Source organism: Nocardia sp. NPDC050412, assembly GCF_044458825.1.
In the GTDB taxonomy this organism is placed as follows: domain Bacteria; phylum Actinomycetota; class Actinomycetes; order Mycobacteriales; family Mycobacteriaceae; genus Nocardia.
Window position 1 is genome coordinate 262,958 of record NZ_JBITIJ010000004.1, and the last position, 230,686, is coordinate 493,643.

198 protein-coding genes, 2 tRNA genes, 1 pseudogene and 1 riboswitch (2 of these 202 cut by a window edge) are annotated in these 230,686 nt (G+C 65.3%); of the genes and pseudogenes, 75 read left to right on the forward strand and 126 right to left on the reverse strand.

Features of this window, described 5'->3' with window-relative positions; genetic code table 11:
* A protein-coding gene (gene kdpB, locus ACIBI6_RS12710) for a potassium-transporting ATPase subunit KdpB (RefSeq protein ID WP_396956488.1) crosses the window boundary here: on the forward strand, positions 1 to 758 show its 3' portion. 1,303 nt of this gene lie to the left of the window's left edge; the window shows 758 of its 2,061 coding nt (coding positions 1,304-2,061); its start codon lies off the left edge, out of view; the stop codon is at positions 756 to 758.
* 1 nt (position 759) lies between these two features.
* Positions 760 to 1,647: a potassium-transporting ATPase subunit C gene (locus ACIBI6_RS12715; protein WP_396956165.1), complete on the forward strand. Its 888-nt coding sequence runs from the start codon at positions 760 to 762 to the stop codon at positions 1,645 to 1,647.
* A 49-nt stretch (positions 1,648 to 1,696) separates the two neighbouring features.
* On the opposite strand, the gene ACIBI6_RS12720 is transcribed toward ACIBI6_RS12715, so the two are convergent.
* From ACIBI6_RS12720 to ACIBI6_RS12730, 3 genes are all read right to left on the reverse strand, one after another.
* Complete coding sequence (locus tag ACIBI6_RS12720) at positions 1,697 to 1,882, reverse strand: hypothetical protein (protein WP_364341784.1); 186 nt, start codon at positions 1,880 to 1,882, stop codon at positions 1,697 to 1,699.
* An 81-nt stretch (positions 1,883 to 1,963) separates the two neighbouring features.
* Positions 1,964 to 4,102, reverse strand: coding sequence for a glycogen debranching N-terminal domain-containing protein (locus ACIBI6_RS12725; RefSeq protein WP_364341786.1), 2,139 nt, complete (start codon positions 4,100 to 4,102; stop codon positions 1,964 to 1,966).
* Positions 4,099 to 5,295: a glycosyltransferase family 4 protein gene (locus ACIBI6_RS12730; RefSeq protein WP_396956166.1), complete on the reverse strand. Its 1,197-nt coding sequence runs from the start codon at positions 5,293 to 5,295 to the stop codon at positions 4,099 to 4,101. The genes ACIBI6_RS12725 and ACIBI6_RS12730 overlap by 4 nt, the downstream gene beginning before the upstream one ends.
* 365 nt (positions 5,296 to 5,660) lie before the next feature.
* Between ACIBI6_RS12730 and ACIBI6_RS12735 the strand changes: the two genes are divergently transcribed.
* Positions 5,661 to 5,942, forward strand: a complete 282-nt coding sequence (locus tag ACIBI6_RS12735) for a hypothetical protein (protein WP_396956167.1) — start codon at positions 5,661 to 5,663, stop codon at positions 5,940 to 5,942.
* A gap of 1 nt (position 5,943) precedes the next feature.
* Here the strand turns inward: ACIBI6_RS12735 and ACIBI6_RS12740 are convergent, their stop codons facing one another.
* From ACIBI6_RS12740 to ACIBI6_RS12780, 9 genes are all read right to left on the reverse strand, one after another.
* Positions 5,944 to 6,393: a carboxymuconolactone decarboxylase family protein gene (locus ACIBI6_RS12740; RefSeq protein WP_396956168.1), complete on the reverse strand. Its 450-nt coding sequence runs from the start codon at positions 6,391 to 6,393 to the stop codon at positions 5,944 to 5,946.
* 65 nt (positions 6,394 to 6,458) lie between these two features.
* Positions 6,459 to 7,985, reverse strand: coding sequence for a PstS family phosphate ABC transporter substrate-binding protein (locus tag ACIBI6_RS12745; protein WP_396956169.1), 1,527 nt, complete (start codon positions 7,983 to 7,985; stop codon positions 6,459 to 6,461).
* A gap of 163 nt (positions 7,986 to 8,148) precedes the next feature.
* On the reverse strand, positions 8,149 to 9,204 hold the full coding sequence (locus ACIBI6_RS12750; RefSeq protein ID WP_364341794.1) for a PHP domain-containing protein: 1,056 nt from the start codon (positions 9,202 to 9,204) through the stop codon (positions 8,149 to 8,151).
* Between the two features lie 5 nt (positions 9,205 to 9,209).
* Positions 9,210 to 9,791, reverse strand: coding sequence for a dihydrofolate reductase family protein (locus ACIBI6_RS12755; protein WP_364341796.1), 582 nt, complete (start codon positions 9,789 to 9,791; stop codon positions 9,210 to 9,212).
* A 55-nt stretch (positions 9,792 to 9,846) separates the two neighbouring features.
* On the reverse strand, positions 9,847 to 10,707 hold the full coding sequence (gene mutM, locus ACIBI6_RS12760) for a bifunctional DNA-formamidopyrimidine glycosylase/DNA-(apurinic or apyrimidinic site) lyase (protein WP_364341798.1): 861 nt from the start codon (positions 10,705 to 10,707) through the stop codon (positions 9,847 to 9,849).
* A 159-nt stretch (positions 10,708 to 10,866) separates the two neighbouring features.
* Entirely contained in the window at positions 10,867 to 11,589 is a 723-nt protein-coding gene (gene rnc, locus ACIBI6_RS12765) for a ribonuclease III (protein WP_364341800.1), read from the reverse strand.
* A 22-nt stretch (positions 11,590 to 11,611) separates the two neighbouring features.
* Positions 11,612 to 11,794 carry a 50S ribosomal protein L32 gene (gene rpmF / locus ACIBI6_RS12770; protein ID WP_014987105.1) on the reverse strand — a complete coding sequence of 61 codons (183 nt, stop codon included), beginning with the start codon at positions 11,792 to 11,794 and terminating at the stop codon, positions 11,612 to 11,614.
* A 61-nt stretch (positions 11,795 to 11,855) separates the two neighbouring features.
* Positions 11,856 to 12,482 (reverse strand): YceD family protein, encoded by a 627-nt coding sequence (locus ACIBI6_RS12775; protein ID WP_396956171.1) that lies wholly within the window; start codon positions 12,480 to 12,482, stop codon positions 11,856 to 11,858.
* Positions 12,483 to 12,658: 176 nt separating this feature from the next.
* A complete protein-coding gene (locus tag ACIBI6_RS12780; RefSeq protein WP_364341804.1) occupies positions 12,659 to 13,405 on the reverse strand; it encodes a DivIVA domain-containing protein in 747 nt (248 codons plus the stop codon).
* A 306-nt stretch (positions 13,406 to 13,711) separates the two neighbouring features.
* Here ACIBI6_RS12780 and ACIBI6_RS12785 point away from each other — a divergent pair, with 306 nt between their 5' ends.
* Positions 13,712 to 14,227: a GtrA family protein gene (locus tag ACIBI6_RS12785; RefSeq protein WP_364341806.1), complete on the forward strand. Its 516-nt coding sequence runs from the start codon at positions 13,712 to 13,714 to the stop codon at positions 14,225 to 14,227.
* Positions 14,228 to 14,284: 57 nt separating this feature from the next.
* Here the strand turns inward: ACIBI6_RS12785 and coaD are convergent, their stop codons facing one another.
* The 3 genes from coaD to ACIBI6_RS12800 are packed head-to-tail and all read right to left on the reverse strand — an operon-like array spanning position 14,285 to position 18,786.
* Positions 14,285 to 14,770 carry a pantetheine-phosphate adenylyltransferase gene (coaD, locus tag ACIBI6_RS12790; protein WP_364341808.1) on the reverse strand — a complete coding sequence of 162 codons (486 nt, stop codon included), beginning with the start codon at positions 14,768 to 14,770 and terminating at the stop codon, positions 14,285 to 14,287.
* Between the two features lie 54 nt (positions 14,771 to 14,824).
* Complete coding sequence (gene rsmD, locus ACIBI6_RS12795; RefSeq protein ID WP_364341810.1) at positions 14,825 to 15,385, reverse strand: 16S rRNA (guanine(966)-N(2))-methyltransferase RsmD; 561 nt, start codon at positions 15,383 to 15,385, stop codon at positions 14,825 to 14,827.
* Positions 15,382 to 18,786: a pyruvate carboxylase gene (locus ACIBI6_RS12800; RefSeq protein ID WP_364341812.1), complete on the reverse strand. Its 3,405-nt coding sequence runs from the start codon at positions 18,784 to 18,786 to the stop codon at positions 15,382 to 15,384. Before ACIBI6_RS12800 ends, rsmD begins: the two co-directional genes overlap by 4 nt.
* Positions 18,787 to 19,019: 233 nt before the next feature.
* Positions 19,020 to 19,290: riboswitch (cobalamin riboswitch) on the forward strand.
* Between the two features lie 141 nt (positions 19,291 to 19,431).
* Here ACIBI6_RS12800 and metE point away from each other — a divergent pair.
* Positions 19,432 to 21,687 (forward strand): 5-methyltetrahydropteroyltriglutamate--homocysteine S-methyltransferase, encoded by a 2,256-nt coding sequence (gene metE / locus ACIBI6_RS12805; RefSeq protein WP_364341814.1) that lies wholly within the window; start codon positions 19,432 to 19,434, stop codon positions 21,685 to 21,687.
* Between the two features lie 286 nt (positions 21,688 to 21,973).
* Here the strand turns inward: metE and ACIBI6_RS12810 are convergent, their stop codons facing one another.
* Positions 21,974 to 22,360 carry a nuclear transport factor 2 family protein gene (locus ACIBI6_RS12810; RefSeq protein WP_364341816.1) on the reverse strand — a complete coding sequence of 129 codons (387 nt, stop codon included), beginning with the start codon at positions 22,358 to 22,360 and terminating at the stop codon, positions 21,974 to 21,976.
* Between the two features lie 271 nt (positions 22,361 to 22,631).
* Here ACIBI6_RS12810 and ACIBI6_RS12815 point away from each other — a divergent pair, with 271 nt between their 5' ends.
* Complete coding sequence (locus ACIBI6_RS12815; RefSeq protein WP_364341817.1) at positions 22,632 to 24,053, forward strand: short-chain fatty acyl-CoA regulator family protein; 1,422 nt, start codon at positions 22,632 to 22,634, stop codon at positions 24,051 to 24,053.
* A 72-nt stretch (positions 24,054 to 24,125) separates the two neighbouring features.
* On the opposite strand, the gene recG is transcribed toward ACIBI6_RS12815, so the two are convergent.
* Positions 24,126 to 26,399 (reverse strand): ATP-dependent DNA helicase RecG, encoded by a 2,274-nt coding sequence (gene recG, locus ACIBI6_RS12820; protein ID WP_396956174.1) that lies wholly within the window; start codon positions 26,397 to 26,399, stop codon positions 24,126 to 24,128.
* Positions 26,400 to 26,403: 4 nt separating this feature from the next.
* Entirely contained in the window at positions 26,404 to 28,947 is a 2,544-nt protein-coding gene (locus ACIBI6_RS12825) for a DAK2 domain-containing protein (RefSeq protein WP_396956175.1), read from the reverse strand.
* Between the two features lie 329 nt (positions 28,948 to 29,276).
* Between ACIBI6_RS12825 and rpmB the strand changes: the two genes are divergently transcribed.
* The 3 genes from rpmB to ACIBI6_RS12840 all read left to right on the forward strand — a co-directional run bounded on the left by rpmB (position 29,277) and on the right by ACIBI6_RS12840 (position 30,887).
* Complete coding sequence (gene rpmB, locus ACIBI6_RS12830) at positions 29,277 to 29,468, forward strand: 50S ribosomal protein L28 (RefSeq protein ID WP_011210730.1); 192 nt, start codon at positions 29,277 to 29,279, stop codon at positions 29,466 to 29,468.
* Between the two features lie 105 nt (positions 29,469 to 29,573).
* Entirely contained in the window at positions 29,574 to 30,065 is a 492-nt protein-coding gene (locus tag ACIBI6_RS12835) for a GNAT family N-acetyltransferase (RefSeq protein ID WP_396956176.1), read from the forward strand.
* Between the two features lie 39 nt (positions 30,066 to 30,104).
* Positions 30,105 to 30,887, forward strand: coding sequence for an enoyl-CoA hydratase-related protein (locus tag ACIBI6_RS12840; protein ID WP_364341823.1), 783 nt, complete (start codon positions 30,105 to 30,107; stop codon positions 30,885 to 30,887).
* On the opposite strand, the gene ACIBI6_RS12845 is transcribed toward ACIBI6_RS12840, so the two are convergent.
* Genes ACIBI6_RS12845 through thiL form a run of 4 tightly spaced genes read right to left on the reverse strand, consistent with a single transcriptional unit; the run spans position 30,888 to position 33,945 of the window.
* The gene (locus ACIBI6_RS12845) at positions 30,888 to 31,751 is read right to left on the reverse strand and encodes an alpha/beta fold hydrolase (protein WP_396956178.1); all 864 of its coding nucleotides are present in this window, start codon (positions 31,749 to 31,751) and stop codon (positions 30,888 to 30,890) included.
* A gap of 57 nt (positions 31,752 to 31,808) precedes the next feature.
* Positions 31,809 to 32,075 (reverse strand): hypothetical protein, encoded by a 267-nt coding sequence (locus ACIBI6_RS12850; protein WP_364341827.1) that lies wholly within the window; start codon positions 32,073 to 32,075, stop codon positions 31,809 to 31,811.
* Between the two features lie 44 nt (positions 32,076 to 32,119).
* Entirely contained in the window at positions 32,120 to 32,803 is a 684-nt protein-coding gene (locus tag ACIBI6_RS12855; RefSeq protein ID WP_364341828.1) for a uracil-DNA glycosylase, read from the reverse strand.
* Positions 32,804 to 32,814: 11 nt separating this feature from the next.
* Entirely contained in the window at positions 32,815 to 33,945 is a 1,131-nt protein-coding gene (thiL, locus tag ACIBI6_RS12860; protein ID WP_396956179.1) for a thiamine-phosphate kinase, read from the reverse strand.
* A 158-nt stretch (positions 33,946 to 34,103) separates the two neighbouring features.
* On the opposite strand from thiL, the gene ACIBI6_RS12865 reads away from it, so the two are divergent.
* Positions 34,104 to 34,742, forward strand: a complete 639-nt coding sequence (locus ACIBI6_RS12865) for a DUF3515 domain-containing protein (RefSeq protein ID WP_396956180.1) — start codon at positions 34,104 to 34,106, stop codon at positions 34,740 to 34,742.
* Positions 34,743 to 34,891: 149 nt separating this feature from the next.
* Here ACIBI6_RS12865 and ACIBI6_RS12870 read toward each other — a convergent pair whose 3' ends face one another.
* Positions 34,892 to 35,989: a D-alanine--D-alanine ligase family protein gene (locus ACIBI6_RS12870; protein WP_364341834.1), complete on the reverse strand. Its 1,098-nt coding sequence runs from the start codon at positions 35,987 to 35,989 to the stop codon at positions 34,892 to 34,894.
* Between the two features lie 55 nt (positions 35,990 to 36,044).
* Positions 36,045 to 37,040 carry an NAD(P)H-dependent glycerol-3-phosphate dehydrogenase gene (locus ACIBI6_RS12875; RefSeq protein ID WP_364341836.1) on the reverse strand — a complete coding sequence of 332 codons (996 nt, stop codon included), beginning with the start codon at positions 37,038 to 37,040 and terminating at the stop codon, positions 36,045 to 36,047.
* A gap of 43 nt (positions 37,041 to 37,083) precedes the next feature.
* Here ACIBI6_RS12875 and cofC point away from each other — a divergent pair, with 43 nt between their 5' ends.
* The 3 genes from cofC to ACIBI6_RS12890 all read left to right on the forward strand — a co-directional run bounded on the left by cofC (position 37,084) and on the right by ACIBI6_RS12890 (position 41,059).
* Entirely contained in the window at positions 37,084 to 37,776 is a 693-nt protein-coding gene (gene cofC, locus ACIBI6_RS12880) for a 2-phospho-L-lactate guanylyltransferase (protein ID WP_364341838.1), read from the forward strand.
* Between the two features lie 161 nt (positions 37,777 to 37,937).
* Positions 37,938 to 40,097, forward strand: coding sequence for an RNA degradosome polyphosphate kinase (locus ACIBI6_RS12885; RefSeq protein WP_364341840.1), 2,160 nt, complete (start codon positions 37,938 to 37,940; stop codon positions 40,095 to 40,097).
* 2 nt (positions 40,098 to 40,099) lie between these two features.
* Positions 40,100 to 41,059, forward strand: a complete 960-nt coding sequence (locus tag ACIBI6_RS12890) for an NUDIX domain-containing protein (RefSeq protein WP_396956181.1) — start codon at positions 40,100 to 40,102, stop codon at positions 41,057 to 41,059.
* A 170-nt stretch (positions 41,060 to 41,229) separates the two neighbouring features.
* Here the strand turns inward: ACIBI6_RS12890 and ACIBI6_RS12895 are convergent, their stop codons facing one another.
* The 3 genes from ACIBI6_RS12895 to leuC form a co-directional block, all read right to left on the reverse strand.
* Complete coding sequence (locus ACIBI6_RS12895) at positions 41,230 to 41,880, reverse strand: HU family DNA-binding protein (RefSeq protein ID WP_364341844.1); 651 nt, start codon at positions 41,878 to 41,880, stop codon at positions 41,230 to 41,232.
* Positions 41,881 to 42,036: 156 nt separating this feature from the next.
* A complete protein-coding gene (gene leuD, locus ACIBI6_RS12900; RefSeq protein WP_364341846.1) occupies positions 42,037 to 42,645 on the reverse strand; it encodes a 3-isopropylmalate dehydratase small subunit in 609 nt (202 codons plus the stop codon).
* Between the two features lie 153 nt (positions 42,646 to 42,798).
* Entirely contained in the window at positions 42,799 to 44,220 is a 1,422-nt protein-coding gene (gene leuC / locus ACIBI6_RS12905) for a 3-isopropylmalate dehydratase large subunit (RefSeq protein ID WP_364341848.1), read from the reverse strand.
* Between the two features lie 151 nt (positions 44,221 to 44,371).
* Here leuC and ACIBI6_RS12910 point away from each other — a divergent pair, with 151 nt between their 5' ends.
* The 3 genes from ACIBI6_RS12910 to ACIBI6_RS12920 all read left to right on the forward strand — a co-directional run bounded on the left by ACIBI6_RS12910 (position 44,372) and on the right by ACIBI6_RS12920 (position 45,936).
* On the forward strand, positions 44,372 to 45,073 hold the full coding sequence (locus ACIBI6_RS12910) for an IclR family transcriptional regulator (protein WP_364341850.1): 702 nt from the start codon (positions 44,372 to 44,374) through the stop codon (positions 45,071 to 45,073).
* A gap of 35 nt (positions 45,074 to 45,108) precedes the next feature.
* Positions 45,109 to 45,609 (forward strand): PPOX class F420-dependent oxidoreductase, encoded by a 501-nt coding sequence (locus tag ACIBI6_RS12915; protein WP_364341852.1) that lies wholly within the window; start codon positions 45,109 to 45,111, stop codon positions 45,607 to 45,609.
* 132 nt (positions 45,610 to 45,741) lie between these two features.
* Positions 45,742 to 45,936, forward strand: coding sequence for a DUF5302 domain-containing protein (locus ACIBI6_RS12920; RefSeq protein WP_364341854.1), 195 nt, complete (start codon positions 45,742 to 45,744; stop codon positions 45,934 to 45,936).
* 557 nt (positions 45,937 to 46,493) lie between these two features.
* Here ACIBI6_RS12920 and ACIBI6_RS12925 read toward each other — a convergent pair.
* The 4 genes from ACIBI6_RS12925 to ACIBI6_RS12940 form a co-directional block, all read right to left on the reverse strand.
* Positions 46,494 to 46,566 (reverse strand) — tRNA-Glu (locus ACIBI6_RS12925).
* 154 nt (positions 46,567 to 46,720) lie between these two features.
* Positions 46,721 to 46,792 (reverse strand) — tRNA-Gln (locus tag ACIBI6_RS12930).
* Between the two features lie 134 nt (positions 46,793 to 46,926).
* Positions 46,927 to 48,399, reverse strand: coding sequence for a glutamate--tRNA ligase (gltX, locus tag ACIBI6_RS12935; protein WP_396956182.1), 1,473 nt, complete (start codon positions 48,397 to 48,399; stop codon positions 46,927 to 46,929).
* A 13-nt stretch (positions 48,400 to 48,412) separates the two neighbouring features.
* Positions 48,413 to 49,186, reverse strand: coding sequence for a fumarylacetoacetate hydrolase family protein (locus tag ACIBI6_RS12940; protein ID WP_396956184.1), 774 nt, complete (start codon positions 49,184 to 49,186; stop codon positions 48,413 to 48,415).
* Positions 49,187 to 49,396: 210 nt separating this feature from the next.
* Here ACIBI6_RS12940 and ACIBI6_RS12945 point away from each other — a divergent pair, with 210 nt between their 5' ends.
* On the forward strand, positions 49,397 to 50,578 hold the full coding sequence (locus tag ACIBI6_RS12945; protein WP_396956185.1) for an MFS transporter: 1,182 nt from the start codon (positions 49,397 to 49,399) through the stop codon (positions 50,576 to 50,578).
* A gap of 355 nt (positions 50,579 to 50,933) precedes the next feature.
* Here ACIBI6_RS12945 and ACIBI6_RS12950 read toward each other — a convergent pair whose 3' ends face one another.
* The 5 genes from ACIBI6_RS12950 to ACIBI6_RS12970 form a co-directional block, all read right to left on the reverse strand.
* On the reverse strand, positions 50,934 to 51,515 hold the full coding sequence (locus ACIBI6_RS12950; protein ID WP_396956187.1) for a Uma2 family endonuclease: 582 nt from the start codon (positions 51,513 to 51,515) through the stop codon (positions 50,934 to 50,936).
* 78 nt (positions 51,516 to 51,593) lie between these two features.
* Positions 51,594 to 52,601: a 3-isopropylmalate dehydrogenase gene (locus tag ACIBI6_RS12955; RefSeq protein WP_364341864.1), complete on the reverse strand. Its 1,008-nt coding sequence runs from the start codon at positions 52,599 to 52,601 to the stop codon at positions 51,594 to 51,596.
* Between the two features lie 198 nt (positions 52,602 to 52,799).
* Complete coding sequence (gene serA, locus ACIBI6_RS12960) at positions 52,800 to 54,398, reverse strand: phosphoglycerate dehydrogenase (protein ID WP_396956189.1); 1,599 nt, start codon at positions 54,396 to 54,398, stop codon at positions 52,800 to 52,802.
* A 670-nt stretch (positions 54,399 to 55,068) separates the two neighbouring features.
* On the reverse strand, positions 55,069 to 55,251 hold the full coding sequence (locus ACIBI6_RS12965; RefSeq protein ID WP_396956190.1) for a hypothetical protein: 183 nt from the start codon (positions 55,249 to 55,251) through the stop codon (positions 55,069 to 55,071).
* A gap of 702 nt (positions 55,252 to 55,953) precedes the next feature.
* Positions 55,954 to 56,448, reverse strand: a complete 495-nt coding sequence (locus ACIBI6_RS12970) for a helix-turn-helix domain-containing protein (RefSeq protein ID WP_364341870.1) — start codon at positions 56,446 to 56,448, stop codon at positions 55,954 to 55,956.
* Between the two features lie 106 nt (positions 56,449 to 56,554).
* Here ACIBI6_RS12970 and ACIBI6_RS12975 point away from each other — a divergent pair, with 106 nt between their 5' ends.
* On the forward strand, positions 56,555 to 57,199 hold the full coding sequence (locus ACIBI6_RS12975; protein WP_396956192.1) for a dihydrofolate reductase family protein: 645 nt from the start codon (positions 56,555 to 56,557) through the stop codon (positions 57,197 to 57,199).
* 66 nt (positions 57,200 to 57,265) lie between these two features.
* Here the strand turns inward: ACIBI6_RS12975 and ACIBI6_RS12980 are convergent, their stop codons facing one another.
* From ACIBI6_RS12980 to ACIBI6_RS13005, 6 genes are all read right to left on the reverse strand, one after another.
* Positions 57,266 to 57,469, reverse strand: a complete 204-nt coding sequence (locus ACIBI6_RS12980; RefSeq protein WP_040693519.1) for a cold-shock protein — start codon at positions 57,467 to 57,469, stop codon at positions 57,266 to 57,268.
* Between the two features lie 437 nt (positions 57,470 to 57,906).
* Positions 57,907 to 59,763 (reverse strand): 3D-(3,5/4)-trihydroxycyclohexane-1,2-dione acylhydrolase (decyclizing), encoded by a 1,857-nt coding sequence (gene iolD / locus ACIBI6_RS12985; RefSeq protein ID WP_396956193.1) that lies wholly within the window; start codon positions 59,761 to 59,763, stop codon positions 57,907 to 57,909.
* Positions 59,760 to 60,587, reverse strand: coding sequence for an ATP-binding cassette domain-containing protein (locus ACIBI6_RS12990; RefSeq protein ID WP_396956195.1), 828 nt, complete (start codon positions 60,585 to 60,587; stop codon positions 59,760 to 59,762). Before ACIBI6_RS12990 ends, iolD begins: the two co-directional genes overlap by 4 nt.
* The gene (locus ACIBI6_RS12995) at positions 60,584 to 61,636 is read right to left on the reverse strand and encodes an ABC transporter permease (RefSeq protein ID WP_396956197.1); all 1,053 of its coding nucleotides are present in this window, start codon (positions 61,634 to 61,636) and stop codon (positions 60,584 to 60,586) included. Before ACIBI6_RS12995 ends, ACIBI6_RS12990 begins: the two co-directional genes overlap by 4 nt.
* A gap of 13 nt (positions 61,637 to 61,649) precedes the next feature.
* Positions 61,650 to 62,657, reverse strand: a complete 1,008-nt coding sequence (locus ACIBI6_RS13000) for a sugar ABC transporter substrate-binding protein (RefSeq protein WP_396956198.1) — start codon at positions 62,655 to 62,657, stop codon at positions 61,650 to 61,652.
* Positions 62,658 to 62,667: 10 nt separating this feature from the next.
* Entirely contained in the window at positions 62,668 to 63,570 is a 903-nt protein-coding gene (locus tag ACIBI6_RS13005; protein ID WP_396956199.1) for a TIM barrel protein, read from the reverse strand.
* A gap of 254 nt (positions 63,571 to 63,824) precedes the next feature.
* Between ACIBI6_RS13005 and ACIBI6_RS13010 the strand changes: the two genes are divergently transcribed.
* Together ACIBI6_RS13010 and ACIBI6_RS13015 are read left to right on the forward strand one after the other, a co-directional pair.
* The gene (locus ACIBI6_RS13010) at positions 63,825 to 64,829 is read left to right on the forward strand and encodes a LacI family DNA-binding transcriptional regulator (protein WP_396956201.1); all 1,005 of its coding nucleotides are present in this window, start codon (positions 63,825 to 63,827) and stop codon (positions 64,827 to 64,829) included.
* A gap of 49 nt (positions 64,830 to 64,878) precedes the next feature.
* Positions 64,879 to 65,898 (forward strand): Gfo/Idh/MocA family oxidoreductase, encoded by a 1,020-nt coding sequence (locus tag ACIBI6_RS13015; RefSeq protein ID WP_364341886.1) that lies wholly within the window; start codon positions 64,879 to 64,881, stop codon positions 65,896 to 65,898.
* Positions 65,899 to 65,941: 43 nt separating this feature from the next.
* On the opposite strand, the gene ACIBI6_RS13020 is transcribed toward ACIBI6_RS13015, so the two are convergent.
* Positions 65,942 to 66,343, reverse strand: a complete 402-nt coding sequence (locus tag ACIBI6_RS13020) for a hypothetical protein (protein ID WP_396956202.1) — start codon at positions 66,341 to 66,343, stop codon at positions 65,942 to 65,944.
* A 180-nt stretch (positions 66,344 to 66,523) separates the two neighbouring features.
* On the opposite strand from ACIBI6_RS13020, the gene ACIBI6_RS13025 reads away from it, so the two are divergent.
* Positions 66,524 to 66,754 (forward strand): hypothetical protein, encoded by a 231-nt coding sequence (locus ACIBI6_RS13025; protein ID WP_396956204.1) that lies wholly within the window; start codon positions 66,524 to 66,526, stop codon positions 66,752 to 66,754.
* Positions 66,755 to 66,917: 163 nt separating this feature from the next.
* Here ACIBI6_RS13025 and ACIBI6_RS13030 read toward each other — a convergent pair whose 3' ends face one another.
* Complete coding sequence (locus ACIBI6_RS13030) at positions 66,918 to 68,954, reverse strand: TerD family protein (RefSeq protein ID WP_396956206.1); 2,037 nt, start codon at positions 68,952 to 68,954, stop codon at positions 66,918 to 66,920.
* A gap of 730 nt (positions 68,955 to 69,684) precedes the next feature.
* Positions 69,685 to 71,112: a hypothetical protein gene (locus ACIBI6_RS13035; protein ID WP_396956208.1), complete on the reverse strand. Its 1,428-nt coding sequence runs from the start codon at positions 71,110 to 71,112 to the stop codon at positions 69,685 to 69,687.
* Positions 71,113 to 71,409: 297 nt separating this feature from the next.
* On the opposite strand from ACIBI6_RS13035, the gene ACIBI6_RS13040 reads away from it, so the two are divergent.
* The gene (locus ACIBI6_RS13040; protein ID WP_396956209.1) at positions 71,410 to 71,724 is read left to right on the forward strand and encodes a hypothetical protein; all 315 of its coding nucleotides are present in this window, start codon (positions 71,410 to 71,412) and stop codon (positions 71,722 to 71,724) included.
* A 5-nt stretch (positions 71,725 to 71,729) separates the two neighbouring features.
* Positions 71,730 to 71,978 (forward strand): hypothetical protein, encoded by a 249-nt coding sequence (locus ACIBI6_RS13045; protein ID WP_396956210.1) that lies wholly within the window; start codon positions 71,730 to 71,732, stop codon positions 71,976 to 71,978.
* A 107-nt stretch (positions 71,979 to 72,085) separates the two neighbouring features.
* Here ACIBI6_RS13045 and ACIBI6_RS13050 read toward each other — a convergent pair whose 3' ends face one another.
* From ACIBI6_RS13050 to ACIBI6_RS13060, 3 genes are all read right to left on the reverse strand, one after another.
* Positions 72,086 to 73,282, reverse strand: coding sequence for a restriction endonuclease (locus ACIBI6_RS13050; protein ID WP_396956211.1), 1,197 nt, complete (start codon positions 73,280 to 73,282; stop codon positions 72,086 to 72,088).
* 125 nt (positions 73,283 to 73,407) lie between these two features.
* Entirely contained in the window at positions 73,408 to 74,595 is a 1,188-nt protein-coding gene (locus tag ACIBI6_RS13055) for a DNA cytosine methyltransferase (RefSeq protein ID WP_396956213.1), read from the reverse strand.
* Positions 74,596 to 74,650: 55 nt separating this feature from the next.
* Positions 74,651 to 75,085, reverse strand: coding sequence for a very short patch repair endonuclease (locus tag ACIBI6_RS13060; protein WP_396956215.1), 435 nt, complete (start codon positions 75,083 to 75,085; stop codon positions 74,651 to 74,653).
* Positions 75,086 to 75,410: 325 nt separating this feature from the next.
* On the opposite strand from ACIBI6_RS13060, the gene ACIBI6_RS13065 reads away from it, so the two are divergent.
* The 5 genes from ACIBI6_RS13065 to drmB are packed head-to-tail and all read left to right on the forward strand — an operon-like array spanning position 75,411 to position 84,803.
* Complete coding sequence (locus ACIBI6_RS13065; protein ID WP_396956216.1) at positions 75,411 to 76,295, forward strand: hypothetical protein; 885 nt, start codon at positions 75,411 to 75,413, stop codon at positions 76,293 to 76,295.
* The gene (locus ACIBI6_RS13070) at positions 76,292 to 77,803 is read left to right on the forward strand and encodes a hypothetical protein (protein WP_396956218.1); all 1,512 of its coding nucleotides are present in this window, start codon (positions 76,292 to 76,294) and stop codon (positions 77,801 to 77,803) included. The genes ACIBI6_RS13065 and ACIBI6_RS13070 overlap by 4 nt, the downstream gene beginning before the upstream one ends.
* Positions 77,800 to 79,482 (forward strand): NERD domain-containing protein, encoded by a 1,683-nt coding sequence (locus tag ACIBI6_RS13075; protein WP_396956219.1) that lies wholly within the window; start codon positions 77,800 to 77,802, stop codon positions 79,480 to 79,482. The genes ACIBI6_RS13070 and ACIBI6_RS13075 overlap by 4 nt, the downstream gene beginning before the upstream one ends.
* Positions 79,475 to 82,942 carry a helicase-related protein gene (locus tag ACIBI6_RS13080; protein ID WP_396956221.1) on the forward strand — a complete coding sequence of 1,156 codons (3,468 nt, stop codon included), beginning with the start codon at positions 79,475 to 79,477 and terminating at the stop codon, positions 82,940 to 82,942. Before ACIBI6_RS13075 ends, ACIBI6_RS13080 begins: the two co-directional genes overlap by 8 nt.
* A 22-nt stretch (positions 82,943 to 82,964) precedes the next feature.
* Positions 82,965 to 84,803, forward strand: coding sequence for a DrmB family protein (gene drmB / locus ACIBI6_RS13085; RefSeq protein ID WP_396956489.1), 1,839 nt, complete (start codon positions 82,965 to 82,967; stop codon positions 84,801 to 84,803).
* Between the two features lie 170 nt (positions 84,804 to 84,973).
* Here drmB and ACIBI6_RS13090 read toward each other — a convergent pair whose 3' ends face one another.
* Positions 84,974 to 86,377 carry a VWA domain-containing protein gene (locus ACIBI6_RS13090; protein ID WP_396956222.1) on the reverse strand — a complete coding sequence of 468 codons (1,404 nt, stop codon included), beginning with the start codon at positions 86,375 to 86,377 and terminating at the stop codon, positions 84,974 to 84,976.
* A 364-nt stretch (positions 86,378 to 86,741) separates the two neighbouring features.
* Positions 86,742 to 87,632, reverse strand: coding sequence for an AAA family ATPase (locus tag ACIBI6_RS13095; RefSeq protein WP_396956224.1), 891 nt, complete (start codon positions 87,630 to 87,632; stop codon positions 86,742 to 86,744).
* Between the two features lie 224 nt (positions 87,633 to 87,856).
* Between ACIBI6_RS13095 and ACIBI6_RS13100 the strand changes: the two genes are divergently transcribed.
* Both ACIBI6_RS13100 and ACIBI6_RS13105 read left to right on the forward strand, forming a co-directional pair.
* Positions 87,857 to 88,156 carry a hypothetical protein gene (locus ACIBI6_RS13100; RefSeq protein ID WP_364341912.1) on the forward strand — a complete coding sequence of 100 codons (300 nt, stop codon included), beginning with the start codon at positions 87,857 to 87,859 and terminating at the stop codon, positions 88,154 to 88,156.
* Positions 88,157 to 88,352: 196 nt separating this feature from the next.
* Positions 88,353 to 88,784 carry a hypothetical protein gene (locus ACIBI6_RS13105; protein WP_364341914.1) on the forward strand — a complete coding sequence of 144 codons (432 nt, stop codon included), beginning with the start codon at positions 88,353 to 88,355 and terminating at the stop codon, positions 88,782 to 88,784.
* Between the two features lie 123 nt (positions 88,785 to 88,907).
* Here ACIBI6_RS13105 and ACIBI6_RS13110 read toward each other — a convergent pair whose 3' ends face one another.
* From ACIBI6_RS13110 to ACIBI6_RS13135, 6 genes are all read right to left on the reverse strand, one after another.
* Positions 88,908 to 89,879, reverse strand: a complete 972-nt coding sequence (locus ACIBI6_RS13110) for an acyl-CoA thioesterase (RefSeq protein ID WP_396956491.1) — start codon at positions 89,877 to 89,879, stop codon at positions 88,908 to 88,910.
* A 142-nt stretch (positions 89,880 to 90,021) separates the two neighbouring features.
* On the reverse strand, positions 90,022 to 91,227 hold the full coding sequence (locus ACIBI6_RS13115) for an alkane 1-monooxygenase (protein ID WP_364341918.1): 1,206 nt from the start codon (positions 91,225 to 91,227) through the stop codon (positions 90,022 to 90,024).
* A 267-nt stretch (positions 91,228 to 91,494) separates the two neighbouring features.
* Positions 91,495 to 92,820 (reverse strand): lipase family protein, encoded by a 1,326-nt coding sequence (locus ACIBI6_RS13120; protein ID WP_364341920.1) that lies wholly within the window; start codon positions 92,818 to 92,820, stop codon positions 91,495 to 91,497.
* 309 nt (positions 92,821 to 93,129) lie between these two features.
* Positions 93,130 to 94,131: a ketol-acid reductoisomerase gene (gene ilvC, locus ACIBI6_RS13125; RefSeq protein WP_174566238.1), complete on the reverse strand. Its 1,002-nt coding sequence runs from the start codon at positions 94,129 to 94,131 to the stop codon at positions 93,130 to 93,132.
* Positions 94,132 to 94,314: 183 nt separating this feature from the next.
* On the reverse strand, positions 94,315 to 94,818 hold the full coding sequence (gene ilvN, locus ACIBI6_RS13130) for an acetolactate synthase small subunit (RefSeq protein ID WP_062984804.1): 504 nt from the start codon (positions 94,816 to 94,818) through the stop codon (positions 94,315 to 94,317).
* Complete coding sequence (locus ACIBI6_RS13135; protein ID WP_364341923.1) at positions 94,815 to 96,743, reverse strand: acetolactate synthase large subunit; 1,929 nt, start codon at positions 96,741 to 96,743, stop codon at positions 94,815 to 94,817. The genes ilvN and ACIBI6_RS13135 overlap by 4 nt, the downstream gene beginning before the upstream one ends.
* A 331-nt stretch (positions 96,744 to 97,074) precedes the next feature.
* Between ACIBI6_RS13135 and ACIBI6_RS13140 the strand changes: the two genes are divergently transcribed.
* A complete protein-coding gene (locus ACIBI6_RS13140) occupies positions 97,075 to 97,788 on the forward strand; it encodes a PH domain-containing protein (RefSeq protein WP_396956227.1) in 714 nt (237 codons plus the stop codon).
* A gap of 334 nt (positions 97,789 to 98,122) precedes the next feature.
* Entirely contained in the window at positions 98,123 to 99,964 is a 1,842-nt protein-coding gene (gene ilvD / locus ACIBI6_RS13145; RefSeq protein WP_364341927.1) for a dihydroxy-acid dehydratase, read from the forward strand.
* A 211-nt stretch (positions 99,965 to 100,175) separates the two neighbouring features.
* On the opposite strand, the gene ACIBI6_RS13150 is transcribed toward ilvD, so the two are convergent.
* Positions 100,176 to 101,063 (reverse strand): DoxX family protein, encoded by an 888-nt coding sequence (locus ACIBI6_RS13150; RefSeq protein WP_364341929.1) that lies wholly within the window; start codon positions 101,061 to 101,063, stop codon positions 100,176 to 100,178.
* Between the two features lie 111 nt (positions 101,064 to 101,174).
* Between ACIBI6_RS13150 and ACIBI6_RS13155 the strand changes: the two genes are divergently transcribed.
* The gene (locus ACIBI6_RS13155) at positions 101,175 to 102,281 is read left to right on the forward strand and encodes a PQQ-dependent sugar dehydrogenase (RefSeq protein ID WP_396956229.1); all 1,107 of its coding nucleotides are present in this window, start codon (positions 101,175 to 101,177) and stop codon (positions 102,279 to 102,281) included.
* Positions 102,282 to 102,364: 83 nt separating this feature from the next.
* Here ACIBI6_RS13155 and gatB read toward each other — a convergent pair whose 3' ends face one another.
* From gatB to ACIBI6_RS13185, 6 genes are all read right to left on the reverse strand, one after another.
* Positions 102,365 to 103,870, reverse strand: coding sequence for an Asp-tRNA(Asn)/Glu-tRNA(Gln) amidotransferase subunit GatB (gene gatB / locus ACIBI6_RS13160; RefSeq protein WP_396956230.1), 1,506 nt, complete (start codon positions 103,868 to 103,870; stop codon positions 102,365 to 102,367).
* 183 nt (positions 103,871 to 104,053) lie between these two features.
* On the reverse strand, positions 104,054 to 105,433 hold the full coding sequence (locus ACIBI6_RS13165) for an alpha/beta hydrolase family protein (protein WP_396956231.1): 1,380 nt from the start codon (positions 105,431 to 105,433) through the stop codon (positions 104,054 to 104,056).
* A 326-nt stretch (positions 105,434 to 105,759) separates the two neighbouring features.
* Positions 105,760 to 106,203 carry a hypothetical protein gene (locus ACIBI6_RS13170; protein ID WP_364341937.1) on the reverse strand — a complete coding sequence of 148 codons (444 nt, stop codon included), beginning with the start codon at positions 106,201 to 106,203 and terminating at the stop codon, positions 105,760 to 105,762.
* Between the two features lie 64 nt (positions 106,204 to 106,267).
* Entirely contained in the window at positions 106,268 to 107,302 is a 1,035-nt protein-coding gene (locus tag ACIBI6_RS13175; protein WP_364341939.1) for an ATP-dependent 6-phosphofructokinase, read from the reverse strand.
* Between the two features lie 71 nt (positions 107,303 to 107,373).
* Positions 107,374 to 109,437 carry a protein kinase gene (locus ACIBI6_RS13180; RefSeq protein ID WP_364341940.1) on the reverse strand — a complete coding sequence of 688 codons (2,064 nt, stop codon included), beginning with the start codon at positions 109,435 to 109,437 and terminating at the stop codon, positions 107,374 to 107,376.
* A gap of 149 nt (positions 109,438 to 109,586) precedes the next feature.
* Positions 109,587 to 110,468, reverse strand: a complete 882-nt coding sequence (locus ACIBI6_RS13185) for a hypothetical protein (protein WP_364341942.1) — start codon at positions 110,466 to 110,468, stop codon at positions 109,587 to 109,589.
* A 367-nt stretch (positions 110,469 to 110,835) separates the two neighbouring features.
* Here ACIBI6_RS13185 and ACIBI6_RS13190 point away from each other — a divergent pair, with 367 nt between their 5' ends.
* Positions 110,836 to 111,318, forward strand: a complete 483-nt coding sequence (locus ACIBI6_RS13190) for an adenosine-specific kinase (RefSeq protein WP_364341944.1) — start codon at positions 110,836 to 110,838, stop codon at positions 111,316 to 111,318.
* Between the two features lie 116 nt (positions 111,319 to 111,434).
* On the opposite strand, the gene ACIBI6_RS13195 is transcribed toward ACIBI6_RS13190, so the two are convergent.
* From ACIBI6_RS13195 to hrpB, 3 genes are all read right to left on the reverse strand, one after another.
* Entirely contained in the window at positions 111,435 to 112,595 is a 1,161-nt protein-coding gene (locus ACIBI6_RS13195; RefSeq protein ID WP_364341946.1) for an NADH:flavin oxidoreductase, read from the reverse strand.
* On the reverse strand, positions 112,592 to 113,167 hold the full coding sequence (locus ACIBI6_RS13200) for a TetR family transcriptional regulator (RefSeq protein WP_396956232.1): 576 nt from the start codon (positions 113,165 to 113,167) through the stop codon (positions 112,592 to 112,594). Before ACIBI6_RS13200 ends, ACIBI6_RS13195 begins: the two co-directional genes overlap by 4 nt.
* Before the next feature lie 164 nt (positions 113,168 to 113,331).
* Positions 113,332 to 115,749, reverse strand: coding sequence for an ATP-dependent helicase HrpB (hrpB, locus tag ACIBI6_RS13205; RefSeq protein WP_396956233.1), 2,418 nt, complete (start codon positions 115,747 to 115,749; stop codon positions 113,332 to 113,334).
* A gap of 357 nt (positions 115,750 to 116,106) precedes the next feature.
* On the opposite strand from hrpB, the gene ACIBI6_RS13210 reads away from it, so the two are divergent.
* Together ACIBI6_RS13210 and ACIBI6_RS13215 are read left to right on the forward strand one after the other, a co-directional pair.
* Positions 116,107 to 117,261 carry an FIST N-terminal domain-containing protein gene (locus ACIBI6_RS13210; RefSeq protein ID WP_396956234.1) on the forward strand — a complete coding sequence of 385 codons (1,155 nt, stop codon included), beginning with the start codon at positions 116,107 to 116,109 and terminating at the stop codon, positions 117,259 to 117,261.
* A complete protein-coding gene (locus tag ACIBI6_RS13215; protein WP_396956236.1) occupies positions 117,258 to 118,004 on the forward strand; it encodes a Mut7-C RNAse domain-containing protein in 747 nt (248 codons plus the stop codon). Before ACIBI6_RS13210 ends, ACIBI6_RS13215 begins: the two co-directional genes overlap by 4 nt.
* A 237-nt stretch (positions 118,005 to 118,241) precedes the next feature.
* Here the strand turns inward: ACIBI6_RS13215 and ACIBI6_RS13220 are convergent, their stop codons facing one another.
* On the reverse strand, positions 118,242 to 119,267 hold the full coding sequence (locus tag ACIBI6_RS13220) for a MerR family transcriptional regulator (RefSeq protein ID WP_364341957.1): 1,026 nt from the start codon (positions 119,265 to 119,267) through the stop codon (positions 118,242 to 118,244).
* Positions 119,261 to 119,908, reverse strand: coding sequence for a HEAT repeat domain-containing protein (locus ACIBI6_RS13225; RefSeq protein ID WP_396956238.1), 648 nt, complete (start codon positions 119,906 to 119,908; stop codon positions 119,261 to 119,263). The genes ACIBI6_RS13220 and ACIBI6_RS13225 overlap by 7 nt, the downstream gene beginning before the upstream one ends.
* Positions 119,909 to 120,208: 300 nt before the next feature.
* Here ACIBI6_RS13225 and ACIBI6_RS13230 point away from each other — a divergent pair, with 300 nt between their 5' ends.
* On the forward strand, positions 120,209 to 120,778 hold the full coding sequence (locus ACIBI6_RS13230; RefSeq protein WP_364341961.1) for a hemerythrin domain-containing protein: 570 nt from the start codon (positions 120,209 to 120,211) through the stop codon (positions 120,776 to 120,778).
* Between the two features lie 138 nt (positions 120,779 to 120,916).
* Here ACIBI6_RS13230 and ACIBI6_RS13235 read toward each other — a convergent pair.
* Positions 120,917 to 121,255, reverse strand: a pseudogene (locus tag ACIBI6_RS13235) (transglycosylase family protein); the annotation flags it as partial.
* Between the two features lie 688 nt (positions 121,256 to 121,943).
* Here ACIBI6_RS13235 and ACIBI6_RS13240 point away from each other — a divergent pair.
* The gene (locus ACIBI6_RS13240; RefSeq protein ID WP_364341963.1) at positions 121,944 to 122,159 is read left to right on the forward strand and encodes an MFS transporter; all 216 of its coding nucleotides are present in this window, start codon (positions 121,944 to 121,946) and stop codon (positions 122,157 to 122,159) included.
* A 158-nt stretch (positions 122,160 to 122,317) separates the two neighbouring features.
* On the opposite strand, the gene sigJ is transcribed toward ACIBI6_RS13240, so the two are convergent.
* Positions 122,318 to 123,208, reverse strand: a complete 891-nt coding sequence (sigJ, locus tag ACIBI6_RS13245) for an RNA polymerase sigma factor SigJ (RefSeq protein ID WP_364341965.1) — start codon at positions 123,206 to 123,208, stop codon at positions 122,318 to 122,320.
* A 138-nt stretch (positions 123,209 to 123,346) separates the two neighbouring features.
* Between sigJ and ACIBI6_RS13250 the strand changes: the two genes are divergently transcribed.
* Positions 123,347 to 123,982 carry an NAD(P)H-dependent oxidoreductase gene (locus ACIBI6_RS13250; RefSeq protein WP_364341967.1) on the forward strand — a complete coding sequence of 212 codons (636 nt, stop codon included), beginning with the start codon at positions 123,347 to 123,349 and terminating at the stop codon, positions 123,980 to 123,982.
* On the forward strand, positions 123,948 to 124,439 hold the full coding sequence (locus tag ACIBI6_RS13255; protein ID WP_396956241.1) for a YybH family protein: 492 nt from the start codon (positions 123,948 to 123,950) through the stop codon (positions 124,437 to 124,439). Before ACIBI6_RS13250 ends, ACIBI6_RS13255 begins: the two co-directional genes overlap by 35 nt.
* Positions 124,440 to 124,569: 130 nt before the next feature.
* On the opposite strand, the gene sigI is transcribed toward ACIBI6_RS13255, so the two are convergent.
* The gene (gene sigI / locus ACIBI6_RS13260) at positions 124,570 to 125,439 is read right to left on the reverse strand and encodes an RNA polymerase sigma factor SigI (RefSeq protein WP_364341970.1); all 870 of its coding nucleotides are present in this window, start codon (positions 125,437 to 125,439) and stop codon (positions 124,570 to 124,572) included.
* Between the two features lie 147 nt (positions 125,440 to 125,586).
* Between sigI and ACIBI6_RS13265 the strand changes: the two genes are divergently transcribed.
* From ACIBI6_RS13265 to ACIBI6_RS13275, 3 genes are all read left to right on the forward strand, one after another.
* Positions 125,587 to 126,456: a hypothetical protein gene (locus tag ACIBI6_RS13265; protein ID WP_396956243.1), complete on the forward strand. Its 870-nt coding sequence runs from the start codon at positions 125,587 to 125,589 to the stop codon at positions 126,454 to 126,456.
* 177 nt (positions 126,457 to 126,633) lie between these two features.
* Positions 126,634 to 128,061: a rifampin monooxygenase gene (rox, locus tag ACIBI6_RS13270; protein ID WP_364341974.1), complete on the forward strand. Its 1,428-nt coding sequence runs from the start codon at positions 126,634 to 126,636 to the stop codon at positions 128,059 to 128,061.
* 235 nt (positions 128,062 to 128,296) lie between these two features.
* Positions 128,297 to 128,698: a PPOX class F420-dependent oxidoreductase gene (locus ACIBI6_RS13275; RefSeq protein ID WP_396956245.1), complete on the forward strand. Its 402-nt coding sequence runs from the start codon at positions 128,297 to 128,299 to the stop codon at positions 128,696 to 128,698.
* Between the two features lie 304 nt (positions 128,699 to 129,002).
* Here the strand turns inward: ACIBI6_RS13275 and ACIBI6_RS13280 are convergent, their stop codons facing one another.
* Complete coding sequence (locus ACIBI6_RS13280) at positions 129,003 to 129,659, reverse strand: hypothetical protein (RefSeq protein ID WP_396956246.1); 657 nt, start codon at positions 129,657 to 129,659, stop codon at positions 129,003 to 129,005.
* 530 nt (positions 129,660 to 130,189) lie between these two features.
* Between ACIBI6_RS13280 and ACIBI6_RS13285 the strand changes: the two genes are divergently transcribed.
* The gene (locus ACIBI6_RS13285) at positions 130,190 to 131,095 is read left to right on the forward strand and encodes an aromatic prenyltransferase (protein WP_396956247.1); all 906 of its coding nucleotides are present in this window, start codon (positions 130,190 to 130,192) and stop codon (positions 131,093 to 131,095) included.
* 69 nt (positions 131,096 to 131,164) lie between these two features.
* Here ACIBI6_RS13285 and ACIBI6_RS13290 read toward each other — a convergent pair whose 3' ends face one another.
* Complete coding sequence (locus tag ACIBI6_RS13290) at positions 131,165 to 132,109, reverse strand: aldo/keto reductase (protein ID WP_396956248.1); 945 nt, start codon at positions 132,107 to 132,109, stop codon at positions 131,165 to 131,167.
* Positions 132,110 to 132,184: 75 nt separating this feature from the next.
* Here ACIBI6_RS13290 and ACIBI6_RS13295 point away from each other — a divergent pair, with 75 nt between their 5' ends.
* Together ACIBI6_RS13295 and ACIBI6_RS13300 are read left to right on the forward strand one after the other, a co-directional pair.
* Positions 132,185 to 132,844 carry a TetR/AcrR family transcriptional regulator gene (locus tag ACIBI6_RS13295; RefSeq protein ID WP_364341984.1) on the forward strand — a complete coding sequence of 220 codons (660 nt, stop codon included), beginning with the start codon at positions 132,185 to 132,187 and terminating at the stop codon, positions 132,842 to 132,844.
* On the forward strand, positions 132,816 to 133,739 hold the full coding sequence (locus ACIBI6_RS13300; protein ID WP_396956249.1) for an NADP-dependent oxidoreductase: 924 nt from the start codon (positions 132,816 to 132,818) through the stop codon (positions 133,737 to 133,739). Before ACIBI6_RS13295 ends, ACIBI6_RS13300 begins: the two co-directional genes overlap by 29 nt.
* 172 nt (positions 133,740 to 133,911) lie before the next feature.
* Here ACIBI6_RS13300 and ACIBI6_RS13305 read toward each other — a convergent pair whose 3' ends face one another.
* The gene (locus tag ACIBI6_RS13305) at positions 133,912 to 134,397 is read right to left on the reverse strand and encodes a DUF488 domain-containing protein (RefSeq protein WP_396956250.1); all 486 of its coding nucleotides are present in this window, start codon (positions 134,395 to 134,397) and stop codon (positions 133,912 to 133,914) included.
* 130 nt (positions 134,398 to 134,527) lie between these two features.
* Entirely contained in the window at positions 134,528 to 134,881 is a 354-nt protein-coding gene (locus ACIBI6_RS13310) for a YybH family protein (RefSeq protein ID WP_396956251.1), read from the reverse strand.
* Between the two features lie 62 nt (positions 134,882 to 134,943).
* On the opposite strand from ACIBI6_RS13310, the gene ACIBI6_RS13315 reads away from it, so the two are divergent.
* From ACIBI6_RS13315 to ACIBI6_RS13325, 3 genes are all read left to right on the forward strand, one after another.
* Complete coding sequence (locus tag ACIBI6_RS13315; RefSeq protein WP_396956252.1) at positions 134,944 to 135,918, forward strand: helix-turn-helix transcriptional regulator; 975 nt, start codon at positions 134,944 to 134,946, stop codon at positions 135,916 to 135,918.
* A gap of 208 nt (positions 135,919 to 136,126) precedes the next feature.
* Complete coding sequence (locus tag ACIBI6_RS13320; RefSeq protein ID WP_396956253.1) at positions 136,127 to 136,531, forward strand: VOC family protein; 405 nt, start codon at positions 136,127 to 136,129, stop codon at positions 136,529 to 136,531.
* Positions 136,532 to 136,697: 166 nt separating this feature from the next.
* Positions 136,698 to 136,928, forward strand: coding sequence for a DUF6400 family protein (locus tag ACIBI6_RS13325; protein WP_396956254.1), 231 nt, complete (start codon positions 136,698 to 136,700; stop codon positions 136,926 to 136,928).
* 231 nt (positions 136,929 to 137,159) lie between these two features.
* Here ACIBI6_RS13325 and ACIBI6_RS13330 read toward each other — a convergent pair whose 3' ends face one another.
* Complete coding sequence (locus ACIBI6_RS13330) at positions 137,160 to 137,564, reverse strand: hypothetical protein (RefSeq protein ID WP_396956256.1); 405 nt, start codon at positions 137,562 to 137,564, stop codon at positions 137,160 to 137,162.
* Positions 137,565 to 138,140: 576 nt separating this feature from the next.
* On the opposite strand from ACIBI6_RS13330, the gene ACIBI6_RS13335 reads away from it, so the two are divergent.
* Positions 138,141 to 139,076 carry an ADP-ribosylglycohydrolase family protein gene (locus ACIBI6_RS13335; RefSeq protein ID WP_396956257.1) on the forward strand — a complete coding sequence of 312 codons (936 nt, stop codon included), beginning with the start codon at positions 138,141 to 138,143 and terminating at the stop codon, positions 139,074 to 139,076.
* 245 nt (positions 139,077 to 139,321) lie between these two features.
* Positions 139,322 to 140,827 carry an FGGY-family carbohydrate kinase gene (locus ACIBI6_RS13340; RefSeq protein WP_364357902.1) on the forward strand — a complete coding sequence of 502 codons (1,506 nt, stop codon included), beginning with the start codon at positions 139,322 to 139,324 and terminating at the stop codon, positions 140,825 to 140,827.
* An 82-nt stretch (positions 140,828 to 140,909) separates the two neighbouring features.
* Here ACIBI6_RS13340 and ACIBI6_RS13345 read toward each other — a convergent pair whose 3' ends face one another.
* The 4 genes from ACIBI6_RS13345 to ACIBI6_RS13360 all read right to left on the reverse strand — a co-directional run bounded on the left by ACIBI6_RS13345 (position 140,910) and on the right by ACIBI6_RS13360 (position 145,306).
* Positions 140,910 to 142,181 (reverse strand): sugar ABC transporter permease, encoded by a 1,272-nt coding sequence (locus tag ACIBI6_RS13345; protein WP_396956259.1) that lies wholly within the window; start codon positions 142,179 to 142,181, stop codon positions 140,910 to 140,912.
* A complete protein-coding gene (locus tag ACIBI6_RS13350; RefSeq protein ID WP_364357896.1) occupies positions 142,178 to 143,002 on the reverse strand; it encodes an ATP-binding cassette domain-containing protein in 825 nt (274 codons plus the stop codon). The genes ACIBI6_RS13345 and ACIBI6_RS13350 overlap by 4 nt, the downstream gene beginning before the upstream one ends.
* A gap of 43 nt (positions 143,003 to 143,045) precedes the next feature.
* A complete protein-coding gene (locus ACIBI6_RS13355) occupies positions 143,046 to 144,143 on the reverse strand; it encodes a substrate-binding domain-containing protein (protein ID WP_364357893.1) in 1,098 nt (365 codons plus the stop codon).
* A gap of 101 nt (positions 144,144 to 144,244) precedes the next feature.
* Positions 144,245 to 145,306 carry an alcohol dehydrogenase catalytic domain-containing protein gene (locus ACIBI6_RS13360; RefSeq protein ID WP_364357919.1) on the reverse strand — a complete coding sequence of 354 codons (1,062 nt, stop codon included), beginning with the start codon at positions 145,304 to 145,306 and terminating at the stop codon, positions 144,245 to 144,247.
* Positions 145,307 to 145,498: 192 nt separating this feature from the next.
* Here ACIBI6_RS13360 and ACIBI6_RS13365 point away from each other — a divergent pair, with 192 nt between their 5' ends.
* The gene (locus ACIBI6_RS13365) at positions 145,499 to 146,473 is read left to right on the forward strand and encodes a sugar-binding transcriptional regulator (protein ID WP_396956260.1); all 975 of its coding nucleotides are present in this window, start codon (positions 145,499 to 145,501) and stop codon (positions 146,471 to 146,473) included.
* 64 nt (positions 146,474 to 146,537) lie between these two features.
* Here ACIBI6_RS13365 and ACIBI6_RS13370 read toward each other — a convergent pair whose 3' ends face one another.
* The gene (locus ACIBI6_RS13370; RefSeq protein ID WP_396956261.1) at positions 146,538 to 146,945 is read right to left on the reverse strand and encodes a PaaI family thioesterase; all 408 of its coding nucleotides are present in this window, start codon (positions 146,943 to 146,945) and stop codon (positions 146,538 to 146,540) included.
* Positions 146,946 to 147,010: 65 nt separating this feature from the next.
* Between ACIBI6_RS13370 and ACIBI6_RS13375 the strand changes: the two genes are divergently transcribed.
* Entirely contained in the window at positions 147,011 to 147,619 is a 609-nt protein-coding gene (locus ACIBI6_RS13375) for a TetR/AcrR family transcriptional regulator (RefSeq protein WP_396956262.1), read from the forward strand.
* A gap of 84 nt (positions 147,620 to 147,703) precedes the next feature.
* Here ACIBI6_RS13375 and ACIBI6_RS13380 read toward each other — a convergent pair whose 3' ends face one another.
* On the reverse strand, positions 147,704 to 148,048 hold the full coding sequence (locus ACIBI6_RS13380) for a YrdB family protein (RefSeq protein ID WP_364357881.1): 345 nt from the start codon (positions 148,046 to 148,048) through the stop codon (positions 147,704 to 147,706).
* A gap of 870 nt (positions 148,049 to 148,918) precedes the next feature.
* Between ACIBI6_RS13380 and ACIBI6_RS13385 the strand changes: the two genes are divergently transcribed.
* Positions 148,919 to 149,533 (forward strand): class I SAM-dependent methyltransferase, encoded by a 615-nt coding sequence (locus tag ACIBI6_RS13385; protein ID WP_396956263.1) that lies wholly within the window; start codon positions 148,919 to 148,921, stop codon positions 149,531 to 149,533.
* Positions 149,534 to 149,737: 204 nt separating this feature from the next.
* On the opposite strand, the gene ACIBI6_RS13390 is transcribed toward ACIBI6_RS13385, so the two are convergent.
* Positions 149,738 to 150,199 (reverse strand): PPOX class F420-dependent oxidoreductase, encoded by a 462-nt coding sequence (locus tag ACIBI6_RS13390; protein WP_364357872.1) that lies wholly within the window; start codon positions 150,197 to 150,199, stop codon positions 149,738 to 149,740.
* A gap of 437 nt (positions 150,200 to 150,636) precedes the next feature.
* On the opposite strand from ACIBI6_RS13390, the gene ACIBI6_RS13395 reads away from it, so the two are divergent.
* Positions 150,637 to 151,368: an alpha/beta hydrolase gene (locus tag ACIBI6_RS13395; protein ID WP_396956264.1), complete on the forward strand. Its 732-nt coding sequence runs from the start codon at positions 150,637 to 150,639 to the stop codon at positions 151,366 to 151,368.
* Between the two features lie 10 nt (positions 151,369 to 151,378).
* On the opposite strand, the gene ACIBI6_RS13400 is transcribed toward ACIBI6_RS13395, so the two are convergent.
* The 6 genes from ACIBI6_RS13400 to ACIBI6_RS13425 all read right to left on the reverse strand — a co-directional run bounded on the left by ACIBI6_RS13400 (position 151,379) and on the right by ACIBI6_RS13425 (position 164,796).
* Positions 151,379 to 151,624 (reverse strand): hypothetical protein, encoded by a 246-nt coding sequence (locus ACIBI6_RS13400; RefSeq protein ID WP_396956265.1) that lies wholly within the window; start codon positions 151,622 to 151,624, stop codon positions 151,379 to 151,381.
* 75 nt (positions 151,625 to 151,699) lie between these two features.
* Positions 151,700 to 153,724 (reverse strand): protein kinase, encoded by a 2,025-nt coding sequence (locus tag ACIBI6_RS13405; RefSeq protein WP_396956267.1) that lies wholly within the window; start codon positions 153,722 to 153,724, stop codon positions 151,700 to 151,702.
* Between the two features lie 54 nt (positions 153,725 to 153,778).
* Complete coding sequence (locus ACIBI6_RS13410; protein WP_364357916.1) at positions 153,779 to 154,432, reverse strand: response regulator transcription factor; 654 nt, start codon at positions 154,430 to 154,432, stop codon at positions 153,779 to 153,781.
* 38 nt (positions 154,433 to 154,470) lie between these two features.
* A complete protein-coding gene (locus tag ACIBI6_RS13415; RefSeq protein WP_396956268.1) occupies positions 154,471 to 155,844 on the reverse strand; it encodes a sensor histidine kinase in 1,374 nt (457 codons plus the stop codon).
* 128 nt (positions 155,845 to 155,972) lie between these two features.
* Positions 155,973 to 163,142 (reverse strand): SDR family NAD(P)-dependent oxidoreductase, encoded by a 7,170-nt coding sequence (locus ACIBI6_RS13420; protein WP_396956269.1) that lies wholly within the window; start codon positions 163,140 to 163,142, stop codon positions 155,973 to 155,975.
* Between the two features lie 58 nt (positions 163,143 to 163,200).
* Positions 163,201 to 164,796: an acyl-CoA carboxylase subunit beta gene (locus ACIBI6_RS13425; protein WP_364357854.1), complete on the reverse strand. Its 1,596-nt coding sequence runs from the start codon at positions 164,794 to 164,796 to the stop codon at positions 163,201 to 163,203.
* Positions 164,797 to 165,371: 575 nt separating this feature from the next.
* Here ACIBI6_RS13425 and ACIBI6_RS13430 point away from each other — a divergent pair.
* The 3 genes from ACIBI6_RS13430 (at position 165,372) to ACIBI6_RS13440 (ending at position 169,037) form a co-directional block, all read left to right on the forward strand.
* A complete protein-coding gene (locus tag ACIBI6_RS13430; RefSeq protein WP_364357851.1) occupies positions 165,372 to 165,761 on the forward strand; it encodes a hypothetical protein in 390 nt (129 codons plus the stop codon).
* 70 nt (positions 165,762 to 165,831) lie between these two features.
* Positions 165,832 to 166,548 (forward strand): ABC transporter ATP-binding protein, encoded by a 717-nt coding sequence (locus ACIBI6_RS13435; protein ID WP_396956492.1) that lies wholly within the window; start codon positions 165,832 to 165,834, stop codon positions 166,546 to 166,548.
* On the forward strand, positions 166,545 to 169,037 hold the full coding sequence (locus ACIBI6_RS13440) for an FtsX-like permease family protein (protein WP_364357848.1): 2,493 nt from the start codon (positions 166,545 to 166,547) through the stop codon (positions 169,035 to 169,037). Before ACIBI6_RS13435 ends, ACIBI6_RS13440 begins: the two co-directional genes overlap by 4 nt.
* Before the next feature lie 189 nt (positions 169,038 to 169,226).
* Here the strand turns inward: ACIBI6_RS13440 and ACIBI6_RS13445 are convergent, their stop codons facing one another.
* The gene (locus ACIBI6_RS13445) at positions 169,227 to 171,290 is read right to left on the reverse strand and encodes a protein kinase (protein ID WP_396956271.1); all 2,064 of its coding nucleotides are present in this window, start codon (positions 171,288 to 171,290) and stop codon (positions 169,227 to 169,229) included.
* A gap of 263 nt (positions 171,291 to 171,553) precedes the next feature.
* Here ACIBI6_RS13445 and ACIBI6_RS13450 point away from each other — a divergent pair, with 263 nt between their 5' ends.
* Complete coding sequence (locus ACIBI6_RS13450; protein WP_364357842.1) at positions 171,554 to 172,441, forward strand: hypothetical protein; 888 nt, start codon at positions 171,554 to 171,556, stop codon at positions 172,439 to 172,441.
* On the opposite strand, the gene ACIBI6_RS13455 is transcribed toward ACIBI6_RS13450, so the two are convergent.
* On the reverse strand, positions 172,438 to 173,103 hold the full coding sequence (locus ACIBI6_RS13455) for a response regulator transcription factor (RefSeq protein ID WP_040693694.1): 666 nt from the start codon (positions 173,101 to 173,103) through the stop codon (positions 172,438 to 172,440). The genes ACIBI6_RS13450 and ACIBI6_RS13455 overlap by 4 nt on opposite strands.
* 189 nt (positions 173,104 to 173,292) lie before the next feature.
* Positions 173,293 to 174,525 (reverse strand): sensor histidine kinase, encoded by a 1,233-nt coding sequence (locus ACIBI6_RS13460; RefSeq protein WP_396956272.1) that lies wholly within the window; start codon positions 174,523 to 174,525, stop codon positions 173,293 to 173,295.
* Positions 174,526 to 174,693: 168 nt separating this feature from the next.
* Here ACIBI6_RS13460 and ACIBI6_RS13465 point away from each other — a divergent pair, with 168 nt between their 5' ends.
* The 4 genes from ACIBI6_RS13465 to ACIBI6_RS13480 all read left to right on the forward strand — a co-directional run bounded on the left by ACIBI6_RS13465 (position 174,694) and on the right by ACIBI6_RS13480 (position 179,251).
* Positions 174,694 to 175,434 carry a hypothetical protein gene (locus tag ACIBI6_RS13465; protein ID WP_396956274.1) on the forward strand — a complete coding sequence of 247 codons (741 nt, stop codon included), beginning with the start codon at positions 174,694 to 174,696 and terminating at the stop codon, positions 175,432 to 175,434.
* Positions 175,431 to 176,903: an alpha/beta-hydrolase family protein gene (locus ACIBI6_RS13470; RefSeq protein ID WP_396956276.1), complete on the forward strand. Its 1,473-nt coding sequence runs from the start codon at positions 175,431 to 175,433 to the stop codon at positions 176,901 to 176,903. Before ACIBI6_RS13465 ends, ACIBI6_RS13470 begins: the two co-directional genes overlap by 4 nt.
* A 60-nt stretch (positions 176,904 to 176,963) precedes the next feature.
* Complete coding sequence (locus tag ACIBI6_RS13475) at positions 176,964 to 177,410, forward strand: SRPBCC family protein (protein WP_396956277.1); 447 nt, start codon at positions 176,964 to 176,966, stop codon at positions 177,408 to 177,410.
* 599 nt (positions 177,411 to 178,009) lie between these two features.
* Positions 178,010 to 179,251, forward strand: a complete 1,242-nt coding sequence (locus tag ACIBI6_RS13480) for an SGNH/GDSL hydrolase family protein (RefSeq protein WP_364357830.1) — start codon at positions 178,010 to 178,012, stop codon at positions 179,249 to 179,251.
* Between the two features lie 67 nt (positions 179,252 to 179,318).
* Here ACIBI6_RS13480 and ACIBI6_RS13485 read toward each other — a convergent pair whose 3' ends face one another.
* Positions 179,319 to 179,906, reverse strand: coding sequence for a TetR/AcrR family transcriptional regulator (locus tag ACIBI6_RS13485; RefSeq protein ID WP_364357827.1), 588 nt, complete (start codon positions 179,904 to 179,906; stop codon positions 179,319 to 179,321).
* Between the two features lie 108 nt (positions 179,907 to 180,014).
* On the opposite strand from ACIBI6_RS13485, the gene ACIBI6_RS13490 reads away from it, so the two are divergent.
* Positions 180,015 to 180,860 (forward strand): SDR family NAD(P)-dependent oxidoreductase, encoded by an 846-nt coding sequence (locus tag ACIBI6_RS13490; protein ID WP_396956278.1) that lies wholly within the window; start codon positions 180,015 to 180,017, stop codon positions 180,858 to 180,860.
* Between the two features lie 64 nt (positions 180,861 to 180,924).
* Here ACIBI6_RS13490 and gatA read toward each other — a convergent pair whose 3' ends face one another.
* Both gatA and gatC read right to left on the reverse strand, forming a co-directional pair.
* On the reverse strand, positions 180,925 to 182,451 hold the full coding sequence (gene gatA, locus ACIBI6_RS13495) for an Asp-tRNA(Asn)/Glu-tRNA(Gln) amidotransferase subunit GatA (RefSeq protein WP_364357821.1): 1,527 nt from the start codon (positions 182,449 to 182,451) through the stop codon (positions 180,925 to 180,927).
* Positions 182,448 to 182,747: an Asp-tRNA(Asn)/Glu-tRNA(Gln) amidotransferase subunit GatC gene (gatC, locus tag ACIBI6_RS13500; RefSeq protein WP_364357818.1), complete on the reverse strand. Its 300-nt coding sequence runs from the start codon at positions 182,745 to 182,747 to the stop codon at positions 182,448 to 182,450. Before gatC ends, gatA begins: the two co-directional genes overlap by 4 nt.
* A gap of 261 nt (positions 182,748 to 183,008) precedes the next feature.
* Between gatC and ACIBI6_RS13505 the strand changes: the two genes are divergently transcribed.
* Positions 183,009 to 183,659: an amino acid-binding protein gene (locus ACIBI6_RS13505; protein WP_364357815.1), complete on the forward strand. Its 651-nt coding sequence runs from the start codon at positions 183,009 to 183,011 to the stop codon at positions 183,657 to 183,659.
* Between the two features lie 67 nt (positions 183,660 to 183,726).
* On the opposite strand, the gene ACIBI6_RS13510 is transcribed toward ACIBI6_RS13505, so the two are convergent.
* The 3 genes from ACIBI6_RS13510 to ACIBI6_RS13520 all read right to left on the reverse strand — a co-directional run bounded on the left by ACIBI6_RS13510 (position 183,727) and on the right by ACIBI6_RS13520 (position 186,284).
* Complete coding sequence (locus tag ACIBI6_RS13510) at positions 183,727 to 184,236, reverse strand: GNAT family N-acetyltransferase (protein WP_364357812.1); 510 nt, start codon at positions 184,234 to 184,236, stop codon at positions 183,727 to 183,729.
* A gap of 163 nt (positions 184,237 to 184,399) precedes the next feature.
* On the reverse strand, positions 184,400 to 184,744 hold the full coding sequence (locus ACIBI6_RS13515; protein WP_364357809.1) for a hypothetical protein: 345 nt from the start codon (positions 184,742 to 184,744) through the stop codon (positions 184,400 to 184,402).
* A gap of 295 nt (positions 184,745 to 185,039) precedes the next feature.
* Positions 185,040 to 186,284: an ATP-binding protein gene (locus tag ACIBI6_RS13520; protein ID WP_364357806.1), complete on the reverse strand. Its 1,245-nt coding sequence runs from the start codon at positions 186,282 to 186,284 to the stop codon at positions 185,040 to 185,042.
* 175 nt (positions 186,285 to 186,459) lie between these two features.
* Here ACIBI6_RS13520 and ACIBI6_RS13525 point away from each other — a divergent pair, with 175 nt between their 5' ends.
* On the forward strand, positions 186,460 to 186,825 hold the full coding sequence (locus tag ACIBI6_RS13525) for a hypothetical protein (protein WP_040693724.1): 366 nt from the start codon (positions 186,460 to 186,462) through the stop codon (positions 186,823 to 186,825).
* On the opposite strand, the gene ACIBI6_RS13530 is transcribed toward ACIBI6_RS13525, so the two are convergent.
* From ACIBI6_RS13530 to ACIBI6_RS13585, 12 genes are all read right to left on the reverse strand, one after another.
* The gene (locus tag ACIBI6_RS13530) at positions 186,812 to 187,903 is read right to left on the reverse strand and encodes an S-adenosylmethionine:tRNA ribosyltransferase-isomerase (RefSeq protein WP_396956281.1); all 1,092 of its coding nucleotides are present in this window, start codon (positions 187,901 to 187,903) and stop codon (positions 186,812 to 186,814) included. The two genes, ACIBI6_RS13525 and ACIBI6_RS13530, sit on opposite strands and share 14 nt — an antisense overlap.
* A complete protein-coding gene (locus ACIBI6_RS13535) occupies positions 187,900 to 188,598 on the reverse strand; it encodes an SDR family oxidoreductase (RefSeq protein ID WP_364357800.1) in 699 nt (232 codons plus the stop codon). The genes ACIBI6_RS13530 and ACIBI6_RS13535 overlap by 4 nt, the downstream gene beginning before the upstream one ends.
* Positions 188,599 to 188,682: 84 nt before the next feature.
* Positions 188,683 to 190,797 carry an NAD-dependent DNA ligase LigA gene (gene ligA / locus ACIBI6_RS13540; RefSeq protein WP_396956282.1) on the reverse strand — a complete coding sequence of 705 codons (2,115 nt, stop codon included), beginning with the start codon at positions 190,795 to 190,797 and terminating at the stop codon, positions 188,683 to 188,685.
* A 213-nt stretch (positions 190,798 to 191,010) separates the two neighbouring features.
* Positions 191,011 to 192,063 carry a methionine synthase gene (locus tag ACIBI6_RS13545; protein WP_396956495.1) on the reverse strand — a complete coding sequence of 351 codons (1,053 nt, stop codon included), beginning with the start codon at positions 192,061 to 192,063 and terminating at the stop codon, positions 191,011 to 191,013.
* Positions 192,064 to 192,335: 272 nt separating this feature from the next.
* Entirely contained in the window at positions 192,336 to 193,457 is a 1,122-nt protein-coding gene (gene mnmA, locus ACIBI6_RS13550) for a tRNA 2-thiouridine(34) synthase MnmA (RefSeq protein WP_396956283.1), read from the reverse strand.
* Complete coding sequence (locus ACIBI6_RS13555) at positions 193,457 to 194,683, reverse strand: cysteine desulfurase family protein (protein ID WP_396956284.1); 1,227 nt, start codon at positions 194,681 to 194,683, stop codon at positions 193,457 to 193,459. Before ACIBI6_RS13555 ends, mnmA begins: the two co-directional genes overlap by 1 nt.
* 258 nt (positions 194,684 to 194,941) lie before the next feature.
* Positions 194,942 to 195,907 carry an antibiotic biosynthesis monooxygenase gene (locus ACIBI6_RS13560; RefSeq protein WP_396956285.1) on the reverse strand — a complete coding sequence of 322 codons (966 nt, stop codon included), beginning with the start codon at positions 195,905 to 195,907 and terminating at the stop codon, positions 194,942 to 194,944.
* A 10-nt stretch (positions 195,908 to 195,917) separates the two neighbouring features.
* Positions 195,918 to 198,632 carry a molybdopterin-dependent oxidoreductase gene (locus tag ACIBI6_RS13565; protein WP_396956286.1) on the reverse strand — a complete coding sequence of 905 codons (2,715 nt, stop codon included), beginning with the start codon at positions 198,630 to 198,632 and terminating at the stop codon, positions 195,918 to 195,920.
* Positions 198,629 to 199,456, reverse strand: a complete 828-nt coding sequence (locus ACIBI6_RS13570; RefSeq protein ID WP_396956287.1) for an FAD binding domain-containing protein — start codon at positions 199,454 to 199,456, stop codon at positions 198,629 to 198,631. The genes ACIBI6_RS13565 and ACIBI6_RS13570 overlap by 4 nt, the downstream gene beginning before the upstream one ends.
* A 229-nt stretch (positions 199,457 to 199,685) precedes the next feature.
* Entirely contained in the window at positions 199,686 to 200,717 is a 1,032-nt protein-coding gene (locus tag ACIBI6_RS13575; protein WP_396956288.1) for a lysophospholipid acyltransferase family protein, read from the reverse strand.
* A 5-nt stretch (positions 200,718 to 200,722) separates the two neighbouring features.
* A complete protein-coding gene (locus ACIBI6_RS13580; RefSeq protein ID WP_364359623.1) occupies positions 200,723 to 201,550 on the reverse strand; it encodes a GNAT family N-acyltransferase in 828 nt (275 codons plus the stop codon).
* 201 nt (positions 201,551 to 201,751) lie between these two features.
* Complete coding sequence (locus tag ACIBI6_RS13585; protein ID WP_364359626.1) at positions 201,752 to 203,023, reverse strand: NAD(P)/FAD-dependent oxidoreductase; 1,272 nt, start codon at positions 203,021 to 203,023, stop codon at positions 201,752 to 201,754.
* A 110-nt stretch (positions 203,024 to 203,133) separates the two neighbouring features.
* Here ACIBI6_RS13585 and ACIBI6_RS13590 point away from each other — a divergent pair, with 110 nt between their 5' ends.
* Positions 203,134 to 203,994, forward strand: coding sequence for a LysR family transcriptional regulator (locus tag ACIBI6_RS13590; RefSeq protein ID WP_396956289.1), 861 nt, complete (start codon positions 203,134 to 203,136; stop codon positions 203,992 to 203,994).
* 53 nt (positions 203,995 to 204,047) lie between these two features.
* Here the strand turns inward: ACIBI6_RS13590 and ACIBI6_RS13595 are convergent, their stop codons facing one another.
* The 6 genes from ACIBI6_RS13595 to ACIBI6_RS13620 all read right to left on the reverse strand — a co-directional run bounded on the left by ACIBI6_RS13595 (position 204,048) and on the right by ACIBI6_RS13620 (position 209,098).
* A complete protein-coding gene (locus ACIBI6_RS13595) occupies positions 204,048 to 204,809 on the reverse strand; it encodes an ABC transporter permease (RefSeq protein ID WP_364359632.1) in 762 nt (253 codons plus the stop codon).
* Positions 204,806 to 205,828: an ATP-binding cassette domain-containing protein gene (locus ACIBI6_RS13600; RefSeq protein WP_396956290.1), complete on the reverse strand. Its 1,023-nt coding sequence runs from the start codon at positions 205,826 to 205,828 to the stop codon at positions 204,806 to 204,808. The genes ACIBI6_RS13595 and ACIBI6_RS13600 overlap by 4 nt, the downstream gene beginning before the upstream one ends.
* A 56-nt stretch (positions 205,829 to 205,884) precedes the next feature.
* Positions 205,885 to 206,505: a PadR family transcriptional regulator gene (locus tag ACIBI6_RS13605; protein ID WP_364359638.1), complete on the reverse strand. Its 621-nt coding sequence runs from the start codon at positions 206,503 to 206,505 to the stop codon at positions 205,885 to 205,887.
* A gap of 89 nt (positions 206,506 to 206,594) precedes the next feature.
* Entirely contained in the window at positions 206,595 to 207,248 is a 654-nt protein-coding gene (locus ACIBI6_RS13610; RefSeq protein WP_396956293.1) for a Uma2 family endonuclease, read from the reverse strand.
* A 75-nt stretch (positions 207,249 to 207,323) separates the two neighbouring features.
* Positions 207,324 to 208,280, reverse strand: coding sequence for an electron transfer flavoprotein subunit alpha/FixB family protein (locus tag ACIBI6_RS13615; RefSeq protein ID WP_396956295.1), 957 nt, complete (start codon positions 208,278 to 208,280; stop codon positions 207,324 to 207,326).
* 32 nt (positions 208,281 to 208,312) lie between these two features.
* A complete protein-coding gene (locus ACIBI6_RS13620) occupies positions 208,313 to 209,098 on the reverse strand; it encodes an electron transfer flavoprotein subunit beta/FixA family protein (RefSeq protein WP_364359644.1) in 786 nt (261 codons plus the stop codon).
* Positions 209,099 to 209,317: 219 nt separating this feature from the next.
* Here ACIBI6_RS13620 and ACIBI6_RS13625 point away from each other — a divergent pair, with 219 nt between their 5' ends.
* Genes ACIBI6_RS13625 through ACIBI6_RS13635 form a run of 3 tightly spaced genes read left to right on the forward strand, consistent with a single transcriptional unit; the run spans position 209,318 to position 212,915 of the window.
* Positions 209,318 to 210,121 carry a class I SAM-dependent methyltransferase gene (locus ACIBI6_RS13625; protein WP_396956297.1) on the forward strand — a complete coding sequence of 268 codons (804 nt, stop codon included), beginning with the start codon at positions 209,318 to 209,320 and terminating at the stop codon, positions 210,119 to 210,121.
* Positions 210,118 to 211,650 carry a 1,4-alpha-glucan branching protein domain-containing protein gene (locus ACIBI6_RS13630; RefSeq protein ID WP_396956299.1) on the forward strand — a complete coding sequence of 511 codons (1,533 nt, stop codon included), beginning with the start codon at positions 210,118 to 210,120 and terminating at the stop codon, positions 211,648 to 211,650. Before ACIBI6_RS13625 ends, ACIBI6_RS13630 begins: the two co-directional genes overlap by 4 nt.
* Before the next feature lie 11 nt (positions 211,651 to 211,661).
* Entirely contained in the window at positions 211,662 to 212,915 is a 1,254-nt protein-coding gene (locus ACIBI6_RS13635; protein ID WP_396956300.1) for a glycosyltransferase family 4 protein, read from the forward strand.
* Between the two features lie 3 nt (positions 212,916 to 212,918).
* Here the strand turns inward: ACIBI6_RS13635 and ACIBI6_RS13640 are convergent, their stop codons facing one another.
* Positions 212,919 to 213,464 (reverse strand): DUF1697 domain-containing protein, encoded by a 546-nt coding sequence (locus tag ACIBI6_RS13640; protein ID WP_396956301.1) that lies wholly within the window; start codon positions 213,462 to 213,464, stop codon positions 212,919 to 212,921.
* Between the two features lie 97 nt (positions 213,465 to 213,561).
* On the reverse strand, positions 213,562 to 214,311 hold the full coding sequence (locus tag ACIBI6_RS13645; RefSeq protein ID WP_364360080.1) for an acyltransferase: 750 nt from the start codon (positions 214,309 to 214,311) through the stop codon (positions 213,562 to 213,564).
* A 118-nt stretch (positions 214,312 to 214,429) separates the two neighbouring features.
* On the opposite strand from ACIBI6_RS13645, the gene ACIBI6_RS13650 reads away from it, so the two are divergent.
* Positions 214,430 to 215,881: a PQQ-binding-like beta-propeller repeat protein gene (locus tag ACIBI6_RS13650; RefSeq protein ID WP_396956302.1), complete on the forward strand. Its 1,452-nt coding sequence runs from the start codon at positions 214,430 to 214,432 to the stop codon at positions 215,879 to 215,881.
* Between the two features lie 169 nt (positions 215,882 to 216,050).
* Here the strand turns inward: ACIBI6_RS13650 and ACIBI6_RS13655 are convergent, their stop codons facing one another.
* From ACIBI6_RS13655 to ctaD, 8 genes are all read right to left on the reverse strand, one after another.
* The gene (locus ACIBI6_RS13655; RefSeq protein WP_364360074.1) at positions 216,051 to 217,211 is read right to left on the reverse strand and encodes a class I SAM-dependent methyltransferase; all 1,161 of its coding nucleotides are present in this window, start codon (positions 217,209 to 217,211) and stop codon (positions 216,051 to 216,053) included.
* Positions 217,211 to 218,188 carry a methyltransferase domain-containing protein gene (locus ACIBI6_RS13660; protein WP_364360071.1) on the reverse strand — a complete coding sequence of 326 codons (978 nt, stop codon included), beginning with the start codon at positions 218,186 to 218,188 and terminating at the stop codon, positions 217,211 to 217,213. The genes ACIBI6_RS13655 and ACIBI6_RS13660 overlap by 1 nt, the downstream gene beginning before the upstream one ends.
* Positions 218,189 to 218,924: 736 nt before the next feature.
* A complete protein-coding gene (locus tag ACIBI6_RS13665; RefSeq protein ID WP_396956304.1) occupies positions 218,925 to 219,701 on the reverse strand; it encodes an enoyl-CoA hydratase-related protein in 777 nt (258 codons plus the stop codon).
* 18 nt (positions 219,702 to 219,719) lie between these two features.
* On the reverse strand, positions 219,720 to 220,547 hold the full coding sequence (locus tag ACIBI6_RS13670; RefSeq protein WP_364360065.1) for an NUDIX hydrolase: 828 nt from the start codon (positions 220,545 to 220,547) through the stop codon (positions 219,720 to 219,722).
* A gap of 208 nt (positions 220,548 to 220,755) precedes the next feature.
* Positions 220,756 to 221,589 (reverse strand): ABC transporter ATP-binding protein, encoded by an 834-nt coding sequence (locus ACIBI6_RS13675; protein WP_364360086.1) that lies wholly within the window; start codon positions 221,587 to 221,589, stop codon positions 220,756 to 220,758.
* 173 nt (positions 221,590 to 221,762) lie between these two features.
* Positions 221,763 to 222,563 (reverse strand): peptidyl-tRNA hydrolase, encoded by an 801-nt coding sequence (locus ACIBI6_RS13680; RefSeq protein ID WP_396956305.1) that lies wholly within the window; start codon positions 222,561 to 222,563, stop codon positions 221,763 to 221,765.
* A 168-nt stretch (positions 222,564 to 222,731) separates the two neighbouring features.
* The gene (gene serB, locus ACIBI6_RS13685) at positions 222,732 to 223,955 is read right to left on the reverse strand and encodes a phosphoserine phosphatase SerB (protein WP_364360059.1); all 1,224 of its coding nucleotides are present in this window, start codon (positions 223,953 to 223,955) and stop codon (positions 222,732 to 222,734) included.
* Between the two features lie 238 nt (positions 223,956 to 224,193).
* Complete coding sequence (ctaD, locus tag ACIBI6_RS13690) at positions 224,194 to 225,936, reverse strand: cytochrome c oxidase subunit I (protein ID WP_396956307.1); 1,743 nt, start codon at positions 225,934 to 225,936, stop codon at positions 224,194 to 224,196.
* Between the two features lie 299 nt (positions 225,937 to 226,235).
* Here ctaD and ACIBI6_RS13695 point away from each other — a divergent pair, with 299 nt between their 5' ends.
* The 4 genes from ACIBI6_RS13695 to ACIBI6_RS13710 form a co-directional block, all read left to right on the forward strand.
* Positions 226,236 to 227,060 (forward strand): VOC family protein, encoded by an 825-nt coding sequence (locus tag ACIBI6_RS13695; RefSeq protein ID WP_396956497.1) that lies wholly within the window; start codon positions 226,236 to 226,238, stop codon positions 227,058 to 227,060.
* Between the two features lie 136 nt (positions 227,061 to 227,196).
* Positions 227,197 to 228,330: an ABC transporter substrate-binding protein gene (locus tag ACIBI6_RS13700; RefSeq protein WP_396956309.1), complete on the forward strand. Its 1,134-nt coding sequence runs from the start codon at positions 227,197 to 227,199 to the stop codon at positions 228,328 to 228,330.
* A gap of 462 nt (positions 228,331 to 228,792) precedes the next feature.
* Positions 228,793 to 229,251 (forward strand): hypothetical protein, encoded by a 459-nt coding sequence (locus ACIBI6_RS13705; RefSeq protein ID WP_364344657.1) that lies wholly within the window; start codon positions 228,793 to 228,795, stop codon positions 229,249 to 229,251.
* A gap of 264 nt (positions 229,252 to 229,515) precedes the next feature.
* Positions 229,516 to 230,686, forward strand: the 5' end (the start) of a protein-coding gene (locus tag ACIBI6_RS13710) for an amino acid adenylation domain-containing protein (RefSeq protein WP_396956310.1). The gene runs 12,137 nt beyond the window's last position; the window shows 1,171 of its 13,308 coding nt (coding positions 1-1,171); its start codon is at positions 229,516 to 229,518; its stop codon lies beyond the right edge, outside the window.

A 230,686-nucleotide genomic window follows, 5' to 3' on the forward strand; every position in this document is an offset into this window, starting at 1 on the left:
TCAACGATGGCACGGCCCGGCTGCTCGGTGTCATCCACCTCAAGGACGTCGTCAAGCAGGGCATGCGGGAGCGTTTCGACGAGATGCGCCGCATGGGCATCCGCACCGTCATGATCACCGGCGACAACCCGTTGACCGCCAAGGCGATCGCCGATGAGGCGGGCGTGGACGACTTCCTCGCCGAAGCCACGCCGGAAGACAAGCTGGCCCTGATCAAACAGGAGCAGGACGGCGGCAGGCTGGTCGCGATGACCGGTGACGGCACCAACGACGCTCCGGCACTGGCACAGGCCGACGTGGGCGTCGCGATGAACACCGGCACCTCCGCGGCCAAGGAAGCCGGGAACATGGTCGATCTGGATTCGGATCCGACCAAGCTCATCGAGATCGTGGAGATCGGCAAACAGCTGCTCATCACCCGTGGCGCGCTGACCACTTTTTCGATCGCCAACGACATCGCCAAGTACTTCGCGATCCTGCCCGCGCTGTTCATCGCACTGTTCCCCGGCCTCGACGCGCTCAACATCATGCGGCTGGCCAGCCCGCAGTCGGCGATCCTGTCGGCGGTCATCTTCAACGCACTCGTCATCATCGCGCTGATCCCATTGGCGCTGCGCGGGGTGAACTACACACCGACCCATGCGTCGAAACTGTTGAGCCGCAACCTGACCATCTACGGCCTCGGCGGCATCATCGCACCGTTCATCGGCATCAAACTCATCGACCTCGTTGTCCAACTCCTCCCCGGGATGTCCTGATATGCGTATGTCAACCTGGATCCGGCAGCATCTGGCCGCGTTGCGTGCGCTGCTGGTGCTCACCGCGATCACCGGAATCGTCTATCCGCTAGCGGTTTTCGCGGTCGCTCAGTTGCCCGGCCTGCACGACAAAGCCGAGGGCTCGCTGATCACCGTCGCCGGAAAGACAGTGGGCTCCAGCCTGATCGGGCAGTCCTTCACCGATAAACACGGCAATGTGCTGGCGCAGTACTTCCAAAGCCGCCCCTCCGCAGCCGGTGACGGCTACGATCCACTGTCCACCGCCGCGTCCAACCTCGGCCCGGAAAGCATCGTCGACACCCTCGACTCCGATCCGGACAAGGTGAAACTGAGCCAGCTCTCCACCGTCTGCGCGCGCAGCAAGGAGGTCGGCGACCGTGAGGCGGTCGACGGCAGCCGCCCGTTCTGCACCAAAGACGGTGTCGGCGCGGTGCTTTCAGTGATCGGTCCACGCGACACCGACGGCGAGGTCTCGCAACCAGTGCAGGTCATCAGCGTCAACGAAGCATGCCCGACGACACCATTCCTGGACACCTACAACGGTGTCGAAGTCGAGTGCGCCAAACCGGGCGAGGACTACTCGGCCGGCCGCATCGTCCCGATCTACGGCGACGCCGCAACCAACACACCAGTACCCACCGACGCGGTCACCGCCAGCGGCAGCGGTCTCGACCCGCACATCACGCCGCGGTACGCGGCCATCCAGGTCACGCGAATCGCCAAGGCCCGCAATATCTCCGAGGATCAGGTGCGCACACTCGTCGACGCGCACACCGATGGCCGGACCCTCGGCTTCCTCGGTGAACCGCGCGTCGATGTGGTCGAGCTGAACCTCGATCTCGACAAGCGATACCCGTTGCGCGGCTAACGACCCGAGCGCTCATTCCCGATGGGAATGGGCGCTCGGTCGATTCTGTTCAGTTGTCCTCGACGCAGGCGAAGCAATACGCCGATGCGGCGAGATACTGGTGGCAGTCCGGGCCATGGCCCGCATGCGTACTGCAGATGAAACGCGCCAGGTCGAGATCGAGATCCATGGGCTCGGCACTGCAATCACGGTGCTGACTGCTCCACAGATCCCGGCGATCCAGTGATGTCTGCATTGTGCACCTCCAGCCTGCTGGTATTCAGTGGAGAAGCAAACCAATGTCCTTACGGTGGTGGATTACCCGATTCGGCGCGGTTCATCGCGTGATCTGCCAATCATCGGGCAGACGCACGGTGGTGACCTGATCGCCCTCGGCCTCGAGATCCACGGTCGCCGAACCCAATCGCAGATCACTCAAAGTGACCGTGCCCCACTGCGGCGGCAGCTGCGGTCTGACAGTGAGCGTGTGCGACGGCGCGGCCGGATCCAATCCGAGGAACGAGCGCACCAGCAATAGCGGTGCCGCGCTGGCCCACGCCTGCGGTGAACAGGAAGTGGGATATGGGACCGGAGCGGCGAACTGATCGCGCGGGAATCCGCAGTACAGCTCGGGCAGCCGACCGCCGAAAGAGGCTGCCGCATCGAGTAATCCGCCCGCCAGCCGGGTGGCGAGCTCGACCGCGCCCGGCACCTGCCGGTAGCGTAGCAAGCCCGCGACGGCGATCGCGGTATCGTGCGGCCAGACCGATCCACAGTGGTAGCTCATCGGGTTGTAGGCACCCATCGACGAGGCGAGTGTGCGCAGCCCGAAGCCGGTGTCCATTTCGGGTCCGGAGAGCCGCCCGACCATTTCGGCGGCGTGCTCGTCACTGGCGATGCCGGTCCAAAGACAATGCGCCACATTGCTCGTCAGCGCGTCGACCTGCCGTTTGCCGCCGTCGAGTGCGACCGCGTACCAACCCTGTTGCGGCAACCAGAACTGTTCGGCGAATTTACCTCGCAGTTCGGCGGCCCGCTCGCGTAACCGGGTCGCGGCGCGCTGATCGTCGAATGCCTCGGCCAATTCCGCGCGGGACAGCAGTGCGGCATACGCATAGCCCTGCACTTCGCACAGCGCGATCGGCGCCTCCGCGAGGTGTCCCGCAGCATCGTTGATTCCGTCGAAACTGTCCTTCCACCCCTGATTGACCAGGCCGCGATCGGTGGCACGGCGATATTCGACGAAGCCGTCGCCGTCACGATCGCCGTAATCGGTGATCCACCGCACCGCGGCGTCGGCGGCGGGCAGCAGTTCCCTGATCACCTCCGAATCCGCGCCCCACCGATGACATTCCGCCAGCAACATGATGAAAAGCGGTGTGGCATCCGCGCTTCCGTAATAGGTACTGCCACCGAGCACATGCCCGCTGGCCGGGCCGCGGCGCATTTCGTGCATGATCCGTCCCGGCTCCTCCTCGGTGAGCGGATCGATACACTGCCCTTGCATTTCGGCCAACTGCTGCAGTGTGCCCAGCGCGAGATCCACTTCCAAAGGAAGCGCCATCCACGCTGTGAGCAAACTGTCGCGGCCGAACAGGGTCATGAACCAGGGCGCACCCGCGGCCACGAACGGACGGCCTTCGCCGGATTCGTCGTGGATCTGCAAGGCGCCCAAGTCGCTTTCCGAGCGGCGGAGTACCTGGGTGAGAACGGGATCCGCGGAAGTGATCTTCGTCGCGGTGTGTCGCCATGCCGCCATCTTGCGGCTCGGCGCGCTGAGCCCATGGTGCTCCCCCGGCGCCAATGGCGCCTGGACGCGCTGATTACCGACGGTCGGCTGGGCCACGATCTCGGTTTGCCAGCGTTCGCCGGGCAGCACGACCACCCGCCAGAGCAGGGTGCCGGGCAGAACAGCGGGCTCGACGGTCGCCGAGACCGTGAGCCCGCGCATCCGATCGGTGCGGTCGTGCAGCAGCAGTTCGCCTTCGGCCACGGCGACCTCGGCGCGGCCGTGCGCTACGCGGCCCTCCTTGACCGCGAACAGATCGACGAAATCAGCGTCGACATGCAATTCCAGGGTGACCGCGGTGGCCTCGCGGCCCATATTCTCCAGCGTCAGGATCTCGTGCATGCCGTCGGCGATGAGGCGTTCGCGCACCACGAGCAGGGTGCTATCGACCTGTCCGGCCTGCGGTGGCCGGCGCAGCACGAATCTGGCGGCGAACGCCTCTGGGCTGAGCACCGACAGTGATTCGGCAGGTTTGCCGTCCACCAGCAGTTCCCAGCGGGAGATGACGCGGGCGTCGCGAAAGAACAACCCGTGCGGGTGTCCCGGTTCGACATCACCGAGCCGATTCGATAGGCAGAAGGTTCCGCCCTCGACCAAGGTCACCGAACTTCCACAACCGCCGAGACCGGTCGGCTCACCGGAATTCAGCGGTGCGGGATTCGACGCGACGCCGGCGTCAGTGGTCATACGCGTTCGCTGGCGGGAATACGGACCGGCACCGTCTTATCGAGCAGCAGTGCCGCGCGCGCATGACGCCGCGAACGCAGGAGCTGGTGATAGACCTGCTCGTAGCCGCGCCCGAGCGTGCCAGCGCCGAAGTTCGCCTCGACGTGTGCGCGGCATGCGGCCGGATCCATCTGGCTCGCTTCGGCGATCGCCGCGGGCAGCTCGGACGGATCATCACAGATCCGGCCGGTCACACCATCGACGACGACCTCGGCAACGGCTCCGCCGCGAAGCGCGACCACCGGCGTACCGCAGACCATCGCTTCGATCATCACCATGCCGAACGGTTCCTCCCAGTCGATCGGGAACAACAGGCAACGCGCACCCGCGAGCAGTTTGCGCTTGGCCTGCGCATCCGCGAGTCCGAAAAGATGATCGCGCTCGGTGATCAGTGGGCGCACATGTTTCTCGAAATACGCCCGCTCGGGTGCCTCACTGCATTTGCCCGCGAGCACCAGAGGAATACCGGCCTCGTGCGCGGCTTGCAATGCCAGATGCGTGCCCTTGGTTGCGGTGAAGCGGCCGAGAAACAGTGCGTAGTCGCCTTTTTCGGTTTGGTACGGCCACTGGTCGACATGCAGTGCATTGTGTACGCGACCGACCCAATTCAGATCGGGCGCCAATTCGCGCTGCCGATCACTGATCGCGACCAGCGATACTTCCTGGCCCAATTCGCGATAGTAGTGGTAGCAGTCGCCCTCGTCGACCGGGCCGTGCACGGTCACCACTGTCGGCAAGCCCAGTCCCATATATGCCGGGGCATTCAGTGGTCCGGCAAAGGTGTGGTCGTGCACCAGATCCACGCCCGAGGTGGCGGCAACCTGTTCGATCGCCCTTCGCACCTTCAGAGCGTGCACGACCTCGGGAAACGGCTCGCCGAGCCGTTCGGGTAACGCGCGATCCCAAACCGGAACGAATTTCGCTGTGGTACCGGGTTCGCCGGCGCCGAACAATGTCACGTCGTGCCCGCGTGCGACCAAGGCGTCGACCAAATCGGCGACTACGGCCTCGACTCCGCCATAGGCCTTCGGCGGTACGTCGAAGTATGGCGGAACAACCATCGCAATGCGGAATCGTTCACCGACGTGATCGGTAGACAGCAAATCCGAAGCGGCAATGGGCGCCGAATTCGGCGCGATTAGACCTGCGCTCATGACCATCCTTCCAGGGACAACCTTGTGCACATCCACCCAGCACTTCGGTGCGCTGGGCGCCGAACGTGTTGGCCGCCGCGGCGGAGGTGGAGACTGAAGCCTGCACCGCCGTCCATGAAGGCTTGGTTGGCCTGGTCACGCCGGTTGGCATGAACAGGGGGGCCGCACACAGACGTACCTTATTTCTGGATGCTCAAACCACGCAGTCGGTCTGAAATCTCAGCATTTGGGATAAAATAGCCCATTATCCGACTTTGGCATCAAGGGGACTTATCGCAAAATTGCATATTTCGAACGGGGCGAGCGAACAAATCCGGTGCGCGATTGCTCTACCATCTCATTATACGCATACATATAATATGAACATGTTCGATCCCATCACTCTCGCCGTCGGAGCCGCAATCGCGGGTGCCGGCTGGGCCGTAGGCCGGTTCGGCAGGCGCTCGCCCGCTGGAGCCGCAGTCGCCCGGTGCGGCTGTGGCCACGACCTGGCGCTGCACGATCCGGAGGCGGGCACCTGCCATGCCGAGCTGGTCCGCAAGACCTACGGCGGGCCCGTATGGGTGCAGTGCGGTTGCCGACGCTACACGGGTCCGGTTCCCGTCGAGGAATTCTTCAGCAGACCGATCATGCCCTCGGACGACTGACTCACGACTCGGCCGCCGAGGCGGGCTGCATGCGCAGCGGCACCCCGATCCGGTTCCACAGGTTGATCATCGCGGTGACCGCGACCAGACCGGCCCGCGCGTCCTCGTCGAAGTTCTTCTCCACCTCGGCCCAGATTTCATCGCTGACACCGTGTTCACCAAGTCTGGTGACGGCCTCCGCGTAGGCAAGGGCGGCTCGTTCGACCTCGGTGAACTTCACCGACTCACGCCAGGCATTGAGGTAGTAGATCCGCTGTTCGGTCTCGCCCGCCATCCGCGCATCGGTGGTGTGCATATCGATGCAGAACAGGCAGCCATTCATCTGGGAAACGCGGATCTTCACCAGCTCACGCACCGTCGAATCCAGTGGTCCGCGGCGGATGGCCTGCTCGGCGGCGTACCAGGCCTGGTAGATCTCGGGCGCCGCCTCGGCGAGCTTCATACGTGACATAGGTCGTCCTCTCTCGAAATCGCTTACCCGAGTAGGACGAGATAGCCGCCGAGTCTGTGACAACGTTACGAAGACGGCAGGCAGCGGGCCCGATCGGGAAGCTCGCTACAGGGCTCGTTGCCATGCTCGCGCAACACATCCTTACCGGTCAGATCGGTCAGGAAGTGTATGAAGCTCGCACCGAGCGAATCGCCGGGGAGTTCGCCGTAGCTGTAGGCGTATTCGACACCCCAGAACGGATAGCTGCGGTTGACGGCGGCGTCGCGACCGGCCGTTACGCCATTGATGGTGAGGGTCGTGGCTCCTACCTTCACCGCCTCGGAGAACTCGCTGTAGCCGATCGCACCTGGGAGATCGCTCACCGCCTTCTGCATATCCTTGGTGACCTGCACATCGCAATATCTGGCTGTCGCGGGTGCGCCATCCTTGATCGCAACACAGCTGACGTGCGGCCGATCGGGCTGCGGACCGCCGAGTAACCTGCGCTCCAACGTATTTCGAGTGCCCGATCCCGGTATCCGATTGACCAGCACGACCGGCAGATCGGCACCGCCGACATCGCGCCAGTTGGTGATCCGGCCCTGATACAGATCCTGGATCTGGGCGACGGTGAGGTTGGTGACGCCGACATCCTTGTGCACGATCATGGTGAACAGCGATAGCGCCAGCGGGCGTGCCAGCAGCGGTTGGTAGCCATCACCTTTCGGTCCGTCGCTGATCGTGAGCAGGTCGGGATCGTCCTCGCCCTCCTCGGCGAGCTGGTCGAGTCCGCGTTCGGTGCCCTCGAAACCGAAGGCGAATTCCGCTCCGGTGCAACGCTTCCCATACTGCGCGGCCGCATCGCGAATGACCGGTTCGAAGGCCGAGGAGCCGACTACCGAGAGTTTGCCCGCGGCACAATCCAATGGCGTCGGATCGGGCGCCAGCACGGCGACCAGGAGCTGGACGACGATCACCACGACCAGGAAGGCCGTGAGCGCCACCATCACTCGCGAAATGCCGGTACGGCTCTGGGTTTCGATGATCCGTCCACCCTTGATGCCGCCGCTCAGCACCGGATCCGGATACTCTCCCGTGCCCTCCGAACGTTGCAGGATGGCCAGGATCTTGTAGTGATCGCCGCGATTGAGCGGCACTCTCGGCAGATCAATGGCACCGATATGTCCGACCGTATCCTCGCGAACCGCGATGCCCGAATCACGGCCCAGCGAATCGGCCAGACCCTGGTCGCTCAGCTCGGTCACCGCCATACCGATGACCCGGCGCTGTGGAAAGTTCAGATGCAGGCCGACCCGGCCCGCCTCCGGTGCTTGGTAGTCGTGCGTGTCGATCGGTGTCGCACCGCTGTTTTCGATGCGGACCAGGACAACCGACAGATCCTTCAGCGGGGGACTCACACCGTCCTGCGCCGGGCGCAGCTGCGGCAGCACTCCAGGAAAGACCGACTCGATCTCACCGGTGACCGGCGTATCCATCTGGACCCGATAGCCGAGTTCCTTGCGTCCGACGAACACGAACTCCCACAGGAATGCGATGACCGGCACCGCGATACCGATGAGTCCGAGCACGATTTCGATCGGAAAGCCACCCACCGGCGCCGCCACCCCCAAGAGATCTGTGTGTCAACCATTCTCGAACGTCATCGGGCATCCTCGCAGATCCCGCACCAGTGTTCGGCAACAGTTAACCGGATGGTCGGAAGCTGGCGCCGAAATCATCTCCGAACAGGTCGGCCTGCTCGTGCTGAAGCGACGATCAAACCACGTCCCCGGCTGGCGATTTGGTCCAGGCAAGCAGCTTCTCGGTTGGCCAAGTGTTGATAACCCGTTCCGCCGCAACATCGTTCGCGACAGCGCGCTCGCAGCCGTAACCCAGCCAGTCCAACTGACCAGGGGCATGCGCATCGGTGTCGATCGAGAAATAGCATCCCATCTCGACCGCCATCCGCAGCAGTCGCGACGGCGGATCGAGCCGTTCGGGCCGGCTGTTGATCTCCACCGCTGTCCCGTAACTCCGGCACGCCTCGAAGACGAGTTCGGCATCGAAACTCGACTCCGGCCGCAGCCCCCGCTGCCCCGCGATCAGTCTGCCGGTGCAGTGGCCCAGCACATCCACATTCGGATTCGCCACCGCATACACCATGCGCTTGGTCATAGCCTCGCTGTCGGCACGCAGATGCGAATGTACGCTGGCCACAACGATATCGAGTTCGGCGAGCAGATCGCTGTGCTGATCCAGGGCCCCGTCGTCGAGGATGTCCACCTCGATTCCGGTGAGAATTCGGAATGGCGCGACTCGTTCGTTCAGCTCGGCGACCACATCCAACTGCCGCCGCAATCGGTCGGCCGAAAGTCCGTTGGCGACGGTCAACCGCGGCGAATGATCGGTCAGCGCGCAGTATTCGTGTCCGAGCGCGGCCGCGACTCCCATCATCTCCGCGATCGGACTGCCGCCGTCGGACCAGTCGGAGTGGGTGTGCAGATCGCCGCGCAACTGGGCCCGCATGGGCTTGCCCGGTCCCCCGATGGGCTGCGCGGCCTTGCGCAGTTCGCTCAAATAGTCCGGTACCACACCGGAATACGCCTGCTCGATGACGGCGGCGGTCTTGGGGCCGATCCCCGCGAGTTCTTGCCAACTGTGCGCCGCCCGATGGATCGCCCGCTCGCCCTCGGGCAGCTGCGCCACGATGTCGGCAGCCCGCCGATACGCCTTCACCCGATGTGTTTGCGCCCGTGCGCGTTCCAGCCAGAAGCCGATTTCGCGCAGCGCCTCCACCGGACCCGGAGCGGCGATCGAATCGTCTTCCGCCACAGCGGTTACCGAATCCGGCTGTACTTCACGAAGGCGACGCCGTCCTCGAAAACCCGGCTGGTGATCACCCGGAAGCGGGCCGCCTCGGGCAGGCGCGGGCCGGCACCGAACAGCGGACGGCCACTGCCGAGTACGACCGGGTACAGCTTCAGGAAGATCTGATCGATCTCCGGCAGCAACACCTGCGCCAATTCCCCGCCGCCGCACAGCCAGATCCCGAGTCCGTTGTCCCGCTTCAACTCTCGCACTGTGGCGAGCGGATCGGCCGAGATGAGCTCAACCGACGGATCCGGGCTCTCGGGCAACGTCGTCGACACGACGAATTGACGCAGATGCGAATACGGGCTGGAGGTTCCGGTCCGCACGCCGAAATCGTGGGTCTTGCGACCCATCAGCACGGTGTCGAAGTAACGGTTGCGCTTATCTATGCCGAGGGCCTCCCGCACCTTCGTCGGCAGGGTCTCCGGGTACTGCGCGGTGATCGCCGGGCCGTGATCACCACCGACCGGGAAGAAGTCGACCGACCCCTCCTCGGTGGCGATGAACCCGTCGATAGTCGATGCGACGTAGTAGGTGAGCTTGCGCATAAGTCCTTCCTCCACGGCCGGTCTAACCGCCTAAAAGAACGGTAGCTCGCCAACCCTAACGGCGACGGGGCTTCGGTTGGCAGCGCGGGCAGGAGTACGAAGAACGATTCATGAACTTCTCCCGCAGGATGGGCGCACCACAGCGACGGCAGGGTTCGTCCTCGCGCCCGTAGACCGCGAGCGAACGTTCGAAGTAACCGGATTGGCCGTTGACATCGACATATAGGGCGTCGAACGAGGTGCCACCGGCCGCGAGCGCCTCCTCCATCACCACGCCGACCGCGGTGAGCAGGGTGCGTACGGCGGGTCTGGTCAGGCCGGATGCGAGCCGGTTGCCGTGGATCTTGGCCCGCCACAGTGATTCGTCGGCATAGATATTGCCCACGCCGGAGATCACGGTCTGATCCAGCAACACCCGCTTGATCTCGGTTTGTTTGGCGCGTACCGCTGCCACCACGGCCTCTGGGTCGTAGCGCGGGTCCAGTGGATCCCGGGCGATATGCGCGACGGGCTCGGGCACCAAGGTGCCGTCGACCTCGACCAGCGGTGCGAGCGCCCAGCCGCCGAAGGTGCGCTGATCGACGAAGCGCAATTGCGTGCCGTCGTCGAGAGTCGCGAGTATATGCGCGTGCTTCTCCACCGGAGCATCGGCGGACCGCACGAGCATCTGCCCGCTCATACCGAGATGGACGACGAGCGAGGTGTCCGGATCGTCGAAGGTGAGCCACAGGTATTTGCCGCGACGCTCGGCGGCACAGACCCGCAGACCCTTCAACCGGGCCGTCAGATCGTCCGCGCCTTCGAGATGGCGGCGCACCGACCTGAGATGGGTCACCGTGACGGATTCGACGACCCGCCCGACAACATGTGCGGCGAGTCCGCGCCGGACGACCTCGACCTCGGGCAACTCGGGCATCAAGCACTCCTATCGACCACGCGCGAGTCTTACGAGCACCCGTTCGCGGCCTGTCTCGCATCCGGGTGGCCGAAGCGCATCCGACGCCGTCGCGAGTCTCGGCCACTCGGAAGCGAGACGCCGGGGGCCGCGAATACGCGGTGCCGTAGGCGCCGCGAATTAGATACTGTCGGTCAGCGCCTGATAGGCGGCGCCAGCGGCCTTCTGCTCGGCTTCCTTCTTGGAGCGGCCGACACCCTGACCAAACGGACGACCGCCGATCACGGTGGTCGCGGTGAATTCCTTGTCGTGGTCGGGGCCGGTCGAAGTGATCTCGTAGCTGGGCACGCCGAGGCCACGTTCGGCGGTGAGCTCCTGCAGGCTGGTCTTCCAGTCGAGTCCGGCGCCCATCCGCGGGCCGCGCTCGAGTAGGTCGGCGAACAGGCGCAGCACCACCTCGCGCGCGATATCGATACCGTGCTCGAGATGGACCGCACCGAGCAGCGACTCCATGCCATCGGCGAGGATGCTGGGCTTATCCCGGCCGCCGGTGAGCTCTTCGCCCTTACCGAGCAGCAGGTGCACGCCGAGCCCGCCTTCGCCGAGCCCGCGCGCCACCTCGGCGAGCGCGTGCATATTCACCACGCTCGCCCGCAGCTTGGCCAGTTCGCCCTCGGACTTGTCCGGGTGCTCATGGTAGAGCCGCTCGGTGATGCTCAGGCCCAGGACCGAGTCGCCCAGGAATTCCAGACGCTCGTTGGTCGGCAGCCCGCCGTTCTCGTATGCGTACGACCGGTGCGTCAGCGCCAGGCGCAGCAAATCGGCCCGCACGTCGACGCCGAGCGCCGCGAGCAGGCTCGCATGTTCACCGGACGCGCCGGGTTCGTCCTTGCTGGCGGTCACGTCGATACGACAGGTCGAACGATCAGACAGCAGCGGTGACCTGGCGGCCCTTGTAGGTGCCGCAGGAGGGGCATGCGATATGCGGCAGCGTCTTCTCGCCGCAGGCGCGGTTCGGGCACGTGATCAGGGTCGGCGCGGTGGCCTTCCACTGGCTGCGCCGCGACCTGGTGTTGGAACGGGACATCCGGCGCTTGGGAACGGCCACGACTACTTCTCCTCTTGTCCTATTGCTCGCCAGTTAGGCAGCATGGTCTTACTGGTCTGGTCTAGACGTCTGGGTTGGCACCCGCATTGGGGCTGCCGTTGCCGGGCGACTCGGCGGCGAACTTCGCCAACCCGGCCCAGCGAGGGTCAAGTATCTCATGCCCGTGGCCGGAACCCGCAATCGCCATCCGGACACCGCATTCCGGACACAGGCCGGCGCAGTCCGGAGTGCACAGCGGCTGCAGCGGCAGCTCCAGGCCGATCTGGTCCGTGATCACCGGTTCCAAGTCGATCGTGTCGTCCACGATGCGGTAGATCTCGTCGTCCTCGGTGGTCTGCTCGGTGGCGCTGTCCGGATAGGCGAACAGTTCCGTGAGCTGAATATCCACCGTGCCGGTGAACGGTTCGAGGCAGCGCGAGCACTCCCCTGCTGTCGGTGCGGCGACCGTCCCGGTGACGAGCACACCTTCGGACACCGCCTGCAACTGCAGATCGAGGTCCACCTCTGCGCCCACCGGAATGGCGATCAGATCCAGCCCGATCCGCTCGTCGGTGGTGACCACGCGATGCAGCGCTTTCATTGTGCCTGGGCGGCGGCCCAGGCTGATGACATCCAGCACGAAACCCGCGTCCGGCGTGCGGCGTGCGGCCGTACGAGGACGCGAAGCGGGACCGGAACCGGCGGACATCACGAACTCACTTCACATTCGAGGGGAAATGGGCAACCAGTCCACAATACGCGAGGGCACGGTGAAGACCCAAACCGTCTGGGTCGTTCCGACCGGGCCGCCCGGCGACTTTCGCCAACTGTACGGATGTCGAGGGCCGCACGGCTGGAGCGGGCCGAAGGGCCGGGTGGGGTGGTTCAGCGGCGATAGTCGGCCGCGTAGTCCGGAGCGCCCGCACCCGAGCGCAATTGGTGACGTCCGCCGCGCACGGTCCGCAAGGTGGCGTTGAGCGTCTCCTCGAAGTCGGCGAGCCTGCTGTCGACGTACTGGTCACATTCGTCGCGCATCCGATCGGCCTCTTCGTTAGCGCCGTCGATCAATCGAGCCGATTCGGCATGCGCGGCCCGCACCACTTCGGTCTGTGTGACCAAGCGGTCGCGCTCGGCCTCACCTTCGGCGACCGAACGGGCATAGGATGCCTTGCCCGCCTCGATCATCCGCTCGGATTCGATGCGGGCCCTACCAGTCACGGCCTCGAATTCGGCATTGCCGTCGGCGACGACGCGGTCGGCCTCGGCCTGTGCGGTATTCACCAAGTGGTCGGCGTGCGCGCTGGCCTCGGCGACCATGCGGTCGGCGTGCGCCTTGGCGTCGGCGAGGATCCGGTCGGCCTCCTCGCGGGCCGATCCGATGGTCTGGTGTGCCTGTTCGTTCGCGGTCGTCACCGTCGTTTCGGCGGCCGAACGGGCGTCGGAGACGATCTTGTCGCGATGATCGAGCACATCCTGGGCGTCGTCGAGTTCGCCGGGCAGTGCATCGCGCACGTCGTCGAGCAGTTCGAGCACGTCACCGCGCGGCACGATGCAGCCGCGGGTGGGCGGGATGCCGCGCGCTTCTTCGACGATGGCGACCAGCTCGTCGAGAGCTTCGAATACGCGATACATGCTCCTACCCCACTCTCGTGCAGACCTACGGCGAAACTTTCCGCCGTAGGCCAAGTGTGCCTCTCGTCACGGCTCGTGCCGAGTCCCCCACCGGTGTGTCGTGTAGGTGTCTCGTACGCCACAAAAACAAGTGGAGGATATGTCTCCACTTGGTGTTACATTTGTCCAGGAAGGTCGCAGACAAGATCTTCTTAAGTGGATCGCAGGCCCTGACCGGGACTGTGGGGATAGAGGAGGCCGACCGGGCGGATTGCGATGACCATCGCGGTTGTCCGTACCGAAGGCTCGTGTGGGATCGGAAAGACAATGACCGTACTGGAACTACCGCGGACGGCGGTTCTGCCGACAAGCAGCCTGTACACGCCGTGGGCGGGACCGTACCCGGTGCTGCAGTCGGTGACGGCCGCTCGGTTCGGCCAGTTGATGCAGTATCTGCGTGGCGATCGGGCGCTGGCTCAGCTGATCCGCTTCGCCCTGGTCGGCGGTTCCAGCAATGTCGCCTATGTCCTGCTGTTCTTCGCGATGCACGGCGTCGGTCCCCTGGTCGCCAATATCGCGGGCTCGGTCGTGAGCACCGTGATCGCCAATGAAATGCACCGTCAGCTCACCTTCCACGCAGCGGGTCGGGTCGGCTGGTTCACCGCACAGTGGGAGGGCGGCGGGCTCGCGCTGGTCGGACTCGGGATCACCACCGCCGCACTTGCCGCGCTCGAGGTGTGGATGCCAGGTATGGGCGGTACGTTCCAGGCCGCGGCCATTCTGGCCATCACCGCCGCGGTGGGCGGTATGCGCTTCCTCGCCCTGCGCGGGTTGGTCTTCTGAGCCTTTATCACGAGTCCGCCCCGGTTCTTCGGAACCGGGGCGGATTTCGTTGGGCGTTCAGCCTTTGCGTTCCGCGAGGCGATCGACCAAGCGCTTGTGGACGGCGGGCGGAAGCATATCGGTGACATCGCCGCCGTAGGTCGCGACTTCTTTGACCAGTGAGCTGGACAGGAAGCTGAAGGCCGGGTTGGGGGCGATGAAGAAGGTGTCGACGCCGCTGAGCTTCTTGTTCATCTGCGCCATCTGCAGTTCGTAGCCGAAGTCGGTAGCATCGCGCAGACCCTTGACGATCGCGCCGATGCCCTCCTGCTTGGCGAAATCCACCAGCAGACCCTGCCAGGACTCCACCCGGACATTGGGCAGGTGCGCGGTGGCCTCGCGCAGCATCTCCATGCGCTCCTCGACGCTGAACATCCCCTGTTTCTTGGGATTGATCATGACGGTCACCACGACCTCGTCGAACTGGGCCGCGGCCCGCGCGAAGACGTCGATATGTCCATTGGTCACCGGGTCGAACGAGCCCGGGCACAACGCTTCTGCCATGGACAGACGGTATCAGGAGGCCGGATCGTGACCTCGAATGCCGCGATGGCGGAGTTACTCCGGGGCGAACTCGGCTAGTTCGATGCGGGTTTCGCCGTATTTGCGCGCCTTCGCGGGGATATAGCCTGCGGGCCAGACGATCTCGGGTGAGCGGATGGAACGCTCGACTACGACGAGGGCGTCCGGTGCCATCCAATCGTGTTCGGCGAGGGCGCGGAGGTCGGCGGTGACCGTCGCGGTGTCGACGTCGTAGGGCGGATCGGAGAAGACCACGTCGTACTTTCCCGCACCGCCGCCCGCCAGGACGGTGGCGACGGAGCCGATGCGGAGTTCGGCACCCGGCAGACCGAGGTCGGCGATATTGCCGCGCACGATGGCGGCAGCCTTGCGGTCGGACTCGATAAGCAGGGCGTGCATGGCGCCGCGTGAGAGGGCCTCCAGGCCCAGTGCACCGGATCCGGCGTAGAGGTCGAGTACCCGAAGGCCGTCGAAATCGATGCGGGCGTCGAGGGCGCTGAACAGGGCCTCGCGCACCCGATCGGAGGTGGGGCGCGTGCCCGCGGGCGGGACGCGTAACCGGCGCCCGCCCGCGGTACCCGCGACGATCCGGGTCATTCGGCCGCGGACTCGCGCACCGTCAGTTCGACCAGCAGGTCACCGCCTTCGACCTGCTGTACCTTGCCGATCGCGACGCGCCCGACGATGCCCCCGCGCGGCGCGGTGATCGCTGCCTCCATCTTCATCGCCTCGATGGTGCCGACGGTATCGCCCGCCGCGATCGAATCGCCTTCGGACACGGCAAGTGTCACCACACCGGCGAACGGGGCAGCGATATGGCCCTGGTTGTTCTTATCGGCCTTCTCTGCGGCCGGGATATCGCTGGCGATGGAGCGGTCGCGCACGGCGACCGGGCGCAGTTGGCCGTTCATGATGCACATGACCGTGCGCATACCGCGCTCATCGGGTTCGGAGATGGCCTCCAGTCCGATCAGCAGGGTGACGCCCTTCTCCAGTTGCACACGGTGTTCTTCGCCGCGACGCAAGCCGTAGAAGAACTGGTTGGCCGACAGCCCCATGGTGTCGCCGTACTTTTCGCGGTGCGCGAGGAATTCGGCGGTGGGGCCGGGGAAGAGCAGCCGGTTGAGCGTGGCACGGCGCAGTTCGGAGGAACCGGCGAGTCCGGCCTCGTCCGCCGGGGTCAGCGGGGTCTCCGGCTTGGCCGGTCCGCGACCGGCCAGTGCCCGACTGCGGAACGGCTCGGGCCAGCCGCCCGCCGGATTGCCGAGTTCGCCACGCAGGAAACCGATTACCGAATCCGGAATGTCGTAACGGCCCGGATCGGCGGCGAAGTTTTCGATGTCGACACCGGTGCCGACGAGTGCGAGCGCGAGGTCGCCGACCACCTTCGAGGACGGGGTGACCTTGACCAGGCGGCCCAGAAGTCGGTCCGCCGCAGCGTATTTCGCCTCGACCTCTTCGAAGCGGTCACCGAGACCGAGCGCGATCGCCTGCTGCCGCAGATTCGACAGCTGACCGCCCGGGATCTCGTGGGTATACACCCGGCCGGTCGGCGCGGGAAGCCCGGATTCGAAGGGCGCGTACACCTTTCGCAGCGCCTCCCAGTACGGCTCCAGGTCGCAGACATTCTGCAGGTTGAGGCCGGTGTCGAATTCGCTGTGCGCCGCAGCCGCCACGATCGCGGAAAGCGCTGGCTGAGAAGTGGTTCCGGCCATGGCGGCACTCGCGCCGTCGACCGCGTCGGCACCGGCCTGCCAGGCGGCGAGATAGGTGGCCAGCTGACCGCCGGGAGTGTCGTGGGTGTGCACGTGCACCGGCAAGTCGAAGTTCCTGCGCAGCGCGGAGACCAGGGTCGCGGCGGCCGGAGCGCGCAGCAGGCCCGCCATATCCTTGATGGCCAGCACGTGCGCGCCCGCATCGACGATCTGCTCGGCGAGCTTGAGGTAGTAGTCGAGGGTGTAGAGGTTTTCGTCCGGATTGGACAGGTCGCCGGTGTAGCTCATCGCGACTTCCGCGATGGCCGTACCGGTTTCGCGCACCGCATCGATGGCCGGGCGCATCTGATCGACATTGTTGAGCGCGTCGAAGATGCGGAAGATATCGATACCGGTGTCGGTCGCCTCCTGCACGAATGCGCGCGTCACCTGCTCCGGATACGGTGTGTAGCCGACCGTGTTTCGTCCGCGCAGCAGCATCTGCAGACAGATATTCGGCACCGCCTCGCGCAGCGCGGCCAGCCGCTCCCACGGGTCCTCGAACAGGAAGCGCAGCGCCACATCGTAAGTCGCGCCGCCCCAAGCCTCGATGGAGAGCAGTTCCGGTGTCAGACGCGCGACATGTCCGGCGACACCGAGCAGACCATTGGTGCGCACGCGGGTGGCCAGCAGCGACTGGTGCGCGTCGCGGAAGGTGGTATCGGTGACGCCGACGGCCTTCTGCTCGCGCAGCGCCTGCGCGAAGCCTTCGGGGCCCAGGCGCAGCAGCCGCTGACGGGAACCGTCCGGCGGCGGCACGCTCAGATCGATGGCGGGCAGTTTGTCGTGCGGATACACCGTGGTCGGACGCTCGCCGTGCGGCTTGTTGACGGTGATATCGGCGAGGTAGTTGAGGATCTTGGTGCCGCGGTCGGCCGAACCGCGCAGGGTCAGCAACTGCGGGCGCTCATCGATGAACGAGGTGGTGACCCGGCCCGCCCTGAAGTCCGGATCGTCGAGCACCGCGAGCAGGAACGGGATGTTGGTGGTGACGCCGCGAATGCGGAATTCCGCGAGTGCACGGCTGGCGCGCGCCACCGCAGCGTGCAGATCGCGGCCGCGGCAGGTGAGCTTGACCAGCATCGAGTCGAAGTAGGCGCCGATCTCCGCGCCCAGGTTCGCGCCGCCGTCGAGGCGGATGCCCGCGCCACCGGGGGTGCGGTAGGCGGTGATGCGGCCGGTGTCGGGGCGGAAGCCGTTGGCCGGATCCTCGGTGGTGATCCGGCACTGCAGGGCCGCACCGCGAATGGCGACCTTGTCCTGGCTCAGGCCGAGCTGTTCGAGGCTCTCCCCCGTCGCGATGCGCAGCTGGGACTGCACCAGATCGACATCGGTGATCTCCTCGGTCACCGTATGCTCGACCTGGATGCGCGGGTTCATCTCGATGAAGACGTGGTTGCCGCGCTCGTCGAGCAGGAATTCGACGGTGCCCGCGCAGCTGTAGCCGATCTGGCGAGCGAAGGCCACGGCGTCGTTGCAGATGCGCTCGCGCAGTGCGGGATCCAGGTTCGGGGCGGGCGCGAGCTCGATCACCTTCTGGTGGCGGCGTTGCACCGAACAGTCGCGCTCGAACAGGTGCATGACATTCCCGTGCTGGTCGGCCAGGATCTGCACCTCGATGTGGCGCGGGTTCACCACGGCCTGTTCCAGGAAGACGGTCGGATCACCGAAGGCCGACTCCGCCTCACGGGATGCGGCCTCGATCGATTCGCGCAGCTGTGCCGGATCGGCCACCCGGCGCATACCGCGCCCACCGCCACCCGCTACGGCCTTCACGAAGATCGGATAATCCAGGACCTCGGATGCGGCCAGCAGTTCGTCCACATCGGCGGAGGGGGCGCTGGACTTCAGCACCGGCAGCCCCGCCGCCCGCGCCGCTTCGATCGCACGGGCCTTGTTACCAGCCAGTTCGAGCACGTCGGCCGACGGACCGATGAAGGTGATGCCCTCGCGGGCGCAGGCCGCCGCGAGGTCCGGGTTCTCGGAGAGGAAGCCGTAACCGGGGTAGATGGCGTCGGCACCCGCGGACTTGGCCGCCGCGATGATCGCCTCGATCGACAGGTACGCCCGAACCGGGTGCCCCTGTTCGCCGATCTGGTAGGACTCCGCGGCCTTCAACCGGTGGACCGAGTTGCGATCCTCGTACGGGAAGACGGCGACTGTCCCGATGCCGAGTTCGTAGGCCGCACGGAAGGCGCGGATGGCGATCTCGCCACGGTTGGCAACCAAGACTTTCGAGAACATTGAACTAAGGTACCCGCCCCGGAATCGTGGCCTGACAGGGAAGTCCCTTTCGCAGGAATCTTCACAACGAGTCCTAGCAGGCTTGCGAAGTTGTGTTCATATCGCTGACACATAACTGTGTGTTGACTGGCGTAGCACGGAAATCGGATGGCGCTACCGACTATGCTGGTCGACGCAGCTGGTTCGCCGTGCGCAGACGAGATGGAGCCCCGTCGTCGCGTTACGGAGTCGAGTTCGCGGATCGGGTAACCGGTGCGCGGACGAGAGGGAACCCGGTGAGAATCCGGGACTGTCCCGCAGCGGTATGCAGGAACGACCGCCGTCATCAGCACTGGGTAGGCCGTAGCGACTGCTTGCAGGTCGCTCGAAATGGGCCGTAGCGACTGCTTGCAGGTCGAAATGGTCAGCCCGGGAAGCGACGGCCAGTAGGTGAGCCCCGTACGGGGTCGGCCAGAAGGCCCGTGCCCGCAAGTCCGAAGACCTGCCAGCCGTGTCGGATACGCCGTATCCGGCGGCCACCGCCTCGTGGACTGGGCGCGCGGACCTCTGGGTGTGATTGTCGGGCTCCGTCGGTGCGCCGGCACGTCACTCGGTCTCCGCTAGCTCGTAGGGCGATGGTCTTCGATCTCAGCACTGGAGAAATTCGTGACTGTTACGCATAACCCGTTCACCGCGACGGTTCTCGGTCTCCCGAGGGTGGGGCCGCACCGTGAGCTCAAGCGCGCCACCGAGTCCTACTGGGCCGGACGCATCGACGCGCAGCGGCTGCACGCGATCGCCGCTGACCTGCGGCACAATCAGTTGACCGAATTGCAGCGGGCCGGTCTGGATTCCATCCCAGTCGGCACCTTTTCCTATTACGACCAGGTGCTCGATACCGCCGTGCTGCTCGGCGCGCTGCCGCCCAGGATGGCCGGTATCGCCGATCCGCTGGATCGCTATTTCGCGGCGGCGCGCGGCACCGATACGGTCGAGCCGCTGGAAATGACCAAGTGGTTCGATACCAATTACCACTATCTGGTGCCGGAAATCGGTCCGGAGACGGTGTTCTCGCTGGATCCGTCGAAGGTGTTGGATGAGCTGCGGGAGGCGCTCGCACTCGGGGTGCCCGCGCGTCCGGTGGTGGTCGGGCCTATCACCTTCCTGAAGCTGGCGAAGGCGACCGGTGGTGCGGCGTTGGATCGCCTGGAGGAGTTGGTGCCGCTCTATCGGGAGCTGTTGCGGCTGCTGGCCGCGGCGGGCGCGCAGTGGGTGCAGCTCGACGAGCCGGTCCTGGTCACCGACCTGACGGCTGACGAGGTGGAACTCGTACGGCGCAGCTACGCCGAACTATCGGCCGCGACGGATCGTCCAGCACTGCTGGTGGCCACCTACTTCGGCAAGCCAGGTGCTGCGTTGAGCGCTTTGGCCGAGACCGAAATCGAAGGTATCGCACTGGATTTCACCATAGACGCGGACTTCTCCGGTGTGCCGGCACTGGTGAACAAGCTGCTGGTGGCGGGTGTGGTCGACGGGCGAAATGTCTGGCGGGCCGATTTGGATAAGGCTTTGACGATGCTCGGCACGCTGCTGGGGTGCGCGAAGTCCGTTGCGGTATCGAGTTCCTGCTCGTTGCTGCACGTGCCCTACACCTTGGCGAGCGAAACCGGCCTAGACCAGCGGCTGCGTTCGTGGTTGGCCTTCGGTGCGGAGAAGGTCGCCGAGGTGCGGTTGCTCGCGACCGGACTGAGTGCGGGGTCTGAGGCGATCTGCGATGAATTGGCCATGGTCCGTGCCGCTCTCGCCACTAGGCGCACCGATCCCCGGTTGGGCAATCCGCAGGTGCGGGCGCGCCTGGCCACGCTGGGTCCCGATGCAACTCGGCGGGCTCCCGCGCAACAGCGGCGGCCATTACAGGCCGAGCGGCTGCGGCTGCCCTCGTTGCCGACGACGACGATCGGTTCGTATCCGCAGACCTCGGCGATCCGGCTGGCGCGTGCGGCACTGCGCAGGGGTGAGATCGATCAGACCGAATACGCGCGGCGGATGCGGTCGGAAATCGCGGATGTCATCGCGTTGCAGGAGAAACTGGGCCTGGACGTGCTGGTGCACGGCGAGCCGGAGCGCAATGACATGGTGCAGTACTTCGCCGAGCAGCTCGACGGATTCGCCACCACCGACGCGGGCTGGGTGCAGTCCTACGGCACCCGTTGCGTGCGGCCACCGATTCTGTTCGGAGATGTGGCGCGGCCCGCACCGATGACGGTGGATTGGATCGGCTACGCGCAATCGTTGACCGATAAGCCGGTCAAGGGCATGCTGACCGGCCCGGTGACGATTCTGGCCTGGTCATTCGTGCGCGATGACCAACCGTTGGCGGATTCGGCACGTCAGGTGGCGCTGGCGATCCGGGACGAAACGGTCGATCTGCAGGCCGCGGGTATTCGGATCATCCAGGTCGACGAGCCCGCACTGCGGGAACTGCTGCCGCTGCGCGCGGCCGATCAGGGCGCGTACCTGGAGTGGTCGGTCGGCGCGTTCCGGTTGGCGACCTCCGGGGTATCGGATGCCACACAGATCCACACCCATCTCTGCTATTCGGAATTCGGTGAGGTCATCGATGCGATCGCCGGATTGGATGCCGATGTGACCTCGATCGAGGCGGCGCGCTCGCATATGGAAGTGCTCGACGACTTGAATGCCGCGGGCTTCGATCTCGGCGTCGGACCGGGTGTGTACGACATCCACTCACCCCGGGTGCCGAGTGTGGAGGAAATCACCGCCTCCCTGCGCGCCGCACTGAAGGCCGTTCCCGCCGAACGGCTTTGGGTCAATCCGGACTGCGGGTTGAAGACGCGTGGACCAGTCGAGGTCGAGGCGTCATTGCGCAATTTGGTCGCTGCTGCGGCCGCGGTGCGCTAGAAGATCGTGCAGCCCGATAGCGCGGTTTGGTCACCGCGCTATCGGGCTGCGTATCAATGAGATTCGGCCCCGGGGAAGGGCCGGAGCCGACGACGCGGTGTGTACCTCTCACAACTCTCGCCGTTGCGGACCATCGGGCGCATGCGCGACCGCGCGCTCAGTCCCCGCCGCCAGGCCGTATGACATTCCGAGCAACGATCCATGCATACCCCTCCTTATACGTCGCCATCAGATATCACCCCCGATGTCCTATTCGACGCATGGGCGACCGATTCGGTTCCCTCGATTATTCGGCCGCGGGCGCGGTTCCGAAGGCGCGGTTGATGGCGGCCATATCGAAATAGTCGCGCCAGGCGGTAATGGCGCCGTCTGCGACCTCGAAGACGCCCACTACCGGCAGCGGGGTGTCTTTGCCGAGGCCGCGCAAGATATCGGTGCGTTCGTTCATGACGATATTCCCGGCGGCAACCTGGTGGTGGACGTCGAATTCAATGGATTCGAAGGTGTTGAGGAAACCGGCGATGAAATCGCGGATGGCGGCGCGGCCGCTGACGGGTTCCATCGGAATGTTGTGGTAGACGGCGTCTTCGGCGAAGAAGGCGCTGATCCGGTCCGGGTCGGGATCGGACCAGCTGCGGCACATGGCGGTGACGATTTCGTCGGGGCTCGGCATTGAAGTTCGCTCGCTTCCTTGCGCCGATGCGATCGGGCACATCGGTCGATTCGATCGCACCGATTACACCAAACAATCGCTTGGTTGCGCCAGGATCAGCCCCTGACCAGCAGTTCGCGCTGCGGCACTCCGACGCCAGACGAGCCAGCTGCCCTACTTCGCACGCTACGCAGGATTGATCTTCGGCAAAATCCCTTGCAACAGCAGATTTCTGCGGGCGAGAATCCTTCAATTTGCGATGATTGCGAATTGTGAGGGCTACCATCTTGCGGTGCGCAAGATGTACGCGGGCGCCCGACTGAGACGGTTGCGCGAGGAACGGCGGATGACCCAGGCGGCGCTGGCGAAATCCCTGGATCTATCGCCCAGCTACCTCAACCAGCTCGAGCGCGATCAGCGACCGCTAACCATTCCGGTGCTGCTGAAGCTCAACTCCACCTTCGACCTCGACGTGCAATTTTTCGCCGCCGACTCCGATGCCCGGCTGGTCTCGGATCTGCACGAGGTCCTCGTCGATGCGGCGGGCGGTGACAGTGCGCCACTGACAGAGGTGGAAGAGCTGGCGACGCGACTTCCGGAGGTGTCTCGAATCGTCGTCGCGATGCATCGGCGATTGCGCGCCGCGACCGATCAACTCGATCTACTCTCCGCGCGGGTAGCCGCGCCAGCGGGCGCACCCGGCGTGCCCATGCCGTATGAGGATGTGCGGGATTTCTTCTACGACCATCACAATCACATCGCGCAACTCGATCATGCGGCAGAACAGCTCTTCGAGGAGTGTGGTCTGAGCATCGGGTCACTCGATCGGCAACTCGCGAGGGTCGCCGAGGAGCGCGCGGGGGTCACCGTGCTGGTGCGCGGTGATGGCGCGGATCCGTCCATCCCGAAACGACATTACGATCCGGACAGCCGCACGCTGACGCTGGCGCGGCGGCTGCGTCCCGGGCAGCGTGCATTTCAAATCGCAACCACTCTCGGGTTTCTGCTGTACGGCAAGGATTTGGATGCCGTACTGGCCGAAACACCGTCACTCACCGGCGAATCCAGGACGTTGGCGCGCATTGGATTGGCCAACTACTTCGCGGGCGCGCTGGTACTTCCGTATGGCCGCTTCCTGCGGTCGGCCGAGGAACTGCGCTACGACATCGATCTGCTCAGCCTGCGTTTCGAGGTCGGCTTCGAAACCATCTGCCACCGGTTGAGCACCCTGCAGCGGCAGGGACAGCGCGGCGTTCCGTTCTTCCTCGTCCGCACCGATCGGGCGGGCAATATCTCGAAACGCCAGTCCGCCACGGCATTCCATTTCTCCCGGGTAGGCGGCAGCTGCCCGCTGTGGGTTGTGCACGAGGCCTTCGCCAATCCGGGTCGCATCCTGACCCAGATGGCGGCGATGCCAGATGGTCGCCGCTACCTCTGGATCGCCCGCACCGCGCTGGCCGGGCCACACGGATTTGGCACGGCGACAAAGGATTTCGCGATCGGGCTGGGTTGCGATATCGAATACGCCGACCGGCTGGTGTATGCCAATGGTCTACAACTCGACAGTCCGGCCGCAGCGGTCCCGATCGGCGCGGGCTGCAAGGTCTGCGAGCGCCCCTCCTGCCCGCAGCGCGCCTTCCCCCAAATCGGCAACCCTCTCGCAGTCACCGAGCACATCAGCACCGATCTTCCCTACCCCCGAGCCCTGCGCTAGCCGGACAATTGACCAGCATGCACTGATGCAGTGCAAACGTCGAGTAGGGCCTGTCCAGCAGCGCATTCTCGATCAAGACTTCGCCAGGTACTCCAAGCGTTCGGCGTCTACAGCGGCGTGCATCATGGTGGCCAGGCCTGGGTGGTGGTGTAGGCCTGGGTCGGATTCGACTACCTGGCGGGCGAGGCTTTGGGCGGCGGTGATGACTTCGAGGTCGTCGAGTAGCGAGAGCAAGCGCAGGGAGCGAGCGGTGCCGGATTGGGCGGCGCCGAGGACGTCGCCTTCGCGGCGTTGGCGCAGGTCGAGTACGGCGAGTTCGAAGCCGTCGGTAGTGGCGGCGACGGCGTCCAGGCGGGCCATGGCGGTGCCGGTGGGGCCCGCGTCGGTGATCAGCAGGCACAGGCCGGGATGTTTGCCGCGGCCGATGCGGCCGCGCAGCTGATGTAGCTGGCTGACACCGAAGCGATCCGCGTCCACGATGACCATGACGGTTGCATTGGGCACGTCGACGCCGACCTCGACGACCGTGGTGCAGACCAGCACATCGATGTCGCCGTCGTTGAATGCCCGCATTACCTGGTCTTTTTCATCGGTCGGGAGTCTGCCGTGCAGCAGGCCGACCCGGACGCTCGCGAGCGGACCGGTGCGCAGCATGTCGAAGACCTCGAGGGCGGCGGCCGTGGTCGGGCCTTCCTTCTCCTCTGCCTTACCGGACTTCTTTCCGTTGCGGGCCTTGCCGTTCTCCTCGTCGTCGCCGATGCGCGAGCACACCACATAGGCCTGCCGTCCGGCGCCGACCTCCTCCAGGATGCGCTCCCAGGCACGGTCGACCCAGTTCGGATGCTGTTTGCGCGGCACCACCTTCGACACGATCGGCGAGCGGCCCCGGGGCAGCTGGGTGAGGGTGGAGGTCTCCAGATCACCGAGGGTGGTCATGGCGATGGTGCGGGGGATCGGGGTCGCGGTCATGACGAGCAGATGCGGGCTGGTACCGGCTTTCGCCTTGGCGCGCAACGCGTCCCGCTGTTCCACACCGAACCGATGCTGTTCGTCGACGATCACCATGCCGAGATCGAAGAACTCCACCGCGTCCTGGATGAGTGCGTGCGTGCCGATCACGATGCCCGCTTCGCCGGTGACCGCATCCAGTAGCGCGGCCTTTTTGGCCGATGCCGACATCGAGCCGGTTACCAGCACGACCTTGGTCGCGTTCTCGGCGGCACCGAGTTCACCGGCGGTGCCGAGATCGCCGAGCATCGTGCGCAGTGACCGATAGTGTTGGGCGGCAAGGACTTCCGTCGGCGCGAGCAGTGCGCATTGCTGACCGGCGTCGACCACCTGCAGCATGGCGTGCAGTGCGACGATGGTCTTGCCCGAACCCACCTCACCCTGCAGTAGCCGGTGCATCGGATGGCTGCGCGCGAGATCGTCGGAGATCTCCGCGATCACCTTTTGCTGTCCCTCGGTCAGCTCGAACGGCAAGCGGGTTTCGAAAGCCGCTGCGATACCGTCGGATCGGGGCGGACATGGCCGGGCCGCCCGCGCCTCCGCATCATGTCGCCGCTCGGCGAGCACCAGTTGCAATGCCAGCGCCTCATCGAAACGCAAACGCTCCCTGGCCTGTTCGATATCGGACTTGCGTTCGGGCAGGTGGATCAGGCGCAGTGCGTCGGAGATCTTCACCAGCCCGCGGTCCTCGCGCAGGTCACCTGGTAGCGGATCGTCGATCGGGTCGAGTTGGTCGAGCACCTGCCGGACACAGGCGAGCAGATCCCAGCTCTGCACCTTGGCGGTCGCGGGGTACACCGGGATGTATTCGCGTTCGAAGAACGAGACATCCACTCCCCCTTTACCTTTCGCGCTCTGCGCCAATCCACGCAGTGCGCCGCCGCCGCGTACCGAGGTGAGGTTCTCGATCGAGTCCTCTTCCTTCTCGGGCAGGATCAGATAATCCGGATGCGAGAGGTTCCAGCGATCCGGGCGCCACCAGTGCACGGTGCCCGACATCATGGCCCGGACCCCTTCGCGGACAAGGTAACTCACCTTGTCGCCGTTGAAGAAGGTGATATCGATCGGGGTGACCGAACCGGTGTCGAGTGCGACCTTGAGCAGTCGGCCCCTGCGGTTCTTCATCGGGCGCAGTTCGGTTTTCGTCACCCGGCCGATGACAGTAATGTGCGCGCCCTCCTCCGGCTGCTCCTGAGTGAGCGGTTGGCCCTGGGTGGCGTAGCGTAATGGGTAGTGCCGCAACAGATCCTCGACGGTATGCATGTCGAAGGCGTCGGCGAGCGGCTCGGCTGCCTTCACGCCGAGCAGGTGGTCCAGCCGATCGCTGAGTGTCGCCATATTCCTATTCCACCCCTATCTGCACCAGATCCGCTTGCTGCCCACCGAAATACACACTCACCTCGACACCGGGAAAGCCGTTCGCGATATGCCCGGCCAGTTCGTCCGCGAGTTCGGCCGGGGCCGCCACACCCATGAGCAGGGTGACCAGCTCACCGCCGAAGGCGAGCATCCGGTCCAGCAGGGTCCGCCCCGCGCTCGGCGCATCCCGATCGATCACCACGACATCATGACCGACCAGCCCCAGCCCATCACCGGCCTCGCAGGTGCCGACCATGGTGAGCGCCCGCTCTGTGGCAGCACGCAATGAGCCCCAACGGGTCGCGGCCGCCGCCTCCGACATGGCGAACGCATCGTCCACCGCGATCCGGCCGCAATCATGCACCGCCAGCGCCGCCAACCCCTGCACCATGGACCCGCTCGGCAACAACAACACGTCCCGATGCGCGTCACGAGCCGCAACACCGACCGCAACCAGCTCATGCGCGGGCAGCGCGCCGTTCGGCAGCACCAACACCTCCCGATTAGGCAGCTGCCGAATCGCCGCAAGCAGCGCCGCACTGGTCACCCGCCCATCACCGCCGAGCACCACCGCACCCCCGGCCTCGAACAGCGCCGCCGCGCCGTCCCCCGATGCGACAGCCAGAACGGCGCGATCTGCGGGCCCTTCGTGATCGGATCCGGTGTGCGTGGCAACGCCCGATCGGATGGACACGCCGGAAAACTGAACGCGTGCGGTCGCGTCAGTGCGTCCGGCACTACCAGGCTGAGCGGCCACATCAGCGGGATCCACAAGGTCCGCCGGGGCTGAATCGCGGTGCCCCCGAGCATCAGTGCGATCCGCTTTATCGGCGGGCGCTGAATCGCGGTGCACGCCACCATCAACATGCGCGGACGGAACCGCGTGCCCAGTACCTCCAAGCCGCGCGCCGGCATCAACCCGCCCCGTAGCGTTCGCAGGGTCTGTGTCAGAGTGCCCGCCGGCCTCACCGGTGCGAGCTGCATCGCGGTGCCCGCCGGCCTCACCGGTGCGAGCTGCATCGTGGTGCCCGCCGGCCTCACCGGTGGGAGCTGCATCGTGGTGCCCGCTGGCGGCAGCACGCGGAGACGGAGCTGCGCGTCCAACATGAACAGGCCGAACAGCAGCGTCGGTACGATCCGCAGCAAGTGCCCGGGCTGCGTCGGTGGTGAAGCTTTCGATGCGGATAGCGCTGAGGGTGCCGGTGGCGATTCCCGCTTCAACGGCGGCACCCGCGTCGGCGCAGTGGACGTGCGCGGACCACGAGCCCGCGCCGTCGCCAACGACCACGACGGAGTCGCCGAGGTCGGCGAGGCGGTCGCGCAGGTGTGCGATTCGTTGGTCGTCGGTGTCGGAGAGCAGGTACATCACCTCGAAGTGAGGTTCGGCACTGTTCAGGGATTCGGCACAGCTGCCATACGGTTCGGCGTCGGCTCGCAGAGCGGAACCAGCCTGCGCCGCGGCGGTGCCACGATCAGCACCCGCCTGGTCACCGGCGAATACGAATTCGCCGCGCGCGTATCCCGGCCGAGCGGGTGTCTCACCGAGGGTCAGGGCGACCAGACTGTCGAGCAGCACGACCAACCCGCGCGCGCCCGCATCGACCACCCCCGCTCGGCGCAGCACACCGAGCTGGGCGGGTGTATCACCGAGCGCCTTGGCGGCGCCATCGGCCGCCGCCACCGCCACCTCGGCCAGTGCGGATTCCGAGCAGGCAGCGGCACATTCCGCGGCCCTATCCAGGACGGTCAGAATGGTCCCCTCGACCGGCACACTCAACGATTCCCGCACCAGCGCCGATGCGGTGGCCAGCGCGTCGCGCAACGTCTGCGCCGTCAGCGGCCCACCGCGCACCGCCTCGGCAATCCCCCGCAACACCTGCGACAGGATGATCCCGGAATTACCGCGCGCCCCGAGCGTCGCCCCGCGCGCCATAGCCATGGCCACATCGTGCGTCGAGAGCGATTCGCTCGAGTCGGGATACCCGTCGGCAGTTGCACCCCACAGCGCCGCGCTGGGGCCGTTCCGCGAGCTCCCACGCGCCGCGGAATCAGACAGACCGCGGCGATCGATGCCGTTCGTGGCGATAACTCGGTCCGCGAACTCCTCTGGCGACGTCGTCGGGGTGTCCGATACCGGGGCACCGCCGATCGTCCCGGCAACCGCCGCAAAACCACTGACCGCCCGGGCGTCCGACACCGCAGTACCGGCGACCGCGTCGCCGTCCGCAGCAACACCCTCGGTCGCGGCGCCATCCGATCGTTCGGACCCGCGCGCCGAGATCACGGCGGCATCCGCGGCCTGCATTGCCGCTCGCATGGTGGCGAGCATGTTGGTACCGGTGTCGGCGTCGGCGATGGGGAAGACGTTGAGGGCGTTGATCTCCTCGCGCCGCTGCTGCAGGCCTTCGAGGCAGATTCGGCCCCAGCGCAGTAGACCCGTGCCGTTCAGCTCATTCGGCCCGGCAACGGCAGGCAGTCCCGCGTCGGGGCCATCACCCATCATGTCCCGCACTCCGGGCACCGCCACCTCTCTCCGCGATCGTTCACACCGCCACCCGCACCCAAGCGACTGCTGGCAGATCGCTCGAAAGGTTCTGCCACCGTTGGCCAGGTTAGCTGGCGATACCGACAGTCGATCGGCGACACCGATCCACTACCATCGGGTGTGCCCACGGGTCGTCATTCCATGACCCGGTTTGGTGGATCCGGGCGCCGCCAGCTACCCTTGCAGGGTTGCCTAGCGCGGCCCAGAGGGTTTGCGCAGGCCGACGTCAGTCGGCAGGGCATTAAGACATTGTTTCCGGACATGCTGCCGACGTGCGGCGGTCCCCACATGACATGAAGGAGTTCGCGACTATGGCTGCCGTCTGCGACGTCTGCGCCAAGGGCCCCGGCTTCGGGAAGTCGGTCTCGCACTCGCACCGGCGTACCAACCGTCGTTGGAACCCGAACATCCAGACCGTGCGCGCCCAGGTCGCGCCGGGCAATACCCGCCGCATGAACGTGTGCACCTCCTGCCTGAAGGCGGGCAAGGTCGTTCGCGGCTGATTCACCCAGAGACCGACATACGCCCCGAAACACCATCAGGTGCTCGGGGCGTTGTCATCTGCGGCCCCTGGTCATCGACGACCTCCCTCGACAACGATGGTCTGCATGACCCAGCCCGCCTGGCGCATAGCCCCACTCCCCGCCGAATACGTCCACGGCCTCGCCGAATGCCATATCGCCTGCTGGCGCGAGGCCTATCGCGGCCTGGTCCCCGACCACATATTGGATGCGTTCGAGGTAGAACGCCGCGCGGAGCAATGGGAACGCGTCCGGGTCCGCTATCCGGGCAGCACCTATGTCGCGCTCGTCGAGGATGAGGTGATCGGTTTCGCGAGCGTGGGCGCGGCACGCGACGAATCACCGGTCACCCCAACCGAACTCAACGCCCTCTATGTCCGCGCCACTTGGTACGGCACCGGCGTCGCCCACGATCTCATCCGCGCCGCCGTCCCACCCGACATCCCGTGCTCGCTCTGGGTCTTCGAGAAGAACCCACGCGCCCAGGCCTTTTACCGCAAACACCGCTTCGAACTCGACGGCACCAGCCGCATCGAGGCCTTCACCCCCGCCGTCGAAGTCCGCATGGTGCGGCGCTGACCGGAAGTCGGCTCGAGGCGGGGAGCTAATGTGCTGGCCATGACTTCCACGCACACCGAGTACGTCACCGTTGTCGACGGCGTACTACAAATCACCATCTCGACCGCCGCGAACGGCACTTCGCTGGACTTCGCGGGTATCAACGCGGGCACCGAGGCACTGCGGGCCGCGGGCCGCGAGATCGGTGCCGTGCTGTTGACGGGCGCCGGACCGAATTTCTCCGCGGGTGGCAATGTGCGCGGCTTCGCGGCGGCCGAGGACCGGGCCGGTCATATCTACGGCCTCGCGACGGATCTGCACGATTTCGTGCGCGCGCTCGACGAGACCATAGTGCCCGTCGTCGCCGGGGTGCAGGGTTGGGCGGCCGGAGCCGGGATGAGCCTGGTGTGCGCGACGGATATCGCGATCGGCGGTCCGAGCACCAAGCTGCGCCCGGCGTATCCGGGCATTGCGTTGAGCCCGGACGGCGGCATGTCCTGGACGCTGCCGCGGATCGTCGGCGCTGGACGCGCCCGCGAAATCCTGCTCACCGATGCGATTCTCGACGCCGAAACGGCGGTGCGCCTCGGCATCCTGAGTCGGCTCGTCGCTGACGAGCAGGTGCGGGCCGAGGCACTGAATGTGGCCCGAACCCTCGCCGCCGGACCGCGATCGGCCTACGCGAGCATCAAATCGCTACTGGCACGGTCGAATTCGTCGACGCTGAGCGATCAGCTCGACTACGAGCGCGACGCCATCAGCGCCGCGGCGAACAGCCCGGCCGGGCGCGAGGGTGTGGATGCCTTCGTCGAGAAGCGCAAGCCCGACTACCAGAACCGGTAGCTAACCGCGCACCTGGAGCACGAATTTCGCGACCGCGTCGGTGAACGAATCATTGTCGTCACCGGCCGCGGTATGCGCCGCGCCGCCGATCTCGACCAGCTGCGCATGCGGCACCAATGCCTGGAATTCCGCGGCGCCTTCCGGCGTCACCACATCGGATTGCATGCCGCGTACCAGCAGCACCGGAATGGTGAGGGCGCGCGCGGCGGCCTCCAGCTGCGGGACCATTTCGCTCGCATCCTCGACGCGGTCGCCGAGCATATCCGGATCCCAATGCCAGTACCATCGGCCGTCGCGCTGGCGCAGATTGCGCAGCAGGCCGTCGGTGTTCTTGGGCCGTGGCCGATGCGGCATGTATTCCGCGACCGCGTCGGCTGCCTGCTCGAGGCTGTCGAAGCCGTCGCGATGTTTGCCGAGGAAGTCGATCACCCGCGCGACACCGGCGGGTTCGGGTCGGGTGACGATGTCGACGAGCACCAGTGCGGTGATCGGCGCGCCGCCCGGATCCGCGGTGGTGAGCAGGCCGGTGATCCCGCCCATGCTCGCACCGACCACGACCGCGGGGGCAGCCAGCTGTTCGAGGACCGCCACCAGGTCCGCGACCATCGTGTGACGCCGGTAATCAGCGGTCGACGACCAAGCGCTGTCGCCGTGGCCGCGCGCGTCCAGCGTGACGACCCGCATCCCGGCGGCGGCCAGCTTCGCACCGGTCTGCTTCCACGAGTGTCTGGTCTGACCGCCACCGTGCAGGAACAGGACGAGCGGGCCGTCCGCCGGGCCGAATTGGTCGGCGGCCAGCTCGATCCCATCCGAACCGCGCAGTCGCAGCCGGATCGGATCGAGAAGGTTGTTCGCATTACTCACGATCCTACGATCGCACAGCTACCGCGGGGACTCATGCGAGCCCCGATAAATGGGACCTCAGCAGTCCCACTTGCCCTGCGCGCTGATGGTGTTCTGCAGCAGGCACGCGACCTTGGCATTCACCGAGGACGAGATGGTCGAGGAGCCATTGGAGGTGAATTCCTCGCCGACCGGAGCGGCGGTATTCGGCGCGGAGGTCTCCGTGGCGGGCTCGAGCGGCAACCCGGCCGCATTCGCCGCCGCACTGCCGCCGGCCAGGGCCGCGCACAGGGCCAGCGTGGCGGTGGTGCCGCGCAGTGCGCCGCGAACGGTCTTGTTCTGCATGAAATTATGCTCCTCTACTGTGTTTTAACCTCGACGCCCGAGATCTAGGGCAGGCGCCAGTCAACAGGTTCAGCACCCAATTCGTCGAGTAGTTCATTCACTCGTGAGAAGGGTCGCGAACCAAAAAAGCCGCGCGAGGCCGACAGGGGCGACGGGTGCACGGATTCGATATAGGGCACCTCGGCCGCGGTGAGCTGCGGTTTCAGTGTTTGCGCGTCACGACCCCACAGGATCGCGACCAGCGGCTCGTCCCGGGCCACCAGCGCGCGAATCGCCTGGTCGGTCACCGCTTCCCAGCCCTTGCCGCGGTGTGAGGCGGGTTGTCCCGGCGAAACCGTCAGAACTCGGTTCAGCAGCAGCACGCCCTGATCCGACCACGGGCTCAGGTCGCCATTGGATGGCGTCTGGTAGCCGAGGTCCTTACTGTATTCGGCGAAGATATTGGCCAGGCTGCGCGGAACCGGCGAAACATCCGGGGCGACAGAGAAACTCAGGCCCATCGGATGTCCCGGCGTCGGATACGGATCCTGGCCGACGATCAACACGCGCACCGCATCGAACGGACGCTGGAAGGCGCGCAGCACATTGTCACCGGCCGGTAGATAACCGCGGCCCGCCGCATTCTCCGCGCGCAGGAATTCGCCCATCGCCGAGATCTGTGCCGCAACCGGTTCGAGAGCCTTCGCCCAGCCCGGATCCATGATTTCCGTCAGTGGTTTCGCGCCCATGACCGCACAACCTATCGTGGCTCGGGCTCGGATGCCGAGTCCACCCCGCTGAACGATTCCCAGCCCCCATTGCCCGGATGCCGCACTCCGTCTACGGTGACGCCGTGACCTGCCAGCACCCGTCCGATCGGCAACCAGCCGGGCGGTAGCTCCCGGTGCGCGGGCCAGGTTCCGACGAAGGCGTGATCCTCACCGCCGGTCAGAATCCATTGCGTCGCATCGGCATCCAGACGCCGCGCGATATTCGCCAAAGCGGGATCGCGCAATGATTTCGAGTCGACGTCGATGGCGACAGCGGATGCCTCGGCGATGTGCCCCAGATCCGCGAGCAATCCGTCCGAGATATCGGTGAGCGCGGTGGGTATCGGCGGCCATTCGGTGGGAGATCCGATAATGCCTTCGGATCCGAACTCCGTCGCGTTCGACTGATCCGACACCCCGATGTGCTCCGAGCCGAGCAGTCCATCCGCCAAGGCGGCACCCGAGTTGCCGACTCCAGCAACGGAATCGGCGACCACCGCCAGCACCGCCGAATAGGGCGGCCGCGGGGCCCGATGGGTCGCAAGCACTTCGGCGAAGAGTTCGTCTGCCGGATCGAATCCGCCGGTCAACACCGCCAACCCAGCAGCAGACCAGCCGAGACGGCCAACCACCGCGACCGTATCCCCCACGCGCGCACCGGCTCTGGTGATCGGCGCGCGGCCGTCCAGATCGCCGAACGCGGTGACCGAGATGACCAACTGCGGGCTGCGCACCACATCGCCGCCCGCGATGGAGCCGCCCGCGCGCCGCGCCTCGGCCCACATTCCGTCGGTGAGTCCGTCCACCAGCTCGAGTGGCGTATCGGCCGGACAGCCGAACGCCACCACGAATGCGGTCGGGACAGCTCCCATCGCGACCACATCGGCGGCATTCTGCGCGATCGCCTTACGCCCGATATCGCGCGGATCGGACCAGTCGAGCCGGAAATGTCGATCCTGGATCAGCATGTCGGTGGTGACCACGAACCGGCCGTCCGGCGCGGCCACCACGGCGGCGTCGTCACCGGGGCCGAGCAGCACGCCGGGCGCCTGCACCCGTCCCGTGTTGATCCGCTCGATCAGTGCGAACTCCCCCAGCTCACGCACTGTCTTCGGCCGCATGCTGTCGCTGATGACCTGGCCCCTTCCCGGCGTCGTGCTGGCTGAAATCGCCCCGAGGGTACCCTTTCCAGGGCAATCGAGTACTACCAGGCCGGTGCGCGGCACCCATCCCGCAGGTGACCGGACCCCACCAGCGCGAGCAGGAAGGATCGGTGAGCATGGCGGCGGAGTCGTCGAACCGAGATTCGTCGGAGACGGAGTCGTCGAAGGCCGAGCTGTCGAAAGACGCCGAGGGCGTGAGCTCCGAATCCGCGGACGAATCCAGCGGCTACCCGCCCGCCCTGATCGCGACCGCAGTCGCACTCCCGGTGGTGCTGGTAGTCGCCGTTCTGGTCGCCGCAGTGCTGGCCCACCGCGCGCCGACCGAACGCGAACCCCTGGTCCTCGGTCCGGTACCGGCACCCGCCGCGGACGGGCCCGCGTGCACCGACGTGCTGCCCGCACTGCCCGTCGATCTCGGCGACTACTCGAAATCCACGCTGGTGGAACCGGCTCCCCCCGCGACCCGCGCCTGGCGGCGCAAGGACGGCGGCGACCCCATCGTGCTGCGCTGCGGTCTGGAACGTCCGCTGGAGTTCAACCGCGCATCGCCGTTGCAGATCGTCAATGGGGTCCAGTGGTTCGAGGTCCGCGATGCGGCCGCCAAGGCAAGCACCTGGTTCGCCGTCGACCGCGAAACCTATATAGCGCTGACCGTCCCCGACGGCTCCGGTCCCACTCCGCTGCAAGGAGTTTCGGACACGATCACCGCCAAACTATCGGCCCAGCCGATCGATCCCGGGCCGCTGCCGAACTGACGTGCACACCCCGCATGGCCGCTCCACATCCGTATACGGGGTGTGTACTTACGACACCGAGTGTGCGAGTCGAGGACACATCCGCCGATTGCGAGCGGACACGCGACCGCGCCCATTCCCTGAGCCGGCTCCAAAAGAGAGAGTGTCGCTCACCGCAACCCGGTACCCCGTGCGAGCGCGGTCTCGATCAGCGTGGAAACCAGTGCCCGGTAGTCGATTCCGGTCGCCTCCCACATCCGCGGATACATGGAAATCGAGGTGAACCCGGGCATCGTATTGATCTCATTGATCACCGGCCCCTCCGGCGTGACGAAGAAGTCCACCCGCGCCAACCCTTGGCAGTCAAGCGCTTTGAACGCCCGCACCGCGAGTTCCCTGACGCTGTCGGAAACTTCGTCGTCCAGCTTCGCCGGAACATCGAATTCGCAGACGTCGTCGAGGTATTTGGTGTCGAAGTCGTAGAACTCCGGTGCCGCGGCATCGGCCTCGGGCATCCGGATCTCGGCGACCACACTGGCTGCCACCCGTCCGTCCGGGAATTCCAGCACGCCGCATTCGACTTCGCGTCCGACGATGCCCGCCTCCACGATCACCTTCGGATCGTGTTCGCGCGCCGTCGCGATCGCCGCGTCCAACTCGCTCCAGTCGGTGACCTTGGTGATGCCGATCGAGGAACCACCGCGCGCCGGTTTGACGAACACCGGCAGGCCCAGCATCGCCCGATCGTCCGCGTGGATGGTGTCGGTCCCGCGCCGCAAGACCACCTGCCGCCCGATCGGCAGCCCCTCCGCGGCTAGCAGCTTCTTGGTGAATTCCTTATCCATGCCCGCCGCACTGGCCAGCACGCCCGGCCCGACATACGGCACCCCGGCCAATTCGAGCATGCCCTGCAGCGTGCCGTCCTCACCGAACGGACCGTGCAGGATCGGGAACACCACGTCCACCGACCCGAGCGCCGGTCGCGGGTCGTCGAGCGCGACCAACGAGCCGGACCGGCTCGGATCGGCAGCGAGTGTCAACGCCGTGCCGCTGCTGTCGACGGCGGGCAGCGCATTGTCCTTGAACCCGAGCACCGCGATCTCGGAGCCACCGAGCACCCAGGCGCCGTCGCGGGTGATACCGATGGGCACTGCCTCGTACTTCTCCGGATCGAGGTTGCGCAGCACGCTGCCGGCCGACACACACGAGACGGCGTGCTCGTTACTGCGCCCGCCGAACACCACAGCAACCCTGATCCGGTTCGTCATGCACCGAACCGTACCCGTTATGGATGCCGAACCAACCTAGCGCCCGCATTCGCCCCTATTCCGGTTTGATCCGCCGACCCAGCAGATTGTCGACCGCCTCGCGCACCGAAAGGCCCTCATGGCATACCTGGTGCACCGACGTAGTGAGCGGCATCTCGACATCGTGCGCCGCGGCGAGCGCCCGAACCGATGTGCACGACTTCACACCCTCGGCGACCTGACCATGGGTGGCCTCCTGAGCCGCCTCCATGGACCCGCCCGCCCCGAGCACATGCCCGAACGACCGGTTGCGCGACAGCGGCGAAGTACAGGTGGCGACCAGATCGCCGACCCCGGCCAGTCCCGCCAACGTGACCGGCTCCGCGCCGAGCGCGACCCCGAGCCGGATGATCTCGGCCAGCCCGCGGGTGATCAGGCTGGCAATCGAGTTGTCGCCCAACCCCATCCCCGAGGCGATTCCGCAGGCCAGCGCGATAACGTTCTTGCAGGCGCCGCCGATCTCGCAGCCGATCACATCGGTATTGGTGTAGGGCCGGAAGTAGCCGTTGGCGCAGGCCTGCTGCAGCGCGACCGCCCGCGCGGCGTCACTGCACGCGATCACGGTGGCCGCGGGTTGCTCGGCCGCGATCTCCTTGGCCAGATTCGGGCCGGACAGCACCGCGATGCGGCTCTCATCGGCACCGGTGACCGCACCGATGACCTGGCTCATCCGCAGCAGCGTTCCGGTCTCGATGCCCTTGGCCAGGCTCAGCAGCGCGGCATCCGGTCCGATCGAGTCCCGCCACGTTTCGAGGTTCGCGCGCAGGGATTGGGACGGGACCGCGAGCACGACGATATCGGCGCCGTCGAGCGCCTCGGCGTGATCGTGAGTAGCCGCCACGCTGGGTAGTTGCACATCGGGCAGATAGAACGGATTGCGATGTTCGGTGGCCAGGGCCTTGGCCACCTCGGGCCGCCTGGCCCAGATCGTGACGTCGGTTCCCGCGTCCGCCAACACCTTCGCGAACGCCGTCCCCCATGATCCCGCGCCCAGCACTGCCGCCCTCGTCATCTGCCCAATATGCCACGGAACCACTCATGGAAGGATCAACACCATGCATGCGTTGCACGCCGTGATCGCGGTGAAGAGCCTCGATAAGGCCAAGAGCCGCCTGGCCGATCGGCTGCGCCCGGAAAATCGGGCCCGGTTGGTGCTCGCGATGCTCGCCGACACCGTCGCCGCCGCCGTCGCGGTTCCGCGGATCGCGTCGGTCACCGTGGTGACCCCGGATCCGGTCGTCACCGAGCTGGCGCGCACGCTCGGCGCGGTGGTCCATCCCGAACCTCGCCGCGAGGTGATCGATGCGACAGATCCAGACGGCCTGAATACCGCACTCACCGACGCTGCCACCGCATTGCGGCACCGGCACGGTCCGATCGAACTGCTGGCCCTGCAAGCGGATCTGCCCGCGTTGCGCCCCGACGAACTCTCGGCCATGCTCACCGCCGCGCCGGTGGGCGTCCGGTCGGTCGTTGTCGACCACACGGGCAGCGGCACGGCCGCGCTTTTGCTCCGCGATACCGTCGCCCCGCTGGATCCGCGTTTCGGTCCCGACTCGGCGCGTCGGCATATCGCCGCGGGCGCGGTCGACCTTCCCGGTGACTGGCCCGGATTGCGGCTCGACGTCGATACCGCCGACGATCTGGACCGTGCCGTCGAACTCGGCGCGGGCGATTCGACAAGTGCTGTCCTGCACGACATCGGTTGGCCGATTCGCATTCACGAGCGGGTACGCCGGGTGTGCTAGCCGGTCGCCACATCCGGGGTGATACGCACGGCAAAGATGCTGTCGGGCTGCACATGGCCCGCTTCGTAGGGGATGATCGTTGTCGTGAGTGAGCGAAGCAAGCGATTCCGGAACCAGCGTGCGTCGCGCATGTCGGTGCCGCGTGCCAGCGAGGCGCGGGCATGAGCGATATCGAAACCGTCAAACAACAAGTGCTGCCGGCCGCACTGCCCGCCGCGACACCGCCGGCCGAGGATGCCGGCGCGCAACGGTTGCCACGTGATCGCTACCTGAACCGCGAACTCAGTTGGCTCGACTTCAACACCCGAGTGCTCGCGCTTGCCGAGGACGCGTCGCTGCCATTGTTGGAGCGCGCGAAGTTCCTGGCGATCTTCGCCTCCAATCTGGACGAGTTCTATATGGTCCGCGTCGCCGGCCTCAAACGCCGTGCGGAGACCGGGCTTTCGGTGCGTTCGGCCGACGGCCGCTCGCCCACCGAACAATTGGAGCTGATCACGGCGCGCGCCCAGGAGATCGCCGACCGGCATGCTCGCGTCTTCCTCGACTCGGTACTGCCCGCGCTGACCGCGGAGGGCATCGCGGTCATCGTCTGGTCCGATCTGGATGACGATGAGCGCCAACGCCTCTCGGCCTACTTTCAGGATCAGGTCTTTCCGGTACTCACCCCGCTCGCGGTGGATCCGGCGCACCCGTTCCCCTACATCAGCGGCCTGAGTCTCAACCTCGCGGTGACGGTGAAGGATGCCTCCACCGGCGGCGAGCATTTCGCCCGCGTCAAGGTGCCCGACAACGTCGACCGCTTCATTCGGGTGCGGCGCACCGACTCCGGCTCCCCGGTCGCGGCCTTCCTGCCGATGGAAGAACTGATTGCCGCGCACCTCGATCTGCTGTTCCCGGGTATGAAGGTGGTCGAACACCACTCGTTCCGAATCACCCGCAATGCCGATTTCGAGGTCGACGAGGATCGCGACGAGGATCTGCTGCAGGCGCTCGAGCGCGAACTCGCCCGTCGACGCTTCGGTTCGCCGGTTCGACTAGAGGTCTCCGACGATATGACCGAGCACATGCTCGATCTGCTGTTGCGCGAGCTCGAGGTCGATCCCGGCGATGTGATCCAGGTGCCCGGGCTGCTCGACCTGTCCTGCCTGTGGCAGGTGTGCGGCGTGGACCGGCCCAATCTCAAGGACGCACCGTATGTGCCCGCGACGCCGCCCGCGTTCGGCGAGCGCGAAACACCGCGCAATGTCTTCCAGGCACTGCGCGAGGGCGATGTGCTGGTGCACCACCCCTACGACTCCTTTTCCACCAGCGTGCAGCGCTTCATCGAACAGGCCGCCGCCGACCCGCAGGTGCTGGCGATCAAGCAGACCCTGTACCGCACTTCCGGTGACTCCCCGATTGTGAACGCGCTCATCGACGCGGCCGAGGCCGGTAAACAGGTCGTCGCGCTGGTCGAGATCAAGGCCCGCTTCGACGAACAGGCCAATATCAAATGGGCCCGCGCGCTGGAGCAGGCGGGCGTGCATGTGGTCTACGGCCTCATCGGACTCAAGACGCACTGCAAGACCTGCTTGGTGGTGCGCCGCGAGGGTTCGACCATCCGCCGCTACTGCCACATCGGCACCGGCAACTACAACCCGAAGACCGCGCGTCTCTACGAGGACGTCGGGTTACTCACCGCCGCACCCGAAATCGGTGCCGACCTGACCGATCTGTTCAATTCGCTGACCGGTTACTCGCGAAAGGCCAACTACCGCAACCTGCTTGTCGCACCGCAGGGTGTGCGCGCCGGAATCATCGAACGGATCCAGCGCGAGATCGAGCTGGCGCAGCAGGGCATCCCGGCCCGAATCCGGATGAAGGCCAATGCAATTGTCGACGAGCAAGTCATCGACGCGCTCTACCGAGCTTCTCAGGCCGGTGTACCGGTGCAGATCGTGGTGCGCGGCATCTGCGGTCTGCGACCCGGTGTCGAGGGAATGAGCGAGAACATCGAGGTGCGCTCGATTCTCGGACGCTTCCTGGAACATTCGCGGATCATGCACTTCCAGGCCCAAGACCAATACTGGATCGGCAGCGCCGACATGATGCACCGGAATCTGGACCGGCGCGTGGAAGTCATGGCGCAGGTGAAGGATCCGAAGCTGTGCGAGCAGTTGGGCTCGGTATTCGACTCGGCGCTGTATCCGACGACCCGCTGCTGGGTACTCCAAGCCGACGGCAGCTGGCATGCCTCGCCCGACGGCGCCGAACGCGACGGCGTCGAGGTGCGAGACCACCAGCAATTCATGATGCGAGTGCGGAGACCGGATCAGCAGTGAGTATGACGGGATACGAAATGGACGGGGGACCGTTCTGGGATCCCCGGGTAACAGCCAACATTCACGCCGCGGGTGCGGTGCTGTGGCGCAGAGCGGCCACTGACTCCGGTGGCATCGAGATCGCCGTGGTGCACCGTCCCAAGTACCAGGATTGGTCGCTGCCGAAAGGCAAACTCGATCCGGGCGAGACGCCGGTGCTCGCCGCTGTGCGTGAGGTCCGTGAGGAAACCGGCCTCGACTGCCGGCTCGGTCGCTACCTCGGGCACGTCACCTATCCGATTCCGGGGCATCGGAAACTCAAGCGGGTCGACTATTGGGCCGCCGAGGTTTGCGGCGGTGAATTCAGTGCCAATTCCGAGGTCGATGTGCTGTCCTGGCACACCTTGGACCGGGTGATGGACCAATTGTCGTATCCGATGGACCGACAGGTGATGCGCGCCTTCACCCGCCTGCCCGCCGCCACCAGCACGCTGCTTGTAGTGCGGCATGCCAAAGCGGGCAGCAGGGACCGATTCGACGGTCCGGACGAGCAGCGCCCGCTGGAGCGGGCCGGTCGGGCCCAAGCCGACGCGTTGGTCCCGAATCTACTGGCATTCGGTGCATCTGAGATCTATTCGGCCGATCCGGAGCGCTGCGTCCAGACGGTGCAACCGCTGGCCGAGAAACTCGGCGCACTCATCAACATCGAACCGGATTTTTCCGAAACCGCTTATGCCGCAGCGCCGGACAAGGCTCGACAGCGCGCCGTTGCTCTTGTGTCCGATCGTGCGGTGCGCGTTCTGTGCAGTCAGGGCAAGGTGATTCCCGATCTGCTGCGCTGGTGGGCCGATCGGGATGGCATCACGCTGCCGTCCGCGCGCAACCGCAAGGGCAGTGTGTGGGTGCTGTCGTTCGCCTCGGGTCGACTGGTCGCCGCCGACCACCTCGACCGGTCACTCTCGGACGCCATCGTCAAGTCCTGACGCCCGCAGGGACCACAACCGTCATACGGTCGCTTCTGCGGACCAAATCCAGACGTGGACAGCCGAAACGGCCCCGGGGCGAACCTCGGGGCCGTTTCGAGTCGGTTATGCCGGTGATTCCGCCTAGCGGAGCCGAATCACTCGGCGGCACTGCACCTTCAGCGTCAGCGTCAGCGCGCGCGGCGAGCCGGAGCCTTCTTGGCCGCAGACTTCTTCGCGGGTGCCTTCTTCGCGACCGTCTTCTTGGCGGCGGTGGTGGTGGTCTTCTTGGCCGCCGTAGTCGACTTCTTGGCCGCTGTCGCCTTCTTGGCGACGGTCTTCTTGGCGGGTGCCTTCTTCGCGGCAGTCTTGGTGGCAGTTGCCTTGCGCGCCGTCGTCTTTGCCGGGGCCTTCTTGGCCGCCGTCTTCTTCGCGGGCGCCTTGGTGGCGGTCGTCTTCTTGGCGGCGGCCTTCTTCGCCGCCGTCTTCTTTGCGGCCGCCTTCTTGGCTGCCACCGGTGCATTCGCGCCGCGCTTTACCGCAGGGCCGCTCGCGGTCAGCTTCTGCTTACCCGCAATTACGGCTTTGAACTGCGCGCCCGGACGGAACGCTGGCACCGAAGTGGGCTTCACCTTCACGGTTTCACCGGTACGCGGGTTCCGCGCGACGCGAGCCGCACGCTTACGCTGTTCGAACACACCGAATCCGGTGATTGTGACGCTCTGACCCTTGTGCACCGCGCGCACGATGGTGTCGACCACGTGCTCGACTGCCGCGGTGGCCGTGCGCCTGTCCGTACCCAACTTTTCGGTCAGAACGTCGATCAGTTCCGCCTTGTTCATTGAATCCTCCGCAGACTAATGGCCCGTCGTCGGACCGACTAGGTACCACGGTAAACCCACTTTGAGCAAGAGTCTATGTGCCACGCCAAAATTCATGTGGTTTAGCACACGTCCAGCTACCACCCCAAGGCTAACTCAGCTATCGCTACCGGGCGATTACACCTGCGAAATATGCGCCGGAAGGGTTGTGGGTTTCCAACTTGGCCTTGCCTTTTCGAACTCGCCGATGACGTCACTACGCCGTAGTGTCAGCCCGATGTCGTCCAATCCTTCGAGCAGACGCCACCGCGTGTAGTCATCAATATCGAACGGCAACACGACGGTTCCGGCCGTCACCGTGCGCGCCTCGAGGTCTACTACCAATTCGAGACCGGGCTGTTCCTCGAGCAACTTCCAGAGCATTTCGACATCGTTCTGTGACATCTGCGCGGCCAACAGTCCACCCTTACCCGCATTGCCGCGGAAGATGTCAGCGAAGCGCGCGGAGATGACGACTCGAAAGCCGTAGTCCGACAGCGCCCATACAGCGTGCTCGCGGGAGGATCCGGTACCGAAGTCCGGGCCGGCCACCAGCACACTGCCACGGTTATACGGTTCGGTGTTCAGAATGAAGTCCGGATCCGATCGCCATGCTGCGAACAGTCCGTCCTCGAATCCCGTTCGCGTCACCCGCTTCAGGTACACGGCCGGAATGATCTGATCGGTGTCGACATTGGATCGGCGCAGCGGCACTCCGATCCCCTTGTGCACAGTGAAGGCTTCCATTTGCTGATTCTCCTGGGTCATTAGACGATTTGGGCTGGCTGTTTCGAGTGACTTGCAAGCAGTCACTAGCGGCGCTGTTTCGAGCGACCCGCAAGCAGTCGCTGGCCGCCAGCAGAACGAATCGGCGCGGACACAACGGCGTCCGCGCGCCGATCAGTCCAGATCCGTAGGCGAGGACAGGGTGCCGCGGACTGCCGTAGCGGCCGCTACGAGCGGGGAAACCAGGTGTGTACGGCCACCTTTGCCCTGCCGACCCTCGAAGTTACGGTTCGAAGTCGAAGCACAACGCTGACCCGGCGCGAGCTGATCGGGATTCATTCCCAAGCACATCGAGCAGCCCGCCTGACGCCATTCGGCGCCCGCCGCGGTGAAAATCTCGCCCAATCCTTCTTTTTCCGCCTGAGCGCGCACCCGCATAGATCCCGGTACAACCAACATTCGCACCCCGTCGGCGACGCGGCGTCCCTTCAAAATCCCGGCGACCGCACGCAAATCCTCGATGCGTCCGTTGGTGCACGAACCGACGAATACGGCGTCGACCGATACATCACGAAGCGGAGTACCCGGCTCCAAATCCATGTATCGCAACGCTTTCTCCGCGGACTCGCGCGCCGTCTCGTCGGTAATCTGCGCGGGATCGGGTACCTGCGCACCCAGTGGCGCACCCTGCCCCGGGTTGGTACCCCAGGTGACGAACGGGGTCAGCGAGGCGGCGTCGATGTGCACCTCAGCGTCGAAAACCGCCCCCTCATCGGTCGCGAGCGCATCCCAGGCGGCCACTGCGGCATCCCAGTCGGCTCCCTGCGGCGCGTGCGGGCGGCCTTTGAGGAATTCATAGGTGGTTTCGTCAGCAGCGATCATGCCGGCCCGCGCGCCCGCCTCGATCGACATGTTGCAGATCGTCATTCGCGCCTCCATGGACATGGCGCGAATGGCCTCGCCGCGATACTCGAGCACATAACCCTGACCACCGCCGGTACCGATCTGGGCGATGACCGCCAGAATCAGGTCCTTGCTCGTCACACCGGGCGGCAATTGGCCGTCCACGGTGATCGCCATGGTCTTGAACGGGCGCAGCGAGAGTGTCTGCGTGGCAAGGACGTGCTCGACCTCGCTGGTACCGATGCCCATGGCCAGCGCGCCGAACGCGCCGTGCGTGGAGGTGTGGCTATCGCCGCACACCACCGTCATTCCGGGCTGGGTCAAACCCAATTGCGGCCCGACGACGTGCACGATGCCCTGATCCAGATCCCCCATCGGGTGCAGTCGCACACCGAATTCCGCGCAATTGCGGCGCAGCGTCTCGACCTGGGTGCGCGAAATAGGGTCCGCGATCGGCTTATCGATATCGATCGTCGGGACGTTGTGGTCCTCGGTCGCGATGGTGAGATCGGGACGGCGCACCGGACGCCCCGCGGCGCGAAGTCCGTCGAAGGCCTGCGGGCTGGTCACCTCGTGTACGAGGTGCAGATCGATGTAGATCAGATCGGGCTCCCGCGAGGCGCCCTCGCCCTGTCCGCGGGCGACGACATGCTGCTCCCACACCTTCTCGGCCAGTGTGCGACGCTCGGCCATTCTCGATCACCTTTCCGACGAGCAACCGGGGTACGCGATCCGGGCTGAGACGCGCTCACGGCTGCACAAGTTTTCGACTGTTTCCGACGCGTCCGGAGCGAGCAGTCCACTAAAATGGCTTTCTCAGTATCCGAGACGCTAATATCGTTCTATGAGACAGCATAGCGGTATCGGCGTCCTCGATAAAGCGGTGTCAGTGTTATATGCCGTCGCCGAGCACCCATGCGGTCTCAACGAACTGTGCACCCGCACCGGCCTGCCCCGGGCCACCGCCCATCGCCTAGCCGTCGGGCTCGAGGTGCACCGGCTGCTGTCCCGCGACAACAACGGCCTGTGGCGGCCCGGACCCGCCCTGGCCGAACTCGCTGCCGGGGCCACCGATCCACTGCACGAGGCGGCTACGGCCATTCTCCCCCGCCTGCGCGAGATCACCGGCGAGAGCGTTCAGATCTACTGCCGGGACGGCAATGCGCGGGTCTGCATCGCGGCCCTCGAACCGCCAGTCGGCCTGCGCGACACCGTGCCGATCGGGGCGCGACTGCCGCTCACCGCGGGCTCGGCGGCCAAGGTGCTGGTCGCCTGGGCAGATCCGGAACTGCAGCGCATCATCCTGGCCGACGCGGTATTCGGCGAGCGGGCACTGGCCGAGGTCCGCAAGCGCGGCTGGGCCCAGAGCGCCGCCGAGCGGGCCAGCGGTGTGGCCAGCGTCTCCGCACCAGTGCGCGACGCTGCGGGCCACGTCATCGCGGCCGTCTCGGTATCCGGACCGATCGATCGCATGGGCCGCAGGCCGGGCGCGCGCTGGGCGGCCGACCTGGTCGCCGCCGCTGACGCACTTCACAAGCGACTGTAACGCGTTCTAGTTTCGACCCTCTAAAGTTGGTGCGCATGGGAGTAAACCAACGGGCACAGATCGTCATGTCCGACGCCGAGATTTCCGAATTCCTGGAGCGCAGCCGCATCGCGACGCTGGCCACCATCGGCCCGAACGGTGCACCGCATCTGACCGCGATGTGGTACGCCCTGATCGACGGCGAGATCTGGTTCGAGACCAAAGCCAAATCGCAAAAAGCGGTGAACCTACGCCGCGACCCCCGCGTAACCTGCATGGTCGAGGCGGGCCAGACCTACGACCAGCTGCGCGGCGTCTCGATCGAAGGCCACGCCGAGATCATCGATGATGCGGACAAGCTCTTCGCCGTCGGCGTGAGCGTTTGGGAGCGCTACACCGGCCCCTACAGCGAAGAGGTCCGCCCGCTCGTCGAGCAGATGCTCAACAAGCGCATAGCGGTCCGCGTTATCCCAGATCGCCTGCGCAGCTGGGACCACCGCAAACTCGGCCTCCCCCAACTCCCGGTAGGCGGCACCACCGCCCAACCCCTCGACTGATCGCGCCACGCGGACAAAATCCGCCTGACACGCCGGGTGCGGCACAGTAGCGTCAACCCTGTTCGACCCGAATCGGCAGCGCGGCGACGCCCCGTGGCGCGCGCCACCCGGCCGCGACGACGAGGAGCAGACATGGCGGAAGCAGAAAGTTCCAACGGCAAGGCGGCACCAAGCACCGAAGAGGTAAAACGCAAGTTCAAGGAAGCCCTGGAGCGCAAAAACCAGCACCACGCCAAGTCGAACGACCACCTCGACGGCCGCTCCAAGGCCACCTCCGCCCAAGGCAACGCGAGCCATAAGCGGGAATTCCGCCGCAAGAGCGGATAGGAAGCCCAACCGATACGCAAGAGGCCCTCCAGCGGACCGCTGGAGGGCCTCTTGTGTATCGCGGCCCTGTCGAGACCCCAACTCCGGCGGATCACAAGGAACTCGGGTCACCTGCTCAACGGCACAATGCCGGCCCAGCCCCGACCAAGCAGCGCCATCCCGAGCCAGCCGTCCAGGAGGCGCAAGCCCCAAGCGGCAACCAACCGCCTCCCGGATAACGGCACCCTGAGCTGACGTTATCCCGGGCGCACCACCGTCCCGAGTAAGTGCCCTAGGAGCGCAGCCCTCTGGCTAGGGACATCGGCTCCCACTCACAACAACCTGATGATCCCACTCCCCACCACCGCGACAAACGCCCCCAGCAGCAGCGAGGAAACAGACCCCCACCCACCCAAATGACACCCATGACCTGCTGTTCCGGGGCGAAGCCTCCGGCCGAACTCGGGGGTCCGGGGGCAAAGCCCTCCGGGTGGGGGTGTGGGGGTTTCACCCCCACAAGACAATGCGAAGCAGAAAAAGGCCCATGCTCTCCATGAGCATGGGCCTCCCATTCTGCGTAGCCCCGACGGGATTCGAACCCGCGCTACCGCCTTGAGAGGGCGGCGTCCTAGGCCGCTAGACGACGGGGCCAGGACTGGATCTCCCACATTTCAGTGGGTGATCTTTCCGGTTGATCTTTCGATCAGTGGAAGCTCGGTTAGCTTAGCCGACCGGAGCTCGGCGACCAAATCGCCGGATGCTGAACAACTTTCGGTCGCGCGCCGAGAGGAGAACAACATTTCCGCTGGGGTACCAGGACTCGAACCTAGAATGGCTGAACCAGAATCAGCTGTGTTGCCAATTACACCATACCCCAATGACCAGGACGTTCGACCTCGTGTCCGGCTGACCCGAGGCCCTGTTCCGAGCCGAGAAGTAGAGTACCAAACCGCATACGGTTTACTACAAATCGCCTGTTCAACGCCCTGTTTTTTGGTCAGAGACAGATTTTCAGGCCGGTGCCGTCCAGTCCCGCGCCGAGCGCAGTCGAGCCAGGCTCGTCTCGCGGCCGAGCAGCTCCAGCGATTCGTACAGCGGCGGGCTGATATGCGAACCCGTCACTGCCACTCGCACTGGTGCGAACGCCTTGCGCGGTTTGAGCCCCAGATCATCGATGAGCGCCGTTTTGAGCGCATCCTCGATAGTGGGGGTGGTCCAGGCCGGCAGCGGCTCGAGCGCGGCAATGGCGGCATCCAATACCGGCGTCGCTTCGGAACCGAGATTCTTCGACCCCGCCGCAGGATCAATCGCGAACTGTTCCGCGGGCGCCAACAAGAAACGCAGCAGATCCCATGCGTCGGACAACACCACGATCCGGGTCTGCACCAGTTCGGCGGCCGCGGCGAACAACTTGTCGTCGATGTCGGCGCCGATGTGGCCGTGTTCGGTGAGGAACTCACGCAAGCGGTGCGTGAAATCACCCGGCTCCAGCAATCGGATGTGTTCGGCGTTGAGTGCGTCGGCCTTCTTCTGATCGAAACGGGCCGGATTCGAATTCACCTTCGAGATATCGAAGGCTGCCACCATCTCTGCCATCGAGAAAACATCGCGATCATCCGCGATGCCCCAGCCGAGTAGCGCCAGGTAATTCAGCAAACCCTCCGGGATGAATCCCCTATCCCGATGGACGAACAGATTCGACTCCGGATCGCGCTTGGACAACTTCTTGTTGCCCTGCCCCATCACGAACGGCAGATGACCGAACTCGGGAGTGAACTCGGCGACGCCGATCCGGCGCATAGCCGCATAGAGCGCGATTTGACGGGGAGTGGACGAGAGAATGTCCTCACCGCGCAACACATGGGTGATCTTCATCAATGCGTCGTCGACCGGGTTAACCAGCGTATAGAGCGGATCGCCATTACCGCGAGTGAGTGCGAAATCGGGCACGGTACCGGCTTTGAAGGTGGTTTCGCCGCGCACGAGATCGTGCCAGGTGATGTCTTCATCGGGCATTCGGAGTCGGATTACCGCCGGGCGTCCGGCGGCACGATGGGCCGCGATCTCCCCGGGGGTGAGATCGCGGTCATAGTTGTCGTAGCCGAGTTTCGGATCCCGGCCCGCGGCGCGATGGCGCTCTTCGACTTCCTCGGCCGTCGAAAAGGATTCGTAGGCTTCACCGGCGGCCAGCAAATTCCGCACGACCTCCATATGCAGCTCGCGTCGCTGCGATTGCCGATAGGGGGCATAGGGCCCGCCGACCTCCGGCCCCTCGTCCCAGGTGAGGCCGAGCCAGCGCAGCGCGTCCAGGATCGCACCGTAGGATTCTTCGGAATCGCGTGCGGCATCGGTATCTTCGATGCGAAAGACGAACTTGCCGCCGGTGTGGCGGGCGTACGCCCAATTGAACAGCGCCGTCCGGACCAGGCCGACATGCGGCGTTCCGGTCGGTGACGGGCAGAAGCGGACCCGTACTTCAGTCATGGCTCTCTTTCGACTAGCGCTTGGCGGCAACAGGATTGGTGAGGGTTCCGATGCCCTCGACGGTGACGGAGACGTTCTGTCCGGCCTGCAGTGGGCCGACGCCCTCCGGGGTGCCGGTGAGCAGCACATCGCCGGGCAGCAGTGTCATCACCGTGGTCACCCACTCGATGAACTTCGGAATATCATGCAGCAGAAGCGAAGTGCGGCTGCGCTGGCGGACCTCGCCGTCGACTTCGGTGACGATCTCCAGATCCGAAGGGTCGAGCGAGGTTTCGATCCACGGGCCGAGCGGGCAGAAGGTGTCGTAGCCCTTGCCCCGGGTCCACTGACCGTCGTGCTTCTGCTGATCGCGCGCGGTCACATCGTTGGCGACGGTGTAGCCGAGCACCACATCGAGCGCGCGGGCGGCGGGCACATCCTTGCACGGACGGCCGATGACGATTGCCAGCTCGCCCTCGTAGTCCACCTGGGATGAGCTGGGCGGCAATACGATCGACGCATTCGGGCCGATGATCGAGGTGCTCGGCTTCATGAAGATCACCGGATCCGCCGGTGCGACCCCACCCATTTCGGCCGCGTGCGCGGCGTAGTTCTTACCGATGCAGACCACCTTGCTGGCCAGAATCGGCGCGAGCAGGCGCACGTCGGCCAGCGGCCAACTCCGCCCGGTGAATGTCGGAGTACCGAACGGATGTTCCGCGATCTCCTTGGCGACGCTCTGGCTCCCCTCCCCTTCGATGCTGACGAAAGCGACTCCATCGGGACTGGCGATTCGACCTAGACGCATGCACCGCAGTCTATCGACCGCCCTCGACCTGCTCGAACGCGCCCGACCGAGCGGTCCGGAACCGTACGGGGTGGCGGGTTCGGCGGCCCGCGATGTGAGCAGTTCGACAGAACCACAGCGGAATCCAGTTGCTCACCGGGTGTACGGTAAGTCTCGATGTTCACACAATGAGAACTCATTCCCATATATTGAGATTTCGAGGTGAGGCCGATGGCTACGACGGTGACGCAGATGCGCGACATCCGACGGTGGTCCATGCTCGGTCTCGGCGTGTTCGCGCAGGCCTCCAGTGCCGTCTTCATCCACGGCGTGCCATTTCTACTGCCCGCGCTGACCGCCGACGGCATGCCGCTGGCTACCGCGGGCCTGCTCGTGGCCATGCCGACCGTCGGGTTGGTGTGCACGCTGATCGCCTGGGGATATGTCGTGGACCGGATCGGCGAGCACAAGGTGCTGGTCAGCGGACCGCTGCTGATGTTCGGTGCCGGTGTCGCGGCGGCTACCGTCTCCGATTACGTGCTGCTCGGCGCATTGTTGTTCCTTGGCGGCGTCGGCGCGGCGAGTACGAATGGCGCCAGCGGCCGGGTGATCGTCGGGTGGTTCCCGCCGCAGCGACGCGGACTGGCAATGGGAATTCGACAGACCGCACAGCCGATCGGCGTCGGTATCGGCGCGCTCAGCATTCCGGCCGTTGCGGCCGCGCACGGTGTCTCGGCGGCCATTCTGGTGCCCGCGGTGATGGCGGGGGTCGCCGCGCTCGGCTGCCTGATCGGGATCGTCGATCCGCCACGGCCCGCGGGCCGCGCAGCGGATCGGGTCAACCCGTATCGCGGCGATTCCACCCTGTGGCGCATCCATGCGGTGTCGGTACTGCTGTGCATTCCCCAAGGGACCGTATGGACTTTCGCATTATTGTGGTTGCACAATGACGTTGGCTGGTCGCTGCCCGTAGCGGGTGCTCTGGTGACCGGAACCCAATTCCTCGGCGCCCTAGGACGAATCGGCGCCGGCGCCTGGTCCGACCGCGTCGGCAGCCGACTGGGGCCGCTGCGCACCGTCGCCATCGCCGCCGTAATCTCCATGGGCGCCTTGGCTTTGGCCGCGTGGACGGATGCATGGTGGGCCGCGATTCCGTTGCTGATCGCCGCGTCGATCATCACGGTCTCCGATAACGGTTTGGCTTTCACGGCGGTCGCCGAGACCGCCGGACCGTTCTGGAGTGGACGCGGACTGGGTATCCAGAACACCGGCCAGAACCTCGCAATGGCCGCTATACCACCGATTTTCGGCGCGCTGATCACCGCAAGCGGATTCCCTGCCGCCTACCTGCTGGCCGCCGTGTTGGCAATGGCGGCGGTTCCACTGGTCCCTGTTCACCGCCGATCCGATTAACGGCCCCTTAGGAATTCGCGCCCGTTCCGGTTCGCCGGTGCGAGCGCGATGGATGTGCGTCGGCCGGCCAACTCCGACGACGCAATCGGGCCGCCATCATGACCGCACATGCAGGGCCCACCGCGGAACAATTGGCCGACCTCGCAAGCTCGGACCAGTCGTCACCGAATCCGTCAGTGCGGCAGCCACGGTCGTCGAACAGCAGTCCAGCGGTCGCCCGCTGCGATGTTGGCGGCCATCGGGCCGATCGCCGAGCCTACGGCGCGGGTCCACGATGCTATCGCGGGTGTCATCCATGAGTCGATTCGATGCATTGCCGCGCGGATCGGCGCCGCACTGACCGAGCGCGAATAGTTCAGATCTCGATCAAAACAGCTGGATCGAAACTCACCCGGAACGGTGGCTCGGCGCGGATCGACGCGGTGAATACGGTTCCTGCCGGCACCACTGGATGGGCGCTAAAGGCACCGTCCGCGAGCAGCATTCGGTGGATCCGGACCTCCGGATGATGTTCGACTATCCAGTACTGCGGAATGTCGATGGCCGCGTACTCGCGAACCTTCCTGACCCGATCGGTGCGTTCGCTGCCGTCGCCCGGCGTGACGACCTCCACGGCGAGCAGCACCTCCGCACCGGCAACCAGTCTGGGCGTTTCGGCGATAATCGCAGCCCGTGCCACATCTCTCGGGATCACCACGATATCGGGCTTGCGAATGCCGCTGGGCGTGTTGACTTCCCAACCACCGCCGATAAATACATGCACCGCGGCCCCACCGGCCGCGACATCGATGAGCCGCCCGACCCGCTGCACCACGAAATCGTGACGCGCACCGCCCACGATCTCGATCAACCATCCGTCCTCGAGCTCGAAACCCTTACCGCCGTTCGGCAAACAGCGCAGATCGACATCGGTAAACGGTCCCCGACGCTCGGTCATTGGATTCCCTCGTGTTCCTGCGGAGCGGAAAGGCCCGCACTCGAAACTCGCTCGAGCGCGGGCCTCAGACAGAACACGTCAGACCGCCGCGGCGATCCGATCTCCGATCTCGACGGTCGAAGCCCCACCGGTGCGCGACGCGAGATCCTTGGCGACCGCCGCTTCGATGCGGGCGGCGCCTTCGGTATTTCCGAGATGGTTGAGCAGCAACGCCACCGACAGAATCGCGGCGGTCGGATCGGCCTTGGACTGACCCGCGATATCGGGGGCGCTGCCGTGGACCGGCTCGAACATGCTCGGGTTGGTGCCGGAGGCATCGATATTGCCGCTGGCCGCCAGGCCGATACCACCGCTGACCGCGGCCGCGAGGTCGGTGATGATGTCGCCGAAGAGGTTGTCGGTGACGATCACATCGTAGCGGCCCGGATCGTTCACCATATGGATGGTGGCGGCGTCGATGTGCTGGTAGGCGGTCTGCACCTCGGGGAACTCCGCCGCGACCTCATTCACCGTGCGCTGCCACAGCGAACCGGCGAAGGTCAGCACATTGTTCTTGTGCACCAGGGTGAGGTGCTTGCGCCGGGCCTGCGCCTTGGCGAAGGCGTAGCGCACGACCCGCTCGATGCCGAAGCGGGTGTTGGTGCTCACCTCGGTGGCCACCTCGTGCGGCGTCTCCACCCGGATCGCGCCGCCGGTGCCGGTGTAGGGGCCCTCGGTGCCCTCGCGCACGACCACGAAGTCGATATCCGGATTGCCCGCGAGCGGACTGGTCACACCCGGGTACAGCTTCGACGGACGCAGGTTCACATGATGATCGAGCGCGAACCGGGTGCGCAGCAGCAGTCCACGCTCGAGCACACCGCTGGGCACCGACGGATCGCCGATCGCGCCGAGCAGGATCGCATCGTGCTGCTTCAGCTCGGGCAGTACCGAATCCGGCAGGATCTCGCCGGTCGCGTGGTAGCGCCGCGCGCCAAGGTCGTATTCGGTCTTCTCGACCCCCGGCTGCACCACGTCGAGCACCTTGAGCGCCTCGGCGATGACCTCGGGCCCGATCCCATCACCAGCGATAACAGCAAGCTTCATAACACCAATGCTCCGTTCAGTAATGCCGACCGCCACCGTACTTCGCCCCGCACCGCTCACCGCTGCCGGGCATCGCAGCGCAGGTTTCCGCACGCCGCGCACTGTTTCGTCCGGCAATCACGTGCGCGGCGCGACACTTCGTGCGCGGCACATGTGACGACGCCGCGCACGGGTAGGTGTGCGCGGCGGCGGTGGCGGTCAGAAGAGGTCGACGACGACGATCTTGGCGGCGCCGACGGATTCGGCGATCGCGGCCTGGACGTCGGCGGGGACTTCGCGGGCCACACGTAGAACCACGGTCGCGCCCTCCTTATCGACATCCTGGCTCAGCTGCGCGGCGAGGATGTCGATCTCGGCCTCACCGAGCTTGGTGCCGATCTTGCCCAGGGCGCCCGGCTTGTCCTCGTAGTTCAGCACGGCCAGATTCAGACCTTCGGCGCGCATGTCGTAGTTGCGACCGTTGATGTTGACGATCTTCTGCACCTGCTGCGGCTCGGTCAGCGTGCCCGCCACATTCAGGGTGCTGCCGTCGCCGAAGACCGCGCGCAGGTCGACGACGCTGCGGTGGCTCGGGCTCTCCGAAACCTTGGTGACCTCGGTGGTAATGCCGCGGTCCTTGGCCAAGGCGGGAGCGTTGACGAAGGTGACCTGGTCCTCGACCAGCGCGGAGAAGATGCCGCGCAGCGCCGAAAGCTCCAGCACCGCAACATCTTGTGCGGCCAGCTCGCCACGCACCTGCACCTCGACGCTGACCGGCAGCTCGTTGGACACCGCACCGAGCAGATGCCCCTGCTTGCGCACGATCTCCAGCCACGGCGCGACCTCGTCGCCGACGGCGCCACCGGTGACGTTCACCGCACCCGGCACGAACTCACCGGCCAGGGCCAGCAGTACGGACTTGGCGACATCGGTGCCCGCGCGGTCCTGTGCCTCGGCGGTGGATGCACCCAGGTGCGGGGTCACCACGACCTGCGGCAGGTCGAACAGCGGACTGTCGGTGCACGGCTCGGTGTCGAATACATCCAGACCGGCGGCACGCACGTGACCCGACTTGATGGCGTCGGCGAGCGCCTGCTCATCGACCAGCCCACCGCGTGCGGCATTGACGATGATGACGCCCGGCTTGGTCTTGGCGATGGCTTCCTTGCCGATGATGCCCTTGGTCTCCGGGGTCTTCGGCAGGTGCACCGAGATCAGGTCGGCGCGCTCGAGCAGCTCGTCCAGGCTCAGCAGTTCGATGCCGAGCTGGGCGGCGCGGGCCGGGGAGACGTAGGGGTCGTACGCGATCACCTTGGTCTCGAAGGCGGCCAGACGCGCGGCGAACAGCTGGCCGATGCGGCCGAGGCCGACCACACCGACGGTCTTGTCGAAGATCTCGACGCCGTTGAACTTGCTGCGCTGCCAGGTCCGCTCGCGCAGAGTGGAATCGGCGGCCGGGATCTGGCGGGCCGCGGCCAGTAGCAGCGTGACGGCGTGCTCGGCGGCGGTGTGGATGTTGGAGGTGGGCGCGTTGACCACCATGACGCCGCGCTCGGTGGCCGCGGGCACATCGACATTGTCGAGGCCGACGCCGGCGCGGGCGACGATCTTCAGGTTCTTCCCGGCCTCGAGCACCTCGGTGTCGACGGTGGTCGCCGAGCGGACGAGTAGGGCATCCGCCTCGGGCACCGCGGCCAGCAGCGCCGGACGGTCGGGGCCGTCGACCCAGCGGACCTCGACACCGTCACCGAGCGCGTCGACGGTCGACTGGGCGAGCTTGTCGGCGATCAGAACAACAGGACGGCCTGCTTGGCTCACTGTGGGGTACTCCTGGGAGGAAAGGGGTCGGCAATTACCGCGCCCAAGCTTAGTTGGCCGGAATCCGCCGCGGCCTACTCCCCCGGTAGGCGGGTGCCTCAACATGGAGGAAGGCCCCGCACCAACGGTGCGAGGCCTTCCCTCGTCGCACGCCGTCACGGCGGCGTCGGCACGATCGATTCGATCGACCGAGACAGCGCTATCAGCCGCCGAAAGAACCCGTCCACAGGGTGTTGAGAATACCGTGCAGAGCAGCGCTACCGGTGGAGAACAGGCCGTTCAGGGCGGCGGAACCGGTGTCGATGATAACGGGGATCATGAAATTCCTCTTCGTCGAAAACTAATCCAGTCGAACTGGCTGACACATGACACATCGGAGCGTGAACAAATCCGGTTACGAAATTCTGGCGAATTGTGACGCAGACTACATATCGCTTTTCATTGTGATCTGGACAACCGACCAACACGCTACTGATCAGGCGATATATGCATGAACGCAGGTCGGAAGCGCTTTTTCGCGCGGTAATTAGATCAGCAAAAGAAGTTTTCTAAGAGATCTCTGAGAGAATGTTCGACAGCGCCTGAGATCTGTCCGAGATAGGACGCGGTGCAACCCCGGCAACCTTCGTACATAACAGACTGCATTGCCGCCTCATCGCGAGTCAGCGTATTAATCGGCGCGATACGTCAGATACGGCCGCGCCAAGATCAACGCGACAGCAAGCATGGCGCTACTTGAATACACGGGCAGCAGAGGAATGAACGCGGCGTAGCGGATGGAGAAGGGGATCACCAGCGCGCTGGCCGAGCCCGCGGCAGCCGTGCCGCGCAGTATCCACTCACGCCTCGCCACTGTCGCCAACCCCACAGCCCGAGGCGACGATCGCCACCGCCGTAGCCATCAGCGCGCCACCGAATCCGGCGATGAGGACGCCGACCCCGGTCGCGATCACCAGCAGGCGGCCTCCGAGCGCGCGGCGCTCGGGACATTCCGACGGCGCCGTCCAATGCGGCGTGGTCGGCTTGCGTCACACTGCGAGGAGGAACGTAGGGAACAGCATGACCGCCGCCGTGACGTGTAGTGGCTCGTCGAAGCCGATCACCAGGAAGTAGAACAGCGCCGGAAACTCGATCAGCCCGGAGAGCAGATACGCGGGGCGCAGACCCGGCGGCCGTATGCCGCCTCAGGCCACGCCGGTGTACAGCACGTCGATGGCGATCATGACAGTGCCGGACCCAAAGACTGCCGCCGAGCCGATGCCGGCGACGATCATGCCGATGCCGACGAGCGGACCTCAGCACCAGGCGGGACAAGGTCGTGGGTCCAGCGGAACGCCACGAAGGGTCGGCGGTGGTGGTGCGGTCGGTTGTGCGGCCTCGATGGCAGTGGAACGAGCCGGGTCCGGCGGCGATCAGCACCGCGGGTGTCGCCGGCACGATGGCGGCAGTGTCGGCCGACGCCGTCATCGCGGCGGCGGTATCGGATTCGGTCAGGCAGTGCCGCTCAGCGGGTTCGCCGATGACAGATGTCATCGAGGCGCCACTGGTCCGCCGGTCACACCTCGGCGACCGCAGCCGCGTAAGCGCGGGCCAAACGGTCGGTGGCGGTCGGCGCGTCCGGATCGGGACGCGGAATCCCGAGGTGCGACTCACGCAGTTCGTTCATGAACTCGGCCCACAGCTGCGGTCCACCCTCCTCGAGGAGTTCCGCTCGCACGCGCAGGCGCTTCGTCGTCGGGCGATGCCGCAGCCCCCATGCGCCCAATTGCGCCATGATCGGCACCAACTGGATCGCGGGCTCGGTGAGCCGGTACTCGGCCTTCTGGCCGGGACGAGTGTCCTCTCGACTGAGTAGTCCGGCCGCGACCAGGCGCTTGAGCCGGTCGGACAGAATATTGGACGCGATCCCCTCCTCCGATCCGGCCAGCAGCTCGCGGAAGTGGCGGCGATTGCCGAACATCACGTCACGCAGCACCAGCAGCGTCCATCGATCGCCGATCACCTCGATGGTCGCGTTGATCGGGCAGCCCGAACGTCCATCGTCGCGCATGTGGCGCTCCTTCCCTCGACATTTCTGCTTGCATTCTACAACCAGTTGCGCATAGGCTGCCCACAAGCGATTGCAAAATGCAATCAGATCAGAGAAGAGACACATCATGGCAAAGTTGCGCGTGCACAACATCGCGATCTCGCTCGACGGCTACATCGCCGGACCGAATCAGGGACCCGAGAACCCGCTCGGCGAGGGCGGATTGCGGCTGCACGATTGGGTGTGGGCCACGCGCTACGCGCACCAGATGGACGGCGCGAACACCGGCGAGACCGGCGTGGACAACGATTTCATGGTCGCGGGCGATGCCGGCATCGGCGCAACCATCATGGGGCGCAACATGTTCGGCCCGATCCGCGGTCCGTGGACCGATCACGAATGGAAGGGTTGGTGGGGCGACAACCCGCCCTACCACCACGACACCTTCGTGATGACCCACCACGCGCGGCCGTCGCTGCCGATGGAGGGTGGCACAACGTTCCATTTCGTGAACCAAACGCCGGAAGCCGTTCTGCGCCAAGCATTCAAGGCCGCGGACGGTCAGGATGTGCGGCTCGCGGGCGGCTCATCGGCGATTCGGCAGTTTCTGCGCGCCGGTCTGGTGGACGAGATGCATCTCGCGGTGGTCCCGATCCTGCTCGGCGCGGGCGAGCGGCTCTACGACGATCTCGCCACCCTGCCGGGCTACGAGATCAGTTCGATGGTTCACTCCCCCGCGGTCACCCATGTCACCTTCGGCAAGAGCGCCTGAATGTCCCCGAAAACGACGAGAGGCCCGCACCCCCTGCCGGGTGCGAGCCTCCTAAGTCACGCTTGATCAGATAGCGCGGACGTCCTGGGCCTGCGGGCCCTTCTGGCCCTGGCCGATCTCGAACTCCACGCGCTGGCCCTCTTCGAGGGACCGGAAACCCGAGCCGGAAACGGCCGAGTAATGCACGAAGACGTCAGGGCCGCCTCCGTCTTGAGCGATAAAGCCGAAGCCCTTCTCGCTGTTGAACCACTTCACACTGCCTTGAGCCATGTTCTTTACTTCTTACTTCCTGTTGATGAGCCGAGCAGATCACTTCGATAAGCCCGATCTCGTGATCAACAATGCCATCATCGGACGAATTCGGCCACTTCCAGCAGTGGCAACTGTGAGCAAGCCGACGTTGGAGCAACGGTGTGGCCGCGGACGCAACATCGGTTGCGAAGGGCTGGCTACCCTGATCATCGACCGGTAGCGGAGCATAGATCGCCAGGTCAGCGCGCAGTTTCGGCTACCGATGCGGACTCGGCCGAAATCCCAGCAACCACGCTCGACATAGACCTCGCACCGGAACTGAGAATTCGCAAAGAAAATACGACAGTTCGGGCTCAGATGTGCACTAAGTGGTCGGTTTTCAGTTATGCAGCCGTGACCAAGTGAGCCATGCGATCGTCATATTGATGGAATTTCCGGCCGCAGGCCACGACCGGCTAGTCCGCTGATTCGGCTCTGTTCAGGTAACGCAGCTGCGCCGTCTTGGCCTGGTCGTAGGCCGCGCGGCCCGCCAGGTGCTCTGGCACACCGACCTCCCACCAGGCACCCGCATCGGTCCAGGCGGACGGCTGGGTGCGCACGACCACAACGGCCGGCCGGGACTCGCTCAGTGCCGCTGCCCTGGCCCGCGCATACGCGCCGCGGAACTCGGTCAGATCGGTCGCGGTGAAGACCGCGCAGCCCAATGATCTTGCGTGGCTTGCGAAGTCGACGCGCGGCGGTCGCACGTGGTTGGTGCGGCAGTCGGCATAGAAGTTGTTGAAGGGGTCGCCGCCCTGACCTTCTTGGAGCCGGGCGATCACCGCGTAGCCGTCGTTGTCGCAGACGACCGCGACGAATCGGTGGCCCGCGAAGGCCGCGGAGAACAGCTCCGAGTTGAGCATCAAATAGGAGCCGTCGCCCAGCATGGTGGTGACCAGACCGTGCACATGCGCCATCGCCGCACCCCAGGCACCCGCGAGTTCGTAACCCATGCAGGAGAACCCGTACTCGACGTCCATGGTCGGCACGGTGCCGGTGGCCCGCCAGCCGCCGATCAGCTCGCCGGGCATACCGCCCGAGGCGGTCATCACATAGTCGTCGGGTGCACTCAATTCGTTGACGACGCCGACGATTTGGGCGTAGCTCGGAATGCCCGGTGTCGGTGCGCGCAGCTTGTCGATATGGGCGTCCCAGGTGGTGCGGAGTCCTTCCGCGCGCTCGGACCATTCGGTATCGACTTGCCAATTCGCCAGGAGCGCAGCCAATTCCCGCACCGTCGCGTCGGCATCACCCACGACCGCGAGCGCACCGTGCTTCACCGCGTCGAAACGGGCCGTGTTGACGGTGATCAGCCGGACGTCGGGCGCGAAGACGGTCCAGGAGGCGGTGGTGAAGTCCTGAAGTCGGGTGCCGATGGCCAACACCAGATCCGCCTGTGCTGCAGCGGCATTGGCCGACGCCGAGCCGGTAATGCCCAGCGGACCGGCATACAACTCGTGGTCGTGCGGTACGAGAGAGCGCCCAGCCGTCGTTTCGGTTATCGGAATTCCGTGCCGCTCAGCGAATTCGAGTACCAGCCGGCCCGCACCCGAATAGCGCACACCGCCGCCGAGGACCAACAGTGGACGTCGCGCCGATCGCAGTGCCCGCGCTGTCTCGGCCAGCACCCGAGAGTCGGGGCGCGAACGTGTGATTCGGTGTACGACCGGCTCGAAAAGCGCCTCGGGAAAGTCGTAGGTCTCGGCTTGGACGTCCTGTGGCAATGCCAATGTCACAGGGCCCACATCAGCCGCATCGGTCAGCACCCGCGCCGCCTGGGGCAGGGTGGCAATCAGTTGTTCCGGTCGGGTGATGCGGTCGAAGTAGCGGCTGACCGCGCGGAAGGCATCGTTGACGGTAATGGTCGGGTCGCCGAAGTGTTCGACCTGTTGCAGCACCGGATCCGGTGCGCGGTTGGTGAAGGTATCCCCCGGAAGCAGCAGCAGCGGAAGACGATTCGCATGTGCCACTCCGGCGGCCGTCACCATATTCAGCGCGCCGGGACCGATCGAGGACGTCGCGATTCCGACCTGACGTCGGTGGGTCGCCTTGGCCAGGCCGACGGCCGCCAGCGTCATTCCCTGCTCGGTATGCCCACGCCAGACCGGGATTTCATCGCGACGCTCGGATAGTGCGGTGCCGAGGCCGAGCACATTGCCGTGCCCGAATATCGCGAAAGCCGCCGGGAACAACGGTACTTCGCGGCCGTCGAAGGTCTCCGAATGCTGGGCGACCAGCCAGCCGACCAGTGCCTGCGCCGTTGTCAGCCTCACGGCGTCACCACGCGCTGCAATTCGTGCTGCAGTGCGTCCAATTCGGCACCGCCGGCCATTTGTCTTGTCAACTCCGGCAGGTCGATCTTCGACTTCTCGTACGAGCCGAGCATCGCACCGCGTTTGAGCAGCAGGAAGCGGTCGCCAACCGGATAAGCATGGTGCGGGTTGTGGGTGATGAGGATGACCCCGAGCCCGCGATCCCGGGCTTGCACAACGTACTTCAGTACGACACCGGCCTGTTTCACCCCCAGGGCGGCGGTCGGTTCATCCAGGATGAGCACCTTGGCCCCGTAGTGCACGGCCCTGGCGATCGCGATGCACTGGCGTTGTCCGCCCGACAGCGTGCCGACCGGCTGTTCCATATCCCGGATCTCGATCCCCATGTCCGCCAACGCCTCTCGCGCGATATCGCGGCCTCTGCGACGGTCGAGCAGTCGCAGCGGACCGTAGCCGATGGTCGGCTCGGAGCCGAGTACGAAGTTGCGCCAGACGCTCATCAGCGGCACCACGGCGAGATCCTGGTAGACGGTCGCGATGCCGTGGTCCAAAGCCTCGCGGGGCGAAGACAACCGGGTCGACCGGCCATCCAGCTTCAGTTCACCGCGATCGTGCTGATGTACTCCGGCGAGAACCTTGATCAGGGTCGACTTGCCCGCACCGTTATCGCCGAGGATGCAGGTGACCTGTCCGGCATTAACCACGGTGGAGACGTCACGTAGTGCGACGACACCGCCGTAGCTCTTGCCGATATCGATCGCTTCGATCAGGGGTGGCCCACCCGTCACCCGACCACCAGAATCGCTACGCGACGCTGTGTTCATCGGCGTACCCTTTCGGCTCGCTTCTTGAATATGTTGTTGACCAACACCGCGGCCAGCAGCAGCACGCCGAGGAACAGCATGAACCAGTCGCTGTCCCACCCGGCGAAAACGATGCCCTGCCGGGCCATGCCGAAGATCAGCGCGCCGATGGCGGCGCCGATCGCGGAACCGAATCCGCCGGTCAGCAGGCAGCCGCCGACCACGGCCGCGATGATGTAGTGCAGTTCCAGCCCGACGCCCTGATTCGCCTGCACGCTGGAGAACCGGAGGATACTGCAGGATCCGACGACCCAACCGGCGAAGGCTGTGGTCATGAAGAGCAGGATCTTCGTCCGATCGGCGGGGACGCCGACAGCCCGCGCGCTCGGCAGCGCACCGCCCACCGCGAAAATCCAGTTGCCGAACTTGGTGCGCACCAGGACAAGTGCGGCGATCGCGGTGAGGACCACCCACCAGACGACCGACGCTTGCAGGTGCGTATCGCCGATGTCCAATGTCGAGGCGAAGGCCCAGCCCGCCGAGTTGTATCCGTCGGCGGCTCGAATGCCCGACACCTGAACAGTTCCGGTAACCAGACGGGTGACGCCGAGGTTGAGACCTTGCAGCGCAAGGAAAGTGCCAAGAGTAACGATGAAACTCGGTAGCCCCGTTCGCATCACGAGCCAGCCGTTGAAGGCACCCACCATAAGCGCGAAGAGCAGCGAAACCAAGAGCGCGAGCCAGACATTCCAACCCGCGTGCACCGCGAGCAATGCGGTGACCAGTGCGGTAGAAGCGGTCATGACACCGGCCGAGAGGTCGAATTCGCCGCCGATCATCAGCAATGCGACCGCGACCGCCATGATGCCGAGCGTGGATGAATCGTCCAGCCAGGTCGCGACACCGAGTGAGCTGAGGAAACGGTCGGTAATGATCGAGAAGAATACGAAGACCAGTGCGGCGCCGAGCAATGCGCCGATCTCTGGACGCACGACCACCCGCTGCAACAGCGACGGCCCGTCGGGCGGGGTGTTGGGCGTGACCTCGGAAGTTTTTGTGGCAATAGTCATTTCATCCACTTCCTCAGCGCATACCCAGTGCCACGCGGGCCGCGACAGCTTCGACATTGTTCTTGTCGACGAAGGCGGGACCCGTCTGCACCGGTGCGCCACCACCCACCGAGTTCAGATTCGTCCGATACAGCTGCAGCAGCACGATCGGCAGATAGCCCTGTTCGTACTGCTGCTGGTCCACGGCGAACAGCAGCTTCCCGGCCCGAATGGCCTCGACCACATCGGTATTCAGATCGAAGGTCGCGACTGTCGCCGTCGACAGCGATTCCTTCACACCGTCCACCGCACGGGCGGCTACCTGTGAATTCAGCGTGAGCACGGCGTCGATTGACCTGTCCGCCTCCAATGCGCCCTTGATGCGGGACTGCGCGTCAGTGGGATTGTTGATATCCACCTGCAGCGTGGTGCCATTGCCGAAGGCCTTGGTCGCGCCGTCACAGCGCTGGTTGGCACCGATATTGCCCGCCTCGTGGATCACGCACAGCAACTTCTTGCGACCAGCGTCGGCGAGGCGCTTGCCCGCGGCCTGTCCGGCCAGTGTTTCGCTCTGCCCCACATGGCCGATCGCACCGAACTTGGTGCTCTCGCTCTCACCGGAGTTGATGGTCACCACCGGAATGCCCGCGGCAATGGCCTTTTCGATCGAGGATCGCAGAGCTTCAGGATTCGCCATCGATACGACGAGACCGTCCACGCCTTGTGCGACAGCGTTATCGATGAGTTTGGCCTGCTGCCCCGGATCGCCCGAGGAGTTGTACTCGACGCGGACGCCGAGATCCTTGCCCGCCGCCTCCGCGCCATTCTTGACGACGTTCCAGAAGGCGTCGCCTGGGCTGCCGTGGGTCACCACCGCGACGGAGCCCAATTTGCCTTGCGCGACCGGGGATTGGGTCGGGGCGGAAACATCCGCACCCGGACCCGTACACGCGGCGAGGAGGGTGGCCGCAGCCAGCCACGGCAGCACGCGACGGGATCGCCGCCACCATGCCGTGCGTATTTCCAGCGACATCGTTGTCATCACTTCCCATCTAGATTCGGACTGAGCCCAGCGCGGAAGCTATGCCCGCAAGGTGGATCAGACTGCGGGCGGCGTCGCGGCTGGGCAGTTCTGCCGAATCCTTCGGGCGCAATGCCGTGTCCTGTTCGATGACGTACCAGCCGCGGTAGCCTGCGGCGTGTACGCCGCGTACCAGAGCCTCGATGTCGATATCGCCGTCGCCGAGCGGGGCGTAGATGCCGCGGCGGACGGCATCGCTGTATTCCATTGCGCCGCTGCGTACTCGGTCGGCAATGGCGTTGCGCACATCCTTGAGATGGATATGTCCGATGCGATCCGGATGGCGCTGTGCGAGACGCACCGGATCGGTGCCGCCGATCAGCAGATGGCCGGTATCCAGGCAGAGGTCCAGATCGGAATCGGTAAGGAACCTGTCGACTTCGGCGTCGCTCTCGATGTAGGTGCCGACGTGCGGATGCAGGGTGGTGCGCAATCCGAATTCGGCGGCGACATCTCGGATGGCGCCAGCGGTTCGGATCAGGGTCTGCCATTCTTCATCGGAAAGTGTTGGGCGCATGTCGTATCCGTCGAGCCCGGTCGCGGCCGCGAGGACGACCACCTCCGCACCCGTCGCTGCGAAAAGAGCGGCGTTTTCGCGGGCGGTCTCGATTGCCTGTGCCGGGCCGCAGTGCAGCGGGAGGGCGAGGAAGCCCCCGACGGCGGTGATGCCGAAATCATCGAGCAGCGAGCGCAATTCGGCTGGATTCTGCGGTAGGTAGCCGGGCGGGCCCAGTTCCGTCGCGGAGATGCCGAGGGCGGACATCTCGGTAAGGACGGTCCGCGCGTCGAGCACGTGACCCCAACCGGGGACTTCGCAGACGCCCCAGGAGATCGGTGCGGCCGCGATACGTAGCGGATAGCGAGGTTGGGTCATCCGGCTCTCCGACCTTCGGTGTCGATCTGGCGCTGTTGGAGCGCTCCAACTATGTAACGTAGGTCATAGAGTGTCAAGTACTGCATCGGTCGCTGTTTCATCGCTGCTACCTGCGAAAATTCGTATTTGCAGCGAAAATACCCGACGCTGACGGTGAGAAAAATGTCGGATTAGAGCGCTCTATTGATAAGGCCAGGCCAACCTTGTAACGTCCGACACTGCAGGAGCACGGTGGGATGCGGAACGGAGGCGAGATGGCGCGACCGACCATGGAAGACGTCGCCGCCCGCGCCGGGGTGTCCCGCGCGCTGGTCTCCCTCGTCATGCGCAACTCCCCGAAGGTCAGCGAACATCGTCGCCGCGCGGTGCTGGCGGCCGCGAAGGAGCTCGGCTATCAGCCGCACATCATGGCGCGGTCGCTGGCCAGCCGGACCTCCAACATCATCGGCGTCACGGTCTCCGACCTGCGCAACGCGTTCTTCGCCGATGTGGTGGAGGGTATGGACGCGGCCGCGCAGGACGCAGACCTGGAACTGATCCTCAATACCGGACGCCGCAGCGCCGCCCGTGAGCGCACGGCACTGGAAAGCCTGCTGTCCTTCCGCCCCGGCGGAATCATCCTGCTTTCACCCGTACTGCCGGTGGCGGCCATTCGCGACGCCGCCGAGAAATGCCCGATCGTGCTCATTTCGCGCAGTTCTACGATCGCGGACGTCGATACCGTCAATGACGACGGCGAGATCGGCGCCGCACTGGCCGTGGAGCATCTGGTCTCGCTCGGCCACCGCCGGATCGTGCATCTCGACGGCGGCGGGGCCTTCACCGCTGCCGCGCGCCGTCGCGGTTACCGTGCCGCGATGGCACGAAAAGGGCTGGAGCCCATGATCATCGCCAGCGAGCACACCGACTCGGGGGGCATCACGGCGGTCCAGAAACTGCTGAATCTGTTCTCTCGTGAGAACTTCCCCACCGCACTGGTGTGCGGCAACGACTTCAATGCCGTCGGCGCGATGTCGGCACTCGAAGAAGCCGGACTTTCGGTGCCGCAGGATGTTTCGGTCATCGGCTATGACAACACCTCTCTTGCCGCCCTGCGCCACGTCTCCCTTACCACCATCGATCAGCCGCGAATTCAGATGGGCCGCTTGGCAATCGAGGCATTGGTCGAGCGCCTGCGCGACGGCCGTACCGACCCAATGCGCCGCCGCCTGGAACCTTCACTGGTCGTTCGCGCGACGACCGCAGCACCACGCAACTGACGCTTTCGTATACCCACCGCCAATTCGCATTTCACCAGGAGGAGAGCCGATGACATCAGCACACACCGTCACGCTGGGCCTGGCGGGCACCGGCCGTATCGGCACCTCCCATGCCGAAACACTGAAACACCTACCCGGTGTCGAGACCGTCATCGTCGCGGATGCCGACGCCGAACGCGCCCACGCCGCCGCCACCAAACTCGGCGTTCAAGCCGTCCCCGACATCGACACACTCTTCGCCGCCCCACTCGACGGCCTCATCATCGCCACCGCCACCGACTCCCACCCCGAACTCATCACCCGCGCCGTCGATCAAGGCATCCCGGTCTTCTGCGAAAAACCAGTAGCCACCGACATCCAAGGCACCCGCGCCGTCATCGCCCACCTCGAAAACTCCACCGTTCCAGTCCAAATCGGCTTCCAACGCCGCTTCGACGCCGGCTACCGCGCCGCCCGCGATGCCATCGCCTCCGGTTCACTCGGCTGGCTGCACACCTTGCGCGCCACCACCCTCGACCCCACTCCCCCACCCGCCGAATACATTCCCCACTCCGGTGGCATCTTCCGCGACTGCGGCGTACACGATTTCGACATCATCCGGTGGGTTACGGGGCGCGAAGTAGTGGAGGTCTACGCAACCGGAGCCAACCGCGGCGAGCAATTCTTCGCCGACGCGGGCGATGTGGACACCGCAGCGGTGCTGCTGCGCCTGGACGACGGCGCTCTGGCCACAGTCTCCCTCGGCCGCTACAACGGCGCAGGCTACGACGTCCGCCTAGAAGCCCTCGGCTCCCTCGGAAATGCCGTCGTCGGCCTCGACGACCGGTCACCGTTGACTTCCGTCGAACCCGACTACGCCCCTTCGCCATACCCCGCCTACCCCAGCTTCATGGAACGCTTCCGTCGGGCCTACACCGACGAACTCGCGGCGTTCCTCTCCGTAGTATCTGGCGAACTCGCCAGCCCCTGCACACCCGCCGACGCACTCGAAGCGTTCTATATCGCTGAAGCATGCGAACTTTCGCGACACGAAAATCGGCCAGTTGCCGTGGCCGGAGTCCGCCGCTGACAGGTCCGCGTCGCACTGGGCTCCCACCTAGCTGGACGGACGATCACCGGGAATCCTTGGCGGCATCCGCTTCGCCCCCGGCCCGCTGAACCGCGACCACCTGATTCGAATCCTCGTACAGGATCTCCCCTGGCGCACCGGAATCCAACCGCACCCACCCCACGCCATGTGCGTCAAGGATCGCGAGATACCCCTCCACCCGCCCGATCATCCCCACAGCCGCCGCATTGAACCACGACGCCGCTCCTGGATGAACCGCACGGTCGTAGATCCCAGGATCCACCTCACTCGGATCAACAAGATTCGCGTTGTACCAATCGTTGTTGACCCGCCGAAACCGCTCCTGCTCCCCTGTCAACACCCCCGCCCACGCCAACCCATTGACCAGCCCGAACACACCCGGATGCCGCCCATGCCGGTTCGCTTCCGCAGCTTCGAACCGCACAAACCGACGCTCGCTCACGAATCTGTTGTACCGCAAAAGATGTCACACCCTGCTGCAACACTTCTTGTAGTCAGCACGACCATCCGCTGACCTCTAGAAGCCGAAATCCTCGGGGGTCTGATGCTATTCGCCGCACTCATCACTATCTCGATCCTCTGCATCACCGCCGCAGTCACCGCCTTGACCGCATCCGTAGCCACCGACTCCCTCGCCACTAAAGCCACCCAAGCCGCCAAGTCCTGCTTCATCGGCGACAACCTCCCCACCGACGCTTACTTCACCACCCGCTCCCGCTCCACCCGCCTCTCCCAAATCTCCACCTGCCTGATGACTTCCGGCGTCCTCCTCTTACTACTAGAAGTAGCGAACCTCGCCTTGGCCGCCTGGCAACACAAACACACCAGCAACTAGCGCGAGCTCTCGGTATCGCGCCTTGCCGCCGCGCACCGCACGAGAGTGAGCCGACACCAGGAACCGTTTGGTCCAGACCGCTTTCGAGAGTTGGTTCCAGCGAGCCGCCCAACCGAACATCGACGCGACGGGATCGTCACGAGGATGATGTCGCCTGTACGGGTCACATATCGGCAACGGCCACAGCTTCTGGCTGGGAGGGATCCGGCTGCTTCGGCGCCGCCGGTACCCATCCACGCAGCGGCTGAATCACCGTCCCGTAGAACGAGTCGGTCGCCGAGGTGACGCTGGCGATGAAGCTGGCCGCCGTCCCGGATCGCCGGTTGCCCATCGGGAAGGTCTGCTCGAGCGAGAAGGATACGATAGTGCCGACGCGACCGCCGGTAAGCACCTTGGCATCCGCGCGCACCTTTTCGAGATGCTCACAAGCTTCATTGCCGCGCGCCGAAAACACCGCTTCGACCTGAACATCGCCTGGTGCGTCCGCGAGTTGCTTGAGCAACCACGACACCCTACGACCAGACGTCCCTTCATTCGGCGCGTCGAGGGTCGTACGGCAGCGAATCTTGTTGGTTCGAATGTCCGCTACCACGACCAGATCCCCCGCAGTGTCAGGAATCCGCAGCACAGCCTCGAATGTTCCGTCGGCGGCCAGTCGCTCTGTGACGGCTGCGCTTCGGGCGACCCGATCGGTGAGGTGTCGCCGGGACAGGACGTGCTTGACCGTCACACCGAGTTCAGAGGTCAGCCGCAGCGCCAGATGGCGCGAGAGGGACATCCATGTATCGGCGACCGTCAATGCCTTCTGGTCACTCGCACGCAATGTGCCCGCCGTGACGGCGTCGCGAACAGCAACCCAGTGGCGTCCCATGTCGACGAACTCGACGGCGCCCGAGCGAGGATGGTCAAGGTATCGCAGGAACTCGCTCAAGATCCACACCTGCAAGTCGTCCTCGATACCACCGTGCGAGAGCAACATTCGCGCCTCATGCGCCACTTCCGCCCACGACAAATGGCGCAGGGCGACCTTCGTCAGCTTACGGCGGTCGACCTCTACGGGAAGTTCACCCGCGCTGGCCGGCACATCGTTCGACAGACTGACCACCGCGTCATACTTCTTCCGACGCGCCACGTCGAGGTAGCTCTCGAGTTGATCGCGCCGGAGCTTGCCGCTACCGGTCTTGACCTCGAGCAGACCAGTCCATATCCGACTTCCCCGAACTACCTTCAGCACCGCGTCCGGAATGACCTTCGATTCGCCCCGCTCGTACTGCACTTCGACATATCCCTCGAAAGCGCCTGCCGGAGCACCTATCCTGGCGCACAGCGCCCGAGCGAATGGACGCACGACCTGCATTGTGGCGATCAGCGCCGACGTAGCGCGCTTCTCCTGTTCCTCGCCCGCCCCGACTCCGAACACTGAGAACAATCGAGCCGGCTGCCAGTTTTCGCCCTCAGCAAGCTTGAACTCTATCGGCTTGGCCTTCTTCGCTGCCCGCTTGGCGGTTCGCACGCCGCGAGTCCGCACAGCGGTATTCGGCTCGTTGTGTGGTGTGCGCTCGTGGATCGGCGCAGCGACGTCGACGGAACCGACCTCCTGCACGACAACCGCCTCCGGCTCGCTCACCGGTGCCGCACCCAGCGGCGTAACGGACGGATCGGGGTCCTCTTCGTCGATGTCGACACCGAAATCCGTTGCCAGGCCGGCTAATCCAGAATCCCAGCCTTGCCCTACCGCCCGCACCTTCCACTCGCTGCCCCGGCGGTACACCTCGCCGAACACGAACGCCGACTCCGAAGTGGCATCAGCGGTGACATACTCAGCCAGGATCTTGCCCGCTGCATCAACGACCCGGAGCGCAAGTTTGCCGAGGTCCCCAAAGGATCCACTGCCGACGCTACCGGCAAGCGCCACTGTATGGACATTGTCCGGAACGGCCGATAATTCGATCGCGATCCTGGCCTGCGCGCCCTCCTCGGTCGCGCTCGTACCCAGGAATCGCACCGAACCGTCCGATGATTCCGGCTGGTTATAGAAGACGAAATCACTGTCGGAGCAGACCTTTCCGTCGACGCCTAGCAGTAGCGCGGACGCATCGACTTCAATCTCCGACTCCACCCACCCGATCACGACATCGACCCGGACGACATCCTCCGGCAACGGCATATTCTGGCCCTTGATCAGGATCGGAAACGTCACAGCGTTCACCCTTCGACGTTCGGTACGCATAGTCACAGATAGAGCTGGGGCAGCCGGTAACGATGCGGTCCCCCATTGCAATCGACACCGCAGATCCGCGGCGATGCTGTCCTTTTCGGCCGGAGCGAACCACCTGTTACATGCGCCGGCCGACGCGGTGGCGACATGTCGATGAGCAGCGTGTGAGCGTGCGCCGCCCGCAAAAGGAACGGTTCCGGCGCGCATACACGCACGCGTTGGCAGCGTTCCTGTCAGTCGTTTCGTGCGATCTCAAAACCGGTGCACCGCAATGGATGCCCTCGAAGCGTTCTACATCGCAGAGGCGTGTGAGTTGTCACGCACCGAGCGCCGCCCGGCCTCAGTGGCCGAAGTCCGGCGCTGATCGCTCCGTTGCGTCGGGCCGCGCCACCTGCGATCCGACGCTCGTTGTCCTCCACAGGACCGTCGACCTTGTTATCGTGTCCGAGCACTCACCGTGCGTCCCACCGCCATGGCCGCGCAGGCAAGCAATTTAGTGCTTCGCCTGCGACGCCGCCGTGCAGCCTCCGAGCACGCGACTGCGGATCCACCCCATCGAATTTCTCACTAGGACAACGGAAGCCGTGGGAACGAGACTATCAGGCTGGGCGCTTTCGGCTCATTTTCGTAATCGCCCCTCGCCGTGCACTACACCGCCCTTCCATCGAGTATCGTCAGACGGTAGGCCGCGCAGCACTCCTGACGATTCGCGTCACGCCGCCAGCAGTGCCCGAGCGCGCTCGTTGAAGTCTGCGACCAAGGGGTGCGGCCCGAATGACCTCATGCGCTGTTGAACATCGCGGACCGCTTCCACCGAGCGAGACGACTTCACCTTGCGGGAGAGATCGACCGTCCGCACACCTGCCGCGTAGGCGGCATCAAGGTCGCGCTTCTGAATGTGCGTGACGGCCAACGCGGCATGAGACAACGCACCTCGCCGCGCACGATTCTGCGTGCGGGCGTAGGCGATCGACCGTCGGGCGTGTGGTGCGGCGTCCTCGGGTTGTCCGAGGTCTCGGAAGGCGTTGGCCCACTCGCCGCAGATGTACGCCTCATCAATGAACTTCGCCCACTCCGGCTCGTGATCGGGTTCCACGCGAGTGAACGCGTCCTCGGCGGCGTTAACCGCCTGCGCCGTCCCGACTTTGTCGCCTAGGACCGCCAGGGCGCGAGCTTCGAGCGTCCACAGGTCCGCGAGACATGCCGGGGAGTTCAGCTTCGAAAGCCCTTGGCGGCCCGCTTGGGCCAGTCGACGGCCCTCCTTGGGGTGGCCGAGCAGGGTCGCTTGATCGGCCATTCCGGCAAGCACATGGGCGCCGAGCGCTGGGTCTCGCGATTCCTCGGCAAGGCGCAGTGCCTGGATCAAGTACCGCTGCGCGGTCCCGTGCTCGCCATTGTCGAACGCCATCCATCCGAGCAGATAGGTCTGTTCGGCAGCCGCTCCGCACAGTGCCAGTCGAACCTCGGCGGTGAATGTCCGGCGAAGCAGCGGGTAGACGTGCTCGTTCATGTACGCAGCCAGCACCAACCGACCCGAGCCGCCACCTTGGAAGATGTCCATCTCCTGGAAGGTGGCGAACATGTTCTTCACCGCGGTGACGTCTTCGAGTCGCACCCGTTGCCGTTCGTCAGGCAACTGGTCAAGGGTGTTGAGCAGCCAGTCACGGGATGGTCCGATCGCCGCAACTATCGCAAACGGCGCGGTGACAAGCAACTTTCGCCGATCCACGTCTGCCCTCCCAAGATCTGCGACGGCTTCTACCGTCTCGGCCAACGACGGGTTGTATGTGAGGGCGCGGTCAACAGACGGTGCGTCACCCAGACCGAGGTCATAGGTCGTCACGCGAAATCCGAACCGCACAGAGAACAGATCCGCGAGCATCGCCGGAACCGGCTGGCGTGGGGCTTCCCCGTCGTCCGTCCAGCGCCGCACGCTCGAGGCGTCCGGCCTGACATGAGGTTCGTTCCACTCGATCGCGAGGGCGCGCACGCGGCGCGCCAACTCCTTGTTGCTCCACCCGGAACGGGTGAGCCACTGCGAGAGCTGCGTGTTCGGAGCCTTCATCACATCACCCATTTGGTCAGCGACGGTGGGCTTTCCACCACCCTTCAACACCTCCGACGACCTTACTACCAGCACCGACACAGTGTGTGCTGGTTATACGCCCGAAGAGAACACTCTCAGGAGTTGTTTGAGGGCACCGGGCGCACCCACAACCGTCGAGGTCCTGGAGGTCTGCACAATGCCGAGCCGAGAGCTTCCAAAACGCAATCCGTTCGTCGGGCCGCCAGCCATCTACAGCGGGGCGCCGGCCGAGATGGTCGAGCGGTTCGCGGACGCGATCCGCTCATGGGCGGGCCAGCCCATTCCCACAGAATCGTCTCGGTGCCGGGGTGTCGAGGCCCCCTGCACCGGGCGCACCACCGGTGGAGCGGCATGATGCGCCGAGAGGCGTTGCGGACCACGCAAATCCAGCACGACCGGAAGGTCGCGGTGTGGCAACTGGTCGGGCGTTCTGCGCGCATCTTGCGCGTGCAGTTCCCGCATGAGTCGTTCACCGCCTTTCGTTTGCCGTCGCGCACACAGCTTCCGGACGCGCAACCCGGAACAATCATGTTCGACACGTACCCTGATCTGGCCGATGCTCGCCAGATGCTTCCTGAGCACGACGACCTCTGGGACGCGCTTCGCAATGACTACTGGGTCGCTCTGCTGTCCGCGACGGACCTCCCAAAGCCATTGGGGTCGTAGTTCAGATGCGCGAAATCCAGCCCAAGAGAAAAGAAATCGCGCCATCGGTAAAGGCGCTGCTCGCCGCGTTCCACGAAGACACACCTGAGAAGCTGGAACTGGCTCCCTCCCATAGCCATCCAACGCTTCAGCGATCAGACGGTTCGTGGTGCGAGGTCGACGAGGACGGCTGGCCTGCCGACTGCGACAACTTGGACCAAGACTACGAGGCCAATGTCCAGCCGCTCAGTGTCTTTGATACCGACAAGTCATGAGGCAAGGAAATTCGGCAGTCAAAGCCCGGCGACCGCCGACGGGCAGAGCAGTTCCACCACATCAAGCCAGAAACCTGCCTGCTTGGCACCGAGAAGAAGACGTGTCGCTACCCAGGGGCCGGGAATTGACTGTCTAGCCAGACCTGAACAGCATTGGCATCACCAAATCCGTTCTTGACCAGGGCTTCGACGACATCCTTGCCACAGATCATCGCGATTGGATGACCATCGGTTCGTACCTCCTTATAGACCTGCGGGTTGAAGTACGACAGCGTCACGAACACGCCGAACTGCCGGTGCCGAATCCTGGAGATCAAACGGCTCATTTCCTTGACACCAACGCCGCTGCTGACCTGATAGCACTTCGCTTCGAGTCCGAAATCGACGGGGACCCTATCCGCGTCAGGACCGAGAAGATACTGGCCAATGGCGTCGCGGCCTCCGTCACGGGACGGCGGCGTCACCGTAACCTCACCGGTCGCGGGCGCGATGAACTTCCAGATCGCAACTGCGCACTTCTCGAAATCAGTTGGCCTACCAGCAAAGTGACTGTGAATAGTGCGCAAGATCGCTAAGCCCTTCTGATCACCCGGTAGCTGATCGGCCTTGTTACGGATAGTGATAGTCGGAGGTGCTACTAGCGCGCGGTATACACGACCCCCGACCCACTCCCGCCATGGCGCGGGACACCCTGCAGAGGTTGTTGGTGCGCCGGCCAGGACGGCGTCCAACCAAGACCGCGGCACCACGCCGACATCGAGCACGGTGAAGATTGCGCGGTAGTTCTGAAATCTTGCTCCGGATGTGTTGCGCCAGATCGCAGATAGGTCTACATCCGAGGTCAATGCTGCTCCGCCAGGAGCCAGCAGCCCACGAAAGCGGACAGCCCTTCCAGGCGTGGACTTTTCGAAGTACAGGAACGGCGGCACCCGAAGCCGGTCTGCGGAAGAGCCATGCGCACGCTCAAAAGCGTTTCGCAACAGCAGGTTTCCAGCGCGATCGGTTTCGTGCAGAGCCGTTCCAGGCTTACGGTTGTCGCCGAAGTAGGTGAAGATACCCGTCTCCGGGTCAAGACTGTCAGGCCAGCCAGGCGCTGAACCACTGGTGTAGAGCACTACCAGCTTGACTGCGTCGTTTGCGACCGAACCCTTGTACCGAAACCCACCTTGGTTGCCGACCGGAAGTAGACGGGCAACCGGATCATCGCCGGCAGTCCCCTTGGTGCCACCGAGATAGCGCCGCTCGACATGCAGGTCGGCGGTCACCAGATCGTCGAAGGCCGTTGCCTGATCGCTGTCGAACACGATCAACAATCATAAACTGAATTGCTTCTTTTTCGTTCGGACGCACAGCTTCACTGCCCCTGCCGGGTCAAACCGCGATTGAGGACTAAACCGGCGAGAACGGTGCCGCGCCTCTCGCACCGGGGCTATCGACTCTTGCGCTCACCCATTCGCACCAGTGCAGCGTCGGCCACTGTTGCGAGAGCGCGTGCCATCAAGGGCGGTACGGCGTTGCCAACCTGCTTCAGCATCTGCCACTCACTGCTCTTGAAAACAAACCCATCGTGGAACGACTGAAGGCGCGCCGCCTCACGGACGGTAATCCACCGTTCGTACAGCGGGTGAATCCACTCGGACATGTCCCTGTGCATCTGGGCGAGGATCGTGTGCGAAGGCCGATCCAGATGCAGACGTCGCCACTTTTCGGCTCTCTTACCTGACCACACATCTGCAGGAAGGCTCTTCGCATTGGCTCCGGGGTCAAGATGGGCAATCAGAGCGCGACGTCGGTCTTGCATACCCTTCGTGTGGTGATTGTGCAGCTCGACCGGCCCGCTTAGAGAGTTCTGTTTGTAGGCCTTCCCGTACCACCTGCCCTCACAGTCCATGCGAAGTTCACGTGCATATGTACTTGCGCGACGAACAGCCGGATACCGCATGGGGCCATCGTCGCCGGCAAGCTGCTCCGGCAAATCACGTAGAATCTGCCACACGGTCGGCGTCGTTTGCTTCTGGCCCTCTAATGTCTTCGAGAGAAACTCACCCGCCTCCATGCCGAGGTCCAAATCGTCGCGGACACCAAAGAAGATCGCGCGCCGACGCACCTGCGCGACACCGAAATCACTGGCAGTTACCACCGCAACCCCAACATTCCGATAGCCCGCCTCGGCCATAGCTTCCAACACTTCACCCTTGAAACGTCCGCCAGCGATCGCAAGCATGTTCGGGACGTTCTCCATCAGGAGCACCTTTGGCCGCAGCTGGGTGAGCACTCGAATGAACTCGCGGTAGAGCCCGTTGCGTGGGTCGTCAATCGCCCGTGGACCAATCTGACTGAATCCCTGGCATGGCGGCCCCCCGAAGACCAGATCAACCGGCTCCCGAGACAAATGCCCGAACCGGGCCCCTTCTTCCCTCCAGGTCGAAGACTCCGGCGCCACGAAATCCTGCACATCCCCATGGAATAACGGCACCTCGGGGAAGTTTTGTCGGTACGTCTGGACGGCATAGCGGTCCAGCTCCACCGCAGCGCGTACGGAGAAGCCAGCAAGCCGGACACCTTCACAGAACCCGCCGCAGCCAGAAAAGAGCGACACTGCACGGTAGGGAGCCACTGCCGAAGACTACGTGATCACCCTGACAACCGCCGCGACCACCATCAGCGAGTCATCAAATCCGTTCTCTAACAACAGAAACTACGCCGGCCACCACCTGTGCGGCGTCGCCTGGGTCGATGTGCTCCCACAATCGGATCACTGTCCACCCTGCCTCGCGCAGAAGGAAGTCCGTCTCCTGGTCACGGCGCTGGTTACCAGCGATTTTGTTCGCCCAGTAGTCAGTATTCGTCTTCGGCACGCGGTAGTGATCCGGGCAGCCATGCCAGAAGCAGCCGTCGACGAACACCGCGACGCGTGCACGAGTGAAGACGATGTCAGCAGTCCTGCGTACGTCGGAAACAGGACGAACACAAACCCGAAACCGGAACCCGCGGGCATGCAGCAAGGAGCGCAGAGCCTTCTCCGGGCGGGTATCCCGGCTACGACATGCCAGCATCGTTCGTCGAATGGCGTCACTAGACGCCCAGCTCTCTTGTGACTGATCCATCTGGGTCCCTACCCAACCGCAACATGCTCGGCCAATCGATAGGCGGAGCAACTTTCACGCTACGACATCTCGACTTTGTCGGAACGTATCTGCAAAAATTATGTGTAGCAAGGTCGGTTCCACATGCGATCACCTCAGCGTGAGGGGAAACGCTGGACTCGATCGCTCAGCCCGGGACATTGATCCCGGGCACCGACCACCCGGGGGCTCGAGCAGGGTGGCCGACAGACAAGGTGGGGAGGTCCGGCGCAACGTGCACGACGCTCTAGCATCCCTGCTTGTTATCACTGATCCTGTTGGAAGCCACCAGGACTCGCCCGCCTGGATGGACTCCTGGCAGCGACTCGGCGCGACACTCGCCCGACGAACTCAATCGCTCGTGCCGAGCAAGTTCCGCAGACTAATCATCGCCGCCACAACCCCGACCCGTGAGTACGCCGCAGTTATGGTCGCCCTCGGCATGGTACGGATGTCCTACCATGACCGTGTTCTGCCGGATGCCATGGCGCAGTTCCATCACCTTGCTTCGCTGCCCAAGGAGACTATGGTCCGTGCCGTATTGGGCGGAACAAAAGTCCAGCTCGCTCCCGTCGCGGGCGTGAACCACCGGGGCAACCTGATCTTCGGTCAGCAAGAGATCGACCCAACATACTGCGCCGACATCAGCACACTGCCGTGGCTTGGATCAACGTCGAAGTCGTGGCCTATTGACTTGCGGGACAATAGCGACTTCATCAGGAGCATGGTCCCCACGGCATCGCCGCGACTGTTCGTCACCTCGACTAGAACCATCTGTGCAGTGATCGGCCCAGGACCAGCTCTCAATGAGGAGTCCAGGCTGCTGATTGCACGCACGAATACCGCGCCGAAGCCTATCTATGAGATACTCCGCCCGTTCGAGCTGTATGGCGAAAAAGGTTGGAACACAGTCATTTTCAATTCTCAGATGCGCGACTGGCCTGCCCCCGCAGCTGACAAGCTGCCTCGACTCGTAGTCCTCGACGGTGCAGCTGCGGTGCAACGTTGGGTCGAGAGCACTAATGAAGCAGAATTGGTGCTTGCTTTAGTACACCGCAACGACTCCGGAGCAACAGCGGCGGCCGAGACGATGCTCAATCTGAGGCGTAGGACGATCCCTATCGACATCTCCGAGTTGCAGTGGACACCACCCGCGGCGGTGGAGGCAACCGTATTCGGGGAGCCAGCATGAGCATCCTGACGAGGGCTGATGTCAAGTACCGGGCGGCTACCCAACTTGATCTAGACCGCATGCCGGTGCATGACGCCATCGTGAGCAAGGTGTGCGCCGACGTGCAAATCTTGCTCACTGCCATTGATGCCCGTGAGCGCCCAGATGTCTGGCACCCCACGCGTTCCGCTGCGTCCGCGCTGCGTTGGGCTCTCCTGACCAGGCCTCGCATCGGCCTGGATGGCCGGACAGTCGCCCAAGCCGCCCTGAACGAATTACGTAGGCAAGCTGAGGTTCTTGCTGGGCAGGTGGATGCACCTGTCTGGGGGAAGCTGTGCGAACTTGCTTCCGATGGAAACGCACTGGCCAGCGGAACCGACGGACTGTCCCAGCAAATCATTGACAGCCTGGAAGACAGGCCTGCCGGTCGGACCTGTGTTGTGCTCGCAGATGCTACTGCGAAGAACGAGGCCGAGTCTGCACTGCCCCCCTTCAGTCAATCTGCATTGTTCCTGACCCCGCGGCAGTTTCTCAGTGGGGAAGTATGGGATGCCGCGGTTGTTGTGGGCATTTCGAAGTGGTTCCCTGACGAGATCTTCACGGCACCACGCTGTTTCGAGCTGACACTCGTCCACCATCACTGGCTTGAAGATCGAGATCGGGTATCCGGCATGTTCTCGGTATCCGAATCGCACTCCTTAAGCATATTGCTACCACGACAGGATCGCTCGCGATTGGACCGGGTTGTTGTCCAGCCGCCAACAGCCGCAATCGACTGGACGGCTATCGCGCCAGTCAGCGGCACTCCGCATGGCAACGATCCAGCCGAAATGGTTTCCGCACGTCTGATTATCCTAGCCGGCGGATACGGTTTCTACCTCGAACGTAATGCTGAAACCGTCCGAGGACTCGATCCGGCCGGCCACCCAGGAAGATGGATCAGACAGCTACCGGCCGCAGACCTCGGTCCCGATCGTGTGATCGCGCTGCGCAAGGGGGTCAGCGAGCTCGATGCGCTGCGGCCCTATGTCAGCGAGATTCTCGGCGACCGTGAGACTTCTGTTCGGGAACACCAGGCACAGTGGAAGTCTCGGCTGGCCAGGCGACTCGACTTGAGCGGTCTTCACGACATCGCTCTGGCTGTCGATCGTCCACAGCTGACCTTGGAGTACGCACGCTACTGGGCCGGACCGACCTGTATTAGTCCCCGTCGACCAGCATTTGAGAAGCTTCTGAAGCACCTCGACGTGCCAGACCCATCCGCCACTATCGACGCTGCGGCGCAGCTGCACTCCGCGCATGTGAGCGCTGGACATCAGCTTGCGAAGGAACTGGAGCGCTCGGTCGACGAAACGGTCCTCCAGCGATTGAGCACTGAACACTCTGTGACACTTTCCACCGGTAATGCCTTAAGAGCAGGTCAGACTACGCTCTTTCGGATCGTTGCCATTTCCCCAGAGACCACTAATGTTCCTGCCCGCATCCTCCGGATAGCGTTGGAACTGAAAGGCACCCGATGGCTCGAATGATCCCGCCGGTCTTCGATGATTCGACCCCTAGCCCCGGCGAGCGTCTACTTTTCGAGCGGCTGCAGTGTGAACCGGGCACGGACAGCTGGACAGTCCTGCATTCACTGGACATTGCAAACCACACCACACAGGTGCGTGGTGAAACCGATTTTCTAATCGTAGCTCCAGGACTCGGGGTGCTGTGCCTAGAAGTGAAGGCGCATAAACGAGTCGCCCGGGATGCGGACGGATACTGGCGTTTGGGTAGTCACCCGCCTGACGAGCGGGGCCCATTCAAACAGGCCAATGACCAAATGCAGTCCATCAAGCGTTTCATCCGCAAAAACAATCCTGACCTGGCCAGAGTACCCGTTCTGTTCGCCGTCTGGTTCACTCACTGCCGCTCTGACCTGCAGCCCAATATGGAGTGGAATGAGTGGGAGCTCCTCGATGAGAGAGACCTTTCGAGACCGGTTGCCCAGACACTCACTGAACTGATAGCGAAAGGGCGACAGCACCTCGCTGCCAAAGTCCGCTGGATACAGGACACGGGCCCTAATGAGCAGGTATGCCGACGGCTAGTGCGGCTGCTCCGCCCGAAGTTTGAATTGGCTGTCGATCACGGGGCTCTTCGCAGCAAGCGCGAACAACATGTACTGCGCTTCACAAACGAGCAGTACGACGCGCTAGACACGATGTACCGCACTCCTCGCGTACTGTTCACGGGCCCCGCAGGAACGGGCAAGACATTTCTTGCATTAGAGGCTGCGAGAAGATCAGCTTGCCAGGGGCAATCTGTGCTACTGGTCTGCTACAACAGGCTCCTCGCCAATTGGATGGCCGGTGTCGCCGCAGATGGTGTACGCGTTACGACGCTCCACAAGCTCATGCTCCAAGCCACTGGCCTAACGCCTCCAGAGGCCGCGTCTCGCGATTGGTGGAACGAAGAATTACCGGAGCTTGCGATTGAACCGCTGCTCAACGACGCAGGCGCCGCGGCAGATATCCTCATCGTCGATGAAGCGCAAGATCTGTCAACTTCATCCTATCTTGACGTCCTCGACGTCAGCGTCAAAGGAGGCTTGGGTGGAGGAGAATGGCGAATGTTTGGCGATTTCGAGCGCCAATCGATATTCCATAAAGCTGCCGAAGGCGCTGTCTTGAAATATGCACAAGATACAGTGCTCGCCGCGCTTCGCAGAAACTGCCGCAACACTCGCCGAGTCGGCGAGATGACACAGCTACTGACTCAACTCGCCCCAGGCTACACCGGTTTCCGCAGACCCGATGATGGAGTCAACGTCATTCTTCGCCCCTTCGCGAGCAGTGCTGACCAGGGGCGACTACTGCTTACACAGCTCAGGTCATTCGAGGACGAGGGATTCACACCTGACGAAATTGTCATTCTGTCACCGGATGTGGACGGAGCAGCCGCTACTAGCCGCGATCCCGTTCTTCGCAAAAGACTCTCGCTGCTCGACCAAGGCGGATCTGGATTCGTTCGGCATGGAACAATCCACGCCTTCAAAGGACTCGATGCACCGGCGGTCATCGTCACCGATATCGACCGACTCGACCACCGCGGCCGGGACCTGCTCTACATCGCGATGACCCGTACAACCGGCCCTCTGTGTCTGCTTGTGAGCCAGACCATTAGTTCAGAGATTGCCAGTCTGATTGAAGGAGGCATCGGTGGCTAATTTTATCGACGCTCGGGACCGTGTGGTCGATAAGCTGCGCCAGGAACTGGTTGGTCCCAAACCGGCTGGCAAGTCACTTAATACCGCCGCAGCTGTCCGATTTGACAACTGGGACGAAGCTACGGGGCCGTGGCGGGATGCACAATCCGGAGAGGAGATCCTGACCGAAGCAGGGCCAACTACCCGCTACGGCGTTGGGGTGCTGTTCGCCGTCGATTCGCGACAAGCGGGTGGTCCTGACACCAGTGCTAGCAATGACTCTGACCCTGCTTCTCAGGGACCTGATTATGCGCCCGGCACAGCGATGCCAGATGCCGAATTCGACATTTTGAGCGGCAGCCTCCGAGAATCACTCTGCGCAGACAGTGAACACAGCGATGACGACGACTTCGATTTGGATGCAGCGAATGCCTACAAGCCGAGCGCGCTCGGCGTTACATGCCGCGTCCGGATGCCGGCCGGCTCCCGCATCACTCTAACTGCTACCTTTGGACGCTATCGTGAACTGCCCGTGCGAATCGGCACATCGACACAGACCTGGTTCCGACGCACTCCTGTCGCGCTAAAAGCGGCCTTTTCCGCTGATCGTCTCACTCAATTCTCCAGCAGGAAGACGGTTACAGAGGATCCTCATGCTCGTCTGCGAACTGGTGATGAGGATCTAAATATCGTCGTTGAAGCATATAGCCGCCCTACTGGCGATAAATTCGAACGACTTGTGACGTTCTATGTAGCAAACAGGACTGGTGGTCGAAAAGACATCGCCAGCCTCTTCCAAGCGCAATTCAAAGTTCATGCGGACGATGGTGCAACCATCATGCCCTACCACAGTACGACAGCGGAACTGTCGGATGACACAGAGCTTGCAAGTATCGCGCTCTTGTACCGCGATAATCAAACGTTCGCCGTCGGCCACGGGTGCGCCGCCGATTGGAAAATGACGAACGGACGAGTTGCGTCGATTGAAGCGGCAGTCCTGCCCGAATTCGAAACCCCGAGCATTACCCCGGTGATTAAGACGCCCGATGGCAACGAACTGCGGGTAGATATGCGCATCCTGGCCGATCTGAACCAAACAGCCGAAGCGAACCGACAGATCCAACAGCTGCTCGATTCGTATTCGTCCTGGATAGATGAACGTCAGACTGATATTTCTTCACTGCCAGAACAATTGCGCACGACCGCGCAACAGCACCTCGACGAATGCAGAGTTGCGTTGGGCCGTATGCGGTACGGCTGGGATTTGGCACGCTCCGATCCAACTGTCCGAACAGCGTTCGCACTTGCCAACCGAGCAATGTTAACCCAACAAGCCAGATCTAGTGCTGGACTTCGACGAGCCAGCCTAGATAGCGAGGGCGGATTGGTCTTCGACGGCTTACAACCTACATCGGAGCCCGGTCCCAAACGAGGGTTTTGGCGGCCCTTTCAGATCGCCTTCATCCTTGCAGTGCTGGAGTCTGTCACGAACGGCGATAGCAAACATCGAGAAACAGTCGAGCTCATCTTCTTCCCGACCGGTGGCGGAAAGACGGAAGCATACCTCGGTGTTGCAGCCTTCGGGCTGTTCCTTCGCCGGCTTCGCACGCCTCGGGACGGGGGGACCGATGTCCTTATGCGATACACGTTACGTCTGCTCACAACCCAGCAATTCCTGCGCGCCTCCGCCCTAATTTGCGCTATGGAGGAGATCCGTGAGCGTCGCGACGACCTCGGCGAAATCGAGTTCTCAATCGGCATCTGGGTCGGCGGAGATAGCACGCCGAATAAGCGCTCACATGCACAGACTGCATTTAAGAACCTCAGCAAGGGAGGCGACAACCCCTTCCTTCTATTGCGCTGCCCGTGGTGTAACGCTGAATTCGGAGCAATCCCAGCTAAACAACGCCGGTCTAAAGGCGCCGAGTACGCTATCGCGGGATACTTCATTGATCCCCGCAAGAAGGTTGTTCGGTTCCGTTGTTCCGACTACCGCTGCCGTTTCTCCCGCAGGTGTCTGCCGGTGTACGTCGTCGACGAGGATCTTTACGACATCCGGCCATCACTGGTTATCGGCACGGTCGACAAGTTCGCACTTCTCGCTTGGCGGCCCGAAGCACGCAAGTTGTTCGGTCTGAATCTGGACGGCAGCCGTGCGTTCTCGCCACCAGGACTGGTCATTCAGGACGAACTGCACCTGATCTCCGGTCCGCTAGGCTCGATGGCCGGCTTGTATGAGGGTGTTATCGAAGAACTTTGCACGGACTACCTTTCCGATGCGGTTAAGCCAAAGATCATCGCCTCGACCGCGACAATCCGCAGATATCGGGAACAGGTCCGTTGCCTCTACGGGCGGGAAACCACGCAACTATTCCCTCCACACGGGCTAAATGCTGACGATTCTTTCTTCGCTACATGGGCCCGCGACAGCGCTGGGATCCTGCAGCGGGGTAGGCGATATATCGGTGTACATGCGCCGGGGCTCGGCTCGATGCAAACCACACAGGTACGAACCTCCGCAGCATTGTTACAGGCACCGATGGAACTACTGCCGGACGAACGTGATCCGTGGTGGACATGCCTGACTTTCTTCAACAGCCTCCGCGAGCTTGGCAACACGCTAACCCTCCTGCAGGCTGACATACCAACTTATCTGGGAGGACTCAACAAGAGGGATGGCCTCGACAAAGATCGGCAGCGATGGCCCAAGCACACGCCGGAGCTGACTAGCAGACTAAAGGACCACGAAGTGCCACAGGCGATTGCGGCCCTTGAGATCGGCGTTGGCGAGAAAGGATGCATAGATGTCTGCCTAGCATCGAGCATCATCGAAGTAGGCATCGATATTGATCGCTTGTCACTCATGACGGTCGTCGGCCAGCCAAAGACAACCGCCCAATACATCCAGGTCACCGGACGAGTCGGCCGACGCTGGGACGAGCGGCCTGGGCTTGTGGTTACTCTGTACGGCGCCGCGAAGCCAAGAGACCGTTCACACTTCGAGCGATTTCGCAGTTACCACGAGCGACTGTACGCGCAAGTCGAGCCGACCAGTGTCACCCCATTCGCACTTCCAGTTCTCGAGCGAGCCGCGCATGCAGCACTGGTCGCATACGTGCGGCAGCTCGGACCGAGTACCGCTATGCCTCCCGCTGTTCCCCAAAAACTGATAGACGACGCCGCCGAGCTGCTTCGGCGACGTGCACACGCGATCGGCGCCAGCTCGGCGGACTTGGAACGAGTGTTGGCGAAACGACTCCGTGAGTGGCAGACCTGGGAACGAACATCGTGGGACGCCCACCCGGAATTTGGCGATGTCCACAACGGACTAATGCGGTACCCCGGGACAACCGTTCCAGCCGAAACCCGACGTGTGTCATGGGAAACGCCCTCTTCAATGCGCAATGTTGACGCAAGCTGCCGGATTCAAGTAACCACAATCTATGCCGCCGAGGCCGGCGAATTGCCGGAGAAAGACTAACATGAAAAAGGGCATGAATGGGATGATCCGGCGGTCCCAGTTGATCGCACCCTTTGGTGTCGGCGCTATGACTGTATTGGCGAATGGGACATCGGTGATCAGTGCGGGGCTAGATTACTGGTTCGAAAGGCCCGAGCACAGCGAGCTCCATGAGGCAGAGTTCGAACTCAAAGAATGGCGACTGGAGCGCCGGCTACGAGTGGGTGGTTTCAGGGTTCCGCCTGATTACCGAACACCTCGGAGCGTGTCGGATTCCGTGCGAGTTAACATCGGACTCACCGTTCCATTCCTACGCTTTCCAACCTGGAGCGTCTGTTCTCAGAGTAAATGCAGGCATATGAAGCAACATGGCTTGTCATTCCGCGATCGGCCTACTTGCGAAAATCCAGAGCATGGGAATCTGAAGTATCCGCCAATGATGGTACAGGTGGCATTCGTCGCAATCTGCGAGCAAGGTCATATCATGGACTTTCCTTGGAGAGAATGGGTCCACCGAAGTATTACACCAAACTGCCGGGGTCAACTCAAGCTGATCTCGACTGGGGCTGGCACGCTCGACGGACAACGGGTGGAATGCGAATGTGGTGTACCTGCCCGGACACTTCGAGACGTAACTATCGCGGGTCGCCTGTCAAGCAGCCTGGAGCGCGGTGTCGAATTTGAGTGTCCCGGCGCCATGCCCTGGCATGGCGGCCTGACTACAACTGCATGTGGTGCGCCGCTACGAGCAAGTTTGCGTGGCGCATCGAATGTGTACTTTGCACATATTGCTAGTTCGATCGACCTCCCATTGCATATTCCAGAAGTCCAGGAAGCCGTCGACATCCTGAGCGAAGCCTCCCTGAATGTCAAGGTCAGCGGATTGGCCCAACTCGGTTTAGCAACATCTGAGCGGGTTCGCAAACTCTCCGCACCATTGTGCGCAAACATAAGCGATGAGCACCTTCAGCAAGCACTGGAAGTACTGTTTCCGACGGACGCCGGGCACTCAACCTTAGTCGATGTTACCGAGCAGGAATTTCGGCGTGATGAGTACCGTTTACTTCGCGAACCCAGCACGCACGATTCCTTGCGCATCACTCAGGTCGACTTCGGCAAATATGGCGATGATCTGACAGAATGGCTAGATCGCATTAGCCTCGTCGAGCGCCTTCGAGAAACCCGTGCACTTTGGGGATTCTCCCGCGTACACCCGACACCTCCCCGCATCGAAGTCGGCAAGGCGATGCTTCGGATAGCTGCCCTCAACCACGATCAACAATGGCTTCCCGCGTATGTTGTCCACGGTGAAGGTATTTATCTCGAAATCAGCAATGCCCGCCTCACCGAATGGGAAAAACGTCCCAGCGTTGTACAGCGCGTCGAGCGGCTAGAACTCCTGAGCCAAGGGGGCGACCACATCGCCCTTCCGCATGTCGCTCCACTGTCTGCACGGATGGTGCTCATACATACTCTTGCCCATGTATTGATCAATCAGCTTGTATTCGAATGCGGGTACAGCTCCGCGTCGCTCCGTGAGCGGATTTTTGTTTCAGAGACACCAAATGCCATGGCCGGATTGCTTATCTATACCGCGTCGGGTGACTCGGAAGGCACGATGGGCGGTCTAGTGAGCATGGGACAACCTGGCCGACTTGAAGCCGTACTGCGGGCCGCCCGCGACAACGCAGGCTGGTGCGCCGCAGATCCGGTTTGCATGGAAATTGGCGGTTCTGGGCAGGGCCCGGAATCATGCAACCTAGCAGCCTGCCACAGCTGCGCCCTATTGCCTGAAACGGCGTGCGAGGAGTTCAATCGGTTTCTAGACCGTGCGATGCTTGTAGGAACTCTGGACGATCCCACGATCGGATTCTTCAACTGAAAACCTCTTTAGGAATATCCGCTCGGAGAATTTGCGCGGGCAACAAGATCAGAGTGGTGCTTCAAGCGCATTCCCCACACACCACGGACGGGATTCTTGACGTTGCCGCAGCCATGCGCCTACTCGCGAAGTAATCGCTGGCTTGAGGCCGTGCGTGTCCTAACCCGTGATCAGGCTGGCAGGAGTCGGGCGATTACCTCGGCCAACTGCTTGACGTTGCGGCATTCGTGCATGGTGATCTGCTCGGCGTAGGTGTGGGCGGCGGAGTCGCCGATGGACCAGGAGCGAGCCGGTTCGGGGTTGAGCCAGTAGGCGTGTTTGGTGCGGTCGATCATTGCTTGCAAGGCAGTGAGATTCGGGTCGGTGCGGTTGGTGCGGGCGTCGCCGAGGATCAACAGGGAGGTACGGGGGCCTAGGGCGTCCAGGTAGTTGTCGACGAAGCCTTGGAAGGCCTCGCCGTAGTTGCTGCTGCCGAAGCGGGCGACGTTGGAGTTGCGGATTATTCGGGTGGCGGCGCCGGGGGCGGGAGGTTCGCCTGGGGTGAAGAAGCCGGTGATTTCGTCGCAGGTGTCGATGAAGCCGAAGCTGCGGACCTTACTGAATTGGTCTTGCAGCGCCTGGACTAGTTGCAGGGTGAATTCGGCGAAACCCGTTACGGAGCCGGATAAGTCGGCGAGCACGACAAGGTCGGGGCGACCATGTTTGCGGGCGCGCAGAACCGGATCGATCGGCACACCCCCCGTGGCCATGGAGCGGCGAAGGGTTCGGCGCATATCGATCTGGCCCCGGACTGTCTTGCGGCGACGGGCGGCGAGGCGAGTGGCGAGCTTGCGCGCCAAAGGGTTCACCAGGCGGCGCATTTCGGCGAGGTCTTGGGCGCGGGCGCCGAGGAAGTCGACCTGGTCGGTACTGGATTCGACGCCGCGGCGGGCGATGTATTCGGTGCCGCGGAGTTGGGCGGAGCGCAGGCGCGCCTCGGTTTGGACGGCGGTGCGGAATTCGCGGACGCGGCGGTCGGCTTCGATGGTGCGGACGGTGGGGTCGAGATCGCCGCTCATGCGCTCGCCGACGCGATCGATAAGTTCTTCTGGCCGTAGGGATTTCATGGTCAGATAGGAAGACCACCCAGCACCCGATGCGGTGGTGACCGGACTCGACGGCTCGCCCGTCCCGACTCCTCCGTAGCCGCCCAGTGCGGTAAGGGCCTGACGGGCGAGTTCGGCGACGGCGGTGCGGTCATCTCGGGCGAGTGCTTCCACCAAGCGGTCGCGAAGGTCATCGGTGGATTCGAGAGGCGCCGGGGTTGTCGGTTGCTCCGCGGTCAGGAAGTAGAGATCGAAGAGCTGGTCGAAGACGGCGCGCTGACCATTGCGGCGCAGGAGGCAGGCGGCCATGCCGGAGCGCAGGCGGTTCCGGTCGTGTAGGCCGAGCGCGAGCATTGCCTCGGCGGCGTCGATGGTTTCGCTTGGTCCCGCAGAGATTCCGTGGTCGCGAAGCAATCCGACGAACTGGACCAGGCGATCGGTCATCGTGTCGATGCCCTGCTCAGGGCTGCGCCGCCCAGATGACGTCACCACTCGTCACCCCCGCCATCGACGGCTGCGGTCTTTGTTGGCGTTCCACCCTCGTTTTGAGTGGCCTCACGGAGTACCGATCCCGAGAAGCGGTGCGACAGTTGACATACCGCCGCCCCGAATGTTCGATGCGCACAACGCTTCCCCACTGCGACCGCCGAACCAACACTATCGGCGCTCCGAACCGCCTTGCCTACCAGCTGTACCGCTTGCCGGGTTCCGCGAGCGCCGCGGGTTCCCGCCAATGGCTCCGAGAAGTCCTGCGGCAGTTGATGGCCGACGCGTGCCTGTTCGGCGCATCGCATACCCCGTCGGTATCCGCGTGCGGGGCGCGGGGGTTCGATCCGAATTGGAACAGCGGCGGTCATGATGGTCTGCGTTCGCGGGAATCGGGTCCCGGGAGTTCGAGGCGAGCGATGGCGATGCGGTGGTCGGCTTGGTATTTGAGTAGTACGCCGAGGGTGGATTGGACGATGGCGCCGGTGAGGTTTCGGGCGCCCAAGGCTACGAGAGTCCTTGCCCAGTCGACGGTTTCGGCGATCGAGGGAGGTTTGCGGAGGGTGAGTTCGCGCAGGGCGGCGACGGTTCGCACTACCGGCTCACCCAGGGTTTCGTCGAGCTCGGGCACCTTCATGCGGACGATCGCGCGCTCCAACTCCGCTGTCGGATAGTCGATGTGGAGGTAGAGGCAGCGGCGTTTCAACGCTTCGGAGAGGTCGCGGTTGGCGTTCGAGGTGACGATGACGAAGGGCTTGCGCACGGCGGTTACGGTGCCGAGTTCGGGGATGCTGACCTGGTAGTCGCCGAGAACCTCGAGTAGCAGTCCTTCGAGTTCGATATCGGCCTTGTCGAGTTCGTCGATGAGCAGCACGGTCGGATGCGGATTCCGGATCGCGGCCAGTAGCGGACGCTGCAGCAGGAATTCTTCGGTGAAGACGTGGTCACGGGTGCTGTCCCAGCTCTCGTTGTCCGTGGCGGTGATGCGCAGCAATTGCTTGGCATGGTTCCACTCGTAGAGCGCGCGGGCCTCGTCGATGCCCTCGTAGCACTGCAGGCGCACCAGGTCGGAGGTGGTGGCGGTGGCGATCGCCTTGGCCAACTCGGTCTTGCCGACACCGGCCGGACCCTCGATCAGCAGGGGCTTGCCCAGGTGACCGGCGAGGAACACCGCGGTGGCGATGTCGGTGGAGGGCAGGTATCCGGCGTCGGTGAGCCGCCGCGTCACCTCGTCGACCGAGCCAAAGAACTTACTCATCGGTAACAGTCTAGAACCAGCGGGTTTCCACTCCATCCCTGAGGCCGAAACCCACCGTCTCGGGGACTCGTCATACCAAAGGATGAATCTTCCTGAAATCGTGCTCACACCATTGCCATTCGACCGGGCGCGGCCGAGTGTGAACGTGCAAATCGTTGCGTCGCCGGGCTATCCGACGAGCAACGACGGCGTCTTCGCGGACGCGCAGATAGAAAGGATCCACGGTGTTCTCGAGAACGACTTCCCGCCGATTGACCCGGGTGGCCATGGCCGGCGCCCTCGCGGCAGTCCCGTTGACCGCACTGGCCGTTCCCGCCTCGGCCGACCCTGCCGCCAGCGACCCCGGTGTGACCGAAGTGCGGCACCCGCACAATAACGATTGGGATTGCGACCGCCCCGGCTTCTTCGACGACTGGAACCACAGTCCCGGCCGCTGGGACGACTGCGATCTTCCCGGCCGCTGGAACGACCCGTGGCGATTCCCCCGCCACCTGTTCCCCCGTGGGACCTTCGGCAGCAGCTGATCGAGAGCAACCGGCCCGGCACCACAGGTGCCGGGTCGTTGTCGCCCGGACCCCTGAGAAGCAACCGACTTAGGATCGATTCGACTCGGGGGACACCCCTACGCCAGTCCCATCGCCACTCATACTTTCGACTGAAATTTCCCTGAATCCCACTGTGGCAGGAGATTTTTCGGCGTGCACACGCAAGAGTGAAAGCATGACAATGACGCCTCGCCGGATGCTGGCCCAGGTGGCCGTGGCCGCCGCTCTCATCACTGTTCCCTTGACCACCTCGGCAATTCCGGCGTCGGCCGCACCAGCAACGGGGTCCGCAGGATCAGGGCAGACGGATGACTGCGAAAGCGCCGAGCACCGGGACGAGTGCGAGCAGGCGTGGCGGGACGAGCAGGCCCGGCGGGACAGGGAGGCTCGCGACTGGGCGCACAATCTGAACAATCCGGCCAACCCCATGAGCCCCTTGAACCCGAACAACCCGGCCAACCCCAACAGCCCGGCCAACCCGCAATACCAGTGGGAGCACAGCCTCAATAACCCGGCGAATCCGATGAGCCCGCTGAACCCCAACAATCCGGCCAACCCGAACAGCCCGATGAACCCCCGCAACCAGCACAGACCCGATAACAGCTAGGCCGTGCCGCAGTGGTCCGGCCTGAACCGAGCCGGACCACCGCGGATCCGCGCACCAGGGTGGTCCGACCTCAGCCACACGTGACCACGGCGGATCCGCACACCAGGCAGCCACCACGGAATGTCACGGCATCGGCACCCGGAAATGGTTGGGCTCGGCATCCGCGGGCACATCACTGGCCTGCGTGAACCGCTCCACCTCGGCACGCAATTCGATGAGATGCCGCGCATGCGCATCGAGCGCCTCATCTTCCGCAGAAGCCGGAACCCATTGGCGCACCGGCCGTGCCTTACCGCTCTCATCGACGGCGACGACAACCGCGAGACCGTGCGCGGCGAGCGCCGGTTCATCGGAGTGCGTATCCGTCGACGTCACATGCACGCTGACGTGCATACTCCGCGGCCCGGTGTGAATCAGCCGCGCACTCACCTCGACAATATGTCCGATGACAATCGGCCGGTAGAATCGGATCCCGCCGAAATACGACGTAATCACGTGCTGCCCAACCCAATCGGCACCACAGATATACGCCGCCTCGTCGATCCACTGCATAGTGCGGCCGCCGTGCACCTTGCCGCCCCAGTTGATATCCGAAGGCGCGGCCAGGAATCGCAAAATCGACCTCGGCGCTGTGCCCGCCGCCGTGTACTGCTGCGCGGCCATCGCCTCCTCGATTCGCTTGCGAACCGAAACCCGTGCCCGCGCTTGCCGATGCCGCTCCAGTTCCAGAATCGACGTCGGATTCCATTGCGGCACTTCGACAGTCCGCCGATTGTCATCGATCGCGACGAAGATCGTCAGGCACTGCGCCGTCTGCACCGGCTTGCGTCGCGTGGGGTCGGTCGAATAGACGCTGACGAGAATATGCATGCTGGTGCGCCCGGTGTGCACGAGATTCGCATGCAGTTCGACCAGCTCACCGACCGCGATCGGGCGGTCGAGATGAATATTGCCGACGTAGGCGGTGACGCAGTAGCAACCGCTCCACTGAGCCGCCGCCGCATAGGCGACCTTGTCGATCCATTCGAGTAGCTTGCCGCCGTCGACCGAACCGGCGATGCCCGCATCGGCCGGTTTGACGAGAAAGCGGTGGATAGCCTCGGCTCGGCGACCGGCCGCAGCCGGACTCGGAACGGATCCGGGGACAAGGGTGCTGGATGAGATGCTCACGACTCACGATCTGTTCGGTTGACAATTCGACTCCGCTGTCCTCGCCAGACAATAGGCAACCGCGCCGCTACGGGCGAGTAGTCACCCGCTCCGGTGCGGCGGCCCGTGGACGTATCCGGCGGAGCGAGAGGAGATATCGTCTGTTTCGGGGTTTGGTGTTGACGAGGTTGATATCGCCGCCGTAGTGGGCCAGCACACGACGATCCATGACCGCGCGCCAGATAGGTGGGACGATCGCGAACAGGATCATGCTTGCGTAGCCAGCAGGTAGCTGTGGCGCCTGTTCAGAGCTGCGCAGGGTCTGGTAGCGGCGGCCCGGATTCGCGTGGTGGTCGCTGTGCCGTTGTAGATGGAACAGGAAGACGTTCGTGACCAGACGGTCACTGTTCCAGCTGTCACGCGGGGAGCAGCGCACGTAATTGCCATTGCGACCGCGCTGGCGGAGCAGACCGTAGTGCTCGACGTAGTTCACCGTCTCGAGCAGCCCCGCGCCGATCAGCGCCTGCAGTGCCAGAAATGGGATCACCGCAGGCCCGAAGAGCAATATCAGCGAGCCGAACAGCGCGGCACTCATCGACCAGGCCTGCAGCAGATGATTCTCTCGGCTGAACCAGCGCTTTCCCTTACGGGACAGGCGTTCACGCTCCAAAACGATGGCCGAGCGGAAGCCGCCGAACATACTGCGCGGCAGGAACTCCCACAGCGATTCGCCGAATCGGGCACTTGCCGGATCTTCCGGCGTCGCGACGCGCACGTGATGGCCACGGTTGTGCTCGACGAAGAAGTGCCCGTAGCCCGATTGCGCCAGAGCGACTTTCGCAAGCCAGCGTTCGAGGTGCTCGACTCGATGGCCGAGTTCGTGGGCAGCGTTGATGCCGATGCCTGACACGAACCCGAGCGTCACGGCCAAACCCAGCTTGTCCGATACGCTCAGCGCCGGTCTGGCCCAGAGATATCCCGCGATCAACAGGCCGATGAACTGTAGCGGCAGGAAAAGGTAAGTGCACCAACGGTAGTAGCGATCGTTGGACAAGGACTCGTAGTCCTCGTCGCGCGGATTGCTCCCGTCATTCCCTATCGCCCAGTCCAGCAGCGGGATCACCATGAGCACAATGATCGGGCCGATCCACCAGAATATTTCGAGGCCCGTATGGACCACCAGTTGTGAAGGAAGTACCGAGCAAGTCGGAGCGATCAACCCCAGTATCCACAGATACCGCTTGGGGTCGCGTCTTTCCGTATTCTCGAAGATTGACATATCCGCCTCGGGCATCCAACAGAACAACACCGACAGAGGGGTCCGGCCGCGGGAATCCGTTGCCGTAGAACTTGTCGCTACAGAATAGCTGCGTCCGTGCGGGCTGCCGGCAATCTGTCGAAATCGACATTCTGACCTGGCGGCTTTCCGCAGCCGAGTAGCGAATCATCGCCGCGCCCGTGGTTGCCGCGGCCGGAGATCGAACGCGTAATCGGTGCCCGGCGGCGGGTTTCGGCCTCGAAACCGGCCCGCCGCCGCGTATTACGCACGAAAATCACCGTGCTACGGCAGCGCCGCGCAGTTGGATGGGGCGGGCATGCCCGCGAGCCGATCGGTCAACCACTGCTGCGAGGCCGCCAGCGACGGGAAGAAGGCCATCACGTGGGTGCCCGCGAGTCCGGATACGGGAGGAATTTCGGTGTTCGCTTCCAGCTGAACGGGCACGCCGCCACCACACCAACCAGCGGCCATTTCGCGCACCGGCGCAAATGGCGCTCCCTCGTCGTTCAGGGCTGACGCGGCAAGTACCGGAATGGCCGGGGCACGTGTGCCGATACGCTGCTCGGCGAATGCCTGTTGCAACGCCGGAGACCGATCGATAACAGCGGTCAGCGGTTCTCCACTGATGGTCCAATCGGACGTGCGCTGATGTTGCTGGGCCAGTCCGAACGGAACCGCGCATTTGCCAAGGGATTCGTTCAGGATCGCCTTGCCGATATCGTTGAGTTCGGCGTCGAGCACCGGGCGGGTTTCCGGGTAGTCGGCGGCAATGCCGTTGAGTACCCAGGCGAATGCCGGTGCCATAGCGGCGCGACCGTCGTTGTATCCGATGAAGTATTCATCGTCCACGACCGGCCCACCGATGTAGGCGCCGCGCACATTCAGATCGGGGGCGTAGCTCGATTGCAGCTCGGCCGCACCGGCGGAGGCCATACCGCCCTGCGAATACCCGTAGAGAATGACCGGCGTGCCGGGATGGAGGCCGGTGCCGGGTAACTGCAGCGCGGCGCGCGCGGAGTCCAGTACCGCGTGGGCTTGTGATTTCCGGTTGAGAAAGTCGTGCACATCGGGCGTACCGAGACCGTGGTAGTCGGTCACCATTACCGCCATACCGCGGTTGAGCAGTGCTTCGATTGCAACCAGATCGTATTCGAAGATTATGTCCAACGGAGGCTGGAGCTGGACGACCTGCGACATCAACTTCGAGGGCGCGCATTGATCGCCCTGTCCCTTGGTACCGCCCGCGTACGCGATCAGCGGCCGCTCGCCGGGGCCGGTCCATGGCACGTTCGGCTGCAGATACGTACCGACAACCGCCGTAGGCGCATCGTGGGTATCACTGCTGACGTACATGATGCGCGTAGCCGCTGCGGGGACCATTCCCGGCTGTCCGGGCGCCGACATTGCCATCTGCGCCGGTTCGGCGCGAACGATGGTGCCCCGCCCGTCCGGCAGTGATGGCGGTGGAAGATAGAAATCACCGGCCTCCGCGACCGGTTGCTCCCCGGGCGGTTGCGTCCATGCGTGTGGTGCGGTGACCGTCCCACCCCCGACCCCAATGAGGGTTCCCGCTAAAGCTGCTGTCAATCCAAATACTCGGCTGCGCATGATTCGATCCTTCCTGCGATTTTGGAAGTACCCATGGCATCTTGAATCGGATAGTGAGATTATCTGGAGACGGATCGGTTTTACGTGAATCCCGCCGAGAAAGACAGATCCGCGACGGCCTCGAACCCCGCAAACACCGAGGTCAATTAAGCGTTGGTTCGAGACTCCTCGATTTCGGTCTTCGGTCGAGGCCGATATTCCTCAGGTACCGCGGAACCGGCAGTTGCGTGGCCGCGGAATGGCCGAGCCGCCAAAACACAGTGGCCCACCCCGAACGATCGGGATGGGCCACTGTGGCGTCAGCGCGTATTACGCGGTTTCGGTGATCGGGCGGTCGACCCAGCTCATCAGGCCGCGCAGCTTGGCGCCGGTGACCTCGATCGGGTGCTCGGCATTGGCCTTGCGCAGCGCCTCGAGCTCCTTGTTGCCGCCCTCGACGTTGGCGACGAGGCGCTTGACGAAGGTGCCGTCCTGGATGTCGCGCAGGATGTCCTGCATGCGCTTCTTGGTGTCGGCGTCGATGACCCGCGGACCCGACAAGTAGCCACCGAATTCGGCGGTGTCGGAGACCGAGTAGTTCATGCGCGCGATACCGCCCTCGTACATCAGGTCGACGATGAGCTTGAGCTCGTGCAGCACCTCGAAGTACGCCATCTCCGGCGCGTAGCCCGCCTCGACCATGACCTCGAAACCGGTCTTGACCAGCTCTTCGGTACCACCGCAGAGCACGGCCTGCTCACCGAACAGGTCGGTCTCGGTCTCCTCCTTGAAGGTGGTCTTGATGACGCCGGCGCGGGTGCCGCCGATGCCCTTGGCGTAGGACAGCGCCAGCGCCTGGCCCTCGCCCTTCGGGTCCTGCTCGACCGCGATCAGCGCCGGAACGCCCTTGCCGTCGACGAACTGGCGACGCACCAGGTGGCCGGGGCCCTTCGGCGCGACCATACCGATGGTCACGTTGGCCGGGGGCTTGATCAGGCCGAAGTGAATGTTGAGGCCGTGGCCGAAGAACAGCGCGTCGCCATCCTTCAGGTTGGGCTCGATGTCGTTGGTGAAGATCGACGCCTGGGCTGTGTCGGGGGCCAGCACCATGATCACGTCGGCCCACGCGGAAACCTCCGCCGGGGTGCCGACGGTCAGGCCCGCCTCTTCGGCCTTCGGCCGCGACTTCGAACCCTCAGCGAGGCCGACGCGGACCTCGACGCCGGAGTCGCGCAGGCTCAGCGAGTGCGCGTGCCCCTGGCTGCCGTAGCCGATGACAGCGACCTTGCGGCCCTGGATGATCGACAGGTCGGCGTCGTCGTCGTAGAACATCTCGACTGCCACTGTAGGTTCCCTTCGGATCATCCCCGCCTCGGCGGGGAACACCTGTTCGGCACAGGTGATGAGTTTGCAAAATTCGGATCGAATCGGGTCCCCCGCGTGCGCGGGGAGCGCGGCACGCCGACCGTCGATCGCAGCAAGACTAGCTGGTCGTGATGATCGACGGATCAGGCGCTAGCGCGTCGCTGTGATGGATTTCGGCCCACGGCCCACGGCCACCACACCGGACTGCACGATCTCCCGGATGCCATACGGCTCGAGCATCCGCAGCAGCGCGTCGAGCTTGGACCGGGTTCCGGTCGCCTCGACGGTGAGCGCGTCCGGCGAGACGTCGATCACCTTCGCCCGGAAGAGCGTAACCGCCTCGATGACCTGGGTCCGCACGCTGGCGTCCGCACGCACTTTCACCAGGATCAGTTCGCGGGCGACCGAGGTGTCGGCGTCCTGCTCGACGATCTTGATGACGTTGATCAGCTTGTTGAGCTGCTTGGTGACCTGCTCGAGCGGCAGATCCTCGACCGTGACGACAATGGTCATGCGCGAGATCTCCGGGATCTCGGTGCCGCCGACCGCCAACGATTCGATATTGAAGCCGCGGCGGGAGAACAGCGCCGCGACCCGTGCCAGCACGCCCGGCTTATCCTCGACCAGCACGCTGAGGGTGTGAGTCGTGCTCACTGTTCGGTCCCCTTGTTCTTGTCGTGCGACATCGCCTCATGGATGACGGCGGGCTCGGCGGCCTGCTCGTCCTCGTCGAAGAGTGGGCGGATGCCGCGCGCGGCCATGATCTCGTCATTGCTGGTGCCCGCGGCGACCATCGGCCACACCTGGGCGTCCTTGCCGACGATGAAGTCGATCACCACGGGACGGTCGTTGATGGACTGCGCCTCGCGGATCGCGGCCTCTACGTCCTCCTCGCGCTCGACCCGGATGCCGTGGCAGCCGAGGGCTTCGGCGAGTTTGACGAAATCGGGGATGCGCAGCGTGTGCGTGCCCAGATCGGTATTGGAGTAGCGCTCCTCGTAGAACAGGGTCTGCCACTGGCGGACCATGCCGAGGTTGCCGTTGTTGATCAGCGCGACCTTGATCGGCACGCCCTCTACGGCGCAGGTGGCCAGCTCCTGATTTGTCATCTGGAAGCAGCCGTCACCGTCGACCGCCCACACCTCTTTCTCGGGCGCGCCCATCTTGGCGCCCATGGCCGCCGGAACGGCGTAGCCCATGGTGCCGAGACCACCGGAATTCAGCCAGGTGCGCGGCTTTTCGTACTTGATGAACTGCGCGGCCCACATCTGATGCTGGCCGACGCCCGCACAGTAGATGGCGTCGGGTCCGGCGAGGCGGCCCAGCGCCTCGATGACGAATTCCGGCGACAGTGAGCCGTCGCTCGGCGTCGTCCAGCCGAGCGGGTAGCTCTTGCGGATGCCGTCGAGGTACTGCCACCAGTCGGTGAGGTTCAGCTTCGGCGCACCGGAGGGGTCGGCCTTCAGCGTTTCGATCAATTCGACGATCACCTCGCGGCAATCGCCGACGATCGGGACGTCGGCGTGCCGGTTCTTACCGATCTCGGCCGGGTCGATATCGGCGTGGATGATCTTGGCGTCGGGCGCGAAGGAGTCCAGCTGACCGGTGACCCGGTCGTCGAAACGCGCGCCGAGGGTGATCAGCAGATCGGACTTCTGCAGGGCGGCGACCGCACCCACGGTGCCGTGCATGCCCGGCATACCCATGTTGAGCTGGTGGCTGTCGGGGAACGCACCCCGCGCCATCAGGGTGGTGACCACCGGAATGCCGGTCAGCTCGGCCAGTTCCAGCAGCTGGGGCGAGGCGTCGGCCTTGATCACGCCGCCACCGACGTAAAGCACAGGCTGCTTGGACTCCAGGATCATCCGCGCGGCCTCGCGCACCTGCTTACCGTGCGGTTTGGTCACCGGGCGGTAGCCGGGCAGCCGCATCTCCGGCGGCCAGCTGAAGGTGGTCTGCGCCTGCAGCACATCCTTCGGGATATCGACGAGCACCGCGCCCGGACGCCCGGACGAGGCCAGGTAGAAGGCCTCCGCGATCATGCGCGGGATGTCGATGCCCTCGGTGATGAGGAAGTTGTGCTTGGTGATCGGCATGGTGATGCCGGAGATATCGGCTTCCTGGAATGCGTCGGTGCCGATCAGGCTGCGCCCGACCTGGCCGGTGATGGCGACGATCGGAACCGAGTCCATCTGCGCGTCGGCGATCGGGGTGACCAGGTTGGTCGCGCCCGGACCCGAGGTTGCCATGCAGACGCCGACCTTGCCGGTGGCCTGCGCATAGCCGGTGGCCGCGTGCCCCGCGCCCTGCTCGTGCCGGACGAGGACGTGACGGACCTTGGTGGAATCGAAGAGCGGGTCGTAGACCGGGAGAATCGCGCCGCCGGGAATGCCGAATACCGTGTCGACGCCGAGCTCCTCGAGGGAGCGGACGACGGACTGCGCGCCGGTGACCCGCTCGGGCGGGACCTGGCGGCGGTTCGCCGCGTTCGCCGGACCGCCAGCGGGCGCGGCCTGCTGATTCGCCGAAGGCGCCGGCCTGCGGGCCGAGGGCCCGGGCCGTGCGGTTGGTGCACTCACCGTCTTCGTTCCTAACTGCTCGTACTAGACCCCGGACAACTGTGCTTGCACGTGGTGCCTTGCGAAGCGGCCACATGCCAGGACTTTTGTCCCGAACACAAAAAAGCCCCCGACAGCCATGGCTGTTCGAGGGTGGCGCGTCGCAACGCGAGCTGACGTATTCGACTCAGGCAGTCAGGCTCAACGCTGGACGCGCCGGCCGATTACGAGCAACTCGTTTCGATTCACGCGCATGACGGTATGTGTGCGCGAGTCGATCAGTCAAACAGGTCTCATTATGTGAGACCGAGCGGGTGCTCGAGTCCGTTCACCATGATGCGAGGATGGTGGTGTGTCATCACCGCATCAGTCCGTGCCACCGGCTAAATCGTCCCACACGCCCGAGGCGGGATCGGAGACGGGTAGTTCGCCGCAACCGTCCGAGCCGAAGCGGGCGGTGCAGGTCATCCGCATTACGCAGATGGCCTACCTCGGTGTGGTCGTACTGCTGTTCTGTGTCTTCTTTGCCTTCGTCGGCTGGCCGATCGGACTGTGGTGGCTACTGCTGCTCCCGGTCGCGGCGGCGGTATGGATCGAACGCACGCGTACCACGGTGGCCGAGGACGGGCTGGATCTGCGCACTGTTTTCGGTTCTCGGCACCTGGACTGGGGGCAGGTCGCTGGGGTCAGTATTCCGAAGCGCGGATTCGTGCGTGCGCATCTCAGCGACGACACCGAGGTGAAGCTGCCCGCGGTGAGCTATGACCGGTTGCGTGATCTGATCCGCGCGTCGAACGGTCGGATTCCGGATCTTTTCGCGGCGGAGGCGGCGGCGCGGGACGCGGAGTACGCGGCGCGCAAGGGCGGGGACGAGGCGCAGGCGACCAAGGCCGGAGCGGAAGCGCCCGAGGCCGAAGCCGAGGCGGAATCAACCAAACCCGAAGCCGAGGCGGAAACAGCCGAGACCGGACCCGAAGCACATGCGCGCAAAGCCGATGCCGGTGCGGAGGGGACCAGCGCCGATGCCGAGGTACCTGCCACCGACACGCGCGACTCCGACTCGTAGCGGTTCACCGGCGCTGGGGATAGCGACCGCCGCCGGTAGGCTCGCCGCCGGATGCGCGATCCGGTGACCGCGTCGGACGGACAATCCCCGCCCGAACGCACCGGACCAGTGGATACCGACGGTGCCGGAACCGACACGACCGATGACACCGTCCGCGCCGACGACCACCCTCGCGGCGACACATCCCGAACCACAGACCGATGGCGATCAGCGCCGTCGACCGCCACGAAAGTCCCGCCCGCACGCAGGAGTAACGTGGTCGGTCGCTGAATTCGCTCATTGAGCGAACTCCGCGCAGTCGCACATCAGCCCCCGCGACCTCCTGAGGATCCACATGCCACCGCTTCGTTCACGCACAACCACCATCGGCCGCAATGCCGCGGGCGCGCGCGCACTCTGGCGCGCCACCGGTATGACCGACACCGACTTCGGTAAGCCGATCGTCGCCATCGCGAACTCCTATACGCAGTTCGTACCTGGCCACGTGCATCTGAAGAATGTCGGTGAAATCGTCGCCGATGCGGTGCGCGCCGCGGGCGGTGTGCCACGGGAATTCCACACCATCGCGGTCGACGACGGCATCGCGATGGGCCACGGCGGCATGCTCTACTCGCTGCCCTCGCGCGAAATCATCGCCGATTCGGTCGAATACATGGCGAACGCGCACACCGCCGACGCGCTGGTGTGCATTTCGAACTGCGACAAGATCACACCCGGCATGCTCAATGCCGCTATGCGCCTGAACATCCCGGCCGTCTTCGTTTCCGGCGGACCGATGGAGGCCGGTAAGGCCGTGGTCGTCGGCGGTGTGGCACAGGCGCCGACCGATCTGATCACCGCGATCGCGGCCAGCGCCAATATGAATGTCAGCGAGGACGGTCTTGCCGAGGTCGAGCGCAGCGCCTGTCCGACCTGTGGTTCCTGCTCGGGCATGTTCACCGCGAATTCGATGAACTGCCTCACCGAGGCGCTCGGCCTCGCCTTGCCCGGCAACGGATCCACGCTGGCCACCCACGCCGCCCGCCACGCCTTGTTCGAGAGGGCGGGCACGGTGATCGTCGATATCGCGAATCGCTGGTACCGCGAGGACGATGCGTCGGTGCTGCCGCGGAATGTGGCCAATGCCAAGGCCTTCCGCAATGCGATGGCGCTGGACGTCGCGATGGGCGGCTCCACCAATACCGTGCTGCACACCCTGGCCGCCGCGCAGGAGGGTGAGATCGACTTCGAGCTGAGCACCATCGACGAGATTTCTCGCACAGTGCCGTGCCTGTCGAAGGTCTCCCCCAACTCCGACTACCACATGGAGGATGTGCACCGCGCCGGTGGCATTCCGGCGATCCTCGGCGAACTGCGCCGCGCCGGACTGCTCGAGACCGACGTCACCACGGTGCACACCGAGAGCTTCGACGAATGGCTCGACACCTGGGATATCCGCTCAGGCAAGGCATCCGATGAGGCGCTGGAGCTGTTCCACGCCGCGCCCGGTGGCGTGCGCACCACCGAGCCCTTCTCCACGAACAACCGCTGGTCCGAACTCGATACCGACGCCGAGGGCGGCTGCATCCGCGATAAGGCGCATGCCTACACGGTCGAGGGCGGCCTGGTTGTCTTGCGTGGCAACATCGCCCCCGACGGCGCGATCCTGAAGACCGCGGGCATCGATGAGGAGCTGTTCTCCTTCCAGGGCCCGGCCGTCGTGGTCGAATCCCAGGAGGCGGCGGTCTCGGCGATCCTCGGCAAAAAGATCAAGCCGGGCGATGTGATCGTGGTCCGCTACGAGGGCCCCAAGGGCGGGCCAGGTATGCAGGAAATGTTGCACCCCACCGCATTTCTGAAGGGCGCGGGACTCGGTAAGGAGTGCGCGCTGATCACCGACGGCCGCTTCTCCGGCGGCACCTCCGGCCTGTCGATCGGCCACATGTCGCCCGAGGCCGCAGCGGGCGGTGCCGTCGGACTCATCGAAGACGGCGATCAGATCCGCATCGACGTCGGAACCCGAACCCTCGAGGTGCTGGTCGACGACGCGATCCTGGCCGAGCGTCGCGCGAAAATGGATGCCTCCGAACGGCCCTGGCAGCCGCTCGATCGCGTCCGCCCGGTCACCACGGCCCTGCGCGCGTATGCCGCACTGGCCACCTCAGCCGATAAGGGCGCCGTTCGCCAGGTGCCCTAGTCCCGTCATGAACACCAACGGCGTCCCTCGTGACCACATGAGGGACGCCGTTTCCGTTCCACCGCACCTCTGCGCGCCGGTGGATAACTGGCGGACGGTGTGACGGCGCCGGTGCGCCAGACGTGGCATGCCTTGTGCCTCACCAAACTTTGACCCGAAAGACGAACGGCGCCCTCCGATACTGAAGGGCGCCGGTTGTTTTGGGGGCAGGTTAGTTGAAGGGCCCGATACCGGTTAGCGGATTGCCGCCGTGGAGCCAGTACCAGGTGCCGATGGCGGCGGCTATGGCCAGAATGAGGACTACGAAGGAGCCGTAGGCGGGGCGGGTGGCCCAGCCGCGGTTGCGGTCGAAGGACAGGCGGCCGGGGCCGGTCAGGAGCAGGACCACGGCAGTGCCCGCCAGGATGGACTCCAGTTCCACACCGCTCTTGACCGAGGACTTGTACTGGAAACCGGGGATCATGCCCTGCTTCCACAACCACGCGTCGATGATCACCGCGAGCACCGCACCCGCGGCGAGCGGAGTGGCCAGGCCGAGCACCAGCAGCGCGCCGCCACCGACTTCACCGGCGATGACCAGGATGGTCGAGAGGGTCGCGTGGTTCCAGCCGCCCGACGCCATCATGTCGCGCGTGCCGTCCAGCCCCGGTCCCTGAAACCAGCCGGTTAGTTTCTGCAGGCCGTGGTAGATGAAGGTGCCGCCGACGACGAGGCGCAGCACGAACAGGCCGAGATCGAGGGTGCCGCGGCGGGTGTCGCCATTGCGGCGGCGCAGGGGGCGGCTCGGTTCACCGGAAGCGCCCGCGGCAGGCGGGATGCTGGCGTAGGCGTAGGCCGCGGATTCATTCGCCCTGGTCTGCTCACCGACCGAGGGGATCTCCGGATCGAGGCCGAGCTCCTCCTCGGTGCGCGGCACATCCTTGGTTGAATCGGGGCGGCTCGGCGCGGTATCGGAGGACATTCTGGGCAGCACGCCGGTGGGCGAATCATAGGGACTGGTCACGCCACGACCGGTGGACGACGCCGCCGACTGCTCCTCCGTGGGCGTTGCCGTGCCCTCGGTTTTGGGCACGGACGTGTCTTTGGGCTCTTCGGTCACGGTCGATACCCTATGCGGCCGCGCATGCGCGTGTGCGGTCTCGACGCGACGGCGTGTCCGTTAATCGACCCGGAGCAGCACATCGGCCGCGGTTTCCGTAACGTCTGAACCATGAGTTTGGTTGTCGCGGGGCGTATCGCCCTGAGCTTGGCGCTCAGCACCGTCGCGCTGGTCGGCTGCGCTCGGTTCGACGATTCCGCCTCCAGCCCGTTCACACCCGAACCGACCTTCAACCCCGCCGAACCCAAACCGCCGCAGCAGAGCCCCTCGCAGCGCCCGCGACCGACCGGACCGTGCATCGATCCGGACCCGAATGTGATTACGACCTGCCTGGATTCCACTGCGGGCATCATCTCGCTCGGCGAGGACGCGCTGGTCACCGAGCGACGCACCGGACGCATCTACAAGACGGTCGCGGTGGATCCGAGCGATCCGCAGTCGCCGCCGATACTGGTCGGTCAGGTGGATGTGGACGGCTCCGGTGACGGGGGCATCTCCGACATCGCCCTCTCGCCGACCTATCGCGAGGACGGACTCATCTACGCCTACATCACCACCGGATCCGATAACCGAGTGGTGCGCATCGCGGAGAACGGGCCGCCGAAGGCCATTCTGACCGGAATTCCGAAGGGGTCGGTCGGCAATCACGGTGCGCTGGAATTCATTTCGCCGACCGAGCTGTTGGTGCTGACCGGCGATGCGGGCAATCCCGGCTTGGCCAGTGCGCCCTCGTCACTGGCGGGCAAGGTGCTGCGGATCAATTCACCGTCGCCGGGAGCCAGTCCGGAGGTCGTGGTGTCGGGCCTCGGCACGGCGGGCGATCTGTGTGACGACGGTAAGGACAGCGTCTGGATCACCGATCGCACCCCGACCGAGGATCGTCTGCAGCGCCTGGGCCGGGACGGATCGATCATCACCGCGTGGACCTGGCCGGATCGACCCGGCGTCGGTGGCTGTGCGGCCGGACCCGATGTGGTGGCGATCGCGATGTCGGGGGCGAAGGCGCTGGCGATCGCGAACCCGGATGCGAATACCCATGCGATCACCGCGGCGCCGACGTTCACCGTGCAGGACAAATACGGCAGGCTCGGCGGTGCGGCGGCCGGTGCGGACGGCACCATCTGGGCGACCACCGTCAATAATGACGATAATCACGGGCCATTCGACGATCGGGTGATCAAGATCCCGCCGCCGTCGCAGGGCACCGGGCCGGACTAACCGCGCCGATAACAAAGTGGGCGGGTCCTCAGGGACCCGCCCACTTCAGGTCGGTAGTTGGGCTTCGCCGGTGCGGACCGAACTCAGGCGCAGGCTTCGAGCACGAGTTCGCGCACCCGGGCCGCGTCGGCTTGTCCCCGCGTCGCCTTCATGACATCACCGACGATCTTGCCCGCGGCCTGCACCTTCCCCGAGCGGATCTTCGCGGCGATGTCGGGATTGGCCTCGAGCGCCTTGCGCACCTCCGCCTGCAGCGCGGTCTCGTCGCTGACCATGCCGAGGCCCTTGGTCTCCACGATCTTCGCCGGATCACCCTCACCCGCCAGCACGAAGTCGACGACCTGCTTGGCGACCTTGTTATTGACCGTCTTCGATTCCACGAGCTTGATCACCTCGGCCACCTGGGCGGGCGTGATCGGCAGCTCCTCCAGGGAAACCTCGCGTTCCTTGGCCTTTTCGGTGAGGTAGGCGACCCACCACGAGCGGGCCTCGTTGGCCGGGGCACCCGCATCGACGGTCGCGATGATCAGGTCCAGTGCGCCCGCGTTCACCAGGTCGCGCATGACCTCGGCGGACAGGCCCCAGTCGGACTGGATGCGCGCGCGGCGCAGCCACGGGTATTCCGGAATGGTGCCGCGCAGCTGCTCAACCCAATCCTCAGCGGGCGCAACGGGTTCCAGGTCCGGCTCGGGGAAGTAGCGGTAGTCCTCGGCGGTCTCCTTGCGGCGACCGGGCGAGGTGGTGCCGTCACTCTCGTGAAAGTGCCTGGTCTCCTGCACGATCGAACCGCCGTCGGCGAGAATAGCGGCCTGGCGGCGCATTTCGAAGCGAACGGCGACCTCGACGCTCTTGAGCGAGTTGACGTTCTTGGTCTCGGTGCGGGTGCCGAATTCCGTTGCGCCGATAGGCATCAGCGAAACGTTGGCATCGCAACGCAGCGAGCCCTGCTCCATTTTGACGTCGGAGACCTGCAGTGATTTCAGAACCTCACGCAGCGCGGTCACGTAGGCCCGCGCCACCTCCGGCGCCCGCTCCCCCGCGCCGGTGATCGGCTTGGTGACGATCTCGATGAGCGGCACGCCCGCCCGGTTGTAGTCCAGCAGCGAATGACTCGCGCCGTGGATGCGGCCGGTGGAGCCACCGATGTGGGTGGACTTGCCGGTGTCCTCCTCCATATGGGCGCGCTCGATCTCGACGCGGAAGATGCTGCCGTCGTCGAGTACCACGTCGAGGTGGCCGTTGGTGGCGATCGGCTCGTCGTACTGGCTGATCTGGTAGTTCTTCGGCTGGTCCGGGTAGAAGTAGTTCTTGCGCGCGAACCGGCCCCACGGGGTGATCGCGCAATTCAGGGCCAGCCCGATCCGGATCGCCGACTCCACAGCCTGCTCGTTCACCACTGGCAGCGAACCCGGCAGACCGAGGCACACCGGGCACACCTGGGTGTTCGGCTCCGCGCCGAACTCGGTCGGGCAACCGCAGAACATCTTGGTGGCCGTGTTCAGCTCGACGTGAACCTCCATGCCGAGCACCGGCTCGAACCGGTCGATGACATCGGCATAGTCCATCAAGTCGACGGTGGGTGCACTCATAGCGATCAGTCTATTGACCCGCCCGCCGCTCCCGCCAAGCGGTCAGCACCCGCCGTGCCTCTCGCGAGCGCATCGGCCTGGTGACTGCTGACCTGGCGCATAAGCAGTGCGCTCCTCGCAGAAGTTGGAACTTTTGCAAGGCGCGCACTGGATGTGCGGTAGCGCTCTGGACGGGCGGTTCGGTCAGCGGGGTTGGGTGTGTTGGGCGAGCCAGGTGGTGGTGTAGGTGAGGACGTCGGGGGCGATGGTGGTTTCGATGCCGGTGTATTCGCTGGGGAGGCCGGAGTCGGCGGGTTGCATGAGGTGGTTGAGGTCAGGGAAGACGTGGACGGTGGCGTCCGGGTCGGCGGCCAGGCGCTCGCGCATCGGTTGTTCGTTCTGGGTGGCGAGGACCTGCTTGTCCTTGGTGCCGAAGAAGGCGAGGACCGGGATACGCAGGGCGGAGAGCGCGGGGGCCGGATCGTAGGTGATGAAGGACGCCATATAGGTGGTGTTGTAGGCGTCGAGCGTTTCCGCGGAGGCGCGCTGGTCCGGAGGGAGCGATTCGTTGTGGCGGTTCGCGAGATCCTTGGCGGCGGCCAGGTCACCGGAGCGGATCAGGTTGGTCCAGTCGGTGATGTAGGTGACCTGATCATCGATTCGGGACTGCGGTGCGCCGGCCGCGCTGAGCAGTGCGCGGTTCTGCTCGATCAGCACCTCCCAACCCGGTACCGAGGGACCAGCCATCAGGATCGCGAAAGCGACGCCGCTGACTGGACGCGATGCCACCAGGGGCGCGAGGTAGCCGCCCTCGCTGTGGCCGAAAAGTCCGACGCGGGCCGGGTCGATGTCCGGGCGGGCGTGTAGGAAGCGCACGCCGGCCGTCGCGTCATCGGCGAGACCGTTGTAGGTGGCGTCGTCGAGTTTGCCGCTGGTGCCGCCGACGCCGCGGTCATCGGTGCGCAGTACGGCATAGCCCGCGCGGGTAAAGGTGTCGGCCAGCAGTAGGAAAGGCTTGTGGCCCATGAGTTCTTCGTCGCGGTCCTGCGGGCCGCTGCCGGAGATCATCAGAATCGCCGGGAAGGGACCGTTGCCCTCGGGCAGGGTCAGCGTGCCCGCGATGGTGATATCACCGTTGCGGTAGGTGACGTCTTCGGAGCGATAGGGGTACGGCGGTTTCGGCTCCTGCGGATGTGCGGACGCCCCGATCTTGCCGGGCTCGAGCGACAACGGCAGGCTCTGGCCCGCTTGTCGGAACTCACCGCTGATCCGGTCGGCACCCTTGTCGAACTTGCCCTCGAACACGGGATCGCCCGGAGTGTTCGGAATCGCGAAGGCCACCCTATCCGGTTCGGCGGAAACATCTTTCAGCTGTGCGCCGCTCACACCTTGGGACGGGATGTCGATGGTGGCGCTGCCGTTATCGGCGAAACTCACCCCGACCGCCAACGGCGCACCGGGCACCTCGATGGACCCGTGCCAATCCCCTGTGAGCGAGCGTGTCTCGTCTTTATCCGACGAACACCCCGCAACCAACGCGACGATCAGGACCAGAACCGAGACGAGCCATCGCCCAGTGCGCATGCCGCAACACTACCGATCCGCGCCGACAATTCGGACGAAACTCGGGCGCGCACAACGGTCCGGTCCACACCAGCATTCCCGCCACTTCCCGGCACCACTGTCGCCCCGCCCGCGCAGTCGCCCGTCCGCCGACGGTAGTCATATAGTCGTTCTCTGATCTTGACCACCGACCGTTCGACCACCTCGACCGACAACGGGCAGCCCGCACGGACGGAATGCGGGGCAATGCTGATACCCATCACGCGAGTCGAACCGACGCGACAATCGCTTCCATTCCAGGCAATCGCCGTTTCGGCGGCCCAAAGATTCCAGCGGATCGCTGACGGTCAGGCGCCGCGGGCGTACCGGACTGCGGCGGCGATTGCGTCCATGTCGAGTTCGAGGGTGGGGTCGTCTTCTTGCGCCTCTTGGAATTCCAGCATCGCGTCGGAGATGCCGCCGCGGCGGGCAATGGCGAGGAGTTCACGGCGGACGTAGGCGCCCAGGGGAAGTTCGGCGGCGCGGGCGCGGCGGCCGAACATGCCGAGGGCGTCGGCGGGCAGATCGTAGACCTGGATGAGGGTTACGGCGTCGGAGTCGAATTCCGGGGTCAGATCGCGGCCCTGGGCTTCCAGGAATTCCACGATCGTGTCCACGGAAGTTCGCCTGCGCGCCATCGCGATCAGTTCCTGACGGAGCTGAGCTTCGATCGATATGCCCGCGACGCGAGCACGGCGGCGGAATACGGCAACAGCATCGGTGGGCAGGTCGGATACCTGGAGTTGAGCCACGACGACCAGAGTAGCTGTGCGACAAGTAATTCGGCAGGTCTCGATTGTGCAACAACCGCCGGAATCAACCGAAAAATGCCTCCGCTTCGCGGTAGCGCTCGGCGGGCACCCGCTTGAGCTGCTTGGTGGCCTCGGACAACGGAACCAATTCGATGGAAGTGCCGTGCAGAGCAACCATTTGGCCGAATTGTCCGGCATGTACCGCCTCGGCGGCGTGCAGACCGAAGCGGGTGGCCAGCACCCGGTCGTACGGGGTCGGACTGCCGCCGCGTTGCACGTGGCCGAGCACCGTGGTGCGGACCTCTTTGCCGATGCGTCGCTCGATTTCGGTGCCGAGCTGCTGCGCGACGCCGGTGAACCGTTCGTGGCCGAATTCGTCGATGCCACCCTCGCGCAGTGCGAATCCGGAATCGGGTGCGGGGTGCGCACCCTCGGCGACCACGCAGATGAAGTGCTTATCGCCGCGCTGGAAGCGGCGTTTGATCATCGAGCACACCTCGTCCACATCGAAGGGCACCTCGGGGACCAGTGTGAGGTGCGCGCCCGCCGCCACACCCGAGTTGATTGCGATCCAGCCCGCGTGGCGGCCCATCACCTCGACCAGCATGACGCGCTGGTGCGATTCCGCGGTGGTGTGCAGCCGGTCGATGGCCTCGGAGGCGATGGACAGCGCCGTGTCGTGGCCGAAAGTGACGTCGGTGCAGTCGATGTCGTTATCGATGGTCTTCGGGACACCGACCACCGGGACGCCCTCATCGGACAGCCAGCTCGCGGCGGTGAGCGTGCCCTCGCCGCCGATCGGGATCAGTGCCTCGATCCCGTTGTCGTCGAGGGTGCGTTTGATCTGGTCGAGTCCGGCAAGCAGTTTGTCGGGGTTGGTGCGTGCGGTGCCGAGCATCGTGCCGCCCTTGGTGAGCAGGCGGTCGGTGCGATCGTCGTTCTGAATGGTGATTTTTCGGTCTTCGAGTAGTCCGCGCCAACCGTCCTGGAAGCCGATGATCGCGTCGCCGTAGCGTCCGTTCGCGGTGCGAACGACGGCACGGATGACCGCGTTCAGTCCTGGACAGTCGCCGCCTCCGGTCAACACTCCGATGCGCATGGCGAATATCTTGCCCCGCTTCGCGCGATGACGCGGCCGCACCCCCGTGAACACCGGGTAACGGCTACGACTCAATACACATAGACGATGGCGTTCTCCCCACCGCTACAGGTCGCGAACTGATCACCGGCCGTGCAATTCATCTTGTAATCCCGATTGTTGATCGGGCTGTGCGCCATTACCGATCGGTCGGTAATGGCGCTGTCACCGCCATTGGCATACGCCTTGCGCACCTCCTCGGCGAAGGCGCAACTGGTGACGGTGGTGCCGATCGCGGACGAAGTGAAGCGGCCCAGCGCCGGATACAGCTGGGCACACGGTTTCGCACCGGCTGGCAGGTGCGCGGGCATGGTCGTGGTGGTCGGTTGGCCAGAATGCTCGGCGCTGTTGCGCACCTGCCAGCCGACAACGCCCCCGATCGCCAGAACAACGAGCACCGCGCCGATCCAGACGATGCGCATCGATCGACGCGCAGGCACGGGTGTCGGATCCGACGGATCCGGTGCTTCGGATTGCGGCATCGGCATGCCGACGGTTCTCGACAACGCCTCGGTCGTCGCGTCGTGCGGTGGAATGTCGCGGCGCGTCGGATCCCATGGATACTCGGGCACGAGCGTCGGCTCCAGCCCGGTTGTCTGCTCCGGTCTGCTGGTGGACTGTTGCCCGATATGCGATCGAGACCTGTTCGATAATTGCGAACCGCTCCCTAGCGGCTGGCCACTCGCCTGCTGCTGGCCACCCGCCCACGGACCACCTGCCGACTGCTGCACGCCTGCTCGCTGTGGCCCAGGCGCCGACGCCGCACCGCCCGCCCGCCACGCCACTGACTGCTGCTGGTCACCTAATTGCTGCGAATTTCCCGAAGGCTGCAGACCACCTGCCGACTGCGAACCAGCTAGCTGCCGTGGACCAACCGCCGGTGGCGGGCCACCTGCCTGCTGCGGCCCACCCAACTGTGGCGATCCAGCGGACTGCTGTGCCCCATCTGTCGAAGGCGACGGAACCAACTGCGGCGAACCGCCTGCTTGCTGCAGATCACCTGCTGACGGCGACCTGCTCGACTGCTGCGACCGACCCGACTGCTGCGGAGCACCTGCCTGCAGCGGGCCGCCCGACTGGTGCGATCCACCAGATTGCTGTTGGTCTCCTGCTGACTGTGACCCGCCCGACTGTTGCGGCCAGCTCGGCGATTGGCGCGCGACTGGCGATTCCGGTCCGAAGGTCGGGAAGATGATGGTCGCTGGGGCGGGGGTGTGCTTCGAGATCTGGCTGGTGGGCAAGTCCGAGTTCGGCACGGACGACGTGCCCGAGACTGCGGCTCTGGCTGCTGAGGCAAGTGCACCGGCCGATGGATAGCGATCGGCTGGTTCCTTGGCCATGCCGCGGGAGATGACCTCGTCCAGTGCGCCCGGCAGTCCGGCTCGTTTGGTGGTCGGGCGGGGCGGCGGTGTCGAGAGGTGGGCTCGGATCAGCGAACTCATCCCGTCGACTGGGAAAGGCTGTGTGCCGGTGAGGCATTCGAACAGTACGCAGGCCAGGGAGTAAACATCGGCGGTGCCGCCGATCGGTGCGGTGTCGAATCGTTCCGGCGCGATATAGCTGTAGGAGCCGATGGCTTGGCCGGTCGCGGTGACGCTGGGGTCGCGCTCGGAACGGGCGATGCCGAAGTCCGCGAGGTACGCGAAATCCGAAGGAGTGACCAGGATATTGGCGGGTTTGACGTCGCGATGCACCAAACCCCCGGCATGCGCGGCATCCAATGCGGCCGCGACCTGTTCGATGATGCCGACCGCGCGGGTGGGGCTCAGCGGCCCCTTCTCGCGCAGCACCGAGCGCAGATCGCTGCCACGGACCAGCCGCATGTCGATATAGAGCACACCGTCGAGCTCGCCCCAGTCGTGGATCGGAATGACGTGCGGTTCGGCCAGCCGCGCGGCGACCCGCGACTCGTGCCGAAATCGCTGCTGGAACCGCGGATCGTCGGCCAGCGCCATGGGCAGCAGTTTGACCGCGACCAGGCGGTCCTTGACCGTGTCGTACGCCTCGTAGACCTCCCCCATCCCGCCGCGGCCCAGTAGCGCACGCAATTCGTAGGGTCCGAATCGCGTACCGGCCCGCGACTGCGTTTCGTCCACCCCGTTACCTCCACCTCGCCGAACCGCCCTACGGTCGTGGTCCGGCGATCTCACCCATTAGTCGGGATTCTCGGGTGCCACCGTTACCCGATCAAGTGTGCGCGCCCACTGGGCCGCCGCGCGAACCTGAGGGTGCCGACTCGACGGGATCAGGAACAGCTGCCGCCGGAGAATTCGTCGAGGTGTTGGGAGATCACTGTGGCGAGCCGGTCCAGGATGTTCGTTCCCTCGGAGAAGCTGCCCGAATCGGGTTGGATGGCAATAGCGACCGCGATCTGACCGGCCGGTCCCTGGATCAGACCGAATTGGCGGACCAGATAGGAGCCCGAGGTGTCGGGCCCCCAACCACCTTTGAATTCCGCGCCCTCGAGTTCGCCGAGGCCCCAGCGCTGACTCGAGGTGATCTGTTCCATCAGATCGATCACGTCCGAGCTCTGCGATAGGCATGGCAGCCGGGACGCGAACCGAACCTGTTCGGTGAGCGCCCAATCCGCCTGTCCGAATGCGGAGGCATCGGAGCGTGTCTTGGTGGCGGGCACCGTGGTCTTGGTATCGCCGCCCTCGCGCAGCACTGCCTCGACCGCCTTGGCCGCCTCCTGGCCGGTGCCGAGCGACTGCCAGAGGGTATCGGCCGCGGCGTTATCGGACTGGGTGATCGCCGCCTTCGCCGCGTAGCTCGAGCTCGCCGAACTCTTGCGCTGCGAAGCGATGACCAGCGGCACCTTCATCGTCGACCAGGCGGGTCCGGTGGTCCAGTCGCCGAAGGTCACCATCTTCTCGCCGCCGACCGGCATGATCGCCATGCCCAGCTTGCCGTGCACACTCAACTGCAGTTCCTGGAAACCGGCTGCCAGCGTGCCCGGCACAGTGACGGATAGGTGCTGCTGGTCGGTATGCGCGGCGGCCGCGGTGATGCTGGGCTCCGCAGAGTGTTTGTCGGTGTCCGTGCCGCATCCGGCCACCATAAGGAGTCCGGCCAGCGCGGTACCGCCGACCGCTTTTCGCAGGCCACGGGATAGCTCAAAATACATACTTCGACACATTCTCGTTTCGAACTCCCCCGCGTTTCGATATCAACACGGCATCCCGACACCGTACTTGGCATCGACACCGACCGCCCACCGCAACCGCGCCCACGCCGCCGAACCCCGAACAGCGACAACGGCTTACAGCGTGGTCAACCGGCATGTACACCGTAATGTGCCCGCTCGGTGCCGCTGGTCGTGCGTGACCGCGCGCTGCCGCCCTCATCCGCGAACTCCTTGTGTTCATCGCCTCGCAACGTACTCGACAAATCCGACATAGCCCACTTTTCCTGGTACCAGGGGTACTGCGCGCCTGGAAGGGACGGGCGTGTCGCCCTGGCGCACAGACTCGAATGCGGCGCAGGATAGTTCGATGGAGCTGACTTCGGTACACATCGATAAACCGGACGATCTCAACGTCATCATCGGGCAGGCCCACTTCATCAAGGCGGTCGAGGACCTGCACGAGGCGCTGGTCGGGACCAGTCCGCATCTGCGTTTCGGGTTGGCATTCGCGGAGGCGTCCGGGCCGCGGCTGATCCGGACCTCCGGCAATGACGACGATCTGACCGAGCTCGCCACCAAGAACGCCGTCGCGGTCGGCGCGGGACATTCGTTCATTGTTTTCCTACGTGAGGGTTATCCGGTAAATGTCCTCAATGCGGTACGACAGGTTCCCGAAGTTTGTGGAATCTTCTGTGCCACGGCAAACCCGGTCGAAGTCTTGATTGCCGAGACCGAATTGGGACGCGGAATCATCGGAGTTGTCGACGGCGGTGCGCCACTCGGCGTCGAAGGCCCCACCGACAAAGAAGCCCGCAAACAACTACTGCGCCAAATCGGCTACAAGCTGTAGCACCGCCACGTTAATTCAGGCCGCGATTCGGTCCTGGAACCTGGACACCCGATCACCATGTATCGGTGGCGGCAAATCTCGACTCGGCCCGCCACCAATACATTCTCGGCCAGTTGTCAGACGAGGGGGCAGTGGGTGCGGGTGTAGATGGTGGGCATGCATTCGTTGCAGTGGATGCAGGCTGATCGGGTGGCTTGATCGGCTCGGATTCGGAGCAGGAGGTCTGGTTCGCGGAGGAGGGCGCGGCCCATGGCTACGAATTCGAAGCCCTCGGCCATTGCCGTGCGCATCGTGTCGAGGTCGGTTATGCCGCCCAATAGGATCAGTGGCATCGATAGTTCGCTGCGGAACTGGCGGGCGCGATCCAGTAGGTAGGCGTCGTGGTACGGGTATTCGCGAAGGAAAACGCGGCCCATCAGGCGAAAGCCCCAGCGTGCCGGTGCGGGAAGGACTTTCGCGAATTCCTTGCGTGGGGCGCTGCCGTGGAACAGGAGCATCGGGTTGAGCAGGGAGCTGCCTGCGGTGAGTTCCAAGGCGTCCAGTGCGCCGTCCGATTCCAGCCAGGCGGCCACCTGCAATGACGCCGGGAGCGAAAGTCCGCCGCGCACACCGTCTTCCATATTCAGCTTCGCGGTTACGGCCAGGCGGTCGCCGACGGCCTCGCGCACGGCAAGTGCGACCTCACGAGCGAGGCGGGCGCGGTTGACCGGGGATCCGCCGTATCGATCCTTGCGCCGATTCAGCAGCGGACTCAGGAACGAACTCACCAAATAGTTGTGGCCGAAATGGATTTCGACCGCATCGAAGCCTGCCTGCTCGGCCAGTCGCGCGGCATTCGCGTAGTCGGCTATGACCGTGGCGATTTCGGATAAGTCCGGAACATGCATGGGACGCATACCGAGTGGGCTGAACATTCGGCTCGGCGCCAGCGCGGGTGCACGATTGGATGCGGCATTGGCCACCGGCCCCGCATGGCCGATCTGGGCGCTGGCGGCGGCACCTTCGGCGTGTACGGCATCAGTGAGCTTGCGCAGTCCCGCGACGGCTTCCGGGCGCATCCAGATCTGGTGCCGGTCGGTGCGACCGCCCGGCGATATCGCGCAGTAGGCGACCGTCGTCATACCCACTCCGCCAGCCGCGATTTCCCGATGGAAGTCGATCAGATCGTCGGTGACCAGTGCCTCCGGTGTTCGTCCCTCGAAGGTGGCGGCCTTGATCACCCTGTTGCGCAAGGTGATCGGGCCGAGCGTCGTCGGTGCGAATACGTCGTTCGTCATTTCTGTCCTGCCGCGGTCAGTCCGGCGACCACGAAATCGCGCAATGTGCGCACCGCCTCGTCCGACAGTTCACGCTCCCCAGTGCCGATGCCGCCGAACTGCACGATGATCAGGTCGAATGCCAATCCCCAGCGCCGCCGACTCTCGCGTTCGCTCAGCTGCGGCAACAAACCGACCCAGGTGTCCATGCGGAACCAGTGCCGATGCCACATCGTCGGGTGCCGACCGAGTACGAATTGGGCCAGCAGCCGCAGGTGCAGCCGCCCGACCGGATCGGCCGCCAATCCGATGAACGGCTCGATCACCGCGTCCACCAGCGTCGATACCGAACCGTGTGCGACCGTCACCTCGGTTAGCCGTTCGGCCCACAATGACCCGAGCCGATCCTCCAGCAACGCCGCGACCAGCGCTTCCTTCGAGCCGAAGTGATAGTGCACCGCGGCGGGATTGGCCCCGGCCGCCGCGCAGATCGCCCGCACCGAGACATCGTCGTACCGCTCGGTCAGCAAGAGTCGCTCGGCGGCCAGCAATAGCCGCTCGCGTGTGCCCGCCGTGGCTGCCTGTTCCACCATGACCGTAGTCAACCACGTTCCCATCATCGATTCAATCATTGATTGAATCGATGATCGCCGACTGTGCTGTTGACCGCCACCCGCGACGTCGACCACAGCCAGGCCGCCGTCCTCGCGAGCTGCATTGCGGCAGACGCGAATTCGCCGGACTGATGCGTCGGGACCTAGCCGGCGTTACGGGCGGTGCCGCGGTGAGCGGGCACGCTGGTGGGGTCCTCCGGCCACGCGTGCTTGGGGTAGCGACCGCGCAGGTCGCTGCGGACCTGCGGCCATCCGGTGCGCCAGAACGACGCCAGATCCGCAGTGATCGCGACGGGGCGTTGGGCGGGTGAGAGCAGGTGCAGCACGATCGGGACTCGCCCATCGGCCAGCGACGGTGTCTGCGTCCAGCCGAACACTTCCTGCACCTTGATCGCGAGCACCGGCGGATCGGTCGAGTAATCGAGACGGACGCGACTGCCGGATGGCACTGGCAGGCGTTCCGGCGCGAGTTCGTCCATGCGCGCGGCATCGGGCCACGGCAGCAGGCGACGCAATGCCTGCCCCGCGTCGATGCGTTCGAGGTCGGCGCGGCGGCGTGCGGCGGCGAGTTCGGGGCCGAGCCAGGAGTCGGCATCGGTAAGCAGTGATTCGTCGTCGACCGGCGGCCAGGGCGCACCGAGTGTGCGGTATAGGAAGTCAAGGCGTTGACGGAGGGCAACCGCGTCGGAATCCCAGTGCAGCAGAGCAAGTCCGATCGAGCTCAGCCCGCTTCGTACTGCCGCACTGAGCAGTTGGAGATCTGGATCACGAATTTGTCGCTCCGACAACATGATCGCGCCCAGACGTTCGACCCGGCGGGCAACCACATCACCGTCGATCCAATCCACCTCGTCCGCGAGCTCCAAAAGATTCGATGCCGCACGGCGCGCGAGCTTTTCGTCGGCCACCGCGGCCGACCGGATCTGCCCGTCGGAACGACCCGGATCGCGTGTCGCCACCGCGACCGCCAGCCATTCCGCGTCACCCAATCCGGAACCCGGCGGCAGGGTCACCGCCGTGCCTCCGGCCATCAGATAGCTCGCCGAGCCAGGACTACGTCGCCGTGCCAGCCGCTCCGGATGTGCCAGTGCGATAACGAAAGCCGGATCGTCGTCGCCATCCGTCGCGTCGACCAGCCGGGACAGACGCTCGACCTCCCGCCGCCAGCGCGGTGGCCGCTCACGCCGCAACGCGCGTAGACCGGCCACGAGATCGACGCCGGACACGAGGGTGTCATCGTCGAGGACCGCGACAACTTCCGCCGCCGCCCGGGTGCCGACCTCGGCGGCACCGTCGAGCAGCGCTCGAGCCAATCGGGGATGCAATCCGACTCGTGCCATGTGTCGCCCGCGCTCAGTGACCTCCCCCGCTTCGGTCACGGCTCCCAACGCGCGCAACACATCTCGGCCAGCGGCCAATCCGCCCTGCGGCGGTGCGTCCCACCACGCGAGGCCATGGCCATCGGGTGTTCCCCAACACGCGAGCTCCAATGCGAGACGCGTCAGATCCGCCGTGCGAATCTCCGGCTCCGGATAGGCGGACAGGGTGCCGTTCTCGTACTCCGGCCAGCAGCGCCATACCTTCCCCGGAGCCTCGCGTCCCGCGCGCCCAGCCCGTTGCTCGGCGACCGCAGCCGAAACGCGAACTGTCGCAAGGCCGGACAACCCACGTCCCCGATCGATACGCGGCACGCGAGCCAGCCCCGAATCCACCACGGCGCGTACCCCCGGCACCGTCAAACTCGATTCGGCCACCGCGGTAGACAACACGACGCGTCGCCGAGGGCCCGGCCGCAACGCAATATCCTGCCCGGCAGTGGAAAGCCTGCCGTGCAATGGAACCAGATCCACGTCTGCATCAGCCAAAAGATCCATGGTCCGGCGGATTTCGGCTGCTCCGGGTAGGAAGACCAGCACATCCCCGTCGCCCCCGACCAGCGCCGCACGTGTAGCACGGGCCACCTGCGCTTCGCTGCGCTCCCTCGGCAACGACGGAACGTACGCTGTCTCCACCGGATAGGCCCGCCCCTGGACTTCCACCACCGGCGCATCACCCAGGAGCACCGAAAGACGTCCGGCCGCAACAGTTGCCGATGTAGCGAGCACTCGCAGATCCGGCCGCAATCCGGCCCGCGCATCCAGCAGCAGGACCAAGAGCAGGTCCGCGTCGAGATGCCGCTCATGACATTCGTCGAGGACAACGACATCCGCGCCTGCCATCTCGGGGTCGCCCTGCAACCGCCGCACCAGCAACCCGGACGTGACAACCTCGATCCGGGTCCGGGCACTGACCCGCCGATCTCCCCGGACCGAATACCCGACCGTCTCCCCTACCGACTCACCCAACAGCGCGGCCATCCGTCCGGCCGCGGCTCGCGCCGCCAAACGGCGAGGCTCGGCCACCACCACCCGCCCGAGAGTCTCCAACGCCAGCGGCACCAATGTCGTCTTCCCGGTTCCGGGCGGCGCGACCAATACGGCGGTGCCACGCTCGGTCAATGTCGCGACAATGCGGTCGAGCGCGGCACGCACGGGCAGATCAGGAAGCTCGGGCAGTTTCATTGCCAACCAGTCTGCAGCCCCGCACGAAGGACCTGAACCTCACCCCGTGATGGCAATCTCCGGCACGCGAGCGGCGCCGCGCTGATATCGGCGCAGGACGCCCCCGGTCGAGAACCGGGAATTCTCAACGTGAGCACCTGCGCTAACCAGGACCCGCCGACCAAGTACGCGCCTACAGCGTGTTGTGCCGGGATCACGGCGCCCTCAGCATCCAGACGACCACACATGAGGCCGAGCTGGATCCCCTACCGATGCCCATACCCGACGCTCCGACGGCGTGTTTTGGTCCGATTCTGCTGAAATACCTTGTGCAGCAACACTACCCGCACACCCGGCCCGGGTGGCTACGATGGAGATGTGCGGATAGGAGTAGGGCTCTCCACCGCCCCGGGAGCGTGGCAGGCAGGAGCGGAAGCCGCAGCGCACGCACGCGATCAGATCGCGGGCGAGACGCCGTCGCTTGCTGTGCTGCTGGCATCACGAGCACATACCGACGATGCCGCGGCCGTACTCGCCGCAGTCCACCAGACGGTGCGGGTGCCCGCACTCGTCGGATGTGTGGCACAGGCGATCGTGGCCGGCCGCCGCGAGATCGAGAACGAGCCCGCGGTGGTGGTATGGCTGGCATCCGGATTGCCCGCCGCCGAGACATTCGAGCTCGACTTCGTCCGCACGGCGACCGGAGGGCTACTCGCGGGCTACCGCTTCGACCAGGCCGCACGCGACTTCCATCTGCTGCTACCGGACCCGTTCTCCTTCCCCGCCGACATTCTGCTCGAGCACCTGAACACCGATCTACCCGGCACCACCGTGATGGGCGGGCTGGTGAGCGGCGCGCAGGGGCCGGGCGGCTGCAGGCTTTTCCACGACCGCGATGTGCTGACCTCCGGCGCGGTCGGCGTGCGAATTCCCGGACTGCACGGTGTTCCCATCGTGTCGCAGGGCTGCCGACCGATCGGCTATCCGTATATCATCACCGGCGCGCGTGGCGCGCTGATCACCGAGTTGGGCGGCCGATCGCCGATCCAGCGGTTACGTGAGATCGTCGAGGTGATGCCGCCCGACCAGCAGGAGCTGGTGACGCAGGGCTTGCAGATCGGCATCGTGGTCGACGAGCATCTGGCAGTACCCGGGCAGGGCGATTTCCTGATCCGCGGCCTCCTCGGTGCCGACCCATCGAGCGGCGCGATCGAGATCGGCGAACTCATCGAGGTCGGCACGACCGTGCAGTTCCAGGTCCGCGACGCGGTCGGGGCAGATGAAGATCTGCGTGCTGCCCTCGTCCGAGTGGGTTCGGACCTGCCAGGACGCCCCGCGGGGGCGTTGCTGTTCACCTGCAACGGGCGGGGTCGCCGGATGTTCGGGGTCGCCAACCACGACGCCGCCGCGATCGAGGACCTGCTCGACGGCATACCACTGGCGGGTATCTTCGCGGCGGGCGAGATCGGCCCCATCGCCGGCCGAAATGCCTTGCACGGATTCACTGCATCGATGGCGGTCTTCGTCGAATGAGCGTCGACCTGCGGGTCTACGCCGAGCTGAACGATTTCCTACGGCCCGACGAGCGGTACACAGTACTGCGTCGACCTTTCCGTCCGCATCAGACCGTGAAGGACGTCATCGAGGCGGCCGGCATCCCGCACACCGAGGTCGACCTGGTGCTGGTCAACGGGCAACCGGTGACCTTTGCCCAGCACCCACGCAACGACGATCGGATCACCGCCTATCCCGTATTCGAGACTCTCGACATCGGCCGGGTCACCAGGGTGCGCCCACACCCACTGCGCGAGCCGCGCTTCATCGCCGATGTCAATCTCGGCGGCCTCGCCAAGCTGATGCGGCTGATCGGCCTGGACGTGCACTGTCGGTGGGACGTAGACGATGCCGCACTCGCCGAGCTGTCGGCGGCCGAGCACCGTATCCTGCTCACCCGCGACCGTGGACTGCTGAAGCGGCGCAATGTAACTCACGGCGTATACATCCGGTCGGACCAGCCGATCGATCAGATCGTCGAGCTGATCCGACGGTTGGACCTCGTCGAGCGCTTAGCGCCGTTCACCCGCTGCCTGCGCTGCGGTGGCACCATCGTCGCGGTCGCCAAAGCCGAGGTCGAAGATCGGCTGCAGCCGCTCACCCGCCGCCATTACGACACGTTTCGCCAGTGCCGCGGCTGCGGGCGGATCTACTGGCAGGGCTCGCACCAGATCCGGCTCAACGCCACGGTGGACGCGATCCGCACCAGCCTGCAGTCCTGACCCCACCTCGACCCGACGCGAGCACGGCCCCGAATAGCCCGGATACCTGGCCGGTTCTCACGACGCGCGGGCGTTGTCCCTGTTACGCGGCAAGCGCGAGCTCGACTACTGACTACCCGCCGTCACCCGCCGTGTCAGGAGGCCAGGTCGGCCTCGGGAGCGAGCTCGGATCGGCGGAAGGAGCGCTCACCGGCCGGCTGGCAAAGAACGCACGGAAATGCTGATGAGCGAACGTCTCTAGGGCTGCCCGAGCTCGTCGTCCCGCTTTTCGAGCGTTTCCACCAGAGCCGAGGCGATGAGGGCCACGGCTCGATCATCGTCGTGGGCTAGTTGCTGCAGGGTTTCCAGCGCGATCGTTCCCGGCATCTCGGCGAGAGCCTGGGTCAGCCGTATCCGCACCGCCGAGTCCGCTGTGTGGGCGGTGAACTCGTCGACCAGCGCTCTCATGATCCGGCCTGCCCACTCCGCGTCCCGCGCCAACGTTCCCAAGAGCTCGGCCGCCTCGACGTCGCTCGGACCCTCGACCACCGTGCCGACAAGTTCCGGCACGGCCCGGGTCACGCCCCGCGCACCCAATGCGAGAGCAGCATGTCTACGGACCGTCGCGTCCGCGTCCCCGAGCGCGTCCGTGAGCACTGCGGTCGCCTCACCGCCCGGTAGCTCGGCGAGCGCCAGGACCGCGCGCCGCCGGACGTCCACATCCTCCGAGACCATGCCGGTTGCCACGCTCGCCACACCGTCACCGCCGGCCCGTGTGAGGGCCCACCGCAGGGCCCCGGCAACGTTCGGATCCGATTCGGTGAGAACCGCCTCGGCCAGCAGCTCGGCGGGCACCGACACATCCTCGGCCGAGGCCAGGACGGCTTGCTGCCGCCGGGTGGCACTTTGCGAACCGAGTCCGTGCAGGAGCTCGACGAGGCGCAAGACGTCCTGCCAGTCGGAGGGCTCGGCTGCATCGACCGTACGCAGCCGCTCGAGGAGTTCTCGCTCCCGGTTCAGTCGTTCTTCGGCTGTTCGGATGAGGTCGCCGACCAGTCCGGACGGAGTGAATCCGGGACCGTCGAGCGCGCGTCCGATCTGGCTCAGTGACAGTCCCAGGGACCGCAGCCCCTCCACATGGAAGATGCGCCGGAGGTCTTCGAGAGAGTATTCCCGGTAGCCACCGACGGTGCGCCCGGTCGGCCGTACCAGCCCGAGGGAGTCGTAGTGCCTGAGCATCCGGGCGCTCACTCCCGAGCGGCGCGCCACCTCGCCGATCAGCACGCAGTTGTCTCCTCCCGTTCTGGACCGAGCGCGACCACCCGTCTCGCCTCACCGACGGCGAGATCGAATCCGGCATCCGGGTCACGCAGAAGCCGCTCCGTAGCGCTCGCGTGCGCACGCACCGTCGGGTCGTGACATGCCATCGCCTTCCGGAGGACCGGCTCGACCGCGTCGCCGAGTGCGACGAGGGCACGGCTCAGACTCAGTCGTACCTCCCGGTCACCGCGGCCGAATTGCGTGGCCAGCTCCGCGGCCAGCGCTTGCTTCTCCTCGTCGGGCACGAGAACGACAGCAGCGCGCCACGCACTCCGCGCGACCTCGTCGTCGGCGTCGTGCAGCAATGACCGCGTGATCGCAGGCCATGTGTCCCTGTCCCCGATCTTGGACAGCGTGTGCAGCGCTTGGCTGCGGGCTTGTGCGCGTTCGGAACGGAGTTCCGCGCGGAGTTTCGGAACCGTGATCTCCGACGGGAGACGGGTCAGCGCCCACGTGAGCATGTCGCGCACAAAGAAGTCCGGCTCGATCGCGCACCGTCCTACCAGCGCGTCTACGAAACCGGGCTCGGGATGCGTGCCGATCGCCAGAGCCGCCTCGAGTCGCGTCGACGAGTTCCCAGCCGCCAATGCGTCGAGCAGTCGCATGTCCTGTGGATTCGTGTGTGTCGAATTAATGGGTACCACCTCCGACAGCCAGTGAAGGCCTTCACACAGTGACAATGTCAAGCGCACGGGCGACACCACCATCGCGCTGGTGGCCGACCCGTCGACTGCACTCGTCTGGCGCTCGATCCCCTGGCCGGTGAAGCGGACGTGGGCGGCTGGTGCGTTGGCAGCGGGGCGTCTCGGGGTTGCGTTATCGTCGGCTCCCTAAGGGATATGCCCGCAGGGGCAGTCTGCCCCGGCGTTCAATGCTGACCTGAAGTGCGGTATCAGGGAGGAATTATGGACATTACCGAGTTGATCCTGGATGACCACCATGAGCAGCGGCGGCTGTTCGCAATCCTGGAACAGATTGATCGTGCGGAGACCGGGGTGCTTTCCGCGATCTGGGACAGGCTGGCCGCCTTCCTCGAGCTGCACGCGCAGGCGGAGGAGGAGATCTTCTACCCCGCGCTGCTGCAGGCGGGCATCACGGCCCGGCGCGCGGGCGGGGTGGAGGACGAGACACTCGACGCCATCCACGACCACAACCAGATCAGGGACGCGATCGCCGAAGTGGCGCGTCATCAGGTCGGCACCGATGGCTGGTATGCGGCCGTCGCGGCAGCGAACTCGGCCAACAGCGATCACATGGCCGAGGAAGAACGCGAGGGCCTCACCGACTTTCGCCGCTTGGCCGGGCTGGCGCGCCGCCATCAGCTGGCCGTCGCGTTCGCCGCTTACGAGGCGCGCAACTACGCCGGCGTCCAGCCCGTGGACAAGGATCCCGTCAGCTACGTCCGCGAGGCAGAGAAGAAGCTGCGGACCGCTGCGAGCGGATCGCTGAGTGTCGGCACCCTGAAGCGGAACTGACCGGCAGACCGGCCGCGGCAGTCAGCACGCAACATCCCCTCGTGCCGCATTCCGCGCCGACCGAACCGGCGAGCGCGGGACGTCCGAAGCGCAACGCGCCGAGGCCATCTCGGGCTGCAGAGCCCTACTGTCTCACCGAAGGCCGAGCGCTGCCGAACATCCTGCCCAAGGGCCCCAGCCCTGAACGGCGAGCACTCGCTCGGCGACGGCGATCTGCTGCTCACGGGTGGCCTTATCGGCAGTCTGCCCATACGCGGCACCGCCATATGCAGCCCATGTGCCCGGCGCGAACTGCAGGCCGCCCTGAAACCCGTTGCCAGTGTTGATACTCCAATTACCGCCGGACTCACACGCGGCGAGGCTGTCCCATTCCTGATCGGTAGCGGCGGAAGCTTGGCCAACATATGCCATGCCGGCCCCGCCGATGATCGCGCTGGTAGCGACGATCTTCTTGAGTGGGGTGCCCAGAACGCTCATATCACAGTTCCTTTCGAGTCAGCAAACCTATACAGGCGCCCAAGCATGAAAGGTGATCACTGGATCTTTGGAGCCGTTCGAGTCTGTGCTGGTCGCGGAGAGCTCAAGTGACAGTTCTCGATATCGTGTCCACATCGAAATAAAAACCTGTGTCGCGCGCGAACCTATTGGCAGCCGTTGGTGGATCGAAAAGCTGCGGCGACCGAACAGATGAATGACGGTGCGCACGCTCGGTAATGCCGATTACAGGCCATGAATGGTGGCGTTTGATCACATGAGGCTGCATGAATCCATGCCAATGGCTGCCTTGTTCACGTTTCCAGAGTTCCGCCCGCCCGGTATCGCTGAAGCGCTGCATGTGGTCGATCGACTGCCGAGAACCCTTCTACCAGCTGAAGTATCGAACCCGACGCCGCAGCTCCGGATGTATACCAGCCCAGAAACCGGCTCGCCCCGCTAATGCGATGTCGGAAACCCGCATAGGCCATGAAATCCCTGCAATGGCAAGTGGTTGAACAACAAGTTCAGGAATTACCGGACACCCACAGCAGGCCATGAAATCCGTTCAGCCGCAATAGGTTGGACAAAAAGTCGGAAACTGAAAGGGGTGTGACGATTGCCTACGGTCCAACGGTCAATTCTCACCGACCGCATTCGAAGGTGTTCATTACCACGTCCGCCAACGCTGTTGATCTGGCTGGACAACACCGTCCTGAGTACTAACTTCGAGACACTCGCAGACCCGGTACGTGGACTGGACGCCGGCCCGGCCGAACTTCAGTGGGCCACAGGCTCTTACACGCTGGCCTTCGCCAGCTTGATCTTCACCGCAGGCGCATTGGGTGATCGCTTCGGTCACCGCACAGTGCTCGTAACGGGATTGGTGTTCTTCGCCGGGTCCTAGATATGGGCGGCGTACGCACGCGCAACGTACATTCGGTGGCGGCAACGCGGCGCTCGGATTGCTTGGGCTGGTACAGGAGCCGGACTACGGTCGAGGAGGCAGCCGCTCTATATCTAGCGCCATGATCGCTGTCCTCAGCGTTGGAGCATTCCAGCGGTTCAGCCGACTGTCCAGGACCGCAGTTTCTCCGGATTCCGAATCGCCCAGATGCGAGTGATCCGGCCGTCGACGATGTCGAAGGCGTAGACCGACACGATGGTGTCGGCGAGCTGCGCCACCAGCCCGGGTTGGCCGTTTACCGTGCGCTCGAGCAGCATTACCTCGGGGCCTCGGGCGGCGATTTCGATCCAGGCGCGCGCAATCTGCTCGCCGCCGATGATCGGATGGCGGAAGGCCGGGGCCAGGCCACCGCTGTCGGCGGTCGCGGTCGCGGTCGGATCGAGCAAACCGATCAGGGCCTCGATATCACTCGTCTCCCAGGCCCGTTTGAAGTCCCTGACCACCTCGGAGCGCTGGGGGCTCGCCGAGCCCCGCGAGGTGTCGATGCGGCGGCGGGCGCTGGAGGCGAGCTGGCGGCAGGCCGCGGGAGTGCGCCCAACGACATCGGCGACCTCGGCGAAGGAGTAGCGAAAGACATCGTGCAGGACGAACGCCACCCGCTCGGCCGGTGTCATGGAATCGAGCACGACGAGGAAGGCCATACTGATCGACTCGTCGAGGGTGACGCGGTCGGCCGGATCGGCGGGGGCGGGACCACCGAACCATTCCGAATGGCCGGGAATCGGCTCCGGAATCCATTCGCCCACATACCGTTCCCGCCTGGCTCGCGCCGAGCCGAGCAGATCGAGACAGATCCGGCCGGCGACAGTCGTCAACCAAGCACCGGGCACCGCCACATCGCGGCGCTGCCGCTCCGACAGCGCGTACCAGCGCACATAGGTCTCCTGCACCACATCCTCGGCCTCAGCGAGCGAGCCGAGCAGCCGATAGGCGAGATTGATCAGCTGACGGCGTTCACTGATCACCGAGCTCAGTTGCGGATCGGTCATGGTGTTCGGCTCCTTCGGTCGATGCGTCCCTCACCGAAATCGACGAATCAGCGACCCGATTTGTCAGGCGACCTGACATTCCGGACGGCTGTGTCGTCGGAAGGCCGTGACACTTTCAGCAAAGCAGGAGTTCCGGAAATGACCAAAATCGGCATCATCCTCGGCAGTACCCGACCCAACCGCAACGGCCCGCAGGTCGCCCAGTGGGTTCTGGACACGGCATCGCAGCGCGGCGACGCCGAGTTCGAACTCATCGACCTGCGCGACCACCCGCTACCGCATCTGGACGAGCCCGTGGCGCCCATGTTCGGCCCGTCGGTCCACGAACACACCCGCGCCTGGGCCGAGCGGATCGCCCCGTTCGACGGCTTCGTGATGGTGACCCCGGAGTACAACGGCGGGGTTCCCGGGGTGCTGAAAAACGCCATCGACCACCTGTGCGGGGAATGGACCGACAAGGCCGTCGGATTCGTCTCCTACGGGGTGAGCGGCGGCGCCCGCGCGGTGGCGCAGCTGCGGGTGGTCTGCAGCACGCTGGGCATGGCCGATGTGAGCCGTCCGGTGGAGATCTCGGTGCTCACCGATTTCGAGAACTACACCACCTTCACACCGCGCGAGCGCCACACCACAGCGCTGAACACCTTGCTGGATCAGCTCATCGCCTGGAGCACCGCCCTGGCGCCGCTACGGCGGCCCGCCACCGATACCCCGCACATCAACTCCGAAGGTAGGGCCAATCATGACGACGCCGAACGACTTTCAGTCACACGCTGACCGAATCGAAACGCAACGCGAGTTGGATGAAGCCGAGATTCGCCGGCAAATCGACAAGGTAGTCGAAGGACTGCGAGCCAAGGACCTCGAGGCACTGAAGCAGGTGTACACAACCGACGTCGTGTCCTTCGATGTCGAGCCGCCACTCCAGCATGTCGGGATAACGGCGAAACTCGAGAACTGGGCGAAAGTGTTCCTGTTCTTCGAGAATGTGACCTATGAGGTTCGCGACCTGACGTTCACCGTAGGCGACGAGGTGGCATTCGGGCACGCCTTCGTGCGCCTCAGCGGCACATTGAAAAACGGGACGGCGACGAGCGGTATGTGGGTCAGGGTCACCTACGGTCTGCGGAAAATCGACGACACGTGGTTGATCGCGCACGATCAGGTCTCGGTGCCGCTCGACATCCCGAGCGGGAAAGGAGTGGTCGACCTCGAGCCGGTGACGAAAATCTAGGGCCGTCTCCAACGGTTTTGACGAAAGCCCCCGCTGAACGGGGGCTTTCGTGCGGCATAGACCAAGCGCCGCGGACTCAATCGCGGCGGCGGCAGGAATATCCGTACTCGCGAGTCCCCGATGTATCGCCTCATCGACGGGTGGTGGGGTTGACCGTCGCTTCGATCTTGCGGACGAGGCCGTCTTCGACGGTGAGTACGAGCAGTGCGAAGAAGCGGTGATCGATGAAGGCGAGGATGGCCGGCTGGTCGAGTACCGAATGGGACACGAGGACTGCCCGGTTGGTGTAGTAGGTCAGTAGATTCTGGCCGACCTCGGTCCGTCCGTGGGAGATCTGGGGACCGATCGAGCCGCCGAGGAATGTGGCGATGCCCCACGCCTCGGGGTGCAGAACGGTGAGCAACGTGGTGAGGTCGCCGTTCGCGCACGCATCGATGAATTTCGCTGTGACTGTTCGGTATTCGGGGGCGAGCGCGGCGGTGTCGGGCCGGGTGCCGGCTAGTTTGAGCCGCGCGCGACGAGCCAGTTGGCGGCAGGTTCCGATCGGTTGCCCGAGCGTCTCGGCGATGGTGTCGAACGGCATGGCGAAGACATCGTGCAGGACGAATGCGACCCGCTCGGCGGGGCGTAACCGCTGCAGCACCACCAGCAGTGCAAATTGGACGTCCTCGTCGAGAGTGATCCGATCGGCCGGATCGGCCGCGGCGGCTCGGTAAGGCGAGTCGAGTGCTTCCATCCGCATCGGGTCGCCTGGCCATTCATGGCGGACTCGCGCCGACCGCAGCATGTCCAGGCATATCCTGCTGGTGACGACGGTGAGCCATCCGCGCACGTCCGCCAGCACGCCGATATCAATGTTACCGAGCCGCGTGAAGGCTTCCTGCACAACGTCTTCCGCGTCACCGATGTCGCCCAGCATCCGGAACGCCAGATCGACCAGGTACGCCCGATTGCCCTGCCAGGCCTGATCGAACGCGGTGCCACGGTCGTGCGGGGTCATTTCCATACCTCGAGGACGAAATGACCTCGATAAAAGTTACGCGCAGGCGCCCTGGAGCTGTTGTAACTTTCCCGATCGCCGCCTCGTCCTATTGCTCGCGTACACGGATCCGCATCAGCGGATCCGATTCGGGAACCAGGAGAGGCAATGACACTCATCACGACACACCGTCCACACGCGTTCACTCGGCTGCTGGCCGCGATGGCGGCAGCCGTCGGTACGGCTTTGGCCCTCTCGCCGGGGGCAGCGACCGCGGATGCGGACAACCACGATGTCGATCAGTATCTCGGCACCTGGAATTACGATCAGCCCGACTTCTCCAGCGGAACCAACATAGCGGTGATGCAGCTGCCGGCCTCGGAATACAAGATCCCACAGATCGGAACGGTCGTCTTCGAACGAGAGCCCGGCGGTGTGGTCGGTCGTAGCGATCAGGGTTGCACCTGGCACTTCGCGCTCGGGTCCGACGGTCTCGACCTGACCTCCAAGGACCAGTACTGCTTCAACAAGGTGATCGGCTCCGGCTACAACGTCGACACCTGGCACGTCACCGTCCGCGGCAGCCGGGAAAGGGAAACTGTCCATGCGACAAGCGATTTCAATGGCGGCCAGTATCCGTTCGTACTCGACAACGCCAGTCGTACCAGAGCCGGAATCGAGAAGCCCCACGAAACACTCGAACACTTCATCGGCACGTGGATCTTCGACCCGGCCGATCCTGCGCGGGGGATCAATCTCCTGAACCCGCAGCGAGTCCCGAAAACGGGATCGGTGACCTTCACTCCCGGTGATCGCGGCCAGGTCAAGGCCCGAACCGACGACGGATGTGTGTGGACGTTGGCAGCCGACGGCAACACCGCCGAACTCGCTTCCATGCCCCAGCGGTGTGGCTCCCAGACAGTGAATTTCTGGTCGATCGCCAGCGACGGCCATCATGAATTCGCCGTCGTGAACGGCATCGACGCGCAAGGGACCGGCTACCTGCTGAGCATCGGATCGCTCACCAAGACCTCCTGAGGCCACCACTGCCCGCCTCTGGGGGCTCGACAGGTTCTATGCCAGAGGCGGGCAGGCGCGTCCGCCTCCCGCCACTTTCACCATATCGCGTACCCCGGGGCTTGCGGCAAGACCCTGGTGATGCTGCAGACTCGTCCGCTGCGAGCAGGCGCACGCCTTGCCCGGAGGAGGGTTTGGATGAGTGATGTCATCGTTGTCGGCGCCGGACCAACCGGATTGATGCTGGCCGGTGAGCTCCGGCTACAGGGCGTCGAGGTCGTGGTGCTGGACAAGGACGAGCAGCCGGCTCCGTTCGTTCGTGCCCTCGGCATCCACGTGCGCACGATCGAGATCATGGAGCAGCGCGGCCTGCTGGGCAGATTTCTCGCGCACGGCAGAAAGTATCCGCTCCGCGGATTCTTCGCGGGCATCGCCAAACCCGCACCCCCTTACCTGGACACCGCACACGGTTACGTGCTGGGCATCCCCCAGCCCGACATCGACCGGATTCTCGCCGAACATGCCACCGAAGTCGGCGCGGACATTCGGCGCGGCAAGCGCGTCGTCGCGGTCCATCGAGACGACGACGGCGTCACCGCCGAATTGTCCGACGGCACAACGCTTCACGCACGCTACCTCGTCGGCTGCGACGGCGGGCGCAGCACCGTGCGCAAGCTGATCGATGTCGGCTTCCCCGGCGAGCCGTCGACGGCCGACACGCTGATCGGCGAAATGGAGGTGACCATGCCGGCGGACGAACTCGCCGCCAAAGTCACCGAAATCCGCGAAACGCAGAAGCGATTCGGAATCGGACCGTCCGGAAATGGCGCGCACCGCGTCGTGGTGCCCGCAGCCGATGTCGCCGACGGTAGCACCGTCGCGCCCACCCTCGACGACATCAAGCAACAGCTGCGGGTCATCGCCGGCACCGACTTCGGCGTGCACTCACCGCGTTGGCTATCGCGCTTCGGTGACGCCACCCGTTTGGCCGAGCATTACCGTCGCGGCCGGGTGCTGCTCGCCGGCGACGCCGCACACATCCACCCGCCGATGGGAGGGCAGGGTCTCAACCTCGGCGTCCAGGACGCGTTCAACCTCGGCTGGAAGCTCGCCGCCGCGATCAACGGCTGGGCACCGCACAACCTGCTCGACAGCTACGAATCCGAGCGGCGTCCGGTGGCCGCCGACGTGCTGGACAACACGCGTGCACAGGCGGAGTTGATTTCCACCGAAGCGGGGCCGCAAGCGGTGCGGCGCTTGATCTCTGAGCTGATGGACTTCGACGATGTCACCCGCTACCTGATCGAGAAGATCACCGCGATCTCGGTCCGCTACGACTTCGGCGACGGCCATGACCTACTGGGCCGGCGGCTGCGGAACATCACATTGACCCGCGGCAACCTCTACGACCTGATGCATGCCGGCCGCGGAATGCTGCTCGACCAGACCGGACAACTGTCGGTCGATCGATGGAACGATCGCGTCGACCACATCGTCGACACCAGTACCGAATTCGACGCTCCCGCCGTGCTGCTTCGTCCAGACGGCCATGTGGCATGGGTCGGGGACGCGCAGTCGGAGTTGAATACCCATCTGGCTAGGTGGTTCGGCCGCCCGGCAACCTAAGTGCTTTCGTACCGGTCCGCTGGCGCGGTAACCGGCGCGTTCGAGTCGGCGGGCCCGCGGCCGTCGTAGTAGTCCCCGGCGACGCGGCCTCCCTCTCCACCTTCTCGGCCCGCGCCGAAGCCGAACTCGACTGGGAGCCGCGACATCATCGCCGACACCTTCCACCAGTCCACGTCATCCTGAACGAGCAAAGGATGGCGTGATCACTGCCGAGGCATCCCGCTACGCTTCATCGGTGACTTTCACTACGAATGAGCAGCAGTTCCTCGCGGAGGCCGGGATCGGGCGGCTGGCCACGGTATCGCCCGACGGCGTTGTGCAGAACAACCCGACCAGCTATCGGGTGAATGCCGACGGCACCATCGACATCGGCGGTATGCGCATGCACGCCAGCCGTAAGTACCGCAACGTCGAGGCGGGCAGTCGGGTGTCGTTCGTCGTCGACCAGCAGGTCTCGTTGGAGCCGTACGTTATTCGCGGCATCGAAGTGCGCGGCACGGCCGAGGCGCTCGACGACCAGGAGCCGCCGTTCCCTCCCCAGGAGCGCTCGATCATTCGGATCCATCCCGAACGGATCATCTCGTGGGGCATCGACGGCGGCTCCTTCGATTTCACCAGTCGCACGCCCAACAGCTAAGTGATCGCGCCCGTAATTCCCTTGGAGGTCAAGCGGCGCGGGCTCGAGCGGTCGTCTCGCTCGGCTGGTCCTGTTCGAGTTCGTGGCGGTCGAGCCTGGTGAGTAGATCGGCGCCAGGACGCACGTGGTCAGAGGGGCTGGAGCCGGGCGTGCAGGAGGCAGAATTCGTTGCCCTCTGGGCCGGCCAGGACGTGCCAGCTGTAGGTGCCGGCCCGGCCGACCTGGGTACTGTCGGCAGATTCCACGACATGTGCAGCGGCGCAGGCAGACCCGGCGATTCAAAGATGTTGTCCGAGTTGACTGCTCACTCACGGGGTGTCCCGTCCCAACGCCATGTCGCGAGCCGACGGTGCGCGGGTAGTTCCGCGCGTCCGGTGGCCCACAACAGAGTGGTCCACGGATCGGTGGATTCCGGTGCGTCCGGAAACAGTCGGGCAAGCACCCGCGTGCACAAAACCGCGGGTGGGTGCCAGGTGAGTCCGAGCCCCTGCGCAAGGTCGTGGGTATGCACCAGGGTCTCTACAACTCCCATCGCCGCGAAGCCCTCGGGATCCGAGATACCGAAGACGTGGTAGGCGCGGGTCTGCGGCGGCGTCGTGCGCACCATAGAAACCAGCAGCGTCCCGCTCGCCTCCAGCACTTGCAGCAGGCCGTTGGGTCCAGCCGCACGATCTGCGTGCACTGCGTTCGCTGGGCCGCCGGGTCGTCGACTCTCCCAGAGAAACGGCACCTCGCTTTCCAAGGGCGGCGTTGCGGGGGCCAGTTGAACGGCGTACGCGAACAGATCGTCGCTGAGATGCTCGACGGTCTCCCAGCAGTCCCATTCGAGCGAACCGGCCTTACCGTCCCACGCCGCTGCAGGCGCCTCGCGAAGCGCCGCCACGGCCAACTGAACGGCAAGGTGGAGGTCCTCGGCAGTGACCCGGGGCCGGGGAGCGCCACTCTCAGCTGATCGGGACATCACCGAACCATACCCACAATCGAAGGGGCACATCGCAGTTCGCGTCACACACGGTGCCTGCGCCCGCGTAGCCGGACCGGCCGACTGCTCGGGTCTCTTGGCGGGCATATTCGCGCCTGCCGCTTACGGCGCGGTGAGCGTGCGAGATGCGCTGTAGCACAGAATATTCGCTCACGTAATTCCGGCGCGCTCGGCGGAATGCGATGCCCCGTATCCCCACCGGCCGAGAGCAAACAGTCCATGAGGTGGCATCTTCGTGCTTCGGGAGCAATAGAAACGGGTGCTACCGGAACGCCGGGTTGGCATTCCAGACACGCTGAGGCAGCCGCCCGATCGGCGCGATCTATCGGCACGACATGGAGATTCGACTCCCACGCTGCAAGTCGGTCGACTGAAAGCCAACGACTACGTCGCAGCGTAAAGTGTTGTCTGCGTGCCCCATTCGCTCAGCCGGACATGACTTGCTGTCTGGCCGACCGGGATTGGCGAGACCGCGATGTTGTTCGTAGCACCCATCTCTGGAAGGACGCATGTTCACCACAACCGAATCCGAGCTGGACGATCTCTATGCGGCCATTGAGAAATCCGCGCGGCTAGTGAACGTCCCCTGCGCGCGAGACACTGTCTGGCCCACCCTGACCGCATACGGCACGATGCTCACGCAGTCCGTGATCTCTTTCAGAGTGGTCACCGACGCCCGCCGCTCGGGAGACCTCGACTACCGTTTCTTGACGTTGCCGAGAGACGCCGACCCTTACAACATCGCCCTTTCCAACAAACTGCTTCCCGAGACCGAGCATCCGATTGGCGCTCTGCTGGACCAGGTCCAGAAACAGTGCCCCATCGACAGCTACGGAATCGATATCGGCGTAGCCGGCGGCTTCAAAAAAATCTGGCCGTTCTTTCCTGCCGATGGCGTGCAAAAGGTATCGGAGCTTGCCGCGCTTCCCTCCATGCCGCCCAGTCTCGCCGACCACGCCCGCATGTTCGCACGTCACGGCTTGGAGGACAGAGTCGGCTTGCTCGGCATCGACTACCACGACAAGACGATGAACGTGTATTTCCCCGGACTGCCGGCCGACTACTTCGAACCCCGCGCGATCGTGGCGCTGCACCGAGAAGCCGGACTTCCGGATCCGAGCGATCAATTCCTTGCACTCACCGAGAAAGCATTCGATATATACGCAACCATCAGCTGGGAATCTCCTCGGATCGAGCGCCTCTGTTTCCCTGTGATAACCCCGGACCCGACAACGCTCCCAGTCCCGATCGACCCGCACTTCGAGCAACTCGTCGACAAAGTTCCGTTCAGCACGACCGACCGTCGATTCACCTATGCCGCGACCTCGTCGCCCCGTGGAGAGTCCTACAAATTCAGTTGGTTTTACCAATGGCAACCCCGAATACTGGACAAGATGAAGACGTCCGATTCATAGAACTGTCAATAGGGCGTTCTCCGTAGCAGTACCTGTGCGGCCGGGCCGGTTACATCCCAACAGGTGTGCTCAACCGAGCGGAATATCGGCGGAGGTCGACGGGATCGCGTCGAGTGCGGCCATGACGGTGTCTTGCAGGGCGATCGTCGCGGTGGCGATATTGGCTTCGAGATGGCGGGTGCGGGCGGTGCCGGGGATGAGCATGATGTTCGGTGCGTGGTGCAGCAGCCACGCGAGGCCGATCTGGGCGGGGGTGCAGTCGAGGGATTGCGCCGCGGCGGCGACGACCGGATCGTCAGTGACCTTCGGCATAGTCGGGAAGGCGCTGCCGAGCGGGAAGAACGGGACCCAGGCGATCCGTTCGGCCGCGCAGAGTTCCAACATGCCCTCGTCGGCGCGGGAGACGAGACTGTAGGCGTTCTGGACGCATGCGATCCTTGCGGGAAGGGCCCGGCGCAGGCCGTCGAGGGTGATGCCGCTGAGCCCGATCGCGCCGATCTTGCCCTCCTCGCGCAGCGTGATCAGGGTCGCGAGTTGATCGTCGAGTTCGACGATTTGGTCGCCGGAGGCCCGCAGGCCCGGCCCGGCGTCGAGGCGGCGCAGGTTCACCACCGGGATCCGATCGAGGCCGAGGGAGGCGAGATTGTCCTCGACGCTGGCCCGCAGTTGCTCGGGTCGCTGAGCCGGCCGCAGCGGGATGTCGGCACCCGGCGCGGGGTCGGCGCCGACCTTGCTGACGACCACGACGCCGTCCTCGGGGCCGAATGCGTCCCGGATGAGCCCGTTGACGAAGCCGTCACCGTAGAACTGGGCGGTATCGACGTGGTCGACCCCGAGTTCCCACGCCCGGCGCAGCAGCGCGATCGCGGCGGCGCGGTCGGCATGCAGGCGTTCGAGTTGCATCGCGCCGTATCCGATGCGCGACACCGTGTGGTTGCCCAGCGTCCCGGCCCCGCCGGGGCGCGGCACGCCCGAGGGAGCGAGCTTGGTGAGGGACGTGATCTTCGCGGTCATGGGTTCTCCCACATGAGACGATAGGTGAAGCGGAGGATGCTCCGCTTCACCAACTATACCGGAGGTGCCTCCGAATTGAGTGCTGTCGATCCGACGTCCCCCGAGAACAAGCCCCGCGGTGCTCGCGCCCCCCGTGCCGACGCACAGCGCAATCGCAACAAACTCGTCGAGGTCGCCAGAGCCGCGTTCGCCGATGCCGGCGACACCGCGACATTGGAGGGCATCGCTGCTGACGCCGGTGTCGGCATCGGCACCCTGTATCGCCATTTCCCGACCCGTGAAGCTCTGGCCGAAGCCGTGTACGCCGCGGAACTCGACGATGTCACCGACAGCGTCGCGGTCCTGCTGCAGCAGCACCCCCCGGATGCGGCGCTGCGTGCGTGGATGGGGAAATACGCCGCCTTCGTCGCGACCAAGCGCGGCATGGCCGACACGCTTCGTGCCGGTTGGGCCTCGGGCCGCATCGCGGTACCGGCAACCCGGGAACGCATCACCGCTGCCATAGCCACAATGCTGGCCCACGGAGCCGAAACCGGCTCACTGCGTGGCGATGTCGAACCGGAGGACATCACGGTGATGCTCCTCGGAATTCTTCTCACCACAACAGGCGGTTCCTCCCAGCAAACGGAGCGACTACTCGACCTCATGCTCGATGCCCTACGGCTGAAAACAACCAGCGGCAATGCACGACAACGAAGGAGCAAGCATGCAAGCCATCATCGTTGGGAATCGTGACGCCGGCGTCGCCGGGATGACCCTGACGCACGACCTGCCTTACCCCCACGCCGCCGAGAACGACGTGATCGTGAAAGTACACGCCGCGGGGTTCACCACCGGCGAGCTGGACTGGCCAAGCACCTGGACCGACCGCGCCGGCCGGGACCGGACCCCGAGCGTGCCTGGCCACGAGTTGTCGGGAGTGATCGTCGAGCTGGGGTACGGCACCACGGGTCTGACCGTCGGCCAGCGGGTCTTCGGTCTGACCGACTGGACCCGCAACGGCACACTCGCCGAATACACCGCGGTGGAAGCCCGCAATCTCGCTCCCCTGCCCGCGGATATAGACCACATCGTGGCCGCCGCGCTGCCGATCTCGGGATTGACCGCCTGGCAGGGTCTATTCGACCACGCCCGCGTCACCAGCGGTCAGACCGTCCTGATCCACGGCGCCGCCGGCGGTGTCGGCTCGATCGCGGTGCAACTCGCCCACGAGGCCGGGGCCCGAGTCATCGGCACCGGCCGAGCCCGCGACCGCGACCGCGCGCTCACCTTCGGCGTGCACACCTTCCTGGCCCTGGACACCGAGCCGCTGGAACAGGTGGGCGAAGTCGATGTGGTATTCGACGTGATCGGCGGAGACATCCTGGATCGCTCGACCAGCCTGGTACGCGCCGGCGGAACACTTGTCACCATCGCCACGCCACCTACGATCCAGCCCGACAACGGACGCGCCGTCTTCTTCGTCGTCGAACCCGACCGGACCCAACTCACCGAGCTCGCCACGCGCCTGCGCGACGGCCGCATCAAGCCGGCCGTCGGTGCCGTCCACCCTCTCGCCGAAGCACCCCACGCCTTCAATCCCGGGAGGCACAGCCCCGGCAAGACGATCATCCGCGTCAGCGACGAATGAACACACACCGCCGTTCACCCTGACTGCGGTCGGTCGCCGAGTCGGACGCCTGGGCTCGAATCCCACCGACCGCAAAAAACACGGCAACACCACTCCGTTTCCCTCCAGAGGCCTCCTCGCCTCTTGCGCGACCATTAGCCACTCCACGAACACCGCCGGTGATAGGCATGGCTCAGCACGGGCGGAGGTGGATGACTGGCAGGCCGTGCTCGGTGCGCACGCGCTCGGCCACGAGTGAGCGGTGGCATGCCTCCGGATCGCGCTCGACGCAGAAAAGGGCGGTCGCCGAGTCGCTCGGAAGGTCGGCCACGAGCGCGCCGAGGTCGAACGGGTCGAGGATCTCACGGGTGTAGCGCTCGGCGTACTGGGGCGCAAGCGTGATGCGGTTGCGCTTGCCCACGCCCTGCCGGTCGTCCTCACGGTACTGGAGCTGGCGCAGCTCGGTCGTCGGCGCCAGTTCCTTCAGGTGCCGGTAGCCGATGTCCGCCGCGGCGAGCGCGAGCTGCAGCCGCGCCGAGTTCGCCCAGGAGTAGTCGGGGCCTCGAACGCCACGGCGCTGGCGAAGATCGAGGAGCAACCCCACGCCCGCGCCGGTGAGCTGCTCGATGAAGGCACCGGCCGTGAAGCCGTACACGCCGATCGTCACGATGCGCCTCATCGCAGCACCTGGCCAACTCGGTGACATGACGGGACGCCAAGCCCGAGTCTTCGGCACTCGCTGAAAGCGGCGCGGCACGCGCGCCCCTGTGCGGCGGTGGACACGGTCACGACGGCCCACCGCCGCCCCGCTACGGCACGAGTGCCGGCTGGTCCACGGCCCATAACCACGACCCATCCGGCTGGCGACGGGCGATCTCGACGGTCACCTCGCCGGTGGTCAGCGTGGACGCTGTGAGTGCCAGGTCTTCGCTCACCAGCGCTGGATGCTGCCTGCCCGGCGAGAGCACCGGCGCGGCCGCGACAAACTGCTCGTACACCTTGCGGATCTCCGCATGTCCGGTCGCGAGGTTGCCCGGCGGAAACGCCAGCACGGCGTTCGGCTCGTACAACGCCACCAGCCCGTCGACGTCGCCCGCGTTGGCGCGCTCGATGAAGTACCTGCCCAGGTCGTTCGGCTCAGTGGCCACTTTCTTATTGGTCATACTGATAAGGCTCCCAACGAATCACGACATCCTGTGTCGTGTATTTCTGCAAAGGTTTTCGTATGCGCGCCGACCGGTTGGTCTCGCTGGTGCTGCTGCTGCGCCAGCACGGTCGGCTGTCCGCGACCGCGCTGTCCCGCGAGCTGGAGGTATCCACCCGCACCGTGCTGCGCGACATCGAGGCGCTGTCCGCAGCCGGCGTCCCGGTCTACGCCGAACGCGGCCGGCACGGCGGTTTCGCGTTGTTGCCCGGTTTCCATACCGAGCTCACCGGGCTGAACCACGACGAGGCACTTGCCCTGCTGGTCGCCGGATCACGGCGCGGCGCACAGGCATTCGGCCTCGGCTCGGCGCTCACTTCGGCCATGCGCAAGGTGGTCGACGCGCTACCCGAAAGCCATCGGGCCACCGCGGCCGGCGCGGCCCAGCGACTGCTCATCGACCCGGAGACCGACCTCCTCGCACGCCGACTGGTCGCTGAAGAGGCGCCCGACACCGTAGTGACCGAGGTCCGGCGCGCGGTGTTCGCCGGACACAAGCTGCGCATCCATTACGCGGCTGTGGACCAGACCCCGAAGTGGCGCACAGTGGACCCGATCGGCCTGGTCATCGTCCGCGACCAGGTCTACTTACTGGCCACGAGGTCCGGCGCGGACCGCACCTACCGGCTGTCCCGAGTGTTGGCCGCCGAGGAACTTCCCGAATCCGCCCAGCGATCTGACCGGGTCGATCTGGACCGCGCCTGGCAGGAACGCAGCACGCGGTTTCGAACCGGCGGCGACCTAGTCACCGTGTTGGTACGGGTGAACCCGGCACAGCGGGAGGAACTGGTGGAGACCGCGCTGACCGTCCGTGCCGAAGAAGCCGACGCAGACGGCTGGCTGCGACTGGAGGTGACCTTCCAAGATCCGAGACACGCCGAATGGGCACTGTGGCAACTCGCCACGAACGCGGAAGCCCTTGCCCCGCAATGGTTGCGCACCTCCCTGCGCAACCGCGCCGCCGCGATCGCCACCTGCTACGAAGTGTCATCCTGAGAGTTGCCGCCTTCGGCGGGCCGACGCGGAAGCTGACAAGCGCCGGCCTCGCTCGCACAAACCTCGACCGCCGCCCCGACTACATCCTCGCCGACTACATGGCCTCAGGCACATAGCAAGTCAACGCACCCACACGCCGATGAGCGCGCACTCAGAGGGCTAGGAAAACCGCCGTTCGGAACAGTCCCGCGCGCGTAGAGTCGCGCGCATGTCTTGCAGGATCACCGAATTGGTCATCGACTGCGCCGACCCGCAACGGCTGGCAGACTTCTGGTGCGAAGTCCTCGGCTACGTCGAACTCGGCTGGGAGGGCGACGACCACCTGGAGATCGGCCCGCCCGGAACCGGCTTCGGCGGGCCGCAGCCCACATTGTTGTTCGGTCGCAGCACCGAGCCGAAGCGCGGCAAACTGCGGCTACACCTCGACGTGAACCCCACCGACCGCGATCAGGAAGCGGAACTGGAACGGCTGCTCGCGGCAGGTGCGCGGAAGGTCGATATTGGCCAGCCCGGCGCCGCAACGTGGCACGTACTGACCGACCCGGAGGGGAACGAATTCTGCCTGCTCCGGCGCCGAGTCGAGGCAGTGGAGAGCGACCCGAACACACGGTAGCCGCGAAGCGCGTCGTGCTGTGCGCGGATGCTGGTCCAGTCCGCGCACGCCCATCAAATGTGACGAAGTCCAACCGTGGAAGGTGATGCAGGTCATTGCCAGCGCAGGCGTGGTTAGGCATCGTCGTCAATTCGTTTTTGGAAAGAACCTGGTTGGAGATGCCCAAATGGCCGACCACAATTTTGCTTACGACCTCACACTGGACGAGGCACGACGGCGCAGCGCCGTGGTCGCGGCGCTCGGTGACGACTGGGATCCGGCCGCGGTGCTCGCCGAGGAAGATCTGGCATACGACATGCTGTACTCGAATCTCGACGATGAGCAGCAGCGGATCTACGAGGAACTCGTCCTGGCCGGGATCCTGCCGGATCGGGCGACGCGCTACATCGCCGACTGATCTCACCGCCGAGCACGAACCATGACTGCTGTTCGACGTATTGCCTCCGGCGAGTAGTGACCTAGCTGCTGCGGCTCTCGGCTGAGTTTCGTGGGCAGTGGCTGCGCAGTGATGCCGTCTAACGCGCTTCTCAACGGTCACGCGGCCGCACCCCAGGTTCGACGGTCAGTGGCCGAGCCGCGGGGTCCGCAGAGGACCCCGCGACCGGCTGTACTGCGCCGCCCGCACCCCTCAGGCGGCGTCGAGGGCCGCAGTGATCTTGCGGGCCATCGCAGCCACAGCGGGACTGGACTCACCCTTGCGGGGCCCGACGGCGGCTTCGACGGCGACCAGGACGGTACCTCGGAAATTGTCGGCCTCGCCCGGATGCTGCTCGCCGAGCAGGCGCATGGCCTCGGTCAGGGCCGGCAGCACCTGGTCGGCGAGTTCGGCGACAGACTTACCTCGCAGGTGAATGTCTTTGGACTTGGCGGCGAGCACATGCCCGACCAGCCCGGTCGCCGAGGTCAGGGCGATCGAGCCGTGCGAGATGCCCTTGTGCGGCGCACCGGAGGCGGCCATCAGCGACACCGCACCATAGGCGGCGGTACGCAGGGTGCTCTTGTCCTGGTCGGTCAGAGTGATGGTGACAGACATGTCGTGTACTCCTCGAAATCGGTTGTGGCACCGTGCCGGTGCCGGTCGTTTTGTTCGATGTACACACTGTCGCCGGGCCGACTGACACCGACCTGACACACACCTGACACCCCCACTGACACCGCGAACGACCATCAACGCACCAGCTAACCCGCTGACGACCACACCGCCCGAGACCGCTGTGGCTCAGAACGTCCTATGCCGCGACCACGCGTTCGATCAGGCACAAACGTTAGCCAGCAGTCGATCTCGCGAGCTTCTGCATCTGCCGCGGCGGGCCGGCCACATCTAGCTCCAGAACATAACCTTGCGCACCCGCCGAAGCAGGTGGTTGCGCTGTGTCGCAGGCAATTCCCCGCGCACATCGCTGGACCCGAGGCCGAAATCCGAAACGGTGCCGACCGAGCGCTCAGGGATTTCGCTTCTCGCACAACGCCGCCCAAGTTGCGTGGTAATCGACTGTCCAAACGGTTGCCTCGATCACACATTCGCCATGCGCGTAGATCGTCTTCCCCATGGCTATCATCAGACGCAATGCATGTCGACTTGATGCTTGATTCTTTGGATGGACTGTCCGTGGGGGACGCTTTGGGGCAGCAGTTCCCGATCATGCGCCGATCCATCGCAGATCTTCGGGCAGGTAATCTTCCTGCCGGACCGTGGGGGTGGACCGACGACACCGAAATGGCCTGCTCTGTAGTTACCGAGCTGTCCAGTCGCGGCGAGATCGACCAGGATCGGCTCGCCACCGCTTTCGCGCGACGCTTCGACCCGGCCCGTGACTACGGTTTCGCCACGGTCGGCACCTTGGGGCGAGTCCGCGATGGCGTGCATTGGCGCACCGCGGCCGCAGCCGCGTTCGGTGACGAGGGTTCCTGTGGCAACGGTGCGGCCATGCGGGTTGCCCCGTTGGGTGCCTTTTATGCCGGCGATCCGGAAAAGGTTGTCGCCGAAGCGGTCCGGTCGGCGCAGGTGACGCATCTACATCCCGAAGGGATCACCGGTGCCGTCGCGGTTGCACTCGCCGCAGCCCACGCCGCGCATGCCCGCCTCAACGGGACACGGCCCACACCAACCGAATTCATCACCAGCGTCCTGGACCGCCTCGACCACAGTGACACGACCCGGCTGATCCGCCGCGCCCGCACCCTGCTCGGAGCCCCCACCGCCGAAGCCGCGAACGAACTCGGCAACGGATCTCTGGTCACCGCGCAGAACACCGTGCCGTTCACGATGTGGGTCGCAGCCACACATCTGGACAACTACCCGGCCGCAATCACCACATGCATTGCCGCAGACGGAGATATCGACACCACCAGCGCCATCGTCGGCGGAATCGTCGCCGCCTACACCGGCAACCGCCCGGCCCCGATCGTTGGGATACCCCAAACATGGCTTGCCGCACGAGAGGAGTTGCCCCACTGGTGCAACTCCATCGATCGAACACACAGGCGCAAGAATTCTGTATACGACCGCGCACGACGATGGCTGTCAAGCGCATCATCGAGATGACCACGATTGGCCGGCCGGCATCCGCCGCCTGTCATCGGCCATCGGCATCACAGTGCCCGATGGCAACGTCGAACTGCTCGACCGTGCGGCCGTTCGGGGGCTGCCCCGTTGGGGTGCTGCCCGAGGTGGCGGCGGCCGCGACGGACCGAAAGCAAAACAGAGCTGGACGACGGCAACGGTCCGGTATCCGCCGCCCGACTCTATTACGCTGATGCCGAACGCGCGGGAATGATGTGGAAGTGCGGGTGACTGGGTTGTCGGATCTGCTGCTTGGTGTCGACATGGGTACGGGCAGCACCAAGGGGGTGCTGACAACCAGCGACGGCACGATCCTCGCGACGGCGGTCCGAAAACACGGCATGAGCCTTCCTCGGCCGGGCTGGGCAGAGGTAGATGCAGAGACCATCTGGTGGGGCGATCTGGTCGAGGTATGCCGGGAACTCGTTCCCCATATCGCAGAGCATCGTCTAGCCGGCATATGCGTCAGTGGCGTCGGTCCGTGCCTGCTGCTGTGTGACCAGGATTTGCGCCCGGTCCGGTCGGCGATTCTCTACGGAATCGACATGCGGGCTACGGCCGAGATAACTGAACTCACTGACCGACTCGGTGCCGACCAAGTGCTGCAGCGTTGCGGTAAAGCTCTGTCGACGCAAGCAGTGGGACCGAAAATGCTGTGGATGGCACGGAACGAGCCCGACGTGTGGCGACGGGCCACCCGGTGGTACAACTCCAGCTCATATGCCGTCGCAAAACTGACCGGGGCCTACGTGCTCGACCACCATACGGCCAGCCAGAGTGACCCGCTGTACGACCTGCGCGGGCAGGATTGGGCGCAGGACTGGATCGGCGATATCGTCGGGCATCTCGAGATGCCGCAGATCGTTTGGCCACATGAGGTTGTGGGCGCAATAACGTCAGCGGCCGCACAGGAGACGGGTCTGCCCGCCGGAACTCCCGTCTGCGCGGGTACCGTCGACGCCTGGAGTGAGGCTTTCAGCGCCGGGGTGCGGCGCCCCGGGGACGTGATGCTGATGTACGGCTCGACGATGTTCTTCGTCCAGGTTCTTCCTACCCTCCAAACTCACCCTCTGCTATGGACAACCTCTGGCATCGAGCCGGGGCAGTTCACGCTCGCCGCGGGAATGTCGACCTCGGGGTCGCTCACGTCATGGGTTCAGCAGTTGACCGGGGACGTGCCGTTCGAACAGCTCATCGCCGAGGCGGCGGCCGTGCCGCCTGGATCCGACGGCCTGGTACTCCTGCCGTACTTCGCTGGTGAGCGCACGCCGATCTTCGACCCGAGAGCGCGTGGCGTCGTCGCCGGACTCAGTCTGCGGCACGGGCGGGGCCACCTCTTCCGTGCCGCATACGAGGGCATCGCCTACGGCATCCGGCAGATCATCGAGTTTCTCGACAGCGAGCAGACCCCGATCGAACGGCTCGTGGCTGTCGGCGGTGGAACGCAGGGTGGCTTGTGGACTCAGATCGTGAGCGACGTCGTCGGCCGACCCCAGGTGGTACCGACCCAAACCGTGGGCGCGAGCTATGGCGACGCACTGCTCGCCGCGATCGGAACCGGCCTGGTTCCACCGGAGACCGACTGGGCGACCGTCGGTCAGCTCATCGAACCGAACCCCCGCACCCGGGCACTTTACGACGACCTGTTCGGCGTCTACGACAGCCTGTACGGAGCGACGAAACCGCTCGTGCACACGCTGTCCGCCATCCAGGAGTCCCCCTTCACCGAGTGACTCCGCACATGCCGGAGGGATGTGTGCGCGACATGCAAGTCGGGCCGCAATTGGCCCTACTCACATCTCCGGAGGATGTTCCTCATGCCTGTCCGTGCGAGACGCGGGATCGGCGCGCCAATGAATCGATGAGTACCGCCAGGGCAAGGACAGCACCGGTGATCATGAACCGCGGGGCCGACGACAGATTCAGCAATGTCAATCCATTCGAGATGGATTGGATCACGAGGATTCCCAGCAGGGCTGAATACGCTGATCCTCGACCACCGAACAGGCTTGTACCGCCGATGACGGCTGCGGCGATGGCGTTGAGATTGACGTCGCCGGTGCCGGCACTCTGACTGGCCGAGGCCAGCCGGGCCGCCATGAAAATACCTCCGAGCGCCGCGAGCGTGCCGGTGAGGACGAACGCAGACGTATAGACCCGGTTGACGTTGATACCGGCCCGGCGCGCGGCCTCGACGCCGCCGCCGACCGCGAACATGTGCCTTCCCCAGCGGGTCCGGGTCAGGCCATAGTTTGCCACCACGACCGCGATGACGAAGACCATGAACATCCACGGCACTCCATTGTCCTGGTTGAGATACCAGGTGGCGGCGAGGAAGACGACCAGGAGCGCACCGCTCTTGATCAGCCGGGATTGCACGGACGGCCGGGATAGATTGGCCCGTGCCCGTTCTCGGATGTTCGCCAGACCCGCGATGAGCACGCCGACCGCAGCGACGACGCAGATTATATAGGCCACAGCGGGTGGGAGGAACTGCTGCTGGCCGAAGGTCACCAGTTGCGAACCGTACGGGAGGTTGATCGACCCGTGGCTGCCGAGCAGCTGAAGCTGAAGTCCGAGGAAGGCGAGCAGGCCGGCCAGAGTCACAACGAAGCTCGGCATACCGAATCGGGTATAGACCAGTGAATAGAGCAGCCCGATCAACGCACCGCTGAGCAGAGCCGCTAGGACGGCCACCGGCATGGGCCAGCCCTTGTTGACCCACAGGACCCCGAGGAACGCCGCCGAGAGACCACTCAAGGAACCCACCGACAGGTCGATCTCCCCGAGAATCAGGACCAGCACGATGCCCAGGGAGATCATTCCGACGGCCGCACTGTCGTACAACAGATTGACCAGGTTCGTCGAGGTAAGGAAGACCGGGTTCAGGGTCTGGAAAACAACGGCGATGCCGACCAGACCGACGAGGACGGGGAGCGGGCCCAGATCACCGGAGCGCACGCGGCGACCGAATCCGGTGATCATCCCGCCGACGCTGCCCACACCGACGGTTACTCGGCTGTCCTGGCGGTCGAGTTCAGTGCGCTCGGCCGCCTCGGACTTCGCGGACGTTTCCGTCTGACTCATGACAGCTCCTCTGCGGTGTTCGCAACAGCCGCGTCGACCTCGACCGCTCGCCGGGCCGATCGACGAGCGACGACGTTGTCCGTGGCGCCCGTGATTGCCGCGACAAGCTCATGGTTGCTCACATCCGGACCGAAGGTTCCGTTGTTGCGGCCGAGCCGCAGCACCACGATCCTGTCCGCGACCGCCCGAACGTCCTCCATGTTGTGACTGATCATGATGACGCCGAGCCCCTTTGCGCGCACCCGCTCGATCAGGTTGAGGACTTCGGCGGTTTGCGCCACCCCCAGCGCGGCAGTCGGCTCGTCGAGCATGATGAGCCGAGGGTTGACCAGCAGCGACCGGGCGATAGCGACGGTTTGGCGCTGACCACCCGACAGCGACGCGATGGGGACGCGAACGCTCGGGATCCGAGCCGATAGCTCCCCGAGCAGCTCCCAGGAGCGGGTCTCCATCTCGACCTCGCTGAGCCGCGTCCTACCGAGCTCTCGACCGAGGAACAGGTTGGCGACGACGTCGAGATTCTCACAGAGCGCGAGATCCTGGAAAACGGTAGCGATGCCGAGTTCGAGTGCCGCGTTCGGCGAGGGAATTGTGACGGGCTTCCCGTCGAAGAAGAGCTCACCGGAGTCGGGCTGATGGACCCCGGACAGGACCTTGACCAGGGTGGACTTACCAGCCCCGTTATCGCCGACGAGGGCGACCACCTCGCCGGCGTGGACTTCCATTTCGATGTCGGTCAGCGCGGAGACCGCGCCGAAAGTCTTGCCGATACTGCGAAGGCTGAGCACCGGCGTCGTGGACGATGTTGCCGTGGCTGTCATAAGAACTCTATCGATGGCGTACAGGGGTGGCGTGCAGGCGGTTTCAGGAGATCCCCAGTGCGGTGCATCCGGTGGCATAGGCACCAGTACACAGCTCCGCCGCGGTGTTGATCTTGGCGTCGACGATGTCAGCCTTCAAGTTGTCCCGTGTGACGACCTTCGGCACGAAGAGCATGGTCGGGGCCTTGAAGATGGTTGTGAGGTTGCCGCCGCCGACGGCCTCGACCTGCTTGCCCTCGACGAGATCGACGACGACTTCAGCTGCCGCGGTAGCAACTATCTCGCTCGGCTTGGAGATCGTGTTGTACTGGTCACCCGAGATCACGAGTTGGAGCCCGGCATTGGTTGCGTCGTTGCCGGTAACCGGCGGGATAGGCTTGACGTTCGCGGCCTTCAACGCGGCAATGGCACCACCGGCCGTCCCGTCGTTGGCCGCGACGATCCCACCGATCTGACCCCCGAACCGCGAGACCTGGCCCGCGACCCACTGCTGAGCAGCGGTCGGCTCCCAGTCAGGGGTGTCGTACTCGGCGAGCGTCGCATACCCGCCGCTGGCGAGGCCTTCGTGGATGCCCTTCTTGATCAAACCTGCTGCCGCGTCGGTCGGTGAGCCGTTGACCTCCAGGATCCCCTTGTCGGTCGGGACGCCGGTGTCCTTCATGTGCTTGACGAGCGATTCGGCGATCGCCTTGCCGATGGCCTCGTTATCGAAGGAAACGTAGTAATCGACCTTCGCGTCCGGGATGGGCCGATCGTAGGCAACGACCTTGATTCCCCTCGCCTGAGCACGTGACACCATCGAGGCCGCGGCGGTGGAGTCGACCGGATCGATCACGATGGCCTTGACGCCCTGCGAGATGGCGGCGTCGAACTGCTGCTGCTGCTTGGCTGCGTCAGCGTTGGCGTTGTTGTAGAGCGCCGTACAGCTCGCGCACAACTTGCTGAGCGCAGCCTTGAAGCCCGGCGCATCGTGCTGCTCATACCGGGTCGATGCCTGGTCCGGCATGAGGAAGGCGACCTTCGCGCCATCGATACCGCCGGTAGCGGTTTTGGCGTTCTTACCCGAGCTACACGCCGCGAGCGGCAGGGTGAGGGCAATAGCGAGGACAATGGCAGCCCGGGTCGTCTTGGTAACGTTCATAACGATGTCTTTTCCGATCTGATGAGATGTCCGGGTGGCAGTGGGCGACCATGGTTCGGCCAGTCGCGAGCCGATCGTTTCCGTCAGCCTGAGCCGACCGATCAGGGAATGAGTGAGACCTTGATCGACTCCTTACCCGATGCGACGAGGTCGAGTCCGCGCGCGAACTCCGCAATCGGCAGCTGGTGGGTGCAGATGTCGTCGAGCGGGAGCTTGCCGCCCTCGATGAGCCGGATCGCAGCAGGCCAGCAGTTCGGTCCTAGATGGGCGCCGCGCACGTCGAGTTCCTTGTCATCGCTGATGATCGTCCAATCGACGGTCACCGCCTCCTTGAAGACGCTGTATTCGATGAAGCGACCGAGCTTGCGCAGCAGGTTGAGACCCTGGATCACCGCCGACGGGTGCCCGGTCGCCTCGAGGTAGACATCGGCGCCATAACCACCGGTAAGTTCTCGAACGCGGGCAACGGGATCTTGCTTGCTGATGTCTATCGTCAACGTGGCCCCGGCGCGCGCCGCAAGCTCCAGCTTGCGCGGTTCCATGTCCAGAGCAATGACCTGGGCCGGAGACTTCGCCGCCGCACCCGCGACCATGCCGAGGCCGATGGGCCCGCACCCGGCGACGACAACCACATCGGAAAACGTGATGTCGGCCCGTTCGACGGCGTGGAGTGCGCAAGACAGCGGCTCCGCGAAGGCCGCGTGCGCAGGGGGAATGTCAGCGCTGATCCGGTGGACCAGAGAACCCTGCGTGATGACCATGTACTCCTGCATGCCGCCGTGGGTTGCGCGCTTGAAGCCGTAGATGTCGTGCACCTGACACATGTGGTAGTTGCCCTCGGCGCAGTAGCGGCAGTTCCAGCACGGAACGATCTGCTCGACGACGATGCGATCGCCGACCTCGACGCCCCAGCGCTCGCGAGCGGCATCGTCGAGCTCGACGATCCGCCCGGTGATCTCATGCCCCGGTACGACCTCCGTCTCCGCCCATGCCGCCCGGTTTTCGTCACCCCAGAACTTCGATGCGCCGTGGTAGCACTTCAGGTCGCTCGCGCAAATGCCGACGGCCTCAACGCGGATGAGTGCCTCTCCTGGCCTCCGCGACGGGACCGGTAGCTTCTCCAGCCGGTAATCAGCGGGACCGTGACACACGACTGCCTGCATTGTGTCACCAGCGCAATCGGCTGACCGGGTGCGTTGTCGATCAGTCACGGGGGACTCCTTCTGCCTGCCTCCCGAGGGAGGCGTGTTCCATGTCACTATAGACATCAGTGAACAGAAGTACAGCACAAATGTTCAGACCCGATCGAATACTCTGAACATCTGCACACTGATTCGCGCGGAAGGAGGATGCCGATGAGAGACCGAGCAGCCGGGAGTATCGATGCGGGCGCCCGCCGCCGGTTTCCTCCCGGGCTGGTGTACCAGGCGGCGCGGCTGTACTACCTGGACAACGCGACTCAGGCCGAGATCGCACACCAAATCGGCACCAGCCGTGCGACCGTGAGTCGCCTCCTCGCCGAGGCGCGCGAGACCGGCATCGTCCAGGTCACAGTCCGTAACCCGCACAAGCGGGCGCTGACCGACCTCGAGCATGATCTCCGCCAGGCGCTCGGACTAACTGCGGCATACGTGACACCGGAGTCCCCAGGCGTCGAATTGGGGACGCTGCTCGCTCCCCGCGTCGCCGACGCGCTCACCGAATCGCAACTGCGCCCCGGAGACACCCTTCTAGTGTCAACCGGCGCAACGGTATTCGCAGTCGCGCGGCACGATCTCCCACCGCTGCCCGGCGTCGTCCTGTGCCCGACAGTCGGCGGTATCGAAGAGCCGGAGGCGCACTACCAGTCGAACGAGATCACGCGGGCGCTGGCGCTGCGAGTCGGCGGAGTCCCCGTCATGCTGTACACCCCCGCCATGCCGAGCCCGACCCTGCACGAAGCGTTGATGAGCGACCCACAGATCCAACGGGTCCAGCAACTGTGGCGGTCCGCGCGCGCCGCACTACTCGGGATCGGTGCTCCACCGCTGCACCGATCGTCGCTGCCGAGCGTCATCTCGGCGCGGGAGGCAACGCTCGAGCACGCCGTCGGTGACATCTGCGCCCGCCCATACGGACCCGACGGAGCGCCGATCGAGTCCAGTGGGTTCGAGCGCCTCATCGCCATCCCACTGGAGGATCTCCCGCGCATTCCGCACACAATCGGCGTGGCCATCGGCCGAGACAAGGTGGATTCAATCCTCGTGGCGGCTCGCGCCGGCTACGTGAACACCCTCGTGACCGACAGCCCCACGGCGGAGGGGCTCCTCAGAGCGGCTGCCGTCAGATAGCTCATGTCGCCGGTGTTCTGATCTTGGACCGTTGGCGGTCCTGCTCCCGCATCTGACAGCGGTTTCAGGCGGCCGCGTGCGGAACGCGTGTCTGCACAGTTTGGATCACATGGACGCACAGCTCGCCGGATTCGTCCGCGATTTGCACACCCACCACCACCGCGGTGCGGCTGACGCGGATCGGCGCGGCGACCGCATGCGCCGCTCCGCGGACCGGACGAAGAAAATGCGTTGTCGAATCGGTCGTCGCGGGCAGTGCCCCCGGGGCGGAATTCAGGGCGGCACAGACCGCGGCAGCCGCATCGGCCAACCCCATCAGGGCACCGCCGTGCAGGCCACCCCCTGTTGTCGACAGCGCGACGGTGTGGGTCAGGCGGGCGGCGACCGCGGAGGGTGTGAGTTCCGAGAACTCCACTCCGAGAGTGCGAACGAACGGAGCGAGTTGGTAGACGTCCTCGGCGGTGATGGTCATGGTTGGCCTCTCATTGTTGTAGAGACTTCACTCTACAACGATGTCTGGAGAGTATTCTCTACAGCGTGGTGAGATTCGTACACGACACCGCGGCGATTCTCGACGCTGCCGCGCGGCTGCTGGCTACGCAGGGACCCGCCGGCGTCACGATGTCCGGGGTGATCCGGGAATCCGGTGCACCGAGCGGTTCGGTCTACCATCGCTTCGCCGATCGGCCCTCATTGCTCGCCGCCCTGTGGAACAGGGCCGTCGGGCACCTACACCAGGACGCCTACGTCCTGTTCGACGAGGACGATCCGGTCGAGGCCGCCGCCGCGATCACAGGCCACATCGTGCAGTGGTGCCGGAGCAACCCGCTCGACGCACAGGTCCTGCTCGCAGGTGTTCACCACCTCACTCCCCAGAGCTGGCCCGCCACCGCGCGTGAGGAACGCGCCGCCGAAACAGCCCGGTGGGATGCCGCCATCCGCGGACTCGTCCACTCGTTACGCGCCGAAACCGGGGTGTCCACGGCAACGATCCTTCTCACCATTGCCGACCTGCCATACGCCGCGGTTCGGCGATATCTGACAGCCGACCGGCCGATACCCACAGAACTCGACGTCCAGGTACCCACCATGGTGCGCACGCTGCTGAACAGCTTGCCCGCCGCAGAGGACAGAGCCGCCGTTTGATCGAGCACCGAGACAACCGGTTCCGCGCTGGTCACCGCATCCGTCCGCAAAGATCTCCTGAACTCCGTACATCACGCGGCGTGCTCACAAGTTCAGATGCCCAAACCTGATCGCCAACAGATTCGCTACCAGGACGGCGACGAATACGACCGCGACCGCTCGGTAGCTCACGGCCCACAGTCCGACCGCAGCGCTGCCGAAAACCACGACCTTGGTGACGATCGCGAGCAGTGGGTTGTCGAATGTCGCATGCGGCGCCGCGAACAGGCCCCAGACCAGCGCCGCGAGAAGTGGCACGCCCACAGCCAATACGAGCTTGACCGGAGTCACAGTGGCGGTCTTCCAGCCCCACAGTCCCAGCGCCCCGAGCGCGACCAACTCCATCCCGAATGCCAGCGTGAGGTTGGCCCATTTCCAGACTTCCTGCATGTCCGTTCTCCCACGAGTCGCCGAGAGCATCGCTCTCTAATGAGAGCAGTGTGCACGGCCGATTCAGCTTCGTCAAGTCGCTGCCCGGCACCGGCCGCGGGCCTCGAGCCGGAGAATGGTGGCGTCCAGGTTGAGATAGCGGCTCGTGTCGTTGAGACACTGAGGATGTGGACGGGGATGGTGAACTCAGCGGGCAACTGGTTGTCCTGCGTGGGGACTCGAGGGCATCCTCGACGCCGACCGATACGGACGGATGCTCGAGCGGCTACAGCATCGTGCGTTCCGATCACACTTCTACGCGTGGGACCTGGCCTTCGAAGAAACTGCACGGCGTCACCACACACGACCACAAGCAGCCGAGTTCACGGTCGCCGACATGCGCTCGTGGTACCGCGGCTGGCAACCACTGCCCTTCGTGGACGAACTGCGCATGGGAGCCGACTGGAGCTTGCATGCGACTGCTCGACGAATCCGCTCGGACCTCCTCTACAAACCGCGACCGGAAGCGTTGGAGCGCAACTGATGTCGGCAGCCGACCAACCGTCGGCCCGGGGCCGACGCCTCGGCTGCGGCTCGCAACGCCCACCATGCCCACCGAACCGACCTCCGGTTCTCCGCGTGCTGGCATCGGCCGGAATATGCTGTGCCGCAATGGGAGTGCTCGCGCCGCAGCGTAAACGAACCTGCCCAACCAACGTCCGGAAATGCAGTAACCAGAGTGCTCAGAAGCCTGGTCGCCGTTATCCGCCTGAAGTCCGGTGTCGATGGCCGGGCTGCATCGGCGTCGGGCATCATCATGCCGCGCGCTCACTATCGGCACGGCGGTGGCACAGTGAACCAGTGGCGGGCCCGAGCGAAGAGGAACAGACCATGAGCGGACGTACCCCCAGCCAGTGGGAAGAGCTCACTGCTGCTGACCCTGCGCATTCGACGTGGTACGTGGAGCGATTCCGAGCAATGGCGGCCGAAGGCACGGATATTGTCGGGGAGGCGCGGCTGGTGGACGCGATGCTCGACCGCAGTGGCCGAGTCCTGGACGCAGGATGCGGTCCGGGGCGTGTGGGTGCCTACCTGCACCGAGCTGGCCACGTCGTAGTCGGCGTCGACGTCGACCCGGTGTTGATCGCTGCGGCGGAGCAGGACTATCCCGGTCCGACCTGGATAGTCGGTGATCTCGCCGAATTGGACTTGCCGGGGCGCGGGGTGGCCGGCGACTTCGATGTCATCGTGTGTGCGGGGAACGTGATGACATTTCTGGCGCCGTCCACCCGGGAGGCGGTGCTGGCCGGGTTCGCCCGCCATCTCGCCCCAGCCGGACGGGTGGTTGTGGGTTTCGGCGCCGATCGTGGTTACGAGTTCCCGCAGTTCCTGGCAGACGCCGAGGACGCCGGACTCACGGTGGATTTGCGGCTATCGACGTGGGATCTACGTCCATTTACCGAGGAGTCCGACTTTCTGGTGGCGGTGTTCTCGCACGCAGATTGAAGCCTGCCCAGATCTCGAACCCGACTGGGCTCTATCCGTTCCACTGCAGCACCGAACACCCGCTACTGTCGCTTCCCGCGCTGATCGAACGAGTCGACCTGCATTCCGGCTGCCGTGCGATAGGCGGAGATATGTGTCGGGTACCGACCACACCGGCCCAACTGCGGGTGATGTGGTACGAAGGCCAGGCAGTGATCGACCGTCTCAGTCCGCGAGTTCGGGCGGGAAGCCGCCCGTCGCAATAGGTCCCCAGCGTTCGATATCTATGCGCAACAGCGACTTGTTCTGCCGTGCCATGGCCTCGCGGTACTCAGCCCAGTCCGGATGTTCGCCGGAGATAGCGCGAAAGTACTCGACGAGACCGTCGAGGGCTTCCGGCATGTCCAGGACCCCGGCGCGACCATCGACCTGCACATAGGGGCCGTTCCAGTCGTCGGACAGCACGCAGATCGACACGCGCGGGTCGCGTCGCGCGTTGCCGACCTTGGCGCGGGTCGGGTAGGTCGACACCACGATGCGGCCCTCGGGATCAATCCCGCAGGTTACCGGCGACAATTGCGGGCGGCCGTCGCCGCGGCTCGTAACCAGGACGCCGCGGTGGCGGGTACGCAGGAATTCCAGCAGTTCGGCTCGTTCGACCCGGTCGGCGGTGGCAATACGTGGCATGGTCGGGCTCCTGTCGTGGCGAGGCCAGGGGGCAAACGCAGTCGCCGTCATGGTGTCACATCGATAGACCGCACTGCTGCGACCGCCGCGGGCACCATCGCCATCGAGAGTTTCACCTGTAGAGCTTCGGGTCGGGAACCGGTTGTGGCGCAGCACCGTCGGATCCGAATCCCGGGCCCGAGCGCATAGGAACGCTGATCCTCCTTCGTCACGCGGCCCGTTGTGGCCGCTCTGTCCCTGGGACGGAGCCAGCGCCACCGCAAAAACCCGTTGGCGGACCATGGCCGGCCACTGCTAGCCTTCCGGAAGCCGTGCCAGAGAACGAGGAGGTGGTACCCGTGAACGCAGTATCTACATGGGTGCTCCCCTCTGGGGTCACGGTCGGGCGATAGGTCGTCCGGGAGCGCCGCTCGAGAGCACTCCCGAAAGGCAAGACCATGCAATTCACTTCTGAACAGCGCCTCGACGACGGCGTCCGCGAACGCGAATTCACTCTCGGCGAGATCCCCGGCATCCTGTGGACGCCCGGATCCGCATCCGCCCCGGCGCCGCTGATCCTGGTCGGCCACCCCGGCGGACTGCACATGATGTACCCGCGACTGGTGGCCCGGGCCCGGCACGCCGCGGCGGAGGGCTACGCCACGGCCACCATCGAGCTCCCCGGGAGCGGTGACCGGCCCCGTTCCGCCGCCGCCGAGCAGGCCCGCGCCGACCTGCGCCGGGCGCTGCAGGCCGGCGAGCCGGTCGACGACGAGATCGTCGACCGGCTCGTCCTTCCGCTGGTCGAAAAGGCGGTCCCGGAATGGCGGGCCGTCCTGGACGCCCTCCTTTCGTTGCCCGAGATCGGCGGCCCGGTCGGGTACTCGGGAGGGGTGATCGCCATCGGCATCCGGCTGGCGGTGGTCGAGCCGCGCATCTCGGCCGCCCTTCTGTTCGCCGGGAGTTTCGTGCCCCGCACCATGTTCGAGGAGGCCCGGCAGGTCACCATTCCGCTGCAGGTCCTGCTGCAGTGGGACGACGAAGGAAACGACCGGCAACTGGCCCTGGACCTGTTCGACGCCTTCGGCTCCAAGGAGAAGACGCTGCACGCCAATATGGGCGGGCACACCGGCGTCCCGCAGTTCGAGGGGGACGACGGGAACCGGTTCTTCGCGCGGCACCTGAAGTGAGGCCGGGCCGTCAGGCCGGCAGCAGACGATAGGAGCGCTCGGCCAGGACGCCGCTCATCGAGGACAGGTCACGGCCCTCCTCGATGGCGGTGGCCAGCAGTTGCACAACCGCCCCGATCGCGGCGGTACCGGCCATCGGCGGTACCCGCCGGTCGGGGCGGCGCGTCTCCGGATCGACGTCGGTGAAGATCCCGCCGGTGATGACGTCCAACGGTCGCCGCCCACGGCAGTCAATGCACTGTAAGTAGCCGCTCATCAAGCGTTTCTATAACAGCATTTCGGCCAAATCCTATGGACACGAACTCATTTCGTGTTCGCCGCGGTTGCTGTGTCAGTAGACGTAGACCACCGCGTTTTCACCGCCGGTGCAGGTGACCAATTGTCCGTCCGCGACGCAGTTCATGGTGTAGGTGCGGCCGGTGACGGGACTTGTCGCGACCACTGAGCGCGATGAGCGTGAGACGTTCGTGGCTGCGGATTCGGCGTAGGCCTTGCGGACGGCTTCCGCGAAACCGCAACTGGTGACCGAGGATCCGGTGGCCGATTGGGTGAAGCTGCCTGAAACGGGTTTGCCGTTCGTGCAGTTCGTCGCGCCGGCGGGCAGGGTGACCGAGGTGGGCGCGGCCTTGGTGGTCGAGGTCGACGGCGATGTCGTCGAACCGCCGGTGGCGGCCGTCGTGGTCACCCGCGCACCCGCCTGAACATTCGAATCCTCGGATTTACCGGAGCCGAGCACCTGCCAGCCGATGGCACCGCCGACCGCGAGCACCACGATGACGAAGACGGTGACCATGATCGGCAACAGGACCGATCGCTCCTGCCGATACGGATCCGCGGCGGGATCCTGCGCGTAGTAATCGTCTTCGTAGTCGGGCGCGACATGGGCCTGCGGCGAGTATTCGGCCGGTTGCGGCGAGGGCCGGTAGGGGTTCGGCGCCGCATGGGCGGGACCGCGCGGCGGCTCGAATGGCGGTGCGCCGGAGAAGGGTTGCGGCAACGGGACCCGGCGCGTCTCCGGAGCAGACGAATCCTGTTGCGCGCCATACTGTTCCGGATACTCCCGCGCCGGGTACCGGCCCTCTGGGTAGTGCGATTCCGGATACCGCTGAGTCTGCTCGGCCTGCGACGGCTCCGAATACTGCGGTTGTTCCGGAAACCGCTGAGTCGGCGGTGCCGCCGGATCACCCGCGTACCGCGGCAACGGCAAGTCCTGCGGAAACTCCGGCGGGGACTCCTCGTACAAATGCGCATCGGGAAACGGCCGCACCTGCCGACCGACCCCGGGCGTCCGGACCGGCGGACCGGCGGGCGGCTGCGGCGGCAACGGCGTGAACTGCAGATCCGCGGGCGAGACCACCGTCGGCGCGGTTGGATGGATGACCGCGGGAATCGTTCCCGTCGACTCCGCGGGCGTCGCCGGACTGCGGTGCACCACAGCCTGATCCGACGGCCCGCGCGAGGGATCGGGCGGCCGCACGATCAAGGTCGGCATATTGGCGGCGGGTGCGGTGCCGAGTGCGGCCCTGGCCGCGCGCGCCAGATCGGTCGCGGTCGGGAAACGATCGGCCGCCTCCTTGGCCATGCCGCGGGCGATCACCTCGTCCATCGCCGCGGGCACTCCCGGTCGTTGCACGCTCGGTCGCGGCGGCGGTTCGGTGAGATGTGACCGGATCAGCACACTCATGCTTCCGGCCGGGAACGGTGTTGCCCCGGTGAGGCATTCGTGCAGAACACAAGCGAGGGAGTAGATATCGGCGCGACCGGTCACCGGTCCGGAATCGAACCGCTCCGGGGCCATATAGGTGTAGGAACCGATGGCCGTGCCCGCCTGGGTCATCGTGCTGTCGCCCTCGGTGTGGGCGATGCCGAAGTCGACCAGATAGGCGAAGTCCGCCTCGGTGACCAAGATATTGGCCGGTTTCACATCGCGGTGCACGAGACCGTCGGCGTGCGCGGCGTCCAGGCCCGCCGCGATCTGCTCGATGATGCCGATCGCGCGCTCGGCGCTCATCGGCCCCTGATCGCGCAGTATTTCGCGCAGGTCGGTGCCGGGCACCAGCCGCATATCGATGAACAGCACACCGTCGATCACGCCCCAGTCGTGGATCGGGATGATGTGCGGTTCGGCCAGGCGGGCGGCCGCCTGCGATTCGCGCCGGAAGCGCACCTGGTAGATCGGGTCCCTGGCGAGTTCATCGGACAGCAGTTTGACCGCGACCACGCGGTCCTTCACCGTGTCGTACGCCTCGTAAACCTCGCCCATACCCCCTTTGCCGAGCAGCGCTCGGAGCTCATACGGCCCGAAACGACTGCCGACTCTCCATCCAGGTCCGTCCACCCCGTCATTCCTCCACATCCCGGGCAAAGATCGCCCATCACCAGCTCCGGGTATGCGCGATCCGGCTGCCCGTCAACCCGTGGATTGTCCTGGTGCAACCACCCCGTGGTCAAACGCAAACACGATCGCGGCGGCCCGGTCCCGCAGCTCCAGTTTGCCGAATATATGTCCGACATGGCTCTTGACGGTGACTTCCGAGATGCTGAGGTCGCGTGCGATCTCAGCATTGACGCGGCCGCGGCCGATCAATTCTAGTACCTCGTACTCGCGCGCCGTGAGTTCGGCGAGTCGGCTGTCGTCGCGGGTTACGGCGGGACGAACCGTCCGGTATGCCGAGAGCACGCGACCGGTGACCGACGGGTCCAGCCACGCTCCGCCGACGGCGACCGTGCGGACCGCCCGGATGAGATCCTCCGCGGGCGAATCCTTCAGAATGAATCCGGCCGCCCCGGCGCGCAGCGCGCCTGACAGCAGTTGGTCGTCGTCGAAGGTGGTGAGCACCAGCACCGGCGGTGCACCGTCTCGCGCACGCAGCATGCGGGTCGCGTCGATGCCGCCGACGCGCTTCATGCGCAGATCCATCAGCACGACATCGGGCCGGTTGGCCGCGATCGCGGCGGGCACCTCATCGCCGTCGGCGCATTCGGTGACCACGAAACCGTCACGCCGCCGCAGAATGCGCCGCAGCCCGCCGCGGACGAGTTCCTGATCGTCGACGACCAGCACGGTGACCGGCGCTTCGCCACCGGCCGCAGCCCCTGTCGTCACGCGCCCTCCCCCAGCGCACCGTCGCGCCGCATGTCACGCACCGCACTCGCGGCTCCGTGGATCACGTCGGGCAGCCCGCACGACATCGACCAGGCCCGCGCGCCGCTCAGTGGGAATTCGGCTCGCACCATCCAGCCGTCGTCGTAGGGCCCGGTCTTGATGCGGCCGCCGAGCAGTTCGGCGCGCTGGCGCATACCGGACAGTCCCATCCCATCGCCGAGATCCGGCGGCAATCCCCTGGGCAGCGAGTTGTTCACGATGAGCCGGGCCACCGACGAGTCCACCTCCAACAGCACGGTCGCGGTCGCGCCGGGCGCATGTTTGATCACATTGGCCAGGGACTCCTGGCCGATCCGATAGAGCGCGAGCCCGACCGCCGCGGATACCGCGGACAAATCCTCGGTACGGGTGTAGCGAACATCCAATCCGGCTCCGGCGAAGTCGCCGACCAGGTCATCGATATCGCGGATTCCGGGCTCCGGAACAAGTTTGGACGGCCGGGCATCGAGCAGGCCGATGGTGCGGCGGATATCGGCCATGGCCTGTCTGCCGAGTCGCTCGGCGTCGACCAGCGCGTCCACCGCTTCGTCCACGTCGCGGTCGGTCTGCAGTGCGTGCCGGGCGGCGGTGAGATGCAGCAGGGTGATGCTCAGCGAATGCGCGATGACATCGTGCACCTCGCGCGCGATCCGGCTGCGTTCCGCGTCGGCGGCACGTTCGGCCCGGATCCGCTGGCTCTGGCGTTCCTGATAGAGAAATTTGCGCTGATACTGCAGCATGACGCCGACCAGCCAGCCGAGTGCGATCCCGACGATGTACATCTGCAGCCCCTGCAACCGCTGACCCGTCACGCTCCACACCAGGTGACCGGCCGCATCGAAGGCCATCAACTCGAGCACCGCGATCACCGCGAACAATGCGCTGAAACGTTTTCGCACAATGGCCGCGACCTCGCCGACCATCACCACCAGGATGAACGGGGAGAAGTCCGAAGATACCGGCTGGGTGAGCATTATGGCCGTCGCGACCAGACCGGAGACCGCGAGCAGGATCGGGCTCGGTGTCACACCGAAGAAGCAGAACAGCGGCACCGAGCCGAAGACCAGGATGAGCGCCAGAATCGGCAGCGCGGTCGGAAAATATTCGTGCCGCTGGACGATCGCGCCGACACCGACCACGAGCAGGGCCGCATCGGCGCTGATCATCACCGACGGCGGGTAGTCGAACGGCAACTCTTCGAGATTGCGACGCAAGACCGCGACCGGATTGCGTACGAAAGCCACGAACCGATCCCGGACGCGCCCACTCTCGCGGAACGGTATCGCCGGTTGGGCGCCCGCCGACGAGCCGATGGCGTGGGTCACATCCATCCTGCAAGGCTAACCGCCAGGTCGGGGCCGGTGCATCGTGCTCGGAGCGGGCAGCGGCTCCTACCGCGGTAGGAGATCGATTCGCGTCCCTGGCACGAAGACACCGAATTTCGCCGTGGGCGTGAGATCTACCGAACGCCGGAACAGCTATGCCCGGATGGCCCGGCTGTGGAGCGGGATTGTCGTTCGAACGTTTTCGTCAGCTGTTCGATCAATTCCGGGAGGTGGTTTCGGAGATAGAAGTGATCCCCTTGGTAGACGTAGGTTGTTACGGGACCGGTCGTCTGCTTATCCCATCCCGCCAGATGCTCGGGCTTGCAGAGCGGGTCATCGTCGCCGGTGAACAGCACAACAGGGCAGTCGAGCGGAACCGATGCGGCAGTGTATTGATAACCGCGGTACATGGTGTAGTCGTAGCCCAAGGCCTGTGTGGCTCGTTCGAGCAGACTGGGTTCCTGCCTGATTTCCTGCGGTATGAAGGCCAACGCCTCCAGAGCCTCCGGACTCGGGTGACGGAAAAGGCGTTCCGACAGTTGGGCCATTCCTGGGCCGTCGGGTGCCGGTACGGCCGAAATCCCGAGCGTCACCGGAGTGATGGTGTGGCCAACCCACAGCGCACGAGCGGTCTCGAACGCGAGCAGGCTACCGCCGCTGTGCCCGAAGAATGCGAACGGACGACGATCCGGGTCCGCCGCGATCATTGCCGCGAGTTCTTCAGCCAGTGCGAACAGATCGCGCCGTGGTTCCTCGTCGGCCCTGTCTTCGCGTCCAGGCAATTGGACGGCGTGCAACTCGACATGCTCGGGAAGCAGATCACTCCACGGCAGGTAGGTCGATGCCGAACCTCCAGCGTGTGGGAAGCAGAACAACCGTGTCGCGGCGTCGGGCCGTGGCGCAAACGTCTTGAACCAGCGTCCGGCCGCGACGACGGTGTCGGTAGGAACGGCATGCGTCTGCTCATCGTCCGTCCCCGCCTCCAGATCGAGGCGTTCCAGGAGATAGTCGACCAGCTCGCCCGCACTGGGATGCGTCCACACGATGGTGGCGGGGATCTTCACCTGCAGGTCCGCTTCGAGCCGGTTGCGCAACTGGAGCGCAGTCAGCGAGTCGAATCCGAGGTCGGACAGCACCGTCTTCGAGTCGACCGAGACACTGCCGAGTCCGAGTATTGTCTGCATGCACACACCGAGGTAGCTCAGCGCGAGCCGGATCCGCTCATCGGGCGCGGCGGTCCGCAGCCGGGAGTTGATGCCGTCGTTGCTGCTCACGTCGGATTCCCCCGCCGCTCGCTCCGGCATGTCGGCGAAGAACGGAGATTCGGCCGCACCGGGAGAAGCGTGGAACCAGTGTTCGGGGTCGTAGATGAAGACGCCCGCATTGGTCCGCTCGTGGTCGATCAGATCCGCCAGGCAGCGCAGACCCTCGGCGGTACCGAACGCCGCGTACCCGTGCTGGCCCAGCTCCGTTGCCCGGCCGGCCTCTCCCCACACGCCCCAGTTGATGGCTTGTGCTGGCAGCCCACGCGCCCGTCGCCATCTGGCGAAAGAGTCGAGCCAGTCGTTCGCGGCGGCATAGTTGCCCTGTCCCGGGCTGCCGAGAAGCGAAGCCACCGAGGAGAACAGCACGAACCAGTCGAGCGGTAGCTCACACGTTGCCTCGTGCAACCGCCACGCGCCGGTCGCCTTCGGCCTCCATACCCGGTCGAGCCGGTCGGCACTCAGCTGGCTCAGAGCACTGTCATCGAGGACCGTCGCCGCGTGCAGTACCCCGGACAAACGCCGCCCGTCCGCCGTTGCCGCCGTGACGAGTCGTTCGGCGACACCAGGTTCGGCGATGTCGCCGCGGACGATCTCGATCTGCGTACCCGCTGCGCGAATGTCGGCAAGCACGGCGACAGCCGATTCGGAAGGCGCCGATCTGCCATTGAGCACGATCCGGGCGGCGCCGCGGTCGGCGAGCCAACGGGTGATTTCCAGGCCGAGCCCGCCGAGCCCGCCAGTGACGACGTAGCTCGCGCCTTCGCGGACGACCGGCGTGCTGCCCTCCGGAGCCGCGACCTCGATCTCACCCTCTTGCGGAACCGTCAGGATCAGCTTGCCGATGTGCTTGGCGGCCGCCATATATCGCAATGCGGTGGCCGCCTCGGTGAACGGAAATTCGGTACAGGTCGGCGGGTCGATACGACCAGCGGTGAACTCCCGCACCAGTTCGTTCAACAGATCCCGGATCAGAGGCCGCCGTTCTCGTCCGAGGACGGCCAGATCTACGGCGGCCACCGTGACGTTGCGGCGCAACGCCAGCAGTCCCAACTTGGCGTTGGCGTAGATATCGCGTTTGCCGATCTCGAGGAATCGCCCGCCGAGATTCAGCACTTCCAGCCCCGCGAAGAGTGCGGGTCCGGATAGCGAATTCAGCACGACGTCCACTCCTTCGCCGCCGGTGGCAGCGCGGGTCTGGTCGACGAAGTCCAGTGACCGGGAGTCCATCACGTGCTGCACGCCGAGTTCGCGGAGGTGGGAGCGCTTGCGATCGCTGCCCGCCGTGGCGAGTACTTCCGCGCCGAGCGAGCGCGCGATGGCGATCGCGGCCAAGCCGACTCCACCGGTGCCCGCGTGGATGAGGATTCGCTCGCCGGCACCGAGGCGGGCGATCCGGGTCAGCGCGTACCAGGCGGTCAGGTAGGCGGCGGGCACCCCGGCCGCCTGAATGTCGGTCATCGCTTCGGGCACGGGAACAACAACTTCCGCGGGCATGGTGACAAAAGTGTCGGCCGTGCCGTCGTGGAATGCCATGACCCGATCGCCGACCCGCACGTGGCGCACTCCAGGACCGATATCGGTGATGACACCGGCGCATTCCAGGCCGAGTCGGCCGGAGGTGCCGTGCAGGTCGGGGAACATGTCGAGCATGTGCATGACGTCGGCGAAATTCAGGCCGATGGCCGTGGTCCGGATCTCGACCTCACCGTGCCCCGGGGCGCGACGCGGTCGGGCGACTACGCCGATCGTGTCCAGATCACCCGCGCGAGCGATGTCGAGCGAGATCCGGTCACGACCGTACCGCTGGATCCGCTGTGGCCGTGTTCGCCAGGTTTCGTCGCTGATCCGAACGTTGACCAGCCGAGCCGCCCAGCGTTGTCCGCCTCGCCATACGATCTCGTCGTCGGGACCGTCGGCGAACAGCTCGGCGACGAGATCGCGCAGGTCGCTTGTGCCCGGCTCCACGTCGATCAAGGTCGTGCGCAGACCCGGGTGCTCGCACATCGCCACCCGGCTCACACCGCGCAACCCAGCGTGCCCGAGGGTAGGCACCTCGTGTCCGGCGATCGCCTGCGCACCTCGAGTAATGATCCACAGCCGAGGTGTGCCGGTCTCGGACTCGGACAACAGCACGGTCAGATCGATCAGACGCATCACCTCGTCACGGCACAAGTCCGCGAGATCCGGCGCTGCCGAAGCCGATGATGTCGCGAAGAAGACGACGTCCGTCACGGAGGTGAGCGCGCTCGTCACTGCTGGCGCGGGCGACGACGTACCCGACGCTCGGGCGTTCAGCAGTGTCGCGGTCGCTCCGGACGCGGTCAGTTCGGCAGACAGAGCCGCCGACAGTGGGTTGTCGTCGTCACCGAGTAGCAGCCATGTCCCGCGTGCACTGGCTGTCCCTTCCAGCGGCACAGATGTCCACCGGATCTCATGGAACAATCGCTCGTGCCCGCGGGTGGGTGTCTTCCGCTCCATTGGCGCGAACCGCACGTTGGTTGCCTCGGCCAGAACGGAGCCGTCCGCCGCGAATATTCGCAGCTGACCGATCGCGCCGTCCGCCGAAGCCGAAACAAGTGCCGCCTCGCAATATGCTGCCGCACTGGTTGCGGCGTAGACCCGCAGTGATCCGACACCCACTGGGAACAGCATCCTGGTACCCGCACTGCCGGTGGCAGCGACTGCCGAGATGAGCAGAGTCTGCAGGCAGGCATCGAACAGGACCGGGTGCAGGCTCACCGGGCCGGCGAGGGCACGGGCGGCGGGCGGCACAGCGACACGCGCGAGCATCCTCCCGTCCCCGGCGCGGCGCAGACTCTCCAGTCCGGCAAACGCTGGGCCATGGTGGTAGCCGTCCGCGCGAAGTTCCGCATAGCTGCCCTCGACGTCGATCTGCTCGGGATAGAGCGCATCCAGGGCAGCGGGATCGACCGGCTCGAAACCGATCCCCTGAGGCAGGTACCGCAACTCGGCGGTCGCGTGGGTGATCCACTCGTCGTCGCCATCACCCTTGCTGAGCATCTCCACGATCGCGGTGTGATCGCCGCGTGGACTGAGCGAGGTGTGGAGCGTGGTGTGTTCGCGCACCGGCAGTAGCCGGACGAATCTGATGTCGGACAGCTGTACATGCTCTACGGCGCAGTCGAAGAATTCGATTCCGGCTGCCAGTGCCGTCTCGCAGTACACCGCTCCCGGCAGTACCGTGACGCCTTCTACTCGATGATCGGCGAGCCATGCTTGTGCCCCGGTACCCACATCGACCTGCCACAGATGCCTGCGCCCGGCCTCGGGGACGACTGTGTGTATACCGAGCAGCGGTGGCCGAATCTCATCCGCCACCTGTCGCGCCGGGTGCGGCAGCGGCAGATCGATCCAGTGGCGGATCCTGTTCCATGTGGTCGCCGGCGCTGCGACGAGGGTTCCGCGCCCATGACGCCGGCCGAAGTCGATGGGAACACCGACGCGGTACAGACGGGCCAGCTGGCCGGTGATGGTGCGCAAATCGTCGTTGTCGCGGCGAATGGTATGCGTGACAACCGCATCGACGTCGATCTCCTGCAGGGTCTCACGCATCGCGTGTCCGACTAAGGGGTGTACCGAGACTTCGAGGAATACGGCATGCCCATCCTCGGCGGCCGCCTGCACCGCATGGGCAAACCGGACCGGTTTGCGCAAATTATCCGCCCAGTAAGCGCCGTCGAACAGCACGGTTTGCCGCGGATCGTCGGTGACGGTGGAGTAGAACGGCACAGTGGGCCGTTTAGGCCGGATATCGGAGAGCGCTTCGATCAGCTGAGGAGCGTAGGGGTCCAGATGCGGTCCGTGTGCCGCCACGTCGGACGCGACGAATCTGGCCATCAGCCCACGCCGCTGCCAGTCCTCGACAATCTGTCGCACCGGTTCCGGGCCGCCCGCGATCACGGTGGCACGCGGTGACGAGATGACCGCCACCGTAACGTCGGCGGCCCGACGCAGTTCCTCCTCCACCTCCTGGTGTGGAAGGTCCACCGATGCCATGGCACCGGTGCCCGCCAATGGAACCAGCTGGGCGGCGCGGCGGCAGCTGACTCGCACGCCGTCCGGTATGGACAGGGCACCGCAGACGACCGCGGCTGACACCTCGCCCATCGAATGCCCGAGTACCGCCGCCGGTCGCAGACCAAGGGACCGCCACACCGCGGCGAGCGCCACCTGGGTGGCGAACAGGGCGACCTGCACGCGGTCGATCTCGGTGACCACCGTCGGGGCGCCCAGCGTCTCGGACACCGAGAAGCCGGCCTCCGCGGCTACTAGTGGCTCCAGTTCGGCGATCGTCGCGGCGAAGACCGGATCCTCGTCGAGCAGTCGACGTCCCATACCCGCCCACTGCGAACCCTGCCCAGAGAACACCCACACCGCCCCTTCGGCGGCGGTTGCGCGAACAGTGTCGCCGAGCGAATCGTCCTGGTCATCGCCCGCGGCGACTCGGTCCAGCCCGTCGATGAGCTCGTCCACGGACTCGGCAACCACACCCGTCCGAGACCGGTGATGCGAACGTCGCGCCGCGAGCGTATGCACCACATCGCCCAGTTCGACCCCGTCGCGGTTGTCGGTGAGCCAGCGGGACAGCCGCGCGGCGGTCGCACCGAGCATCCCGGGCGCCGTCGCCGAGAGCGGCACCAAGACCGGACGCGGTGTGGAGTCGGTCGCCGTCTCGGCGGTGAACGGGCCCGTGTACTGCTCCAGAACAATGTGAGCGTTGGTGCCGCTGAATCCGAACGACGACACTGCTGCCAGCCGCGTCGGCGCGTCCACCGGCCACTCGGTCGGCTCGGTTGGCACGAAGAAGCGGGTGCCGTCCGGAGAGATTTTCGGATTCCACTGCTGGAAGTGCAGATTCGGCGGGATGACACCGTGTTGGAGCGCGAGAACGGCTTTGATGAAGCCCGCGATCCCCGAGGCCGATTCCAGATGGCCGATATTCGATTTCACCGAACCCAGCGCGCATCGTCCCGCGCCGCTGCCGTAGATCGGCGTCAGCGCGCGGAATTCGATCGGATCGCCGACCTGGGTCCCAGGGCCGTGGGTCTCCACCAGCCCCACCAGGCCGGGATCGATGCCCGCCTGTGCGACCGCGGCAGCGTAGACCATGCGCTGGGCATCTTCGGAAGGGTGAACGAGTCCCTGCGATCGTCCGTCCTGGTTGATCGCGGAGCCGCGAATGACCGCGAGCACCCGGTCACCGTCACGTTGCGCGTCCGAAAGCCGTTTGAGAACAACGATTCCGACGCCCTCACTGCGCACCAGACCATCAGCGCGAGAGTCGAAAGCATGACAGCGCCCGGTGGGTGAGAACATCCCCCACTGCGTTCCGGAGAGCATGAACTCCGGGGTCAGCATGATGTTCGCACCACCGGCCAGCGCGAAATCGGATTCCCCGGTTCGCAGGCTCTGAACGGCCAGATGGGTAGCGACCAGCGATGACGAGCAGGCGGTGTCGATGGCGACACAGGGGCCGTGCAACCCGAGAACATAAGAGACCCGCCCTGCCGCGGTGCAGTGCACATTTCCGATGGTCGCGGCATAGGCATCGATCGCGTCGTAGTGCGTGCCGAGGCGGACGGAGTTGTCCTGGCTCCACAGTCCGACGAACACACCACCCTGGGATCCCGCGACGTCGCGTGGTGGGATGCCGGCGTGTTCCAGTGCTTCCCAAGAGGCTTCCAGCAGCAGCCGATGCTGCGGGTCCATCGACGCGGCCTCCGCGGGAGAGATACCGAAGAATGCGGCGTCGAAGCCGGTGATGTCGTCGAGTGTGGCCGACCAACGAGTGTTGGAGCGGCCTCGCACCTCTCGATCGGGGTCGTAGAAGGCGTCGACGTCCCACCGGTCGAAGGGTCCCTCACGCACCGGGTCCCGCTTCTCGATGAGCAGCCGCCAAAGATCGTCCGGCGACTCGACCGAACCCGGCATGCGGCAGGCCATCCCAACGACCGCGATAGGTTCGTCCAGTCGCCGCGGCTCGTCCATCAGCAGATGTGCGATGTCACCGATCACCATCGGCATTTCCTTTCAAACAACTACTCCGACTGGTACCGGCGCAACAAGGGGGGTTTCTCTACAGTGGTATATTTCCGTGCCGCTTCGGATGCGATGGCTCGCGCTTGTCGTTCATGATGGAAAGTGCGGCTGCAATATTCGGCCGCGTCTCGGACGGCGCGATCACCGCATCGACATATCCGCGTTCAGCGGCTCGATAAGGCGTGCAATGGGTTTGGTCGTATTCGTCGATCAGCTTGCTGCGAACAGCTTCGGGATCCGCTGCGTCGATGATTTGGTCGCGGTGCAGAATATTTCCTGCGGCCGCCGCGCCCATCACGGCGATCTCGGCGGTCGGCCAGGCGAAGCAGATATCCGCGCGCAGGTGCTTGGAGCCCATGACAACGTACGCTCCGCCATAAGCCTTACGAATAATCGTGGTGATCTTCGGAACCGTGGCCTCCGCGTAGGCGTACAGCAGTTTCGCACCACGTCGGATGATGCCATTCCATTCCTGGTCGGAGCCGGGCAGGAATCCGGGTACGTCGACCAGTGTGACGATCGGGATATTGAATGCGTCGCAGGTGCGCACGAATCTCGCGGCTTTCTCCGATGCGTCTATGTCCAGACATCCGGCGGATTTCAGTGGCTGATTTGCCACGATCCCGACCGAAGTCCCGTTGATCCTGCCCAGACCGCAGATGATGTTCGGTGCGAACAGTTGCTGTACTTCGAGGAAGTCGCCATCGTCCACGATGGCATCGACCACCGCGTACATGTCATACGGCTGGTTTGCGGAGTCGGGGACCAGCGAATCCAGCGTGGACCCGGCCCGGCTCTTCCCCGCGGCATAGACGGGCGGGAGACTGTAGTTGTTGCCTGGTAGGTAGGACAACAGATCCCGCACATAATCGATCGCGTCTTCCTCGTCCTCAGCGAGATAGTGCGCATTGCCAGAACGAGAGTTGTGCACCTGAGCGCCGCCGAGTTCCTCGAGCTCCACCCGCTCGCCCACGGCGACGGCCAGTACATCGGGGCCGGTGACGAACATATGTGATGTCTTGTCCACCATCACGACGAAATCGGTGAGCGCGGGCGAGTACGCCGCGCCTCCAGCGCACGGGCCCATGATGATCGAAATCTGCGGAACGACACCCGACATGCTGACGTTCCGGAAAAAGATCTCACCATAGAGCGCCTGCGCGACCACCCCCTCCTGGATTCGCCCACCAGCTCCATCGTTGATGCCCACCACTGGACAACCCGCCTTGGCGGCCAGATCGAGGATCTTGCAGATCTTTTCGCCATGCACCTTTCCGAGCGTGCCACCGAAGACGGTGAAGTCCTGGGCGAACACCACAAGCGGCCTGCCATCCACGGTGCCATGGCCGATGATCACGCCGTCGCCGTTCGGATGGTCGTCGACATCCGAATCGGTCGAATGGTTCCGTGCGAAGGCATCGAGTTCGACGAAGGAACCAGGATCGAGCAGAAGCGCAATGCGTTCCCTGGCAGTCTTCTTGCCACGTGAACGTTGCCTGGCAACTGCACGCGGCGTTCCAGGGGATCTGGACCGGGCTGTCAGATCATGTAACCCGGCGAGCTTCGCCGCCGTTCCATACCAACCCTTGCCAGGCTCGGTCGTGTGCCTGTCCGCGATCGGATTGTTGGTCACCATGAACGACTTTCCGGGGTCAGAGATAGCGAGCAGCGAAGATTTTTCGCCATCGAATCGTGGGTCGCGACGGTATCGATCCGAGCCGATCCGGTCAAGCCCGCCGAGGCGTGCTGTATCAGGGCGGTCACCGCTGATCCGGTTGTCGGTCGGGCAGTGAATGCTGTGCACGTGGTGTCCTGTTCTGCGGATTCGGTGCTGTTGGTGGCGGCGCGAGGATTGGGCCGGCTCCAGGCCGACGTAGCGGCGGCCTTTCGAATTACCGAAAAATCTTTAATATCCGTTGACAAAGCGCGCCGGCACCGCGACCGCGCCGACCTGACCACGCTCGCGTCTGCTCGATGTGGTTCACATCCGAGCTGATCGTCGCGTCCGACAACCCGGCCGACGCTCGCGCAGCACGAACCCGGCCAGTACTCGGTCTCCAGCGACACCAGGTCGGAGCCGGAGCCTCGTGCTCAGAGCGGGCCTCGGCTCCTACCCCGGTAGGAGATCGATTCGCGTCCCTGGCACGAAGACACCGTATTTCGCCGTCCGTAGCGTGAGATCTACCAAATCACGGAAGGACATATGCGATGTCCGATCATTTCGAGCGGCCTGCGAACAATCGCTACGGCGAACATTTCGAGCGACCGAACAGTCGCAATGGATGGGAAGATCATCACCGTCGAACCGAGATCGTGCACACCGTGCTCACCCGCGCGGCGATCGATCCGGCAAGTCCCGACCTGTTCGCGGAGATCCCAGAACTGGACCGGTTGTTCGGCGGACCAGAGGGCCTCTTGCTCGCGTTGCGATATCGGTGGAATATCCATCTCGACGCGAAATTGGAGCAGGCGCTGGTGCAGGGCCAATCTGCGGTGGAGGCCTATCTCGAACTCGCCGCCGAACAACCGGTCCTGCGAGCCGTCCTGGACGCGCAACGTCGCCGCCGAGTTCAGGCAGCCGAGGCGATGGCACGATAACGCACCGGTGCGACACTGCGGTGCGCCACAATCCAAGATCGGATAGTTGAGAAAGAGGGTGGGGACCGCCATGTCGGACCAGGCCATGCTGGAACTGACCGATATCACCAAGGAATATCGCGTCGGTGACCAGGCGGTGCGCGCACTGGACGGCATCAGCCTGCGCATCGAATCCGGTGAATTCACCTCGATCATCGGACCGTCCGGCTCGGGTAAGAGCACGCTGCTGCATCTGCTCGGCGCACTCGATACCCCCGACTCCGGGTCGATCCGCTTCCAAGGCGAGGAGATCGGCGGCCTCGATGACGAGCGGCAGTCCGAATTCCGCCGCCACCGCGTGGGTTTCATCTTCCAGTTCTTCAATCTGCTGCCGACCCTCACCGCCTGGGAGAATGTCGCGATTCCGAAACTGTTGGACGGCACCGGATTGCGCAAGGCAAAACCGCGCGCACTCGAACTGCTCGACCTGGTCGGGCTGAGCGAGCGCGCCGCCCATCGGCCCGCCGAATTGTCCGGCGGTCAGATGCAACGGGTCGCGGTGGCACGGGCATTGATCATGGATCCGCCGCTGATCCTGGCCGACGAACCAACCGGCAACCTGGATTCCAAGACCGGTGCGTCCATCTTGAAACTGCTCGGCGATATCGCGGGCAACGGTAATTCGGTGGTTATGGTGACCCACGATATGGGTGCTATCGAATATTGCGACCGGGTGATCACGTTGCGCGACGGGCAGATCGGCTCGAACGACAAGGTCGATATCGCCACGCGGCCGGTGCGCGCATGATCGGCGCGGCATGGGATCGGCTGCGGCTGTTCAATATCGGTGAACTGCTCGCCCACCGCGGCCGCACCCTCATGTCACTGACGGTGATGTCCATTTCGGCATCGCTGCTGGTCGCGGTGTTCAGCATCTCCGGTTCGGTCACCGGTTCGGTGGACCGGCTCACCCGCAGTCTCGGCGGTAAGGCCGTGCTGGAGGTCACCGGGATCACCGACGCGGGCTTCGATCAGCAAGAACTGCAACGGATCGCGACCACTCCCGGCGTCGACAAGGCGGTGCCGATGTTGCGCGCGCAGGTCGGATCCGGCGCTGATAAGGCACTGTTGATCGGCGCCGACACCAGCATTACCGCACTCGGCAGCGATCTGGGCGGGCCGATGGCCGCGCAGGCGAGCAAGTTGCTCACCGTGCCGAACGGTGTCCTGGTCGGATCCGGGATGGCACGCGCCGAGGGTGAACAATTCCCGCTCGGCTCCGGAACCGTCACCGTCGCAGCGGTTCTCGACAAAAAGGCCTCCCAGCAACTCAACGGCGGCCATATCATTGCCGCCCCGCTCGGGCTCGCGCAGAAACTCACCGACCGCGTCGGGCGGCTGGACTCGATTCAGATCATCGCGGCGAATGGCACCGATGTCGACCAATTGCGCGAGACGCTCACCAAGGTGGTCGACGGCCGGGCCGTGGTCGCCGATCCCGGGCTGCGCACCGCACAGGCCGGTGGGGCCATTCAGATCGTGCGGTACTCGACGCTCATGGCCTCGGCGGCTGCCCTGATCGTTTCGGCATTCCTGATCTACAACGCGATGAGTATGGCCGTCGCGCAACGCAGGCCGGTGTTGTCCATGCTGCGGGCGATCGGTGGCAAGCGCGGGCCGATGGTGCGTGATCTGCTGGTCGAGGCGGCGCTGCTCGGCGTGCTCGGCGGAGTCGGTGGCTCGGTGGTCGGTGCCGCCATGGGTGGCGTCGCGATCGACAAACTTCCCACCGCCATCATGCAATCGGTGGAGGCGCGCACCGAATACATGGTGCCCGGGTACGCGATTCCGATGGCGATCGGCGCCTGTGTGGTGGCCAGTGTGCTGGCGGCCGCCATCGCGGCGCGGCAGGTATACAAGGTCGAACCGATCGAGGCGCTGGTGCCAGTGGGGGTGGCGCGCACCGATTCGACGAGTGCCGCGCTGCGCTGGACCTCGATAGTGCTCGGCGTCGGCCTGATCGTCGGCGCGATCGTCATTGCCGAGGCCGATCTGGGACGCCTGTCGCTGGCGTCGATCTCGATGTCGTTCGCCGGAGCGGTCACACTGTGTTTCACCGCCACCGGACCGATCGTGCGGGCCGCCGCGGCGATCGCCGGACGCTTCGGCGCACCGGGCACGCTCGGGGCCACCACCCTCGAACGCGCACCGCGTCGAGTGTGGGCCACCGCGATGACGGTGATGATCGGCGTATCCGCCACCGTCGCGATGGGCGGGGGCTCGCGCAATATGGTCGATTCGGCCACCGCATCCTTCGCGGGCTTCAGCGACACCGATCTGTTCGTCAGTACCAGCTCGATGGAGCAGTTCCCGACGGGTCCGTTGCTGCCCAGTGGGTTACGCGAGAAGATCGCCGAGGTGCCCGGGGTCGAGGAGGTCGGGCCCGCGCAGATGGCCTTCGCCACTCTCGGCACCGGGCGGGTGATGCTGCAGGGCTATCCGAGCGAAGCGGACGAATCCGAGACGGGCTCGGTGAGTCGCGAAGTCATGGCCCACTTGGCCGCCGGAGGAGGAGTAGCTATCTCGCGGGATGTCGCGCGATCGCTCGGCGTCAGCGCCGGTGCCGAATTGACCCTGCCGACCCCCACCGGCAATCACACCGTGCGGGTACTGGACGTGATCCCGTACATCTCAGCCATCTCTGGTGTGGTCGTGATGAATCTCGACCAGTTGCGCGCGTGGTACCAGCGACCGGGCGAAACCGTGCTCGCGGTGCATTTCCAACCGGGTGTGGACAAGTCCGCGGTACAGGCCGCCGTGCGGCGCGTGGTGCCCGCGGATATCCACGTCGACACCGGCGCGCAAGCGGTAGTCGCCATCTCCTCCAGTCTGCGGCAGGGATCGGCGATCAGTTACGCCATCCTGTGGATCGTGGTGCTGGTGGCCACCGTGGCATTACTGAACACCCTGATGCTCTCGGTTCTGGAACGCCGCCGCGAACTCGGCGTGCTGCGCGCCATGGGCACCAGCCGCAAATTCCTGCTGCGCTCGGTGCTCGCCGAGGCCGTCGGCATCGGATTCATCGGCGCGGCACTAGGTCTAGCGGCCGGCGCGGCCATCCAGTATCTGGCGACCGTCGCGGTCGGGCATGCGCTGACAATCGATATCACGTACCAGCCGAGCCCGATGCTGCTGGTGTACGGCACCGCCGCATTGGCATTGGCGCTGCTCGGATCGATTCCGCCTGCATTGCGTGCGGCACGGATGCCGATCGTGGAGGCATTGGCGGTCGACTGAGTTCTATCGGTCCGCCGTGGGCAGCCCGACCAGCTTGTTGGGCAGGCGATTACGGCCGCGAATTGGCCCACGACGGCGAGCACGAACGGAGCCGCCGTCGATCGACTTCGTCTGAGCGCCCCGTCGTCGAGTCAGCTGCTCACGTGCCGAAGTTCCCAGGCGGCACCAAATCACCTGTCCAGCGGGCGATTACAGGGGTGCCGCATCCCACCACGCGGTTAGTGCGTCCTGGGCCGTGGGGGTCGGCGGCACGGTTTGGACTCCGCCGGCGGTGCCGTGGTTGCTCACGTACACCAGGAAATTCGCGCGGGCGGGGTCGGATTCGAAGCTCACCACCAGTTTGGCTGTGTGGTAGAAGGGCTGGAGGGGGCCGGGCGGGTCTTCCACGGTCCAGCGGTGCGTGTTGACCGGGATTCCGCTTTTCTTACCGGCCGTTGCGACATTGGCGGGTAGGGCCTGGACCACGGCTCGAGCGTCGGCGGCGGAGGCGTATTCGAGGATGGTGTAGCTCATCTGGGCGGTGGTCTGGGTTTCGCGGTGGCATTCCCATGCGGTGATCCAGGGACTGGATTTCAAGGGTTCGTCCTCGATCCCCAGCGGCTCCCCTGCCGCCGATGCCATGCAGCGCGCGTCTTGATAGGCCTCGCCGAAGTCCTCCTTGCCCTGCGGCACCAGATTCGGAAACAGCCTGCGGCTCTTGGCAAGAGCATCGGATGCGGCGGCCGCTGTGGTGGAGGTACCGGGTGGCGGCACGGCGGCATCGGGCGGGCCTTCCGACTCCCAGCCGACGACCACGAGCGTGCCCATTACGGCGATCACCGCGACCACGATGCCGACGGCGATCCAGCCGACCAGCACCGCCGTGCTCCGGCGGTGGTCCGGAGCCGGTTGCGCGCCAACGGCATTCGGCCCGAATGGGGGCGGTGCCGCACCGGGCGGCAGCGCAGACGGTGGCTGTTGGGTCGGCTGACCCTGTATCGGTGGCCCCTGGGTCGGGTGGCCCGGAATCGGTTGGCCCTGCGCCGCTGAGGCCTGCATCGGCTGGCCCTGCGCCGGTGGCCCCTGTGTCCCCTGTTGAGGCAGAGCTGCCTGCTGCAGTGCCGCCGGATACGCCGCAGCTTGCGGTGGGCCCTGCGTCGCGGGTGCACCCGGCTGCTGCACCGGTGCCGCCGGGTAACCCGCGGCCTGCGGCACCATCGGCTGCTGCGCCGGTGGATAGGACTGTGGCGCACCATATCCAGCGGGCCCGACCGCCTGCGTCGACTGCAGGAAGGCCCCCTGATCCGCAGGCGTAGCGAATCCCGGTGCGGGCGGCCCGGATCCAACGGGCTGTCCCGGATACACCGGCGGGAAGCCAGGATTCACCTGCACGGTGGCAACCGGCGGTGCGGTCAGTGCCTTCCGGGCCGCGGCAGCGAATTCGACACACGTCGCGTACCGGTGTTCGGGACGTTTGGCCATCGCCTTGGCAAGCACCCCGTCCAGCGCGGGATTCAAACCCTGCCGTCGGGCCGCCAAGGGCGCGGCGACATGTTGCAGATGCCCGCGAATGATGTCGTTCGGATCGGGCGCGTCGAATGGCGCCATGCCGGTGAACAGCCAGTACAGCGCGCACGCCAGCGAATATTGATCGGTGCGATTGTCCAGCTCGGCACCGGTCATCTGCTCCGGCGAGGCATAGGACAGGGTCGCGCTGAACATGCCGGTCTGGGTCAGGTGGGTGGAGTCCTCGCGCAACCGGGCGATACCGAAGTCGGTAAGGAAGACCCGCTCGCCCTGCCCACCGCTGGAACGAGCCAGCAGGAAGTTGGCGGGCTTCACATCCCGATGCAGCACACCCATGCCGTGCGCGTAATCCAGTGCCGACGCGACACCCTCGATGATCTGCACCGCCCGCTCCGGCGGCAGCGTCATCGGGTCGACGGTCGCCGCGTCGACGCCGTCGATGTACTGCATGGAAATCCAGAGCTGATTGTCCTCGGAACCGCGGTCGTAGACGGCGACGATATTCGGGTGGTCCAGATGCGCGGCCAGATCGGCCTCCCGCTCGAAGCGCGCACGCACCTCGGCGTCGGCGAACAGCTCCCGATTCAGCAGCTTCAGCGCCGTCTGCTTACCGAGTCGGGGGTGTCTGGCCAGGTATACCGAGCCCATCCCCCCCTGGCCGAGCAGCCGCTCCACGGTGAACCCGGCGAACACCTCACCGCTGTTCAGCAACGCGACCCCCTTCAGGTGACTGCGGCCATCGGACATCGGTCGTCCGAGCGCGTAAACAGAGTTGTGAGCCTACCGGGTAGCCCCTTGGCCACGCCGTTTCGAATTCTCCGGGAAAATCGGCGAAACTATCAACAGGGCGTCATCACCGTGTCCGCTGCTGGCTCGACGCGGTGATGATCGCGCGACGCCCGGTCACCGACCGGGCGGGTGTGACGAGGATGTTTTTCGCACCGCCGATGGAACAACGGGTGTCTGGTTGTGGTGGTGGGGAGAACGCGGCGGTGAGGTCTACAAGAACGATGGTGAATTATCGGGTGGCGCTGCGCGGCGCGGCACTCACGGTTTTGGTCACACTCACCTCCTGTTCGTTCTTACCCAGTGCGCACGACGCACCCGCGGAACCGGCGCTGCCCGTCGAACGGCCCGGTTCCTGGCATCCCGGCTGGTCGATCTCGCGGCCCGATTCGCTGGCCGCCGATTTCACCCAGCTGCAGCCGAATCTGCTCGGGCAGGTCGGGATGGCGATCATGCCGGTCGGGGGCGGCCGAATGACCATCTTCGGCGACTGGACCAGCGGCATCGCCTGGTCCACCATCAAGGTGCCGCTGGCCATCGCGGCGCTGCGGCACGACCCGACCGGCGTCGTCGAATACGCGCATGAGGCGATCACCGTTTCGGATAACGATGCGGCCGAAGCACTCTGGCAGTCGCTCGGTGACGGTGAAGAGGCCGCGCGGGCGGTCCAGGGGGTCCTCGACGAGGCCGGTGACGCACTGACCAATGTGTACGGACCGAAGACAAATCTGGACTACAACGCATTCGGCGCGACCGAATGGACGCTGGCCAATCAGGTTCGTTTCGCCTCGCAGCTGCCGTGCCTGCCCGAATCCGCCACCGTGGTCGAGCTGATGGAACAGATCACGCCGGAACAGCGCTGGGGCCTGGGCACCATCGAGGGCACCGAATTCAAGGGCGGCTGGGGGCCCGACGACGAAACCGGCGTCTACACGGTCCGTCAGTTCGGCATCGTGCCGACTCGATCCGGCGGTGTCGCGGTCGCGCTTGCGGCACAGGCCGATTCGGGCACCTTCGAGGATGCGACCGCCCTGCTCGACCGGCTGGCCCGGCTGCTCTCGCGACATCTCGACGATCTCAACGGCGGTAAGTGCCAGCAACAGCCGCGCTAGCCCGGGGTGACGAGACCGGATTCGTAGGCGAGCACCACCGCCTGCGCGCGGTCACGCAGATTCAACTTCGAAAACACCTTGGAGACATGGGTTTTCACGGTCTGCTCGGCGACGAAAAGTGCGGTGGCGATCTCGGTATTGGACATACCCTTGGCGATCAACTCCAGCACCTCGCGTTCGCGCGGAGTCAGTGACGCCAGCGCCGGCGTGGGTTTGACGCGGCTCGCACTGCGACGACGGGTGACATCGGCGATCAGGCGGCGGGTGACCGTCGGGGCGAGCAGTGCCTGCCCGTCGGCGACCACGCGCACCGCACGCACCAACTCCTCGGCGGGCGCGTCCTTGAGCAGGAAGCCGCTGGCGCCGATGCTCAGCGCCTCGTAGACGTAATCGTCGATATCGAAGGTGGTCAGCATGAGCACCCGCACCGGCGGATCGAAGCCAGCGGCGAGGATGGCGCGTGCGGCGTCGAGTCCGTTCATCTCCGGCATGCGCACATCCATCAGCACCACATCCGGGCGCAGCCGCTTCGCCTCGGCGACGGCCACCTTCCCGTCCGGTGCGTCACCTACCACACTGATATCGGATTGGGCGGCGAGCAGGGCACCGAAACCCTGACGCACCATGGCCTGGTCGTCGGCGATCAGAACAGTGATTGCCAGCTCATCCGCCTCTCCGCGTATTCAGGCCATACCAGTCAGGCGCGTCATCGGTAGCGTTCAGGTCCTGCCTCGAGTGCGTAACCAGTTCTGGGCGTATCCCATGTGCCAACGAAATCAGTTGCCCGGTAGACAAATAGTCACAATACAGACAGTCGCGGGGATCTCTGTATTCCCTCGTAGCACTGTCGGTCAGACGTCGTTGGCAGCGCCGATCGGCGCGGCTGCCGCCGTATCGAGTCCCGGTTCCGCGGTCGAAGCGATCGGCAGTCGGGCCACTACCTGGAAACCGCCGTCCGCACGCGGGCCCGCCGACACCTCACCGCCGACCGCGAGCGCACGCGCCCGCATACCCGCGATGCCGTGTCCGCCGTTGCCGACCGGGCGGGCGACGGTGGCGCTCAGCGCATTGCCGACGCTCAATTGCAGCGCGTCGCCGCCGATCACGATCGATACTCGCACCGGCGCGCCCGGGGCGTGCCGGGAGGCGTTGGACAGCGACTCCTGGACGATCCGGTACAGCGCGAGCCCGACCGAATCCGGGACCAGATCCAGCAATCCATCGACGGTCCAGTCGATGCGCACACCGGCCCGGCGGGCGCCCTCGAACAGGCCGAGCACATCGGCGGCCTTCGGTTGCGGCGCGTGTTCGGGCAGTTGCCCGTCGCTGCGCAGTACGCCGAGCATGCCCCGGATCTCGTTCAACGCCTCGCGCGCGGTCGCACCGATGGATTCGAATTCCGCGCGGGCGGCGGGAGTCACGCCCTCGACCCGATACGGCGCGGTCTGCGCCTGCACCACGACGAGAGACATGTGGTGGGCGACGACATCGTGCAGGTCGCGGGCTATGCGGGCCTTCTCCTCCAGGATGGCGCGCCGAGCCCGCTCCAGTTCGTTCTCCTGCTCCTGGGCCAGCAACTGTTGACGCGACTGCACCAGCCAGCGCACCAGCATCGCGAACAGCACGACCGCGGCGAAGGCGATCGGCCAGGCCCAAGCCGCGCCGGAAATATCACCGTCGCTGGTCATCGTGGTGGCCAGCAGCAGTGAGGTCGCCCCCCAGGCGACCGCCACGATCGGGACCGGGGCGCGCAGGGCCACCGCGAACAGCAGCGCGAACAGGCACAGAATGTGCACGACCTGGATCGGGATCTCATTGTCGGGCTGATTCGGGATGGCCAGGGTGATGAGCAGCGCCGAGCCCGCCGATATCGCCCAGCCCAGCGCCGGGTTGAGCCGGATCAGCAGGATCGGGAACGCGGCGAGCGCGGCGATGAACGGCTGCACCGCGACCGGTACGTCATGGGTGAGGTGCAGTGTCGGCCATGCGACGGCGTAGAAGATCACCGCGAGCAGCACGGTGAACGCGTCGAACCACATCCGCGCGTTCATCCCCTTGATCCAGCTACGACGTTGTTCCCTCATGGCTACGACAGTAGGAAGTCGAGCGGTCGGGGTCCTCATACCCACGGGTGAATTCCGCTCCAGTACCGCAGTGGGAGGAGTCGCCCGCGCTCCCCCGCCGGCACGGGCCCGGAAACCGCCCCGCGGCGTGAGGTGGCGTAGCGGGGTGGATTTCTAGCGTCGAGCACCATGAGCACACCGACCATCGCTGCCGGCGCCCGAACCCAACCCACTGCACGGCGCTCTGCCGCATTGACCGCGGCCGCGCTGACCACCATGGCGGCCACCATGATGCTGGCGCCCTCGGCGCATGCCGCCACCGTCGAGCGGCCGGTGGAGAATGTTTCGGCCGGTGCGGCGGTGGTGGAGCTGACCTCGGGCGGGCCGGGGTCCGTCGATGCGATTCCCGCCGATTTCGTGGAGCGGTTCGGTTATCGACCCGCTGTTGTCGATGGGCTGGTGGTGAATCCGGCTGGAGGGTGCTCGTCGCCGGTGACGTTGCCCAGCGAGTTCGAAACCGCTTGTAAAGCACATGATTTGGGGTATGACCTGCTGCGCTATGCGGACGCGCAGGATCAGCCGCTGGGCGGGTGGGCCAGGCAGGCGCTGGATGCGACGCTGGCTGTGCATATGCACGAGGCGTGCGCGGCACGGGAGGACGGGTTTTCGCGGGCTCGGTGCGATGCGATGGCGAGTATCGCGAACACGTTCGTGGATCTGAATTCGCGGCGGCAGGACTATGGGGCACCGGTTGTCGAATCTGTTTTCCGGACAGGGGATTCCGGGGTGATCGTCGGTGGCGGTCTGGTCGGGCTCGGGGCGGGCGGGTTCCTGCCGTCCGTCAGGCGGCGGATCGCGGATGCGCGGGATCGTCGTCGTACTTCGGCACGAGTTTCGAATCGTATAAGCGTTCTGGGGGTTCAGGCATGAGCACGTTGACCACGACCAAACCGGTGTCGGCCCCGAATGATTCCGGCACGAACGCATCACCCGGCATCGGCGAGACAGATGGCGCGGGTTGGTCGCCTGGCCAGGAACACCACTGGAAGACACTTACCGCCAAAGGGTTTCATTGCGCCGTGCGGCCGCGGATCGGCACGACGCTCGGAGTCGGTCTCGGCACTTCGATGTCGCTGGCACCCAGTCTGCTTCCGCGCACACCGAGTGCCCAGGCCATGTTGACCGGGATGCTCGTCGTTGTCGCACTGACCGTTGCGGGAGTTATTCGATTTACCTTGCGGCGCTCGAATATCAACGGGCGGCTGGACCGGTTCCGTGCCCCACTGCTCGGTTCGACCATGGTCGCGGTCGTCGGCATGGTCGCGCACGCAACCCATTGGCAGAACCGGTTGCGCAGCGCGATGGATACGGCGCTGATCGGTCCGGATTACTGGCTGCGGTGGGGACTCATATCCGTAGCTATCGTCGGTGTATTCGTCGGAATCGCGCGAGCGGCTGGGTGGTTCGTCCGGAAGTCGGGTTGGGCGCGCAGCATCGCGGTGGGCGTAGCGGCGGCGTCTGTGCTCTATCTCGTCGGGGTACCGGCAGCTGTCGACTGGCGACACGGTGCCTATGCCGCCGCCACTGCGACGATCGATCCCGCACTGGTGCAGCCAGTTTCGTACGCCCGGTCCGGAAGCGCCGAATCCGCGATCAGCTGGCGGTCACTGGGCGCGGAAGGGCGCAAGTTCGTTACCGGGTCACCCCCCGGACCGATCCGGGTGTATGTCGGACTCGACTCCGCACCCGATCTCGATTCCCGTGTGGCCCTTGCGGTTCGAGAGCTGGAACGGTCGGGCGGATTCGAACGGTCGAATATCGTGCTCGCGGTGCCGACCGGATCCGGGTGGATCGATGCGAATGCGGTTCGCGGGTTCTACGAACGCTTTGACGATGATGTCGCCCTCGTCGGGATGCAGTACTCCTACGCCCCCAGTTGGGTGACCTTCGCCTTCGGGCGCGACGATGCGGTCGCCTATGCGCGAGCGCTGTTCAATGCCGTGGAGCACCACATCGGCACGCTCGACCACAAGCCCAAGCTCTACGTCTACGGGCAGAGCCTCGGCGCGCTCGGCGGCAGCTCGATATTCGCCAACGACGCAGACCAGGACCGCCGGACCTGCGCGACGCTCTGGGCGGGTCCGCCCGCCGGTCAGGTGCACCGGGCAGGTGCGACCGTATTGGCAAACAGCTCGGATCCGGTGGTGCACTGGTCGCCGTCGCTGCTGTGGCGCGCACCCGAGCTCCGCGGTGTGCGGGTGGATGCCCCTGTGCCACAATGGCTTCCGGTGATCAGCTTTCTGCAGACCAGCGCCGATCTGCTGGCCGCACTGAACGCGCCGCCGGGCCACGGCCACCGCTACGGCACCGATCAAGGCACCGCCCTGGGCACATGCTGACCCGCGACTTTGCTGCCGAGAGGCTTGATCAGCTATAGAACTTGTTCTAATTTGCTAACCATGCCCTTTGTCATCGATGCCGCCGTCGAGATCGACGCCCCCGCCGAATTGGTGTGGCAAGTGATCACCGACCTCCCTCGCTACGGCGAGTGGAACCCCTTCTGCATCGAATGCCGCAGCACCCTCGTCCCCGGCGAACCGATCGATATGCTGGTCGTGCTCTCCGGCTCGAAACCGCGCCGCCAGCGCGAATGGATGGTCTCGCACACCCCGGGCACCGAACTCAGCTACTCGATGAAGCCGGCCCCACTCGGCGCCCTGCACAGCCTGCGCTCGCACCGAGTCACCCCCCTCGGCCCCGACCGCACCCGCTACGAATCCCACTTCGAACTCGGCGGCTGGCTGCACCCCGTCGTCGTGGCCGCCCTCGGCAAAAACCTGCAGCGCGGTTTCGCAGGCATGACCGAAGGCATCCAAAAGCAAGCCGAATCCCTGCGCGCCCACTAACCGCCCCTCCGAGGTACAGAACCGCCAAATCCCCGCGGGGTTATCGCACACCTCACGCGCACGTCACATAGCGACATGCCGCCCGACGCGCCGCGTCCCGGATACGAACTTGTGCGAAAGCTCGGGCGTCAAGTAAGCCTCGGCGCGCGGCTCGATACCGAGTACCCATGCGATGTCGTGCGACAGTGCGGGAGCAAGCGCGTCGAGCTTCGCCAGGACCACACTCGCGCGAACGCAGGAGCGCGTGGGCCGCTGAGCCGGGCCGAGGGATCCGAGCCGCCGGATGGTCTGGCAGCACGTAAACGAACTGTGGCCTGAGCGTGCGGGGCCGTTCGGCGGGTCACAGCCGACCGTGCGACGCGCTCGAGCTACGCTCATGCGAACGTGTGCGCGGGTGGGGATCGACGATCACCATTGCGGCGTCGAGGTTGATGCAGGCGCATCCCCAGACGAGATGTGCGCAGGGTTTCGGATGTCGATCGGGCGTGGTGTGGTGTGGTGTGGGTCTCTTCGGGGTAAGGGGGAAATGTGGATTCGGGCCGGGTGGTTGTGCGGACGGTCCGGTGAAACGGATCAGATGGCAAAGGAATGGATTTCGCGTGCGTACAGTTCGTGCCCTGGTAACGATGCTGCTGTTGTCATTGCCCGCCGCCGTCGTCACCGCTAGCGCGACTCCACCGGAAGAATGCGTTTGGACTACGGTCTGGGCGACCTCGGCGCATCGGCCGAGCAAGGCCTTCGTGGCCAATTGGGCCGAAACCGGATTCGCGAATCAGACTGTGCGCCAGGTGGTTCGGGTCAGTGACGGCGGTCCGGCCACTCGGGTCCGACTGACCAATCGCTACGGCACGACACCGCTCGCGGTCGCGGGCGCGACCATTGCCCGCAGCGCCGCCGATGGCGCGATCCGTCCGGAGACGCTGCAGAACCTGACGGTCGGCCTCGCACCGTCGTTCCGCATCGAACCGGGAGCTGATCTCGCGACCGATCCGGTCGCGCTGCCGCTGGCGCCGCTGGAGTCGGTGACCATCACCCTGTACCTGGCCGAACCGACCGGGCCGGCCACCCAGCACGCCCAGTCCTTCGCCACCACATACCGGGCCGCTGGCGACCACCGCGCCGACGCGACCGCCGCCGCGTTCACCGAGACCAGCCAATCCTGGTACTACCTGGCCGGAGTCGAGGTCGCGGATGTCGCGGCGCCGCGCTCGGCCGTGGTGGCCTTCGGTGATTCGATCACCGAAGGCGTCGGCTCGACCGGTAATGCCGACAACCGCTACCCGGACGAACTCGCCGAACGCCTGGCCGCGGCAGGCACACCGCGCGCCGTGCTGAACGAGGGCATCGGCGGCAACCGCGTCACCGTCGACTCGAGCTGGCTCGGTGACAGCGCCCGGACCCGGTTTCGTCACGATGTGCTCGACCAGCCCGGCGTAGGCACCGTGATCATCCTGGAGGGCACCAATGACATCGGTCTCAGCTCGGGCTTGGCCGCACTCGACACCGTCGTCGATGTCTCCTCCGAACAGCTCATCACCACCTACCGCGACCTGATCCGCCAGGCCCGCGCCGCCGGACTCCGCGTTCTCGGCGCGACCATCCTCCCCTTCGGTGATTCGCCCTACTTCAACGATGCCGCCGAAACCAAACGCCTCGCGGTCAACGAATGGATTCGCACCGCAGGCGAATACGACGCCATCGTCGACCTCGACGCCGCCCTCGCCGACCCCACCAACCCCCACCGCCTGGCCCCCTTCTACGACAGCGGCGACCATCTCCACCCCAATGACGCCGGGTACCGCACCATGGCCGCAGCCATCAACCCCGCCGACATCCGCTGACCCAGCCCACATTGCCCTCCACCGATTGAGGGCAGTCTCTGGTCTTCTTCGTGCTCGCGGCCCCAGGTCAGGGCGCGAGGTGGGCTAGCGCGGCTTCCAGGGTGGCGTCGGCATAGGAATCGGTCAGGCCGGGGAGGCCAAGGGACCACCGGGATTGGATCGGGCCGAGGAGCAGATCGATGGCGAAGTCCGAGTCGATATCGGAGCGCAGCTGCCCGGCTCGGACGGCGGCAGACAGCCGTTCGGCGATGGCGGCACGCTGTGGGAGCAGGAGTCGCTCGCGGTAGGCGTCAGCGAGTTCCCGATCCTGTTGGATCTCGATGTACATCGCGCGCAGGAAGGCCTCGAAGCTCGGATCGGTGAGTTCGGTGATCGCACCCCGGAGCAGCTCGCGCAGGTCCGCGCGGATATCGCCGGTATCGGGAAGGACGAGACCGTCCGGACCCGAATAGAGTTCGAGCATCGCGTCGAAGACGACGGCGCCCTTCGATGGCCACCAACGATAGATCGTCTGTTTGCCGACCCCGGCGCGGGATGCGATGGCCTCGACGCTCAACTTCGCATAGGGCAACTCACGGATCAATTCGGTGGCGGCGCCGAGAATCGCGGCTCGGGCACGTTCGCTGCGCCTGGCTGCGCTGGGAGTTTCGGCCATGACCAGACTGTACCAACAACGAGACGGAACGTCTCGTCTTGACAAAGTGGAATTCGCTTGGCATGGTCGTAAAACGAGACGGAGCGTCTCGCGAGGAAAGGATCGGCAATGACCAGAACCTGGTTCATCACCGGCGCGAACCGCGGGCTCGGGCGGGCGTTCACGCTCGCCACCCTCGCCGGTGGCGACCGCGTTGTCGCGACCGCCCGCGATCCACGATCGATGGCTGATATCGACGACGACCGATTGACGGTACTGCCCTTGGATGTTCGCGACCGCGACCGCGCGATCGCCACAGTGAACGAGGCATTCGCGATCGCGGGCAGTATCGACGTGATCGTGAACAACGCCGGATACGGTTTAGTCGGTGCGGTCGAGGAACTGACCGAAGCCGAGATCCGCGCCCAGATGGATACCAATTTCTATGGGGCGCTGTGGGTTTCGCAGACAGCAGTGCCGCATCTGCGCAACCAGGGCTCGGGGCATATCGTGCAGATCTCGACCGTCGGCGCGGTCGGCAGCCTGCCGCTGTTCAGCATGTACAACGCGAGCAAATGGGCGCTGGAGGGTTTCGGGGCCGCACTGGCGGATGAGTTGCGGCCCTTCGGAATTCACGTCACGCTGGCACAGCTCGGCGGTTTCGATACCGACTGGGCGAAATCGAGCATGCGGTTCGCGACGGCGCTCCCGGCGTACGACGAACTGCGCAACGGCATCCTGGGCATACCGAACTACCCGGACCCGACTGCCCCACCGCCGCAGACAGAAACCGACACCGAGTGGGTGGAGGCGACCCCGGAAGTCGCTGCGGCGGAACTGATCGCGCTGGTGAACATGCCGAACCCACCGGTGCGCAAGGTAATTGGCCCCGGCGCACACCAAATGGTCACGATGGCATTGGATCAACGCCGCAAGGACTACCTCAGCGATCCGGAGTTCGTCTGGCCCGCATAGGGATGTCCGGAGCGCCCATTCCCGTCGGGATCGAGACAGGAATGGGCGCTCAGGCCAACACTTCTCAGGCGATCGGCCCGCGCGCGGCCTCATACGCCGCACCGACGCGGTACAGCCGATCATCGGCAAGCGCGGGCGCCATGATCTGCAGACCCACCGGCATCCCGTCGTCCTTGCTCAATCCAGACGGCACCGACATCGCCGGATGCCCCGCCAGGTTCGTGGGCAGGGTGCACAGGTCGGAGAGGTACATCGCCAGCGGATCGTCGACCTTCTCACCCAGCTTCCACGGGGTGAACGGGCTGGTCGGCGAGACCAGCACGTCCACCTGCTCGTAAGCCTTGTCGAAGTCACGGGCGATCAGCGTGCGCACCTTCAGCGCCTGACCGTAGTAGGCGTCGTAATACCCAGCCGACAGCGCGTAGGTGCCGATCATGATGCGGCGCTTGACTTCCGGGCCGAATCCGGCGGCCCGGGTCGCGGCCATGACCTGCTCGGCGCTGTGGTTGCCGTCGTCGTCGACGCGCAGTCCGTAGCGCATAGCGTCGAAGCGCGCCAGGTTCGAGGACACCTCGCTCGGCAGGATCAGGTAGTAGGAGGCGAGCGCGTATTCGAAGTGCGGACAAGACACTTCGACGACCTCGGCGCCCAAATCCTTCAGCACACCGACCGCCGCGTCGAAGGATGCGATGACGCCCGGGTGATAGCTGTCGGAGTGCAGTTCCTTCACCACCCCGACCTTCACGCCGCGCAGATCGCCCGTCGCACCTTCCCGCGCGGCGGCGACCACCGGTGGCACCGGCACATTGCGGGAAGTGGAGTCGCGCGGGTCGTATCCGGCGATCACCTCGTGCAGCAGCGCGGTATCGAGCACGGTGCGACCGCACGGCCCGCCCTGATCCAGCGATGAGGCGCACGCGACCAGACCGAAGCGGGACACGGTGCCGTAGGTCGGCTTGGTGCCGACCGTCGCGGTCACCGCGGCGGGCTGCCGAATAGAGCCGCCGGTGTCGGTGCCGATCGCCAGCGGCGCCTGATGCGAAGCCAGCGCGGCCGCCGAGCCACCGCCCGAACCGCCCGGAATCCTGGTGGTATCCCACGGATTCCGGGTCGGACCGAAGGCCGAGTTCTCGGTGGAGGAGCCCATCGCGAACTCGTCCATATTGGTCTTGCCGAGGATCGGGATGCCCGCGGCGCGCAGCCGGCTGGTCAGCGTCGCGTCGTACGGTGCGACCCAGCCCTCGAGAATCTTCGAGGCACATGTGGTCGGCATGTCGGTCGTCGTGAAAACGTCCTTGAGCGCCAACGGAACTCCGGCCAGCGGCGAGGCGGGCGCATCGCCCGCGGCGAGCGCGGCATCCACCGCGGCGGCCGCGCTGAGCGCCTCGTTCCCGGCCACGTGCAGGAATGCGTGATACTCGCCGTCGACGGCGGCGATCCGATCCAGATGGGCCTGGGTGACCTCTACCGAGCTCACTTCGCGGCCGTGGATCTTCGCCGCCAACTCGGCGGCCGACAGTGCGGTCAGCTCGCGCCCACCCGTCGCCCGACCGTCACCCCCCACCGAATCGCTACCCGATGCTGAACTCATTCGCCCTCTCCCAGAATCTGCGGAACCAGGAACCGCTGGTCCTCGACCGCGGGGGCGCCCGAGAGCGCCTGGTCCGGGGTGAGGCACGGGATGACCTGATCCGGACGCGTCACGTTGGTCGCCGGATTCGGCGACGCGGTCGCTGGGACATCGGCGGCGGCGACCTCGGAGATGGTCCGCACGTGACTCAGGATCGAATCCAACTGACCGGCGAACTGATCCAGTTCGGATTCGGACAGGGCGAGCCTGGACAGCCGGGCGAGGTGTGCGACCTCGTCGCGGGAGATGGCGGGCACCGCGGACCCCTTTCGGCATGATTGAGCTTGGTGAACGGCCACCGAACAGCCTAGCGACTCCCCACTCCACAATTTTCACAGGAGCCGCGCATGCAACGACACACCCCTCCGGCTAGCGTGACACGCCGCTTCCGCGCGAATTCGCGCTGTGGCATCCGTCACTGGACGCACTTCGAGTCGATAACCGGGACTTGTGGGTGTAAGTATTGCGTGACCCGGGTATTCGTTTCAGAGCCTCGGCCGCCAAGGAAAGGAACGCGCGTGTCTTACCTGCTCCGCGTGCAACTTCCGGATCGACCGGGAAGCCTCGGTGCGCTCGCGCTCGCGCTGGGCTCTGTCGGCGCCGACATCCTCTCCCTCGACGTGGTCGAACGTGGTGCGGGATACGCGGTCGACGATCTCGTGGTCGAGGTGCCGCAGGGTGCGCTACCGGACACCTTGATCACCGCCGCCGAATCGATCGGCGATGTGCATGTGGACTCCATCCGCCCGTATTCCGGTGTGCTGGATACTCATCGCGAACTCGAGCTGATCGATCAGGTCGCCAGTGCCCGCGACGATCGGCTGCAGGTGCTCGTCGACGGAGTGCCGCGAGTGCTGCGCGTCGGTTGGAGCACCATCATCGATATGGGGCCGCAGGGGGCCTATCGCCTGGTCGGGAGCCAGAGTGCGCCGCAAACGCAGGCGGGGTCGGCGCCGTGGATGCCGTTGGAGAAGCCCGCCGTCCTGGATCCCGAGGCCGACTGGGTGCCGCAGATCTGGCGCGATATGGACACCAAGCTGGCCGCCGCGCCGCTCGGGAATACCGGCAAGGTGCTGCTGCTCGGACGTCCCGGCGGGCCCGACTTCCGCCCGTCCGAAGTGGCACGGCTCGGTTATCTCGCGGGGATCGTCGCGACCGCATTGGGGTGAGGACGCCCGAATTTCTGACCGCCGCGCTGGTCGCCGCTGTGCCATATCGGTCGACGCCGTCGGATATTCAGGCTGGGATGTCCAGCCGTAGCACCGACAGCCACTCGCCCGCGTCGGTCTTCCAATCCCGTTCCGGCGCAGGGACGAAACCGAATCGGTCATAGATCCGCCGCGCGTCGACCATGGCGGGCATCGTGGTAAGTACCACGGCGGCAAAGGATTCCGCACGTGCGATCTCGATGACGGTGCGCACCAACGCCGTTGCGGCACCGAGCCCGCGCGCTGATTTCGAGACGGCCAGCATCCGGAACTCCAACTCGCCCGGTCGGGCGATCTCGGCATACGGCGTCCCCGGCCGAGCCACCGCCAGCGAACCGACCACCCGATCGTCGTGCACCGCGACCAGCACCTGCGCCGCACCCGCGCGATGGGTGATATCGGCGAGTTCGGTGACATACGGGCTGCCAGGACGCACATACCCCTCGCCGACATATACCTCGACCGTCAGGTCACCTACGGCGTCGTATTCGTCCGGGTGAGCGTCGCGAATGACGACCTGGGAGTCCTGCGCATCCATATCCGCATCCTCCCACCGCCCGAGCGGCCACTCCCAAACAACCCGGTCGGTCGACCGTACTGGCCGCGGCGGCCGCCGACTCGATGCAGGACCGCCGCGGAAACACGGTCCCGATCGACGAGACATCTCTGCGCTTGCTGCCGTGCGACGGCCTGGCGGCCGGTCAGGAACCGAGCCCCGGACGCGCGCCCGGATGCGAGATCTGCCAGCGTTCCGGTTTGCCCGACGGGTAGACGACCGGGATGAGATCTCCGGGGGCAGGCCAGTTGTCCACATCCCACACCAGTCGGCCGTACACCACGGTGCCGGGAACCGACGGGCCGGTGAGATTGCCGGTAATGGTCACGTACTGCTCACCGGTCGCGTCGGGCCGCGGGCTCACCCCGGTGACATACAACGTCCCCGACTCCGGATTCGACAGCCGCACACCGTTGCGCCCACGCAGATAGAGCATGACCATCGCCACCAGCGCGCCGACCATGATCACCAACATCCCGAACTGCACCATGGCACCCATGCTATTGCTCCAGGAACGCATACCGCGGCGCTGCTGGGCACGGCAGCAACCGATGCCGGCGCAAATACGCTCACCAGCATCCCGAGCCGGACCATGCCGCCCGCGCGCGGTCCGGGCCACCACTGCGACACCACTAGGCGCGGCCACAACCGAGCCCGGCGCAGGTGCTCGCCAGCATCCGAGTTGCACCACGCCTCCCGCGCTCGGTCGGGACACGCAAACCGCAGCACTGGCAGCGCGACAGGCCAACTGCGACCGATGGCTCATGTGGCTCCAAGGCCGCGGACTACAGCGACGCGAGCTCGCTGGTGCCGTGGTCGGTGCGGCGGATCTGCCAGACGGCGGTGCGGGTGCGCTGGGAGCGACCGTTCGCCCGATCGATCAGCGAGCGATTGTTCGTGGTGAAGATCAATTGTGCGCCAAGGGAATTGGTCTCCGGATTCTGGAACAGCTGGATCAGTCGGTCGGTCTCCTCTACCGGCAGGTGTGCGCCGATATCGTCGATCGCGAGCACCCGGCCGGAGTCCAGTGCGTCGAGCATGGTCGGCAGCAACCGCAGCATCGAGAGGGTGGCGTCGGATTCCTCGGTGATATCGAAGGCGGAGTCGATGCCAGTGTGCACCAGTCCGAGGCCGACACCGCGCCGCCCGACCATCCGGGTGTAGAGGGCATCGCGGGCCGCCTTCAGATTGCTCAGCTCGCGCTCGAGCATGACCTCGGTGATGCCGTTCTCCCGCAGCAACTGATCAGCATGCGCGGGCGAGGTCGCACACAGCTCCACCTGTTTGGCTGTCCCCGCGATATCGGCGTCGAGTTCACGCAGATAATCCGCGTACATCGGGTCCGGCTCGGCGATCAGCAGATCGGTAATGCCGAGTTCGGCGGTGCGCAGCAGCATGAGCAGCCGCACCGCATGGTCCGGGGCGGCAGACAGATGGCTGCCGAGCCGATGCGCGACCGCCGTCGCATCCGTCGCACCGTGCTGCACCTCGAGCATCGCGGAGAACCACCGATACGCGGGCACCAGCGCCTCGGCATACATCTGCCCGGCGAGACTGAGCAGCAACGCATTCGGCCGCACCAGCGGTAACAATGCGGCGATGCCATAACGCGCGGCCTCGAACATCGGACCGATCTTGATCTGTTCGCCGTTGCGCTCGAATACAATTCGCTTGCGCGAGCGCGGATGCGTGTAGAGCCACTCGGCCGTCACGTCCGCGTTGTCCAGCCGGAAACCATAGGTGTACGGCACGCCCTCCGCGACGAAGCTCGCCACGAATTCCGAAGGACGATCCGGGAATCCGCGATGCGGCGCGCGCACCGGTCCCGCGTAGGGATCCCAGCCGGTCACCGAATTCAGCACCGCATCGCGCATCTGCCCCAGCGCATCGATCAGGCTGGTCTTACCGGCGGCACTCGCACCGTGCACCGCCGTCACCGGCACCGCGACCGGTCCGCTCCCCCGGCTCAAACGCAAGTCCTGCCGTTCGGCCAGCGATCTGTGATTGGTCACCTGAAAACTGCGCAGCATCCCGCCATCCTGTCGGTTCGCCCGCCGGGCCGCGACACCGCACCCTGGTCACGGGTCGGGATAGGGACTGCCGGTGGGGCTTCCGGCGGACAAATGCGCACGTCACGCGTTATCATGCAGGCGCCGCGGCTACCCGCTGGCATCTGCCGGAAATGTATTGATGAGGGATTAAACGATGGAACTGACGATTAGTCGTCTAGTGGCCCGCAGCTCCGTCGCGGCCGCGCTGGCACTCGGCCCGCTGGTCGTGCTCGGACCGCCGCAAGCCGCCGCCGAGGCACCCTGTCCGGACGGTACCGCCCGGATCTTCTTCCACGACGAGACCAACACCTGCCAGAGTGGCGGCACCTACAGCTTCGACGGCTCGCCCGCGCTCGTGAAGGTGTGCTCGGTCGGCAAGGTCCAGGTCATTGTCGACACCACCATCCAGAAGAGCCGGACCAAGACCAGGAACGCCCATCTCGATCTCAGCAACGGTAAGTGCGGCCGGATCGAGGTCGGTGGCCAGCTCGACTCCACCGTGAGCATCAGCCCCTCCTAGCGCCGGGGCCGAACAGCAACGCACTGTCACCGAACTCGTGCCAGAGATATCCGGTATCGAGTGCGGTGGCATACGCCTCCTGGACGGTGGCCTCGCCCGCGACCGCGACGAGTAGCTCCAAGTGCGATGCGCCTGGTGCGTGCCAGCCGGTAATGATGCCGTCGACTACCCGGGCGGGGCGCCGTGGACCGAGGACCAATTCGGTCCATCCCCGGGCCGGATGCACGATTCCGTCGCGATCGGTGGTGGTCTCCAACGCCCGCGTCACCGTGGTGCCGACCGCGATGATGCGGCCGCCCGCCGCCTTGGTGTCGTTCACCAGACGTGCTGTCGCCGCCGTTACCGCGAACCGCTCCGGGCTCGGAGGTTCGCCCACCTCGGGTGAGGAGACACCGGCGTGCAGGGTGATCGGCGCGATCGCGACGCCCGAGGTAACCAGATCGAGCACCAGCCTTTGCGTGAACGGGCGTGCCGCACTGGGCATTTCGGCGCTGCCGGGAATTCGGCCGAAGACGGTCGTGTAGTACGACGGCGACCAACGTTGTGGCACATAGGAATAGGTGATCGGATAGCCGTGGGTCGCCAGCAACCAGGTGGGATCGGCGCTGAGTTCGGCGATCCAGAGTCGACGCGCACCCGGCAGCCAGGGTTCACGCAGGGTGGCGGTGGCACCTTCCGGCAGCCGAATCTCATTGCCCTTGCTCAGGTCACGCGGATACGGTGTGCGTTCACGGGTGCGCACCTCCAGCACCCATAGTCCATCGCAACCGCCGAAGGTATCCGGTGGACCGCCGGCCCCATCGACGGGCGCATTGAGCCAGGTGGACAGATGCAGCGTGACGGGCATGTTGTCGAGGGTGCCGTCGACCGCCGCGGCCAGGGTCGCCGAATTGTTCACCACCACAAGGTCACCCGCGTTCAGATGCGCTGGTAGTTCACGGAATGTGTTGTGGGTGAGACGATCCGCCGCCACCAGCATCCGGACCTCGTCGCGCGCCAGCCCCCGTGCCTCCGGCGGAGCGGCGGCGTTGCGCTCGGGCGGCAGGACATCGGCCCATTCATTCAACGCCGTTGTCATCTGCCGACCCCCGCGGCGAAATCGGCGGCGGTATAGCGGCCGTTCTTGGGTCGCTGCTCGACCAAACGCAGCAGCGCCGGCACGACGGTCTCGGGCTCGGGGCGATCGGAGATATCGTCGCCGGGAAATGCCGCCTGATGCATTTCGGTGCGCATATCGCCGGGATCGAAGGCGTAGATCGACTGCTTCGGATGTTCGGCGGCCAGGATGGCGGTGAGTTGATCCAGGGCCGCCTTCGAGGAACCGTAGCCGCCCCAATCCGGATACGGCTCGACGCCCGCATCGGAACTGATATTCACCACGACACCATCCGGATCGAGCAGCGGCAGCGCGAACTGCAGAACCGCCAGCGGCGCAATGACATTGGTTCGATACACCAGCTCGAGCTGATCGAGCGGATAGTTCGCCAGGCGCGGCATCGGACTGGGCCCCAGCCTGCTCGCATTGTTCACGAGCAGCTCGAGATGTCCGAACTCGCCCGCGACCGCGGCCAGTTCGGCGCGATGCGCCGGATCGGTGATATCGCCCGGCACCGCGAGAAATGCTTCGCCGAGTTCGGAGCCCACCCGGGCCAGCCGGTCGGCGCGGCGGGCGGTGCCGATCACCCGCCACCCGCGGTCGATGAGCGAACGGGCGAGAGCCAGTCCGAGTCCCGCCGAAGCACCGGTGACCAGAGCGGTAGAGCGGTGAGTCATATCGAATCTCCTGATAGTTACCTACCAGTCGATCCTCATACCTGAAGCCAGGTTCAGGTCAAGGCGTATTCGACGACGGCATATCTACTCCTCGGCTTCGGCATCCTCCGCGGCCGTCTCCGGCGTCACCGCCGTCGGACCCTGCTCGAGCAGCTTGCGGAATCCGTCCTCGTCGAGGATCGGTACACCGAGTTCCTCTGCCTTGGCGGCCTTGGAGCCCGGCGAATCACCGATCACCACGAAGGCCGTCTTCTTCGAGACCGAACCCGCGGCCTTACCGCCACGCACCAGGATCGCCTCCTTGGCGCCGTCGCGGGAAAACCCTTCCAGCGACCCGGTTACCACGATCGATAGACCCTCGAGTGTGCGCTCGATGGACTCGTCGCGTTCATCGGCCATCCGCACACCCGCGGCGCGCCACTTGTCGACGATCGCGCGATGCCAATCGACGGTGAACCATTCGGCGACCGCGGCGGCAATGGTCGGCCCGACACCGTCGGCGGCGGCCAGTTCCTCCACCGCGGCGTCCTGGATCCGATCGATACTGGCGAATTCTCTGGCCAACACCCGCGCCGCGGTAGGCCCGACGTGCCGGATGGACAACCCGACCAGCACCCGCCACAGCGCCCGATTCTTGGCTGTCTGCAAGTTCTCCAGCAATCGCTTGCCGTTGGCGGACAGGCCGCCGTTCTTATTGGCGAACAGCGTGGTGGTGAGCAGCCGCGCCTCGTCGAGGTCGAACAGATCGCCTTCGTCGGTGATCGCGTTCGACTTCAGCAGATCATTGGCGGCCTCGTAACCGAGCGATTCGATATCGAACGCGCCGCGCCCGGCCACATGGAACACCCGCTCCCGCAGCTGCGCCGGGCAGAACTGTTGGTTGGGACAGCGGATATCGGCGTCGCCCTCCTTCTGCGGCGCCAGCTCGGTTCCGCATTCCGGACAGTGCGTCGGCATGACGAATTCGCGTTCGTCGCCGGAGCGTGCGTCGACCACCGGGCCGAGCACCTCGGGAATCACGTCACCGGCTTTGCGGATGGTGACGGTGTCGCCGATGAGCACGCCCTTGCGCTTGACCTCGGAGGCATTGTGCAGGGTGGCCATGGCGACCGTGGAGCCCGCTATGGACACCGGCTCCATTACCGCGAACGGGGTGACCCGGCCGGTGCGTCCGACATTCACCTCGATATTCAGCAGCTTGGTCGTGGCTTCTTCGGGCGGGTACTTGTAGGCGATGGCCCAGCGTGGGGCACGTGAGGTCGAGCCGAGCCTGCGCTGCAGCGCCATCTCGTCGACCTTGATCACCTGGCCATCGATTTCGTGCTCGATATCGTGCCGGTGTTCGCCCCAATAATTGACGCGCTCGATCACCGCATCGATGCCCTGCACCAATTTGGTGTGCTCGGAGACCGGCAGACCCCATGCGGCAAGCGCGCGATAGGCCTCGTGCTGTGAGGTCGGTGTGTAGCCCTCGATACGTCCGAATCCGTGGCAGATCATCCGCAGCCGACGCCGCGCGGTGACCGCCGGATCCTTCTGGCGCAGCGAACCCGCCGCGGTATTGCGCGGATTCGCATACGGCGGTTTGCCCTCGGCCACGATCGCCGCGTTGAGAGTCTCGAAATCCTCCAGCCGGAAGTAGACCTCGCCGCGCACCTCGAGCAGCTCCGGGACCGGGAACTCCGCGGTCGCGGTCAGCTCGGTCGGAATGTCGTCGATGGTGCGCGCGTTGAGCGTGACGTCCTCACCGGTGCGCCCGTCGCCGCGGGTCGCGCCGCGAACCAGCCGCCCCTTCTCGTAGACCAGGTTCAACGCGACACCGTCGATCTTCACCTCGCACAAATAGTGCAGATTCGAGCCGGTTTCGGCCTCGACCCGACTCGCCCAGGTGCGCAGCTCGTCGAAGTCGAAGACATTGTCCAGTGACAGCATTCGCTCGAGGTGATCCACGGCGGTGAAATCCGTCGCGAATCCGCCGCCGACCAGCTGCGTCGGCGAATCGGGCGTGCGCAGATCCGGATGCGCGTCCTCGAGCGCCTGCAATCGCCGCAGCAGCTCGTCGAACTCACCGTCGGAGATGATGGGCGCGTCCCGCACGTAATACCGGAACTGGTGCTCCCGAACCTCGTCCGCAAGCCGCTGCCACTCCACCCGCTGCTCCGCCGTAGCCGGGTCCGCCGCAATGTCGCTGTCACTCACCCATCGCACATTAGTCGAGCCCACCGACAAGTCACCGCCACATTCCCGCACGTCGCGGCGGACTAACCGGGCGGCGGATCCCGTCCGAGATGACGTTGCCCGTCGATAGCGCCGCCCGCCCCGCCGCGACTCCGCAGTCGATCATCTCCGTTTCGTACGCGTGCAACGCGGTGATCGGATCGCCGTCCGCGGCGGCGTCGGCGTAGCGGAACGTCAGGAAAAGTCGAGGGATTCCGGGTCTTCGGCGTAGGCGCGGGCCACTTCGGTGGACAGGCGCAGGGCTTGGCGGGCCCATTCGAGTGGGGCGCCTCCCAAGCCGCAGGCGGGGGCAACCAGGATCTGGGTAGCCAGCACAGTGCGGCGAAGGCCGAGGCGGTCGATCAGGCGGACGCCGGGTTCTGCGATTTCGCGCCAGGTCGGGGGGTTGGCGGGCGGCGTGGTCGGGATCAGGCCGAGGGCCAATTGCTTTCCCGCGTCCAGTGTTTCGCCGATATCGTCGAGTGCACGGGGGGTGATAGTGGCCATATCGAATCCGACAGCGGTGGCCGCGCTGTGGCGGAGGAAGGATAAGGCGGGCGCGTCGGCGCAGGTGTGCACCAGCACAGGGGCCGACTGCGCTGCAATGACCGCGTCCAGTACCGCGAGTGCCTCCGGTTCGGGCACCGCACGCACCGTGTCGAGGACGCTCACGCCGCGCAGCGAGCCGTTCAGCACCTCGGTCAAGGACGGTTCATCCAGTTGCAGAACGACTTCCGCGCCGAGGCGTTTGCGCACCTCAGCCGCGTGTTGGGCAAGGCCTTCGGCGAGGGATTCCGAGATATCGCGCACCGCACCGAAATCGGTGAGCACACGGTGTCCGACGGGGAGTTCGAGTTGGGCCGCGAGGGTCAGCGGGCCGATGGCCTGCAGCTTGACCGTGCCCGCCGAACCCGCTGTCGCCCAAGCCTCTTCGAGCGCGTCCAGATCCGACCTGAGCAGATCGTGCGCACGCCGCGAGACCGCACCCGGCCGGGCTGCCAGCCGATAGCCCCGGGTGGTGGTGTCGAATCGCATATCCACCAGGAGTGCCGAGACACGGCCGATCATGTCCGAACCCACACCGCGTCCCGGCAATTCGACCAGATGCGGCAGATCCGGCAACTCACCGATGATGGTGCCCGCGGCCTCCCGCGGATCTGTCCCCGGCCAGGAACCGACGGCGGTCGCGATCCCGCCCGGAATCCGCACGGGTTCCTTCGCCGGGATTTCGCCCGATTCCTTGGCGATTTCGCTCACGACTGCGCCTCGCTGGCGCTCGGCTCCGCCGTGCGCGACTGCGCGCTGTGTCGATGGCTCACTCGCTGACGCTCACTCACGACTGCGCCTCGCTGGCACTCGGCTCCGCCGTGCGCGACTGCGCGCTGTGTCGATGGCTCACTCGCTGACGCTCACTCACTGCGTTGCCCCTAAGCGGGGTATGCACCCCATTGCGTGGTGGATCCCGGTCTGCGCCGGGACGAAGCGATCTCGCTTGCCGCGCCGCCCGATGTCGGCGGCACTCACTGCCTTGTGCTCGCGCCCGCGCTACTCACAGAATCCGACGCATCGCGCGCGGTGTCGGTGATAGTGCCACTGCCGATCACCTGGTCTCCCAACGCATCCGGGCGATACAACACGACGGCCTGGCCGCGGGCCACACCGGTCAGCGGCTCGCGCAGACGCACAATCAACCCGTCGCCGACGGCTTCGGCAACGGCAGGTGCGGTACCGCCGTGCGCGCGCACTTGCGCCACGCACTCGATCGGCCCCTCGGGCGCCGCACCGGAAGTCCAGATGGCGCGCTCGGCCTGGACGGTCCACACCTGCAGATCCTCGGCCGAGCCGACGCGCACGGTGCCCGAGTCGGGATCGATCTCGGTGACATAGCGCGGCTTACCATCGGCGGCCGGACCCGGCAGTCCGAGCCCTTTGCGCTGACCGATCGTGAACCCGTGCACGCCTTCGTGATTCGCGAGCACCTGCCCGTCTGCATCGACGACCGCACCGGGCCGGATGCCGATCTTCGCGCCGAGGAAGGCCCGGGTATCACCGGACGGGATGAAGCAGATGTCATGGCTGTCGGGCTTATTCGCCACCGCGAGCCCACGCTCGGCGGCCTCGGCGCGGATCTGCGGCTTCGGGGTGTCACCCACCGGGAACATGGCCCGCGACAGCTGCTGCGCGGTCAGCACCGCGAGCACATAGGACTGGTCCTTGTCGGCATCGACGGCACGGCGCAGCACTCCGTCCTCGAGCCGCGCGTAATGGCCGGTGACCACGGCATCGAAGCCGAGTGCCACCGCGCGGTCGGCGAGGGCGGAGAACTTGATCTTCTCGTTGCAGCGCAGGCAGGGATTCGGTGTTTCACCCGCGGCGTAGGCGGCGACGAAATCGTCGATCACGTCTTCTTTGAAGCGGTCCGCGAAATCCCAGACATAGAAGGGGATTCCGAGCACGTCGGCGGCCCGCCGGGCGTCGCCCGCATCCTCTTTCGAGCAGCAACCGCGCGAACCGGTGCGCAGCGTGCCCGGTGTCGCGGACAGCGCCAGATGTACGCCGACCACCTCATGACCAGCGTCGACGGCCCGTGCCGCCGCCACAGCCGAATCCACACCACCACTCATCGCGGCGAGTATCCGCATCAGACACCTCCCTTCGCACCGGCCAGACCCGCGGCCCTGGCCCTTTCCACAATCTGGGGCAAGACATTCAGCACCGCGTCCACATCGGCGCGAGTCGAGGTGTGCCCCAATGAAAATCGCAGTGATCCACGCGCCTGCCACGGCTGCACGCCCATGGCGATCAGTACATGACTCGGGGTGGCCACACCCGCGTTGCAGGCCGACCCGGTAGAGCATTCGATCCCGGCCGCGTCCAGCAGCATCAGCAGCGAATCCCCTTCGCAGCCGGGGAAAGTGAAGTGCACATTGCCCGGCAGGCGTCGCTCACCGGCCGGACCGCTCAGCACCGCATCCGGAACGGTATCGCGGATGCCCTTGATCAACTCTTCTCGCAGCGCGATCAATTCCGTTGTCCGCGTCGGGAACTCGGTCACGGTGTAGTTCAGCGCGGTGGCGAGCCCGACGGCCGCGGCGGTATCCGAGGTCCCGGAACGCAGATCGCGCTCGTGCCCGCCGCCGTGCATCAGTGGCACACACGGCACCTGCCTACCGAGCAGCAGCACGCCGACACCATGCGGTCCACCGACCTTGTGCCCGGCGAAGCTCGCCGCCGAAAGCCCACTCGCAGCGAAATCGATCGGCAGCTGCGCGGCGGCCTGGATCGCGTCGCTGTGCATGGGAACGCCGAATTCCTGTGCCACCGCGGCTAATTCGATGATCGGCGCAATGGTGCCGACCTCGTTATTGGCCCACATGATGCTCACCAGCGCGACCTCGTCGACATATTCGGCCAGCGCCGCGCGCAGCACCCGCGGCGACAGCACACCGTCGGAGTCGACCGGCAGCCAGGTCACCTGCGCGCCGTCGTGCTGCTCCAGCCACTCGACGGCATCGATGACGGCATGATGTTCGGTCGAACCCGCGATAATCCTGGTGCGGCGCGGTTCGGCATCGCGACGAGCCCAGTAGATGCCCTTGATCGCCAGATTGTCGCTCTCGGTCCCGCCCGAGGTGAATATCACCTCCGATGGCCGGGCGCCCAGATCGGCGGCGATCGACTCGCGCGCCTCCTCCAGCATCCGCCGGGCCGCACGCCCGGAACCGTGCAGTGACGAGGCATTGCCCGTCATCGCGAGCGCGGCCGTCATCGCCTCGATTGCGGTAGGCACCATCGGAGTGGTCGCCGCATGATCGAGGTAGACCGTCTGGGGCGCCCCATGGACCGAACCCGCAAAAGCCGACTTCATGACCGTCAAAGCCTATCCCACCGTTGACCTGCACATCTTCGGGGTATCCCGCCGCTTTCGCCGATTTGTCCACGACTCACCCACGATGCGCAACCCGCCGACCACCTTTCGATATTCCCCGCCCGGCGCATCCCCGATGGTCAGCGCCCGATCCCACGGCGAATCCGGGCGAGCGGCCGACTCGCATGCCACGACCCTGACGCCGAAGCTCTCGAGCACAATTCCCGAACCCACGGGGCCCGTACCGCTGGGTGGCCGTCAGGGCAGCGACCAGAGCTTGGTCGTCGCCACGTAGAAGAGGACGACCCAGGTCAGCATGACGGCGACGACGATGGCGATGCCCTGGATGTTCGTCTTCGCCGCTGGTGTATCCGGGGGCGGGCGCAGCCACCGCCTCAGCAAGCGATTCACGTAGTACGGCATCGTGACGTAGCTCATCACGAAACTGGACAGCAGGTTGCCGATCAGCAACCCCAGCCACAGCGGCATCCGCAACGGCGACAGGGCGAGGGTGAGCAGCACCACGGTGGGGTAGAGGCCCACCCATACCGCGATCGCGGTCTTGGTATCCGACGGAGTCTCGTTGCGGTTCTCGTCGAAGGCGAACCAGCTGCCGAACGAGCTATCGATGGTGCGCAACTCGAAGTCGCTGAACTTCGCGCCCTCGGCGAGGAGCTCCTCACGCCGCTTCGAGGTGAGCCAGGTGGCCAGATTCGCCGCGGTATCGAAGCGGTAGAGCGCCGTCCACTCGTCCTGCACACCCTCGATGGGGCGGAAGAGCTCGGTGCCGCGGAAGCCTTCGAATTTCGCCTCCTCCCGGCTCAGATCCGCTTGCCACGCAAGGAAATCCGCGACGCTCTCGGGAGCCACACGATGGGTCACCACCACGGTCACGAGGGGATCCACGGGTCGCGTGCCGCCGCTGATCACCTGCTGCGTGGCGGGGCCGTCGAAGTATTGCTGCCCACTGTCCAGGAATTCCTGACGGGTGGCGCTGTTTATCCAGTCCTGTAGATGACCGACGGAGTCGAAGCGGTAGACCACGACCCATTCGGACTGCACCGCGGTGGGGGCGGCGATCTCGGCGCCGACGAATCCCGGATAGCTCGATGCCGCGGCGTTCAGATCCTCCTGCCAGGACTTGAAGGCCTTCTCGAAACCCGGGCGCACCTGCTGGCCGATGATGACCGTCGCCGCGCTGTCGGTGAGTTTCCCGGCTCCCATCGCAGTCCCCTCACGGCTTTCGAGCCGGAACCGGTGTGAGTCGCCGGTAGGTGCGCTCGGGTGTGAGCGGCAGCGCGCGGAAACGTATGCCGGTCGCGTCCTGCAGCGCATTGGCCAGCGCGGGTGCCACCGGGTTGATGCAGCACTCGGCAATGCCTTTCGAGTGCATCGCCCCGACGGAATCGGCCGAGTCGACCGTCAGTACTTCGGTGCGGGGAATATCGGCGTAGGTCGGGATGCGGTAGTTGCGCAGGTTCGGGTTGACCATCGCGCCGTCCGCGTCGACGTGGAAGTTCTCGGTCAGCACGAAGCCGATGCCCTGTGCGACGCCACCCTCGATCTGGCCCCGCACCTGCGCCGGGTTGATGAGGACCCCGGCGTCGGTGGCGTGCACGCTGTAAAGGATGCGGATCTCACCAGTCATCCGGTGCACCGCGATCCGGAAGCCGTGGGTATTGAAGACGACACTGCGCGGCGACCCGAAAGCCTTGCGTGCCTCGGTCAATCGGATACCGCGGCGGCGCGCCACCTCGATCAGCTCCGACAGCGATACGTGGCTGTCCCCGCAGACGACCCCGGTGTCGACCATCGCACACGAAGCGATACCGACCCGCGCATATTCGGCCGCCAAGTACAGCATGCGATCGCGCAAAGCCTCGGCCGCCCGCAGCACCGCGTTCCCGGCGACGAACAAGCCCGCGCTGGCGAACGCGCCGGTGTCGAAACCCGTTCGGTCGGTATCGGATTGGACGAGGCGAACCCGTGCCGGCGTCGTGCCGAGCCGGTCGGCCGCGATCTGCACATGGGCGGTCGAGGTGCCCTCGCCGAATTCGACGGTGCCGACGGCGAGCTCATAAATACCGTCGTCACCGAGAGTCAGCCAGGCCTCGGAGAGGTGGTCGGTCGGGGGCGCGGTCTCGTGCAGCGAGCTGGCGGCGCCGGTACCGATGAGCCACTCGTCTCCCGGTGGCGGCTCGACGGTGTTGTGCCGCAACGCGTCATCGACGAGATCGATGCATTTGATGAGGCCGTCCTCGCGAAACATGACATCATCCGGGGCGTCGTCGAATGCGACGAGAGCATCACCAGGGCGCACGATATTGCGCCGCCGCAGCTCGAGCGGATCCATATCGAGCGCGACCGCCAGCTCATGCATGGCCGACTCCATCGCGAATGCGGGCTGGGTCATGCCGTAGCCGCGCAGCGCGCCACCGGGCACGTTGTTGGTATAGACCGAATATGCGTCGAACTTCTTGTTGGGGCAGCGGTAGGTCGCGACGGCCGTGCCACCGGCGAACAGCGTCTCGCCGCCGTGGTTGCCGTAGGCGCCGGTATTCGACACATTCCGGACCTGGATCGCGGTGAGCGTGCCGTCGGCCCGTGCGCCGAGCTTCACCGTCAGCGACATCGGATGCCTTGGTGAGGCTGTCGTGAACTCCTCCTCGCGCGTGAACTCGAAACAGACCGGCCGCCCCGTATCCAATGCGGCCAGGGCAACCAAATCCTCGGTGATGACCTCCTGCTTACCGCCGAACGCACCGCCGACCCGCTTACAGAACACGCGCAGCTGATCGGGTCGCAGGTCGAACAGATAGCCGAGCTTGTTCTTGGCGATGGAGGGCGACTGGGAGCTGGTGCGAACGTGCAGGCGAGCGTCCTCGATCCACGCGATCGATCCGTGTGTCTCGAGATGCGCATGCTGCACGGGCGGCGAGTGGTAGGTGCCCTCGTGGATCACATCGGCCTCGGCGAAGCCCGCCTCGACATCACCGATATCCCCGTGGATCTCGAGCAGGATGTTGTGCTCGGGATCGCGCACGAACGGGTCGTGCGAACCGTGCAATTGGGGAGCACCGTCGGCCATGGCCGCTTCCGGATCGAAAACCGCCGGCAGCACCTCGTATTCGACGACTACCTTGCGGCAGCCCTCCTCGGCGGCCCCGACGGTGTCGGCCAGCACCGCGACCACACGTTGACCGACGAAGCGCACCACGTCGTCGAGGATGTAGGTGTCGCTGGGATCGACGAGGTGATCGGTGTGGATGGCGGTCGTGAAGTGCTTGCGCGGCACATCTTCCCAGGCGTAGACGCGATGCACACCCCGAACCGCGAGCGCCGCGGTCTTATCGATAGACACGATGCGGGCGTGGGCGTGCGGAGAGCGCAGCACCTTCAGGTGCAACATGGCGTCGATCGCGGTGTCCATGGTGAATTCGGCGCGACCGGTCACCACCTCGGTCCCCGCCGGAGCGCCGACGCTGGTCCCGACGACTCGGCCCGGCTGGGCGACTTCGATCTCGGCGACACCGTGCACCGCATCTTCGATCGCCCGGTAGCCGGTGCAGCGGCAGAGGTTGCCCTTCAACGCGCGCGACAGGTCTTGCAGCTGGGCGTCGGTGAGCGCCACCGCGGTCATGATCATGCCAGCGGTGCAGAAGCCGCATTGGAAGCCGGGAGCGTCGCGGAACTGCCGCTGCATCGGGTGCATATCCTCGGGCGAACCCAGACCCTCGATGGTGGTGACCGCATGCCCCTCGGCACGGAATGCGGGTGTGATGCAGCTGTGCACGGGCTCACCGTCCAGCCATACCGTGCACGCGCCACAATCGCCCGCGTCGCATCCCTTCTTGACACCGTGCAAGCCGAGTGAGCGCAGGAATGTGCGCAGGCATTGACCCGGATTCGGCTCATCGTCGAAGGTGCTTTCGTTCACGGTGTACGTCACGGCCGACCGCCTTCGGTGAGCTCGACGCGGATCTCCTCGGCGAAGTATCTGGCCAGGTGGTGACGATGGTCGGGCGTGCCGTTCGGATCGCTGAACCACAGGTCTTCGGGGATGGCGTCGATGCGCTCGCGCATCGTCTCGGCGTCGGGCATGCTGTCGAACGCCAAGCGCACCGGGCGGGTGGTGCCCGCGGTGATGGTGAGCTGCAGGTCCGTGGTCTGCGGCGACTGGGTGGCGATCAGGAACAGCGTCGAGCGGCCCAGGCGCGTCAGGGTGAAGCGACGATGCGTACACCGCTTGCGAAGTGCGGTGACCGGGATATCGATGCGGCGCAGTATCTCGCCGGGGCCGAGGACGTTTCGGTGGTCCCCGATGACGAAGTCGGCGGCATCGATGGTGCGTTCGGATCCGTCGGCGGCCCACACGGTGTATGTGGCTGCTAGCGCGACCGTCAGGGTGATCATCGGCCCCGCTGGCAGCGACATGCAGATATTGCCGCCGACCGTCGCCGCATTCCAGACCTTGAACGAGGACAGGAACGCATCGCAGCATGTGGTGAACAGCGTCCCGGCGGGCCAATCACTCGGCGGCGCAAAGGCGTTCAGGTCACGGATGGTGCATGTCGCGCCGATCTCGAGTCCCGAGGGGCTCGGCACCAGGCTGTCCCAACCGAGTCCGGTGATATCGATCAGACGGCGCAGCTCCGGCTGCTCGGTCGAGAACAACCACGTCCCCCCGGCCAGCCACGCGTCGCCGTCGCGCCAGCCCGCGCCCGGTCGCTGAGAAGGACGCCGAACGATATCGGTGATCGTATTGAGATCCATCGCGCCGCTCCCTCTGGGAAGGTGCCGCCGATCGCCCGCCGAGTTCGCTCACGCAATGAATCCGCCTGTGCGGGGGCATCGCCGTACTCGCCTTGGCTCAACGTACCCGACCCGAGGACACCCCGGCCAGCAATCCCGCAGCCACCGCATGCGATTTCGCGGCCGCTGCGCTGAACCGGCGGAGGCCGACCGGGCAATCGCCCGGTCGGCCCCATGACCGTGCCTTCGATCAGTCTGTCGATACCGCAACCTGGTGGCCTGCGCCCCTGCGTCGGAACGGTCGCAACCGCCGCGACGGCCGTTGCGGCTGCGCATCGGCCGACTCCGGATCCTGTACCCGGGTCGCCGTCGCCTCGATCCAATCCGAGGCCTCGATGGCCCCGTGGCGCGACAGATCGGCACCGCGCACCGCTTGTTCACACCGACGAGCCAGATCACGACGATCGAGTCCGGGATACTCCACCGGCTCGAGCACCACCTCGGCCACCATGCCGCGCGAGCGCAGGACCCGCTTCGCCGAGGTGCCGAAGCTGTCGTCACCGACGAATCCGGGAATGGTCGACTGAGTGCCGTGTGAGTCCAGATACCGCAGCCGCACCGGCTGCACCGATGTTCCGGTATCCACCGCCGCCTGGAAGAGCGCGGGCCGCATAGTCCCGTAGGCGCGGCCGCACCATGTGGTGCCCTCGGGGAAGATCGCGATCCGATCCCCCGAAGCCAAGCGGTCACCGAGACTCGCCACCACGTCGGGTAGTTCGCGCAGACGTTCGCGTTCGATCGGAATGACCCGCATCAGCTTCGCCAGACCGCCGAGCAGCGGCCAATCGAGCATATCGGCGCGGGCCACGAATCCGAGCGGCTGCACCGCGGCCAGCACGACCACATCGGTCCAACCGATATGACCGGCGACGATCAGCAGTCCCTTGCCGGGTTCGGCGAAACGCGCCTGCCTCGACTCGGCAGCAGCGGATCGGTCCGCATCGGCGCTGCACCCCACCCGGTTATCGACAATGCGCAGCCGAATCCCCAAACAGCTCAGCACGGTTCGCGCATAACGCCGCCGCAGGTGTTCGCGCATGCCGCGCGGCGTGACGACGTTGACGATCGGAAAGCTGACCAGCAGCCCGGCCGCGCCGAGCAGACGGCCGACAACCCGTGCGGTGCCGATCTCGTCGACCGGATCGATGCAGCCGGGCCCGCACGGGCTCGACGGCATCCACGCGTGCGCGGTGCTCTGTGCGGGCGGCGCGTCGAACACCATCTACCTCACCGTCCCCCGTCGAGTGCGTTGGCGGCGTCCTGTAATCGGTTGAGGTAGCGGGTATTGATCGTGTCCAGACCCAGCAGCGCGACGAAGTCGGCGACCGCGAAATCCGGATCGTGCGCCGGTTCACCGCAGATCTCCGCGCCCAGGCGTAGGTAACCGCGCAGCAGCGGCGGAAGCTTCGGGCGCGCGGGTGGGGTCATCTCATCCAGAGTCAGTCCGTCGACGACCACCGGGTTGTGCGGATGCACGCGCCGCTCCGGATCGGATCCGTGTCGGCCGAGCAGCATGTCCCGCACGCCGCGCACGTTCCCTCCTGGCGGGTCGGCGGGGGTGTCCTGCATCGGTACCGATACGCAGCCCATCACCCACTCGTATCCGGTGAGCTGGATGTAGTGCAGGATGCCCGCCCACATCAGCGTCAGCACCGAACCGTTGCGATGGTCGGGGACCACGCAGGCGCGGCCCATCTCCACGATCCGGTTGCCCTCCGGATCCAGTTGGGACAGATCGAATTCCGTGGCGGTGTAGTAGCCGCCCGCCGCGATCACCTTGTCCGGCGGCAGCATTCGGTAGCAGCCGACGAATTCCTCGGACCGGTCGTCGCGGACCAGCAGGTGGTCGCAGTAATCGTCGAACCGGTCCGCGTCGAGACCGGTTCCGTTATCGGGGATCTGAAAGCCGGGCTCGCTGGCGAAGACGCCGTAGCGCAGCCGCTGCGCGGCCAGGCGGTGCTCCGAATCGGAAGAAACGACCAGCGAGTAGCGCGACCGTTCCTCCCCGGAGTCCGTCGATCGAGCCGGGGCTGTCAACACGGACGAAATAGTCATATCCGTGATGAAGCCAGCCAGAAACTGCGCCGGAGCAACCTCGAAGTGTCGCCACGATGCCGGTTCGGTGAACGAGATGATGGTCACACCGAGCGTTCACCGAACTGTCGTGCATCGTTCTGATTACCGCATCGCTTTCGCCGCCTTTTACCTGGTCGAGGGCCATTCTGTGTCCTCGGCCACGCTGCGCTACCGCGGCGCTCAGGCTGCGTCGCGCGCTGGCAGACCGACCACGTCCGGTGTCTGCTCCACCTCGTCGAAACCCGGGCGACCCGTACCGATGAAGGCGACGAGCCACGAGGCCACTGCGGCGAAACGATTGCGGAACCCGACCAGGTACAGCAGGTGCACCGCGAGCCACATGGTCCAGGCGATGACACCTCGGAAGGTGATGTGCTCATTGAGTTTCACCACCGCGCTGAACCGGCTGATCACCGCCATGCTGCCCTTGTCCCAGTACTTGAACGGGGTGGCGGGGAGCTTCTTGCGGCGAATGATGTCGGCGGCGTGCCTGCCCTCCTGCATGGCGACCGGCGACTGGCCCGGATAGCCGTTGAGCGAGGTCATATCGCCGATCGCGTAGATGTCGGCGTGGCCGCCGACGGTCAGGTCCGGATTGATCAAAAGCCTTCCGGCCCGGTCGGTTTCGCAGCCGGTAGCCTCGGCCAGGAGCTGCGCGAACCCGCCGGCCTGCACACCGGCGGACCAGACCACCGTCTCGGCCGCGATCCGGCGCTCGATGCCCTGCTTATCCTTGACGGTCACCTTGCCGTATTCGATATCGGTCACGAAGGTGCCCAGCAGCACCTCGACGCCACTCTTGGTCAGCGATGCCTTCGCATATTCCGAGAGTCCGCCACCGAAGGGCGGCAGCACCTCGCCCGCACCCTCGACCAGGGTCACCGAAACCTCTTGGTGGTAATGCCGTTTCGCGAGTTCCTTCAGCTGACCGGCAACCTCGACACCGGTCGCGCCCGCGCCGACCACCACGAAGCTCAGCAGTCGCTTGCGGGTCTGCGCATCCGCGTCCTTGGCCTCGGTGAAGACCCGCTCGATCTGTGCGCGCAGCAACTTCGCATCGTCGATGGTCTTGAGCGAGAACGTCTTATCGGCGAAATCGTCGCGGCCGAAGTACGACTGCGAGGCGCCGGTGGCTGCGATCAGCGAGCCATAGCGGATCTGTGTGCGAGCTCCATCGTGCTCGTAGGTGAGCACCGCGTTGTCGGCGTCGATGGCGACGACCTTGCCGAGCCGGACGTCGGCCTCCTTATGCCTGCGCAGCACCGAGGCGATCGGCGGGGCGATCTCGTCCGAGGCCAGCACACCTGTCGCGACCTGGTAGAGCAACGGCTGGAAGAGATGCTCCGGAGTGCTCGAGATAAGAACGTAATTGATGCCCGATTTGGCCAACTGCTTAGCGGCGGCAAGCCCCCCGAATCCCGATCCAACGATGACAACATCTGCGTGTTCCATGACAGCCTCCTTCTCTCATTACCAACCGTAATTCGATCCGCAGATATTTCAGGTGTTCAGGCGCATAATAGATATGACTCTTATCTGGATTGCTCATGAATGGAGATCAAGTGGAGCTTCGCCAGCTCACCTACTTCGTCGCGGTGTGCGAGGAGCTGAGTTTCAGCAGGGCCGCGGCCCGCTGTTACATCTCCCAATCGGCGATCAGCCATCAGATCGCCCGGCTCGAGCGTGATCTCGGCGTAGCCTTGTTCGAGCGCTCTACCAGGGCCGTTGTGCCGACCGACGCGACCATGCGGCTACTTCCCTTGGCTAAACAGATGCTCAGTCTGGAGTCGGCCATCCGCGCCACCGTGCGCACCTCTGGTCATCGCATCCGGCTGGCCGCCAATATGTCCTTCGCAACCCGGTCCCTGTCCGCGATCGCCGGAGCGCGCGCCGCGCATCCGGATGCCGAGATCGAATTCGTCATCAAACCGTTCCGGCAGCGGATCACCGCGGTGGCCGACGGCGACTGCGATCTCGCGCTCATTCGCGGCAGTGTCGACGAGCCCGGTCTAGCGGTCGAGAAGCTGTGGATCGAGGACCTCGTGATCGCCACCTCCGCGGCCCACCCGCTGGCCCCACGCGACCAGGTGACGCTGGCGGATCTGAGCCCGTATCCGCTGCTGCTCCCGCCTGAGCAGGAACAGGTCCTGCTGCACAATGTGATTCGGGCCGCCTTCGCCGATCTGGCCGCGGGCCCTACCTTCGGTCCGCCGATTCCACCGGACCACACCGCGACCATGGAGCTGATCAATCGCCCGGACACCTGGACCGTGCTCTACGCCGACAGCCCGACCGAGGGCCTGGTCGTCCTGCACCTCGCCCCCGAGCACCGACTACGGATTCCGGTCTCGGCGGTCTTGCGCAGCGATGCACGCCGCTCCCCGATCCTCACCACGCTGCTGTCGGGGCTGCACCGCCGCTGAGATCTGTCACCGCCCATGGCGGCAACAGATCTCGTGTGCCTGCGGATCATCGGTCAGGCATTTTCGCGGGTGAACCCGCGTGCACCGATCATCATCGCCACCGCCGCGACGGCCAGCGTGAGCCCGGTGCCGAGGTACACCTCGGAGGCACCGAAGTCACCGCGGAACAGGGCCCTGGCCGCATCGACGGTGTGCGAGAACGGATTCACCTTCCCGATCGTGCGCAACCAGCCCGGCCCGACACTCAACGGCAGCAGAATGCCGGACAGCAGCATCAGCGGCACCGCGAGACTATTGAGCACCGAGGCGAGCACATCCTCGGATTTGGCCCACAGCCCCAGCGCATAGGACGCCGCCGCCAAACCGGCTGCCATTACCGCGATCAACAGGACCGACAGCACCACGCCGAGCGGATCGGGTCGAACCCCGAAGGCCGCCATGGCAACTCCGACGAGCACCAGCGCCTGGACGACCAGCACGACCATGTCTTTGAGCACGCGTCCGGTCAGCAGCGCGCCCCGGCTCGCGGGCGTGACCCGCTGCCGTTCGACCACCCCCGCGCGCAATTCCGCCACAATGCTGAATCCGACATAGATGGCGCCGAACAGCCCGGTCTGAATGACCAGCGCGGGCGTGAGCAGCTTCCACGGGTCGGCATCCGCGCCGAGCGACGGCGCGATGCCCTTGACCAGCGGCCCGAACAGCACCAGATACAGCACCGGTTGGGACAGACCGATCAAGACCCACACCGGATTTCGCAGATTGGCCCGCAGTTGCGACCAGAAGATCAGTCCGGTCTCGCGCATGAACCTCATGAGTGACTCGCCTCCCGCAGCGAACGCCCCGTAATGGTGAGAAAGACATCGTCGAGGCTGGGACGTTTGACAGTGACCGCACCCGGTACGAGACCGCGCTCGTCCATGGCACGCAACAGGGGTACGACTGCGGTGTCGCCGCGATCCACGGTGAGATGCACCAGCGTCGCACCGACGCGGTCCGCACCCGCATCCTCCGAGCACACCAGCGAGCGCACCTCGAGCACCGACTTGGCGACCTGGAGTGCCAGATCGGCATGGACGTTATCGATTTCGAAGCTCACCACATCACCGGAGATACGGCGCTTGAGTTCGTCGGGCGAGCCCTCGGCGACGATGCCGCCGTGGTCCATGATCAGCAGGCGATCGCACAGTGCGTCTGCCTCGTCCAGATAGTGGGTGGTGAGCACGACCGTGGTGCCCCGCTCGCGCAGGCGCCGGATGTGATCCCACAGATTCGCGCGGCTCTGCGGATCCAGGCCGCTGGTCGGCTCGTCGAGATAGATCAGCCTCGGGCCGTGCACCAGGCCGAGCGCGATATCGACGCGGCGGCGCTGACCGCCGGAAAGCTGGTTGCATTTACGCCGAGCAAGTCCGTCCAGGTCGAGCGCCACGAGTAGTTCTTCGGCATTGTGCGTCGCCTGCGCCTTGCTCAGTCCGAAAAGCCTGGCCTGCAGCACCAATTCGTCGAGGACCAGGGCATCGTCATTGGTCATTCCGCCCTGGGCGACGTAGCCGATGCGCGAACGCACGGTCCGCTGCTCGACCCGTAGATCAGCGTCGGAGATGACCGCCTCGCCCTCGGTCGGGGCGATGAGGGTGCTGAGCATTCGCAGCGTCGTGGTCTTGCCCGCGCCGTTGGGGCCGAGCAGACCGAGGATCTCACCCTCGTACACATCGAAGTCGACGCCCGTAACCGCTTGGACGGGGCCGGTTTTGGTTTCAAACGTGCGCGCCAGCCCGCGCACCCGGATCACCGAGGTGCGGGTGCGATCGCGAACGGAGTCGTTCGTTTCCACCTGAACAACGGTAGAAACGAACGACTAAATAGTCAAGCTTTACTATTCAGTCTTGATCAGTCGATAATCGCGCTGCGCCCGTCCAGCCGCGTCGGGAACCGATCCCAGATCTCCAACGCGCCACTTTCGATGCGCTCCAACGTTTTCTGCGACCAGCGCAGATCGGCCCGGATATGTTCGGAGGCCAAGCGGATCGCGTCGGCGACATGATGCGGTTCGGTCTCCGCCGGATCGCCACTACCGGCCATGACGCGACGCTCCTCCCTGTCGAGCTGTTCGAGTTCGGCCTCGAATTTCTTGATCCGACTGCGCAGCGCGGCGATGACTTCGTCCCGAGGGGCCTGAGGCAGCAGCGCGACCGCCGCGGCGTACGGATGCTTCGGCTGCTCGGCCTCCCACAGCGCGTCACGCAGCAGCTGAGCGAAGACCTTCTCCCCCTCGGCGGTCATTTGATAAGTCGTGCGCTCCGGCCGCGCACCATCCTGTCCGACGCCCGCCACCGCGATGAGCCCGTCGCGCTGCAACGTGTTCAGTGCGCCGTACACCGAGCCCGGTTTCACATTCGCCCAATTGTCCGCCCGCCAGGACAACAACTCCCGCCGAACGTCGTAACCGTGCACCGGCGCCAGCAACCGCACCACGGCGAGCACCAGCATCCGAGTCGTAGGAACAGCCATATCCGCAGGTTATCCCAGCTGGAAACGTTCGCCTGAAAATGCAAGTGGGCCCGGCTGTCATCAGCCGATTCGCGAGATGTCCAACTCAGTCAGTAGGCGAGCGCGGTCCACGGCACGTCGATCGGGAACGGGTGGGTGAACGATACTCGCTCCTCGCCGTCGTTAACCCATTCCCCGACGATCCGATACGCGGCTGGGTGCAGCGGGCTGATCCCGTCGGGTAGCTGCGCGTACCCGATCTCCAAGCCGTATGCACGGATAAATGCGATGGCGCTGACATCCGCTTTCAGAGTCACTTCCCAATACCACGGTATCCCGGCCTTCGCATACCGACTCTTCTTGGCCTCGATATCGGACGGGATATTGGACGGTGACAGCACTTCGCCTACCAGCACGGTGTCGGCCGCGCGGACGTCTCGGTAAGCCCCACCAAGACAGCGGTGCACCAAGAAATCGGGGGTGAGGAAGTCGGACTTCCCGCTGTTCCCGAGAAAGACATTGGTTTCGAGATTGGCCACCCAGCAGCGTTCAGCGTCTGCTGCCATATCGTTGCGTGCGCACTGCTCGAGCTCATGAGTCAATCGGCGCATGAATATCTGATGTTCACCGGGACCTCGGCGTACCCACACCACACGCCCCTCCCACAGCTCGATCTGTTCCGCGATCTCGCCGGGTAGACGCTCCAGTTCCTCCCAAGTCATGTACTCAGGCAGGTCAGGACGCTCGAGGCGGGGCAGGGACATGCCGCAATGATAGCCCCGGAAAACCCCGTGACCCCGGCCGTTTCCGGCCGGGGTCACTCGAACAGCGCTGAGCTATCAGCCCTTGTGCGCCTTCACAGCCTCGGTCAGCTGGGGGGCGACATTGAACAGGTCGCCGACGATGCCGTAGTCGGCGATCTCGAAGATCGGGGCCTCTTCGTCCTTGTTGACCGCGACGATGGTCTTCGAGGTCTGCATACCGGCGCGATGCTGGATGGCGCCGGAGATGCCGAGGGCGATGTAGAGCTGCGGGGAGACCGTCTTACCGGTCTGCCCAACCTGGAACTGGCCCGGGTAGTAGCCGGAGTCGACCGCGGCCCGCGAGGCGCCGACGGCGGCGCCGAGCGAATCGGCCAGCGCCTCGACGACCGCGAAGTTGTCGGCGGAACCGACACCGCGACCACCGGAGACGACGATGCCCGCCTCGGTGAGCTCCGGACGGTCGCCACCGACGATCGGCTCGCGGGAGGTCACCTTCACGACGCCCTCTTCCTGCGCGGGCACCTCGACGGTCACCTTCTCACCCGCACCGGCCGCGGCGGTAGCCTCGACGGCGCCCGGACGCACCGAGATCACCGGCACGTCGCCGGTGGCCTTGGCATCGACGGTGAACGCGCCACCGAAGATGGAGTGCACGACCGAACCGTCGGACTTGACGTCGATGACATCGACGAGCAGGCCAGAGCCGATGCGCGCGGCGAGGCGGCCCGACACCTCCTTGCCCTCGGCGGTGGCGGCGACGATCACGGCGGCCGGGGAAATCGACTCGACCAGACCCGCGAGCACATCGACCTTCGGGGTGACCAGGAAGTTCTCGACATCGTCGGATTCGGCGATGTAGATCTTCGCGGCGCCCGCGGCGGCCAGCGCGTCGGCCAGCTTCTCACCGGTACCGGCGGGGCCGGTCACGACGGCGGCGGGCTCACCGAGTGTGCTCGCGGCGGTGAGCAGTTCGGTGCTGACCTTCTTGATCGCACCGTCGGCGTGCTCGACGAGCACAAGTACTTCTGCCATTTGTGTTCTCTCCTAAGCAGTCTCGGGCGGGATCAGATGATCTTCTGACCGACCAGGTACGCGGCGATCTTGGTGCCGCCGTCGCCCTCGTCCGCGATCTTCTCGCCCGCGGTGCGCGGGGGCTTCGGGGTGGCCGCGGTGACGGCGGTGCCCGAGTTGGCCACACCGACGGTCGACGGGTCGACGCCCAGGTCGGCCAGCGTGAAGGTCTGCACTTCCTTCTTCTTCGCGGCCATGATGCCCTTGAAGGAGGGGAAGCGCGGCTCGTTGATCTTCTCGGTGACGCTGACGATGGCCGGGAGGGTGGCCTCCAGCTTGAACACGCCCTCGTCGGTCTCCCGCTCGCCGGTGATCTTGTCGCCGTCGACGGTCAGCTTGCGCAGGTGCGTCAGCTGCGGCAGGCCCAGGTACTCGGCGATGATCGCGGGGACCGCACCGGAACGACCGTCGGTGGCCTCGTTGCCCGCGATGACCAACTCGACACCCTCGACCTGGCCCAGCGCACTGGCCAGCACCCAGGCGGTCTGCACGGCGTCGGAGCCGTGGATCGCCGGATCGTTGATGTGGATGGCCTTGTCGGCGCCCATGGACAGCGCCTTGCGGATGGCCTCGGTGGCCCGGTCCGGACCGGCGGCCAGCACGGTGACCTCGCCGCCCTGGGCCTCCTTGATCAGCAGCGCTTCTTCGACGGCGCGCTCGTTGATCTCGTCGAGGACGGCGTCGGCGGCTTCGCGATCGAGGGTGAAGTCACCGTCGGTCAGCTTGCGCTCGGACCAGGTGTCGGGAACCTGCTTGATGAGTACGACGATGTTCGGCATCGGTCTTCGTCGACCTCCTGTTCTGGTTACACGTGTGTGGTGGTCGCACGAGCTGCGCCGTACGTCCTTGTTTGTAGCTCAGGGCGTGACACTACCCTACGTTAAGTTACTCATGGGTAACTTAGCGGCTCAGCTCTCAGAACGGCGATCCTGGCGATAATGCGCGGATCCCCCGGGTGCGGGTGCCCCGCAATATTCAGTACCAGTAACGTCGGAGCGATGAGCGAGGCTGTGATCCCTGCCGCAGTAGGCACGACCCCGGGCATTACTCCCGAGTCGGCCATGGAGCCGTTGCCGCTGACCGGCGAACGGACCGTACCCGGCATCGCCGAGGAGAACTACTGGTTCCGTCGGCACGAGATCGTCTATGCGCGCCTGCTCGAGCGGTGTGCCGGAAAAACGGTGCTGGAGGCCGGATCCGGTGAGGGTTACGGTGCGAACATGATCGCCGATGTCGCCACCAAGGTGATCGGTCTGGACTACGACACAAGCGCGGTCGAGCATGTGCGCTCGCGTTACCCGCAGGTGGAGATGATCCAGGGCAACCTCGCCGCGCTGCCGCTGGAGGACGAGTCGGTCGATGTCGTGGTGAATTTCCAAGTGATCGAACACCTCTGGGACCAGGGCCAGTTCATCCGGGAATGCCTTCGGGTGCTGCGGCCCGGCGGCGAACTGCTGATCAGCACGCCGAACCGGATCACCTTCTCCCCCGGCCGCGATACCCCGCTCAACCCGTTCCACACCCGCGAACTCAATGCCGACGAACTCACCGAACTGCTCGTCGACGCGGGTTTCCGGGTCACGCTAATGACCGGCGTGCACCACGGGCCGACCCTGAAAGCGTTGGACGCCAAGCACGGTGGCTCGTTCATCGACGCGCAGATCGAGCGCGCGCTGGCCGGACAGCCGTGGCCCGCCGAGCTGACCGCAGATGTCGCCGCGGTCGCCATCGACGATTTCGCACTGATCACCGAGGACATCGATGCGAGCCTCGACCTGGTCGCCATCGCGGTGAAGTCTTGAGTAGACAAGAAGTTCCCGGCCAGTTCACCCTGGTCCTGCATTCCCACCTGCCCTGGCTGGCCCACCACGGCCGCTGGCCGGTCGGCGAGGAATGGCTCTACCAATCCTGGGCCGCCTCTTACCTTCCGGTCGTCGATGTACTGAGAACCCTTGCCGCGGAGGGGCATTCGCATCTGGTCAGCCTCGGGATCACACCGGTGCTCGCCGCCCAGCTCGATGATCCACATTGTCTTGCGGGCATGCATCATTGGCTCGGCAATTGGCAGCTGCGCGCCGACGAAGCCGCGATGGCGGGCAATGTCGCGCTCGGCAGACATGAGCACCGACTGGCCGCGGCGGCACTCGCGGAATTCGAACTGCACTGGCGCCATGGCGCGGCGCCGGTGTGGCGGCAGCTGATCGACGCCGAGGCCATCGAACTGCTCGGCGGCCCGCTCGCGCACCCGTTCCAGCCCCTGCTACACCCGCGGCTGCGCGCGTTCCAGCTCAGCGAGGGTCTGATCGATGCCAGGCAGCGCTGGGGCCACACCCCCACCGGTATCTGGGCGCCCGAATGCGGCTACACCCCCGGTATGGAGACCGGATACGCGGCCGCGGGTGTGACGCATTTCATGGTCGATGGACCCGCATTGCGTGGCGATACCACCTTGGGCCGCCCGGTCCGGGAATCGGATGTGGTGGCCTTCGGGCGGGATCTGCAAGTGAGCTACCGGGTTTGGTCGCCCAAGTCCGGCTATCCGGGGCAGAGCGCCTACCGTGACTTTCATCACTATGACCATGCCACGGGTCTCAAGCCCGCCCGCGTCACCGGCAAGACGGTCGCCGGCCCGGACAAGGCGCCGTACGACCCGGAACTGGCGGCCGCGGCGGTGGTCCGCGATGTCGACGATTTCGTGCGGACCGTGCGCGAACGGCTGATCGACGAATCGGCGCGTATCGGGCGTCCGGCCCTGGTCGTCGCCGCATTCGATACCGAATTGTTCGGGCACTGGTGGCATGAGGGTCCGCAGTGGCTGGCCCAGGTGTTGCGGGCATTGCCCGAGGCGGGCGTCACCGTCGGAACGCTGGCCGATGCCAGAGCGCGCGGGTTCGTCGGCGAGCCGGTCCCACTGGCCGATTCGTCCTGGGGTTCGGGTAAGGATTGGCGGGTGTGGGCCGGCGACCAGGTCAAAGATCTGGTGGAACTGAACGAAGATATCGTCCGCCTCACCCTGGATACAGTCGACAAAATGCGGGCCGCGGACGGCGGACCCGCACTGCGCGACCCGGTTGCCGACCAACTGCTGCGCGAAGCCATCCTCACTGTCTCCAGCGACTGGGCATTCATGGTCAGCAAGGACTCCGCGGCCGGCTATGCACGCGACCGGGCGCACCGACACGCCCACGCCGTGCGGGAAATCGCCGCCGCTGTCGGGGCGGGCCAAGTCGCCAAAGCACACCAGTTGACGGCAGGATGGGGGGCGGCCGACGGGCTGTTCCCGAGTTTGGACACCCGGCGGCTGGCGATCGCGGACCGAGACTCCGCCTGATAAGGACATTCATGAAAATCTTGATGGTGTCGTGGGAGTACCCACCGGTTGTGGTCGGTGGGTTGGGCCGCCATGTGCATCACCTGGCGGTCGAACTGGCCGCGGCCGGTCACGAAGTGGTCGTGCTCGCCCGCCGCCCCTCCGGCACCGACTCCGTGACCCATCCCACCCACTCCTACATCGCCGAGGGCGTGTTGGTGGTAGCGGTCGCGGAGGATCCGCCGTGTTTCGACTTCGGCGAGGACATGCTCGCCTGGACGCTGGCCATGGGCCATGCCATGGTGCGCGCGGGTGTCGCGCTCGGCAAACCCGGCATCGGCGACGGCTGGGTCCCGGATGTCGTGCACGCGCACGATTGGTTGGTCGCGCATCCGGCGATCGCGCTGGCCGAGTACTACGACGTGCCGCTGGTATCGACCATCCACGCCACCGAGGCCGGGCGGCACAGCGGTTGGGTCTCGGGTCGGGTCAACAAGCAGGTGCATTCGGTCGAATGGTGGCTGGCCAATGAATCGGACGCGCTGATCACCTGCTCGACCTCCATGCAGGACGAGGTGGAGCGACTCTACGGGCCCGAGCGGGTACCGATGACGGTGATCCGCAACGGAATCGATGTGGGCGCGTGGACTTTCCGGCCGCGGGCACCGCGCACCGGTCCGCCACGGCTGCTCTATGTGGGTCGGCTGGAATACGAGAAGGGCGTGCAGGACGCGATCGCCGCACTGCCACGCATCCGCCGCGCCCACCCCGGCACCACGCTGACCGTCGCCGGTATCGGCACCCAGTTCGAATGGCTGCGCGAACGCGCCCGGGTGCATCGGGTCGCGCGCGCGGTGACCTTCGCCGGTCAACTCGATCACGAGGAACTGCTCGGCTGGTTGCACGGCGCCGATGCCATCGTGCTGCCGAGCCGCTACGAACCCTTCGGCATCGTCGCACTCGAAGCGGCCGCCGCCGGTACCCCGCTGATCACCTCCACAGCGGGTGGTCTCGGCGAGGCCGTCATCGACGGCGTCACCGGCGCATCCTTCGAACCGGCGGATGTGGACGGCATCGTCGAAGCGGTGCGCGCCACCCTCGACGATCCGGCCGCCACCCAAGACCGCGCCTACGCCGCGCGCGAACGCCTCACCGCCGACTTCGCCTGGGACGTCGTGGCCGCCGAAACCGCCCTGGTCTATTCCTCGGCCAAACGCCGCGTCCGCAACCCGCTCGGCCGCCCCACCATCATCGAACGCCCCCTCCCCGAGCGCGATCCGAAGTAGCGCCTAGCTCTCCATCTTCTTGACGATCTTCTGGATGGTGAGCCAGGTGCGGGTGGTGATTTCCTTGCTGTAGGTCTTCTCCATCCAGGCCATGAAGTTCGGGGTGCGGGGTTCGGTGTTGTCGATGACCGCGAGGACGACCCGGGCGGCGGCGTCGTAGCCGATGATCCGGACGCCGGCTTCAGTGTGTTTGCGTAGCTCTCCGGCGACGTTCGGTGGGGCCTGTTTGAGGAAGGTCGCGGTGAGATATGTGCCGCGGCCATGGGTCAGGCCCGGAAACGGATCGGTTTCGAGCAGGTCGCGCAGTTCGTCGTAGGTGCGCACGATGGTGCCGCCCGGAATTCCGAGTTCGCTGTTCAGCGCGTCCTGGACGCGGGCTTCCAACTTCGCGATATCGGTATCCGCGGTTCGGAAGACCACATTGCCGCTGGCCAATACCGTGGCGACCTGCTCGAATCCCAGCCCCTCGAACACCCCGCGCAGCTTCTCCCCCTTCATATTGGGGTTCGTCGGCATGATCCCGCGCAACAGCGCCGCGTACCTGTTCATGCCGTGACCGTACCGACTGCCACCGACGCATACCGGCATACTCGGCCGAGATAGCGTGAGCCCCGGGTCCATTCCGGATCCCGGGGCTCGGTCGCGCTTACGCCGACTGGGTGGCGCCGTTCTTCTTGCGCTCGATATCTTCCAGCGCGGCAATGTATTTGGCGCGCTCCTCGGCACCGGCCTCCCAGGTCGCCTTGCGATTCTTGACGACCTTGGCGGGCGCGCCGACGGCGATGCTGTAGTCCGGAATCTCGCCTTTGACCACCGCATGCGCGCCGAGCACACAGCCGCGGCCGACGCGGGTTTCGCGCAGCACGGTCACCTTTGCGGCGATCCAAGTGTCCGGACCGATACGGACCGGGCTCTTGACGATGCCCTGATCCTTGATCGGCATATTGATGTCGTCCATGCGATGGTCGAAGTCGCAGATGTAGCACCAGTCCGCGACCAGCGTGGATTCACCGATCTCGATATCGAGGTAGGTGTTGACCACATTGTCCTTGCCGAAGACGACCTTGTCGCCGATGCGCAGCGAACCCTCATGGCAGCGAATGGCATTACCGTCGCCGATATGCACCCAGCGGCCGATCTCCATCCGGCTCAGTTCGGGGGTCGCGTGGATCTCGACGCGCTTGCCGAGGAAGACCATGCCGCGCAGCACGATATGTGGATTGGCCGCCTTGAATTTGAACAGCCGGTAGTACCGCACCAGATACCAAGGCGTGTACGCCTTGTTCGCGAGCACCCAGCGCAGCGACGCCAGCGTCAGAAATCGCGCTTGCTGCGGATCCCGGCGGCGCGAGCCGCGCCACCGCGAGCGCAACGGTGCGCCCCACATGCTCGTCACGAACTCATCTCCTGTCGTGGTCCTTGACATGGCGACCGTCCCGGTCGCGACGGCTAGAGCTTATCCGGTCGGAAAACACGGCCGGGACCCGTACAACGTCGGCCGACCCTCCCGTACAGTGATCGCTGCGCCGCCGACGGCGGCGGCGAACCTCCACGCGGGCAACCCCGACTCGGGTGGTGCACGTACCGGGGTCGACACGCTTTCGGTCACGTCCACGACGACAGGAGTGCAGCAGGTGCGAAGCGGCGGCGTACTGGCCAATCCAGCGCGCGGGCTGACCCTGTCCCGACTGGGGGCGGTGGCGGCCATCGGCGCCCTGGTATTGACGGGCTGCGGTACCGACGTCGACGACATCACCGTCGGATCCGGCAAGGGCTGGACCACCGCGCACAACGACGGCCGCAACAGTGGCGTAAGCCCGGTCACCGGCTCGCGCAAACTATCGCTGGGCTGGTCACGACCCGTCGGTGGACCGGTCGAGGAACCCTTGACGATCGGCCCGGACGGGCAAATGTTCCTCACCACGTCGGCGCCCAACAACTGCGCCATCCTCTCGCTGCAGATGCTGACCGGCCGCAAGCGCTTCTGCAACGCGCTGGGACCGAATGCGATCTCCGCGCCCTCGGTGGTCGACAGCGGGACCAATGTCTACGTCGGTGACGACAGCGGGGTCAGTGCCTTCAACTCCATCGGACAGCCGCGCTGGCGGACGCCCGTTGCGGGCGTGCCGGTTTCGGCGCAATTCACCGGCGACGGGAACATCCTGACGGTCACCCAGTCCGGTCAGATAGATGTGCTGAGCCGCCAGACCGGTGAGCGCGTCGTCAGCACCACCCAACTGCTCGGCGACCCCGATTTCCTGGAGTACCCGGATCTCACCCGCCCCACGTCCGGTCAGGGTCTCGACGACTGCGCGATCGGCGGACCGCAGTGCCCGGTCGCCAATATCTCGCCGATCGAGGTGTCCAGCGGCCGCTTCTTCGTCACGCTGTGGGAGCCGGGCAAGCCGATCGCCGCACTCGTCGCATTGCGCTACGCCGACAATAAGATTCAGCAGGAATGGAGCGCGGACCTGCTCACCGAGGGCAGCGCGACCAGTCCCACGCTGTCCGCCGACGGCCAGACCGTCTACGTCGGCGACAACTCCAAGCGTCTGATCGCCGTTGACGCCGCCGACGGTCGCACCAAATGGGTGCAGCCGCTGGATTGGGCTCCGCGCGGCGGCATTTCGGTCTCCAGCGACGGCCTGATCATCCCGTCCGGTGACGACGGCCACCTGCTCGCCCTGCGCGATAACGGCGACGCCGCCGAAATCGTCTGGGAGCGTAAGGATCTCACGCTGCGCGGCACCCCCGTCCAGACCGCGGGCGATACCGGCTATACCGCCGCCGCCATCGGCGACGGCATCAACCTGATCACCTTCGATACCAAGACCGGCGCCACCGTCGACTCCGACGCACTTCCGAATGCCAAGGGCACCACCACCGGCACGTCCATCGGCCCCAAGGGCGAGGTAGTCCTCGCCACCCGCATCGGCGAGGTCTTCGTCTTCAAACCAGACCGGTAACCACTCCACCCGCCCGCCCGCGTACGACACCTCGGATAACGAGCTGGACAGTCGATCACCACACGCTGATGTCGGCAAACGTCGAGAGCGAGCCTTAAGCATTGCATTCTCGACTCCAGCGAACGTGGGTAGGGCGCCGGCGAGTCGACGGAGCTGTGGGTGGCTGGGATCAGGTGGTGCAGAGGAAGGCGGCGGCGGTGCGGGCGATTCGGGTGAGGACGAGGGTATAGGGCTTGGTGCCGCGTAGTTTCAGGCGTTTGCGGAGGGCGTCGGGGTCGATATCGACGCCGCGGATCAGGATTTCCAGGGAGCCGCAGTCGCGGCGGGCCAACTCTTGGCGGAGGGTCTTTTCCCGGAGTTCCAGGCGGTCCTCGATGCGGAAGCCACGGACACCGTCGGGGACGTTGTTACCGGTGAGGTAGGCGATATTCGGATCCAGTTGCCAGAGGCCGTGTTTCGCGGCGTAGTGGCGAACCAGGCCCGCGCGCACGATGGCGCCGTCGGGGTCGATGATCCATTCGCCGGGCGGCTGGTCGGGAATCTCGTCCGGGTCTGTGTCGGTGTAGGCGACGGATCCGCCGCGGGAGGTGAGGACGGTGGCGCGGCGGGTGACGCCGGGTTCGGACAGCCCGGCCGACCACAGGCAGGCCTCGCGGACCGCACCATCGAGGGAGACGATCTCGATTTCACCGGACCAGTCGAGGCGGTCGAAATCCAATCCGGGAGCGCACTTTACGGCCAGGTCGCGACCGGGATAGGCGGCGAGCAGATCCGGCAGCGGCGGTTGCAGTTTCGCCGGATCGTGGGTGCGGCGGCCGTCCGCGCGCCGGGCCGGATCAGCGATGACTACAGTGCCGGTGCTGCACGGGATCAGGGCATCGGCCTTGGCCAGCAGGACATTTCGGGAGGCGGCGAGGTTGTGCGCGGCCATCGATAGACGCACGTCATCGAGGTCGCTGCCGAGTACCGAGGGGCAGGTGCGGCTCAGCTCGGCCAGTTCCGCACCGATCGAGCAGGTGACATCGTGTACGGCGCACCCGGACAGCCGGTCGGCGCGGTGGCGTGCCACCAGCGTCGGGGTCGCCTGTTGCAGCGCGTCGTCGGTGAACAGCCACTGCTCGGTATCGACGAGTTTGGCCGTGGCGCGACGGCGCAGGCGCACCGTTTCCACGAGAGCGCCCGACCGCTCGCCGAATTCGCGACGCACCCGCTCCAGATCGCGCAGGTGCGTCGCGGGAGTCAGCTCCAGCCGATCCACCTCGGCCAACGCGGCGCTACCCGCCGCACTACCGAGGAAGACGACATCCTCGCGGCCGAAGCGGTAACCCACTACTTGGCGGCGGCGCCCGGCTTCACGCCGGTGATCATGGCGTTGTAGAAGAACTGGCGCGGCACCACCCGGCGCATGATGTTCTCGTCCAACCAACTCAGCCGCAGCCACGCGCGGTACATGGCCATCCGGTAGCCCATGGTGAGCTTCTCGTCCGGCACGGCCGCCTCGAAGGTGCGCACCGGCCAGCCCCACAGCGCCGCCGCGAACTCCTCGGTGCTCGCCTTGACGTCGGTCGCACCGGCCCGCCGGGCCATGGCCTCGAGGTCGCTCGGATCGAAGGTGTGCAGGTCGACGACCGCCTCCAGCGCCGCGGCGCGTGAGGACTCGTCCAGTTCAGCTTGCGGACGCCGCCAACCCGACAGTGCGGGCAGCTTGGTCACGGTGGTGGTGGCCTTCCAGGTGATGCGGCCGAGCCAGCGGGCGTAGAAGTTGCCCGCGGTGGTCGGTTCACCGGCGAAGACGAAACGCCCGCCCGGCTTCAGCACACGCAGGCACTCCTTGAGCGCAAGTTCCACATCCGGGATGTGGTGCAGCACCGCGTGGCCGACGACGAGATCGAAGGTGTCGTCCTCGTACGGGATGGTCTCGGCGTCGGCGACCCGGCCGTCGACATCGAGCCCGAGGTTCTCGGCATTGCGCAGTGCGACCTTCACCATGCCCGGCGAGAGGTCGGTGACCGAACCCGACTTCGCGACGCCACCCTGCATGAGGTTCAGCAGGAAGAAGCCGGTGCCACAGCCCAGTTCCAGCGCACGCTCGTACGGCAGCGGCGCGGGGCCGACCGCGGCGTCGAACCGGCCGCGGGCATAGTCGATACAGCGCTCATCATAGGAAATCGACCATTTGTCGTCATAGGTCTCGGCTTCCCAGTCGTGATAGAGCACCTGGGCGAGCTTCGTATCCTTCAGCGCTGCTTCGACCTCGGCCTCGGTGGCATGCGGGTTCGGCGCCGGGTCATCGGGGTGGACCGTCATGGTGGGCAAGCCTAGCCAACCCCGCGCCGCACGTGTGCAGCGGACCAGTGAGTAGGACCTAATTTCGGATTGCCGTCATGTCCCCCGAGACTCGTTCTGGTTCTGAACCTGCCCGGTGATCTACCCACGCACCGCCGCGCGCCCCTGATGCGGCCAGCAACCAGGGGCTCGAGCGGGACTCACGACCATCGAATGCCGCGGAAGTCACACGCCCCACCTCGCAGGAACATGTTCCTATTTACGGTCCCTGTCGGCGCTCGGATCGCCCGAATCCGACCGACCGATCGCAGCAGCGCAGATCCCGCACTACCGCCCAGTAACGAAAAGCACCGAACAATCAGCGGATATGTCGATGCCACTGCACCTGCCGGTCCATCTGGGGCGCGATCAAGCCCGTTCAGCCCAACTGGCGAATCGCCTCAGAATCCGACGAATGCCACCGCACCGCAACCGTCGGCCAGCCGACTCGGCGCCTATGCCATCGCATCCATCAGTCCAGCCAGAGCACGGAACATACCCGTCCAGCCCGCCTGGAAGTGCTCTGGAGCGCTCAACGAATGCCTCCGCAACCGTCGGGCCGGGTTCGACTCGGCCGCTGCCGCTGTATCGACCGATCCCAACTCGGCGCGATCGAGCCCGTCCGCACTGACGAATGCGGTCGAACCCGGGCAATCGGCCAGGTTCGCGGTGCCCGTGCCGTCGTATCGACCGATCGCGCTGGGCGCGCTGGCCCCCGTCAGCGCCCGACGAAAGTTGCCGAGCCTGGGCCGTCGGCCAGGTAGGACTCCGTGCCGATGCGGCGGTCCTCGGTGGTGAAGAGGGCAGCCCATTCGGTGCGGGCGCGGTCGAGGCCGTGGGGGCCTGCCTCGAAGACGGCCTTGGCGGCGGCGAGGGCGCGGGCGGGGCCGTCGGTGAACTGTTGGGCCCAGTGCATCGCGGTGGTGTAGACGTCGTCAGGGGCGACGACCTCGTCGACCAGGCCGAGGCTCATGGCCTCTTCGGCCCCGACGAAGCGCCCGGTATAGACGAGGTCTTTGGCGGGGCCGGGGCCGATCAGTAGTGACAGGCGGCGGATGCCCGCGAGGGGGATGAGGCCCGCTTTGATTTGCGGCAGGCCGAGTTTGACGTTGTCGCCGATGATGCGGCGGTCGGCGGCGAGGGCGAGTTCCAGGCCACCACCGAGGCAGTAGCCACTTATCGCGGCGACGGTGGGCTGGGGCACCTTGGCAAGGCAGGCCAGTGCCGCCTGCAAATCGGCGGCCATGGCTTCGGCCTGATCCGGGCCGAGCTCAGAAAGTTCGGCGAGGTCATCGCCCGCGCAGAAGACCCGCTCGTCGCCGTAGACGACCAATGCCGCGACCCCAGGCCGCGCGGCGACAACCGCCGCCGCCTCGGCCACCTCCCGAACCAGCTGCGCATTCAGCAAGTTCAGCGGCGGACGGTCGATCCGGAGGACGGCAACGCCGCGGACGGCGGGATCCTCGGGCAACTCCAGGGTCACGAATTCGGCCATGGCAGGAAACCTACTGCCTCACGGACGCGCGGATCCCCGGAGCCTGCTGGTATCCGGCAATCCGGCGAAGTAGCGCTGGTTTTCCGGGAATTCGAGCACCTGCCGCCCGTTGTCACCGGTGAGCACCGGCATGATCGGTTCGATCACCCGGTCGACGGCCAGAATCTCCGCGGTGGAAGCGAATTCGGCAATGGCATCGAGCTGCGACCAGGTCGGCGGCAACAGCACGTCGCTGCCCGCGCGCCAACGCTCGAGCGCCTCCGCCGCGGTGCGCCATTGCACCTCGGCCGCCTCGGAGGTGGCACCGTCGGCGAGTTGTCCCTGCGGCAGGACCGCGACGAAGAACCGGGTGTCATAGCGCCGCGGCTCGATCACCGGAGTGATCCAATTCGCCCACGGCCGCAGCAGATCCGCGCGCAGCACCAGCTTCTCCTCGGCGAGGAAGGCCGCAAGCGAGACCTCACGCCGCTCCAGCCGAGCACGGGCATCGTGGTAGCCGGTGGTATCGGAGACGATGGTTTCGCCGGTCGGCCCGGCCAGCAGCACACCGCATTCCTCGAAGGTTTCGCGCACGGCGGCGGCCACCAGCGCCTTGGCCCTCGGTTCGGTGGTGCCGAATTTCGCGGCCCACCAAGCGGGTTCGGGTCCGGCCCATTCGATATCGGCAGTGCCGTCGGACGGATCGACACCGCCGCCAGGGAAAACGGTCATACCGGCGGCGAAGGCCATTGCCCCGACCCGGCGCTGCAGGAATACCTCGGGACCGGTGACACCGTCACGCACCAACATCACCGTCGACGCGTCCCTCAGCGACGGAATCGGCTGCTGCGCGTTCGTCTCGCTCATGACCGCGCCGCGCTGACATCCGGCGCCGTCATACGCGATCGCGCATTATGTTGACGGCTCACTCGCTGACGCCCGCTCACGACCGTACCTCGCCCACGCTCGGCTCCGTCATGCGCGATTGCGCGCTCGGTTGCTTGTTCACGCCCGCTCACTCTTGCACCCTAACGCGTGCTTGTTTTACGGCGTAATCCAGATCACTCGTACGACGTCAGCGTGAACGGTGCCGCCCCAAGCGACGCGCGCGCCGAGCGAAGTACCGACCGTCGACGCGATCCAGCGCGATCGACTGACTGAAGGCCTCACTCAGGTTCTCGGCGGTCAGCACATCCGGCAGCAAACCCTGTGCGACAACCGCGCCCTCGTTCAGCAGCAGGCCATGGGTGAAGCCCGGTGGAATCTCCTCGACGTGGTGGGTCACCAGGACCATGGCGGGCGAATCGGGATCCGAGGCCAAATCGCCGAGACGTTCCACCAACTCCTCGCGACCGCCCAGATCGAGCCCGGCGGCGGGCTCGTCGAGCAACAGCAACTCCGGATCGGTCATCATCGCGCGGGCGATCAGCACCCGCTTGCGCTCCCCCTCGGACAACGTTCCGTAAGTGCGATCGGAAAGATGTTCGGCTCCGAGACTTTCGAGCATATCGATGGCGCGGTCGGTATCGACATCGTCGTAACGCTCGCGCCAGCGGCCGAGGACCGCGTACCCGGCGGAGACCACCAGATCGCTGACCTTCTCGTCGCGCGGAATCCGGCTGGCCACCGCGGCCGAGGACCAGCCGATGCGCGGACGTAGCTCGCTGACATCGGTTTTGCCGATGACTTCACCGAGCAGATGGGCAATGCCCGAGGTCGGATGCACTTCGGCGGCGGCCATGCGGAGCAGCGAGGTCTTGCCCGCGCCATTGGGTCCGAGGACCACCCAGCGTTCGTCGAGCTCGACCTGCCAGGTGACCGGGCCGACGAGGGTGTGACCCGAGCGTCGGATGGTCACGTCGGTGAAATCAATGAGCAGATCGGGATCCGGTTGCGGCACGGGCTCCATCTTGGCCCAAATGCGCGCTGTTCGTACGACCGACCCATGCCGGTAGCCACGACGTGGCCATTCGGCCGCGACGACAGGCCGCCGCGGCCGGTGGGCGCACCGCTCCCGGCGGATTTTCAGAGGACTCATCGGTGCAACGGAACATCCGCGCGACGATCAGTGCCAGCAGGCAATCACGATTGTCCCGGTACCGCGATCACAGTTATCGAACCCGGCGCGACCTCGGTGAAACCGGCGTCACGAACCGCGACGGCCTGTCCGCGAGACACCTGCTCGCACAGCGACGCCCACCGCTGCGGTCCGGATTCGCGCACCGCGCATCGGAACTCACGCTGCGACCACCGCAGCGCCTCCTCCGCGGTAAGCGCACCGGCGAGCAACATGCTGGCGTGACCGACCTGCGCCGCGGCCTTGCCGAGCGTCATGCCGAGCTTCGCATTCACCCACAGCACCGGCAGGTCGGGATCGGCGGGTCCGGGATTGTCGTGTTCGAGATCGGTGCCATTGATCTGCAGCCGCCTGATCCGCGGATCGACCTCACCGACCGGCCCCGGCACGAAGGCCCGCGCCTGCGCACCGTCCACCTCGACGGTCACCCCGTCGACCTCATCGGCGGCCAGCCACTGCGCACCGCGCGCCCGCCGTGCCACCTTGCGGATCCGGGATCGCTTCCAGGCCAGGAACCGCTGCTCCCACGTTCCCTCGGGCCCGACCCGCTCATCCAGGCACAGTGCCACCGTGGCCGCAGCCGCGGCCTCCAGCAGCGCGCTGCGTCGCGGCGGATCGACCTTCGGAATGTGCAGCACCATCTGCATGGCCTGCACCAGGGCGGGATCCTCAGGATCGCCGAGACCACCGTAACCGCGCGCAAGCTCCGCGTGTCGAGCGCGGAAACCCTCGACACCCGTTGACAATTCGGGCTCCGCTGTACCACCGTCCCGGAATCCGGCGGTGCTCTCCGGGATACTCGACATCACTCCACCTCGATCGTCAACATGCTGCGCGGCCGCGACTCCCACGTCAGGTCGCACTCGAGTGCAAGCTTCGGGACGCCCGCCGCATTCCCGCTGGAGTCCTGTACCACCGAACCGTCTGGAGCGACTTCCGCACCACAAACTCCGGAGATATTCGCCGGACGTGAGTCAGCTTCCGACGAGCGGCACGCGACGTATTCCGCCGTCGCGGGCATCGGCAGCCTCCACCTCGTCGCGGGTCACGCCGAGGATGAACAGGACGGCGTCCAGGTAGGGGTGCGAGAGAGCCGCATCGGCAACCTCGCGCAACGCGGGCTTCGCGTTGAAGGCGACACCGAGCCCGGCCGCATTGAGCATGTCGATGTCGTTGGCACCGTCGCCGACCGCCACGGTCTGCTCCATCGGCACCCCCGCCTCCGCGGCGAACTTGCGCAGCGCGGTGGCCTTGAAGGCACGGTCGACGATTTCCCCGACCACCCGGCCGGTCAGCTTGCCATCCACGACCTCGAGCGTATTCGCCTGCACGAAGTCCAATTCCAGTTCGTGCGCGAGCGGTTCGATCACCTGACGGAAGCCGCCCGACACCACACCGCAGCGGAATCCGATGCGGCGCAAGGTCCGAATGGTGGTACGTGCACCCGGGGTCAGCTCGATCCGGTCGGCGACCTCCTCGATCACCGATTCGTCCAGCCCCTCGAGCGTCGCGACCCGCTGGCGCAGCGATTCGGCGAAGTCGATTTCGCCGCGCATGGCCGCCTCGGTGACCTCGCGGACCTGATCCTCCACCCCGGCGTGCGCGGCGAGCATCTCGATCACCTCGCCCTGGATCAGGGTGGAATCGACATCGAAGACGATGAGCCGCTTGCCTCGGCGGGCCAGTCCGGCCCGCTCCACCGCGACGTCCACCTGTTCGGCGACCGCGACCTCGGCCAGCGCCGTGCGCAGCCGGGCATCGGAATCGGGTCCGGTATCGGTCGCGGTGACCAGGAGTTCCATGCCGGTCACCGGATAGTCGGCAATGCCGCGGATGGTGTCGATATTGGCGCCGAGCGCGGCGAGCTGGCGGGAGACCGAACTGAATGCGCGCGCGGTCACCGGTGCGCCGAGGATGACCACCGCGTGCGTGGACATCGGCTGTCTGCCGATCTGGGCGTCGACCTCGACGTCGACATGCATGCCGACGGTATTCATCGCCTCTTCGAGCTCGTCCTGCAGCGCCTCAGGATCGCTCGGGCAGGTGACCAGCACACCGAGGGTCAGTCGGCCACGGATGACGACCTGCTCCACATCCAGCAGGCTCACGTGATGCCGCGACATCGCCGCGAGCAGCACGGAGGTCACACCGGGCCGGTCGGGTCCGGTGACGGTGACGAGGACGGTGGTGTCGGCCAACTGAGGTGCTCCAAGTTAGTTGTTTGCCGTAGCTGTGCTGGACCTCGGTGTCGCAACGCTTCGGTCGGTGCTTGTCCCACAAATGAGTGTGCACCCACTGATGATCAGTAGGTGCACACTCATCATGGCGACGCTACTGCATAGCCGGATATCTCTCTGGCAGCCAACATAGTTGCTCACTCGCCTGAAGGAGGGCTCGCGCTATGCGCGCTTGGACGGACGAATGTCCGGCCGCCGCCTAATGCTTTGCCAGGGCGCCTTCGTGCACCTCGGTGGCATGTTTGCCCGAACCCCAGCCCACATGCGCCTCGGCCCGCATCCGCTCGACCATGTGCGGGTAGTGCAGCTCGAATGCGGGACGCTCGGAACGGATTCGGGGCAGTTCGTAGAAGTTGTGCCGCGGCGGCGGGCAGGTGGTGGCCCACTCCAGCGAGTTGCCGTAACCCCACGGATCATCCACGGTGACCACTTCGCCGTAGCGGTAGCTCTTGAACACGTTCCAGATGAACGGCAACATCGACGCGCCCAGGATGAAGGCGCCGATGGTGGAAATGGTGTTCAGCGTGGTGAAACCGTCACCGGGCAGGTAGTCGGCGTAGCGGCGCGGCATACCCTCGGCGCCCAGCCAGTGCTGGACCAGGAAGGTGGTGTGGAAGCCGATGAAGGTGGTCCAGAAGTGCCACTTGCCCAGGCGCTCGTCCAGCATGCGGCCGGTGATCTTCGGGAACCAGAAGTAGATACCGGCGTAGGTGGCGAAGACGATGGTGCCGAACAGCACGTAGTGGAAGTGTGCGACGACGAAGTATGAGTCGGTGACGTGGAAGTCCAGCGGCGGCGAGGCCAGGATGACGCCGGACAGACCGCCGAAGAGGAAGGTGACCAGGAAGCCGAGGGAGAACAGCATCGGCGATTCGAAGGTCAGCTGGCCGCGCCACATGGTGCCGATCCAGTTGAAGAACTTCACACCGGTCGGGACGGCGATCAAGAAGGTCATGAACGAGAAGTACGGCAGCAGCACCGCGCCGGTGGCGTACATGTGGTGGGCCCACACCGCGATCGACAGCGCTGCGATGCCGAGGGTCGCGTAGACCAGCGTGGTGTAACCGAAGATCGGCTTACGCGAGAAGACCGGGAAGATCTCCGAGACGATGCCGAAGAACGGCAGCGCGATGATGTACACCTCGGGGTGGCCGAAGAACCAGAACAGGTGCTGGTAGAGCAGGATGCCGCCGGTAGCCGGATCGTAGATGTGGCCGCCGAGATGGCGGTCGTAGGCCAGGCCGAACAGCGCGGCGGTCAGCAGCGGGAAGGCGAGCAGCACGAGGACGCTGGTGACGGCGATGTTCCAGGTGAAGATCGGCATCCGGAACATGGTCATACCGGGGGCACGCAGGCAGACCACGGTGGTCAGCATGTTGACACCACCGAGGATGGTGCCCAGACCGGAGACCGCGAGGCCGAGGATCCACAGGTCGGTGCCGACGCCGGGCGAGTGCAGGATGTCGGTCAGCGGCACGTACGCCGTCCAACCGAAATCCGCGGCGCCGCCGGGGGTGATGAAGCCCGCGGTCGCCATGGTCGCGCCGAATGCGTACAGCCAGTAGCTGAAGGCATTCAGTCGCGGGAAGGCGACGTCGGGTGCGCCGATCTGCAGCGGCAGGACGATATTGGCGAAGCCGAACACGATCGCGGTCGCGTAGAACAGCAGCATGATCGTGCCGTGCATGGTGAACAGCTGGTTGAACTGCTCGGTCGACAGGAACTGCAGACCCGGGCGAGCCAGCTCACCACGCATCAGCAGGGCCATCAGACCACCGATGAGGAAGAACGCCATCGAGGTGGTCAGGTACATGACACCGAGGACCTTGGGGTCGGTGGTGGTGACCATCTTGACGATGAACGAGCCCTTCGGCCCGGTCCGAGCCGGATACGGCCGAGTCGCTTCCAACTGAGGGACTGGCTTTGGCTCTACGGCAGTCACTGATCCTCCTGAAAGGTGCCTTTAGGTCGCTCCGCAGGCTCCGCTGCTCACATCCGCCCCACCACCGGGGACAGACGAGGAGTTCGCTTGCGCTCCTGAGATCGTAAACCGTGCTGTCGCAGCCATCCGCACGGGTCCTACTCTGCGTCGTATTTCCCGGTGCGGGCGACTGCGGCGGCAATCGAAATCCGACGCCATGCCTGCGATGACTTTCCCGGGCGGCCGACGTCTCTATCGATGACAGTGATCCACTCTCGGCAAGGAGACCATTGATGAGCACAGCATCGCGTAGCGATTCCATGAGTGGTGGCGGTCGGACGACAGGTGGGCCCGCACCGAAGACCGGCGATCCCTGCTGGGTCGACGTTTACACCTCTGATCCAGACGGTGCCATTGCCTTCTACGGCCAGTTGTTCGGCTGGACCGCAGACCGCGCGGACGAGGAGTTCGGCGGCTACATCACCTTCCGCAAGGACGGAAAGGCCGTCGCGGGCGGCATGGGCAAGACCGGAGACGGGGTCGAAGGACCCGACCAATGGACGGTCTACCTCGCCTCGCCCGACGCCAAGGCCACCGCCGACGCGGCCGCCGAGCACGGCGGCACGGTCGTCGTGCCGCCCATGGACGTGGGCGATCTCGGCGCGATGGCCGTGCTCGGCGATGTCGGCGGCGCGGGTGTCGGCATCTGGCAGACCGGCACCTTCGGCGGTTTCGAGGCCATCGGCATCGCCTCCGGCGGCAAATGGAGCGACCACGTCGGCATCCCGTCCTGGTTCGAACTGCACACCCGCGATTACGCGCGCTCGCTCGACTTCTACCGCGACGTCTTCGGCTGGAACGACACCTTCACCATCTCCGACTCCCCGGAGTTCCGCTACACCACCATCCACGCCACCACCCCGATGCTCGGCGGTGTCATGGATAGCTCGGCGTTCCTGCCCGAGGGCGTACCCGCGGGCTGGAAGATCTACTTCGGCGCCGATGACGTCGACGCGGCCGTCGCCAAGGTCGTCGAACTGGGCGGCACTGTACTGGCCGAGCCCGAGAACACCCCCTACGGCCGGATCACGCAGGTCGCCGATCCGACCGGGGCGCGTTTCAGCATCGGCGGCAACGCCGGGTAGCCGATCCGACGATCGCGCGGAATCCGCTGTACGACAGCTGGATTCCGCGCGGTCACAACTGCGGTCCGGAATGCGATGTGCGCGCGGTGGTGGCCTTCGCGTCTCGGCACCCACACCACGCGGTACCCTCACCCGCATGCCGGTGAGCGCCCTTGTTCGCACCCGAAACCGCACCGATAGCGACTGCTCGCAGGTCGCTCGAAACAACGCAGACTCCCGCCGATACGGCACCGCCAGCAATCGCGCGGTCCGGCAGGGGGGCACGGCGGTCGCTCTGCTCTGCGCCGCATTGCTCATCGCGGGCTGCAGCCAGAAAGACGACGCCAGCTCGATCATTCGCACCACGACGAATATCGCGGGTGCGGGTGTGGTCGGCCTGGAGCGCGACACCTCGCAGGCCTGCCCGCTGCCGAGCGCACCCGATCCGTCGAACGGCAAGACTCGCACCGTCACCCATGCCGCGGGCACCTCGGAGGTGCCCGCCGATCCGCAGCGCATCGTGGTGCTGTCCACCTCCGCCTTGGACGCCGCCTGCGCGGTCGGTCTGTGGGAGCGGGTCGTCGGCGCGGTCCCGATCGACGGACCCCGCTCTCAGCCGATGTATCTCGGTTACGGCGTGCTGAAGATTCCCGCGGTCGGTTCGCCGGCACAGCCGGATATCGGGCAGATCGCCGCCTTGCATCCCGATCTGATCATCGGCGATATTTCCAGCGGCCCAGGCGGTTTCGCAGCATTGCAGGCGATCGCACCGACCGTTCTCGCCGATCCCGGCAGCGGCTGGCAGACCGAATTCGGCACGCTCGCAGCGGGTCTCGGGCGTCGTAATGCCGCGGCAACGGCATTGGAGAACTACCGCAACGAAGCACGCGAGACCGGTAATATTCTGGGCGCCAGCCAGTCCCAGGCCTCGGTGGTGCGCTTCACCGCCGACCACGATCAGGTCCAGGGCAACAATAGCTTCGCGGGACAGGTCCTCGCCGATGTCGGTGTGCAGCGGCCGACCGCGCAGCGCGGCACCTCTTTCGAGGTGACCGAGCAGAACCTGCTCGAGGTCGAGGGCGACATCATCTACGTCATCTTCGCGGGCGAAGCCGGTGAGCAGCGCGGTAAAACGGTGCTGCGCAGCGATGCGTGGAAGGATCTCGGAGCTGCCGCCGATAAGCGCGTCTTCGCGGTCGAAGACACCGTCTGGCACGGTGCCGGGCTCACCGCGGCCCGTGCCCTGCTCGCCGACCTGCGCAGCAGCCTGAACGGTTACGTCACCGACTGACTGTATTGAATTGGCCGCGCCTTCGGCGCGGCGTGTTCGCGGCCCCCTCGTGTCTCGCGGCCGAGCCGTCGAGACTCGCGCCTACGGCGCATGCGCTTCGACAGCTCGGCCGCGAGACGGGCCGCGAACGTCGCTCGTAAGACTCGCTCCGTGGCCGTCGCGAGTGAGCTGATCGGTCCTCTAAGCGCGCGCACCTTGGGCGTCGCTCGTAACACTCGCTCCGTGGTCGTCGCGAATGACTTGATCGTCCTCTGAGCGCGCACACCTTGGGCGTCGCTCGTAACACTCGCTCCGTGACCGTTGCGAGTGACTTGATCGTCCTCGAGCGCGCACACCTTGGGTATGGATTCGCTCACCCTTGGAGTGCTCTCACCAGCGCTTGGGTAGCTGTCGCCAAACCCTCCCGTCAGCGAGATTAGAAGGACACCGAGAACAAGACGGATCCTTTGAGGGGACAGCACAATGAGCACTCTGGTCGAATCGCCCGCCACCAACGTCATCCAGCTGCAGCCGCGCCTGCGCAACGCTGCCGAGCGCGAGCTGCATGCGGTCGCCAGCAACTCCGAGACGCTCGCCAACGTCGAGCTGGATCGTTGGGCGAACCGGCTGGCCCGAGTGCTGATCGACCGGGGCGCCGCCGCGAACGCGCGGATCGCGCTGGCGATCGACCCGCAGATCGAAGCCACGGTTGCCGCATCCGCCGTCGTCAAACTCGGCGCGACTCCGGCGTCGGTGGCCGAGGATGCGACCGCCGTCCCCGGTGCTTACCTCGGCATCACCACCAAGGCCCGCCGCCCTGAGCTCAGCGATGCGATCGACTGGCTGCTCCTGGACGACCGCTCGACGCTGCAGCGCTACCTGGTCAGCTCCGACTCCCCGATCACCGCTGCCGATCGGCTGACCGAGCGGAAGTCTGCCTGATCCGCTATTCAGCCTGCGCGCCCGAACCCACCGAGGTCGGGCGCGCAGCGGCGCGTATGCCGGACCCGGAGGCGGCACTACCGCGCGACCACTCGAGCCCCTTGGACGCCGCCCATCGAACCCCCGGGGACGCCGCCGATCGAACACAGTGTTGTCAATACGCCTTCGGTCGGCTCGGCGCCGGTCCAAAATGAACTTGCTACTACGCGACGGTCGGGACCAGCGGTGCGCCACCGCTCCAGACGTCAGAACGCAGGTGTGCTTATGCAACAGCCATCGTCCTCGAACGGAAATGTAGGCACCGCACCGCCCGACAGCGCGTTCCCGCTGTCGGCAGCCCAGCGCGGCATCTGGTTCGCCCAGCACATCGCGGGCGACACGCCTATCTCGATCGCACAGTACGTCGAACTGATCGGCGAACTAGATCTCGACGCGCTCGCCGCGGCCGCCAAGCAGACCGGGCGCGAATTCGGGACCGGATATGTCCGGCTGCTCGATGTCGAGGGTCAGCCGTACCAGCTCGTCGACACCACCATTGTCGACGAACTCACCGTCATCGACCTGCGCGATAAGCCCGATCCCGAGGCAGCGGCACATGCCTGGATGCGCGCGGAGTACTCCGCGCCGCTGGATCTGACGCACGACCGATTGGTCGCGGTGGCCATGCTGCGGCTGGCCGATGACCGCTGGTTCTGGTACTCGCGCATGCACCACATCGTGCTGGACGGTATGGGTGCGCTCGCACTGGTACAGCGCACCGGCGAGATCTACAACGCCGCCATCGAGGGCAGCGAGGCGCCGCCCGCCAAGGCCGAACCACTGCAGAAGATCGTCGACGCCGATCTGGCCTACCGCGGCTCGGACCGATTCGACGCCGACCGCGAGTACTGGCGCGAGCATCTGGCCGGGATGGCCGCCCCGGTCAATCTCGCAGGTCGCGAGGCCGATGTCGACGCGCCGCCGAGCCGGGTCTCGGGCGCACTGCCCGCCGCGACGGCCGAATTGCTCGATACCGTGGCGAAGGCGGCCGACTCGAACGCCGCACCGACCATCGTCGCCGCCTTCGGCGCCTATCTCGCCGCGATGACCGGTGCGCCCGAAGTGGTGCTGAGCCTGCCGGTGTCGGGACGCACCACTGCGGCACTGCGCCGCTCCGGCGGTATGGTCGCCAATGTCGTTCCGATGCGCCTGATGTTGTCACCGACCACCACGGTCGGTGATGTGATCCGGGCAGCGCAGAGTGAGCTGACCGGGGCGCTGCGCAGACAGCGTTACCGGCAGGAGGACATCGTTCGTGATCTCGGCTGGTCGATGGACGAGGCGTCGTCGTTCGGTCCGGCCGTCAATTTGATGATGGTGGACACCAGGATTCAGCTCGGCTCGGTCACCGGACGACTGCACGTGCTGACATCCGGGTTGATCGATGACGTGTTTT

Bases quoted from the DNA above. Each gene is read 5' to 3' on its own strand.
- rpmB (WP_011210730.1), top strand. From the start codon at position 29,277: ATGGCTGCCGTCTGCGACGTCTGCGCCAAGGGCCCCGGCTTCGGGAAG.
- ACIBI6_RS13215 (WP_396956236.1), top strand. From the start codon at position 117,258: ATGAGCGTCGACCTGCGGGTCTACGCCGAGCTGAACGATTTCCTACGG.
- gatA (WP_364357821.1), bottom strand. From the start codon at position 182,451: ATGAGTTCAGCATCGGGTAGCGATTCGGTGGGGGGTGACGGTCGGGCG.
- ACIBI6_RS13060 (WP_396956215.1), bottom strand. From the start codon at position 75,085: ATGGATCAGTCACAAGAGAGCTGGGCGTCTAGTGACGCCATTCGACGA.
- gatB (WP_396956230.1), bottom strand. From the start codon at position 103,870: ATGAGTGCACCCACCGTCGACTTGATGGACTATGCCGATGTCATCGAC.
- gltX (WP_396956182.1), bottom strand. From the start codon at position 48,399: ATGACTGAAGTACGGGTCCGCTTCTGCCCGTCACCGACCGGAACGCCG.
- ACIBI6_RS13350 (WP_364357896.1), bottom strand. From the start codon at position 143,002: ATGACAGCCACGGCAACATCGTCCACGACGCCGGTGCTCAGCCTTCGC.
- ACIBI6_RS13300 (WP_396956249.1), top strand. From the start codon at position 132,816: ATGCAAGCCATCATCGTTGGGAATCGTGACGCCGGCGTCGCCGGGATG.
- mutM (WP_364341798.1), bottom strand. From the start codon at position 10,707: ATGCCCGAGTTGCCCGAGGTCGAGGTCGTCCGGCGCGGACTCGCCGCA.
- ACIBI6_RS13280 (WP_396956246.1), bottom strand. From the start codon at position 129,659: ATGTCCCGATCAGCTGAGAGTGGCGCTCCCCGGCCCCGGGTCACTGCC.
- ACIBI6_RS12865 (WP_396956180.1), top strand. From the start codon at position 34,104: ATGGCGGCGGAGTCGTCGAACCGAGATTCGTCGGAGACGGAGTCGTCG.
- ACIBI6_RS12875 (WP_364341836.1), bottom strand. From the start codon at position 37,040: ATGACGAGGGCGGCAGTGCTGGGCGCGGGATCATGGGGGACGGCGTTC.
- ACIBI6_RS13575 (WP_396956288.1), bottom strand. From the start codon at position 200,717: ATGGTGTTCGACGCGCCGCCCGCACAGAGCACCGCGCACGCGTGGATG.
- ACIBI6_RS12990 (WP_396956195.1), bottom strand. From the start codon at position 60,587: ATGAACACAGCGTCGCGTAGCGATTCTGGTGGTCGGGTGACGGGTGGG.
- ACIBI6_RS13695 (WP_396956497.1), top strand. From the start codon at position 226,236: ATGAGTGGTGGCGGTCGGACGACAGGTGGGCCCGCACCGAAGACCGGC.
- ACIBI6_RS13395 (WP_396956264.1), top strand. From the start codon at position 150,637: ATGCAATTCACTTCTGAACAGCGCCTCGACGACGGCGTCCGCGAACGC.
- ACIBI6_RS13670 (WP_364360065.1), bottom strand. From the start codon at position 220,547: ATGAGCGAGACGAACGCGCAGCAGCCGATTCCGTCGCTGAGGGACGCG.
- ACIBI6_RS13000 (WP_396956198.1), bottom strand. From the start codon at position 62,657: ATGACAACGATGTCGCTGGAAATACGCACGGCATGGTGGCGGCGATCC.
- ACIBI6_RS13525 (WP_040693724.1), top strand. From the start codon at position 186,460: ATGGAACTGACGATTAGTCGTCTAGTGGCCCGCAGCTCCGTCGCGGCC.
- ACIBI6_RS12850 (WP_364341827.1), bottom strand. From the start codon at position 32,075: ATGCAGAACAAGACCGTTCGCGGCGCACTGCGCGGCACCACCGCCACG.
- ACIBI6_RS13115 (WP_364341918.1), bottom strand. From the start codon at position 91,227: ATGCCCGAGGCGGATATGTCAATCTTCGAGAATACGGAAAGACGCGAC.
- ACIBI6_RS13175 (WP_364341939.1), bottom strand. From the start codon at position 107,302: ATGCGCATCGGAGTGTTGACCGGAGGCGGCGACTGTCCAGGACTGAAC.
- ACIBI6_RS13605 (WP_364359638.1), bottom strand. From the start codon at position 206,505: ATGGCTGTTCCTACGACTCGGATGCTGGTGCTCGCCGTGGTGCGGTTG.
- ACIBI6_RS13360 (WP_364357919.1), bottom strand. From the start codon at position 145,306: ATGCAGGCAGTCGTGTGTCACGGTCCCGCTGATTACCGGCTGGAGAAG.
- ACIBI6_RS13400 (WP_396956265.1), bottom strand. From the start codon at position 151,624: ATGAGCGGCTACTTACAGTGCATTGACTGCCGTGGGCGGCGACCGTTG.
- ACIBI6_RS13640 (WP_396956301.1), bottom strand. From the start codon at position 213,464: ATGAACAGGTACGCGGCGCTGTTGCGCGGGATCATGCCGACGAACCCC.
- ACIBI6_RS13390 (WP_364357872.1), bottom strand. From the start codon at position 150,199: ATGCCACGTATTGCCACCGCCGACCGGGTCGAACGAGCCGAACTGCTG.
- ACIBI6_RS13315 (WP_396956252.1), top strand. From the start codon at position 134,944: ATGCGCGCCGACCGGTTGGTCTCGCTGGTGCTGCTGCTGCGCCAGCAC.
- ACIBI6_RS13635 (WP_396956300.1), top strand. From the start codon at position 211,662: ATGAAAATCTTGATGGTGTCGTGGGAGTACCCACCGGTTGTGGTCGGT.
- sigJ (WP_364341965.1), bottom strand. From the start codon at position 123,208: ATGACCGATCCGCAACTGAGCTCGGTGATCAGTGAACGCCGTCAGCTG.
- ACIBI6_RS12785 (WP_364341806.1), top strand. From the start codon at position 13,712: ATGACCGTACTGGAACTACCGCGGACGGCGGTTCTGCCGACAAGCAGC.
- thiL (WP_396956179.1), bottom strand. From the start codon at position 33,945: ATGCGGCCGAAGACAGTGCGTGAGCTGGGGGAGTTCGCACTGATCGAG.
- ACIBI6_RS13675 (WP_364360086.1), bottom strand. From the start codon at position 221,589: ATGGAGCCCGTGCCGCAACCGGATCCCGATCTGCTCATTGATTTCACC.
- recG (WP_396956174.1), bottom strand. From the start codon at position 26,399: ATGGCGACACTCAGCGATCGGCTGGACCACCTGCTCGGCGTGAAGGCA.
- ACIBI6_RS13290 (WP_396956248.1), bottom strand. From the start codon at position 132,109: ATGACCGCGAAGATCACGTCCCTCACCAAGCTCGCTCCCTCGGGCGTG.
- ACIBI6_RS12970 (WP_364341870.1), bottom strand. From the start codon at position 56,448: ATGCGCGACGATGGACGTTCGGGCTGCCCGATCAACGCGACCATCGAG.
- ACIBI6_RS13450 (WP_364357842.1), top strand. From the start codon at position 171,554: ATGGTGAATTATCGGGTGGCGCTGCGCGGCGCGGCACTCACGGTTTTG.
- ACIBI6_RS13045 (WP_396956210.1), top strand. From the start codon at position 71,730: ATGCGCGAAATCCAGCCCAAGAGAAAAGAAATCGCGCCATCGGTAAAG.
- ACIBI6_RS13250 (WP_364341967.1), top strand. From the start codon at position 123,347: ATGACCAAAATCGGCATCATCCTCGGCAGTACCCGACCCAACCGCAAC.
- ACIBI6_RS13365 (WP_396956260.1), top strand. From the start codon at position 145,499: ATGAGAGACCGAGCAGCCGGGAGTATCGATGCGGGCGCCCGCCGCCGG.
- ilvC (WP_174566238.1), bottom strand. From the start codon at position 94,131: ATGTTCTACGACGACGACGCCGACCTGTCGATCATCCAGGGCCGCAAG.
- ACIBI6_RS13005 (WP_396956199.1), bottom strand. From the start codon at position 63,570: ATGACCCAACCTCGCTATCCGCTACGTATCGCGGCCGCACCGATCTCC.
- ACIBI6_RS12890 (WP_396956181.1), top strand. From the start codon at position 40,100: ATGACGGGATACGAAATGGACGGGGGACCGTTCTGGGATCCCCGGGTA.
- ACIBI6_RS13370 (WP_396956261.1), bottom strand. From the start codon at position 146,945: ATGACCATCACCGCCGAGGACGTCTACCAACTCGCTCCGTTCGTTCGC.
- ACIBI6_RS13700 (WP_396956309.1), top strand. From the start codon at position 227,197: ATGCCGGTGAGCGCCCTTGTTCGCACCCGAAACCGCACCGATAGCGAC.
- ACIBI6_RS13420 (WP_396956269.1), bottom strand. From the start codon at position 163,142: ATGGTGATCGGTGACATCGCACATCTGCTGATGGACGAGCCGCGGCGA.
- ACIBI6_RS12800 (WP_364341812.1), bottom strand. From the start codon at position 18,786: ATGTTCTCGAAAGTCTTGGTTGCCAACCGTGGCGAGATCGCCATCCGC.
- ACIBI6_RS13070 (WP_396956218.1), top strand. From the start codon at position 76,292: ATGAGCATCCTGACGAGGGCTGATGTCAAGTACCGGGCGGCTACCCAA.
- ACIBI6_RS13285 (WP_396956247.1), top strand. From the start codon at position 130,190: ATGTTCACCACAACCGAATCCGAGCTGGACGATCTCTATGCGGCCATT.
- rox (WP_364341974.1), top strand. From the start codon at position 126,634: ATGAGTGATGTCATCGTTGTCGGCGCCGGACCAACCGGATTGATGCTG.
- ACIBI6_RS13190 (WP_364341944.1), top strand. From the start codon at position 110,836: ATGGAGCTGACTTCGGTACACATCGATAAACCGGACGATCTCAACGTC.
- ACIBI6_RS12715 (WP_396956165.1), top strand. From the start codon at position 760: ATGCGTATGTCAACCTGGATCCGGCAGCATCTGGCCGCGTTGCGTGCG.
- ACIBI6_RS13305 (WP_396956250.1), bottom strand. From the start codon at position 134,397: ATGAGGCGCATCGTGACGATCGGCGTGTACGGCTTCACGGCCGGTGCC.
- ACIBI6_RS13230 (WP_364341961.1), top strand. From the start codon at position 120,209: ATGGACATTACCGAGTTGATCCTGGATGACCACCATGAGCAGCGGCGG.
- ACIBI6_RS13430 (WP_364357851.1), top strand. From the start codon at position 165,372: ATGTCCGATCATTTCGAGCGGCCTGCGAACAATCGCTACGGCGAACAT.
- ACIBI6_RS13615 (WP_396956295.1), bottom strand. From the start codon at position 208,280: ATGGCAGAAGTACTTGTGCTCGTCGAGCACGCCGACGGTGCGATCAAG.
- drmB (WP_396956489.1), top strand. From the start codon at position 82,965: ATGATCCGGCGGTCCCAGTTGATCGCACCCTTTGGTGTCGGCGCTATG.
- ACIBI6_RS13405 (WP_396956267.1), bottom strand. From the start codon at position 153,724: ATGTGGAGGAATGACGGGGTGGACGGACCTGGATGGAGAGTCGGCAGT.
- leuC (WP_364341848.1), bottom strand. From the start codon at position 44,220: ATGGCCGAGCGTCGCACACTGGCCGAGAAGGTGTGGGAGCAGCATGTC.
- ACIBI6_RS13225 (WP_396956238.1), bottom strand. From the start codon at position 119,908: ATGCGACTGCTCGACGCATTGGCGGCTGGGAACTCGTCGACGCGACTC.
- ACIBI6_RS13610 (WP_396956293.1), bottom strand. From the start codon at position 207,248: ATGTCCCTGCCCCGCCTCGAGCGTCCTGACCTGCCTGAGTACATGACT.
- ACIBI6_RS13515 (WP_364357809.1), bottom strand. From the start codon at position 184,744: ATGGTGCAGTTCGGGATGTTGGTGATCATGGTCGGCGCGCTGGTGGCG.
- ACIBI6_RS13325 (WP_396956254.1), top strand. From the start codon at position 136,698: ATGGCCGACCACAATTTTGCTTACGACCTCACACTGGACGAGGCACGA.
- ACIBI6_RS13625 (WP_396956297.1), top strand. From the start codon at position 209,318: ATGAGCGAGGCTGTGATCCCTGCCGCAGTAGGCACGACCCCGGGCATT.
- ACIBI6_RS13555 (WP_396956284.1), bottom strand. From the start codon at position 194,683: ATGAAGTCGGCTTTTGCGGGTTCGGTCCATGGGGCGCCCCAGACGGTC.
- ACIBI6_RS12995 (WP_396956197.1), bottom strand. From the start codon at position 61,636: ATGACTATTGCCACAAAAACTTCCGAGGTCACGCCCAACACCCCGCCC.
- ACIBI6_RS13445 (WP_396956271.1), bottom strand. From the start codon at position 171,290: ATGTCCGATGGCCGCAGTCACCTGAAGGGGGTCGCGTTGCTGAACAGC.
- ACIBI6_RS12870 (WP_364341834.1), bottom strand. From the start codon at position 35,989: ATGACGAACCGGATCAGGGTTGCTGTGGTGTTCGGCGGGCGCAGTAAC.
- ACIBI6_RS13255 (WP_396956241.1), top strand. From the start codon at position 123,948: ATGACGACGCCGAACGACTTTCAGTCACACGCTGACCGAATCGAAACG.
- ACIBI6_RS13485 (WP_364357827.1), bottom strand. From the start codon at position 179,906: ATGGCCGAAACTCCCAGCGCAGCCAGGCGCAGCGAACGTGCCCGAGCC.
- ACIBI6_RS13460 (WP_396956272.1), bottom strand. From the start codon at position 174,525: ATGAGGGAACAACGTCGTAGCTGGATCAAGGGGATGAACGCGCGGATG.
- ACIBI6_RS13580 (WP_364359623.1), bottom strand. From the start codon at position 201,550: ATGACTATTTCGTCCGTGTTGACAGCCCCGGCTCGATCGACGGACTCC.
- ACIBI6_RS13660 (WP_364360071.1), bottom strand. From the start codon at position 218,188: ATGACGGTCCACCCCGATGACCCGGCGCCGAACCCGCATGCCACCGAG.
- ACIBI6_RS13195 (WP_364341946.1), bottom strand. From the start codon at position 112,595: ATGACGAACGACGTATTCGCACCGACGACGCTCGGCCCGATCACCTTG.
- ACIBI6_RS12910 (WP_364341850.1), top strand. From the start codon at position 44,372: ATGAGACAGCATAGCGGTATCGGCGTCCTCGATAAAGCGGTGTCAGTG.
- ACIBI6_RS13105 (WP_364341914.1), top strand. From the start codon at position 88,353: ATGACAATGACGCCTCGCCGGATGCTGGCCCAGGTGGCCGTGGCCGCC.
- sigI (WP_364341970.1), bottom strand. From the start codon at position 125,439: ATGACCCCGCACGACCGTGGCACCGCGTTCGATCAGGCCTGGCAGGGC.
- ACIBI6_RS12855 (WP_364341828.1), bottom strand. From the start codon at position 32,803: ATGGGCGCGAAACCACTGACGGAAATCATGGATCCGGGCTGGGCGAAG.
- ACIBI6_RS12885 (WP_364341840.1), top strand. From the start codon at position 37,938: ATGAGCGATATCGAAACCGTCAAACAACAAGTGCTGCCGGCCGCACTG.
- ACIBI6_RS13200 (WP_396956232.1), bottom strand. From the start codon at position 113,167: ATGGTGGAACAGGCAGCCACGGCGGGCACACGCGAGCGGCTATTGCTG.
- ACIBI6_RS13595 (WP_364359632.1), bottom strand. From the start codon at position 204,809: ATGAGGTTCATGCGCGAGACCGGACTGATCTTCTGGTCGCAACTGCGG.
- ACIBI6_RS13490 (WP_396956278.1), top strand. From the start codon at position 180,015: ATGACCAGAACCTGGTTCATCACCGGCGCGAACCGCGGGCTCGGGCGG.
- ACIBI6_RS13165 (WP_396956231.1), bottom strand. From the start codon at position 105,433: ATGCGCACTGGGCGATGGCTCGTCTCGGTTCTGGTCCTGATCGTCGCG.
- ACIBI6_RS13440 (WP_364357848.1), top strand. From the start codon at position 166,545: ATGATCGGCGCGGCATGGGATCGGCTGCGGCTGTTCAATATCGGTGAA.
- ACIBI6_RS13330 (WP_396956256.1), bottom strand. From the start codon at position 137,564: ATGTCTGTCACCATCACTCTGACCGACCAGGACAAGAGCACCCTGCGT.
- ACIBI6_RS13185 (WP_364341942.1), bottom strand. From the start codon at position 110,468: ATGTATTTTGAGCTATCCCGTGGCCTGCGAAAAGCGGTCGGCGGTACC.
- ACIBI6_RS12920 (WP_364341854.1), top strand. From the start codon at position 45,742: ATGGCGGAAGCAGAAAGTTCCAACGGCAAGGCGGCACCAAGCACCGAA.
- ACIBI6_RS13435 (WP_396956492.1), top strand. From the start codon at position 165,832: ATGTCGGACCAGGCCATGCTGGAACTGACCGATATCACCAAGGAATAT.
- ACIBI6_RS12945 (WP_396956185.1), top strand. From the start codon at position 49,397: ATGGCTACGACGGTGACGCAGATGCGCGACATCCGACGGTGGTCCATG.
- ACIBI6_RS12915 (WP_364341852.1), top strand. From the start codon at position 45,109: ATGGGAGTAAACCAACGGGCACAGATCGTCATGTCCGACGCCGAGATT.
- coaD (WP_364341808.1), bottom strand. From the start codon at position 14,770: ATGGCAGAAGCGTTGTGCCCGGGCTCGTTCGACCCGGTGACCAATGGA.
- ACIBI6_RS13065 (WP_396956216.1), top strand. From the start codon at position 75,411: ATGGACTCCTGGCAGCGACTCGGCGCGACACTCGCCCGACGAACTCAA.
- ACIBI6_RS12740 (WP_396956168.1), bottom strand. From the start codon at position 6,393: ATGTCACGTATGAAGCTCGCCGAGGCGGCGCCCGAGATCTACCAGGCC.
- ACIBI6_RS13095 (WP_396956224.1), bottom strand. From the start codon at position 87,632: ATGAGTAAGTTCTTTGGCTCGGTCGACGAGGTGACGCGGCGGCTCACC.
- ACIBI6_RS12730 (WP_396956166.1), bottom strand. From the start codon at position 5,295: ATGAGCGCAGGTCTAATCGCGCCGAATTCGGCGCCCATTGCCGCTTCG.
- ACIBI6_RS13355 (WP_364357893.1), bottom strand. From the start codon at position 144,143: ATGAACGTTACCAAGACGACCCGGGCTGCCATTGTCCTCGCTATTGCC.
- ACIBI6_RS13680 (WP_396956305.1), bottom strand. From the start codon at position 222,563: ATGTCGAGTATCCCGGAGAGCACCGCCGGATTCCGGGACGGTGGTACA.
- rsmD (WP_364341810.1), bottom strand. From the start codon at position 15,385: ATGACCCGGATCGTCGCGGGTACCGCGGGCGGGCGCCGGTTACGCGTC.
- ilvD (WP_364341927.1), top strand. From the start codon at position 98,123: ATGCCACCGCTTCGTTCACGCACAACCACCATCGGCCGCAATGCCGCG.
- ACIBI6_RS13040 (WP_396956209.1), top strand. From the start codon at position 71,410: ATGATGCGCCGAGAGGCGTTGCGGACCACGCAAATCCAGCACGACCGG.
- ACIBI6_RS13585 (WP_364359626.1), bottom strand. From the start codon at position 203,023: ATGGAACACGCAGATGTTGTCATCGTTGGATCGGGATTCGGGGGGCTT.
- ACIBI6_RS13705 (WP_364344657.1), top strand. From the start codon at position 228,793: ATGAGCACTCTGGTCGAATCGCCCGCCACCAACGTCATCCAGCTGCAG.
- ACIBI6_RS12950 (WP_396956187.1), bottom strand. From the start codon at position 51,515: ATGACCGAGCGTCGGGGACCGTTTACCGATGTCGATCTGCGCTGTTTG.
- ACIBI6_RS12725 (WP_364341786.1), bottom strand. From the start codon at position 4,102: ATGACCACTGACGCCGGCGTCGCGTCGAATCCCGCACCGCTGAATTCC.
- ACIBI6_RS12775 (WP_396956171.1), bottom strand. From the start codon at position 12,482: ATGTCCGCCGGTTCCGGTCCCGCTTCGCGTCCTCGTACGGCCGCACGC.
- ACIBI6_RS13620 (WP_364359644.1), bottom strand. From the start codon at position 209,098: ATGCCGAACATCGTCGTACTCATCAAGCAGGTTCCCGACACCTGGTCC.
- ACIBI6_RS13520 (WP_364357806.1), bottom strand. From the start codon at position 186,284: ATGCTGCGCAGTTTTCAGGTGACCAATCACAGATCGCTGGCCGAACGG.
- mnmA (WP_396956283.1), bottom strand. From the start codon at position 193,457: ATGCGGATACTCGCCGCGATGAGTGGTGGTGTGGATTCGGCTGTGGCG.
- ACIBI6_RS12835 (WP_396956176.1), top strand. From the start codon at position 29,574: ATGACCCAGCCCGCCTGGCGCATAGCCCCACTCCCCGCCGAATACGTC.
- ACIBI6_RS13465 (WP_396956274.1), top strand. From the start codon at position 174,694: ATGAGCACACCGACCATCGCTGCCGGCGCCCGAACCCAACCCACTGCA.
- ACIBI6_RS13385 (WP_396956263.1), top strand. From the start codon at position 148,919: ATGAGCGGACGTACCCCCAGCCAGTGGGAAGAGCTCACTGCTGCTGAC.
- ACIBI6_RS13155 (WP_396956229.1), top strand. From the start codon at position 101,175: ATGAGTTTGGTTGTCGCGGGGCGTATCGCCCTGAGCTTGGCGCTCAGC.
- cofC (WP_364341838.1), top strand. From the start codon at position 37,084: ATGCATGCGTTGCACGCCGTGATCGCGGTGAAGAGCCTCGATAAGGCC.
- ACIBI6_RS13510 (WP_364357812.1), bottom strand. From the start codon at position 184,236: ATGGATGCGCAGGACTCCCAGGTCGTCATTCGCGACGCTCACCCGGAC.
- hrpB (WP_396956233.1), bottom strand. From the start codon at position 115,749: ATGAAACTGCCCGAGCTTCCTGATCTGCCCGTGCGTGCCGCGCTCGAC.
- ACIBI6_RS13380 (WP_364357881.1), bottom strand. From the start codon at position 148,048: ATGCAGGAAGTCTGGAAATGGGCCAACCTCACGCTGGCATTCGGGATG.
- ACIBI6_RS12840 (WP_364341823.1), top strand. From the start codon at position 30,105: ATGACTTCCACGCACACCGAGTACGTCACCGTTGTCGACGGCGTACTA.
- ACIBI6_RS13475 (WP_396956277.1), top strand. From the start codon at position 176,964: ATGCCCTTTGTCATCGATGCCGCCGTCGAGATCGACGCCCCCGCCGAA.
- ACIBI6_RS13530 (WP_396956281.1), bottom strand. From the start codon at position 187,903: ATGACAACGGCGTTGAATGAATGGGCCGATGTCCTGCCGCCCGAGCGC.
- ACIBI6_RS13320 (WP_396956253.1), top strand. From the start codon at position 136,127: ATGTCTTGCAGGATCACCGAATTGGTCATCGACTGCGCCGACCCGCAA.
- ACIBI6_RS12940 (WP_396956184.1), bottom strand. From the start codon at position 49,186: ATGCGTCTAGGTCGAATCGCCAGTCCCGATGGAGTCGCTTTCGTCAGC.
- ACIBI6_RS13570 (WP_396956287.1), bottom strand. From the start codon at position 199,456: ATGGATCTCAATACGATCACCGATATCGTTCGGCGTCCTTCTCAGCGA.
- ACIBI6_RS12810 (WP_364341816.1), bottom strand. From the start codon at position 22,360: ATGCCGAGCCCCGACGAAATCGTCACCGCCATGTGCCGCAGCTGGTCC.
- ACIBI6_RS13415 (WP_396956268.1), bottom strand. From the start codon at position 155,844: ATGGATGTGACCCACGCCATCGGCTCGTCGGCGGGCGCCCAACCGGCG.
- ACIBI6_RS12755 (WP_364341796.1), bottom strand. From the start codon at position 9,791: ATGCGCAAGCTCACCTACTACGTCGCATCGACTATCGACGGGTTCATC.
- ACIBI6_RS12980 (WP_040693519.1), bottom strand. From the start codon at position 57,469: ATGGCTCAAGGCAGTGTGAAGTGGTTCAACAGCGAGAAGGGCTTCGGC.
- ACIBI6_RS13560 (WP_396956285.1), bottom strand. From the start codon at position 195,907: ATGGGAGCCGGGAAACTCACCGACAGCGCGGCGACGGTCATCATCGGC.
- ACIBI6_RS13120 (WP_364341920.1), bottom strand. From the start codon at position 92,820: ATGCGCAGCCGAGTATTTGGATTGACAGCAGCTTTAGCGGGAACCCTC.
- ACIBI6_RS13665 (WP_396956304.1), bottom strand. From the start codon at position 219,701: ATGGCCGAATTCGTGACCCTGGAGTTGCCCGAGGATCCCGCCGTCCGC.
- ACIBI6_RS13345 (WP_396956259.1), bottom strand. From the start codon at position 142,181: ATGAGTCAGACGGAAACGTCCGCGAAGTCCGAGGCGGCCGAGCGCACT.
- ACIBI6_RS13470 (WP_396956276.1), top strand. From the start codon at position 175,431: ATGAGCACGTTGACCACGACCAAACCGGTGTCGGCCCCGAATGATTCC.
- ACIBI6_RS13310 (WP_396956251.1), bottom strand. From the start codon at position 134,881: ATGACCAATAAGAAAGTGGCCACTGAGCCGAACGACCTGGGCAGGTAC.
- ACIBI6_RS12955 (WP_364341864.1), bottom strand. From the start codon at position 52,601: ATGAAGCTTGCTGTTATCGCTGGTGATGGGATCGGGCCCGAGGTCATC.
- ACIBI6_RS12975 (WP_396956192.1), top strand. From the start codon at position 56,555: ATGGCAAAGTTGCGCGTGCACAACATCGCGATCTCGCTCGACGGCTAC.
- leuD (WP_364341846.1), bottom strand. From the start codon at position 42,645: ATGGAAGCCTTCACTGTGCACAAGGGGATCGGAGTGCCGCTGCGCCGA.
- ACIBI6_RS12780 (WP_364341804.1), bottom strand. From the start codon at position 13,405: ATGTATCGCGTATTCGAAGCTCTCGACGAGCTGGTCGCCATCGTCGAA.
- ACIBI6_RS12735 (WP_396956167.1), top strand. From the start codon at position 5,661: ATGTTCGATCCCATCACTCTCGCCGTCGGAGCCGCAATCGCGGGTGCC.
- ACIBI6_RS13015 (WP_364341886.1), top strand. From the start codon at position 64,879: ATGACATCAGCACACACCGTCACGCTGGGCCTGGCGGGCACCGGCCGT.
- ACIBI6_RS13010 (WP_396956201.1), top strand. From the start codon at position 63,825: ATGGCGCGACCGACCATGGAAGACGTCGCCGCCCGCGCCGGGGTGTCC.
- ACIBI6_RS12720 (WP_364341784.1), bottom strand. From the start codon at position 1,882: ATGCAGACATCACTGGATCGCCGGGATCTGTGGAGCAGTCAGCACCGT.
- ACIBI6_RS12895 (WP_364341844.1), bottom strand. From the start codon at position 41,880: ATGAACAAGGCGGAACTGATCGACGTTCTGACCGAAAAGTTGGGTACG.
- ACIBI6_RS13075 (WP_396956219.1), top strand. From the start codon at position 77,800: ATGATCCCGCCGGTCTTCGATGATTCGACCCCTAGCCCCGGCGAGCGT.
- ACIBI6_RS13535 (WP_364357800.1), bottom strand. From the start codon at position 188,598: ATGACTCACCGCTCTACCGCTCTGGTCACCGGTGCTTCGGCGGGACTC.
- ACIBI6_RS13265 (WP_396956243.1), top strand. From the start codon at position 125,587: ATGACACTCATCACGACACACCGTCCACACGCGTTCACTCGGCTGCTG.